The following is a 230,686-nucleotide window of genomic DNA, read 5'->3' on the forward strand; positions in this document are numbered from 1 at the left end:
CGCTGAAGTGCCTCAGCCGCTCGATCCTTTCGCGCACGCCAGCGAGCGGTTCTCCCCAGAAAAGCTGCACATCGGCCTCGGTTGCGGCAACCTGCTCGGCTGCTTCGGAAGCGCCGCCGAAATAGAGTTTGGGATGCGGCCGGCCTTCGCGCACGGCGATGCGCGGCGAAACGGTGGAGTTCGTGACCCGGAAATGATCGCCATTAAAAGTGACGTTTTCCTCGGTCCAGAGCCGCCGCACCAGCCGCATGAATTCTTTCGTGCGGGCATAACGCTGCGCCTGATCGCCTTCTTCATCGCCATAGGCGGCAAGCTCATCCCTGCCGGAAACGATGTTGATCCGAACTCTACCGGCGGAAAGCTGGTCGAGCGTGGCGGCGGCGGATGCGAGGTTGGCGGGCTTCCAGTAGCCGGGACGGATAGCGATCAGCGGCTCGAATGTGGTGGTGCGGGCCGCAAGCGCCGCCGCCACCGTAAATGTATCCGGACGTCCCCAGCCGGTGCCGAGCAGCGCGCCTTTCCAGCCATGGGTTTCAAGCGCTTTGGCATGGCTCGTCAACGTATCGAGACTATTGTGATTTTCGCTGACGGCGTCGCCCCGGTGGCCGGGTTTGACGTCATTGGGGATGTACCAGAGAAATTCGCTTGTGCTGATCACATTATCCGCCTGAATTTTCGTTTTATGGTGCGGTGGAATGGCCCTGCTGACGTTTGGCCTTCACCGCTTGTGTCTCCCGCGAGGCGCAAGCCTCCGCAGCTGCGAGAATGGCAAAGCGGCGGCGGTCCGGCGAAGCAGCGACGTTTCTTTTGTGATGCGGCGGAGGAAAAGCTTTCCGTCTGGAAAGCCTATATTGCACATATTTTCTATATAAAAAATTTGAGGAAATGATTCCCTCTGGGCGAAATTATTTCCGCCATGGAGAACGCATTTTCTGCATGATCGAAATTGTCTGGATCGATTTTTCGCGAGGCTTCGAAAGGTGAGCAAGGCAATAGTCGACGGAAATCGCGAAATTCACCATGCTTGCGACATACCGCCCACAACCCATGGAGCAGGCATGTGTACCACCTTGATTGTCCCTGGCCTGAATGGTTCGGATGAAGGACATTGGCAGCGGCACTGGTTGCTGGATGATCCCGACTCGCGGCTGGTCGATCAGGACAATTGGCAATGCCCGGTTCTCGAGGACTGGCTCGAACGTCTCGAGGCAGCGCTGGCGACAGTCGAAAGCGCTTATATCGTCGCCCACAGCCTCGGTTGCCTGCTGGTGGCGAATATGGCGTCTCGCCCCTCCGCCGCCAAAATCAAGGGCGCGCTTCTGGTCGCACCCGCCCATCTCGACCGCGTAGAGGCGATGCATCCCTGTATCGTCCGGTTCGGTGCGTTTCCGCAGCAACCGCTTGCTTTTCCCAGCCTCGTCGTGGGCAGCATGAACGATCCCTATATGGATTGCGAAGAGTACGCGCGCAGTGCGAGCCTGTGGGGGAGCGATCTCATCAATCTCGGCGCCGTCGGACATATCAATATTGCCAGCGGCTACGGACGATGGCCTGAGGGTTATGCTCTTTTCGAGCGGTTGAAGGCAGATGGCGCATCGGCAAAGGCGGTGGCCGGATCGAGATTGCGTAGATTGACTGCCCTGGGCGAAGCACATTTTTGAGGAAATGACTGATCGTTCGGTTCCGTGCCCGATTATTGGCAGCCGGAAACGGATTTTTTCCCGCCGCCGCAACCTTAGTCCACATTTGCCGGCGATCCTCCAATTATAGAATAGTAATTTTATGGAAAATATTGACGATTTCGGACGGTCGCCTGAGGATAAGGGGAGTTGAGCAAAGGAGGCGCACATGCCGCAGGGACTTCATGCGTTTACTTTCGATCTGTTCGGTTTGACCCGGCGTCAGCCGCGGGAAGAGGAACAGGTCAGCCTTCATCCTCTGGATCATTCCGGACGCATCAGGCAGGAGAAAAGCGATCTCGAACTCGAACGGGAAGAGATCTGCGAAATGAACTTTGCGATGCTCGGCCTTTATCCGGTCTTCTGACGACCATCAGCGAGGGTTCCTTTTCCCTTTGCAGCGCGGTTCATCCGGGAGAGAAACTCTCCTCGCCGGATGGAAATTGGAACAAAATTTCTTAAACGCGCCGGGGAATTGGCTACCCTTTTATCATCAAGCGCATTGCCCAAGGGCAGATTGCAAAGGACCTGCCGATGAGCACATCCGATAAACCACTCGATTTTCTATGGTTCATACCTACCTCAGGCGATGGCAGCTATCTCGGCTCGGATGATCTTTCGCGTCCTGCCGATCCCGGCTATTTCCGGGAAATAGCCCAGGCTGCCGATCGGCTCGGTTATTCAGGCGTGCTCATCCCCACCGGTGTCGCCTGTGAAGAATCCTTCATCCTTGCGGCCAATCTCGCTGCCTATACCGAGAAGCTGAAATTCCTCGTCGCCATCCGTCCGGGCGTCGCTTCGCCCGCCTATTATGCGCGGCTTGCTTCGACGCTCGATCGCGTTTCCCATGGCCGGCTGCTTCTCAACATCGTGGTTGGCGGCAGCGCGCAGGAATTGGCCGGTGACGGCATTTTCCTGCCGCATGACGAGCGTTACGATCACGCCGATGAGTTCTTCCAGGTGTTCAATTCGCTGATCGAAACCGGCAAGGGAAGCCTCGACGGCAAATATATCAAGGCGGTGGACGCGAAACTCGGGCTGCCGCCGGTGCAGGAACCGCGCCCGCCGCTTTATTTTGGCGGCTCTTCCGATGCCGGCATCGAGTTTTCCGCCGGTATCACCGACAAATATCTCACCTGGGGCGAACCGCCGGCGCAGGTGGCGGAAAAGATCGCCAAGGTGCGCGCCGCCGCCGCCAAAAAAGGGCGCAAGGTTACCTTCGGAATCCGCCTGCATTTCATCGTGCGTGAAACCGATGAGGAAGCATGGGCCGATGCCGAGCGGCTGATCTCGAAGCTCTCCGACGAAACCATCGCATCCGCTCAGGAGGTCTTCTCCAGGGCTTCGGATTCCGTCGGCCAGGCGAGAATGCAGGCGCTCCACAATGGCCGGCGCGACCGGCTGGAAGTCTCTCCGAATTTGTGGGCGGGCATAGGTCTCGTCCGTTCGGGTGCGGGCACGGCGCTGGTCGGTTCGCCGAAGACGGTGGCGGCGCGGCTCAGGGAATATCAGGCGCTGGGCATCGATACCGTCATCGCCTCGGGTTATCCGCATCTGGAGGAAGCCTATCGGCTATCCGAACTGCTGTTTCCGGAAATCGGGCTCGGCGGGCCCCGCAACCAGATACGATCTTCTTTCGGCGCGAAACAGGTTTTCGGTGGTGGCGGTCATGGCGGCAACGTCAAGCTGGTGTCCGGATCCTGATCCTTCGACGGGAGGCGACCTCTGCCTCCCACCTTTTCGGCAGATATCCTTGCGGCGGGGCTAAATCGGACGGCGACACATAAAACATTATTTCTATAGAATATTATCATTATGGAAAACGATGTCTATTTCACCCCCCGCTGCCGCTGCTAGCTATTGAACAATTCAGCTGTTTTCAGGAGCAACCCGATGACATTGCAATATGCGGCCAAGGATCAACAATTCATCAACCTCCGCGACCCGGTCGCCGGCAGGGCGGCGGATGCCGACAGCCTCAAGGCGGCGCTGAGAACGCTGGGCGGAGGTGTCAGCGTGATTACGGCGGGTGAGGGCGACGAGCGAACGGGCGCGACCGTGACCTCGGCCACCGCTTTGTCGGTCGATCCGCCGCGCATTCTGGTGGCGCTCAACCGATCCTCATCCACATGGCCGGTGGTGCAGCGTTTCGGTCATCTTGCCGTCAACATCGTCGGGGCGAACCATCAGTTCGTCGCCAATCAGTTTGCCGGCATCGGCGGCCTGAAGGGCCCGGACCGGTATCGCGGTGCGGAATGGACACGGCTGTCGAGCGGTGCGCCCATTCTCGAAGACGCTGTTGCCGCGATCGATTGCACCATTGAAGAGACGATCGAACGGCACAGCCACGTCATCGTCATCGGCAAGGTTGAGGCGATCCGCATCGGCTCCGGCCATTCGCTGCTCTATCAAAACGGGCGTTATCATTCTCTGGACTGAGCGCCGGTCGTTCGGCGCTTTCACTTTGTCATTCTTTGAGGGAGTTGAGCATGGGATCCGTCACGCCTCTCGGCGAAAGACTTCGTTTCGTTCCTCCACGCCTCGGCGCGGATATCGATGTGCTGACCGTTGCCCGCACGATCGCCGAAAACTGCGCCGTTGAAAGTCCCGGGCAAATCCATGCGCGGATCGCCCGTTCCGGTCTTCTTGCTCTTTCCGTTCCAACGGAACTGGGCGGAACGGACATCACCAACGATGTTCTCTCGCAGGCGCTCGCCATCATTTCCGCAGCCGATGCGGCGGTGGCGCATGATCTCGTTGAACATTTCACCGCGCTTGAATTCATCAGGAATGCCGGCAGCGAAGACCAGCGCAAGGCGCTCTTCGCCCGTCTCGATCTTGGCGAGACCTTCGCACTGGCAATATCTGCCGCGGATCTGGATCAGGCCGTTACGGTGACGGAAGACGACTACGCCCTGCGGCTTCCCGATGACGTTGCGGGCTCGGTGAGGGGCGACGCGGACTGGATTGTCGTGCCGGCCGTCAACACGGCCGGGCAGCCTTTGCTCGTTGTTCTGCGCAACCGCCCCAATACGTCATGGGAAGGTCTGTTACGCGCGGATCAGGTGGTGTTTCTGGCTCAGGGCGCGGGAAATCTGGCCGTTTCCGTTTCCACCCTTTTGAAAGCCGCCGTGGCTCTGGGGCAGAAGCAGCGTGAACTTTCGGCGCTGCTGATCGACAGGCTGGCCGGCGATGGCGCGGCGCGACCCGTGATAGGCGAAATATTTCTCGCCATCGAACTCCTGAAGGCGCAAATATCCAGCCTTGCGGCCAATATCGATGCGGCCCAGGTGGGAGCGGAAAACGTCACCTTTCGTTCGGTTCGCAACAATGCCATCACGCTTGAAATCCTGATGGCGCGCCTCGGCCTTGTCGAAGGCGTCAGTGAAGCCGGGCTGATCGCGTCGCTGGACGACGATCTGCGCGGGCAATAGGCGAAGCTCGAATGAAGGGCCGTGCGGAATCCTATTCGCCGGCCGGAATGGAACGGGCGTTCTGCCCGTCCTTGGCCACGAATTGTGCGAGTGTCATGTTGTCCAGAATGGTTGCGATGGCGTCACGCACGTCCGTCATCGAAACCCTGACCTGACAGGTCTCCGGATCATCACAGTCGTCACAGGCTTCAAAAGCCGTGCGGCTTGCACAGCGAATGGGGGCCAGAGGTCCGTCCAGCGTGCGGATGACCTGCCCGATCATGATTTCCGATGGCATTTTCGACAGCGAATAACCGCCATTCGGGCCTTTCTTGGAGCGCAGAATGCCGCTATTGCGCAGCTCCAGAAGAATAGTATCCAGGAATTTTTTCGGGATATTGTTGCGGGTTGCAATTTCGGTCACGAAGGCGGTCTCGCCCTGGGGCAACCGCGCCAGATCGACAAGAGCCTTTAATCCGTATTTGCCTTTTTTGGTCAACATCGCATGATCCGAAAAGAGAGTCGGCGCGTTTTTGCAGCGCCGAGCCATATTATTCCTAACTTACTAAGTAGTTTTTAGCGAATTCCGGCGCAAGCCCGTTTCGTCCGGGTTTGGCGTTGAAAGCGGCCTGTTGCAGCCTTTTGGCGCCATTCCTTCGTCTCTATCGATGGCTTTGCAAGGGCTGGCTTCCGAAAACATCACTGAAAACAATATTTTCTCTGATCGCGCTGCAACGTGGAACGATCATCCTTTATTAGAATATAAAATCGGTAGACAAAGTATGCATCAAAGACACGCGAGGTGATGATGTATACGCTCAGTTTGCTTGACAAGAGCCCGGTTCCAACGGGTGAGGACGCGGCGAGTGCATTCCGCGACACGATCAATCTTGCCAGGCGCGCCGAAGAGCTGGGTTACCGCCGTTTCTGGGTGGCCGAACATCACAATTCGCCGGAGCTTGCCGGTTCCGCACCGGAAGCGCTGGTTTCGTGGATATTGGCGAAAACCTCCCACATTCGCGTCGGCTCGGGCGGCGTCATGTTGCAACACTATAGCCCTTACAAGGTCGCCGAGGTTTTCAATGTCCTGTCGTCGCTTGCGCCCGGCCGGGTCGATCTCGGCATCGGCAAGACACCGGGCGGGTTGCCGCTGGCGACGTCGGCCTTGCAGCAGGCCTATGATCCTGCCCGTAAACCGGATTTCGAAACGGCCTTCAGTGAACTCACCACGTTTTTGTCCGGCGCCGCGCCGCAGGACCACGCACAGGCCGGACTGCAGGCGACACCTGCGCCACCGGTCGCTGCGGAAAGATTTCTGCTCGGCGCCAGCCCGGAAAGCGCAAGGCTTGCGGCTTCAAGGGGGTGGAATTTCGTCTTTGCCGGCCATCTCAATGGCGATGCGGAGGTTCTTCGCCGCAGCCTCTCGGCTTTTCGGGAAGAAAGCGGCGGAAGCGCTCCGATCCTTGCTTTGTCGGCTTTTGCGGCCAGCGACCTCGCCCATGCCGCGAGACAGGTGGAAGGTCAGCGCATCTACCGGGTATTCCTCAGCGACGGCAGGGCGTTCAACCTCGGCCGCCGAGAACAGGCGGAGGAATTCGCCCGCCAGTCCGGCGATACCGATTACCGCATCGAAGAGCGCAAGCCCAACGTCCTGCATGGCGGGCCGGAGGATATTCACAAGGCGCTTCGTGCGCTTTCCGAAGAGCACGGCATCGAGGAATTCATCATCGAGCCGCCGCATGTCGGTGCCGATCAGCGGCTTGCCTCGATAGAACTGCTTGCCACGCATCGCCTTTCCCGGGCGGCGTAATTTTCTCTGAGGAGGGAATGACATGACGAGAAAGAAAATCCGTTTCGGCATCATGCTTCAGGGCCCCGGCGGGCACATGAATGCCTGGCGGCACCCCAAAAGCCCGGTGGATGCCAGCGTCAATTTCGATTTCTTCAGGAAGACCGCGCTGAAGGCGGAAGCGGCGGGCATCGCCTTCGCTTTCGTGGCGGATGGGCTCTATATCAATGACAAGTCGATCCCGCATTTCCTCAACCGGTTCGAGCCGCTGACGATCCTTTCGGCGCTCGCCTCCGTGACCTCGAAGATCGGTCTCGCCGGCACCGTTTCGACCTCCTATAGCGACCCCTTCACCATTGCCCGTCAGTTCGCCTCGCTCGATCTGCTGAGCGGCGGCCGCGCCGGGTGGAATGCCGTGACGACACCGCTTGAAGGTACGGCGAAGAATTACAGCCGCAACCACCCCGAACATGCGCTGCGTTACGAGATTGCCGACGAGTATCTCGAAGTGATCAAGGGCCTGTGGGATAGCTGGGACGACGACGCTTTCCTGCGCAACCGCGAGACGGGACAGTTCTTCGACCGCGCCAAACTCCACACGCTCGGCCATAAGGGCCGCTTCTTCCAGGTGGAAGGCCCGCTCAATATCCAGCGTTCCCCGCAGGGGCAGCCGGTGGTATTCCAGGCCGGCTCCTCCGATGCCGGCATCGGTCTTGCGGGCAAACATGCGGATGCGGTCTTCACCAATTCCGCTTCGCTGGAGGAAAACCAGACTTTCCTGAAGCGTGTGAAACAGAGCGCCGTCGCGCAGGGCAGGTCCGCTGCCGATGTGAAGATTTTTCCCGGCATCGGCCCGATTGTCGGCGAGACGCAGGAGGAAGCGGAGGCGAAATACGACGTCATTCGCAACCTCATCACCATCGAGGATGCGCTGGCCTATCTCGGCCGTTTCTTCGACCATCATGATTTTAGCGTCTATCCGCTGGATGAGCCTTTCCCGGAACTCGGCGAGATCGGCAAGAACAGTTTCCGCTCCACGACCGACCGCATCAAGCGGCGCGCTAAGGAAAAGAACCAGACGCTGCGCGAGGCGGCGCTTGAGGCAGCGACCCCGCGTGAAGGTTTCATCGGCACCCCGGACAAGGTGGCCGACGAAATCATCCGCTGGGTGGAGCACGATGCGGCCGATGGCTTCATTCTGGGCTTCCCGGTGATTGCCGAGGGACTGGACGATTTTGTCCGTCTCGTCATACCGGTGCTGCAACGGCGCGGTTATTTCGATCCGCATCTGGAAGGGGCGACGCTGCGCGACCATCTCGGCCTGCCTTTCAGGGAAAGCGTCTATTCCCGCCGCGAAAACGGGTCGGACAAGGCCATCGCCTGAGCTTGCAGCCGGGCGGAGACGATTGCCGCCCGGTGCAGATTTCAAGACGCGGCGCGTAGCGAGCCGCGCAGGAGACAGAACCATGAATATCCGCATTGACGGCGCGCGTCCGCAGGACGACGCCGAACGGGGAATCCTTGCCTTCATCGACGAGAGCATCGCCATCCGGCATGATCTCCACCGGCATCCCGAGCTTTCGCTCAAGGAAAAACGCACGGCGGCGCTCATCGCCCGCTATCTCTTGTCGTTCGGATATGAGGTGACGGAAGGTGTCGGCGGCCACGGCGTTGTCGCCACGTTGAAACGCGGTCATGGCGATAAGCGCGTCGGTATTCGCGCCGATATCGACGCCCTGCCGATTGTCGAGGAAACCGGCCTTGCCTATGCCAGCCAGACGCAGGGCGTCATGCATGCCTGCGGTCACGATGGCCATACGACGATTCTGCTTGCCGCTGCCCGGTATCTTGCCGAAACATCGAATTTTTCCGGCACGCTGACGCTGATCTTCCAGCCGGCCGAGGAGATCGGCGCCGGGGCAAGGGCGATGATAAAGGACCGGCTTTTCGAGCGGTTTCCGGTCGATGCCGTCTTCGGCCTGCATAATTGGCCGGGTGTCGACACCGGACAGTTTGGCTTCGTCGAAGGCCCCGCCATGGCCTCCGTCGACAAGGCGAAGGTGCGGATCGTCGGCAAGGGCGGGCATGGCGCCGCGCCGCATGAGACGGTCGATCCGGTTCTCGCATCGGCAAGTTTCGTCACCGCCCTGCAGAGCATCGTTTCGCGCAATGTCGATCCGCGCGAGATGGCGGTGCTGACGGTCGGCTCCATCCATGGCGGAACCGCCTCCAACGTCATTCCCGAAAGCGTCGAGCTTCAGATCACCGCCCGGGCGTTCTCGCCTGCCGTGCGTGACAGGCTGGAGGAGCGGCTCCCGGCGCTGGCCAAAGCGCAGGCCGAGAGCTTCGGCGCGAAGGCAGAGGTCGCCTATTCCCGCGGTTTCCCGCCGGTCATCAACCACACCTCTCAGACGGTCTTCGCCCGCGATGTCGCCAGACGGCATTTCGCCGCCGGGCAGATCGCCGAAGCGTTCCAGCCGCGCACGGCGAGCGAGGATTTCGCCTTCATGCTGCAGGAGCGCCCCGGCTCTTACCTCTTCGTCGGCAATGGCGATAGCGCGCCGCTGCACAGCCCCCACTACGATTTCAACGACGCGATCATCGCGCCGGCAGCACGCTTCTGGGTGCGGCTGGCGGAAGCCTATCTCTCCTGACGCGAAAATTAGGACAAGGACATGAGCGACAGTTTTTTCTACACATCCGTCAAGGATCCGCTCGCAACGCCGCTTCTGGAGGAGTTGCTGTTCGAATATGACAGCCGCTACGGCACGTTCTTCAATGCGGAAGGGGCGAAGGCGGAGCTGAACAAATATCCGCCGGAAGCCTTCAGCCCGCCATCGGGCAATTTCCTGCTGCTCCTGCGCGACGGCAAAGCGATCGCCGGCGGCGCCTTCATGCGCTACGACGACGAAACGGCGGAATTCAAGCGGGTCTGGACCCATTCCGCCCATCGCCGGCAGGGGCTTGCGAAAATCGTGCTCCGGGAACTGGAGCAGCAGGCGATCCGGCAGGGTTATGGACGCGTCTATCTGACCACCGGCTTCCGTCAGCCGGAAGCGGTCGGTCTTTATCTCACCAATGGTTATCGCGCTTTGTTCGATACCACGGCCGATCCCGAGACGATCCGGTCGTTGCCCTTCGAAAAATGGCTGTCCGAACCCGCACCCGTCTCTGTTCCGGGAGGAGCGCCGATAGCCACTGTCCGGCCGCAACCCTCTTCCGCACATCCGTGAAAGGCTTTTTTCCGATGACGATAGCCTCTGATTTTCCGCATCTCGCCGTGGGCGACAAGAAGAGTGAACCGATCACGGGCGGTTACTCCCATTTCCGCATCGTTCCGGCCCGCTACCCGCTGCGGACGGTGGGCACGGTTTTCTCCGTCATCATCATTGCCGCCGTCGTGCATTCCGTTTTCGGCAACCCGCGCTGGGGCTGGGATGTGTTTGCCGAATGGTTCTTCGCCGAACCGGTGCTGGTGGGTCTCGGCCGGACGCTGCTCCTGACCGCGCTCGGTGCGTTGTTTGGTTTTGTGTTGGGAACCCTGCTGGCGCTTGCCCGTGTTTCCCGTTCGCCGCTGCTGGTCGCTGTCTCCTGGACCTATATCTGGATTTTTCGCTCCATCCCGCTGATCGTGCTTTTGCTGATCCTCAACAATCTCGGCTATCTCTATGAAACCGTGACAATCGGTGTGCCCTATACCGGCATCAATTTCTTCAGCTGGAATACGACACAGCTGATGACGCCCTTTGCGGCGGCCGTTTTGGGGCTGACGCTCAATCAGGCCGCTTTCGCCTCCGAAATCGTTCGCGGCGGAATCCTTTCAGTCGATCAGGGGCAGCTCGAAGCTGCCGCCGCGCTCGGCCTTCCGCGCAGGCGGCAGGCGTCCCGCATCGTCCTGCCGCAGGCGATGCGCTCTATCCTGCCCACGGCCTTCAACGATATTATCGGCTTGGCCAAGGGCACGTCGCAGGTCTATATCCTCGCGCTGCCGGAGCTGTTCTATACGATCCAGATCATCTATCGCCGCAATCTGGAAGTGATCCCGCTGCTGATGGTCGCCACCGTCTGGTATCTGGTGATCCTGACCGCGCTTTCCATTGTTCAGCACCACATCGAACGCCACTTTTCGCGCGGCGCGCTGCGCAATCCGCCGCCCTCGCTGTTTGCCACGCTCTATCGCACATTCCTGCCGCGCAAGCCTTTGCCGGAAGCGGTGGAGACGCCAGCGCCCCCCATTGAAAGACCGGCTGCCGCCAGGACGGGAAGTTTCCAGCTCGGCAATCGTGGCGGTTCGGTCAATATCCACGGCGTTTCCAAGTCCTTCGGAACACTGAAGGTGCTGGACGATGTCACGCTCTCCATTCCGGCAGGCAGCGTCACCACCATTCTCGGTCAGTCCGGCTCCGGCAAGTCCACATTGCTGCGCTCCATCAATCATCTGGAGCGTGTCGACGACGGCTTCATCGCCATCGACGGCGAGCTGGTCGGATATCGCCAGAAAGGCGACACGCTTTATGAGCTGAAGGAAAAGGACATTCTGAAGCGCCGCGTCGAAGTGGGCATGGTGTTCCAGAGCTTCAACCTGTTCCCGCATCTGACGGCGCTTGAAAACATCGCCGAAGCGCCCGTCGTTGTTCGCGGCATATCGAAAGAACAGGCGGAAGCCGAGGCGCGCGATCTTCTGGCCCGCGTCGGCCTTGCCGAAAAGGCCGGTGCTTACCCCCGCCAGCTTTCCGGCGGGCAGCAGCAGCGTGTGGCGATTGCCCGGGCCTTAGCGCTGCGGCCGAAGGTGCTGCTCTTCGACGAGCCGACATCCGCGCTCGACCCGGAGCTTGTCAATGAGGTGCTGGATGTCATCAAGGAGCTGTCCCGCTCCGGCGTCACTCTCATCATCGTCACCCACGAAATCGGCTTTGCCCGCGAAGTCTCCGACAGGGTCGTCTTCATGGAACAGGGCCGCATTCTCGAAACGGGCACGCCGGAGAAAGTGTTCAACAAGCCGGACCACCCGCGCACGGCCGAATTTCTCGCAAAAGTTCTCTAATCAACAACAAAGGAAACACTCACATGGCATTTTCATCGAAATTATTGTCCCTGCTTGCCGGCGGTCTTTTCACCGCCACTGCTGCGCTCATCCCGGTCGTGCATGCGCAGGAGGTTGACCTGTCGCCCGAGCAGAAGGGGCGGGTGCGCGTCGAAAAGGTGGAAGAGGCAATCAAGCTTCTGCCCGCCGGCCACAAGTTCATTACAGACGGAAAGCTGACGGTCGCGACCGTTCCCTTCCGCCTGCCGCTGGTGGATTATGCAAGCGACACAAAAACGCCGATCGGCGTGGAGCCGGATATCGCCCAGCTGGTCGCCGACAGCCTTGGCCTTGAGCTGCAGCTTGTGCCTATTGCCTGGGCGGACTGGCCGCTCGGTCTTGCATCCGGCAAATATGACGCCGTTACTTCCAACATCACGGTGACGGAAGCCCGCAAGGAAAAGTTCGATTTTTCCAGCTACCGCAACGATCTGCTCGGCTTCTATGTCGGCAATAACAGCAAGGTCACATCCATCGGCAAGCCGGAGGATGTCGCAGGGCTGAAGGTCATCGTCGGGGCCGCCACCAATCAGGAGCAGATCCTGCTGAAATGGATCAAGGACAACAAGGCGAAGGGACTGGCCGATACCGAGGTGCAATATTATGACGATCAGGCCGTGCTTGACGTCGCCCTGCAATCCGGCCGTGCGGATGCCTATCTCGGCCCTAATGCGACCTCTGCCTTTCAGGCGGCAAGCCAGAAGAAGACGAAGCTCGTCGGCACCTTCTCCGGCGGCTGGCCGGAAGCGGCCGAGATCGCCGTCGCTTCGAAAAAGGACGCAGGCATAGCGGAGGCCATCACCGCCGCGCTGAACGCCCAGATCAAGAACGGCAATTACGGCAAGGTTCTCGCCCGCTGGAACCTCGGCTCGGAAGCCATCACGGAATCCCGCACCAATCCGCCCGGCCTGCCCAAGAGCTAAGGCCAGATTTTCGAAAAAGCTGAGTTGAAGGTGGGACATCACTCAGCCGGTAGCGCGGGCATCCTCCCGTCCGCGCTACCTCCGTCCCACAGTCATTCTATCGGGCATTCTATCGGGAAACCACAATGACCTTCACCTCTCGTCTCGCCACGGCCACGCTTGGCGCCTTTCTCTCAATCGCCGGTTTTGCATCGGCTTCGGCAACGGATGTTTTCGACCTGTCGCCGGATCAGCCCGGCCGCATCCGGGTTGAAAAAGACCCCGGCGCGATTGCCGCCGTTCCGAAGGATTTCAAATTCGTCACGCCGGGCAAACTCACCGTCGCAGTCGCACCCGGCGGCCCCCCGCTCGCGACCTATGCGACGGATGCAAAAACGGTGGTCGGCGCAGATCCCGATTACGCCCTTGCGGTGGCCGACAGCCTTGGCTTGGAGCTGGAACTGGTGGCGGTGGCCTGGGCGGACTGGCCGCTGGGGCTTGCCTCCGGCAAATACGATGCGGTGATCTCGAATGTGGGCGTTACCGAGCAGCGCAAGGAAAAGTTCGATTTCTCCACCTATCGTCAGGGCCTGCACGGATTTTTCGTCAAGGCAGACAGCGGCATAACCGCCATCCGCGAGCCGAAGGACGCGGCCGGCCTGAGGATCATCGTCGGCGCCGGCACCAATCAGGAGCGCATTCTGCTGAAATGGAGCGACGAAAACGTCGCCGCCGGACTGAAGCCGATCGAGCTGCAATATTACGATGATGAAGCGACCCGGCTTGTGGCGCTTTCAGCGGGGCGGGCGGATGTGATCGTTCAGCCGCATGCGCAGCTGGTCTTCATCGCCGCGCGTGACAAGACCATCAAGCGTGTCGGCACGCTCTCGGCCGGCTGGCCGGAGCGGTCCGATGCCGCCATCACCACCCGCAAGGGATCGGGACTGGCCGATGCGCTGACGCTTGCCACCAACGACCTGATCAAGAGCGGCGCTTACGCGAAGATTCTGGATCGCTGGCAGCTATCGGAAGAAGCCCTGCCGGAATCGCGAACCAACCCGCCCGGCCTGCCGAAAAGCTGATCGTTCGAACACATGCGGCGGACTGCAATACCCGCAGGCTCAGGCCTTGCGGGTATTGTTTTGTCCGTCAATTCTGGGCGGGAAGGGCGCGAAAGAGCTTTCGCAATTCACCGACGAAGGGTTTGAAGAAGCGCGAGAGCGGCCGGGCCGTGTTGGTGGAAACGGCGACATTCATCGTTACTTCAGGCATGAATGGGCGCACCGTCACCCCCTCGAAACTGTTCCAGCGCACCAGACCGTCGACAAGGGCGATGCCGATGCCGCCGCGTACCAGCGGCACGGCACCGACCGATGAGGTGACCTGCACCGAAACGTCACGCACAAGCCCGTCGCGTTCGAAGACCTCGTTCAGCTGCGGGCCGATCTCGTCCGCATGGTTGCCATAGGAAATCAGCGGTCTGCCGGCGAGGTCGCGGGGCGTGACCGTCATCATTTCGGCGAGAGCATCATCATGCCGCATCACCGCCACGACCGGCACGGAGGCGAGGATTTCGCTGCGCACCGTCGGCGCCTGAATGGTGGAGAGCGTTACCGCAAAATCGATGTCGCCCAGCAACAATTGTTCGGCAATCTCTTTTTTGGGCAGGGCGTTGAGGTGGATTTTGACGGTCGGATGCGCCTGCCGGAAGGCCAGCAGCGCCTCGGGCAGAACGGAATAGGTAACCGGCAGGCTGGCCCCGATGCGCAGAAGGCCAAGCTTGCGCTCGCCAATCGTGCGCGTCAGCTTTTTCAGAACCTCAAGTTCGCGAAAAACCCGGTCGGCATCCTCATAGATCAGATGCGCTTCCATCGTCGGCACCAGCCGCCCGCCAATGCGCTCGAACAGCTTGTAACCCAGTTGGCTTTCCAGATGGTGCAGCACCTTGCTGACGCCGGGCTGGGAAACGGCAAGCGAATTGGCGGCCGCCGTCACGGAGCCGTCGCGCATGATGGCGCGGAAAATTTCAAGCTGTCGGGCGTTCATGGAAACCTCCAGCGTCATCTCTTCCATAACCCAAGGTTCTGTTCAAGCGACCATTTGCGATTGGCGGCAAACCTTCTGCCGTGGAAATCTGTGAAGGTGCAGGAGAGGTGCCTGCGAAGATTTCGGGAAAGGAAACGCGGATGCCGGCCAGATTCAGGCGCATTGCCGAAGAGCGACGCGCGGCTTGCCCTGTCCTGGTTGACGGCATGCCGGTCGAGGCGCTGGAGGGCGACACAGTGCTGACGGCGCTGATGCTCTCGCGCGGCTTTGCCCGTTTGTCCGAGTTCGCCGATGGCGAGCGGGCGGGGTTCTGCCTGATGGGCGCCTGTCAGGATTGCTGGGTCTGGACCGGTGAAGGCGAGCGGCTGCGCGCCTGTTCCACCGCCGTACTCCCGGGCATGGATATCAGAACCGAGGTTCCGGAGGGGTTATGGCAGATTTGCGCGTCGTGATCGTGGGCGCCGGCCCCGCCGGTACGCGTGCCGCCGAGGCGTTGGTGCGGGCGGGGCTCCGCCCCGTCGTCATCGATGAGGGAGATCGCAGCGGCGGCCAGATTTATCGCCGCCAGCCGCAAAATTTTCGACGCTCCTATGCGGCCCTTTACGGCACGGAAGCGGATAAGGCGAAGGCTCTGCACGAGGTATTCGACGGGCTTTCGGACCACATCGATTACTGCCCGCAGACCCTGGCATGGGCAATCCGCGACAATCGCATTCATATTCAGCGCGCCGAGACATCCGAAGCTCTCAATTTCGACGCCCTTATCATCGCATCGGGTGCGACCGACCGCATCATGCCTTTGCCGGGCTGGACGAGGCCGGGATGTTTTTCGCTTGGCGCTGCGCAGATATCCCTGAAAGCGCAAGCCTGTGCGATAGGTCGGCGGGTGGTTTTCATGGGCACCGGGCCGCTGCTTTATCTCGTGGCCTATCAATATATGAAGGCAGGCGCGGCGCCCGTGGCAGTGCTGGATACCACGCCATTTTCCACGCAGATCAAGGGCCTGCCGGGGATGATCGCGCGACCGTTGCAGCTCCTCAAGGGCATGCGGCTCGTTGGGGCGCTGTTGGCCGGCGGGGCAAGGATCGAGCGGGGTATCGTCCCGTTAGAGATTATCGGTGACGCCGAGGGCGATGTGACCGGTATCCGCTACCGGAATGCCTCCGGTGAGGAAACACGCCTCGCCTGCGATGCGGTCGGTATGGGTTATCATCTGCGGGCGGAAAGCCAGCTTGCCGATCTTGCAGGTTGCCGCTTCTCCTTTCATCCGACGATCCGGCAATGGTTGCCGGATGTGGACGATATGGGGCGCAGTTCGGTGCGGAATGTCTATCTGGCGGGCGATGGCGTGCGTATTCTCGGTGCAGATGGTGCGGAAGCCTCCGGCCGGCTTGCCGCCTTCGGGCTTCTTGAGGATCAGGGTTTGAAGCCATCCCGCGCGGAGATCGGCCGCTGCCGAAAGCAATTGAGAGCTGCGAGGCGCTTTGCGCAGGGAATGGCCCGGGCCTTCCCCTGGCCGCACCAGTTGGCGCAGACACTTGCCGACGACACGATCATCTGCCGCTGTGAGGTGGTAACGGCGGGAGAGCTGCGCGCGAGCGTGACCGGCAAGGGCGCAACGGAGGTCAATCGCTCGAAAGCTTTCTCGCGGGCCGGCATGGGCCGGTGCCAGGGGCGGTTTTGCGGGCAGGCGGGACAGGAGATTGTCGCCGCCGCCTCTGGTCTGCCGGTGGAATCGGCGGGACGGCTGCGCGGGCAGGCGCCGGTAAAACCGCTGCCGCTGGCGATTGTGAGGGGAGACGATGATGCGTAACACGCTTGCGGAGGCGGATGTCATTATTGTCGGCGGGGGTATTGTCGGAACGGCCACGGCATTCTTCCTGCGGCAACGGGGCGTCAGCGTCATTCTGCTGGAGCGTTTCCTCGTCGGCCAGCAGGCGAGCGGCACCAATTTCGGCAATGTCCGCCGTCAGGGCCGTTACCTCGGGCAGCTTCCGCTCGCCAACAGATCGCGGGATATCTGGAGCCGCATCCCGCAACTGACCGGCGCGGATGTGGAATTCATGCCCGTCGGCCATATCCGGTTTCTCTGGACGGAAGAACAGATCGCCACGGTCGAGAAATACCGCGACGATGCCGCGCAATATGGTCTGGAGCTGCATATCCTCCCGCGCGAGGTCATCCGGCAGAAATTTCCCTTCATCGGACCGGAAGCGGTTGCCGGATCATGGTCGCCGCATGATGGTCACGCCAATCCGCGCCTCGTCGCGCCCGCCTTCGCCCGTGCGGCGCGGCGGGACGGTGCAAGGATCGTGGAAAATTGCGAGGTTCTGGCCATCGAAAAGGCCGGTGAGGATTTCCGGGTAATGACGGCGGAAGGGGATTATCGCGCGCCCGTGGTGCTGGTCGCCAGCGGCGCATGGGGCGGCGGGTTTGCTGGCGCTTTGGGCGAGGCGGTACCGCTGGAGGTTGCCGGCCCGCAAATGGGCGTGACGGAACCCTTGCCATGGTTCATTCACCCGGTCGTTGGCGTTTCCACCAAAATTCCCGGCGAAGTGATCTATATGCGGCAAATCCCGCGCGGAAACGTCATTTTCGGCGGGGTGAAACGATGCGCCGCCGCGCTGGATGAACGCCGGGCGAAATACGATCCCGCCGGGCTCGATGCCCAGCTGCGTCAGCTTCTGCGGCTGGCGCCCGCCTTGCGCCATGCCCGGCTGATCCGCACCTGGTCCGGCGTGGAGGGCTATATGGCCGACGATCTGCCGGTCATGGGAGACAGTGCCGCAACCTCCGGCCTTTATTATGCCTTTGGCTTCAGCGGCCACGGTTTCCAGATCGGCCCGGGTGTCGGCGACGTGATGGCGGAGCTGATAGCGACCGGGAAGACCACGACGCCGATTGCGGATTTTCACATCGGCCGTTTCCGTCGTGGTCAGCCTGTCGCATCCCACTAAGCGAGGATCAGAAATCCGCGACCTTGCCCCAGGACGAGTTCAGGAAACGGCTGGGGTGATAGGGGGCGGCATCGACGATCGGGTTCGAGCCCGTCACGATATCGGCGATCAGATGGCCGGCGCCCGGCCCTATGCCGAAACCATGGCCGCTGAAGCCGGCGGCGAGAATGAAGCCGGGCAATTCGCTGGTTTCGCCGATGGCGGGCACGCCATCGGGCGTGCTGTCGATGAAACCGGCCCAGGCAGCGGAAATCTGCGTTTTGCCGAGGGCGGGCAGAAGCTCAAGCGCCCTTCGATGAGTCTCGCGGATGGCGGCGGCATTGGGTTTCGGGTCGAGAATACGAACCCGTTCCATCGGCGTCGGCGCATCGAGCCGCCAGCGTTTCAGCGTCTCGTGGCCGCCGCGAATGCCTTCCAGCCCGCCCGGCCGCAGGCTTCGCCAGCGCTTGAGGAACATCGGGATGAATTCACGGGCAAACCGCATCTGCTGCGCCGTCGGGTCAATGCGCCCCAGCCCGCTGATGGCGAGCGTGTAACCGCCGTCTTTTCTCTTCGTTGCCGAAACGGCGGCGGTGTGCAGCGCATCCGGCAGTCCTTCCGCACCTGGTGTGACGGAGAGGATGGAAGAGCGGACGGAGGCCTGCGGGAAACGAATGCCGAGCTGCCGGCAAAAGGACGACGCCCAGGCCCCGCCGGACATGATGGCGGTTTTGGTGCGGATCGTGCCTTTTTCGGTGACGACGGCGCTGACCCGGCCGCCTTCCGTCTCAAGCCCGCGTGCGGCGCAATTCTGATGCACCGTGCCGCCCAGCTTGATGATGGCGCGCGCCACGGCGGGTGCTGCCATGGAAGGATCGGCCGTGCCGTCCGTCGGCGAAAACACGCCGCCCTTCCAGCGCTTTCCCGTGGATCGGCCGCGTTCGCTCGCCTCATCGGCGCTCAGCATATGGGTCGTCACGCCTGCGGTAATGGCAAAGTCGCGCCAGCGCGCCCAGCCGGCAAGTTCGGCCTCATTGTCGCTCAGGTAAAACAGCCCGCAGCGGCGAAAACCCGTGTCCTCGCCGCTCTCTGCGCCAAACTCTTCCCAGAGCGCCAGGCTCTTGGTGGAAATCGGCAATTCGCGGGCGTCGCGGTTCTGCTGGCGGCACCAGCCCCAGTTGCGGCTGGATTGCTCGGCCCCGATCAGGCCTTTTTCGACCAGCGCCACTTTCAGGCCGCGCCGGGCAAGATAATAGGCGGCGAAGACACCGACGATTCCACCGCCGATAATGACGGCGTCTGCGGATGTCGGCAGTTCCGGCGATGTCGTGATCTGTTGCAGCGGGGCGGGCATGGTCGGACTCCTTATATTCGTCCTAATTTACCTCAGCCGGCGTGTAAACGCTGCCAGACTGGGCCTCTTGCCGGAATCTCCTGCTGTTGGGCGACGCCTCTGCAACTCTTTATGCTGCATCAAAAAAATATCCCCACGTCGACAGGGTTCGCCCATGTGGTAAGATTTCCTTTGCCGCGCCAGAATTTTATGCCGCGTGTTCAAAAAACAAAAAAGGGGTTCCGCACGTGATGAAACTTGACCGGATCGATATCAAGATCCTCTACGAATTGCAGAAAAACGGTCGCATCACCAATGTCGAGCTGGCGGAACTTGTCAATCTGTCGCCAAGCCCCTGCCTGATGCGGGTGAAGAAGCTGCAGGCGGAAGGTTATATCGAGGGTTATTCGGCGCAGATCAACATCAACAAGCTCGGCCAGACGCTGACGGTGTTTACGGAAATCACGCTGAAGAACCATCGCCAGATCGATTTCGCCCGCTTCCTCGGCGTTGTCGAAAAGATCGACCAGGTGGTGGAATGCCACCTTGTTTCGGGCGGTTACGATTACCTGCTGAAATTCGTCACCTCTGGCATCGTTGAATACCAGTCGATCATGGAGCGGCTGACCGATATGGATGTGGGCATCGACAAATATTTCAGCTTCGTGGTGCTGAAATCGCCGATCATCAAGTCGCATATGCCGCTGACCAGCCTGTTTCCGCTGTGAGGTGTGAGAAAACGGCCCGTTGCCGGGCCGTATCATTTCATTCTCACCTTTTCGAAAACGCCCGCACCAGCTCCGCATCCTGCTGGAGATTGTCGAGCCATGTCGGGTCGAGTTTCGGCACCGAGGAAAACAGCAGTTTCGAATAGGGGTGGGAGGGCGATTTGATCGCTTCGGTTTCCAGATGCTCCACCTTCTGCCCGCCATACATCACGACAATCTCGTCGCAGATGGTTTCCACCACCGAGAGATCGTGGCTGATGAAGATATAGGAGAGGTTCAGCTCCCGCTGCAGCTCTCCGAGAAGATCGATGATCGCGGCCGCCACCACGGTATCGAGTGCCGAGGTGATTTCGTCGCAGATGATGAGCGAGGGTTCGGCGGCAAGTGCGCGGGCGAAATTGACGCGTTGTTTCTGGCCGCCGGAAAGACCGGAAGGGTGGCGGTGACGCACCGAGCGCGGCAACTTCACCATATCGAGAAGTTCATCGATCCGGGCGTCGCGCGCCTTGCCTTTCATGCCGTGATAGAAGGTCAGCGGCCGGCCGAGAATATCCTCGATGGGTTTCGAGGGGTTGAGTGCGGTATCGGCATATTGGAACACGATCTGCATCCGGCGCAGCTGGTCGCCGGTTCGACGCCGGGCATCCGCATCCAGTTCCCGGCCTTCGAAGATGACATGGCCGCCGGCCGCCGGCAGAATGCCGGCGATGGCGCGCGCCAGCGTCGATTTTCCGCAACCGGATTCGCCGATGATGCCGAGATTACGACCGGGATAGACCGAGAGGCTGACGCTATCCACCGCCCGCACCAGCGGCATCTTGTCTTCGCCCTTCGTTCCGTAACCGGCGATCAGCTTTTCGATGTCCAGCAGCGGCGTTGCCTGCTCCTGTCTGGCGGGTGTGATGACACGCGCCTTGTCATGAAAGGCCGTCAGCAGTTCCTTCGTGTAGGGATGCTGGGCATTTTCGAGGATATCGGTGGTCGTACCGGTTTCCTGAACCTCGCCGCCTTTCAGCACAACGATCCGATCGGCGATCTGGGCGACGACGGCGAGATCGTGCGAAACATAAACGCCGCCGATGCCGTTCTTGCGCATTGCCGATTTGAAGGCACGCAGAACCTCGATCTGGGTCGTGACGTCGAGAGCGGTGGTCGGCTCGTCGAAGATCACCAGCTTCGGATTGCCGATCAGCGCCATTGCGGCGGAGAGGCGCTGAAGCTGGCCGCCGGACACCTGATGCGGGTAACGCTCGCCGATGGTCTCGGGGTTGGGCAGCGACAGCGCCTTGAAAAGTTCAACCGCCCGCGTGCGTGCTTCCTGCGGTGGCATCAGATGGTGGATGCGGGTGACTTCGATGACCTGGTCGATGATCTTCTGCGCCGGGTTGAAGGCGGCGGCGGCGCTCTGCGGCACATAGGCCACTTTTGTGCCGCGGACTTTGGCGCGTTCGACTTCGGAAAGCTGCACCATGTCCTGGCCCGCCACCTTGACGCTGCCGCCGGAAATGCGGCAGCCCGGCCGGGCATAGCCCATCATGGTCAGCGCGATGGTAGTCTTGCCGGAGCCGCTTTCGCCGATCAGCGCGACGATTTCGCCATCGGCGATGTCGATGTCCACGCCTTTGATGATGTCGATACGGCGGCCGGAATCGGTGGTGGCCTCGACTTTCAGTCCACGGATTTCAACAAGATTGCTCATTATTCGCTCCTGTCGCGGATTTTCTGCGGCAGATTGTCGATCAGCAGGTTGACGCTGATCGTCAGGCTGGCAATGGCCAGCGACGGGAAGATGACGGCGGGGGCCGCAAACGGCAGGCCGCCGATGTTCTCACGCACCAGCGCGCCCCAGTCCGCATTCGGCGGCTGCAGGCCGAGGCCGAGGAAGGAAAGGCCCGACAGAAGCAGCACGATGAACACGAAGCGCACGCCAAGATCGGCCAGGACGGGCCGGACGATGTTCGGCAGGATTTCAGAGCCGATGAGGTAGAACAGGCTTTCGCCGCGCACCCGGGCGACGGTGACGAAATCCATGGTGTTGACGTTGACGGCGAGCGCCCGGGCGAAACGATAGGCGCCCGGTGTATAGATGACCGAGAGCGTGATGATCAGCACCGGAATGGAAGAGCCGACGGCGGCGACGACCACGAGACCGAAAAGCTTGCTCGGAATGGAATTTACCGCATCGAGAAACCGGCTGAGCGCCGCATCGAACCAGCCGCCGATGACGGCGGCGCACATGCCGAGCACGACGCCGGAGGTGCAGGCGATGGTGACGGCGGCGAGCGATATGCCGACCGTGAAACGCGCGCCCATGAGAATGCGGGAGAACACGTCACGGCCGAGATAATCGGAACCGAGCCAGAGATCGGAGGTCATCGGCCCGAAATAATCGAGATCGACGATCTCACCGACCGGATGCGGAATGAGATAGGGCGCGAAGATTGCGACCATGGCCCAGAAAAAAATGACGAGAAAGCCGAAAACACCGACTGCGTTGATCTTGTAACCCAAACGCGAGGTCCCCGAAGTTGTTTTAATATTGTCGGCCATCAGCGCAGCCTCGGATTGGACATGATGGCGATGATATCCGCCGTCGTGATGAGGAGGAGATAACCGACGCAGAAGATCATCGCGCAGCTCTGGATCAGCGGCAGGTCGCGGGTTGCGACGCCATCGACCATCAGCTTGGCAATGCCGGGATAATTGAAGATTGTCTCGACGATGATGACGCCGCCGACGAGATAGGAAAGCGACAGCGCCACCGCATTGACGATGGGACCGAGCGCATTGGGAAGCGCATGGCGAAGCACGATGCGCATGCGCGGCGCGCCCTTCAAAAGCGCCATTTCCACATAGGGCGTATCCAGCGTCTCGATGACGGCAGCGCGGCTCATGCGGATCATCTGTGCGGAAACGACGAAGGTCAGCGTGATGACCGGCATGGCATAGACCCGCAGCACATCGAAAAGCGTGTGAACCTCGCTGACCAGCGACAGCGCCGGAAGCCATTTCAGATAGACGGCGAAAAGCAGCACGGCGAGTGTGGCGATCATGAATTCCGGCACCGAAATGACGCCGATGGTCAGTACGGTGACGGCCCGGTCATAAAGCGTTCCGCGCAGCATGGCGGAGCTGATGCCGAGGGTCAGAGCCAGCGGCACGGCGATGATGGTGGTAATGCCGGCAAGCTTCATGGAGTTGACGAAGCGCGGGCCGATAAGATCGGCAATCGCCATGTTGTTGGCGTAGGACGTGCCGAGTTCACCCTGCAGCAGGCCGAGAAGCCAGCGGACGAAACGCAGGAGGGCCGGATCGTCGAGATGCATGGCGGTGCGCAGGCCGGCCACGGCCTCCGGCGTCGCCGCCTGGCCAAGCAGGATCGTCGCCGTGTCGCCGGGCAGCAGGCTGGTGGCGGAAAAGACGATAAACGACACGATAAGCAGCGTCGTCAGCATGACGACCAGCCGCCTGGCGATAAGGGATAATATCCGGCTGTTCATTCACATGCTCCTGCGACGTGCCTGATTGTGGAGGCTTTCCGCAACGACGGAAAGGCTGCCGGGCGCATTTTCGCGCCCGGCTCCATGGTCTATCAGGCTTCGAGCCAGACGTATTCCGCAAAGGCGTAACCCATCATGCCGCCGAGCGGATTGGCTTCCAGACCCTTGAGCTTGGAACTGATGGCGTCGACATTCGAAATATAGGCGGGAATGATGGTGCCGGCTTCGTCGGCGATCATCGTTTCCAGTTCGAAGTAGATCTGCTTGCGCTTGTCCATATCGAGCATGCCGCGTGCCTCGAGCATCAGCTTGTCGAATTTCGGCGACTTGTACTGGCTTTCGTTCCACGGTGCGTCGGAAGCATAGAGCAGCGAGAACAGGATATCCGGTGTCGGGCGCGGGTTGATGTTGCCGAAATGGACAGGCTCCTTGAGCCAGTAATTGCTCCAGTAACCGTCCGAAGGCACGCGCTGCACATCCAGTTTGACGCCGATTTCGGCGGCGGAAGCCTGGATGATCATCGCCATGTCGACGGAAGAGCTTGCCGCATCCGATGCGATGACCGGAATGGATTGGCCAATGAGGCCGGCCTTCTGGAAGTGGAACTTCGCCTTGTCAGGATCGAAGGCTTTCGGCTTGAGGTCCGGATTGTGATAGGGGCTCATCGGCGGAACCGGCTGGTCGTTGCCGACTTCACCGAGGCCGCGCAGGGCCGCCTTGACGATCTGCTCGCGATTGACGATCGACTTCATGCCAGCTACGAAATCGGCATTGTTACCGGGCGCCTGGTCAAGACGCATGTTGAGGTTGGTGTAGTTCCCCGATGTCGTCTTGGACAGAACGACACCGTCCTGCTTGTCGAGCAGGCGAAGTGCACGCGGGTTGATGGAGGCCGCAAGCTGGATATCGCCGGAAAGAAGGGCGTTGACGCGAGCATTGTCGTCCGAAATCGCCATGAATTCGAAGCTGTCGATGTGCGGGCCGCCAGACTTCCAGTAATTGGTGTTCTTGCTCATGATCGAACGCACGCCCGGCTCGAATTTTTCGAGCTTGAAAGCGCCAGTGCCGTTGCCCTTGGAGAAATCCGTGGTGCCGTCGGCAACGATCATGAAATGATGCAGGGCCAGAATGGATGGCAGGTCCGCATTCGCGTTCGCCAGCGTGATTTCGACTGTGCTCTTGTCAAGAGCCTTGAAGCCGGTCATCTGCGCGGCAATCTTTGCGACCTTGGAACCGACGGCCGGATCGAGATGTCGCTTCAGCGAATAAACCACGTCGTCGGCCGTCAGGGCCTTGCCGTCATGGAAGGTGACGCCTGAACGCAGCTTCACCGTCCAGGTTTTGGCGTCCTTCGTTTCGATAGCTTCGGCCAGCTCCAGCTGTGGTGTTCCGGAAACATCGAGGAAGCTCAAACGGTTATAGAGCGCGCAGCAACGAACATAGTCCGTCGAAAGCGAGGCTTTTGCCGGATCGAGCGTATCGGCGGTGGAGGAGGACCAGCCGGCAGCTTTCAGCGTGCCGCCAGAGACCGGCGTTGCGGCCACGGCATTTGAAGCGCGGCCGAGGATGGCCGAACCGGCGGAAAGGGCGACGCCACCCGCCAGCAGCATGTGAAGCAGCTCACGCCGCGTTGCGCCGCGCCGGATCGCCTGTTCAACGGCGGCATCGTCGGAGCGGGTCCAGTTTGTAATCCTGTCACTCATGGTCTTCCCCTTTTGTATGATTTGTTGAAATGCGTCTGAAGAAATTTCCGGCATGCCGCATCCCAGTTCGCGGCACGCCATTGGCGGGGCGGCTCAGCCGCCCGTATGTTTCACTGCTTCGGCAAGGCCGGCCATCGAGGTGAAGTGGTAGTCCGGCTCGGTAAAGTTTTCCGGCTCGATCGTACCGCCATATCCTTTCTGGGCGTGGCGACGCTCGATCCAGCAATTGGTCATGCCCAGTTTCCGGGAAATGCCGATATCGTGGTACTGGCTTTGCGCGACGTGCAGAATGTCGTCCTTCGATGCGCCTTCGCTTTCCACAAAGGCGAAGACCTTTTCGAAGAAGGCGGGATCGGGTTTTTCGGTGCCGGTGTCATCCGCCGTGAAAGCGGCATGAAAGGGATTGCCGAGTTCCTTCGAGAAATATTCGAAGGCCCAGCGCTGGGCGTTGGTCATGGCGATGAGGCGATGCGTCTTGGCAAGTTCGGCCATGGCGGCGCGGCTGTCTTCAAAGCCTTTCCAGCTTTTTGCCGCATCGCGCAGGCGTTCACCGAGCGCGCGTTCCGCCGGCAGGCCAAGTTCGGGAGCGATGATCAGGTATACGCGGACGAGGTCATCCGGAAACAGGTCGGTCGCGTCGGAATAACGGGCCGCGCGGTAAAGCGCGAGCGCCTTTTCACCATCGACCTCCACGCCGTTTTCCGCGCCGATTGCGGCCAGCGTCGATTTCAGGCCGCCTTCGAAATCGATGAGGGTCCCCACCACGTCGAAGCTCATATATTTGAAGTCGCTCAGTTTTTTGGGCAATGTCGGTCTCCGCTTTGCCGCCTTAAGCCTCTTGGGGAGCCGGCGGCAGATTATTCTGTTCCCGGACGGGATCCTTGCCCCGTTCCCATTTACGATTACGCCCTTTTTTATGGCGTTTAGTGCCGTTTGCATTAATAGTTTGGCACTTTCGGCACACCGGATTCGCCGAAATGGATCGGCTCTTCGGCAGAATATTGCGAATATGCGGTGCGTTGCGACATTTCGAGAGGATGCCGCAACGCCACCCGGCTATCGCCTCAGGCCATGGCGGCCCGTACTGCGGGGTCTTCGAGCGTCTGGTCGAGGGTCTTCAGCGTCCGCTCGATGATGGCGTCGATCTCGCTGTCGGTGCAGCAGAGCGGCGGCGCGTAACCCAGAATACCGTTCGCAAAGGCGCGCACGATCAGACCGTTTTCCCAGGCGCGGTCGAAAACCTTGCGTGCGGGTGCCGCAGCGGCCGGCAGCGGCGTTTTCTTGTCCTTGTCGGTCACGAGTTCGATGGCGGCGAGCATGCCGCGCCCGCGGACATCGCCGACCAGCGGATGGCTTCTGAGGCTCTCAAGCCCCGCCATCAGCCTTTCACCGGCGCGGCGGCCGTTTTCCAGCAGCCCGCCCTCGTAAAGTTTCAGCACTTCGAGACCGACGGCGGCGCTGACGGGATGGGCCGAATAGGTGTAGCCGTGCCCGATTGCGGCCTCGCCTGCGAAGTCGGCTATTGTATCATAGACGTGGTCCGCCATGAAGACGGCACCCATCGGCACGTAGCCGGAGGTCAGACCCTTGGCGGTGGTGATGAAGTCCGGCACGATATCCTCGTCGGCACAGGCAAACAGCGGCCCCGTGCGGCCAAAGCCGGTGATGACCTCGTCGGCGACGAAGAGGATGCCATAGGACCGGCAGAGGTCACGCATGGCCTTGATCCAGCCGGGAGGCGGCACGAGAACCCCACCGGAACCCTGGATCGGTTCCGCATAGAAGGCGGCGACGCGGTCCGGACCGATCGTCTCGATCTTGTCCTTCAGGATTTGGAGGGAGGATGCGATGATGGCGGCCGGGTCGCTTCCCACCGGGTTACGGTAGGCGTAGTGCGACGGGATTTTGTGCTGCCAGTCGTAGGGCACGCCAAAACCGGCATGGAAAGCGGGCAGGGCGGTGAGGCCCGAACCGGCGGTGGTGGAGCCGTGATAACCCTGTTCGATGGAAATGAACTGGTTGCGCTGCGGTTGGCCCTTGGCATGCCAGTAATAGCGGATGAACCGAATGGTGCTGTCCACCGCATCGGAACCGCCAAGCGTGAAATAGACGTGGTTAAGATCGCCCGGTGCGCGGTCTGCAAGCTCGGAGGCCAGCCGGATTGCCGGTTCGCTGCCAATGTCGAAATAGGCGGTTGCATAAGGCAATTCCCGCATCTGCTTTGCCGCTGCTTCAACAATGCTGTCGTGCCCGTAGCCGGCATTGACGCACCACAGGCCGGCAAAACCGTCGATGAGCTGATGGCCGGTCATATCGGTGACGGTGGCGCCGCGTGCCGATTGCAGCACCCGCACGCCCAGCTTCTCATGGCCACGGAAGGAGGAGACAGGGTGCACCAGATGGGCGCGATCCAGTTCGATCAGTGAATTGCTTAACATGGGGTCTCTCCGGATTCAGCCCAGCGCCTGGCTGGTCAATGCGAATGTTTTCAGTTTTTTGTCGGCGGGGATTTCGGTTTTCGACCGGCGCATGGCGATGCCGCCGCCGACATGGCCAAGACCGCGTTCGGCAAGCCAGGAGGCAAGGCCCGTATCGGCGCTGGTGTCCACACGAAGGAATGCGCCGGGACGTTCAGAAAACACGAATGCGATCAAATCTTTCGCGATTTCAGCGTTTTCCGCCACGACCGGGCCGATGACTTCGCCGCGCCCGAAGGCGCGAAGTGCTGCAAAGCCCTTGATGACGCCCTGTTCCTGCACGAGGGCGAAACGCGCCCTGTCGGCAAGTGCTGCAAAGAGGGTTGTGCGATCCGCACCGAAAGCCTGCGCATCAAGCACGGCGAGTTCGGCCGGATCGATGGTTTCCGCCCAGGTGACACCTTCCGGCCTGTCGGTCGCGGCCGGAATGCCCTGATGCTGGAGCACCTCGCCGCAGGCGGCGAAGCCCAGCTTTTCATAAAGGGGCAGGCCGTCGGCCGTAGCTACAAGGCGGCACTCGCGATTTTCTGCTGCGTCCAATGCCGCGCCCATCAGCTGGCGTCCAAGGCCGCGGCCGCGCATGCTCTCGTCCACGATCACCATATTGACGGTGGCGCAGGTGTCTCCGAGAATCGTCGCCATGGCGGTTCCGACGACGCGCCCGTTTTCCAGGGCGACGAAACCCTTGCTCAGGGAAAGGACCAGCGCCCAGTCTTCTTTCCGGTGCGGCCAGCCGGCCTGGCGGGAAAGTTCAACGGCCGCGTCGAGGTGGTCCGGTTGAAACGTTTGGATATCGATCAGGCTCGCCTGCATGCCGGAACTCCGTTTTTCTGCTTATTCATTGATAGACCGATGCCGAAAGAAGATTGTCCCGACAAATGGGAAGGTTCGATATGTTTCGCTGTTGCTTTTATCCGCCGCCGCATCTTATGCCGCATCTTGTCCGCACCCGGCCGTAAACCGGGGACCGGCGGCGGCTTCCGGTTTGCCTCAACGCAACTCTCTGCCAAACTGGCGGCTGCATACGCAACAATCTGCTTCCGCGAATGGCAATTGCGGTGCGTCGACCGGGCAAAGGCTTTCTATGATCAATTCATTCCGGCACGGCCGATCCCCAAGCAAGGATGACGACGACATGACCATCTTCCGCCCGAAATACATCTCCTTCGATTGCTACGGCACGCTGATCAATTTCCAGATGGCAGAGGCCGCCCGCGATCTTTATGGCGATCGTCTCGATGAAGCGCAGATGCAGCAGTTCATCAAGAATTTTGCGGCCTATCGTCTGGATGAGATCATGGGCGACTGGAAGCCCTATGCTCAGGTGGTTCACAATTCGCTTTCGCGCAGCTGCAAGCGCAATGGCGTGGCCTTCAAGGATGAAGATGCCACCTTCGTTTACGAGCGCGTTCCGACCTGGGGCCCGCATGCCGATGTTCCGGCCGGGCTTGCCAAGGTTGCGAAGGAAATTCCCCTCGTCATCCTCTCCAATGCCATGAATTCGCAGATCATGTCGAATGTCGAAAAACTCGGTGCGCCCTTCCACGCGGTCTACACCGCCGAGCAGGCGCAGGCCTACAAGCCGCGCTTCAAGGCTTTCGAATATATGTTCGACATGCTGGGCTGCGGTCCGGAAGACATGCTGCATGTTTCCTCCTCGTTCCGTTACGATCTGATGTCGGCCCATGATCTCGGCATCAAGAACAAGGTCTGGGTCAATCGTGGTCACGAGCCCGCAAATCCCTATTACGGTTATGTCGAAATCGCCGATATTTCCGGCCTGGCAGGCGTGGTTGGATTGTAAGGAAAGGTCGGGACCATGAAGTTCGTCTCCTATTGGCACGATACCGCGCCGCAATTTTCAGGTGCCGCGCAAGGTCCCGTCGAAGGTCATTACGATGTCGCCGTCATCGGTGGAGGTTTCACCGGTCTCGGTGCCGCGCGCCAGCTGGCCAAGGCCGGCGCGCGGGTGGTCGTTCTTGAAGGGGAGCGGGTCGGCTGGGGCGCCTCCGGCCGCAATGGCGGGCATCTCAACAATGGTCTCGCCCATTCCTATCTCTCCGCCAAGGCCGAGCTTGGCAAGGAACGCGCGATCGCCCTCTACAGGGCGCTCGATTCCTCCATCGATACGCTGGAGGGCCTGATCGCGGAGGAAGGCATCGATTGCAACTTCCGCCGCTCGGGCAAGCTGAAGCTTGCCTCCAAGCCGCAGCATTTCGAAGGTCTGGCGAAGAATTTCGAGGCGCTGCATGCCGAGGTCGATCCCGATACGGCGCTTCTTTCCGCAGTCGATCTCAAGTCGGAGATCGGTTCGCCCTTTTATGGCGCCATGCTCTCGAAGAAGAGCGCCATGATGCATATGGGTCGCTATGTGGCCGGCCTTGCCGAAGCCGCCAGCCGTCATGGCGCGGTGATTTTCGAAAATGCGGCGGTGACGAAGCACATCCAGAACGGCAGGACCCACGAACTGGAAACCCCGCGCGGCAAGGTGACGGCCGACAATGTTCTGGTGGCGACCGGCGCTTACACGCCGTCCGGCTTCGGTTATTTCCGTCGCCGCATCATCGCCGTCGGCAGTTTCATCATCGCCACGCGGCCGCTGACGGATGCCGAGGTTCAGGCCTCGGTTCCGGGCAACCGCACCTATGTCAACTCCATGAATATCGGCAATTATTTCCGTCTGGCGCCGGACAATCGCTTGATCTTCGGCGGCCGCGCCCGCTTTTCCGCGACATCCGACCAGCGTTCTGATGCCAAGAGCGGCGCGATCCTGACGGAAAGCCTGCATCGCATCTTCCCGCAGCTTTCCCATGTGCCGATCGATTATTGCTGGGGCGGTCTGGTGGACATGACCAAGGACCGTTATCCGCGCGCCGGTTTCCATGACGGCGTCTGGTACGCCATGGGCTATTCCGGCCACGGTGCGCAGCTCTCGACGCATCTCGGGATGATTATGGCTGACGCCATTCTGGGACGGCCGGACAAGAATCCGCTGAAGGGGCTTGATTGGCCGGCGGTTCCCGGTCATTTCGGCAAGCCGTGGTTCCTGCCGCTGGTGGGCTTTTATTACAAGATGCTGGACAAGATTCAGTAGAAGGGCTGTTAGTTTTTCCGTCATGCCGGACTTGATCCGGCATCCAGCCACCGCGCGTCTGCGCGGTGAAAGAGTCTTCTGCGATCAAGGACTTGATTGCGCTGGACCCCGGACCAAGTCCGGGGTGACGGAGTAAATGCTGCGACTTTTCCAAACCTATTTGTGTCAGGACTGTATTTCCAATTCCCGCAATGCCGCTTTTTCAATTCCGCGCTACACAAAAAGAAGGGCCGCAGAGCGGCCCTTTAGGCGGGGAGGAAAGAAGTGGGCGTCAGGCAAGCCCACCGATATGAAAGGCCTTGGTCTCCAGATATTCTTCGATCCCGATCTGCGCGCCCTCGCGGCCGAGACCGGATTGCTTGACGCCGCCGAAAGGGGCGACCTCGGTGGAGATCAACCCGGTATTGAGACCGACCATGCCGAATTCCAGCGCTTCGCCCACACGCCAGGCGCGCTTGAGGTTCTCTGTGTAGAAATAGGCGGCAAGGCCGAAGGGTGTTCCATTGGCGATGGCGAGCGCCTCTTCTTCCGTCTCGAAACGGAAGAGCGGAGCGACCGGTCCGAAAGTCTCCTCGCTCGCCAGCTGCATCGCCGTCGTTGCGCCCGTCAGCACCACGGGCGCTGTATATTGCGGACCATCAGGCAGATTGCGCGGCTTGGTGATGACCGTGGCACCCTTGGAAACGGCGTCATCGATATGGGCGCGGATTTTCGCGATCGCCGGTTGGTTGATCATCGGGCCAATGGAGACGCCCGCTTCCGTTCCGGGACCAACGCGCATGGCGTCGACGCGATCCGCCAGCTTCTTCGCAAAGGCGTCATAAACGCCGGACTGCACCAGAATCCGGTTAGCGCAGACGCAGGTCTGGCCACCATTGCGGAATTTCGAAACCAGCGCGCCTTCAATGGCGAGATCGAGATCGGCATCGTCGAACACGATGAAGGGCGCATTGCCGCCCAGTTCCAGCGACAGGCGCTTGACGCTGTCGGCAGCGCCGCGCATCAAAAGCGAACCGACGCGGGTGGAACCGGTGAAGGAAATTTTCCGAACCGTCTCATTGGCCATGATTTCATTGCCGATATCAGTCGGCATGCCGGTGACGATGTTGATGACGCCCGCGGGAATGCCGGCCCGTTCGGCAAGCACACCAAGCGCCAAGGCCGAATAGGGTGTGAATTCCGAAGGCTTGATGACGACGGTGCAGCCGGTGGCGAGTGCCGGCGCGACCTTGCGGGTGATCATCGCATTCGGGAAATTCCACGGCGTTATGATGCCGCAGACGCCGACCGGTTCCTTCAGCACCACGATGCGCCTGTCCGGCGTCGGTGAAGGGATGGTACCGCCGCCGATACGCCGGGCCTCTTCGGCAAACCATTTGACGAAGGATGCGCCGTAGCGGATCTCGCCTTTGGCCTCCTCAAGCGGCTTGCCCTGTTCGGTGGTCAGGATCAGGCCGAGATCGTCGATATTCTCGATCATCAGCGCGAACCATTTTTCCAGAAGCGCTGCGCGCTCCGCGTGGGTCTTTTTCTTCCACGGGCCGAAGGCGGCGTTGGCGGCTTCGATGGCCGCGCGGGTTTCTGCGCCGTCCATATCTGGCACGGTGCCGATGACCGCCTGCGTCGCCGGATCGATCACATCGACCGCCTTGCCCGATGCCGCCGCCTTCCAGGCGCCGCCGATCAAGCCCGTCTGGCGAAAGAGTTCCTTGTCCTTCAAACCTTGCATCATCTGTCTCCGAAATCAGTCGAGTGCCGCAAGAACCGCGGCGGTGATGGCGTCTGTCTTGTCCTTGCCCGGCACCGTGCCGATACCCCGGCCGGTCGCCGTTTCGAGCGCCGTCATGATACGCACAGCCGCGTCTTTTTCGCCGAGATGCTCGAGCATCATCGCGCCGGACCAGATGGCGGCGATTGGGTTGGCGATGCCGAGATGGGCGATATCAGGGGCCGAACCGTGCACCGGCTCGAACATGGACGGCGCGCTGCGGTCAGGATTGATATTGGCGGAGGCGGCAAAGCCGAGGCCGCCCTGAATGGCTGCGCCGAGGTCGGTCAGAATATCGCCGAAGAGGTTGGAGGCGACCACGACATCGAGGCTTTCCGGGGTCATGACCATGCGGGCCGCCATGGCGTCGATGTGATAGCTGGAAACCTCGACGTCGGGATATTCGGCAGCGAGCTTGTGGGTCACCTCGTCCCAGAACACCATCGAATATTTCTGGGCATTGGACTTGGTGATGGAGGCAAGCTTGCCGCGACGCTTCTGCGCCTGTTCGAAGCCGAAGCGCAGGATGCGCTCCACGCCCTTGCGGGTGAAGATCGAGGTTTCGACGGCAACTTCATCATCGGTGCCCTGATGCACGCGGCCACCGGCGCCGGAATATTCGCCCTCCGTGTTTTCACGGATGCAGAGAATGTCGAAGCCATCGGCCTTCAAAGGCCCCTGCACGCCGGGCAGAAGCCGGTGCGGGCGGATATTGGCATATTGCACGAAAGCCTTGCGGATCGGCAGCAGCAGGCCGTGCAGCGAGACAGAGTCCGGCACTTCCGCCGGCCAGCCGACTGCACCGAGCAGAATGGCGTCGAAGCCGCGCAGTGTTTCGATGCCGTCCTTGGGCATCATCGCGCCGGTTTCCTTGTAGAAGGCGCACGACCAGGGGAATTCTGTTCCTTCAAGCGCAAAACCGGAGGTTTTGGCGGCGGCGTTGAGCACCTGCCATGCGGCGTCCGTTACGCTTTTGCCGATGCCGTCTCCGGGAATGAGTGCGATGCGATGCGTTTTCAAGACATTACCCCTGTTACAGTCCGATAAGGACGCTTTTGCTCTTGCGGTTGGCGAGATAGGCCTCGCGTCCGAGATCCTTGCCGATGCCGGAGCGTTTGTAACCACCAGTCGGCAATATGTGGTCGCGCGAGCGGCCGTAACGGTTGACCCAGATCGTGCCCGCCTGGATGGCGCGGGACAGGCGCATGACGCGCGAGACGTCACGGCTGAAAAGACCCGCCGCCAGACCGTAGGTCGGATGGTCGGAAAGCGCCAGAGCCTCTTCTTCCGTGCGGAAGGTCTGCAGCGTCAGCACCGGGCCGAAGATTTCCTCGGTGACGGCAGGAGAGGTCTGGTCGACATTGGCGATCAGCGTCGGCTGATAGAAATACCCGGGACCGTCCATGATCGCGCCGCCCGTCAGGCATTCGCCGCCATGGGCGACGGCCGCCTGCACGATGCCGTCGATGCGCTTGCGCTGCACCTCGGAGATGATCGGCGAATATTGCGTCGTCTCGTCCCAGGTCGGGCCCGGCTTCACTGCCTTCATACGGGCGATGATCGCGGTGGAAAGGGCATCCGCAGCACTTTCCTCGACGATGATGCGCGAGCCCGCCACACAGGCCTGCCCGGCATTGGAGAGGATATTTCCGGCGATGGCCGCTGCCGCCTTCTCGATATCGGCATCGGCGAAGACCAGTTGCGGGCTCTTGCCGCCAAGTTCCAGCGTCATGGGCTTGATGCCGGTGCGGGCGATGTTGGCCATGATGGCGGCGCCCGCGGCGGTGGAGCCGGTGAAGCTGACCTTCGAAATTTCGGGATGGCCGGTGATGGCATTGCCGGTCACGGGCCCGTCGCCCAGCACGATGTTGATGAGACCTGCCGGCAATCCGGCCTTGATCGCCAGCTGCGCCATGAAGATGCTGGAGAAGGGCGTCATTTCCGATGGTTTCAGCACCACGGCATTGCCTGCCGCGAGCGCCGGGCCGAGCTTCCAGCCGGCCATGGAGACGGGGAAATTCCACGGCGTGATGGCGCCGACGACGCCATAGGGTTCGGTCATGATCATGCCGAGGCTTGCATCGTCGGTCGGCACCAGATCGCCGCCTTCCTTGTCCGCGAATTCGGCGAAGAAGCGGATTTGTTCGGCGGTGACGGCGATATCGCCGGCGATGAGCTGGCCCACCGGCCGCGTCGAGGACAGCGCCTCGATTTTCGCCAACGTCTCGGCTTCCTGTTCGATCAGGTCGGCCCAGCGCTGCAAGACCTTTGTGCGCTCGCGCGGGCGCACGCCGCCCCAGTTGCTGCTCTTCAACGCGGCCTTGGCAGTCTGCACAGCCTCATCGACCAGCGCCGCATCCGCCTTGGGACAACCGGCATATTCGATGCCGTCCGAAGGGCGGTGCATGTCGATGCCGTTTGCCGCCGGAACCAGCCGGTCGCCGATGAAGTGGCCGATCGGCAGGGATAAGCTGTCTGGATCGAAGCTGAGCGTCATGTGGAATCCTCTTTGGATATGCCCCAACGCTAATCCCTGATGGCAAGCAGCATCGACCGACTGCGGCGCGGGCGGTGAATGAAAATCCTGTTTTGCCACCGGCAGACAGCGCAATCTTCGGCGGCCGGTATGTGCCGCAGGTCAAACGCCGTAGCGGGCGCTTATCCGGTCAAAAATCCCGGCCATCCGCTCGCTAAGGGGGCGGTGATCATCGCCCTCGTTTTCGACCGCTTCAAACACCCGGTGTTTCAGGAAGAAGCGCCATCCCACGGGTGATTTTTGCAGGAATTGCGTCAGGAGATCATAACGTTCCCGGGTCCAGACCGCCTCGAAGGCGAGCCGCTCCGGTCCGTAGCTGATGATATCGTCCGTCTTCCGGCGCGGCGCGGCGCGCAGGGCAGCCGTTGCCTCCTCATCGATCTCGTCACCGATGAGCACCACCCCATAGTGTCTTGCAGCATTTTCTGCCGAGACCGCACCACGCCGCACATCGCGCAGCACGGCCTGCGGCGGGCGGGTGAAGGGGTCGCCGTAACCGCCGGCTCCCGGCCCGACGACTCGAATGACATCGCCCGGGCCGCAATGGACGATATCGGTATTGCCGAGCGAGATTTCGCCCTCGGTATCGGGATTGCGGAGGAAGCGGGAAATCAGCCCCGGACCTGCCCCGTTGACACCCCAGCTCGCCATCACCGAACGGTTGCGGTTGCGGGCCGTGACCACCGTTTCCGGGGAGGATATTTCAAACTCCATGACAGCCGAAAGCCCGCCGCGAAAACGGCCGGCCCCGCCGGTGTCACGTTGCAGCCCATAACGGCGGAAAAGGATCGGTACTTCCGCTTCGCTGATTTCAATCGGCGTGTTGCGCAGAAAACCGGTGGCGCCGCCCGCGCCGTCGCTGCCGTCGCAGAAGGGCGTACCGCCGCCGCCGCCGCCAACCGGGCCGATGGAGGCCATGACCGGGCGGCCGTTCCTGTCGCTGGTCTTGATGTTCATGATGGCGTTTCCGCCGGGTGAGGCGGCGGGAATAAGCTCCGGCAGCGCCTTTGCAAAAGCGCCGATGGTGACGATCTGCGTCATGGCGCAGGTCAGCGAACGCATGCCGACGGCGGCCGGGCGCTGGCAATTGACGATCGTGCCTTCCGGCAGCACGGCCCGTGCCGGGCGCAGGGTGCCGGCATTCAGAAGCAGGCTGTTATCGAGCGTATAAAGCACATAGGTCAGTCCGACCATGACGAGTGAATGCCGCTCGCGGCCGCCGGTCGGCATGTTCAGCGACGAGCCGAGCTGCGGGTCGCTGCCGGTATAATCGAGGACGGCTTCGCCGCCGCGGATTTTCAGTGTCAGCGCCACGCGGCATGGCCGGCCGCCGACGGAATCCTCATCGGCATAATCGGCAAAGAAATAGTCGCCATCGGGCACCCGGGTGAGGATTTGCCGGGTCTGCTCTTCCGCATAATCGAAAATCTGGCGCACCCCGTCCAGAAAATCGTCAAAGCCGAAGCGGGCGATGATTTCCTGCATCTTGCGTTCGCCGATATTAACGGAGGCGATCTGGGCGTGGAGGTCGCCGATATTCTGTTCCGGCATGCGGACATTGGCCTTCATCATGTCGATGATGAAGGGATCGAGCCTGCCTTTGCGAACGAGCTTGACCGGCGGAATGCGCAGGCCTTCCTGCTCGATTTCGGAAAGCGAGCGGGACAATGAGGCGGGAACCGCGCCGCCGACATCGGTGTTGTGGATGTGCCCGACCACGAAACAGGCAATTTTGCCCTCATGGAAGACCGGTTTCCAGATGTGGATATCCGGCGAGTGGGTGGCGACGAAACCGCTATAGGGGTCGTTGGTGATGCAGATATCACCCTCTTCATATTCTTCGAACATGGAAAGCAGTGGCGCGTAGTCGATGCCGCTATACCAGGGCGCGCCGAATTGCCGGGGATTGGCGAAGGCCAGCCCTTCGCGCGTCACCACCTGACAGGAAAAATCCTCGGTTTCCTTGACGAAGGCGGAATGGGCGGTGCGCATCAGCGTAAAGGCCATGGCATCGGCGGCGGCCGAGCAGAAATTGGCGAGCACCTTGAGATTGCGGCGATCGATGGTCATGGGTCAAAACTCCCGCTTGGTAATGACGAGATTGCCGAAACGGTCCACATGGACCGTAAAGCCGGGCGGCACGACGGTGGTGGTGTCGTCCTGAAGGACGATGGCGGGACCGTTGAAATCGTGGCCGGCCGCCAGATCGTCACGGTGATAGATCGCCATGTCGTGTTCCATGCCGCCAAACCAGCCTTTCGTGTGAAAGCGCGGCTTTGCGGGGCCTGTGGCCACGCCTGTCTCGCGAAGCGGCGGCTTCGGTGTTTTCCCGGAGACGACGAGCCTGAGATTAACCATCTGCACCGCCGCCCGCTCATCGGAATGACCGTAGAGGCGGGCATGTTCCTCATGGAAAGCCCTGTTTATCGCGCCGGCGTCGCCGCTGCCCAGCCATTCCGGCTGGAGCGTGGTTTCGATTTCGTAGGATTGGCCGCGATAGCGCATGTCGGCGGAAAGCCGCATCTCGCAATCGCCGTTAAAACCCTGTTCTTTCAACCAGTTGCGGCCGGTTTCCTGCATTTCGGCGAGAAGGGGGGCGAGATCGGAGGCCTCCCCGTCGTTCACATCGCAATAGGTGGTTCGGATGAAATCGTTCTTCAGATCGGCAATCAGGCCGCCGAGCGCGGAAACGACGCCCGGGGTGGGCGGCACCACCACACCCTTCATGTCCAGCTCGCGGGCGAGGAAGCAGGCGAGCATCGCGCCGGCGCCGCCGAAAGCGAAGAGGTGAAATTCGCGTGGGTCGATGGCGAAGCGGGAGGTGAGGGCGTTCACCTCCGCATACATGCCGGAGACGGCGATATCGACGATGTTGCCGGCGAGCGCCTCGACGGAAAGGCCGAGCTTTTCCGCGAGCGGCGAGAGCGCGGCGCGCGATGCGGCGTGATCGACGGTCACCGCGCCATAACCGAGCGGCATATGGCCGATGAGATTGGCGGCCGCCATGGCATCCGTGATCGTCGGGCGGTTACCGCCGCGTCCGTAACAGGCCGGCCCCGGCGTCGAGCCGGCACTTTCCGGCCCCACCTGCAACAGGCCGAGACTGTCGACCCATGCGACCGAGCCGCCGCCCTGGCCGACGGAACTGACGGAAACGGAAGGGACATGAATCTGGAAATCGCCGATCAGTTCGCCGACCCCATATTGGGCTTCGCCGTTCAGGATAACGGCCACATCGGCGCTGGTGCCGCCGATATCGAGGCTCATCACCCGCTCAAAGCCGCTGGCCTTCGCCAGATAGCCCGCGCCGATGACGCCGGAAGCTGTGCCCGAGAGGATCATCTGCACACATTCCCGCCGCGCCTGATCGATGCCCATGACACCGCCATTGGTCTTGGTGATGAGCAGCGGGCAGGCAATGCCTTGCCCGCGCAGCACCGTTTCGAAACGGTCGAGGTAATGTGCGACGCGCGGCTGGACATAACCGCTGATGACGGCGGTGACGGTGCGCTCATATTCGCGGATGATCGGCCATGTCTCGGCAGAGGAGACCACCGGCAATTGCGGCGCGATGTGTTCGATCATCGCCTTCACGGCCCGTTCGTTTTCGGGATTGCGGTAGGAATGCAGGAAGGCGAGCACGATGCCGTCGCAACCGGCTGCAAGGGCGCCGGCGACAGCCTGCGCCACATTCTCTTCGCTCGGAGCGAGCTTTACCTCGCCGGTCGCCAGCATGCGCTCGGCTATGCCGAAAACCCGTTCGCGCGGGATGAGCGGTTCCGGCCGCACGGAATAGAGATTGTGGATCTGCGGAATTTTCAGGCGTGCAACGCCCAGGACGTCCTCGAAGTTTTCGGTGGTGAACAGCGCGACGTTCTGGCCGTTGCGCTGGATCACGGTGTTGACGCCGACGGTGGTGCCATGGGTGAAATAGGAAACGTCCTTCGCTTCGATGCCGTCGCGCTTTTTCAGCGTATCGAGCGCGAGAAGGATTTCTTCTCCGGGCGCATCGGGGCGGGAAAACACCTTCAGGGTGGAAAGCGCGCCGGTCCCATCGTCGAACACGGCAAAATCCGTAAACGACCCGCCCACATCGACGCCAATGCGATATCCCATCTCTTCCGTCTCCTTTTCCAGTGCGGACGATGCTGTCATCGGGACCGGAAAAGGGCCAAGCATTTATGGGATAAGGGTCATAGCCCCAGGTTATGAGGATGGCCGGGGTGGCCCCGTAGGGAGGGTTGTTCAGCCCTCGCCGGGTTTCGGCACCGTCATGTAATATTCGGGATGAGGTGCTGCGCGATAGCCGGCCTTTTCGTAAACGCCATGGGCGTCGCGGGTCGCCAGCATCCAGCTCGATATCGTCGAAAGCTCCGGGTGTTTGCGTATCTCGGTGGCGATCCAGGACGCAAGGCCGCGACCGCGATGATCCTCCACTGTGAAGACATCGCGCAGATAGCCGAAAACGGCATAATCCGTCACCAGACGGGCGAAGGCGGCCATGGAACCGTCGGGGGCGTAAACGCCGACCGGCAGCGAATGCGAAAGCGCCCGCTTCAGCCGGTCGGCGGTCATTCCCTGCGCCCAGTAGGAATCGCGGGCGAGAAAATCATGGACCAGATCGAAATCCACCCGTGCCGGATCGGTGCTCAGCACATAGCCGTCGCGGGTGATTTCGAAAATGGCCGGTTCCCAGTTCATCCGTTCACCGTAACATAGATCTTGCGCACGGTTTCAATGGTTTTCCACACGCCGACGAAGCCCGGCTTCATGACGAAACTGTCGCCAGCCGTATAACGCAGCGGTGCGCCGCCTTCCGGCGTGATTTCGATGACGCCTTCGAGAATATGGCAGAATTCGAAGGTTTCGCCCTTGATCGAACGGCTTTCGCCTGGCGTTGCTTCCCAGATGCCGGTGTGGACGGTGCCGTTGCGGGCTTCGTCCAGCGGCCAGGTCTTGAAGGACGGATCGCCGGAAATGAGGCGTTCCGGCAGGGCCTTGGAGGCTTTCGGTTCGAAGGCGGGGTGCGTGTCGATGGTCTTGAGAAGCGGCATGGGTGTCCTTTCCTGGAACGGGATGATCAATATCCGCGATTGCGGTCGACGAGGCCGAGCGGCTCGAGGCCGGACTGGTATCGTTTGATGTTTTCGACAACGGTGCGTGCTGCCGAATGCGGCTGGGTGACGCTGGCGATGTGCGGCGTCAGGAGAATTTTCGGATGCGTCCAGAAGGCGTGGTCTTCCGGAAGCGGTTCCGGATCGGTGACGTCGATCACGGCACCCGAAAGCCTGCCGCTGTCCAGCGCATCGATGAGGGCGTCGTGGTCGAGCTGTTTGCCGCGCCCGGCGTGAACCAGCCCCGCACCCTCGGGAAGCATCCCCAGGCGTTCGCCATTCAGAAGCCCCGTCGTTTCGTCGGTCAGCGGCAGCAGGCAAACAAGAATATCGCTGGTCGAAAGGATCGTGGACAATCCGGCTTCGCCATGATGGCAGGTCACGCCTTCGATCTCGCGCGGTGAACGGCTCCAGCCGGAAAGCGAAAAACCGAAGGGTTTCAGCCGCTCCAGCGCGGCAACGCCCAACATGCCGAGGCCGAGAACGCCCACCCGGCAGTCTTCCGCCTGACGCTGCGGCAGGGCCTTCCAGAGTTGCTGGCGCTGCTGCTTCAAATAGACCGGCAGGTTGCGGTGAAGCGAAAGCACGCCGAGGCTCACATATTCCTGCATCATGCGGATGATGCCTTCATCCACCATGCGCACGACCTTCACATGCGCAGGGACGGTGTCGATGTGGAACTGATCGACGCCCGCACCGATGGAAAACAGGATTTCGAGATTGCGGTAGCGGCCGATATCATCAGGCACGGTCCAGGTGATGAGGTACCGAACCGCATCCGGATCGACGCTTTCGGCATCCATCGAAAAAGGTAGTTCCGGCAGCTCGCGGGCCAGGGCCTGCCGGAAAATCTCGCCGCGCTTCGCGTCGGAATTGAAGAAGAAAGTCATCTGAAATCCGTGGTTCCGAAGGTTTAAACCGTGCAGCGGTTCGCCAGTGTTTCCAGCATTGACTGGCAGGCCGAAAGTTCGCCGGCCGTTATGAATTCGTCCGGCTTGTGGGCGCGGCCGATATCGCCCGGGCCGCAGATGATGGCGTCGATGCCGGCCGCCTGAAAAAGCCCGGCCTCCGTGCCATAGCTGACGGCGGCGATGCACGGCGCGCCGGTCAACTCTTCCAGAAGCTTCACGAGCGGTGCATCGGCGGCAAGGGACAGCGCCGGATAATCGCTCATCGGCGTCCATTCTATGTCGATGCCCTCGGCGGCGAGCGCTTCGACGCCGTCGCGCACCGGCTGGAGCAGGGCGACCGGCGATACACCAGCAATCGCCCGCGCCTCCAGTTCGATGGCGCAGAGATCGGGGATGATATTGATCGCCTGTCCGCCTTTCACCGTGCCGATCTGCAGGGAGGAATAGGGCGGCTCGAACGTCGCTTCGAAAGGCCCCTGGGTGAGAGCCTGTGCGGTCTCGACCGCCTTTGCCATGATGCCGGTCATCAGATGAATGGCGTTCACGCCCTGATCCGGCCGCGAGGAATGACCGGAGCGGCCGCGAATGGCGATGCGTGCGGCGGCCTTGCCCTTGTGGGCGCGCACGGCGCGCAGATTGCTCGGTTCGCCGATGATTGCGCCCGCCGGTTTTGCGCATAGTTCCGGCAAGCGGGCGATGAGATGCGGAACGCCACGGCAGCCCGCCTCCTCGTCATAGGAAAAGGCGATGTGAATGGGCCGCTTCAGCGCCATGCGTGAAAATGCCGGTGCTGCGGCGAGAACCGTGGCCAGAAACCCTTTCATGTCGGTGGTTCCGCGTCCGTAGAGACGCTCGCCTTCGGTTCTCAGCGTAAAGGGACCGGAGGACCATTCCGGCTCACCGGCAGGCACCACATCCATATGGCCGGAAAGGATGTATCCGCTGGCATCGGTCGGGCCGAAGCTGGCAAAGAGATTGGCGCGGTCGCCTTCCGGGCCGGCAAGCAGCGATACTTTTGCGCCGTGGCTTTCCAGATAATCGGCGATCCATCCTGCGATGTCGCCATTGGCGGTTCCGACCACCGACGGGAAGCCGACAAGACGCTCCAGAATGTCGATTGCGTTCATGGCTGTCTCCGTCGCTTCAACGCCGAAAAGCTTAGAGCGGCCTGCGGCGTTTATCTGCTGAAATACGGGTGATTTCAGTAGATTGTTGTGTCCTTCCAGCGCTTTCGGAAAATTCCTGCTGGCGAGGCTGGTTATCTTCGGATGTCGTGAGCTGGGCTGCCGGGATCTAGGTTCCGCGCCGGAGGGAATGAGAGCCGTTTGTCATGGAGCTGCTCAAAGTCGATAGTTTCGAGTTGCGGACAGTGGATATCGCCGATGTGGAGGCCGATCATCTGCATGCGTTGTCCATGGCTGTCGGATGGCGATATCACGCAAACGAATGGTGTTTCCTGCGGCAGTGCGGGGTCGGCCTTGCCGCGCTTGACGAGATCGATCGTGTTGTCGCAACGGCAATGCTGTTTCCTTATGATGAGGCTTTCGCGACGGTCGGCATGGTCATCGTTTCTCCCCGTTTGCAGGGGCAAGGCGTTTCACCGTGGCTGGTGGGCCAACTCATCGCGGGCTACCCCGACGCCGCCCTGCGGTTGAACGCCACGGAAGCCTCACGACGGCTTTTCGCACGGCTGGGTTTTGCCGGAGATACGGAGAAAGTACATCTCCTGCGCGGCAAGGCACGTTGCCCTGCCGAGATGCCGACGCTTGCAAGAAAGCAGAGAATCGAGCCGCTGTCCTGGGATCATTTGTCCGCCGTGGTGGATCTGGATCGGGCGGCTTTCGGTGTTTCGCGCCGGGGCGTCCTGCAACGCCTTGTTCAGGAAAATACGGGTTACGGCCTGTTCGAGGCTGATCGTCTTGCCGCCTTTGCATTGCGGCGTGCGGCGGGGCGGGGCCATATTGTCGGCCCGGTCATCGCCGGTGACGAGGCGGATGCGATTGCGTTGGTGAGGCGACATTTTTCCGATCTCGACGATCAGCTTGTCCGTCTCGATACCGTGCGGGATAGCGGTCTTCTGACCGAGTTTCTGACGCAATCCGGGCTGGTGGGGATCGAAACGCTCACCGCCATGTCGAAAGGCGCGCCGCAACCGGCAGGCTCCGGTTCCGCAAAGATTTTCGCCCTGGCAAGCCCGTCTTTGTGCTGAGGTGCGGCACTATCGCAATTGACGCCCCGCCTCTTGCCCCTTATGTGAGAAAGCGACGGTTCCTGCAGCCGAAAGGCGAAGGGATTAATAGGGAACATGGTGCGGGCGATCTTTTTCGCCCAATGCCGTGGCTGCCCCCGCAACTGTAAGCGGATTGTCGTTCATCCCCGTGACGCTTCAAGGCGTTATGCCACTGTATTCTCCAGAATGCGGGAAGGCAGATGAGTGACGCAAATCCGTGAGCCAGGAGACCTGCCGTCGAAATATAAACCATCGTTACGGGCGGGGAAGCCCGGAGGAGGAGATTGTAATGTTATTTCATAACATTTCGTTTGCGTCCTATTGCCGTTCTCCGTACAAGACGTCCCGCTGTTGCTGCGCGTTCTGACGCCTGCTGCTCTGGAATAAGATTTACTTTCGACTGGAGAACACATGTTTCATTCTAGACGCCTGCCGGTCCATGCCGGTTTTCTGGCCGCTGCGCTTGCGGCTTTGCCTCTCGCCGGCGCCAATGCTGCCGAAACCACCTATCCCCTGACGATCAACAGCTGCGGTCAGGAGATCACCTTCAAGCAGGCGCCCGCCCGCACCGTGTCCGTCGGCCAGAGCACGACCGAGGTTCTTTACCTCCTCGGCCTCGCCGACAAGGTGGTCGGCACGGCGCTGTGGATCGGTCCGGTTCTGAAGGGCTACGAAGAGGCCAATGCCAGGGTCGAGCGTCTGGCTGACAATGATCCGAGCTTCGAGGCGGTCATCGGCAAGAAGCCGGACCTCGTGACGACGCAGTTTCAGTGGCAGATCGGCCCGGAAGGCGTTGTCGGAACACCGGCGCAATTCGCCGAGCTTGGCGTTCCCGTTTATACCTCGCCCGCCGATTGCATGGGCAAGGACAATTCCGGCGGCGGCGACGGCGTGCGCAACACCGTCTTCACCATGGATCTGATCTACCAGGAAATCCGCGATCTCGCCAAAATCTTCAACGTGCAGGATCGCGGTGAAGAGGTCGTTGCCGACCTGAAAAAGCGTGAAGAAGCCGCCCGCGCCAAGATCGCCTCGGCAAATGGCAAGCTTTCGGCTGTCTTCTGGTTCTCCAGCGCCGAGCTGGATATCGATCCCTATGTGGCCGGCCGCAATGGCGCTCCCGGCTACATCATGTCCGCGCTGGGCTTAAAGAACGTCATCGAAAGCGATGAAGAATGGCCGACCGTCGGCTGGGAAACCATCGCCAAGGCCAATCCGTCCATCATCGTTGCCGGCAAGATGGATCGCCGCCGTTTCCCCGCCGATGATGTCGCCGTCAAGCTGAAGTTCCTCGCCACCGATCCCGTGGCCAGCATCATGCCAGCCGTCAAGGAAGGACATGTGTTCGAGATGGACGCGCAGGCGATGAACCCGACCATTCGCACCATTGAAGGCATCGAAACGCTGGCCGAGGCGATTTCGGCTGCCGGCCTCGCGAAGTGAACGGTCTTTCCATCCCTCTCGGCAGAGTAGGGCTGGCTTTTGCCGCGCTCGCACTGCTGCTCGTCGCGCTGATGGCCGGGGCGGCCATCGGCGAGACCGCCATTCCTTTCGACGTCGTGGCGAAAACAATCGCCAACCGCGTCTTCCATGCGGCCTATCCGCTGGAGCCGCTGGATGAGGGCATCGTCTGGAGTTATCGTCTCAGCCGCGCGGTCGTCGCCGCCTGTTGCGGCGCTTCTTTGGCGCTGGCCGGGGCGGTGCTGCAATCGCTTCTGCGCAATCCGCTTGCCGATCCTTATATTCTCGGCATTTCCGCTGGCGCCTCCACCGGTGCCGTCGCTGTCGCGCTGCTTGGCTTCGGAGCGGGGTTCCTGACGATGCCGGCCGGGGCGCTCATCGGTGCCTTCGTCGCGTTTTCGCTGGTCAGTCTTCTGGCGGTGCGGGCGGGACACGGCAACAGCGCCATCATTCTGGCAGGGGTGGCCGGGTCGCAGCTGTTTAATGCCATGACCTCTTTCATCGTCACCAAATCCGCCAATGCCGAACAGGCGCGCGGCATCATGTTCTGGCTGCTGGGCAACCTCTCGGGCGTGCGCTGGCCGGATGTCTGGCTGGCGCTGCCGGTCAGTCTTGCGGGACTTGCGGTGTGTCTCTGGTACGCCCGGGCGCTCGATGCCTTCGCCTTCGGCGGTCAGGCTGCTGCCTCGCTCGGCATTCCGGTGCGCTGGGTCTATGCGGTGCTGATCTCCGTTTCGGCGATCATGACGGCTGCGATGGTGTCGCTGGTCGGCTCCATCGGCTTCGTGGGCCTCGTCATTCCGCATGCTGCGCGCATCTTCGTCGGCGTTCGCCATGGCATATTGCTGCCGGTGACGGCGCTGACCGGCGCGGTTTTCATGATCGTCGCGGATATTCTCTCGCGCATTGTCATTCCGGGGCAGGTGCTGCCGATCGGTGTCATCACCGCGCTCGTCGGCGCGCCCGCCTTTGCCTTCATCCTCGGGCAGAAGAGGGGGCGTCCATGAAGTTATCCGCTCACGACCTGAATTTCCATGCCGGCAATATCGATATCGTGCGTGGGGTCTCGCTCGATGTCGGTTCGGGTGAGTTTCTCGGCATCATCGGACCGAACGGTTCCGGCAAAAGCACGCTGCTTTCCATGCTGGCAGGCATTCGCAAGCCGCGCCGGGGGCACGTTACGCTCGGGGATGAGCCGCTTGCCTCATTGGGACGGCGAGACCTTGCCCGCCGGCTTGCCTTCGTGGAGCAGCAGGCCGAAACTACCGAACGGATCACCGCACGGCAGGCGGTGGAGCTTGGGCGCACGCCCTATCTCGGGCCGCTTTCCGCTTGGTCGCAGCAGGATGACGCCATTGTTGATGCAGCACTTGCCAATGTCGACATGGCCGACAAGGCGGAGCGCAACTGGCACCATCTTTCCGGCGGCGAACGCCAGCGCCTGCATATCGCCCGCGCATTGACGCAGGAGCCGCATATCCTGCTTCTGGACGAACCGACCAATCACCTCGATATCGGTCATCAGATCGGCCTGCTCGATCTGGTGCGCCGGCAGGGTCTGACCGTTGTGGCGGCGCTGCACGATCTCAATCACGCCGCCATGTTCTGTGACCGGGTCGCCATCATGCATCGGGGCGAGATGATTGCGGTCGGTCCGCCGCGCGAGGTTCTGACACCGGCGAGAATAGCCGCCGTCTTCGGGGTGGAATGCGTTGTCACCACGGATGAGGGCGGCTTTTCCCATATTCGTTTTCTGCCGGCCCATGGGCGGGCCGAGCATGCAAGGAAAGTGCTGGCACGATGATGAAATTGCTGAATTTTGCCGGGATTGCCGTGGCGATAAGCATGGGTTTTCCCTTTCATGCTTCCGCCGAGACCTTCGAGGTGAAAATGCTGAACCGGGGAGAAAAAGGCCCGATGGTGTTCGAACCCGACTTTCTGGAAATCGCCCCCGGCGACCGCGTGCGCTTCGTGCCCACCCACAAGAGCCACAATGCCGCGATCATTGACGGCATGGTTCCTGAAGGTGTCGAAGGCTTCAAAAGCCGGATCAACGATGAATTCGAGACCGGTTTCGAAAAACCGGGCTTTTACGGCATCAAATGCTCGCCGCATTACGGCATGGGCATGGTCATGCTGATCAAGGTCGGCGAGGCGACCCTGCCGCAAAGCTACCGGACGGTGGATGTGCCCGGCCGGGCGAAGCCGCGCTTGGAGGAATTATTCGAGCGGGCGGGAAAATGAGGTGTCGGCGGAAGTCTTGAGAGGCGGTTCAGATCGTCCGGAAGGGTGCTTGCAAAGTCCGCAGACCTTCCCTCCGTCATGCTCGGGCCTGTCCCGAGCATCTGCAACCGATTGATTTTACGACACGTTGGCAGATCCTCGGGACAAGCCCGAGGATGACGTAGTATATGCGGATAGTGAAGGCGGCTATGGTTTCCCTCACGCCTTTCCGGAAACGTCCGGCTTCACTGCGCACACAGCATAACGATGCTGCAGCCCGCGCAGAATACCTTTCAGCAGGCTGAAATTTTTCGCCTGGGCGCGGTGAATGGCCTGAAGGTCCTGATCGATTGCGACAGGTTCGAAGCCGGTCGCACGCAACAGCGCCGCGACATCGCCGGCCCTTGCGCCCTTCGAAAAATAAACGCGGGAAAGAATGCTGTTGAAGGTGTTTTCCGGGTCTGCCGGCTTGTGCGGCTGGTCCGGTTTGACGAGGCCGATGCTTTCGAGGCTGGCCGCCAGTTTCTTCACCAGTTTTTCGCGCCAGCCGGTATTCACGAAATCGCCGTCGACGATCAGAAGCCGTCCGCCCGGTTTCAGAACGCGGAACCATTCGGCGAAGCTTGCCTGCGGGTCCACCAGCGTCCAGACCAGATGACGGGTGATGATGACATCGGCGCTTTCATCCGGCTCCATCGTGTTTTCGGCATCGCCGACGAAAAAGCGGATGCTGCGGCCACGGCTTTTCGCTTTTTCACGGGCAAGCGCCAGCATGGTTTCCGACCAGTCCATGCCGGTGACCTGAAAACCGAGATCGTCCATCAGGTGCGAGATGACGCCGGTGCCGCTGGCAAGATCGAGCGCCCTGCGGCCTTCTCCGCGGCCGAGATGTTTCAGGATAAGCGCGTGCCAGGCCTCGCGCTCGTCTTCGGAAAAAATTTCATGTCCGGGGGAAAGGTCGAAAGTCGCGGCGCGGCCGGACCAGTAGGATTTGATTTCGTCTCTTAGACTGTCGTTTTTGCCATATTGGATTGTGTCGATCATCGGTCTTCAACTCATGTACCGCTCAGTTAAGAATGGCTCTAAAACATAAATGTTGACTAGTACAGTCAGAAAATAATACAGCCGCGCCAGTCAACACTGGAGAGCAATATCCGATGCGCATCTCAGCCAAATCTGCGGCACTTGCCCTTGGCCTTCTCGTATCCGCCGCATGGCCTGCATTCGCCGAAAAGGTCACCGTCAAGGATGTGACGGGCCGCGATGTCGAGGTGAATGTGCCGGTATCGCACGTCATCCTCGGTGAAGGCCGCCAGATTTATTTCCTGGCTGCACTCGACAAGGAAAACCCTTTCCAGCACGTGGTTGGTTGGCGCGACGATCTGGCGAAAGCCGACCCGGAAACCTATGCTGCCTATCTCGCCAAGTATCCGGAGATCGCCAAGCTGCCGACTTTCGGCGGCATGAAGGACGGCACTTTCGACATAGAACAGGCTGTTGCCCTGAAGCCTGACGTGATCCTGATGAATATCGACGCCAAGACGGCGACCGAAGAAGCGGGCTATATCGAAAAGCTCGCAAAGGTCGGCATTCCGCTGGTTTACGTCGATTTCCGTGAAAAGCCGATGGAAAATACCGAGCCGAGCATGCGCCTCATGGGCCAGCTTACGGGCAAGGAGAAGATCGCCGAGGACTTCATCAAGTTCCGCGCCGACTCCATCGCCAAGGTCACCGATACGCTCGAAAAGGCCAATCCGAAGAAGCCTGTGGTGTTCATGGAGCGCGCCGGCGGTTATTCCGACGATTGCTGCATGTCCTTCGGCAACGAGAACTTCGGCAAGATGGTGGAGCTTGCCGGCGGCATCAACATGGCCAAGGACATCATTCCCGGCACTTTCGGCACCGTCAATCCGGAACAGATCATTGCCTCCAACCCGGAGCAGATCATCATCACCGGCGGCAACTGGAACGGTTATGTTCCGGGCGGCAACTGGGTCGGCGTCGGTTATGGCGCGGATTTGAAGGAAGCCCATCGCAAGCTTGAAAACCTGACCAAGCGCCGGCTTTCACCGGCGTGCAGGCGGTGAAGGACGGTAATGTCCACGCCATCTGGCATCAGTTCTACAACAATCCCTATCAGTTCGTGGCCGTTCAGGAAATCGCCAAGTGGCTGCATCCGGACCTCTTCAAGGACCTCGACCCCGAGGCGACCTTCAAGGAACTGCATGCCCGCTTCCTGCCGCTCGACTACAAGCCCGGCTACTTCGTTTCGCTGAAGGACGCCAGGTAATAAAGGGACGGTGAAGGGGAGCGCCGTCCGACCGATGGATAAAGCCGCAGCCATGCGGCTTTATCGCTTTGTTTTGGAACTCAATGAGGACTGCTCATGCGGCTCAACGCTCTCAGGCATCTTGCGGTGCTGGCTTTCTCCCTTCTCGCCGTGCCGGTTCTGGCGGCTGAGATTACCGATGTCACTGGACGTAAAGTCGAGCTGGATTTGCCGGCCAGACGCGTCATCGTCGGTGAGGCGCGCCAGGTGCATGTCATTGCCGCGCTCAAGGGCGACAAGACCTTCGACACCATCGTCGGCTGGCGTGACGATCTTCTCAAGAAGGACCCCGACAGCTACACCGCCTATGTCGAGCGTTTTCCGCAGATCGAGAAACTGCCGCGCTTCGGTTATGTGCCGCAGGGCGATTTCAGCCTGGAAACGGCCATCACCCTCTCGCCCGATGTGATCACCCTCAATCTGGAAGCGGAGAAATCCGCCAAGGAGAGCGGTTTCGAAGAAAAGGCCGCCGCCGCCGGCATCAAGATCATCTATCTCGATTTCCGCATCGATCCTGAAAAGAACAGCGAAGCCTCGGTCGAAATTCTCGGCAAACTCTTCGGCGCCGAAGAGCGGGCGAAGGAATTCATCGCCTATCGCCGTGCCGAAATCGCCCGCGTGACCGACCGGCTCGCCAGCGTCAAGGACTTGAAGCGACCGAACGTCTTCATCGAACGCGCGCCCGGCATTTCCGGCGAAAACAATTGCTGCCGCACTTTCGGACCCGTCAATTTCGGCGCGATGGTCGATCTTGCCGGCGGCCACAACATCGCCGACGGCATCATCAAGACGACCTTCGGCGATCTCGATCCCGAACAGCTCGTCGTTGCCGATCCTGACCACGTCATCGTCACCGGCTCCAACTGGGCCGCCGAATCCGACATCAACCAGTTCGTTCCTGTCGGACGCGGGGCGGATATGGCTCTCTCCCGTGAGCGGCTGGCCAATCTGATGAAGCGCACGCCGTTTCCGGAACTGAAGGCCGTGAAGCAAGGCAATGTCCATGCCGTCTGGCACCAGTTCTATGGCGCGCCCTACGAATTCTTCCCGATCCAGCAATTCGCCAAGTGGTTCCATCCCGATCTCTTCGCCGATCTCGATCCGGAAAAGAATTTTGAGGAGTTTCACCGCAAATTCCTCCCCGTCACCTACAAGCCGGGCTATTTCGCCTCGCTCGAAAAAGGTTTGAACCAATGAGTTCGGTGAATGAAAGCGCGGTTGGCATCAGTGGGCGCGATCAATATCGCGCCCTTGCCGCGCGCAGGATAATCATCCTCTTCGGGCTTTTTATCGCGCTGTGTTTCAGCATGGCCGCCGACATGGCGCTCGGTCCGGCGCGCTACACGCTCTCCGAGGTTCTGGCGACGATTGCCGATCCGGCCGCCGTGGGAAACCAGCTTCGGGTGGTGATCTGGGATATTCGCATGCCGATCGCGCTGATGGCGGTGACCGTCGGAGCGTCGCTTTCGGTTGCGGGGGCGCAGATGCAGACCATCCTGTCGAACCCGCTCGCCAGCCCCTTCACGCTCGGCATTTCGGCGGCGGCAAGCTTCGGTGCGGCGCTGGCGCTGGTTGGCGGCGTGGCGATCTTTCCGGGCGCCGTGCATTACATGGTGCCGATCAACGCCTTCATCATGGCCATGGTCGCGGCTCTCTTCATCCATTTCGCCTCGACGCTTCGCGGAGTGACGGTCGAAACCATCGTGTTGCTTGGCATCGCGCTGGTGTTCACCTTCAATGCGGCGCTGTCGCTGCTCGAATATCTGGCCTCCGAACAGGCGCTTGCCGCCGTGGTTTTCTGGACCATGGGCAGCCTGACGAAGGCGACCTGGGACAAGGTCTATATCACCGCCGCCATCCTCCTCGTCACCGTGCCGTTGTTCATGCGCAATGCCTGGGCGCTGACGGCACTCAGGCTCGGCGATGACAAGGCGGCCAGCATGGGCATCAATGTCCGGCGGCTGCGGTTGACGACCATGCTGACGGTCAGCCTGCTGGCGGCCATTCCGGTTTCCTTTGTCGGCACAATCGGTTTCGTCGGGCTGGTCGGTCCGCACATCGCCCGCATGGTGGTGGGTGAGGACCAGCGTTTCTTCCTGCCCGGCTCGGTGATCTGCGGCGCGCTGCTTCTGTCGGCAACCTCGGTCATCAGCAAGATTCTCATTCCAGGCGCTATTCTGCCTATCGGCGTCATCACGGCGCTCGTCGGTGTTCCGTTCTTCTTCGCGCTTATTTTCGGCAACAGGAGGCGCGCATGGTAGCGCTCGCACTGAAAGATGTCGGCGCCGCCTATGGGCGCATCACGGTTCTCTCCAAGGTCGGCATCGATACGCTGGAAAGCGGCAGTGTGACGGCCGTGATCGGCCCGAATGCCGCCGGCAAGTCCACGCTTTTCAAACGTATCGCCAGCCTGATTTCCGGTCCCGGACTGGTCGAGCTCTCCGATACGGCTCGCGGCAACCGCGCCATCTGCTACATGCCGCAGGATACCGGCGCCAATGCCGTTCTGACCGTCTATGAATCCGTGCTTCTTTCCGCCAAGCAGGGCGGCGGCTGGCGGGTCCATGACGATGAGCTGTTCGAGATCGACGCCATTCTCAAGGCGCTGAAAATCCATGACCTTGCTTTCCGCGGGCTTGGCGAATTGTCGGGCGGTCAGCGGCAGCTTGTTTCGCTGGCGCAGGCACTCGCGCGAAAGCCGGAAGTGCTGCTGATGGACGAGCCGACGTCTGCGCTCGATCTTCACCGGCAGATCGAGGTTCTGGGCTTCGTTACCGATCTGGCGCAGAAGACCGGCATGATCGTGCTGATCGCTCTCCATGACCTCAACCACGCGCTTCGTTATTGCGCAAATACGATGGTTATCGCGCGCGGTGAAATGGTGGTGAGCGGCAGCACGGAGGCGGTTATAACCCCGGAGATGCTGCGCGATATCTATCGCATCGATGCCCGTATCGAGCCCTGCTCGCAGGGCAGACCCATGGTCATTGTCGACGGGGCCATCTGAGTGTCCATCCAAGAACGGTGCTGGTTCTAAGGATTGGCGTCATTGCGGTGATCAGCTTTTGAACGGCTCAATCGTTTAGGGATGTTCCGTGGGCCTAAAAATCCGCCCGTCGAATTCAACTAATACGACGCCATGGAAGGGAAGCCCGGCCACTACCAACCTGGAGGTTAGGCCGTTGTCACAAACTGCCAATTTTCTCTGATCGTCAAATTTGCAGGACGCTTCGGCGTGACCGGGAGCACGGTACTTAAACTTTTCACCCTTGAATGAAATTGTCGCGCCATCGTCCGAAAACACCGGTGGGATTCTCGCGCAGCCAGAGAGCAGCCCCGTGACCAACACAGTCAACACGCTAAGGAACTTGGGGATTTTGAGAGCATCATAGGTCATTGATTTGATTTCCCGCCATAGGGCTTCTCATGTCATATTCGTCCTCGTTTTCTCGAAGAGACTCTGACACGTCAATACCCGGCGGCGTCCGGTGTCGGGTCCGCAGGTCCGTCACGCACAGGCTGTTGCATGAGCCGCAGCCCGCACAAATTCTTGATAATAATAATCATGAAATATCTGTTCGATCCACGGTTTGGATGCTAGAGCTTTGAGCGGCAGAGCTGTGCGGCCATTCGGGGGGCGGCAGGTCTCGTCGATCCTTGAAATTTCTCTCGGTTGAGACATGGGCATACGGGAAGATGACAAGCGTTATAACGCTTACGTCGCGCATAGGGTCGACCTGATCAAATACGCCACCCTCATTCTGGGGTCGCGGGCGGATGCGGAGGACGTGGTTCAGGAAGCATTCCTGAAATTCGTTCCGGAGGCCTCCGGCAATCCTTCCAATCTCAAATCCTATCTCTTCCGCATCGTTCGCAATCTTGCGCTCGACAATCGCCGGCGCAGCCGCCAGGACCTTCGGGAACGGCCGGACGATACGCCGTTCTGGGGTGTGCCGCAGGACAATGGTACGCCGGAAGAGCATGCCCTTTTCTGCGACGAAGTTCGCCAGATGCGGACTATTTTGGCCGGCCTGCCGGTTCAGGCGCGGGTGGCATTGGAAATGCACAGATTCGGTGGTTACAATATGGAAGAGATTGCGCGTCACCTTGGCGTGTCCGTGGCCAGCGCACATCGTCTGATCAAGGGCAGCATTGCCGCGATTACCAAAGAAATGAAGTAAAATAGTCCCGATTGTCCTGCCTTGTGAAAAAAATCTCTTCCTCAAACGTCTTTATAGCAATGCAGAAGACGACGCTTCTCCTCCGCCCCGCAAAGGAACTGGCCCGGTTCAATGACCATTGATCCAGAGAAAAAAATTGAATTGCCGACCGGTAAGGCGGAGGAGGCGGCCGACTGGCTGCTGCGCTTGCAGTTTGGCTCGGCGGAGCCGCGGCTGAAGGCGGAATTCGAGCAATGGCTGGCGGCAGCGCCGGCAAACCGTCTCGCCTGGGAACGGACATGCAAGACGTGGCGCAATCTCGGCCTGGTAGAGCCGGAATTCAAGAACCTCTGGGAAGATGCACCGCATCTGCCCGGCAAGGCCGCGATAAAGCCGCAGCGGCGGCGCTGGTCCGTGCGGCATTATGCCGGCGCGGCTGTGGCGGCGGCGTCCCTCTGTCTTGCGGTACTGTTCGTTCCGGCATTTTTCGTTCGTCTGGAGGCGGACTATCAGACCACAACCGCCGAAAGCCGCACGATCATCCTCGAAGACGGTAGCAAAGTGCAGCTTGCCGCCGCGAGCGCGCTGTCAACGGATTTCACGAATGGCCGCCGCAATGTGACGGTGCTGAAGGGGGAAGCCTTTTTCGACGTCGTGCCGGATAAAACGCGTCCCTTCGTCGTGGAGGCAAAAAACGTGACCGTTCAGGTGCTGGGCACGGCTTTCGACGTCGACCTGACGGATGGCGTAACCCAGGTGGCGCTGGCGCACGGTTCCGTGGAGGCGTCTTTCCGCAATGCGCCGCCAACGCGGCTGGTGCCGGGCGAGATGCTGATTGTCGACGCTTCGGGCGCAATCCGCAAAGAGACTGTTTCCGTCGAGGATATTGGCGGCTGGCGCAACGGCGAACTCTATGTGGTCGATGCGACGATAGGCTCGGTCGTGGAGCAGATCCAGCGCTACCATCCGGCATGGCTGACCATGGCCGACAAGCGGCTTGCCGAGCAGAGGGTGACGGGCTTTTACGATCTGCGCGACCCGGATCGCGCGCTGGAGGCCCTGGTCGAACCCTACAAGGGCAAGGTGCATGCGATTGGCGGCGGCGCGCGCATCATCACCCGCTTCTGAAACAGTCCGCAACAAAAAATCATATTTATTTTCAGAAGCTTATAAAATTTCTTCTAAAAGCCTGAAAAAAATCGACGAGGCAATCGTCTTTTTGTTGAGTAATCCGGTCAAGATATATCCGGAGCGAAAGACAGGAAGACAGAAGCAATATGCGCCTCCAGACATGCAAGACCGGTTCAGGGGAAAAAGCAGCAAAGCAGGCTCGCAGGGCCATGCTGCTGGCGACAACGGCGGTCGCCGTTTCATTCGCGACGCCCCTTCTGGCCCAGACCGGAGCTAACACCGCCAATTCCCAGCGTCCAGGCGGCGAGCAGGGGGCGACGCGGCCGTTCAATATTCCCGCCCAGTCGCTGTCATCGGTCGTGGGTGCTTTCGGGCGGCAATCCGGCCTTCAGGTCACGCTTGCCACGCCGGCGGCCGGAAATGTGCGCACCAATGCCGTCACCGGCAGTTTCACGGCGCGGGAGGCGCTGTCGCGGTTGCTGGCGGGAACGGGCGTCAATTTCCGTATCGCCGGCAATGGCAGAACCGTCGTCATCGGCACGGGGCAATCGACCGTCGATCTTTCCGCGGCGGAGGGTACGACGGTTCTGGAAACCATTACCCTGACCGGCAAGACCGGGCGCAACTCCATTGCCGGTTCCGGTTATCAGGGGACGCCTGACTGGGTTTATGAGACGCCCGCCAGTGTCAGCGTGGTCGGCCGTGAGGCGATCCAGTCGGCAGGCGTGCGCAACACGCGCGATGTTTTCAATCGGGTTTCCGGTGTTTATGCCGGCGAGGGCAATGGCAGCTTCCCGACCGTTTCGCCCAATGTGCGCGGTTTGCAGGAAAGCGGCCGCGTGGTCGTCTCCATCGACGGGGCGCGGCAGAATGCGCAGCGTGGTGCGGCATTTGGCGGCGCCACCAGCTACACCGCAAGCGCCGGGCAGGGTTATGTCGATGTCGCTTTCATCCGTGCCGTCGAGATCGAGAAAATAACCAATGCGCGCTCAGGCAATGCCGGCTCTCTGGGCGGCAAGGTCGAGTTCCGAACCGTCAGCGCCGACGACCTGATTGCAGAGGGTGAAAACAAGGGCGGGGAAGTGAATATTTCCCGCGGCACCAATGGTTATGATTTTCAGGGCTCGGTTCTCGGCGCCGTTCGCTCGCCGGATGGTCCTCTCTCCTTCGTCGCCGGCTACAGCCGCACGATCATGGATGAATACAAGGTCGGCACAAAAGGCGAGGCCCGCAGCACCGCGCTCACAATGAAGGATTTGCTCGGCCGCGACGGTTGGTCGACCTTTTTCAAGGGCGAAGGCGATTTCGGCGACGTCAAGGCCTCGCTTTCCTGGATGCATCAGGAGAATGACTTCGTTCAGGGCGCATCTGAGGTGATCGACCGGGAAAGCGTGCGAAACGACAGCGTCGTCGCGAAGCTGGACTGGGATCCGGAGAGCGAACTCATCGACTTCAAGTCGTCGCTGTGGCTGAACGATAATATGACGCATGAACTGCGGGCGGCGCGCAAATATGCGGTGGAAACGAACCTCGATATGGGTCTGCGCAGCTTCGGCGGCAGCATGGAAAATACCAGCCGCTTTGACACGGTGGCGGGTGCGCTCAGTCTGAACTATGGGGCCGAAGCTTTCCGGGACATTGCCACATCCGTCGCGACGAGCGCCAAAATCGCGGAAAATCCCTCTTTCGCCAGCAGCTACACGTCATTCAGCCCTGCCGGGCGGCGCGATGTCGCCAGCCTGTTCCTGAATGGTGAGCTTGAGCCGGCCGATTGGATCACGCTGAGTGGCGGCGTGCGTTACGACTGGTCGCGTCTCAAGGGATCGGCGACCTATTATAGCGTTCGCGATTACATGGTGACCACGACCGTACCCTGCGATGCGATCCGCAATCACTATACGGCTCTCGATTATTTCAATCAGGTCTTTGCCCCCGCTAACCCCAGCTGGGCGGCGCGTTATGCCCTCTATCTTGCGCGCGTCTGGCCCACAACCTCGGCCAACTGCATGCCGGGCACCGGTACAACCACCAATACGCCGGTCACCGAGTACCCTGAGCACAATGTCGATATCGATCGCACCTATAGCGCCTGGCTGCCCTCCGCCACCATCGAGCTGAAACCCGTCGACTGGTTCCGCCCCTATGTGAGCTATTCCCAGAGCTTGCGTCCGCCGACAATTCTCGAAGCATTTTTCGCTGGAGCGCGTCCGGGCGACAGCGCTGGATACGAATACGCTCCGAACCAGGCCCTGCGTGCCGAAAAGGCGACGACCTACGAAGTCGGCGCGAATATGAGCTTCGACGGCGTGCTGCTGGACGACGACTCCATTCGCATCAAAATGGCTGCCTTTCGCCGCGAGGTGAAGGACTATATCGCGCTCGGTTATCTCGTTACGGATCAGTTGCTCGACCGCACCTATACCAGCTTCGTCAATCTGGACGGCACGACCTATATGCGCGGGCTTGAATTCGAGGGCAATTACGATGCCCGCAGTTTCTGGATCGGCGGTTCGGCAACCTTTCTGAAAACAGAATGGCCTGAAAAGACGCAGGTTTTTTCCAACGGCACGACCACCACAACGGGCGAAATCGTTGCCTGGCCGGGCGACGTCGCGCCCAAGGTGAAGCTGACGCTCGATGGCGGCATGCGTTTCTTCGATGAAAAATTCTCGCTGGGCGCAAGGCTCAACCACGTTACGCCGACACAGTCGCGCACGCTGGATACGGAAGGCAATCTGCGTGAGGTGACCGATCCCTACACGACGGTGGATCTCTACGGTTCCTATGCCTTCAACGACAAGGCCACGCTTCGCTTCGCCGTTAACAACCTGACGGACCGCAAATACATCCCGGCAGCCAGCGCTTACACGGCGCCGGGCCGCACCTTTATCGCGACGATGAACGTGAAGTTCTGAACCGTGGAAGAAATTCTCCGGGCTGGGTTGCAGCCCGTCCCGGAGATGAAACGCCTTCGCCACAGGACGAAGGTATCGATATTGGCCAGCAAAGGAGTACACCTATGGCTACCACAATTCAACTGACGCAGTCTTCCTCCGATCTGATCGGCTACCTCAACGGTTGGACGAGCGGTTTCGGTTCGACATATGGTGCGTTCTACGACGCTCAGACCAGCTCTCTCGCCACCACCACCATCGATCCGAACACGACCTATGAGGCGTGGGGCGATGGCAGCACCGGCGGCAAGGGCATCGTCATGAGCGGCGCTCTGCAGTACTCCCAGGGCAACCTGACGGGTTCGGTCGACAGCATCGTTCTGGGCACCGGCTACAGCCAGTCCACCAGCGGCATCGCCGTCAGCCAGCAGGAACTGCTGATCGATCCCGACAGCGCCTACTCGCTTGCCGGTGCCCGCGATCTTCTCGATCTTGCCGTTTATCAGCTCGCCCGCTTCGGTTCGCTTGCCGGTTTTTATGATTACTTCGCGGCCACTGGCACGGTCATCGAGGATACGGCTGCCTCCAACACCCTGACCGGCTTTGCCGGCGCAGACACCTTCGTATTCTCCGGCGGCAACGACGTTGTGGCGACTGGCCCGACCGGCACCTACGGCTACCAGGATGGCACGGATACGCTTGACGTTTCCGCCTGGGGGGCAACTTCGGTGGACGATTTGTTGTGGTATAACGATAATGGAAATGCCGTTATCCTTTCTGCCACAGACACGTCCGTCTCCGTCACACTGAATGGCGTCGATGCAAATGTGCTCGACGCATCGGACTTCATTTTCGCCAGCGCATCGGCGCTTGCCGCGTAAAGGAAAATCAGGCTGTGGGCTTTCAAAACCACCAGCAGACGCCGCCGCAGTCCCTCACTGCGGCGGTTGTTTCGCCCCTTAAAAGCACATTTCTCGGCGTTGCGCTCGTCAGCGGCGTGGTCAATATACTCGCGCTCACGTCGCCGCTCTTCATGCTGCAGGTTTATGACCGGGTCCTGGCAAGCGGCAGCCTGTCGACGCTGGTCGGGCTCGCCATTCTCGCGCTTGGCCTTTACGGCTTCCAGTGCCTGCTCGATATCATCCGCGCCCGCGTTCTGATCCGCATCGGTGAAGATTTCGACATGCGTTATTCCGGCAGGGTGCATGATGCGGTGGTGCGCCTGCCGCTCGTCAACCGCATGCCGGGCGACGGTCTCCAGCCGCTGCGCGATCTCGATAATGTGCGCGGTTTTCTCTCCGGCACGGGGCCGACCGCCTTTTTCGATCTGCCGTGGATGCCGCTTTATCTCGGCATATGTTTTCTGTTTCATTTCTGGATCGGCGTGACGGCGCTTGCCGGCGCTATATTGCTTGTCTCCCTTACGATCCTCACCAACATCTTCTCGCAGAAGCCGATCCGCGACACCATGGTCGAGAATATGGCCCGCAACCGGCAGCTGGAGACCTCGCGCCGCAATGCTGAAGTCGTGCAGGCCATGGGGCTTGGCGGCCGGCTCGGAAAACGCTGGCAAAATTCCAACGAGGCCTATCTCGCCGCCAATCGCAAGGCGGGCGATGTGGCCGGCGGTCTCGGCAATATTGCGAAGTCTTTGCGGGTCGTGCTGCAATCGGCCATTCTGGCGGTCGGCGCGTGGCTCGTCATCAATCAGGAGGCCTCCGGCGGCGTGATGATCGCCAGTTCGATCATGATGGGCCGGGCGCTCGCGCCCGTCGATCTCGCCATTTCCAACTGGAAGTCCTTCGTGGCCGCCCGGCAGAGCTGGGCACGGCTGAGGGAGCTTTTTGCGCAGATGCCGGCCAATGCCGCCGCTACGGCCCTGCCGAAGCCTGAAAAGGAACTGCGGATCGAAAACGTCACCATCGTTCCGCCGGGAGAAAGAAAACCGACCGTCACCGGCCTTGGCTTCATCGTAACCGCTGGAAACGCGCTCGGCGTCATCGGTCCCTCCGGTTCGGGTAAATCCACGCTCGCGCGCATTCTCACCGGCGCGTGGATGCCGGCGGCCGGCAAGGTACGGCTGGACGGTGCAAGTTTCGAGCAGTGGGAGCGTGAGGCGCTGGGCCGCCATATCGGCTATCTGCCGCAGGGCGTGGAGCTGTTCGACGGCACGATCGGTGAAAATATCTCCCGTTTCGAGGATAATCCCGATCCTGACGCCATCATCGCGGCGGCCAGGGCTGCGGGTGCGCATGAACTGATTCTGCGTTTCGAAAAGGGTTATGACAGCGATATAGGCGAGGCGGGTTCGGCGCTTTCCGCCGGACAGCGCCAGCGCATCGGCCTTGCCCGCGCGCTGTACGGCGATCCCTTCATCGTCGTGCTGGACGAACCCAACGCCAATCTCGATGCGGAAGGCGAAGCCGCCGTGGTCAAGGCGATTTCCTCGGTCAAGGCGCGGGGCGGCATTGCCGTCGTCGTTGCCCACCGGCCGAGCGCCATCGGTGCTGTCGATTTCATTTTGATGATGGAAGAGGGCAGGATGAAGGCCTTCGGCCCGCGCGACGAGGTCCTGTCGAAGGTACTGCGCGTTCCGCAGGCGCAGGCGGCCAAGGGATTTACCGCATCCGCCCAGACGATCTCACCGCTGCGCGTCGTCGCCAATACCCAGCCCCAGGCGTTGGTGCTGGAAGACGTCCGTGAAGAGAACAGCCAGGAAGGAGATGCGGATGTCAAACATTGATCAGCGCAGCCATGTGTCCCGCTCCATCCGCAAACATCTTTTTGCCGGCCTTGCTGCGGGTGTAGCGCTGCTGGCCGGCGTCGGCGGATGGGCTGCGACGACCAATCTCGCCGGCGCGGTTGTCGCCTCCGGCCATCTGGTTGTGGATTCCTACAGCAAGAAGGTGCAGCACCCGAGCGGCGGTGTCGTTGGCGAAATTTTGGTGAATGAGGGCGACAGGGTGAAGGCCGGCGATGTGGTCATGCGCCTTGATGCGACCCAGACCCGCGCCAATCTCGCCATCGTGACCAAGCGTCTGGATGAGCTGAATGCGCGCATGGCAAGGCTGGAGGCCGAGCGCGACGATCTGCCGGAGCTCGTTTTTCCGCAGGCGTTGATGGCGCGAAAAGACGATGCCGATGTCGCCTCCGCCATGCGCAGCGAGACCAAGCTGTTCGAATTCCGCAAATCCTATCGCGAAGGGCGCAAAGCACAGCTTTCCGAACGCATCACCCAGTTCGAACATGAGATCGAAGGGCTGAAGGCGCAGGAAGTCGCCTATGACAACGGCCTTGCCGTGCTGGAGGCTGAAATCACCTCGCAGAAATCCCTGCGCGAACAGGGTATCGTCTCGGTGCAGAGGCTGAACAGCCTGCAGACGCAGGCCGCGACATTCGGCGGCGAGCGCGGCGAAAAAATCGCCTATCAGGCGCAGACGGCAGGGCGTATCACCGAAACCAGACTGCAAATCCTGCAGATCGATCAGGAATTGCGCACCGAGGTCGGGCGGGAGCTGCGGGAAATACAGGCGCAGATGGGCGAATTCGTCGAGCGCAAGGTTGCCGCCGAAGACGAGCTGAAGCGCATCGATATCGTTGCGCCGCAATCCGGCATGGTGCATGAAATGGCCGTGCACACGGTGGGCGGCGTGGTGACGCCGGCGGATCCGATCATGCTCATCGTGCCTGACGGAGACGAGCTGGCGCTGGAGGTACAGATCGTGCCGAAGGATATCGATCAGCTTCAGGTGGGGCAAAAGGCCATGCTGCGCATGACCGCCTTCAACCAGCGTGTCACGCCGGAACTGGAAGGCCATGTCAGCCGCATCGCGGCGGATATCACCACCGATCAGCGCAGCGGTCTCTCCTATTATCTGGCGCGGATTTCCGTGCCGGTCTCCGAGCGGCAGAAGCTGAACAATGCGCCGCTGGTGCCGGGCATGCCGGCCGAGGCGTTCATTCAGACCAGCGAAAGGACCGCGCTGTCCTATATCGCCAAGCCGTTGACCGACCAGATCAGCCGCGCCTTTCGTGAGGAGTAGGAGCTGAGCCCGGTTTCCGGGCTCTATCCACCTTCGCCAAAACGGAAGGCGGCAAAGCCTTTCGTCTTTGTCGGGATCGCCCAGACGCCGCCCGAAAATGGTGCTTTCGCCAGCCGGTCTTCGGACATGTTGTGGCGGTGTGACGTCAGGAAAAGGATGCTGAAATCAGGGCCTCCGAAGCACGGCATGGTGGGGTGCGGGACGGGCGCTGCGAGCACCTCCGCATGCTTGCCATCGGATGTGAAAACGTTCAACAAGCCAGCGGAAACGCCTGCGCTGTAATAGGTGCCGCTGCTGTCGAGGCAGCCGCCATCGGGTCTTCCCGTCTCTTCCGTCATCCGGGCCACCAGCACGCCCTCATCGAATGTGCCGTTTCTGCTGTCGAATTTTCGCCGGCGTATCCATTTCTGGACGGAATCGCTCTGCCACATGATGGAGCCGTCCGGGGAAAAGGCGAGGCCGTTCGGGCATGTCAGGCCGGTCTGCATGCGCTCGGCGTTTTTTTCGGTGATCCGCCAAAGTTCACCATGGGGCTCCATGTCCGCGAGTGGCACATTGTGCATGGTTCCCACCCAGAAGGCGCCGTCGGGGCCGATCCGTCCGTCATTCAGCCGGCAGGGAATGCCGTCCGGTGACGGCAGGGAGTGGAGAAGGCGTGTTTCGCCGCTCTCCGGATCGAGGATGACGATATCCATGCCGCAGGCGACGATGAGGTCGCCGTTCCGACAGAGACCGAGACTCGAGACCGTATGGGGAAACGCCCATTCGCGATAAAGGCCGGGCTCAAGCGCTGCGCACCGCACCGCCTTGCCGAGTATATCGCACCAGAAAAGCACCTGTCGCCGCTCATCCCAAACGGGGGATTCCGCAAGCGTGCTCATCGTGTCGCACAGAAGTTTCGCCTGCGACATGGCGAGCGCTTTTTCAGGATTTGCCGTATTCATGATGCTCGAACCGTTAAAGATGATGGCGCAGAATTATTCGAAATAGTCCTGGTGGTTCTCGAAAACCTGCGAAAGAATGCCGAGAACGCGTCTCAGGTGCGTGCGCAAACCATCGGTCGCACGGGCTTCGTCCCCGGCCTTGATCGCATCGTAAACCGCCTCGTGTTCGGAGAGCAGCCGCGCCATATGCGCCTCGTCGGTGATGGCGAGCGCGCGCAGGCGGTCCAGCCCTGCCTTTTCGCGGATCAACAGCGTCTCCAGCCTCTCAAGCCCCGTCGCGGCGGCAAGCGCGCTATGGAACTGGTCGTCATGCACGCGAAAAGCCTTTCTGTCTCCGCGATGCATGGCTGCGCGCTGGCCGGTGAGGGCGTGTTCGATCTCCTGCTCGGCCTCCGCCGTTATGCCGATCTGGCATAGCCTGCAAACCGCAGCGACCTCTAGCGCCTCGCGGATGAATTGCGCGCTGCGAATGTGCTTTTCCGATAATCTGGAGACATAGGTGCCACGGCTTGGCAGGGTGACGATCAGGCCGTCATCCCGCAGGCGGCTCAGCGCTTCGCGCACCGGCGTGCGGCTGGAATTGAACAACTGGCCGATCTCGTTCTCCGAAACCGCCTGGCCGGGAAAAAGTTCCCGGGAAAGGATGGCCGATTTCAGCGCGGAATAGATCTGGTCCACGACCGGACGGTTAAGGTCCAGTCGTTCCATTGTCGGCACGGTGCCACCTGTTACGGGAATTTTCGGCATATACCCTCCAGCGTTTTCATAACCGGTATACCGGAACACAAGTGTGTTGACAACCGGCATACCGGTATGCAAATGATCGCTTATTGGGAAGGAGGCTCCCGAAATGCAAAATATCAAGACCTGCGTCATCGTTGGCGCCGGAATGGTGGCGAAGACGCATGTGCTCGCCTGTGCGGCAAGTCCGGAAAAAATTCGTCTGAAGGGTTTGGTCGATGGCGGCTCCGGCCGCGCCAGGGCGCTGGCTGCCGAAGCGTCGAAACACGTCGGATATGAGGTCGTCGTTTATTCCTCGGTCGAGGAAGCCGCACGCGATGCGGATGTCGATTTCGCCATCATCGCAACGCCGCCGAATGCCCGCATCGATATCGTCGGACAGCTCGCGAAGGCGGGCAAACACATTCTTATGGAAAAGCCTGTCGCTCGTAATACGCAGGAAGCCGGCGGCCTTGTCGCCCTATGTCGTGAGGCCGGCGTCACGCTTGGCATCATCTTCCAGCACCGCATGCGGGCTGCATCGCAAAAAGCCCGCGAGCTTGTGGATGGCGGGACGCTCGGAGCGCTCGGTCTCTGCGAAATTTCCGTGCCGTGGTGGCGCGCGCAATCCTATTATGACGAACCCGGCCGCGGCACCCTGGCGCGCGACGGCGGCGGTGTTCTGATCTCCCAGGCAATCCACACCATCGATCTGGCGCTGAGCCTTACAGGGCCGGTCTCGCGCGTTCAGGCCATGGCGGCGACGACGCGGTTTCATCGCATGGAAACCGAGGATTACGTCGCGGCCGGCTTGCGCTTCAAGAATGGCGCTGTCGGCTCGCTGGTCGCAAGCACCGCAAGTTTCCCCGGCGCTCCGGAATCGATTGTCCTGCATTTCGACAGTGCCAGCCTGCGGCTCGCCTCGGGCGTTTTGCATGTCGACTGGCGCGATGGCCGGCAGGAGACCTTTGGCGGCGCGGCATCCGGCACAGGTGGCGGCGCCGACCCCATGGCTTTCACGCATGAATGGCATCAGGGCGTCTTCGAAGATTTCGCAGACGCCATCTCCTCAGGGCGCGCCCCGGTCGTCACCGGCGAAGCGGCTCTTTTGTCTCACAGATTGATCGACGCGATCATCAACTCGGCCGACACCGGCAAGGAAGTGGAACTTCAGGATGACTAAAGCAATCAAGTTCGTCGCTCTCGGCATAGAGCACCGGCACATTTTCGGCATGGCCCAGAACATGCTGGATGCCGGCGCAGAATTCGCCGGCTGGTGGACCGAAGGCGAGCCAGACGTGGTGGAAGGCTTCGTCAAGCGCTTCCCGGATGTGCCGCGCGCGACCTCGAAGGAAGCTCTGCTGGCCGATGGCAGCATCGATCTCGTGCTGATCGCCGATATTCCCTCCAAGCGCGCCGATCTTGCCATCGCCGCCATGGAAGCCGGCAAGGACGTCATGTCCGACAAGCCGGGCTGCACCACCTTCGAACAGCTCGATCGCCTTCGCCAGACGGTGGCGAAGACCAAGCGCATCTGGACTGTCGATTTCTCCGAGCGTTTTGAAGTTCCGAGCGTGACCAAGGCCGCCGAACTCGTTGCGCAGGGTGCGATCGGCCGTGTGATCCAGACCGTCGGTCTCGGCCCGCACCGTCTGAACCGCCAGATCCGCCCGAAGTGGTTCTTCGAGCGTGAAGCTTACGGCGGCATCATCACCGATATCGCCAGCCACCAGATCGACCAGTTCATGTTCTTCACCGGTTCGACCGAAGTGGAGATCGTGGCTGCCACCGTTGCCAATTATGCCAACCCGCGCGATCCGGGCCTGCAGGATTTCGGCGAAGTGGTGCTGCGCGGCGACAAAGGCCACGGCTATATCCGCGTCGACTGGTACACGCCCGATGCGCTGCCGACCTGGGGCGACGGCCGCCTCACGATCCTCGGCACCGAGGGTTACATCGAACTGCGCAAATATGTCGATGTCGGCAACAAGGAAGGCACCGACCGTCTCATTCTCGTGAATGGGGACCGCTGCGAATATATTGACGCCTCCGGTGCCGGCCTGCCCTATTTCGGCCGGCTGTGCGACGACATCCGCAACCGCACCGAAACGGCGATGACGCAGGAGCATGTGTTCAAGGTATGTGACCTGTCGCTGCAGGCGCAGGCCAAGGCCGAAGGAGCAAAGGCATGATTGGCGTCGCAATCGTTGGTGCCGGCATCGGCGCCCTGCATCTGAAGGGTTATCAGGCGTTGCCGGAGCGCTTCTCCGTCAAGGCGATCTGCGACCTCGATCTGGAGCGCGCCCGCTCCGTGGCGGGTGAGGATACCTCTATCCGTCTGACGACCGATCTCGATGAGATTCTGGCCGATGAGAGCATTCAGCTCATCGACGTCTGCCTGCCGCCGCACCTGCATTTCCCCGTGACGCTGAAGGCGCATGCGGCGGGCAAGGATTTGGTCTGCGAAAAGCCGCTGGTCCGCTCGCTTGAAGAGGCAAATGCGCTCATCGACTCCGTCAAAAAGACCGGCCGTGGCGTGTTTCCCGTCTTCCAGTACCGTTTCGGACATGCGATGCGGCAGCTTCGCGCGCTCATCGATGCCGGCCTTGCGGGGAAGGCCTTTGTTGCAAGTTCGGAAGTTCACTGGAACCGTGGCGCCAGCTATTACGACATTCCCTGGCGCGGGACCTGGAAGGGTGAATGCGGCGGCGCAATCCTTGGCCATGCCATCCACGCCCATGATCTTCTCTGCCACGTTCTCGGCCCGGTCGACGAAGTGTTCGCCATGGCCGATACGCGCGTCAACACGATCGAAACCGAAGACTGCGCGGCGCTCAGCTTCCGCATGAAAAGCGGTGCGCTGGCGACGAGCTCGGTGACGCTCGGTGCCGCCGAAGATACGTCCCGACTCCGCTTCTGCTTCGAAGGCTTCACCGCCGAGAGCGGCACGCTGCCCTATCGCCCGGCCGAAGACACATGGCGTTTCATCGCCCGTGCACCGACCACGCAGGACCAGATCGACGCCGTTCTGGCGACGGTCGGCGATGGCGAAAACGGCTTTGCCGGTTTTGTCGAAGCCATTGCTGACGCGATGGAAGGACGCGGCGGCAAGGAAGTGACTGTGAACGATGGCTTGCAGTCCATCGAACTTGTCACCGCCATTTATCGCTCGGTGCGGGAAGGAAAGCCGGTCCGCCTGTCCGACGCCGCAGAAGGCGAATGGATCAAGGGCTGGGCTCCGCGCGCATCCGCCAACGCATAATCATCTAAGGGAGGAAAAGAGATGATCGGTAAATACAGCATGGCATTGGCGCTCGCCATTGGCGCGGCGTCCTTTGCAGGCGCCGCTCAGGCGGCTGAGGAAGTGCGCTTCACCTGCGCTTATGACGGCAACGGCTGCGAAATTCTGAAAGACATTCTCGCGCGTTACGAAAAGCAGCATCCGGACGTGAAGATTGTCACCGACGTCGTGCCCTACAAGGCGCTGCTGGAAGGCCTGCCCGTGCAGCTTGCCGGCGGCAGCGGCCCGGATTTCGCAACCGTGACCGACCTTGGCGGCCTCAACCGCTATTATCTCGATCTCACGCCCTATGTGGACGCGAAATATTGGGAAGACAATTTCTCCAACGTGCTGAAATGGTATCGCAGCGGCCCTGACGACAAGGGCATCTACGGCATGCATACCCAGCTGACCATCACCGGCGCCTTCATCAACCGCACTTTGTTCGATCAGGCCAATGTCGCCGTTCCCGGCAAGGATGCGACGCTGGACGACTGGGCGAAGGCCGCCAATGCCGTCGCCAAGGCAACCGGCACGCCTTACCCGATGGCCATCGACCGTTCCGGCCACCGCATTGCCGGCCCGGCCATTTCCTATGGCGCGAAGATTTTCGACGCCGATGGTAAGCCTATTCTGGTTGATGAAGGTTTCACGACCTTCGTGAAGAAATTCGTGGAATGGAACAAGGACGGCACCATGGCGCGTGACGTATGGGCCGGGCAGGGCGGCAATACCTATCGTGACGCCGCGCAGGAATTCATCAACGGGCAGCTGGTCTATTATTACTCGGGCAGCTGGCAGACCGCGCGTTTCGACAGCCAGGTCGGCGATGCGTTCGACTGGGAAGTCGTGCCGCAGCCCTGCGGTGGCGCAGCCTGCACCGGCATGCCTGGTGGTACCGGCATCGTCGGCTTCAAGCAGACCAAAAACCCGAAGATCGTTGCCGATATCCTGAACTTCATGGCTCAGGACGAGAATTATCTCGACTTCACCGTTCGCACCCGCAACGTTCCGGCCCATAAGGCCGTTGCCGACAAGGGCGTGACCTATACCGGTGCGACGCCTGCGACGCAGAAGGCCATGAACGCCTGGCTGGACCAGATCCCCGGCCTCAGCCCGATTGCCTATGCCTACCAGGGCTACAAGAACAATCGCGCCATGTTCAACATCTCCGTCCAGCGCATCACGCAGGCCATCGTCGGTGAAAGCACCGTTGATGAGGCCATGGCCCGCGCGAAGACGGACCTCGAGGAAGCGTTGAAACAGGCGAAGTGATCCATCGCCTTCCGGCGCGGGCATACTGCGCCGCGCCGGATCGAAGGAGGACCCTCATGTATAAATTTCTTGCGCCCGTCATGGGCATCGTCGAACTGCCTTTTTCCTTCCTGCAGAAGGTTCTTGGCCACAGGCGGATTGCATGGGTGTTTCTGACGCCCAACCTGATCCTGTTTGCGGTCTTCGCCTTCCTGCCGATCCTGCTGAACATGGCCTATTCCGTGACAGGCAGCGAACACATATTGCTTTCCGAACGCCCTGCCGTGGGCGGCGAAAATTTCTCGGTCCTTCTTTCCTGTCAGAACTACCTCGACCCCAATTCCTGTCAGCGTGACCTGTTCTGGCGCTCCGTCTGGAACACGGTTTTCTTCGTGGTGCTGCAGGTTGGATTCATGGTCGGCTTCTCGCTGATCACGGCCATCGTGCTCAACCGCGATATCCGGGCGCGCGGGTTCTTCCGGGCCGTCTTCTTCTTCCCCGTGCTGCTGTCGCCCGTCGTTGTGGCCTTGATCTGGAAGTGGATTCTCCAGCGTTTCGGCGTTCTCAATGCGGCGATGGAGGGGCTGGGCCTCGGCTCGGTGGACTGGTTGCTCGAAGCCAATCTTGCCTTCGGCTGGTCGGTCTTCCTGTCGGTCTGGGCGCATATGGGCTTTTACACGCTCATTCTTCTGGCCGGCCTGCAGGCGATCCCGCGTGATGTCTATGAGGCGGCGCAGCTCGACAAGGCAAGCCCTTGGCGCATCTTCCGGCGCATCACGCTGCCGCTGCTGGCGCCCACCATGCTCGTCGTTCTCGTCCTCTCGCTCATCAAGGGCGTACAGACCTTCGATGAAGTCTTTGCCTTCACGGGTGGCGGCCCCGGTTCGGCGACGACCTTCATCATTCAGTTCATCTATCAGACCGGCTTTGCCGGGACGCCCCGCAATTTCGGCCTTGCGGCTGCCGCTTCGCTGCTGCTCGCCGTGGTGCTCGTGGTGCTGACCGCCCTGCAATTCCGGGCAAACAGGAGCAAGGTCGATGGCTAGGATTGGCGCATTTCTGACCCGTACCCGCGGCCGTAACGGCAAGCTGCACTGGACCGATTGGCTGTCCTACGCCTATCTCGGCGTGGCCGTGCTGATGATGTTCGGTCCCGTCGTCTGGCTGGTGCTCTCATCGTTCAAGACTGAGGCCGACCTTCAACGCTTTCCGCCGCGCCTTCTGCCCTATAGCCAGGAAACCGTGGTGGTGGATGGGCAGGCAGCGCCGCTGCCGGCCTATGTCGACAAGGATGGCCGCAAGTTTGGCATGGTCCGCCGCATCGGCCTCGTGGCCCAGGTGGTTGACCCGGCCAAGCCAACCGAAATCCTGAAGATGCCGTTCAACGAACTGAAGCCGGCAGAAAAGGTGGCGCTGGCGACGGAAAACTACACCGAGCTTTTCCAGCGCTTCAATTTCCCGCTCTATTTCTGGAACTCGACCTTCATCACGGTGACCTCCACCATCATCATGCTGATCGTCAATTCCATGGCTGCCTTCGCGCTCTCGAAATATCAGTTCCAGGGCAGGGGTGCGGTGCTGGCGCTGGTTGTCGGCACGCTGATGATCCCGCAGACCGTCGTGCTCGTGCCGCTGTTTCTCATCACCAGCCAGCTCGGCATGATCAACAGTCTCTGGGGCGTCATCATTCCTGGTGCTGCGACACCCACGGGCGTCTTCCTGCTGCGGCAATATATGCTGACGATCCCGGATGAAATCCTCGATGCGGCGCGTATGGACAAGGCGAGCGAGTGGAAAATCTACTGGCGCATCATCCTGCCGCTTTCGGCCCCGGCGCTTGCCGTTCTTGCGATCCTTGCGATCATGTGGCGCTGGAACGACTTCCTCTGGCCGCTGATCGTGCTGACCCGCAACGACAACTTCACCCTGCAGCTGGCGCTCAACTCCTTCCAGGGTGAGATGACGACGGAATGGAGCAATCTTCTGGCCATGACGGTGCTGACACTCGCCCCGATCGCGCTGGTCTTCATGTTCCTGCAAAAATACATCGCCACCGGCATTGCATCGACGGGCGGCAAATAATCCTCAGGGAGGAAACACGACAATGGCAAGTATAGAGCTTCGTCAGGTCAAAAAGACATATGGTGCCCTCGATGTGATCAAGGGTGTCGATCTCGATATCAAACACGGCGAGTTCTGTGTTTTCGTCGGTCCTTCCGGCTGCGGCAAGTCGACCCTGCTGCGCATGATCTCCGGTCTCGAAGAACTGAGCGGCGGCGATATCGTCATCGGCGGTGATGTGGTCAACACGGTTCCGGCCGCAGATCGCGGCCTTGCCATGGTGTTTCAGTCCTATGCCCTTTATCCGCATATGACGGTGCGTGAAAACCTGTCCTTCGGGCTTGAGAACATCGGCACCTCCAAAAAGGATATCGCCGAAAAGATCTCCCAGGTTTCCAAGATGCTGCAGATCGACCAGCTTCTCGAGCGCCGCCCCAAGGATCTGTCGGGCGGCCAGCGCCAGCGCGTCGCCATCGGCCGCGCCGTCGTGCGCGAGCCTCGTGTGTTCCTTTTCGACGAGCCGCTTTCCAACCTCGATGCGGAACTTCGCGTCGACATGCGCGGCGAGATTTCAAGCCTGCACCGGCGTCTCGGCAATACCATGATCTATGTGACGCACGATCAGGTGGAAGCCATGACCATGGCCGACAAGATCGCCGTTCTGCGCGCCGGCAAGCTGGAGCAATTCGGTGTGCCGCTCGATCTTTATAACCGCCCGGCCAATCTCTTCGTGGCAGGCTTCATCGGTTCGCCGAAGATGAACTTTTTTGCCGGCGAAGTGACCTCGGATGCAACGCCGTCGCTGAAGATCGCGACCGGCGAATTGATCCCGCTACCGCAGACCGGCTTTTCCTACAAGCCCGGCCAGAAGGTGACGCTCGGCGTCCGCCCGAACCATGTGCAGCCCGGTGAGGGCGGCGCGCTGACCATGTCTGTGCGCACCGCAGAACAGCTGGGCGGGGAATCCTATCTCTATGGTAATCTCGGCGACGGCACTCCGGTAACGCTGCATCTTTCCGGCCAGACCTCGACTTCGGCGGGGGAAGTTATCCGCCTGTCGGCGCCGCTGGAACACATTCATCTTTTCGATACGACGAGCGGGCTGACGCTCCGGCAGGACTGACAGCCTTTGGCGCAACCCGCAACGCAGGACCATTGACATGACCGATAAAAAACTCCGTTCCGACCGCTGGTTCGCCCCCGACGACCTGCGCAGCTTCGGCCACCGCTCACGCATGATGCAGCTCGGTTATGCGGAGGAGGATTTTGTCGGCAAACCCGTCATCGGTATCCTGAACACCTGGTCGGAGCTGAATACCTGTCACTCGCATTTCCCTGAAAGGGTGAAGGACGTGAAACGCGGCGTGTTGCAGGCCGGTGGTTTCCCCGTCGAAATGCCGTCGCTTTCGGTCGATGAGAGCTTCACCAAGCCGACATCGATGCTCTATCGCAATATGCTGGCGATGGAGACGGAAGAAATGATCCGCTCGCATCCGCTCGACGGGGTGGTGCTGATGGGTGGTTGCGACAAGACGACGCCCGGCCTCGTCATGGGCGCGATCTCGGCCGGTGTGCCGATGATCTATCTGCCGGCAGGCCCGATGTTGCGTGGCAACTATGCCGGAAAGGTGCTGGGTTCGGGTTCGGATGCCTGGAAATATTGGGACGAGCGCCGTGCCGGTAACGTCACCGACGAGGAATGGCGCGGCGTGCAGGGGGGCATTGCCCGCTCCGCCGGCGTCTGCATGACCATGGGCACCGCCTCGACCATGACCGCCATCACCGATGCCCTTGGCCTCACCCTGCCAGGAGCTTCCTCCATTCCGGCGGTGGATGCCGAACACCAGCGCATGTCGGCAGGTTGCGGCCGGCGTATCGTGGAAATGGTGGCCGAGGAGCTGACGCCGGACCGTATCCTGACCGCGACCGCCTTTCGCAACGCCGCCATCGTCGCCATGGCGACCGGTTGCTCCACCAATGCCGTCGTGCATCTGATCGCCATGGCCCGCCGCGCCGGCGTGCCGATGACGCTGGATGAGCTGGACGAGCTTGGCCGGATCACGCCGCTCATAGCCAATGTCCGCCCCTCCGGCAAAGACTATCTGATGGAGGACTTCTATTACGCCGGCGGCTTGCGGGCGCTGATGAAGCAGCTCGAAAGCCGTCTCGACTGTTCGGCGCTCACCGTGACCGGCCGCAGCATGGGCGAAAACCTAGAGGGTGCGAAGGTCTATAATGACGACGTCATTCGCTCGCTCGATAATCCCGTCTATGCGGAAGGCTCGCTTGCGGTGCTGCGCGGCAATCTTTGTCCGGATGGCGCTGTCATCAAGCCTGCCGCCTGCGATCCGAAATACCATATCCATGAAGGCCCCGCGCTGGTCTTCGACAGCTATCCGGAGATGAAGAAGGCAATTGACGACGAAAACCTCGATGTCACGCCAGATCATGTTCTGGTGCTGCGCAATGCCGGCCCGCTGGGCGGTCCCGGTTTTCCGGAGTGGGGCATGCTGCCCATCCCCAAGGCGCTGATCAAGAAGGGTCACCGCGACATGGTGCGCATTTCGGATGCCCGCATGTCCGGCACCTCCTATGGCGCCTGCGTGCTGCATGTCGCGCCGGAAAGCTTCGTCGGCGGCCCGCTGGCGCTCCTGAAGACCGGCGATATCGTGCGCCTCGACCTGCCGCAGCGTCGTCTCGACATGCTGGTCAGCGAAGAGGAAATCGCCAGCCGCCGCGCCACCTGGCAGGCGCCCGCGCCGCGTTATGAACGCGGTTATGGTTATCTCTTCTCCAAGCATGTCACGCAGGCCGATCAAGGCTGCGATTTCGACTTCCTGCAGACGGATTTCGGCCGCACCGCCGGCGAGCCCGATATTTTCTGAGGACGCGACATGTTGAAGCGATTACTCATCACCGGCGCCGGCGGCAAGCTTGGCAGCATGCTGCGCGGGCGGCTTGGCCATGTCGCCGAGACGATCCGTCTTTCCGACGTCGTCGATCTCGGTGAGGCAGCACCCCATGAGGAGCTTGTTCGCTGCCGGCTCGAAGAGGAGGCGGCGGTTCATGAACTGGTGAAGGGCTGCGATGGCATCGTCCATCTCGGTGGTATTTCGGTAGAAAAGGCTTTTGATCCCATCGAGGCCGCCAATCTTCGCGGCGTCTACAATCTTTACGAAGCGGCGAGGCAGAACGGCCTGCCGCGCATTCTCTTCGCTTCCAGCAACCACACGATCGGTTATTATCCGCAGGGACAGCAGCTCGAGCCGGAAACGCCCTTTCTGCCGGACGGCCTTTACGGCGTCTCGAAGATTTTCGGTGAAGCGATGGCAAGCCTCTACTACTCCAAATTCGGCCAGGAGACGGCCATCGTCCGTATAGGGTCCTGCGAAGAAAAGCCCTCCAACTGGCGGATGCTGTCGACCTGGCTCAGCTACGGTGACTTCGTCTCGCTGATCGAGGCCACCTTCCGCGTGCAGAAACTCGGTTGCCCTGTCATCTGGGGTGTTTCCGCCAATGACGACAGCTGGTGGGATAATTCCCATGTCGATTTTCTCGGCTGGCAGCGCCGCGACAATGCCGCGCGCTACCGTGCGGAAATCGAACGCGATGTGCCGCGCCCCGATCCCGAGGCCGCAATCGCAAAATATCAGGGCGGCGTCTTCACAGACGAGCCCATTCACAGGACTTGAAACACATCCAGCCGCCCATTGCGAGGAGACAGACATGAACAATGAAACGCGCGAAAAACTGATGACGATTTCCGTCGCTACCCTGGCGACGGCGCTTTACAAGCGGGGTCTGCGCAACCAGGTCATTCAGGGTGTGCGCCCGCTGGGCTACAAGGGCAAGAACATGGTGGGCCCGGCCTTTACCCTGCGCTACATGCCGGCCCGCGAAGACCGCAACCAGCTTGTCGAATTCCGCAATCCCGCCCATCCGCAGCGTGTCGCCATCGAAACCTGCCCGCCGGGCCATGTGCTCGTCATGGACAGCCGCAAGGATGCGACCGCCGCCTCAGCCGGCGATATTCTTGTGACCCGCCTGATGGTTCGCGGCGGTGCCGGCATCGTTTCCGATGGCGGTTTCCGGGATGCGGCCACCATTGCCGAGCTGGATATTCCAGCTTACCACACCCGCCCTTCCAGCCCCACCAACCTCACCAAACACGAGGCAATCGAGATCAACGGCCCGATTGGCTGCGGCGATGCGCCGGTGTTTCCGGGTGACATCATTGTCGGCGACGCCGATTGCGTCATCGTCATCCCGGCTGGCATTGCCAACGACGTGGTAACCGAGGCGGTGGAAATGACGGCTTACGAGGATTTCGTGGTGGAGCAGGTCAAGGCCGGCCAGACGATCATCGGGCTTTACCCCTGCACGAAGGAAGAGCACCAGACGGCTTTTGCCGAATGGCGCAAGAAGAACAACCGCTGAGTCTTATAGCCAGCCCAGTGCTTTCGCCGCGCGGATCGCCTCCGCGCGGCGTTTGCAATCCAGCTTGCGGAACAGGTTGCCGAGATGAAACTTCACCGTCACTTCCGAGATGTTGAGCGTCTGGGCAATCTTCTTGTTCGACATGCCGCTGGCCAGCAGTTGCAGCATCTGCGCTTCCCGCTGTGAAAGCCCGCCATGCAGGGCGCGCGCCTGCGGTGAATTCACCGAGGCGGCGAAAATCGACAGCGCGGTGCGGACATCGGACGAGGTTTCGATGAAGCTGCGGATGCGGCGATTGTTCAGGAGCGGTGAGAGGAAGACGCGCTCCTCCGACAGGACGCCGCTGCAGCCAAGACGGGTCGCGGATTCAAGGGCGGTGAGGATATGGGCGCGGGCGGCGGCGTTGTCGCGGCGCTGGTGCGCGGCATAGCTCTGCCAGATTCTCAGCGCGACCTTTTCGCGGTTGGTGACCTTGGGATTGGCGATCATCGCGTCGATCTGGCGGGAGAGATAGGCGCGCGGCGTGAAAAGATGCACCGCATCGCGCAGCCAGGCCATGACATAGGCGATCTCATCGCGGCGCGTCAGGCGGGAAAGATCCTCATGTGCGCTCTCCACCCAGTTGCGGCCCATGGGCATGCGGATCGCCGAAAGCGTCGCGGCCGCATCCGCCCAGCGGTTGGCGTTCTGATAGGCGATGGCCGTCCTGATTTCCATCATTGCATGGAATTGCAGGCCTTCCGAAAGGTGAATCCACAGACCGTCTAGAAAACCGGGGCGCACGGTCATCGGAAAATGATCGATCAGCACCTGCGAAGCATAATGCAGGGCAAACTGCATCAGGCTCGGCCATATCTCGGCCGCGGCGAAATGATCGAATTCATGTTCGACGAAATGCAGGAGATCGCGCGGTTTTCCCGCCTCATAGGCAAGACACGCTTCCGCCAGCCGCAGCATCCGGAACTCCTGCACGGCATCATGCGGCACCTGTTCCAGCCGCGCACGCGCCTCCTGCGCCGCGTGGCGTGCCAGAAGCGTATCGCCGCTCATCAGCCGCAGCACGATCTGGTGTAGATGGATGAAAAATTCGAGCAGCGGCTGTCCGCCCATTTTGCGCAGATAGATCAGAGCGCGTGCGGCGGCGGCCTCGGCCTCGCGGAAATTGCGGCGGCGGATTTCGAATTCCAGCAACGCATTGTAATAGGCCGCCCATTTGCCGTGATCGTCCATGGGGTAGTCGGCCATGAACTCGGCGAGGCGGGTTATCACCGCGTCATTGGGCGTCAGGTCCTCGGCAATCATCAGGTTCAGCCGGAAGGTGCGTGCGGCGAAGGAAAACCGCGAGCCACGGGCAAGCACCTTCAGTGGATCGAGATAGTCCGATCCGAGACTCTTGCCGAGCAGATGGCGCACGCGCTGCAACTCACCCTGTTTCAGCAGGGCGCGGGTAACGGCGAAGAGCACGGTTTCATTCGTTGCGATCATATCCTGCGAAAACCGCATGATGATCTCGCGAAACCTGTCGACGCTGCTTCGATAGATCAGCTCACGGCCGTGGGCGCGTTCCAGGATTTGTGCGGCATGGGTCTCGTAACCACGGTCAAGCAGCATCGCCATGGCCGCAAGCGCCCGCCCTTCCTTTTCGAAAGCCGATGCGACCTCCACCACGGCGCTGCCGGCCTGCAGGGTAGCGAGACGTTCCCGTGCAGCCACGCCCAGAAGCCGTATCAGGGTGGGGTGGTTTTCGGGATTTCCGGTGAGGAAAGGCGGCAACAGTTCGGTCCAGTCCGCCTCTGGCTCCGCAGAGGGGTTTTCCAGCCAGAACGAAAGTTCAACCGTCTGGGCGGGAGAAAGATGCGGCAGGTAGTTTTCCCGCAGATAGTCGGCACACAGCATTTCATTCGGAAAACGGGCCAGTGACAGAAAAGCCGGCCAACCCGCATAGTCGTGGAGTGCGAGACGTTTCTGCTCAGTTGGCAGGCCTCCCAGCTCGTCCTCGCCAAGAAGCAGTTCATTCGGCCCGATGGTGAGCGAACCGCGATGCAGGATTTGCCGGGCCAGCCCGCTGATCCGCTGATCCGGCCGGCAGGCGATGACCACTAGACGCACCGTCTCCAGAAGCGCGGCGGGCATGCGCGCGGCCCGCGCGAAAACCGGTACGTCCCAGAGGAGACAGCCATTTTCGGCCTCGTCGCTTCGCGGCTGGTGCGTGCGGCACACCTCGGTTCCGAGCTCTTTTGCGAGCATTTCCAGCAGCACGCTTTTTCCCGCACCCGCCGGCGCCCGCAGAAAGACCACGCCGGCGGTTTCGCTGGCGATGCGACGGCAGAGGCGGGTGCGGGGAAGCAGCGTCATTCGCAAAGGCATAGGGGATTTAATCTTGAAAACCTATACTCATCTTTCAAAAAACTATACCTTTTCCAGATTGTTCAAAGGGACATGTGGTGAAAACTTGTGCTCACGCAACCGATGCACAAGGAACGTTCCACCGATGCAGCAACATCCGCTGGTCGCGATTTTGAACAGGCTCGGCACCTTCGTGCTGGTCATGATCGCCCTGTCCATCATGATTTTCGTGCTCGCCCGCGTGGTGCCGGGCGATCCCGCGCGTATGGCGCTCGGTCCTGCGGCAACGCAGGAGCAGGTGGATGCGCTGCGCGGTGAGATGGGCCTCGACAAGCCGCTCGCCGTCCAATATCTCGACTATATCGGCAATGCCCTGCACGGCGATCTTGGTTTCTCGCTGGTGTCGCAACGCCCGGTGACTACCGATCTGGCGCAGACCGTTCCGGCTACCGTGGAGCTGGTACTTGTCTCGGTCATCTTCATGTTTGCCGTTGCCATCCCTCTCGGCGTCATCACGGCGCATTACCGCGACCGGCCGCTTGACCATATCGGTCGCATCCTCTCGCTCACCGGGGTCACGATCCCGAGCTTTCTTTTCGCCATCACGCTGCAATTGCTGGCCGCCCGGTTTCTCTCCGGCTGGCCGATCATCGGCAGGCTCGATCACGGGCTTGGCTGGCAGGGCGGCCCGACGGGCTTCATCCTCATCGACGGCACGCTGGCCGGACGTTTCGATGTCGTGCTCGATGCGCTGAAGCATCTCGCACTGCCGGCCTTCGCACTTTCCATGGCAGGCATCGGCCAGATCACCCGCATCACGCGCTCCTCGATGATCGAGAACCAGCGCAAGGACCATGTGCTCACCCTGCAAAGCTTCGGCGTGCCGGAGCGGGTCATCATCTTCCGTTACCTGCTGAAGCTCTCTTCCATAGCGCCGCTGACGATCATGGGTCTCGAATTCGCGTCGCTGATCGGCAATGCCTTCGTGATCGAGATGGTCTTCGCCTGGGGCGGCTTCGCTTCCTATGGGCTCAACGCCATCCTGCAGAAAGACCTCAATGCCGTGACCGCCGTGGTGCTGGTGGCCGGCCTGTTCTTCATCGTTGCGAACCTGATCGTGGATGTTCTGATCTCGATCATCGACCCGCGCCTGCGCCGCAAGGAGGCTCGCTGATGGCCGATATGAAAATGCTCGAACCCACTGATCGGGGCTTAAGCGCCGGTTACATGATGTGGTATCGCTTCAGCCGCAATCCGGCGGCGGTCATCGGCTCGCTGATCCTGCTATCGGTGCTGGTGCTGGCGGTCTTCGCGCCATGGCTCACGCCCTATCCGAAACATATCGGCGCGGTTGTCGATTTCCGCGCCCGCCATATGCCGCCGGATCTCGAACACTGGTTCGGCACCGACAAGGCCGGCCGCGATATCTTTTCGCGTACCATCTTCGGGCTCCGCGTCTCGCTGCTTCTCGTCATCGGCGTGCTCGGAATTTCGGTGCCGGTCGGAACCGTGCTTGGCCTGATCGCCGGTTATTTCGGTGGCTGGACTGAAAAACTTATCAGCGGCCTGACGAATGTGATGCTGGCCATGCCGCCACTCGTCATGGCGCTCGCGGTCTCCAACCTGCTGGAACCGACACTGATGAACGCCATGATCGCGATCACGCTGCTGTGGTGGACCTGGCACGCGCGGCTGATCTATTCGGTGTCGAAGTCCATCGCCTCGGAAGACTATATTGAGGCGGCGCGTCTTGCCGGTGCGGGCCCGTTACACATCCTCTTCCGCGAAATACTGCCCAACTGCGTTTCGGTCATTTCGGTCAAGACGACGCTCGATGCCGCCTTCGTCATCCTGTTCGGGGCGACGCTGAGCTTCCTCGGCTTCGGCGTCAAGCCGCCGACGCCTGACCTTGGATCGATGGTCGCCGACGGGCGCCAGTTCATGCCGGATTTCTGGTGGGAAGTGCTCTGCCCCGGTGCGGCCGTGCTTTACGTGACGCTGGGTTTCAACCTGCTGGGCGACGGCCTGCGCGACATGTTCGACGTGGAAAGCTAAGGCCATGACTGAACCGCTTCTCAAGGTCGAAAACCTCAACGTCACCTTCACCAATTACGGCCGCACCCGGCAGGTGCTGCGCGATGTCGCCTTCACGGTCGCCGCCGGCGAGCGCGTGGCATTGATCGGCGAAACCGGGTCGGGCAAATCGGTCACGGCGAAGGCTATCATCGGTACCCTGCCGAAAAACGCCGCTATCACGTCAGGTGCGATCGTCATCGATGGCCGGGATGTGCTGTCCATGCCACGCAGGGAGCGTGAGGCGCTGAAGGGCACGGCGTTTTCGCTGATCATGCAGGACCCGCTATCGTCCTTCAATCCGGTCTTCAAGATCGGCACGCATCTCGATGATGTCATGCGTTTTGCCGACAAACGCGACGGTATCAACTCGTCCAAGGCCGAGCGCCGCAACCGTATCGCGGCCGTGCTGCGTCGGGTACAGCTTGCGGATACCGAACGGGTGATGAACGCCTATCCCTCCGAACTTTCGGGCGGCATGCGCCAGCGCGTGCTGATCGGACTTGCGCTGCTGCACCAGCCGAAGCTCCTGATCGCCGACGAACCGGGCACGGCGCTTGACGTGACGACGCAGGATGAAATCCTCAACCTCATCAACCAGCTGGTTGCCGAAGAAAACATGGCGCTGCTGATGATCACCCACAATCTCGGCGTCGTGCGTAAGGTGGCGGACAGGGTCGTGGTCATGCATCACGGCGATATCGTCGAGACCGGTCCTTGCAGGCAGATCCTACATGCTCCTGCCGAGGATTATACGCGTTCGCTGCTGGATGCCGTGCCGCCGCTCTATGGCCCGCGCGTTGCCGATCTGGCGCAGAGCACGCGCTCGCCCATCGTCACCATCGAAGGGCTGAATAAGATTTACGGCCGCCGCAACGGTTATCACGCCGTCCGCGATGTGAACCTGACCCTGAAGGAAGGCGAGGTTTTCGGCCTTGCGGGTGAGTCAGGCTCCGGCAAGACCTCGGTTGCGCGCATGATCATGGGCCTTTCGCGTCCCACGTCTGGCAATCTTGTTATCGACGCCCCGACTCCTGCGCGCGGCAAGCGACTGACGCAGATCGTCTATCAAAACCCGGGCACCTCGCTTAATCCGAAACGCACGGTGAAACAGACGCTTGCCCTGCCGCTGAAATCCATCGGCATGGACGGGCCTGCGCGTGAAAACCGCATGCAGGAACTGATGGGGCTGGTGCGGCTGCCGCAATCCTATCTCGACAAATATCCGCATGAGCTTTCCGGTGGCCAGAAGCAGCGTGTGGCGATTGCCCGCGCGCTGGCGGCCGAACCGAAAATCCTCATCCTCGATGAGCCGACGGCGGCACTCGATGTCTCCGTGCAGAAGACGGTTATCGACCTTCTGCTGCAGCTGCGCGAGGAGCTTGGTCTGACCTATCTGATGATCTCGCACGACCTGTCGCTGATGCGCAATTTCTGTTCGCGCATCGCCATCATGCTGCGGGGCGAGATCGTCGAAGAGGGCGTGACGTCGGCGGTCTTCGCCGAGCCGGCCCATCCCTACACCCGCGCCCTGATCGCGGCCATCCCCGTCGTCACCGACGAGGAAGAACGTCTCAAACCCACGGTGACCGAGGAGGAGCGCATGCGCTTCCTCGTCAAAACGACCGATTGATGAAAGAGGAGCCTGACGTGTATCGCGTTGGAATTGACGTCGGCGGCACGAATACCGATGCCGTTGTGTTGCAGGATAAAACCGTTCTGGCGGGGGTGAAGGCCTCCACGACAGAGGATGTGACGTCAGGCGTCATCGAAGCCCTTGAAAAGGTCATCGAGGCTTCGGGCATAGACAGGGCGCGCATCGGCGCCGTGATGATCGGCACCACGCATTTCACCAATGCGGTGATCGAGCGCCGGCATATGGACGAGGTCGCCGCCATCCGGCTCGGCCTGCCTTCCGGTGCCGGCCTGCCGCCCATGGTGGACTGGCCGGACGATCTCCGTGAAATCGTCGGCAACCACGGTTATCAGGTGCGTGGCGGTTATGAATTCGACGGACGCGAAATTTCGCCGCTCGATGAGGACGAAATCGTTCGCATCGCCGCCGATATCCGCGCCAAGGGCCTGAAGGCCGCCGCCGTCACCTGCGTTTTTAGCGGCATCAACGATGCGATGGAACTTCGGGCGAAAGAAATCCTGCAGGAGCGCTGCCCCGGCCTGCCGGTGGTGATGTCCAAGGATATCGGCCGCCATGGCCTGCTTGCACGCGAAAGTGCGGCGATCATGAATGCCAGCCTGCTGTCGCTTGCCGACCGCACGGTTGCGGCTTTCGGCGAAGCGCTGAAGGCTGCGGGCATCACCTGCCCGTTTTATATCACCCAGAACGACGGCACGCTGATGGCGGCTGATGTAGTGCGCGGTTTCCCCGTGCTCACCTTTGCTTCCGGTCCGACGAACTCCATGCGTGGTGCGGCCTTTCTCACCGGTCTCAAGGATGCCGTCGTCGTGGATGTGGGCGGCACCACGTCGGACGTCGGCTCGCTGTCCCACGGTTTCCCGCGTCAGGCCTCGACCACGGTGGATATTGGTGGCGTGCGCACCAATTTCCGCATGCCTGACGTTTTCTCCATCGGTCTCGGCGGCGGTTCCCTCGTGGTCAATGGCGATCACGGCCTGACCGTCGGCCCGAAATCCGTCGGTTACCGGGTTCGCCGCGAGGCGCTCTGCTTCGGTGGCTCGACCCTGACAGCGACCGATATCGCGGTTGCCTCCGGCAAGGCGGATGTGGGCGAGAAGGCGCTGGTCTCCAGCCTCGACAAAAAACTCGTGAATGCCGCGGTCGACAAGATTAACGACATGCTCGAAGCCTGTGTGGAGCGCAGCCGCATCTCGTCGTCGCCGGTGCCGGTGATCGCCGTTGGCGGCGGTTCCATCCTGATGCCGGATCGCATCGGTGATCTTGAGGTCATCCGGCCTGAGAATTTCGCGGTGGCCAATGCCGTCGGCGCGGCCATTGCGCAGATCAGCGGTGAGACGGACCGGGTCTTCTCACTGGTGGACGGACGCACGCGCGAGAGCGCACTGGCCGAGGCGGAAGCGGAGGCCCGCGAAAAGGCGATTGCCGCTGGTGCGATTGCCGAAACGCTCGAAGTGATCGAGCGCGAGGACATGCCGCTTGCCTATCTGCCCGGCAACGCCACCCGCATTCATGTGAAAGTTGTTGGAGAAATGGGAGCCAATCATGGCTGAGACACGCAAGCTGAAATATGACGAAGCGGCATTGCGGACGCTGACCCGTGAAGATCTCGATGCGCTGGAAATCGGCGCCGGCATCCTCGGCACGGGCGGCGGCGGCAATCCCTATCTTGGCAAGCTGCTGGCGCTGGAGGCCATGAAGGCCGGTTACGAGATGAAGATTCTCGCAACCGATGCCATCGAGCCGGACGCGCTCTGCATGTCCATCGGCGGCATCGGCGCGCCTGTCGTCGGCGTCGAGCGCATTCGAGAAGGCCGCGAAGGCCTGCGCTGCCTGCGGGCGATGGAAGAGCTGATCCGCACGCCCGTCGACGCCATCGTCTGCGAGGAAATCGGCGGTTCCAATTCGATGAACCCGCTGGTGACGGCGGCGCTGGGCGGCCTGCCGATCCTCGATTGCGACGGCATGGGCCGGGCTTTCCCGGAAATGCAGATGACCACCTTCTCCATCTATGGCCATAGTTCTACGCCATCGGTGATGTGCGATCTGCACGGCAACGCCGTCATCTTCAGCCATGCCGTTTCCGAAGTCTGGCACGAGCGAATGGCGCGCGCCTGCGTCGTCTCGCAGGGCGGCGGTGCGATGTTGGCGACCGCGCCGATGCAGGCGCATTACGTGCACCAGTACGGCATTCCGAAAACCTATACCAAGGCGATTGCCATCGGTGAGGCAGTGATCCGCGCCCGCAAACAGCAGGAAGACCCTATTGCCGCAGTCTGCGCGCTCGAAGGTGGAAAGCGCATCTTCAACGGCAAGATCACCGATCTGAAGCGCCACCTGCGCGGCGGTTTCGCAGTCGGCGATCTCACGCTTTCCGGCTTTGATAATTGCGCCGGCCAGACGGCGGGCGTCGCCATCCAGAACGAATTCCTGCTTTTTTCCCGTGACGGCAAGGTGGAAGTGACGGTGCCCGACCTGATCGTCCTTCTCGATGTCGACACGGGTTATCCGATCACCACCGAAGTGCTGCGTTATGGCCAGCGCGTGGCCGTCATCGCCATCCCCTGCCACGACCTGTTGCGCAGCGCCCGCGCGCTTGAGGTCGTCGGGCCGGCGGCCTTCGGTTATCCGGACATTCCTTTCTCACCGCTGCCCGTCCCGGTCAGCAAGGCTGCCTAACCATAAGCGGGGCCAACGCCCCGCAATAAAGAGGAGAACGATAATGAAAATGCCTGTACTTTCTTCCCGTCTCGCCGCGCTGGCGCTCGGCACGGCGCTCGTGCTGCCGTTTGTTTCTTCCGCAGCCATTGCGGAAGACAGGGTGTCAGTTGCGGTCAACACCATGCAGATATTCAGCTCGCTCGACCCGGCGAAGGTGACCGATTACACCGGCTACATGGCCATCGTGAACATGTATGACGGCCTGACCACGGTGAACGCCAAGGGCGAAATCGTGCCGCATCTGGCGAAATCCTGGGATATTTCGCCGGACGGCCTGACCTATACCTTCCACCTGCGAGACGATGCGAAGTTTCAGGATGGCACGGCGGTGAAGGCTGCCGATCTTGCCTGGTCGATCCAGCGCCTGCTCGGCATCAACAAGGGCCCGTCGAACCTCATCGTCGGCGTTCTGAAGCCCGAAAACGTCACCGCGCCTGACGATGCCACGCTGGTCATGAAGATCGAGCGCCAGTTCTCGCCCTTCATGGCGGCGACGCCGCTGATGATGGCGATGAACAAAACGCTGATCGAAGCCAATGCCAAGCCCGAAGACAAATGGGGTGAGGCTTATGTCGGGGAACATTCCGCCGGTTCCGGCCCCTACAAGCTGGTCAGCTACAACCGTTCTGCCGATATGGTCATCGCCCGCAATGCCGATTATTTCCTCGGCTGGACGAAGGGCAAGCCCATCGACGAAGTACGCTTCGTGCAGACCAGCGACGACGCCACCGTCAAGGCGCTGGCGGAAAAGGGCGAACTCGGCCTTTCCTCGCACGGGCTTGGCAACGACACCTATGAATCCATCGGCCGCATGAAGGGTTACAAGTTGATCCAGACCCGCACCGCCGGTGGTTTCGTCATCAAACTCAACACCAAGGTCTATCCGACCGACGACGTCCACGTTCGCCGCGCCATCGCCTATGCGACCGACTACAAGACGATCCAGGAAGTGATCTATCCGGGCTTCGATATGAAGGGGCCGCTTTCCGACGCGTTCAAGGATGCGCATAACGGCGATATCCAGCCGGGCGTCTACGATCTGGAAAAGGCCAAGGAAGAGCTGGCGAAGTCGAAATATGCCGGCCAGAAAATCACGCTCGTTAACAGCTATGTCGCGTCGCTCGCCTTCGAGGCGGAAGTGGCCTTGCTTCTGCAATCCAGCCTCGAGCAGATCGGCATCACGCTCGATATCAAGCCGGAGCCGTGGAACCGCATCGTTGAGCTGTCCTCCAAGCCGGAAACGACGCCGGCATCGACGCAGGTGAACATCTCGCCGACCTATCCGTCGCCGGATTCGATGTTCTACAACCAGTATCACTCCAAGGCCTCCGGTACCTGGATGTCGATGGAATGGCTGCAGAATGCGGAAATCGACGGCTTGATTGACAAGGTTCGCTCCACCACCGACGTCAACGAGCAGAACGCCACCTACAAGGAAATGCAGACGAAGATCGTCGATCTTCAGCCTGACGTCTGGGCGGTTGCGCCCAACCGCCGTTATGCGGCGAACAAGTGCCTGCAGGGTTACGAGTTCATTCCCATGCAGAGCTGGGACCTGAACTTCTCCAACTTCCATTGGGACTGCAAGGCCGAGTGATCTTGACCTCATGAAAACCGGCCCCGCCACAATGGCGGGGTTGGCAGACTTTGAACTTCAAAGGGAAGGAGCATCGCCTGCGGCCGGAGAGGCTGCGGCATGCCCGAGGATGACGCATGATCCAGGAATTTTCCGAAGACGATATCGAACCTCTGGCCACCGGTGCCTGGATTCTGGGAACGGGTGGCGGCGGCAACCCCTATATCTCGACGCTCAATCTGCGGCGTCTCTATGCCGAGGGGCGGCGGGTGAAGGTCATGGATCCCATGGCGCTTGCCGATGACGACATGGTTGCCGTCGTCTCCAAGATGGGTGCGCCGCTTGTCGGTCAGGAACGACTGGGTGATCCCGTGCATCTCGCCCGTGCCGTCGAGGTGATGGAGGATTATCTCGGCAAGCCGTTCCGGGCGATCATGAGCGTTGAAATCGGCGGTTCCAATGCGCTTTCTTCCTTCCTCGCCGCCGCCGTTCTCGACCGGCCGGTCGTGAATGCGGACGCCATGGGACGCGCCTATCCCGAAGCGCAGATGACATCTTTCGCCATCGGCAACCTGCCGATGTTTCCGCTGTCGCTGGTCGATGTACGCGACAATGAGGTGATCGTGACCCGCGCGGCTTCCTGGAAATGGATGGAGCGCATATCGCGCAAGGTCTGCACCGAAGTAGGCTCCACCGCCGCCACATGCAAGGCCCCCCGCACCGGCAAGGAAGTGAAGGAATGGGGTATTCATTACACCGTCACCAAGGCGACCGAACTCGGGCGCGCGGTGATGGCAGCCCGTGCGCGCCATGACGATCCGGTTCAGGCGGTTCTCGACCACGAGGGCGGCAAGCAGCTGTTCCGCGGCAAGGTGGTGGATGTGGCGCGTGAAACCACAGGTGGTTTCCTGCGCGGCAGCACGACCGTTGAAGGTATCGATGCCGACCGTGGTTCGCGTATGAAGCTCGCCTTCCAGAATGAGTGGGCCGTTGCCTTCCGCGATGGCCAGCCAGTCGCCATGACGCCGGACCTGCTCTGCCTTCTCGATACGGTTTCCGGTGGCGCCATCGGTACGGAATCGGTGCGTTACGGCCAGCGTGTCACGGTTGTCGCCCTGCCGGCGCCGGAGCTTTTGACAACACCTGCCGGCATCGCCGCCGTCGGCCCGCGCGCCTTCGGTTATGACATTGATTTCAGATCGGTATTCCCATGAAACGCATCGGTATTGACGTTGGCGGCACCAATACGGATGCCGTTCTGATCGATGGAGACACCATCGTCGCTTCCATCAAGGTTCCGACCACGCAGGATGTCCTGTCCGGCGTAAAGGCGGCGCTTGCCCATGTGGCGGGCCATGTCGGCGCGGCGGACCGGCCGATTGATGCGGTGATGATCGGCACCACGCACTTTACCAATGCGGTGGTGGAGCGCGCACGGCTGGAGCGGGTTGCTGCCATCCGCATCGCGCTGCCGACCGGCTCTTCGCTACCGCCGATGTGCGACTGGCCGGGGGATCTGCGCGATGCGGTCGATCCGCTGATCTTCATGGTGCATGGCGGCCATGAATATGACGGCAGTCCGCTAGTGCCCATGGTTCCCGATGAGATCCGCGAAGCGGCGATGAAAATCCGCGATGCGGGCATCAACTCCATCGCCATTTCCGCGACCTTCTCACCGCTGACGACGGAGTGCGAGGTGAGGGCGGCGGAGATTGTCCGTTCGGTGATCCCCGATGCACGCATCACGCTTTCCCATACGCTCGGCCGCATTGGGCTGCTTGAGCGCGAGAACGTCGCCCTTCTGAACGCAGCGCTGCAAACGCTCGGCAAGACCACGGTTCAGGCATTTTCGGATGCACTGCGCGAAGCGGGCGTAAAAGCGCCGTTCTATCTGACCCAGAATGACGGCACCGTGGCGCTCGCGGACGTCGCGGCTGCCAACCCCGTGCACAGTTTCGCGTCCGGCCCCACCAATTCGATGCGCGGTGCGGCCTTCCTCACCGGGCTTTCCGATGCCATGGTGGTGGATGTCGGCGGCACCACCTCCGATATCGGCTGCCTTGTCGGCGGTTTTCCGCGCGAGGCGAACAATATCGTTCATATCGGTGGGGTGCGCACGCTCTTTCGTATGCCCGATCTTCTGCCGATTGCGCTCGGCGGCGGCACCATCGTTGACCTTGAGACGGGCAAGATCGGTCCGCGCTCGGTCGGTTATCGCATCCTGACGGAAGCCCGCGTTTTCGGCGGTGAGACGCTGACCACATCGGATATCGCGGTTGCCGCCGGTCTGATCGAGATGGGTGACCGCGACCGAGTAAAAGACCTCGATCCGGCTTTCGTGCAGGCCACGCTTCAACGCATCCGTGACATGGTGGCCGACAGTTTCGACCAGATGAAGACATCCGCCGAAGACGTGCCGTTGGTTGCTGTCGGCGGCGGAGCATTCCTGATCCCCGAGACGGTTCCGGGTGCGTCGGAAGTGCTGCGCGTGGAAAATGCCGGCGTTGCCAATGCGCTGGGCGCGGCGATGGCGCAGGTTTCCGGCGAGGTCGATCAGGTCTTTTCCGGCCTGAGCCGCGATGAAGCCCTTGCGAAAGCCGAGACCGAGGCGCAGAACGCGGCGGTCGCTTCGGGCGCGGAGCGGGCGAGCCTCAAGACGCTTGAGGTGGAAGATATTCCGATCGCCTATTTGCCTGGCGGCGCGCGGCGGGTCCGCGTGCGGGTCATCGGCGATATCGCCTTTAATTGATGCTAAGAGGCCCTGCCGCTGGTGGGGCGACGAGGGAGTGAGCACATGACGAAGATCGCACTGGCCATTCACGGTGGTTGCGGCGTGATGCCGGAAGACAGCATGACGGCCGGGGAGTGGGCTGCTGCGCGCGACGATCTGGCAGCGGCCCTGCGTGCCGGTTATGGCGTGCTGAAGGCTGGCGGAACGGCGCTTGAAGCGGTTGAGGCGGCGGTCGTCGTCATGGAGGACAGTCCGCATTTCAATGCCGGCCACGGGGCGGCGCTCAACGAAAACGGCATTCACGAACTCGATGCCTCGATCATGGATGGTGAAACGCTGGCGGCAGGTGCGATCAGCGCCTCTCGCGCCATCCGCAACCCGGTAAAGGCGGCCCGTGCGCTGATGGCGGATGAGCGTGCCGTCTATCTGACGGGAGAGGCGGCCGACCGCTTCGCGAAGGAAAAGGGACTCGCCACCGAGCCGCAATCCTATTTCACCACCCAAAAGCGCCTTGAGGCGCTGGCGGCGATGAAGCGCCATGCCTCCGCCGGTACGGAAGCGACGGAAAACGAAAAACACGGAACCGTCGGTGCGGTGGCGCTCGATGCGGCGGGGCATCTCGCGGCGGCTACTTCGACCGGCGGTTACACCAACAAGCCTGATGGCCGGGTGGGCGATAGCCCGGTGATCGGGGCTGGCACCTATGCGCGGGATGGGGCCTGCGCCGTTTCCGGTACCGGCAAGGGCGAGTTTTTCATCCGTTATGTTGTCGGCCACGAGATCGCGTCGCGCGTTGCCTATCTCGGGCAGGATCTGGAGACCGCCGCCGGCGATCTGGTCCACAAGGATCTGGCGCCCTATGATATCGGCGCGGGTCTCGTCGCAATCGATGCCGAAGGCGGCATATCCGCGCCCTATAATACATCAGGCATGTTTCGCGGCTGGGTGACGCCATCGGGAGAGGCGCGTGTGGCCACCCATGACGCGGTCTATGAGGTGGAATTGTAACCGGCGACGGTGCCGGCCAAGTGGCGGCGTAAAAAAACCGGTGACATCAAGGTCTATCGGCGGCAAAACGTCTGAACCGAAACCGGCTCGTCTCTTCACCCATGGTGCTGGCCTCATGAACATCAAGCAGCTCGAAGTTCTGCGCACGCTTCTTTCCACCGGCTCCACCATCGCCACCGCGAAGGCCATGGGTCTCAGCCAGTCCGGTATCAGCCGGCTTCTGGCGCAGCTTGAGGCGGATTTGTCGCTGACGCTGTTTGCCCGTGACAAGGGGCGACTGATACCGACACCGGAGGCGGTCCTTCTTGCGCGGGATGCGGAAAACGTGCTGCTTGCCGTGGACCGCATGTCCGGCCACGCCGAGGATTTGCGCAATGGCGCGGCCGGTCCGGAGATCGTCCGGATCGGACTGCCGAGCAGCATGTGGGAAAATTTTGCGCCTGCCATGCTGATCGACTATGTCCGGGATTTTCCTGGCGTTCGCATCGAGACATTTTTCGAAACAACGACCGCCATCAACAAGCTCGTCGGCGAGCGGGTGATCGATCTCGGTTTCCTGCGGATGGAAGGCGAGATCGGGCCGGGCATCGATGTCGAGCGTGTTGCGAGTGGCAAGAGTGTCTGCGTGGTTCGGGAGGATCATCCCTTGGCCAAGCTTGAGGAAATCACCGTCAAGGACCTGCGCAATGTTCCGCTTATCCTGATCGGCCGGCAGCGGCCGAACCGCATGGCGCTCGATCAGGTCTTCAAGAAGGCCGGCGTCAAGCCGATGGTGAAGATCGAGACCCACACCAACAGTTCCGCCTGCGCCTATGTCGCGCATGGGCTGGGGGTCACGATCATCAGCAGTTTTTATGCGAACCTCTACCGGCATCTTCCCGTCGTTGCCCGGCCATTCGTTCCGCAGGCCACACAGGAATTCGGCCTAGCCCGTGCTTCCGGCGCACCGCTGTCCATCGCTGCGCAGGCGCTGAGCGATGCCTTGAAGCGGGAAATCCAGCTTTCGCAAAAAATCGACTGAAAACGGGATTTTGAGCGGAAAATCTCATTGTCCTCATCAGGATGAAACACGCCGTCATTCTGCATAGATATATGACGTTTATGCATAATATTGCGCCTTATTTATCAATCCGTCATAGTCACCAACAACGAAACCGATAGAGGCGGGATACCATTCCCTGCCATCAATCGTGGGGAACCGATGATAAGATTCATACTGAGCCGTCTTTTGATGGCGCTGCCGACGATCGCATTCGTGTCGATCACGGTCTTTGCGCTCATCCGCTTCATTCCGGGCGATCCGGCTGCGCTGATGCTGGGCGACATGGCGCAACCGGAGCAGATAGAGGCGATGAGGACCGAACTCGGCCTCGACAAATCCATGCCGCAACAGTTCCTCATCTGGGCCGGCAATGTGGTGCAGGGCGATTTCGGCCGCTCCATCGTCAATGATGAGGCGGTGCTGCCGCTGGTCGTCTCGCGTTTTCTCGTCAGCGCCGAGATCGTCGTGGTCGCGGTGCTGCTCGCCAGCCTGATTGCTGTTCCGGCCGGTGTGATCGCCGCCTGGAAACAGAACAGCCTCACCGATCTTGCACTGGTGGGAACGGCGACCCTGCTTCTGTCCATTCCGACATTCTGGCTGGGTCTTCTGCTTCTCCTGTTTTTCGGCCTCAAACTCGGCTGGTTGCCGGTGCTCGGATATGTGTCGATCAGCGACAATCTCGTCGGTGGCATGCTCTATCTCGTCCTGCCCGTCATGACGCTGGTGATCCATGAGATGGGCGTTCTGATCCGCATGGCGCGTGCCTCCACGCTGGAAGTGCTGCGGCTGGATTACATCACCCATGCCCGCGCCAAGGGCCTTTCGGAAAGCGCCGTTCTCTGGCGGCACGCCTTCAAGAACGCCTTCGGCCCGACATGGACGATGATCGGCCTTATCCTCGGCAATCTTCTCGGCGGCATCGCCGTCATCGAGACGGTGTTCACCATTCCCGGCCTCGGGCGGCTGATGGTCGACAGTATTTTCGCCCGCGATTACCCCGTCATTCAAGGCTGCCTGCTGTTCGTCTCGCTGTCCTATGTGCTGGTCAACCTGTTCGTCGACCTTCTTTATCCCCTCTTCGATCCGCGTGTGGTTGCCGAATGAAAAAGTTCACACTTAACGGGCTTATCGGCGGCTTTCTCATCGCCCTCCTGCTCATCACCGCCGCAACCGGTCTGTTCTGGACGCCCTATGACCCGATGAAGCTCGGCTTTGCCTCGCGTCTCGCCGCACCCGGTCCGAGCCATCTTCTCGGCACCGACGAATTCGGGCGCGATGTTTTGAGCCGCCTGATGGTGGGTGCCCGCGCCAGCGTCTGGATCGGCTTTCTGACGGTCAGCTTCGCGACGATCTGCGGCACGCTGATCGGCCTCGTCAGCGGTTATGCGCGCGGCTGGGTGGATGGCGTCATCATGGCCATCAACAATGCGCTTCTCGCTTTTCCGGGCATTCTGCTCGCGCTCGGCCTGCTCGCGGTTTTCGGCGCCAACCAGTATGGCATCATCTTCGCGCTCGGCATCGCCTATACGCCATCCATGGCCCGCGTGGTGCGCGGTGCCGTGCTTTCCCTGCGTGAGCGGGAATTCATCGAGGCGTCGCTGGTAATGGGCAATGGTGAGATCTACACCATGTTCCGCCACATCCTGCCCAATTGCATCGCGCCGATCACGGTTCTTGCCACCTCCATGTTCGGCTGGGCCATCCTGTCGGAAAGCGCGCTCTCCTTCCTCGGCCTCGGCGTGCCGCCGCCGGCGCCCACCTGGGGCAACATGCTGGCCGCCGGCCGTCCCTTCATCCAGCAGGCCGTCTGGCTCGGGCTTTTCCCCGGTCTGTGCATCGCGCTGACGCTGCTTGGCATCAATCTTCTGGGCGATGCCCTTCGCGACAGGCTTGACCCGCGCATGAGAGGTCTCAAATGACAGACAATACACTTCTCACTGTTCGCGGCCTTTCGCTCGAAGTCGCCAGAACCGGCCACCGGGTGGTCAAGGATGTCTCCTTCGATATTGCCGCGGGTGAAATCTTCGGCATCGTCGGCGAAAGCGGCTCGGGCAAGACGCTTGCCACCCGCGCGCTCATCTCGCTTCTGCCTCCGGCCATCGCCGTCACCGGCGGGTCGATCATCTACAAGGGGCAGGATGTCATGTCCCTGCCGGTGAAGGAGCTTCGCCGTCTGCGCGGCGCGGAGATCGGCGTCGTGTTTCAGGAGCCGATGACCTCCCTAAACCCATCGATGACGATAGGCCGGCAGCTGGAGGAGGGGCTGATCCTTCATACCAAATTGTCGCCGGAGGAGCGCCGCGAGAAAATTCTCGACATGCTGCGCCGGGTCGGCATCCGCGATCCGGAAGGTGCGCTGACGGCCTATCCGCACGAGTTTTCCGGCGGCATGCGCCAGCGCATCATGCTGGCCTCGGTCATGCTGCTGAAACCCGCTTTGCTGATCGCCGATGAGCCGACGACGGCGCTGGACGCGGTCATCCAGCGCGATGTCATGGAACTGATGGTGGAGCTGACGCGGGCGGAAGGCACCGCCGTTCTCCTCATCAGCCACGACCTGCCGATGGTGGCACGTTATACCAGCCGTATCGTGGTGATGGAAAAAGGCGCTATCGTCGAACAGGGCCGCACCGAGGATCTGCTGGATGCGCCGCAGCACCCCTATACGAAAAAACTGCTTTCCTCCCTGCCGTTCCGCGGCGAGCCACGCAATATCGACACCTCCAAGGCGCCAATGGTTTCGGCCCGCGATATCGTTGTGGATTATGCCGGCCGCAAATCTCTGCTGAAGAAGGCCAAACCGAAGCGGGCGCTGCATGGCGTCAGCATCGACATTCATGAGGGCGAGGTCGTGGCGCTCGTCGGCGGTTCAGGTTCCGGCAAGACGACGCTTGGCCGCACCATCGCCGGGCTGGTGCAGGAGAGCGAAGGGCATATCCGCTTTCAGGGCCGCGAGCGCAACGAGGACTGGAAGGATTACCGCCTGAATTGCCAGATGGTGTTTCAGGATCCCTATTCCTCGCTCGATCCGCGCATGACCATTCTGGCGCTGGTGGAAGAGGCTCTACGTCTCGTTCCCGGTCTCGATCAGGCCGCCAAGCGCAAGCGGGCGCTGGAAACGCTGGAGGAGGTGGGGCTCGGCGCCGACTTTGCCGCCCGCTATCCGCACGAGCTTTCCGGCGGCCAGCGCCAGCGCGTGGCGATTGCCCGCGCCATTGCCCGCCGTCCGCGGTTCCTGATCGCCGACGAGCCGGTCTCGGCGCTCGACGTGACAGTGCGGGCGCAGGTGCTCGATCTCTTTTCCGATCTGCAGAAACGTTACGGCTTTTCCTGCCTGTTCATCAGCCACGATCTCGGCGTAGTCGAGCAGGTGGCCGACCGTGTCGTCGTCATGCAGGACGGTCGCATCATCGAAGAGGGTGACCGCGATACGATTTTCGACAGTCCGAGGGAGGCCTATACGCGCCGGCTCCTCTCGGCCATTCCCGCCCTCGACCAGAATGAAAAGGGCGGCGTGACACTGAAATGGCGTCTGGAAGATGAAGTTTAACAGGAAGATGACTATGACCGTGGCTGCCCAACTGAATGCGATCTGCGATGCACAGCCTTTCGTGACGCGCTTCATGGTGCGCAATCTCCTGACCGGTGAAGAGATCGGCCGGGGAGAAAACGAGGAGACGCCGTCGGGCAGCACCCGCAAGACGTCGATCATGATGGCTGTGCTGAAAGCCGCCAGCGAAGGGCGGATCGATCTCGACCAGCCCGTTACCTATGAAAAGCGGCTGGCGGAAGAGGTTGCGAGCGGCATGTTCCGTTATATGACGCCAGGCATCGTCATTTCGCTACGCGATGCCGTCGCTGGCATGATGGTGCTGAGCGACAACGTCTGCACCAAGATGGTGCTGGAGAGGCTGACGCTGGAAGAGGTGGACGGCTATTGCAAATCGCTTGGCATGGCCAACACCCATCACCGTTTCCTCATTCCGCCGCTGGCGCTGGCGGCCGACCATCCGCTGAAAACCGTCACCACCACGTCGGCGGCGGATCAGGTACTTCTGCTGCAGACAATTCTGGATGCCCAGTCCTCGCCCGAAGCGCAGGCGAAGCTCGGTTGCAGCCCGCAATTGTGCGAGTGGGCCATGCAGACGCTGAAGAACCAGATTTTGCGGTATGGAATCCGATCCCGCCTGCCCTTCGAGGCTGTGGTGGCCAGCAAGAGCGGTCGCGGCAAGCGCGGGCGCATGGATGCCGGCATCGTCTACAGAAACGGCGCGCCGTCCTTCATCATCACCACTTATACCGACGAGGTGCCGCAGGTGATGCCTGACGCTACGCCGGGATACACCATCGCGCTTGAAACGATCGGCCGGCTGGCACAGGCCTGCTGGGACGGCTTTCACCAATAACAATCAATGACAACAAAGAGGGTAGAACAGTGAAAAAACTTCTTCTCGCAGGCGTTGTCCTGCTCGTGACCGCCAATATCGCGGCGGCCCGCGATATCACCATCGCGCAAAGCTCGGATTTGCGCAGCAACAATCCCGGCGTGAACCGCGACGGCAATACGGATGGGGTTATCCTGCACATCGTCGAAGGCCTCGTCGGTTATAACAATGCCGGAGAGGTGAAGCCACTTCTCGCCGAAAGCGTCGAGGTTGCGCCTGACGGCCTGACCTATACGTTCAAGCTGCGCAAGGATGTGAAGTTCCACAATGGCAAGCCGCTCACCGCAGAGGATGTCGTCTGGAACTGGACACGTTATCTGAAGCCGGAAACGAAGTGGGCGTGCCTCAACGATTTCGCCGAGGGCGGGGCAGCGCATGTCATCGGCGTCAAGGCCACGGATGCCTCCACGGTCGAGATCACCCTTGAAAAACCCTCCGCCGTTTTCCTTGGCCTGATGTCGCGGCCGGAATGCGGTTATACCGGCATGATCTCGCCGGAATCGGTTGCTGCCGATGGCAGCTTCGCCAAGCCCATCGGCACCGGGCCGTTCCAGTGGGACGAGTGGAAGAAAGGCGAATATATCCGCCTCGCCAAATTTGCCGATTATGTTTCGCCGGCAAATGACGGCAAGCCGGACGGTATGGTCGGCTCCAAGCGCCCGCTCGCCGACGGTATCAAGTTCATGGTCATTCCCGATGCTTCGACGGTGAAGGCCGGGCTTGAATCCGGTGTGCTCGATACGGCCGAGATTTCTCCCGATCTCATTCCGGAATTCAAGACCAATGAAAAGATGCAGCTGATCGTTGCCCGCAACAACGGCAAGAACCTGTTCTACATTCAAACCCGCGACAAGGTTCTGAGCAATCCCGGCGTGCGCCGCGCCATGGCGATGGCGCTCGATCTTGATGAGCTGGTTGCTGCCGCATCGAACGGCACGGGTGAAGCCAACGGCTCGATGGTCTCGCAGGACTCGGTTTATTATGACGAGGCGCAGAAGAAGCGCCCGGCCTATGATGTCGAGGCGGCGAAGAAGGAACTGGAGGCCGCCGGTTACAAGGGCGAGCCGATTTCCATCATTGCCAACAAGCGTGGCAACGTGCCGAGCTTCCCGGCCGCCGTCATGGCGCAGGCCATGATGCAGCAGGCGGGTCTCAACGTGCAGATCGAGGTGCTGGACTATGCCACCCAGGTGGATCGCCGCCGTTCCGGCAATTATCAGGTGATCTCTCAGTCGGTCGCTCCGCGCCTCGACCCGGCGCTGATGTATGCCTTTTATGTCGGCAACAAGGACAAAAACGCCTCCCTGATGTGGGACGATCCGAAGGCGATAGAACTGATGAAGGCGGCTTATGTCGAAGCCGACCAGACGAAGCGCCAGATGATTTTCGACGAGTTCCACGAACTGATGCTGAAGGAAATGCCGGGCATCTTCCTTTACGACATGGTCGATGTCTGGGGCGCGACGAAGAAGCTGAAGGGCCAGCCGGTCTGGCAGTCGAACGCCCGCCTCTGGGAAGTCTCGGTCGACAACTGATTCACTATGCCCGCGCCGGAGGCGGACCCCGGCGCGGGCTTTCCAATATGAAGCGCAGGAATTTGGCGGTGCATCCGCCGAAGCGCTTGCGCGTGCCCGTAAAGGGCAAAAATGCGAGGACAAGCCATGAACCGTGACGCCGTGATGTCGATTGCCGCCGAAGTCGAGGCGATGAAGCCCGATTTCACCACCTTGAGCGACAGCATCTGGGATTTTGCCGAACTCAAATTCGAGGAACAGCAATCTGCCGGCGTTCTGGCGGGCGCGCTCGAGGGCAACGGCTTTGCGGTTCGCCGCGGCATGGCAGGCATGGAAACGGCCTTCATCGGCGAATTCGGCAGCGGCAAGCCGGTCATCGCTTTTCTCGGTGAATTCGATGCGCTGGCCGGCATGAGCCAGGTGGCCGATGTGGCTGAGGTGCAGCCGCGTGGGGTGGGCGCCACCGGCCATGGCTGCGGCCACAACCTGCTCGGCGTCGGCTCATTGATGGCCGCTATTGCGCTCGCCCGGCATCTGAAAGCCAATAATTTGCCCGGCACCGTCCGTTATTACGGCTGCCCCGGCGAGGAGGGCGGTTCCGGTAAGACCTTCATGGTGCGTGCCGGCCTGTTTGACGATGTCGATGCTGCGCTGACTTGGCACCCGGCACCGTTCAACGGAGTACGCTCGACCAACAATCTGGCCGTGCTGGAATATTTTTACCGTTTCAAGGGTGTCGCGGCTCATGCCTCCAACGCTGCCCATCTGGGCCGCTCGGCGCTCGATGCCGTCGAACTGATGAATGTCGGCGTCAATTTCCTGCGCGAACACATGCCGCAGGATTGCCGGGTGCATTATGCAATCACCGATACCGGCGGCAAGGCGGCGAATGTGGTGCAGGCCAGGGCGGAAGTGCTCTATCTGATCCGAGCCCCGGAAATGCGCCAGGCGCTCGATCTTGCCGCGCGGGTGGACAAAGTCGCGCGCGGCGCGGCGATGATGACCGAAACAGAGGTGGAAATCGTCTTCGATACCGCCTCCACCAATCTCCTGCCCAACATCACGCTGGAAACGGCGATGCATGAAAACATGGTGGCGCTAGGCCCCATCGCCTTCGACGAGGCGGATATCGCTTTTGCCAAACGCATTCAGGACACTTTCACCGACGAGGCGATCAAAAGCAGCATCAGGCTCTATCAGATCAAGGGCGATGTCTTTTCCAACCGGAAGATCGACGGGTCGACACCCCTGCATCTCGGTCTGCGCGATTTCGAGGGCCAGTCGCATTTCCGGGCGGGCTCCACCGATGTCGGTGATGTCAGCTGGGTGACGCCAACCGCGCAGTGCTGGACGCCCGCCTGGGCGATCGGCACCAATCCGCATACCTGGCAGGTGGTTGCGCAGGGCAAAAGCCCTGCCGCTCACAAGGCCATGGCCCATGCCGCCAAAACACTCGCATCGACCGGCTTTGCGCTGATGACCTCGCCGGAACTGCTCGCCAATGCTAAAAGGGAATGGCAGGAAAAGACCGAGGGCAGCAAATATGTCTGCCCGATTCCCGCCGATGTAATGCCTGGTTCGCATCGATAGAACGTGGTGCACCAACACGCCCATTCTGCTGAACCTGTTCCCTTCTCGCGTATTTTCGCCGGTGGAATGGTGCCTCCCATGAGCGCGCTAAGCGAAAAGATGAGACCCGCCGGTGGCTTTGCCAATGGCGGGGTCTGCGGGTCCGGCATTGAAAACGGACCTTCCGCCATATTCTTCGTGATCCTCTGTTTCGGCCCGCGCATCCATGATTTCAACGGCTTATCGATACTCGCCTGACGAGTGCGGGTAACGTTGAAGAAGCTTCGGCGCAGTTCCCGGCAATCCGCCACGAAACTCCTTCCTCCTGAAATCCTGCCTCATCACCGCCTTGTGTGCCGCTTCGCCGCCTTGCCGTGAAGAAAGCATTGACGTTTGGACCAAAAATGGAATAAATATATCGAACAGACAGAAAATCGGTTTCATTATTCCGTTTTCTGGTTGTGAGGAGGTAGCGGCGGGCTCTCGGGTTCGCCTCCGGCTGGGAGAGGTGGCGCCGGACACCGAGGAGGAGAAAACAATGAAGAAATTTATCATCGGCGCAGCCATGTCTGTGCTTCTGGGCACGGCGGCGCATGCGGAGACCGTAGGTGTCTCGATGGCGCTGTTCGACGACAACTTCCTGACCGTGCTGCGCAACGGCATGCAGGATTATTCCAAGGAACTGAAGGGCGTGACCCTGCAGGTCGAGGACGCCCAGAACGACGTCGCCAAGCAGCAGAGCCAGATCCAGAATTTCATCGCGTCCAAGGTCGACGCGATCATCGTCAACCCGGTTGATACGGATGCGACGGCGGCCATGTCGAAGCTCGCCGCCGACGCCAAGATTCCGCTGGTTTACGTCAACCGCCAGCCGGTTAACGTCGATAGCCTGCCGGACGGCCAGGCATTCGTCGCCTCCGACGAGACGGTGGCCGGCACGCTTGAAGCGAAAGAAGTTTGCCGCCTTCTCGGTGGCAAGGGCAATGCGGTCATCATGATGGGTGAGCTTTCCAACCAGGCGGCACGCATGCGCACGCAGTCTGCCAAGGACGTTCTGAAGACCGACGAATGCAAGGGCATTTCGGTTGTTGAAGAGCAGACCGCGAACTGGCAGCGCACGCAGGGTTCCGACCTCGTCACCAACTGGCTTTCCAGCGGTATCGAATTCAATGCCGTCATCGCCAACAACGATGAAATGGCGATTGGCGCGATCCAGGCCCTGAAGGCCGCAGGCAAGGACATGAAAAGCTATGTCGTCGCCGGCGTTGACGCCACGCAGGACGCCCTTGCCGCGATGCAGGCGGGCGATCTGGATGTGACGGTGTTCCAGGATGCGGCAGGGCAGGGCAAGGGCGCTCTCGATGCCGCGCTGAAGCTCGTCAAGGGCGACAAGGTGGAGAAGAAGGTCTACATTCCTTTCCAGCTCGTCACGCCTGAAAACGTCAAGGACTACGTGGCCAAGAACTAACGGCCGCCTTCCGGCATCTGCGCCCGTTCAGATTGACATTGGAGGCAGATGCCGGTTTCCGACGGCGCCGAAGACAAGCTTCGGTGCGCGAGCGGATTACGATTGAATTTCAGTGAATTCAAAGTGTTGCAGCGCCTTTCATGTCGTGATCGACATGGCGCTGCAAGCCTCCCCGGAGGCAAGGGTGCGCCATCTGGCAAAGCCTGTTTCCGGTCATTTTTGTCTATTGTGGAGGATGAGATGGTCGTCAGTCCATCGACAATGGCCGCCGTGCGCGCCAGCGGAGCCGTGCCGAATGCGGAGTATCTTCTCGCGGCGGAAGGCATACGCAAGGAATTTCCCGGCGTCGTGGCGCTTGATGATGTGCAGTTCAAGCTGAAGCGCGGCACCGTGCATGCGCTGATGGGCGAGAATGGCGCCGGAAAATCGACGCTGATGAAGATACTGGCCGGCATCTACCAGCCGGACAGTGGCGAAATTCGCCTGAAAGGCGCCGACATACGTCTCGATTCCCCGCTCGATGCGCTGGAAAACGGCATTGCCATGATCCACCAGGAACTGAACCTGATGGCCTATATGACGGTGGCGGAAAACATCTGGATACGCCGCGAGCCGAAAAACCGGCTGGGCCTCATCGACCATGGCGAAATGTATCGCCGCACCGAAACGCTGCTGGAAAGGCTCGGCATCGATCTCGACCCGGAAACCCGCGTCGGCGAGCTTTCGGTGGCAAGTCGCCAGATGGTCGAGATCGCCAAGGCGGTTTCCTATGATTCCGACGTTCTCATCATGGACGAGCCGACATCCGCACTGACGGAGCGCGAGGTCGAGCATCTCTTCCGCATCATCCGCGATCTCCGGGAACGCGGTATCGGTATCGTCTACATCACCCACAAGATGAACGAGCTGTTCGAGATCGCCGATGAATTTTCGGTTTTCCGCGACGGCAAATATATCGGCACCCACGCCTCGACCGATGTAACGCGTGACGACATCATCCGCATGATGGTGGGCCGTGAAATCACCCAGATGTTCCCGAAGGAAGAGGTTCCGATCGGCGACGTGGTGCTTTCGGTCAAGAATCTCACGCTCGACGGCGTTTTCCACGACGTTTCCTTCGAGGTGCGCGCCGGAGAAATTCTCGGCGTTGCCGGCCTTGTCGGATCGGGCCGCTCCAATGTGGCGGAAACGGTGTTCGGTGTAACGCCCGCATCCTCGGGCACGATTGCAATCGACGGCAAGCCGGTATCGATCGACAGCCCGACGAAGGCGATCAGTCACCGCATGGCGTTTCTGACGGAGGATCGCAAGGATACGGGATGCCTGCTGATCCTGAATATTCTGGAGAACATGCAGATCGCCGTCCTGCAGGACAAATATGTCGCCAATGGCTTTGTGCAGGAAAATGCGCTGTCGGATGCCTGCGAGGAGATGTGCCGCAAGCTCCGGGTCAAGACGCCGCATCTTTACGAGCGCATCGAGAATCTCTCGGGCGGGAACCAGCAAAAGGTGCTGATCGGCCGCTGGATGCTGACCAAGCCGCGCATTCTGATTCTGGATGAGCCGACACGCGGCATCGATGTCGGAGCCAAGGCGGAAATTCATAAGCTGGTTTGCGAGATGGCGCGCCAGGGCGTCGCCGTCATCATGATTTCCTCCGAAATGCCGGAGGTTCTGGGTATGAGCGACCGTGTCATGGTCATGCATGAAGGTCGGGTGACGGGCTTCCTTGATAGAAGTGAAGCCACGCAGGTTAAAGTGATGGATCTCGCATCGCGGTGAGGCGCGCCGGGATTTCTCGAGGAGGAATGACTATGAATACGAACGCCGCCGCCAACACAGAGTTGGACGCAAAATCCGGACGCAAGCCGCACCGGCGCATCCCGCCGGAGGCCAATATCTTTTTCGTGCTGATCGGCATCGCGCTGGTTTATGAAATTCTCGGCTGGATTTTCATCGGCCAGAGCTTCCTGATGAACCAGCAGCGCCTGACGATCATGATCCTGCAGGTCTCGGTGATCGGCATCATCGCGGTCGGTGTCACGCAGGTCATTATCACCGGGGGTATCGATCTCTCTTCCGGTTCCGTCGTCGGCCTGACGGCGATGCTGTCCGCCAGCGTGGCGCAATCGTCCACATGGCCGCGGGCGCTTTATCCGGGGTTGACCGATCTGCCCTTCTTCATACCGCTCGCCGTTGGCATATTGGCTGGCGCCCTTGCGGGCTTCATCAACGGGCAACTCATCGCCCGCACCAAAATTCCGCCCTTCATCGCAACGCTTGGCATGATGGTGACGGCGCGTGGTCTTTCCAAGTGGTATACGAAGGGTCAGCCGATCTCCGGTCTGACGGACGGTTTCAACTTCATCGGCACGGGCATCTGGCCGGTCGTGGTGTTCCTCGTCGTCGCCGTCATCTTCCACGTGGCGCTGCGTTACACTCGCTACGGCAAGTTTACCTATGCCATCGGCGCCAACCAGCAGGCGGCACGCGTGTCCGGTATCAATATCGAGGCGCATCTGATCAAGGTCTATGCCATTGCTGGCCTGCTCGCCGGTCTCGCCGGTGTCGTCACCGCCGCCCGCGCCCAGACGGCGCAGGCCGGCATGGGCGTGATGTATGAACTCGACGCCATCGCCGCTGCCGTTATCGGCGGCACATCGCTCGCCGGCGGTGCCGGCCGCATCACCGGAACGGTGATCGGCACCATCATCCTCGGTGTCATGACGTCGGGCTTCACCTTCCTCCGGGTGGACGCCTATTACCAGGAAATCGTCAAGGGCCTGATCATCGTGGCCGCGGTCGTTGCCGACGTCTACCGACAGAAGAAACGCGCAAAGCGCTAAATCCTCCTCCCAGACTTGGGGCAGGCCTTCAGGCTTGCCCCTTTTTGTGTTCTTATGAGCCGGGGGGATTAGCTAAGGTTCATGCCTTGCTGTTTCGATAGTCGTGCACGGCCTTGCCGAAGGCCTCGAACAGTGCCCGGGAGGGCGCGTCCGTCTCAGCCCAATATTCCGGATGCCATTGCACGCCGACGGCAAATCCCTTGGCGTCGATGACTGAAACGGCCTCGATGGTGCCGTCCGCCGCTGTCGCCTCCACCTGCAGGCGTGGCGCGGTCTCGGCGATTGCCTGCCGGTGCAGCGAATTGATCTGGATTTCGCCCGACATGCCGAGATGCTGTGCGATGCAGGAGCCTTCGCGCACGTGCACAGGCTGGCGAATGGCGAAGGCCACGTCGCGGTCGTCATGTTCCGGCTTGCGATGGTCCCATATGCCGGGCTGTTCCTGAATTTCGGACGCAAGCGTACCGCCCAGCGCGACGTTCAGCTCCTGAATGCCGCGGCAAATGGCCAGCATCGGGATGCCGCGCTCGATAGCGCGGCGAATGAGCGGCAGGCTGGTGGCGTCGCGGGCCTGATCGAACGGGCCGTCGCTTTCCTGCGCCTCTTTTCCGTAAAGGGAAGGATGCACATTGGTGGCGGAGCCGGACACGAGCAGGCCGTCCACCCGGTCGAGAATAGCGTCGACCTCGTTTCCGTCCTCGAAGGCCGGGACAATGAAGGACATGACACCAGCCACCTTCAGCGCGGCGGAAACATACTGGTTCTGCGCGGCGTGCCAGTCGGCTCCGGTGAAATGCCGGATGTCGGCGGGAACGGCGATAATGGGTTTTGGCATGGTGGCTCCGGGACGAATCTTCGAAATTTGTGCGACTGCCGGCTGACCAAGTCAAGCACGCGTTTTGCGTTATGAGGATCCTTTATGCGCCTAAAGTATAAGGCGATGCCGGGATATTTCAGTTGGAAATAAAATACGAAGCAGAGTTTCCGAAAATTCCTGGAAAGGCCGGTTTTTCCGCGATTAATTCTTGCTGCGGGTGCTTGTCAGCCGGGCCGTAACCGTGCTTACTTTGCTGCGATGCCTGAACAGCAACGAGGGGAATTCAAAGCTGCGGGCAGCGTTCATATCTGGGAGGATATAGATGGATCGCCGTTCCTTTATGAAAAAAGGTGCGCTTGCGGGAGCTGCTACAGCAGCGCTGGCCGCGCCCGCCATTGCACAGCAAAATACCAAGATCAATTGGCGCCTGACGTCGTCGTTTCCGAAATCGCTCGACACGATCTATGGCGGCGCGGAAGATATTGCCAAGCATGTCGCCGCCGCAACCGACGGCAATTTCACCATCCAGCCCTTTGCCGCCGGTGAAATCGTGCCCGGCCTGCAGGCGGCCGATGCCGTATCATCCGGCACGGTGGAAATGTGCCACACCTGCTCCTATTATTACGTCGGCAAGGACCCGACCTTCGCCATCGGCACGGCAATACCTTTCGGCCTCAATGCCCGCCTCACGAACTCATGGTTCTATGAAGGCAACGGCAACAAGCTGCTCAACGAGTTTTACGCCAAGCACAATCTCTACGGCATGATTTCGGGCAATACCGGCGCGCAGATGGGCGGCTGGTTCCGCAAGGAAATCAACACCGTCGACGATTTCAAGGGCGTGAAGATGCGCATTGCGGGTCTCGCCGGCAAGGTGGTGGAAAAGCTCGGCGTGGTGCCGCAGCAGATCGCTGGCGGCGATATCTATCCGGCGCTGGAAAAAGGCACCATCGACGCGGCGGAATGGGTCGGTCCATATGACGACCACAAGCTCGGCTTCCAGAAGGTGGCGAAATATTACTATTATCCCGCATTCTGGGAAGGTGGCCCGGTCATCCATTCCTTCGTCAATCTGGAGAAGTGGAACAGCCTGCCGAAAAACTATCAGACGGCGCTGCAGGACGCCTGTGCCTTCGCCAACACCAGCATGATGGCGAAATACGACGCGAAAAACCCGATCGCCATCAAGCAGCTCGTCTCTGAAGGTGCGGTGCTCAGGCCGTTCAGCCAGGAAATCCTCGAGGCTTGTTACAAGGCTGCGCTGGAGGTCTATGCCAATATTTCGGCCTCCAATCCGGACTTCAAGAAGATCTACGAAGATCAGGTCGCCTTCAAGCGCGAAGGTTATCTGTGGATGCAGCTTGCGGAATACACGTTCGATACTTTCATGATGATCCAGCAGCGTAACGGCAAGCTCTGATTATTCGGTGACGGCGGACCGAGCAAAGGCCCTGGGGATTTCGGTCTCCGGGGTTTTTGTTGTTCGCGCATACCTTCACGCATCCGACAACAAAGGATGATTTACGATCAATTCCGTTGTGGGCAAAAGCAGCAGGCTCCGGGGCTAGCTGGTCTGTCTCCGTCCGGTTCAATTTTCTAAGCAGATAAGCAAACGGAAGACGGGTGCGCACTCCCGTCTTCCACTCCACAATCATAAGCGTTTCGCCTAGCCCTTACAAGACGCCGATCAGGGCCCGATCTTCGGGGGCTCGCCAAGATTCGGCATGCCTGGCAATCCACCTGGCTGGCTGAAATTGGGCATGGTGTTGCCACCCTGATTGCCGAAGGCGGGCACTTCGATCTTTATGGAATTCAGATCGACCTCGGGCGCCTTGTCCAGCCAGTAGGTGACGGATTCCGGCCAGAAGATCACGATGGCGACGAGGATGAGCTGCATGCCGAGCCAGGGAATCGCGCCCATGTAGATATCCGATGTCTTGACCGTGCGCGGCGCGATGGAGCGCAGGTAGAACAGCGCAAATCCGAAGGGCGGATGCATGAAGCTCGTCTGCATGTTGATGCAGATCAGAACGCCGAACCAGATGAGGTCGATACCGAGCGACTGGGCGATCGGCGCCAGCATCGGAATGACGATGAAGGCGATTTCGAAGAAATCGAGGAAGAAGGCGAGGAAGAAGATGAAGATGTTGACGAAGATCAGGAAGCCGATGGGGCCGCCCGGAATGCCCGACAGCATATGCTCGATCCAGAGCGAACCGTCCATGCCCTGAAAGACGAGGGAGAAGCAGGTGGCGCCGACCAGAATGAACACCACCATGGAGGTGATATGCATGGTGGAATGCATGCCCTGCTTGATGAGGTCCCAGGTGAGGCGGCGGTGCGCGGCGGCCAGCGCCATGGCGCCCACGACCCCGAGCGCACCGGCTTCGGTGGGCGTTGCGAGGCCGAGGAAGATGGTGCCCAGCACGAGGAAGATCAGCACGATGGACGGGATCATGCCCGCCAGCACGCGGAACACCAGCGCCCGGTTGAGTTCTCCCCGCGCTTCCGGCGGCAGCGCCGGCAGGTCCTTCGGCCGCACGACCGACATGAACAGGATGAAGAGCATGAAGATGGCGACCTGCAGGATCGAGGGGCCGATGGCGCCCAGGTACATGTCGCCAACGGATTTGCCGAGCTGGTCGGCAAGCACGATCAGCACCAGCGAAGGCGGGATGACCTGCGTGATCGTTCCCGATGCGGCGATGACGCCGGTGGCAAGTCGCGGGTTGTAACCATATTTCAGCATGATCGGCAGTGAGATGACGCCCATGGTGATGACCGAGGCGGCAACCGTGCCGGTAATCGCACCAAGGATCGCGCCGACGATGATGACGGCATAGGCGAGACCGCCGGGAATGGCGCCGAACAGCTTGCCCGTTCCTTCAAGCAGATCCTCTGCAAGCCCGCATCGCTCGAGGATCGCGCCCATGAAGGTGAAGAAGGGGATGGCCAGCAGAAGGTCGTTCGAGACGATGCCGAAGATGCGCAGCGGCAGGGCCTGAAGAAAGGCCGGCGAAAAATGCTCCGTGAAGATGCCGATGACACCGAAAACGAGACCGACGGTGGCGAGCGAGAAAGCAACCGGAAATCCGTAAAGCATGAAGATGATCATGCCGAGGAACATCAGTGGCGGAAGAATACCATATTCGAACATGGGAAATATCCTGAAGGTTCAGATCGGTGCGATCATTGCAGGGGTTTTTCGTACTTCGTATCGAGCGCATAAAGCCCGTTGAGGGCGCCTATGCGCTTGATGAGTTCGGAAAAACCCTGAAGAACCAGAAGTGCGAAACCCGCGAAGATGATGAATTTCACCGGCCAGCGGATGAGGCCGCCGGCATTGGAGGACATTTCGCTCTGATGCCAGGATAGCGTGAACATGGGCCAGGAAAGCCAGGCGAGGTAAAAGCAGCCGGGAAGCAGGAACAGCACGATGCCGATAATGTCCACCCAGATGCGGCTGCGCGGTGAAATCGCGCCATAAATGATGTCCACTCGCACATGTTCATTCATGCGCAGCGTGTAGGATGCGCCGATCAGCACGATGAAAGCGAACATGTACCACTGGATTTCCAGCCAGCCGTTCGAACTGTAATTGAAGGCATAACGGACCATGGCATTGCCGGCGCTGACGAGGCAGCAGATGAGCACGAGATAACCGGCAACCTTGCCCAGAGCTTCGCTTGCAAGGTCTATCAGCGCGCTTAGTTTTAAAAGCGATTTCATAACTTTCCCCTCTTCCCTTTTCGGGCCCTTTGCGGGTTTATGGCGGAGAGCAAAGCCCGGTGCCCCTGCTGCGGCCACGCCTCCACGTGCTTCCGCTGCCACAGGCTCCAGAGTTCCTCCCCACAGAATCCCGTGTATGGTCAGGCGGTTCGAAAAGCAACCAAAACCACCATGAAACAGCTTGGCGGACAGCCGTTTTCAACCGTTTGCGAAAGAATGTTGCCCAATGACATGTTTTGCCCGGTTGCGCTGTCACGGTGCATGCCATTGCCGCTCTTTCGCTGAGAACGCATTGCGCTTTTCGGCGACTTCATGTTACCTCTGGTGACGGAGAATCCGGCATTGGCCCGTGATCGTCCACGGGCAGATTTACCGTGTGACGGGCATGACGGATGGAGCACAAGGGGAAGCGGAATGAGCGAACACCACACGGGTCCTGTCGAAGTCGGCGCCGAGATGAACTACGCCGAGCACGAAAAGACCTATAACGGTTTTCTGGCCTTGACGAAGTACGGCACCATGATGCTGTGCGTGCTGATGCTGGCCATGGTCGCGGGTTTCTTCACCACCGCCGGCTTCCTTGGTGGCCTGGTCGTCTTCGTCGTACTGTCGGCTGCGGGTTTCTTTTTGCTGCGCTGAACGATCCCGTTCATGAGCGGTTCCCGTTCCGGGGACCGGGCGATGCCGGATAACCGGAAAGGCCAAGCCATGAAGCGTATGTTATATTGTCTGTTTCTGCTGGTGGCGATTGCGCATCCCGCTTTGTCACGCGATCTCTCACCTGCCGAGCAGGATAGTCTTCGTACGCAGATAGAGCGATTTCAGACGGCTTTGAGCACGCAGGATTTCGATGTCGTCGGCAAGACGGTGCCGCCGAAAATCTTTGAATTCATCGCAGGCGAAGCGGGTATTACCGCGGAGCAATTGCGTGGCGCCTTGACCGCGCAGATGCAGATGGCGCTCGCCGCGGTCAAGATAACCGAGTTCACTATGGATACGCAGGCGATCAGCCTTGCGCAAACGTCCGATGGAACGCCCTATGCGCTCATTCCGACCAGGACGGTGATGGAAACTGGCGGCCAGACGATAGAGGCGAAATCCCACACGCTGGCGCTGATGGACGGTGCGGACTGGTATTTGCTGCGGGTGAGCGACCAGCAGCAGGTCACGATCCTGCGCAAGGTCTATCCGTCCTTCGCCGAGGTGGCGTTTCCGGACGGTTCCATACAGCCGGTGAAATAGCTCCGTCTTCCCGAACTCAGGAAAAACGTCCCGGCCGGAAAGGATCGATCGAGATTTCCGTATCCTCTCCGCTGGCCAGTTGCGTTACCAGACGGGCGGTTGCTGCCGATTGTGTCAGCCCCAGATGGCCATGGCCGAAGGCATAGATGACGGACGGGGTGGCGCGTGCCGTGCCGATGACGGGAAGACAGTCCGGCATGGACGGGCGGAACCCCATCCATTGTTTCCCGCCTTCCAGTTTGAGGCCGGGCAGGAAACGTCCTGCTTTCTTCAGCATGGCTTCCGCACGGCGGAAATTCGGCTTCAGTTCCAGCCCGCCGAGTTCGACCGCGCCGCCAATACGGATGCCCGTCGATAGCGGAGTGACGACGAAGCCATGATCGTTGAAATAAAGCTGGCGCGTCAGGTTGAAAGCCTCGGCGGAAAGCGTGGTGTTATAACCACGTTCGGTTTCCAGCGGCACGATGTTGCCAAGCGTCGCGGCAAGTTTTCTCGACCAGGCGCCGCATGCGATCACCACTTTGTCGGCATCGATCTTGTCGCCGTTTTCCAGCGTCACGATCGTACTTTCGCCGACGGCGTCGATGCGTTCGGCCTCGCCTTTGCGCAGGCTGGCGCCGCGGGCTATTACCAGATCGAAAATGGCGCGGGTGAAATCGTAAGGGTCGGAGACCTGCAGGCCATCCGGCGAAAACATGGCATGGCGGAACTGGGGCGCAAGACCCGGCTGCAGTTCCTCGATTTCGGGGCGGCCGACGCGCTGAAAGGTGAAGCCTGCGCTTTCCTTTTCGTTCCAGTCCCTGCGGGCAGCATTGAGACTTGCCTCGCTGTCATAAAGATCGAGCGTGCCGGTTTTCGAAACGAGATGCGAGAGTTCCGGCATCGCCGCGACATGGGCCATTTCCATGGCAGCCAGCCGGTTGATGTCCGTGAGTGACTTCAGCCCATGGCGAAAGTTGCGCTCGGCGCTCGCGCGCCAGAAACGCCACAGCCAGGGTGCGATCTTCGCCGCATAGGCGGGCGGCACGCTGAGCGGGCCGAGCGGATCGAACAGCCAGCGCGGCGCTTTTTTCATGATGCCGGGAGCGGGAATGGGGAGGATTTCGGGGAAGGCCAGAATGCCGGCATTGCCGGAACTCGCGCCCCGGGCAACCTCGCCGCGCTCCAGCAGCACCACCTCGCGTCCGGCATTCTGCAGATAAAGCGCCGCCATGGAACCGATAATGCCGGTGCCGATCACCAGCACATCGCATTTCAGGGTTTTGGTCATCGGCGCTCCTGCAACACAAATCTTTCAACCCCGCATAACAATGAATGCCGCCCCGATGAAAGGCCGTATCGTATTGCCGGCGCAGAAATATCAGCACTGTGGCAAATAAGCGGTCCGAAATAAACAAGGCGAATATATTCGCGATGAAGCATACTCGCGGTCGATTGATGTTCCGGATCAATAGTTATAGTTCATTATTAATCGCTATTTAACAGTGTCCGGCTAGTTTCGCGTGCAGGCGGACCGACCGTTTTTCATCTCTATATTTCGAGGGTGGAGCAGGTCTGCATATGGATTACTGTTTGGGGGTTTCAAAAAGATGTCTTACTTTTCTAAACTTGGTCTTGACGCTTCTGCGGTGCTTGATGCGCTTAGCCGCTCACAGGCCATCATCGAGTTCGATCTGACCGGCAAGATTTTGAAAGCGAACGATAATTTCTGCAAGGCCGTCGGCTATCAGCAGTCTGAAATCGTTGGGCGTACCCACAGCATGTTCCTGTCTCCCGAAGATGCGGCCTCGCCTGAATACAAGAGCTTCTGGGCGAGGCTGTCGCGTGGCGAATACGATCAGGGTCAGTATCGACGTCGGGCCAGGAATGGCGACGAAATCTGGATCGAAGCTTCCTACAATCCCGTGTTCCGTTTCGGCAAGCCCTACAAGGTGGTCAAGATTGCAACCGACATCACCTCGATCAAGCGCAAGAGCGCTGAGGATGACGGGAAACTGGCGGCGCTCTCCCACGCGCAGGCCATAATCGAATTTACGCCCGAAGGGAAAATCCTCAGCGCCAACGAAAATTTCCTCGCGACGCTCGGTTACACGGCGGAAGACATCATCGGGAAACATCATTCGATGTTCTGCGAGCCTGCCTATGCCCAGTCGCAGGACTATCGGGATTTCTGGAAGGAACTCGGAAAGGGCCACTTCTCGACGGGGCAGTTCATGCGCCTTGGCAAGGATGGCAAACGCGTCTTCATTCAGGCCTCCTATAATCCGATCATCGATGATCGGGGCCGCGTCTTCAAGGTAGTGAAATTCGCTTTCGATGTGACGGACCGGATGCATGCGGTCGAGGAACTTGGTGCTGCGCTCGAGCGGCTTTCTCAATGCAATATCCGTATTACGCTGGACAAACCCTTCGTCGGCGAGTTCGAACGGCTGCGCCACGATTTCAATAAATCCATCGCCGAATTCCAGAAGACGCTGGAAAACGTTCTCGGCCAGACCGGAGACCTGACCCGAAGCAGCCAGGAAGTCAGCGAAGCCTCCGTCAATCTCGCCGACCGTTCGCGTGAGCAGGCGGTGGCGCTCGAGGAGACTTCGGCAGCGCTCGAAGAAATCACCGCGACGGTCCGTTCCTCGACAGAAAATATGCAAGAGACGCGCAAGCTCGTTCAGAGCGCGCGGACATCCACCGTGGCTTCCACCGAGGTCGTGGAGCGGACGGTCGATGCCATGCAGCGTATCGAGACGGCTTCGCGGGAAATCAGCCAGATCATCGGTGTGATCGACGAAATCGCCTTCCAGACGAACCTGCTGGCGCTAAATGCCGGCGTGGAGGCCGCCCGTGCGGGTGATGCGGGCAAGGGTTTTGCCGTCGTGGCTCAGGAAGTGCGCGAGCTGGCGCAGCGTTCCGCCAATGCCGCGAAGGAAATCAAGGCGCTGATCAACAATTCCGGCACCGAGGTTCTGGAAGGCGTCAGGCTGGTGGGCGAAACCGGCGAAGCGCTGAAGCAGATCGATGCGCTGGTCAGGCACATTGACGGCAATGTCGACATGATCGCCAAGGCGGCGGACGAACAGGCTGTCGGCATCAGCGAGATCAACAAGGCGGTCAGCCGGCTGGACCGGATGACGCAGGAGAATGCGGCGATGAGCGCCCGTACCACGGTGATCAGCACGACGCTGGCGCAGGGCGCGGATGCGCTGGCGCAGCTTGTCAGCCTGTTCAAGCTGAACCGCCGTACGGTTCAGCGGGAAGACGGATCGTCCACCCGCCCGGATGCTCCGAATACGGCCCGGCGCGACCAGACGTCGGCAAGAGCGGCCGCGTAAGGAGCGGGCTCAGGCCCGCTTCAGCTTGAGAATGAGATTCGGTGGATGCGGATGCCTTTGAACGGGCATCCGCATTGCTTTTTCACCGCAGCGCCGGTCGTTCGATACCGAGGTGGTCGCGCAGCGTCGAGCCTTCGTAGTCCTTGCGGAACAGGCCGCGTTCCTGCAGGAGCGGAACGACCTCGCGATTGAATTCCTCCAGCCCGCCGGGGAAGAAGGGCGGCATGACGTTGAAACCGTCGGCCGCACCGTTTTCGAACCATTCCTGCATTCGGTCCGCCACATCCTTGGCCGTGCCCATGACGATATGGTGGCCGCGGCCGGCGGCGACGCGCAGCGCCAGCTCCCGGATCGTCAACTTTTCGCGGCGCGCCAGTTCGGTCAGAAGTTCGGCGCGGCTGCGCAGCTGGTCGGAAATCGGCAGGTCCGGCAGCGGACCGTCGAGATCGTAATCAGTGAGGCTATGGCCGATGCGTTCTTCAAGCAGCGGCATTGCGCTCTTGATATCGGTCCAGCGGTTCAGTTCCTTCAGTTTTTCGCCAGCCTCTTCAAAGCTCCTGCCGATGATCGGCATGAAGCCGGGCATCACGGCGACGCTCGCCGGATCGCGGCCGAATTTTTCCACGCGGGCTTTAAGGCTCGTATAGAAGGCCTGCGCTTCGGAAATCGCCTGCTGGGCGGTGAAGACGATATCGGCGGTGCGGGCGGCGAGATCCTGCCCCGGCCCGGAAGAGCCGGCCTGGATGAGAACCGGGTGGCCCTGCGGAGAGCGCGGAATATTGAGCGGTCCCCTGACCGTGAAATATTTGCCCTCGTGGTTGAGTATATGGACCTTTTCCGGATCGACGTAGCGGCCCGCCTGCTTGTCCTTGACGAAGGCGTCGTCATCCCAGCTGTCCCACAGGCCGCGAACGACATTCACATATTCTTCCGCCACCGCATAACGCTCGTCATGCTCGGGATGGTCCTTGGAAAAATTCGCCGCCGTGCGGGCATAAGAGGTGGTGACGATGTTCCACGCCGCACGGCCGTGGCTCAGATGATCGATGGAAGCGAAGGCGCGGGCGGTGTGGTAGGGCTCGCCATAGGTGGTGGAGGCGGTGGCCGCCAGTCCGATCTTGTCGGTGACCATGGCCAGCGCAGCAAGCAGGGTCAGCGGCTCGAAACGCGCGATCATCGAGGGATGGGCGTCGACACCGCTGGTCAAGCCGTCGGCCAAGAATACCATGTCGAACTTCGCCGCTTCGGCCATTTTCGTAACACGGGTGAGCAGATCGAAATTTTCACTGCCGGCTTCGGCATCGGGGTGACGCCAGCCGGAAACGTGGTGCCCCGCGCCCTGCAGGAAAAGGCCGAGATGCATCTGTCTTTTGCGTGTCGTGGTGGTCATGGTGATCATGCCTTCATGTCGGTCGAGTTATATTTGCGATACCAGAAGCGTTTCGAGCTTTCTGAGGTCAGCTGCGGTTTTCATGGACCGCACCAGTGCCGGAATGCCGGCGAATTTCTCATTGCCGCCGGTCGCGTCGGCAAATTTTTCGGTCGGGTCATCGATGCCAGGAAGGCCGTCGACACGGCGCGACAGCACCGTGCCGTCCTTCCTCGTCACGTCGATGACCACGAACCGGGTGGTCGGATCGGGCGAGAGGCGGCGGGCGGTCTCGTCATGCCGGCGTGAGACTTTGGCGGAAAGGGCAAGCAGATCGTCGCGCGTCGGGCGTTCGTCGAAATGGCCGATGCCGAGCGCTCCATCCGTCAGCGCTGCGGCAAAGACATATTCGGCGCTGAAGCGCGCATCGATGCCGGTCGTGGGCGTGGCCGGTCCGACGAGAGCGGCATCGCCGCCCGGCGGGAAGGTGATGGTGACCGTCTCTATCTCGTCCGGCGTCAGATTATTGCTGTTGCGCAGCGCCAGCGCGCCGACGGCAACGGGATGGCTGGCGGTGCAGCAGGGAAAGGCCTTGAGGGTGAGGCCGGGCGAGACGATCTGCCAGGGTGCGCCCCAGCCGGAGAGAACACGTTTCGGCTGCTCGGCGCCAAAGGCGAAGGCGGAATAAAAACCGATGGGTTTTTCCAGAAAATCTGGAGCGCCCTGAAAGCCGGTTCGCGCCAGCCGCGCGGCGGTAAGGCCGGCACGCGTGGCGAGCCCGGCATGCAGTGGCTTGGCATCAAACCCGAATTGCAGGCGAAGCCCGGCCGATTGCGTGGCGGCAAGGCCGAGCGCAACGGCCGTTGTCTGCGGATCGAATTTCAGGAGATGGGCAATCGCTGCCGCGGCACCGATGGGGCCGAGCGTGGCGGTGGCGTGGAAGCCGTTTTCGTAATGCCTGGTGCCGAGCGAGAGGCCGAGACGCGCCATGGTTTCCAGCCCGACGATATAGGCGGCGATGAAGGCATCGGCCGTGGAGCCCTCTTCGACCGCGACAGCCAGCAAAGCGGGAATGATGGCGACAGTCGGGTGGCCGCGCACGCTGCCGTGCACATCGTCATAGTCAAGCACATGCCCGGCGTGGCCGTTGATGAGGGCGGCGGTGAAGGTATCCGTGCGCAGATCGTGGCCGATAATGCCCGCCGTGCCTGACGTTCCGGGTGTAAAGCTGTCGATCAGGATTTTCGTGCTTCTGTCGGCAGCGCCGCCCAGCACGCAGGCGAAAAAATCGATCAGCGCCGTGCGGGCGATGGCCACCGCATCCTCATCACGCAGGGGATCGGAGGCGGCAATCGCTTCTGCAAGATGAAGGGTGAGCTTTTCGTCTGCGGTCATGGCATCAGATCCCTTCGCCGTCATTCACCCGTGCCACCTGTCCGCCAAGACCCTTGACGAAGGCGTTGATGCGCGGATTTGTCGACTTGTAGAAGATGTGCTCGGGCGTGCCCTGATCGACGATCAGGCCATTTTCGGTGAAGACGATATTGTCGCTGATTTCTTCGGCAAAACGCATTTCGTGCGTGACGAGAATGCTGGTCATGCCATCATTGACGAGATCGCGGATGACGGCGAGCACTTCGCCCACGGTTTCGGGGTCGAGTGCGGATGTGACCTCATCGAACAACACCAGTTCCGGCCGCATGGCAAGCGCGCGGGCAATGGCCACGCGCTGCTGCTGGCCGCCGGAAAGCTGGCCGGGATAGGCATCGACCTTCTGGGAAAGGCGGACCTTTTCCAGCAATTCGCGGGCATGGCGCTCGGCTTCAGCTTTCGGCGTGCCGAGGATTTTGATGGGCGCGATGGTAATGTTTTCCATCACCGTCAGATGCGGAAAGAGGTTGAATTGCTGGAACACGATGCCGATGCGCTTGCGCAGCGCGATGCGTTCAGCCTCGGTTTTCAGCAGGTCCACTCGTGTGCCGCCGACGGTGATCTTGCCGGATTGCGGAATGAGCAGGCCGTTGATGCAGCGCAGGATGGTGGACTTGCCGGAGCCGGAAGGGCCGATGATGGAGACGGCGTCGCCCTTGTTCACGGTAAGGTCGATGCCCTTCAGGACCTGATTGTCGCCGAAGGACAGGTGTATGCCTTCCAGTTCAACCAGTGCTTTTGCGGCGGTTTGTGGTGCGGGTGCGGACATGGCTTGTTCCAATCAGCGGGAAGCGAAGCGCCGCTCGAGGCGCTGCGTGAAACGGGAGACGGGATAGCAGAACAGGAAGAACGCCATCAGAACGGTGAGGTAGACCACGACGGTGAAATCGTTGCGCTGCACGGCGGTGCTTGCGTCTGTTGCGGCATGCAGCAACTCATGCACGCCGACCAGTGAGGCGAGCGCCGTACCCATGGTGATCGACGCATAAAGGTTCATCCATGGCGGCAGCGAACGCTTCACGCATTGCGGCAGGATGATCCAGCGCAGTGTCTGGTTGCGCGAAAAACCCAGCCCCTGCGCCGCTTCCCATTGCGCCGTCGGAATGGACTGGATGGCGCCACGGGTGATTTCGGCGATATGGGCGCTGGCCGGAATGGCGAGACCGACGACGGCCTTGATCCAGTCCGGGAAGGGAATGTAGTTGCCAAAAGCGACGATCTCGAAGGGGAAGATGTAGGTCGCGGCAAAGATCAGCACCAGATGCGGGGCGTTGCGGAATATCTGGACATAGGTGAGCGCCGGCGCGCGCACGAGGCGGTAGGGCGCAAGCTCCATGATGCCGAGGAGGACGCCGATGAAGGTGCCGATGGCGATCGCAAGGATGCTGATCAGCACGTTCATTGCAAAACCCTTGGCCAGATAGGGCAGCCATTGCAGCAGCACCTGACCGAGGGACGGGTCGAGGATCAGCCACAGAATGACGGCAATCAACACGCCGAGCAGCAGAATGGTGCCGAAAGGTGGCTTCCTCACCGCCTGTGTTGGAGAGACCACCGCACTCATTGACCGAACCCCGGAACCGCAAGACGCCGCTCAAGCCAGAGACCGGCCCTTGCGACGATAAAATTGATGACGCTGAAGAAGATCAGGATGACGATCATCAGCTCGACCACATTGTCGCGCTGCGTCCAGATCAGGATCGAGGCATAGGTGATTTCACCCACCGCAATTGCCGAGCCGACCGTGGTGAGCTTCACCAGATTGACGAGGTTGTTGATGATGGAGGGCAGCGCCGTGCGGATGGCCAGCGGAAACTCCACATAACGCAAAATCTCGAAGGAACTGAAACCGATCGCACGCGCCGCCTCGATGGTGGTCGCCGGCACCGCCTCGATACCGCCGCGCAACGCTTCCGCATGGAAAGCGGCAATGTGCAGGCCGGTGATGGCGACGACCCAGAAAAAGGGTGTCAGCGGATTGTTCTGCGCGCCGCCGAGAGCGTTAGAAATCAGCATGTTGAGCACGAGGAAACCGCACATCAGCTGCACCAGCGTCGGCGTGTTGCGCGTCAGTTCCACATAGGCGCGCACGGGGCCGGCAAGCCAGACCTTGCCCGATGTCAGCATGGCCGCGAAAATGAAGCCGAAGACGAGGCTGAGCGGCAAAGTGACGGCGACGAGGATCAACGTCATCTTCATGCCGTCGAGCCAGATCTGAACCTCGTAACCGCTGTTCAGAAAGTCATAGTTGAGGCCGAGATGCGCGGTCAGTTCTATGAAGCGCGCTGTAAATCCATCCTGCATCGGAAATCCATGCTGTTATTGCGGGTGCCGCCCGGCGGGCGGCGCCAGAATGGCCTGCCTTGTTATAAAGCAGAAAAGAACGGCAGGCGAAACCGGCCGTTCCTGATGGTCAGGGGAAATCACTCCACCCTTTTGCCGCCGTCATCACCTGCGATGGGGACGTGCAGATAACGGAAAAGTCCTGCACCTGTCCTTATTGGGCGGCAGAAAGCTTCTTCTGCTGCTCTTCCATATAGCCGATGCTCGGCAGACGGTTGGCCTTGGCGAATTCGAGCATCTTGCCGGAGGCGTGCAATTCCTTGACGATCTTGTCGAGAGCGGCCTGCGTGTCGCTTTCGCCCTTGCGCAGCCAGATCACGGAATCAGACGGGATAAGGTCGGTGGGGATGAGGATGCCGTAATCCTTCCACTCATCGGCGCGGTCCTGAAGCATCAGGCTCAGCGTGCCGTTGACGTGAACGGAGACGTCGCAATTGCCGCCCTTGAGTGCAAGCAGCGATTCCGGCTGGCTTGGCAGCGCCTTTACCTGCGCGCCATATTGCTCGATCAGCGGCTGGGTGTAGTTGGAGCCTTGCGAAACGCAGGCGATCTTGCCCTTCAGGTCCGGCCAGTCCTTGATGCCGCTGTCCTTGCGGCCGATGGCGGCGCCGCCCTGGCGGTCATAGGGGGTCGGTACGTAATCGAGCGTTTTGGCGCGCTCTTCCGTGTACTGCATGTTGGCGATCAGAATATCGACCTTGCCCTGCTGCAGGAACTGCACGCGGTTGGGCGGGGTCACGGTTTCGGTGACCAGCTCGACACCGAGGCCGGCGGCCAGCGCCTTGGCGACGTCGATGTTGAGACCCTTCTGCTCCTGCGTCTTCGGATCGATAAAGCCGAAAGGCGCGCCGGAAAGGATAACGCCGACAGTGAGCTTGCCGCGACCCTTAATCCGGTCGAGCGTTGCATCCGCGTGAGCGGCAGTGGCCATCGAAGCGATGACAACGGTTCCGGCAATGAGTTTTGCGGCAAATCTGGAGAAAGAGAGGGCCATGGATATTTCCTTTTGATTGTAGGTGGAAACTACATGAGGCACCCGCCAAGAGCGAGAATTGGCATTGCGTGAAAAATAGTATGAATAAAATCCGGTTCCAATAAATCTTTTGGAGGGAAAAATTATCCTAATAATTTTGAATTGTAGAATCCTGTTCTTTTCCTCCCTTGCTATGTGCCGGTTTGTCAGGAGCGGGAGAGTAGTCCGGATGTCGCTGAGGACCGGATGGCCATGTGCGGAGCGAGCGCATCCGGCTCGTCTCTTCTCCCCGTCGGGGAGAAGGTCGCGGCAGCGGGATGAGGGGGCGAGGCCAGCGATATGCGGAGAGCGTGCCCCCTCATCTGCCCCTTTGGGGCATCTTCTCCCCGGCGGGGAGAAGAAAAAAGCCGCACGCCCTGTTCTTATCGTCCGGCATTATAGGCCGCGATTGCCGCCATGTTGACGATGTCGCTGTCCTTCGCGCCCATCGAGGTGATCTGTACCGATTTGTCGAGACCGACAAGAAGCGGGCCGATGACGGTTGCGCCGCCCAGTTCCTGCAGCATCTTGGTGGAGATGGAGGCGGAATGGATGGCGGGCATGACCAACACATTGGCCGGGCCGGAAAGCCGGGCGAAGGGATACTGGCTCTGCATGCGGTGATGGTTCAGCGCCACATCGGCCGACATTTCGCCGTCGACCTCGAAATTGACGTTGCGCCTGTCGAGAATTTTCACCGCCTCGCGCACCTTGTCGGAACGTTCGCCGGTCGGCTGGCCGAAGGTGGAATAGGCGAGCATGGCAACGCGCGGCTCGTAACCGAAACGACGGGCAAGGCCGGCTGCTTCTTCGGCGATATCGGCAAGGTCTTCCGCATTCGGCATATCATGCACGGCGGTATCGGCAACGAAGACGGTGCGGTTGCGCGAGACGACCAGCGAAACGCCGATGACGCGATGGCCAGGCTTGGTGTTGATGCAGCGGCGGATATCTTCCAGCGCCGTTGAATAGTTACGGGTAACGCCTGTCACCACGGCATCCGCATCGCCCATAGCCACCATGCAGGCGGCGAAATGGTTGCGGTCGTTGTGAACCAGACGCTGCACGTCGCGCAGCAGGAAACCGCCGCGCTGCAAACGCGCATAGAGATAATCGACATAGGCATCGACGCGGCTGGAAAGGCGGGCGTTGGTGATCTCGATATTGGCGCGGTCGAGATCGATGCCGGCGCGCTCCGCATTGGCCTTGATGATATCGTCACGGCCGAGCAGGATGGCGGTGCCGAGGCCCTGCGCGGTGAACGAAATCGCCGCGCGCATGACCTGTTCTTCTTCGGCTTCCGCAAAAACGACCCGCTTCGGCGAGCGGCGCACGCGCTCGTAAAGGCGCTGCGTGGTGGAGGCCATCGGGTCGCGGCGGGCGGAAAGCTCGCGGGCATAGGCGTCGAGATCGGGCAATTCGCGGCGGGCGACGCCGGTTTCGATGGCGGCTTTGGCCACGGCCACCGGAATGGCCGAGATCAGGCGCGGATCGAAGGGAACCGGAATGATATATTGCGATCCGAAGCGCGGGCGGTTGCCCTGATAGGCGGCGGCCACATCATCAGGAACATCCTCGCGGGCAAGATCGGCCAGCGCCTGTGCCGCCGCGATCTTCATCGCGTCATTGATCTGGCTGGCGCGGACATCGAGCGCGCCGCGGAAGATATAGGGGAAGCCGAGGACATTGTTGACCTGGTTCGGGTAATCCGAACGCCCGGTCGCCATGATGGCGTCGTCGCGGATGCGCGATACTTCCTCGGGGGTGATTTCCGGGTCGGGATTGGCCATGGCGAAGATGATCGGCTTCGGCGCCATGGCACGGATCATCTCTTCGCTGAAAGCGCCCTTCTGGGAGAGGCCGAATACCACATCAGCGCCCTTCATGGCTTCCGCCAGCGTGCGGTTGTTGGTTTTCACCGCGTGGGCGGATTTCCACTGGTTCATGCCTTCGGTGCGGCCCTGATAGATCACGCCCTTGGTATCGCAGAGCGTGATGTTTTCAGGGTTGAAACCCATGGCCTTGATAAGGTCCATACAGGCGATCGCCGCCGCACCCGCGCCGTTGCAGACGAGCTTCGTTGTCTTGAAGTCGCGGCCCGTCAGTTCGATGGCGTTGATGAGGCCAGCGGCGGCGATGATGGCAGTGCCATGCTGATCGTCATGGAAAACGGGAATGTCCATCAGCTCGCGCAGGCGGCTTTCGATGATGAAACATTCCGGCGCCTTGATGTCTTCCAGATTGATGCCGCCAAAGGAGGGGCCGAGATAACGCACGCAATTGATGAACTCATCGGCGTCTTCGGTATCGACCTCAAGATCGATGGAATCGACATCGGCGAAGCGCTTGAAAAGGACCGACTTGCCTTCCATGACCGGCTTGGAGGCGAGCGCTCCGAGATTGCCGAGGCCGAGGATGGCGGTGCCGTTGGAGATGACCGCAACCATGTTGCCGCGCGTGGTATAGTCGTAAGCGGTCGCCGGATTTTCGGCGATGGCTTTCACCGGCACGGCGACGCCCGGCGAATAGGCAAGCGACAGGTCCCGCTGCGTCGCCATCGGTTTGGTCGGGGTGATTTCCAGTTTGCCCGGCCGGCCTTCCGCGTGGAAATCCAGGGCTTCCTGATCCGTAACCGATGTTCGGGTGCTGGCGGGTTTCGTTGTGTCGGACATGGGCTGAGCGTGCTTTCGTGTCGATAACAGTGTAAAAATATCCGCCGTTGTTATTGTATTTTTCGCGCGCCTGCCAAGCCTTGAATGTTGTTCAGTGCAGCAAATTTAAGCGTGATGAAATTTGCGGCCGATTCAATCGATTAATTCCCGCTCACCATCCGCTTCGCCGCCTGCCGTGCCTGTCACGCGTGGAACCTCGCCCGCCGCCTGGCGTTAGCGGGGTGGGTCCGCAGGCAATCGACATGCCTCTAAATGCCCCATCGTCCGTTCACCAAGCTTTCACAAGGCGAATTTATGAGCTTGCGCTTATCCGCCCGTGAACCGATGATGGCGGTATTTCGAAATATGTATATTGTCCGGCGCGCCGGGAAATTTTTAGAGTTGGAAAGGTTTTATTGTGAAGGAACACTCTCGAAAGATCACGCCGGTTCTTCTTGCTGGCGGCGCTGGTTCGCGGCTTTGGCCGGTATCGCGCGATCAGTTGCCCAAGCAGTTCCAGCCGCTGGTCGGCAATCTTTCGACCTATCAGCAGACGCTGCAGCGGGTGGGCGACAAGGGCCTTTATGCCGAGCCGCTGGTGATCACCAATGAGGATTTCCGGTTCTTCGCACGCCGCCAGGCCGAAGAGATCGATCTGCCGGCAACCGTGGTGCTGGAGCCCGCCCGCCGCGACAGCGCCGCCGCCATGGCCGCCGCCGCCGTGCTGGCCGAGCGCCGCGAGCCCGGATGCCTGGTGCTGGCGCTTGCCGCCGACCATGTGGTGCTCGATGCCGACAAGTTTTCAGAGGCCGTGAAACTCGGCGCAAAAGCCGCCGATCAGGGCAATATCGTCGTCTTCGGCCTGGTGCCCACCGAACCGCGCACCTCCTACGGTTATATCAAGCCGGGCGAGGCGATCGATGGCGAAAAAGACCTCAGCACCGTCGATGCCTTCGTGGAAAAGCCGGATATGAAGACGGCGATCTCCTATCTGGAAAAGGGTTATCTCTGGAATTCCGGCAACTTCCTGTTCCGCTCCGATGTGATGATCGCCGAACTGAAGGCCTTCGCCCCGGAAATCCTGGCGGCGGTGACGCAGGCGGTCGAGCGATATGAAAGCGACCTCGGTTTCGTGCGCCTGCATCAGGCAAGCTTCGAGGCTTCCCCGAAAAACTCCATCGACTATGCGGTGATCGAGAAAACCAGACGCATGGCGGTGGTGCATGGTCATTTCCGCTGGTCGGATATCGGCAGCTGGGATGCGATCTGGGAAATCGCCGACAAGCGCGGCAACGACAATGCGCTGGAAGGCAACGGCGTCTTCATCGATTCCGAAGGCTGCCTCATCCATTCGACGCAATTGCTGACGACGGTGGTGGGTGCCAAAGACATGGTGGTGGTGGCCACCAAGGATGCTGTTCTGGTGGTGCCGAAAAAACGGGTGCAGGATGTGAAGGGTCTGGTGGAGACGCTGAAGGACGGCGAACATGCGCCGCAGACGCAGACCCACAAGCGCGTCTATCGCCCCTGGGGTTATATCGAGCACATGTATGTGGATGAGCGTTACCGGGTTGGCCACATCACGGTCGATCCCGGCCACCGCATCTCGTTCCAGAAACATTATCACCGCTCGGAACACTGGATCGTCGTCAAGGGCACGGCGACGGTGACGATCGGCGAGGAGACGAAGTTGCTGACGGAGAACCAGTCGGTCTATATCCCGATCGGCCAGCCGCACCGGCTTGCCAATGAGGGGCAGATCCCGCTCGAACTGGTCGAAATCCAGACCGGAGCCTATATCGGCGAGGACGATGTCATCCGCATCGAGGACGATTATAAAAGGCAATAGAATTGCCGCCAGCACCGAAGGTTTGGAGAAGGTGAGAGGGATATTGTCCGGCTCGCCTTTTCGGCTCAGGCGATCAGCGCGTTCACGCAATGGGCAAGGGTATGGGAAAGCATCGCCGCTTCCAGCCCCCGACGCCAGAACAGCCATCCGAACAGCAGGCCGGGAATGAAATTGGTGAGTAGGACTGCAAGGATCAGCGCCGCCTGCGGCCGAGCGACAATCGCAAACAGAAACGGCAGATGACCTGCGGCGAAGAGCGCCGCCTCCATAAGGATGGCGGCCCACAAAATCACCGGTCGAATCTGTCCTCTTCCTGTCATGCGCCAGAGCGCCCAGGCGAGAAACGACATCAGGCCCCATCGGGTCAATAGCTCCTCCGTGATTCCGCCATAGAGAATCCGGGTCGCCAGCGGGACATTAAACGCGGTCATTTTTGCCATGGTGGCCGCATCCGCGACCGATGGCAGGATCGCCGATGAATAGGCGATCATCAGCAGGCCGACGGCAATGCCCACCGCCAGTGCGGGCGGCACCTGTGTTCCCAGCACCGCGCGCGGGTTGCCGCCCGTCAGCCAGCTATCGACCAAGGGCGCGCCAAGCCCGAGTTTTGCGGCCAGAGCCTGACCGGTTGCAACCGCCGCAACGGTCAGTATTGCCGGCTGGATGAGGATCAGCAGGCGCATTCCGAATGAAACTTGCTGTCCCGGTACAAGCTGCTCAAATGTCGCCAATAAAAGCGATGCGACGCCAGCCAGTCCGATGACCAAAAGAATATGCCAGCGCTTCATGGTCTCTTCGCCTGTTTTATTCACCACGAAGTTTTGTAAGCGACTGGCATTGCGTGTGGATTACACAGCGCAATCCCCTGTGCCGTATACCTATCCGGCGCATTTCCCAATCGTTCGAAATGCCCCCTGACGGCGCTGTGAGATTCGTATTTTAGGCGGTTGCCTAATCAAAAATCTTCGCATACGTTCCAACTGCAACGTTTCAGTGAGGGAGGAGACTCATGCGAATGCGTGTTATTTCTGCGGCTTTTCTGGCCAGCGTCATGATTCCGGCGGGTATCGCCGGGGCCACCGATCTTGAGGTGACCCATTGGTGGACATCGGGCGGCGAAGCCGCAGCGGTCGCCGAATTGGCTAAGGCTTTCGACGCCACCGGCAACAAATGGGTGGATGGCGCGATTGCCGGTTCGGGCGGCACGGCTCGTCCGATCATGATCAGCCGTATCACCGGCGGCGACCCGATGGGCGCGACCCAGTTCAACCACGGCCGTCAGGCGGAAGAGCTGGTGCAGGCGGGCCTGATGCGCGACCTGTCCGATGTTGCCGCAAAGGGCAACTGGAAGGACGTCATCAAGCCGGCAAGCCTGCTCGACAGCTGCACTATCGACGGTAAGATTTACTGCGCGCCGGTAAACATCCATTCCTGGCAATGGCTATGGCTTTCCAATGAAGCCTTCAAGAAGGCGGGCGTCGAGGTTCCGAAGAACTGGACGGAATTCGTTGCCGCCGCGCCGGCGCTGAAAAAGGCCGGCATCCAGCCGCTCGCGCTCGGTGGGCAGGCATGGCAGGCCAACGGCCTCTTCGACACGCTGACGCTTTCGATCGGTGGCAAGGACCTTTATCAGAAGGTCTATGGCGACAAGGATGCCGAGGCGGCAGCCGGGCCCGAGATGGCGAAGATTTTCGCGGCTGCCGTCGAGGCGCGCGACATGGCCAAGGGCACCAATGTTCAGGACTGGAACCAGGCCACCAACATGGTCATCACCGGCAAGGCCGGCGGCCAGATCATGGGTGACTGGGCGCAGGGTGAATTCCAGCTGGCCAATCAGAAAGCCGGCACGGATTATTCCTGCCTTCCCGGTCTTGGCCTCAGTGAATATCTCACCACGGGCGGCGACGCCTTTTATTTCCCTGTTTTGAAGGACGAGGCGAAAACCAAGGCGCAGGACGTTCTCGCCGCAACCATCGTCGATCCAAAAACGCAGGTGGCCTTTAACCTGAAGAAAGGCTCGCTGCCGATCCGCGGCGACGTCGATCTGAATGCAGCCAATGACTGCATGAAAAAGGGTCTGGCAATTCTGGCCAAGGGCAATGCCCTGACCAGCACCGACCAGCTGATTTCCGCCGATACGCAGAAACAGAAGGAAGACCTGATGGCGGAATTCTTCGCGGGCTCGATGTCGGCGGAAGACGGGCAGAAGCGCTTCGCGGACATTATCGGTTCGGCGGACTGAGTGTGATCTCTCCGGGTGGGAAAGCGGTTCGCCGCTTTCCTTTCCAGCGTCCTGCCTGTGCAACAATCATCAGCACGGGCAGGGGTTTCATGCGGTGAGGTTTTTTGCCTGACTGTTGACTGTAACGTTACAGGAGGAGGTAACATGGCAGGTCAAGCGCGCTCGGGGCGCCCCAACCAGCTTTTCCGCAATCTCAATTCCAAGATTGCCTCCATTCCCATGATACTGACCGCCATGGTGATCTTCCTCGGCGGAACGATCTGGACGGTGGTTTATTCCTTCACCAATTCAAAGCTTCTGCCGCGCGCGAGTTTCATCGGTTTCGATCAATATGAGCGTTTGTGGGCAGCACCACGCTGGATCGTATCCATCCAGAATCTGGCGATCTACGGCGTGTTGTCGCTTATTTTCAGCCTCGTCATCGGTTTCGTGCTGGCGGCGCTGATGGATCAGAAAATTCGTTTCGAAAACACCTTCCGCACCATTTTCCTCTATCCTTTCGCCCTGTCCTTCATCGTCACCGGCCTCGTCTGGCAATGGCTGCTGAATCCGGAATTCGGCATCCAGTCAGTGGTTCGCTCGATGGGCTGGGAAAGTTTCACCTTCGATCCGCTCTATAATTCCCAGATCGTTATCTACGGCATCCTGATCGCGGCACTCTGGCAGGGCACGGGGCTCGTCATGTGCCTGATGCTCGCGGGTCTTCGCGGTATCGATGAGGACATCTGGAAGGCGACGCGTGTCGACGGCATTCCGATGTGGAAGACCTATATTCTCATCATCATTCCCATGATGCGGCCGGTCTTCATCACCACGCTGGTCATCATCGCCAGCGGTATCGTCAAGGTCTACGATCTTGTCGTGGCGCAGACCAGCGGCGGGCCGGGCATCGCGTCCGAAGTGCCGGCGAAATATGTCTATGACTACATGTTCCAGGCACAGAACCTGGGGCAGGGCTTCGCCGCCTCGACAATGATGCTCCTGACGGTCGCGATCATCATCATTCCATGGGCCTACCTCGAATTCGGAGGCAAGAAGCGTGGCTAATATCAGCACATTGAACACGGTTGTTGCCGCCAGCGATGCGGTTGCCCAGGACCTTTCCGGCCCGCGCGGCAGGAAGCCGAGGAAAACCTTTTCCCGGCGCAACATCATTCTTTACGGCACGCTCATCGTGGCTGCCGCCTATTACCTGCTGCCGCTTTACGTGATGGTCGTCACCTCGCTGAAGGGCATGCCGGAAATCCGGCTCGGCAACATCTTCGCGCCGCCGGTGGAAATCACTTTCGAGCCCTGGGTGAAGGCCTGGGCCAATGCCTGCACGGGCTTGAACTGCGACGGGCTTTCACGCGGCTTCTGGAATTCGGTGCGCATCCTCGTGCCTTCGGTGGTGATCTCGATCGTCGTCGCCTCCGTCAGCGGCTATGCCATGGCGAACTGGAAGTTCAAGGGATCGGAACTCTTCTTCTCCATCCTCATCATCGGTGCTTTCATTCCCTATCAGGTGATGATCTATCCGATCGTCATCGTGCTGCGCGAAATGGGTGTTTATGGCACGCTGACCGGCCTCGTCATCGTGCACACCATTTTCGGCATGCCGATCCTGACGCTGCTGTTCCGCAATTATTTCGCCTCGCTGCCGGAGGAATTGTTCAAGGCGGCGCGCATCGATGGCGCCAATTTCTGGCAGATCTATTTCCGCATCATGCTGCCCATGTCGCTGCCGATCTTCGTCGTGGCGATGATCCTGCAGGTGACCGGCATCTGGAACGACTTCCTGTTCGGCGTGGTGTTCACGCGGCCGGAATATTACCCGATGACCGTGCAGCTCAATAATATCGTCAACTCCGTGCAGGGCGTGAAGGAATATAACGTCAACATGGCCGCCACCCTTCTGACCGGGGCCGTGCCGCTGATCGTCTATTTCATCTCCGGCAGGCTATTCGTGCGCGGCATTGCTGCCGGCGCAGTAAAAGGTTGAGCTATATGAACAAAAGCGTTTCCATTCGCGATCTTTCCCTGTCCTTCGGCGCCGTTACCGTGCTGAAAGACCTCAATCTCGATATTTACGACGGCGAATTCCTCGTGCTGCTCGGTTCTTCCGGCTGCGGAAAGTCGACCCTTCTGAACTGCATCGCGGGTCTTCTGGAGCCGACCGACGGACAGATATTCATCAAGGACCGCAACGTCACCTGGGAAGAGCCGAAGGATCGCGGCATTGGTATGGTGTTCCAGTCCTATGCGCTTTATCCGCAGATGACGGTGGAGAAAAACCTGTCCTTCGGCCTGCAGGTCGCCAAGGTGCCGAAAGAGGAGATCGACCGGCGTGTGAAAAGAGCGGCCGGCATCCTCCAGATCGAGCCGCTGTTGAAGCGCAAGCCCGCCGAGCTTTCCGGCGGCCAGCGCCAGCGTGTGGCCATCGGCCGGGCGCTGGTGCGGGATGTGGATGTTTTCCTGTTCGACGAGCCGCTCTCCAACCTCGACGCCAAGCTGCGCTCGGAACTGCGCGTCGAAATCAAGCGGCTGCACCAGTCGCTGAAGAACACCATGATCTATGTGACGCATGATCAGATCGAGGCGCTGACGCTGGCGGACCGCATCGCCATCATGAAAAGCGGCGTCATCCAGCAGCTTGCCGATCCCGTCACCATCTACAACAAGCCGCGAAACCTCTTCGTCGCCGGTTTCATCGGCTCGCCCTCGATGAATTTCCTGCGCGGCGAGTTGATCGAAAAGGACGGCAAGGTGGTCTTCACCACCAATGGCGTGACTTTCTCGCTGGATGGCTATCATGCGGAAACGCCGCTCGCCGCCGGCCGTGCCGTGGTTCTGGGTGTCCGCCCCGAACATGTGCGCGTCGATGCCGATATTGTCGGCGGCGAAGTGCATGAGGCGATTGTCGATATCGAGGAACCGATGGGCGCCGACAATCTGATCTGGCTGAAACATGCCGGGCATACCATGTCCGTGCGTGTCGGCGGCCACAGGCGGTTTTCACCCGGCACCAAGGTGCGCCTCGGCCTCGACATGACGATGGCCTCGCTGTTCGACGCACAAAGCGAGGACCGGCTCTAGAACAGCTTCGATTTACCCCCACACAATCCCAAGACCCAGATCTCTATGGAGGAGACAATGACAGAACTCGGTTTCCAGCTTTACAGCGCCCGTAATTTCCAGCCTTTTTCCAACATTCTGAAGAAGCTTTCGGCGGCGGGTTATAAACATGTCGAAGGTTATGGCGCGATGTACGCTTCGCTGGATGATGCCGGTTTGAAAGGCCTGCGCGCCGAACTCGACGCCAATGGCCTTGCCATGCCGACCGGCCATTTCGGCCTCGACCTTCTTGAGGGCGACCCGAAAAAGGCGCTGAACATCGCGAAAGTTCTGGGTGTGGAGGCGATCTATTGCCCTTATCTGATGCCTGACCAGCGCCCGACAGATGCCGCAGGCTGGTTCGCTTTCGGCAAGCGCCTGCAGGAAGCCGGCAAGCCTTTCGTCGATGCCGGGCTGGTCTTCGGCTGGCATAACCACGATTTCGAGTTCAAGACGCTTGGCGACGGTTCCACCCCACAGGAACAGATTTTTGCCGGTGGCCCGGATTTGAAATGGGAGGCGGATATCGCCTGGATTATCAGAGGTAATGCCGATCCGCTCGCCTGGATCGAAAGCTATGGCAAACGCATTACTGCGGTACATGTGAAGGATATCGCACCAGCAGGCGAGAATGCGGATGAGGATGGCTGGGCCGATGTCGGCCATGGTACAGTGGACTGGAAGGGCCTCGTCGCGGCGCTGAAGGCGAAATCGGCCACGAAACATTTCGTGGTCGAGCACGACAATCCCAAGGATATCGACCGGCTGATCACCCGCTCGATCGCATCTTTCAAAACCTACTAAGTTTCAATTTCGGAGTTTGCATCATGGCCAGGGATCTTGGCGTCGGCATCATCGGATGCGGCAATATCTCGTCTGCTTATTTCTCGCTGGCACCGCTCTTCAAGGGCATCAAGGTGCTTGCCTGCGCCGACCTCAACCGCAATGCGGCGGAGCTGAGGGCGGAAGAATTCGGTGTTGTCGCGCAGTCCATCGAGGAGCTGCTCGCCAACAAGGATATCGATGTGGTGGTGAATCTCACCATTCCCGCCGCGCATTTTCCGGTGTCGAAAGCCGCCCTCGAGGCGGGCAAGCACGTCTATTCGGAAAAGCCGCTGGTGCTTTCGCTGGAGGAAGGCGAGGAGCTGCGGCGCATTGCCCGCGAGAAGAACCTCTCCGTCGGCTGCGCGCCGGATACCTTCCTCGGCGGCGCGCATCAGCTTGCCCGGCAATATATCGATGACGGCAAGGTCGGGCGCATCACCTCCGGCACCTGCCATGTGATGAGCCCCGGCATGGAGATGTGGCACCCGAACCCGGGCTTCTTCTTCCTGAAGGGCGGCGGGCCGATCCTCGATCTCGGCCCCTATTACGTCGCCAATCTCATCAACCTCATCGGTCCGGTGAAGCGCGTCGGCGCACTGACCTCGATGGCAAATCCGACCCGTACGGTGACCAGCCAGCCGCTGAACGGCGAGATCATCCCGGTTGAAACACCGACGAATATCCATGCCCTGCTAGAATTCGTGAACGGCGCGACGATCACGCTTTCGGCAAGCTGGGATGTCTGGTCGCACCGCCACGCCAATATGGAGCTTTACGGCACGGAAGGCTCGATCTACGTGCCTGACCCGAATTTCTTCGGCGGCGTGGTGGAAGCGAGCGGGCGGGACAAAAATATCCAGCCGCTGGAAGACTGGGCGCATCCTTTCGGCATCGCCAATCAGGAAAGCCCCAATGGCCCGCGTGCCAATTATCGCACGGCGGGCCTTGCCGATATGGCAATCGCTATTCTGGAAGGCCGCGATGCCCGTTGCTCGCTGGAGCGCTCCCTGCACGGCATCGATGTGATGACCTCGATCCTGAAGTCCGGGGAGGAGGGCCGTTTCATCGAAATGACGACGACCTGCACCCAGCCGGCGGCACTCGGCATCGAGGAGGCGCAGGCGCTGCTGCGCTGAGCGCAAAGCCAACGCAAAAAAGGCCCGGCGCACTGCCAGTTCGCCGGGCCTTTTCCGCTCAGCCATTTAATGGCGAGCGTCGCGTGTTCATCAGATTTTCATAGGCCGACAAAAAGACCCAGCCAGCGCGCAACGGTCCTGACCATCCAGATCAGGAACACGAAAGGGGCTATGCCAACAGCCGCGACGAGCGCCGCCGAGGCGACAACGAGCGCTGTGGTGAGATTGCGCTTGAACCGGTGGCGTTTTGTGTCGAGAGCCTTATCCATGACGTATGGCGGTGATCAGCCCGCGAATGGTGAGCGTGACATAAAGCATGCCCGCCATCGCCATCAGCAGGCCGGTGCCGAGAGAGCTGAGGTTGCTCAGCGAAAACAGAAATGTATCAGCCGCCACCATTGGCAAGACCCTTCAAGAACAGCAGATTTCGCATCGTTCTAGATCGTGCCGGTTTCCCGCATATGTCCCGATTGTTTCATCTTGTTGCTGCCGAGGGGCGTTTTCGTGATGGCGTGGCTTTGCGCGATTTCCGCAAAGCCCTTCACAAGCCCGTCGGTTTGGTTTAAAGCCGCTCCCCGTAATCCGGTCGCAGCCCACCCGGTCAAAACAAGGGATCCCAAATTATGAAAACCATCGTCATCTGCTCCGGCGGACTGGACTCCGTTTCGCTTGCGCATAAAATCGCGGCGGAACACGAACTTCTTGCTCTCGTCTCCTTCGATTATGGCCAGCGCCACAGGAAGGAGCTGGAATACGCGGCCGATTGCGCAAGGCGTCTCGGCGTGCCGCATCATATCATCGATATCAGAACCATCGGCGCCCATCTCACCGGTTCGGCGCTGACCGACGACGTGGAGGTGCCGGACGGGCATTATGCGGAAGAGACCATGCGCTCCACCGTGGTGCCGAACCGCAACGCCATCATGCTCACCATCGCTTTTGGGCTGGCCGCCGCGCAGCAGGCGGATGCCGTGGCGATTGCCGTGCATGGCGGCGATCACTTCATCTACCCCGATTGCCGGCCGGGTTTCATCGACAGTTTCAATGCCATGCAGGCGCATGCGCTGGAAGGTTATGCCGACGTCAAGCTCTTCGCCCCCTATGTCACCGTTTCCAAGGCGGCGATTGTGACCGATGGTGCGAAATACGGCACGCCCTTTGGCGAAACATGGTCCTGTTACAAGGGCGGCTTGCGCCACTGCGGCCGCTGCGGCACCTGCGTGGAACGGCGCGAGGCCTTTCATCTGGCCGGTGTCACCGATCCGACCGACTATGAGGACCCGGATTTCTGGGTGGCGGCCACCCATGCCTATGCGGCGCAGGAGGTGCGCTGATGTTCCGCATCACCAAGGAATTTCACTTCTCCGCCTCGCACCAGTTAAAAAGCCTGCCGTCGGATCACCAATGCAATCGCCTCCACGGGCATAATTACATCGTCGAGATCGAGCTGGCAGGCGAAGCGCTGAACGAGCACGGTTTTGTGCGCGACTATCACGAGCTTGCACCGCTGAAACGCTATATCGACGATCATTTCGACCATCGCCACCTGAACGACGTTCTTGGCCATGACCGGGTGACGGCGGAATGTCTGGCGAAGCATTTTTACGACTGGTGCAAGGATCGCCTGCCGGAAACCAGCGCCGTGCGGGTCAGCGAAACCGCCAAGACCTGGGCGGAATACCGGCCATGACGGCGGTTGCACACAAGATTGCAGCCAAGGAGACCACGATCCGCATCAGCGAAATCTTCGGCCCGACCATTCAGGGCGAAGGCCTGCTGATCGGTCTGCCGACCGTTTTCGTGCGCACCGGCGGCTGCGACTATCGTTGTTCCTGGTGCGATACGCTGCATGCCGTTGACAGCGAGTACCGCGATACATGGAAGCCGATGCCGGTCGAGATGATCTGGCAGGAGGTGCGGCGGCTTTCCGGCGGCGTGCCGCTGACGGTTTCGCTTTCAGGCGGCAATCCGGCCATTCAACCGCTCGGGGCCTTGATCGCGAAGGGGCAGGGCGAGGGGTATCGTTTCGCGCTGGAAACGCAGGGCAGCATCGCGAAAGACTGGTTTGCCGATCTCGACCATCTGGTGCTGAGCCCCAAGCCGCCATCGAGCGGCATGGAAACGGACTGGCAGGCCTTCGAAGACTGTCTTGCCGCCGCCGGCGACGAACCGCAGGTGGCGCTAAAGATCGTGGTGTTCGACGATGCGGATTATGCCTATGCCAAGGCGGCATCCGCGCGTTTCCCGCATTTGCCTGTCTATCTCCAGCCCGGCAACCATACTCCGCCGCCGCCGGATGACGACGATGCGCGGGTGGATATCGACGGGGTGATGGACCGGATGTTGTGGCTGGTGGACAAGGTGAGCGAAGACCGCTGGTTTTCCGCCCGGGTGCTGCCGCAGCTGCATGTGCTGTTGTGGGGGAATAAGCGCGGGGTTTGAGGGAGTTATAAGTTCCCTCCGTCATGCCGGACCTGATCCGGCATCCAGCCAAGGCGCGTCTGCGCCGTGGCTGGACCCCGGATCAAGTCCTCGCTGACGGAGAGCGAGGAGCGCCCTTTGCAGCAATCCATGCGGCGGCTTGTGCCGCCGCACATTCGCAAATCAAGCCGAAACAGCCACCTCACGCCTCTCCCGATCCGCGATGATCGACAAATCGAGCACCTTCTGCAGATTGGCGGCATGACGGAAATCCGGATCGGCGGGGTCGCCTTCCATGACGGCCTTGGCGAATTTTTCGTAATTCGTCGGCACCGGGTCGACATCGATTGTCTTCCAGATCGCCTTTTCCACATCCTCGCCGATGCAGGCGCGCAGGCTGGAATAATCCGGGGTGTGGATCACTTCCAATGCTCCCTTGTCGCCATGGATACGCAGACGAAGTTCGTTCAAGTGACCCGTCGCCCAGCGGCTGGCATGGATGACGCCCATGGCACCGTTTTCAAGCTCGGCGGTCATGGTGAAGCTGTCATTGGCGTCGAGGTCGTAGACGCCAATTTTGTTGCCTTCATATTTGTCGAAGGTCTTCAGCCGCGTGAAGATGCGTTCCACATCGCTGCCCGCGCCATAGGAGGCGAAGTCGAGAATGTGGATGCCGACATCACCAAGCACGCCGTTTGAGCCATGCTTGGTGGAAAGCCGCCACAGCCACTTGCTCTCCGTCATCCAGTCGCCCCAGGCCTTGGAAACGAGCCAGCTCTGGAGATAGGAGGCTTCCAGATGCCGCACCTTGCCGATCTTGCCTGCCAGCACCATCTCACGCGCCGCCTGCAAGGGGGCAACGTTGCGATAGGTGAGGTTGACCATGGCAATGAGGCCGGCTTTTTCGGCGGCATCGGCCATTTCGGCGGCCTTGGCGTAGTTTTCCGCCAGCGGCTTTTCGCAGAAGACATGCTTGCCGGCCGCCAGCAGTTTAAGGCTGGTGGGGTGGTGGATCGCGTCCGGCGTGACATTCGCCGCCGCATCGAATTCACCCCAGGCAATGGCGTCATCCAGTGAGGTGAAGGAGAGCGGAATGTTGTGGCGCAGCGCAAAGCCCCGCACCACCACATCGTCCACATCCACTGCCGCGACCAGTTCGACGCCGGGGATTTGCGAGAAATAGGTGGCATGGTTGTTGGCCATGCCGCCGGTTCCGAGAATGAGAAGTCTCATGGCTTTTTACCTGTAACCTGCTTCGCCTGCCTTGTGCAGCTTGGGGCCGCGTTCTTCGATTGGCTCCAGCGCCTTGTCGACGGGAACATTGGGGGCGTCATGAATGCTTTTCAGTGCGCCAACCGGATTATAGGCCCATTTCACCGAGTTGCTGATGACCTTCTGCACATTGGCGTCGTGATAGGTGGGATAGGTCTCGTGGCCGGGGCGGAAATAGAAGATATTGCCTGCACCACGGCGCCAGGTAAGACCGGACCGGAAGACTTCGCCGCCCTGGAACCAGGAGATGAAGACGGTTTCCAGCGGCTCCGGCACGGAAAACTGCTCGCCATACATTTCCTCGTTTTCCAGCTCGAAATGCTCGGGCAGACCGGCTGCAATCGGGTGGCGCGGATTGATGGTCCACAGGCGTTCACGCTCGCCCGCCTCACGCCATTTAAGCGCGCAAGGCGTGCCCATCAGGCGCTTGAACGGCTTGGAGAAGTGGCCGGAATGCAGGACGATGAGGCCCATGCCTTCCCAGACGCGTTTGGCAACACGCTCGACGATCTCGTCCTGCACCGCACCATGGTCCTTGTGGCCCCACCAGACCAGCACGTCGGTCTTGTCGAGGCGCTCCTGCGAAAGGCCATGTTCCGGCTCCTGCAGCGTGGCGGTCGTGGCGTCGATCTCAGGATTCTGGTTCAGCGCGTCGGCAATGGTGTTGTGCATGCCGTTCGGATAGATCGAACGCACCGTCTCATTGATGTGTTCGTGGATATTTTCGCCCCATACAACGGTGTTGATGGTCATTGTCATGCTCCTCGGTGAAAGCCGGGACCTTGGGTGAGCCCGGCGAAAGTTGAATGTTCAGGCGGCACCCCGGGCAGGGTTGCGGGCAAGCGCCCGGCCCTCTGCGTCGAAACGATGTATCTGCGTCGCATCCGGCGCGATGGTGATGCGTTCACCGGCCGTGCGGCCGGTCACGCCCTCTTCACGAACGACGACGGGTTCACCCGCGCCGATCTCGACATAGATATAGCTGTCCGATCCCAGCATTTCCGAATGCACGATCTCGCCGCTCCAGCCGCTGCCATCGGTGCCGATGGTGATGTGTTCAGGGCGGATGCCGATGGTTTTCGCCCCTTCGGCCTCCGCATATTTGCCGGTGAGGAAGTTCATCTTCGGTGAGCCGATGAAGCCGGCGACGAAGGTGTTGACCGGGCTTTCGTAAAGCTCCAGCGGCGTGCCGATCTGCTCGACCCTGCCGTCCCGCAAAACGCAGATACGGTCGGCGAGTGTCATCGCCTCCACCTGGTCGTGGGTAACGTAGATCATCGTCGTGTCATGCATCGAGCGGTGCAGCTTGGCGATTTCCAGACGCGTGGCAACGCGCAATGCCGCATCGAGGTTGGAGAGCGGCTCGTCGAACAGGAAGACCTTCGGATCGCGCACGATGGCGCGGCCGATGGCGACACGCTGGCGCTGGCCGCCGGAAAGCTGCTTCGGCAGACGTTCCAGATAGGGTGTGAGCTGCAGCATCTCGGCCGCCGCTTCCACGCGTTTCCTGCGCTGTTCCTTGTCCGCGCCTGACAGTTTCATTCCGAAGGCCATGTTCTCGAACACGGTCATGTGCGGATAAAGCGCATAGGACTGGAAGACCATGGCGACGCCACGCTTGGCGGGCGGCAGGCGGTTCACCATCTCGCCATCGAAGGAGAGCGTGCCACTGGTAATTTCCTCCAGCCCGCAGATGAGGCGCAGCAGCGTGGACTTGCCGCAGCCGGAAGGGCCGACGAAGACCATGAACTCGCCGGAGCGGATGTCCATGTCGATGCCCTTGATGACATCGAAGGCGCCGAAGGATTTGCGAAGATCGCGCAGTTGAATGGTGGTCATTTGTTTTCTCCTAGCCTTTGACGCCGCCGGCGGTGAGGCCGGAGATGATGCGTCGCTGGAAGATCAGAACGAGGACGACGAGGGGTGCGGTGACGATGACGGACGCAGCCATGATCGTTCCCCAGGGGATTTCGAACTGCGAGCCGCCCGACAGAAGCGCGATGGCGACAGGCACCGTGCGCTGCTCGTTCGATGAGGTGAAGGTGAGCGCGAAGAGGAACTCGTTCCACGCCGCGATGAAGGCGAGAAGCCCGGTCGTGACGAGCGCCGGCCACATCAAGGGCATGAACACCTGGGTGATGATGACCCATGGCGTTGCACCATCGACAATCGCCGCTTCCTCGATCTCGATCGGCAGGTCGCGCATGAAGGTTGTCAGCACCCAGACCGTGAAGGGCAGGGTGAAGATCATGTAGGAAAAGATCAGCGCCAAGGGCGTATTGAAGATTCCAGCCCAGCGGATCAGTTCGAACAGGCCGGCGAGCACGGCGATCTGCGGGAACATCGAAACCGACAGGATGGTGAGCAGCAGCAGCGCGCGGCCACGGAAGCGGACGCGGGCGAGAGCATAGGAGGCCGTTACCGCAAGAAACAGCGATAGCACGACAACCGAAGATGCAACGAACAGCGAATTGCCGAGATTGCGCAGAAACGTGCCGTTGCCGATGACGAAGCTGTAATTGGTCAGCGAGAAGTCGCGCGGCCAATAATTGACCTGGAACAGCGCCGAGCCGGATTTCAAGCTCGTCAGGATCGCGTAATAAAACGGGAATACCGAAATCACCATTATGATGGCGACCAGCGCATAAAAAGCGGTGGTTTTCAGGATGCTTGGCAGGGTCATCGCGCGGCTCCATCGGTGTTGACGCGCCCAAGCCACATGTAGATGACCGTGATCGAGGCGATGATGAGGAACAGCATGGTTGAGGCAGCGGCGCCATAGGAGAACTTGTCGAAATCGAACAGGTTCTCACGCGCCAGCACCGACATGGTGCGAGTCTGGGCGTTGTTGGGCGTCAGGATATAGATGAGATCGAAGACGCGCATCGCATCCAGCATGCGGAAGATGACGGCGACCATGAGGGCCGGGCGGATCATCGGCAAAGTGACGCGGAAGAACACCTTGAAGGGATGAATGCCATCTACCTTTGCCGCCTCATACATGTCCTTCGGCACCATCTGTAGACCGGCGAGGATGAGCAGCGCCATGAAGGGCGTGGTCTTCCAGATATCGACGATCAGCACGGCGATCATCGCGGTTTCGGGATTGGCCGTCCAGGCGATCTTGTTGGAGATCAGCCCGAGATTGAGGAACAGGTCGTTCAATATGCCGAACTGGTCGTTCAGCATCCACGCCCACATCTGCGCCGAAACGATGGTGGGAATGGCCCAGGGCACGAGGATTGCGGCACGCACGAGGCCGCGTCCCTTGAATTCGGCATTCAGCACCAGCGCGACGATGAGGCCGAGCACGGTTTCGAAGCTGACGGAAAGGATGGTGAATTTGAGCGTGTTGAGAACCGCGCCCCACCATGCGGGATCGGCAAGCAGGCCGCGATAGATGGTGCGGCCGCTGCTGAGCGTGATCCAGGTGAGGTAGTTCTTGAGGCCGACGAACTGCGCCCCGTCGAGATTGGTGAGCGAGGCGTCGGTGAGGCTGAACCACACGGTGCGCACCAGCGGCCAGCCCGCCACCAGCGCCAACACCAGAAATGTAGGGGCAAGAAACAGCCAGGCGGATTTCAGTCTTTCCGACTGCAGGTCAGAGCCGGTGCCGGCGTCGGATGCCGCGACCGGTCTTTGAAGGGCGATGTCGTTCATGGGGATATCTCGCGGTTGGGGCGCGGGAGACGATCAGTCAGGACCGCCTCCCGCGCGGGCCGGATTACCAGCCGTTGCCTTTGAGATCGGTCAGTTCAACCTCGAGAAGTTCGAGATTTTCCGCTGCCGTGCCGTTGCCGGAGAGCGTGTTGTGCACGGCGCCCCAGAACTTGGCGGAAACCTCGTTATATTTCACCTTGGCCGAGGCGGAAGGACGCGGAACGGCGGTCTGGAAGATCGGCTTCCATGTCGGCATGAAGGGCTGCGCGGCAGCGACGTCCTTGTCGTCGTAAAGGGATGCGATAGTCGGCATGTTGGAGAGCTGAATCGCGCGCATCTTCTGGGTGTCTTTTGATGCCAGGAATTTCACGAGCTGAATGGCCGCTTCCTGATCGTCGGAATATTTCGAAACGGCGAGGTTCCAGCCGCCGAGTGTCGAGGCAGGGGCTTCGCCTTCCGCGCCCGCTGGTAGCGGGGTGACGCCGAACTTGCCCTTGATGGCGCTGTCGTCGCCATTACCCAGTGCATAGGCATAGGGCCAGTTGCGCATGAAGACGGAATTGCCGGTCTGCCAGACGCCGCGCGCTTCCTCTTCCTTATAAGCGAGCACGCCCTGCGGCGCGATGGTGCCGACCCAGCCCTTGGCGGTTTCGATGGCGGCTGCGGCCTTCTCATTGTTGACGGAGATATCGCCGTTGGTCTCGACAATATGGCCGCCGCCTGCGGAAGCGATCCATTCCAGCGCGTTGCAGGTCAGGCCTTCATAGGCGCTGCCCTGGAAAACGAAGCCCCAGAGGTCCTTCTGGCCTGCCTCGCGCTCCTTGTCCTGGATTTCCTTGGCGGTCTCGCTCAGTTCCTTCCAGGTCTTCGGCGGCTGCTTGCCATATTTTTCCAGAAGGTCCTTGCGATAGAAAAGCGCCGGCGCGTCGGTGAACATCGGCATGGCGACGAGCTTGCCGTCAACCGTCTGCGAGGCGACGATGGAAGGGAAATGATCGCCGATGACATCCTTCGTCGCTGCGGTCAAATCCACGAACTGGTCGGCCAGCTGCGGCGCCCAGATCACGTCCGTCTGGTAGACGTCGACATCCTTGTTGCCGGCGGCAAGCCACAGCCGGTACTGGCTGAACTGTTCGCTGGACGATGACGGCATGGTGACGAGATTGACCTTGTGACCGGTCTCTTTTTCGAAGGCGGCGATCCGTTCGCGGAAGAACGCGACGTTCTTGCCTGTCGAATTGGCGGCGATGGAAAGCTCGGCCGCCTCAGCTGAGACGGCGGCGGAAAACGCCGCTCCGCACAGGAACAAAGTCTTCATGGAAATATTCATTGTCAAACTCCTCCGTTGACGCTTCCGATTGTCCTCAAAATTGAAAGCGCTTTTGACCGACGCGAGGCTCTCAAAAGCCGAGCAATCTGTCAATACTCTTTCTAATCTCCCGGAAATCGGCCGCTTTCGCCTGCAATTTTTCGGCGTTTGCCTTTGGGAATGATCAACTGTAAGGTTTCAGGTGGAGGAAAATTGAAATCGTTTTCAATTTTTGTCGGCTTGAAAAATCCGCGGCGGCGACGCATGCAGGGGCAAATTGGCAAAAAATTATGAAGCTCAAGGAATTCGCAGAGAAAGTCGGGCTCTCGCCCACCACCGTCAGCCGGGCGCTGGGCGGCTACCCCGAGGTGCGCGAGGAAACGCGCCAGCGGGTGATGGAGGCTGCGCTGAAATACGGCTACCGGCCGAATGCCAATGCTGTCAGGCTGGCGACGGGCAGGGCGGGCGCCATCGGTGTCGTCATGGGCCGTTCGGGCGGCGGGCACTTCTTCTCCGAATTCATGGGCGGCATGGCGACGCGTCTGGAACGGGAGGAGACCGATATTCTCGTCAGCGTTACCGTCGATAATAATCTCGATGAGGAACTGGCGATTTTCAGCCGGCTGGCGGCGAGCGGCCGGGTGGATGGCATCATCGTGCATTCGCCGCGTCCGGAAGATGAACGCATCGCGCTGCTCAACCGGTTGGGCGTGCCCTTCATCGTGCATGGTCGCTCAAAGACGCCGTTCGAACATGCCTGGCTCGATATCGACAATCACGATGTGACCTATCGTCCGACGATCCATTTTCTGGAGCGCGGACACAGGCGCATCGCCCTTATCAATGGTCCGGTCGGCCGCACGTTTGTGCAGGACCGCGAGCAGGGTTTTCGCGAGGCGCTGGCCACGCACGGCATTACGCCGGATCCGCGTTTCATGATGAATGAGCACTTCAGCGAGGAGACGGCCTTTCGTTTCGCCCGCTCGCTGCTGGAACAGACGCCGCGCCCGACGGCCTTTGTGGCGGGTGCGATGATGACGGCGCAGGGTGTCTATCGCGCTGCGACGCAGATGGGGTTGACGATCGGCAGGGATGTCTCCGTCATCGCCCATGACGACGTGTTTCCTTATCTTACGCCGGAAAGCATGATGCCGCCGCTTTCCACCACCCGCTCCCCCATGCGCATGGCGGGCATGCGGGTGACGGACCTGCTTTTGCAGATCATCGGCGGCCGTCCCGTCCGCGAGGTTCAGGAATTGTGGCCGGTCGAACTCATCTTGCGGGAATCCGTCGGCCCTGTCTGAACTTGTCGCCATAGCTCACTGATTCCACTCCATTTTGTGAACGTCGTTTGATAACGTTCGCCTTTCGTCATCTATACGTCCGCGCCGTCTCATGTATAATCGGAACAGTCACGGGCGTTATGGAACAGGACCCGGGCCGGCGCGTTGAGGGGACGTGTCTAAGGAGGTGGACGGATGTTTGAATTTTTAAAACCGCAACAGCAGACTGTGATCGATGATGTCGAGGCGACCGGCACCTATGCCGATGCGCTGCTCAACGTTCCGAGCCCGGAACTAAACCGTTCGACCGCCCGCGAGCATGGTCACGAGGCTCACTCCCGCGACTATTGCGAAAATCGAGATATTTCCCGCAGCGCCCTCGGTTTCGCCTGAGCCATTTCAAAAACCTTCCTCAAAAACGGAACGGACAGGCCGTGCCCGCGTTTTCCTGGACGACCCGCAGGGCGGCGCAACCGGACCGAAAGGACCTGACCGGCATTTGACCGGTGGGCGAATTGGGTGTTGCGCCGCCTGATTGACGACAGCGCAAAGGCGCTGTCGCACGAGATAAAAACGCAGCTTGTGCCCATCGTGGCCAAGCGTGTTTATCAGGAGGCCGCGATGCCAGCCGTTCCCGTCGAACCCTATCCCGAACCGCCGATGCCCGTGCCGCCGCAGCCGGATATTCCGCCGGTGGAAGAACCGGAACCCGACCGGTTGCCGGACGAGGCACCGACACCCAATCCCGACGAAAATGACGGGCCACCGAAAGTGCTCGCTCCTGTCAGGCCTTTCCGTTCTCGAATTTCCTGCTGACGAAAGCCGAGCCCTTGAGCCCGAAGCGCCACGGATATTCCGTCGCGCGGCTGATGCCGATTCGTCTGCCGCTGGTGACGGCTGCGGCTTCTTTCGGCAACCGCAGCAAAAACGGCGCTGCGTTCAGTGGCGCGCCGTCCATCTCCCCCGTAATCGCCAGCGCCTGACAGAGCCTGCCCGGGCCTGAGCAGAGAAGTTTTGGCTTGTCAGTTCCCCGTCGCAGTTTCATCATGTCTATGCCAGTCAGGGGTTCGATGGCGCGCAGAAGCACGGCGGAACCCGGGGCGCAGACAAAGTTGGCGCACCAGTGAATACCATAGGACCGGTAGACATAAAGACGGCCGGCCGGGCCGAACATTGCCCTGTTGCGCGGGGTCTGCCCGTTAAAACTGTGGGATGCCGGGTCGTCCGGATGATAGGCTTCGGTCTCCACGATGATGCCGCCGGTATTGCCGATGCGGAACTCCGCGCCAATGAGGGCGCGGGCCACATCCAGCGCGTCGCGCAGGAAAAAACTCTCCTGGATTTCCGGGCCAAAGGCCTGATTCATCTGGAACCCTTCCGCTCTGCCGTCGTTTGGAATTCAGGTTCTAACCGTTTTCCAGCATCGGACTCGTACCGGTGCTTTCCAAGCCGGAGGGCATGTCATGCAACTTTCGACGACCTATGTAAAACGCAATAACGGGGTTATCTCAATCGAGTTCGTCGGCAACGACGGCGATCAGGTCTCGGTTCGCCTCGCCGACGGTCTTGAAGGGATCGACGATGCCGAGGCCATCAAACGGGCGAGCGCGGTGATGGTGCAACTGACCGCGTTCGGAACGCGCCATGGGGCAGATGCGCCTTCGCAATTTTCCGCTCTAGGTACGGCGCAGGATGAAGCTCCGCACGGACAGGCGAGCGCCCGCACATCGAAGGATCGCGACATTCTGGAGGAAGAGTTGGAAGAGGGGCTGGAGGACAGCTTTCCGGCGAGTGATCCCATCTCGGCGACGGTCACGTCCATTGCTTCCCGAAAAGGAGGGCAATGACATTGACCGTTCGCAAAGTTGCTCTGGTAACCGGCGCTGGCTCCGGCATTGGGCGCGCCGCCGCTCGTCATCTGTCGGCGCAGGGTTTCGCGGTCGGTCTGTTGGGCCGCACCGAATCGGAATTGAACGATGTGGCCCGGGAAATAGGTGCCGCATCCGGTTCTTCGAAGGTGCTCGTCGCCGATGTGGCGGATGAAGCGGCGATGCGTCACGCGGTCGCAGCGCTGGTTGAGAATTTCGGCCGGCTTGATGTCGTGGTGGCCAGTGCCGGCGTCAACGGCGTCTGGGCGCCCATCGATGAGCTGAAACCGTCCGAATGGGACGATACGATCCGCATCAACCTGCGCGGCACCTATCTCACCATCCACGTCAGCGTGCCGCATCTGAAAGCGGCCGGTGGCGGGTCCATCGTCATCATTTCGTCGATCAATGGCACCCGCACCTTCACATCGCCCGGTGCTACGGCCTATTCCGTGACGAAAGCCGGGCAATTCGCCATGGCGCAACAACTGGCGCTGGAGCTGGGGCGTCACCGTATCCGCGTCAATGCGGTGTGTCCGGGCGAAATCGAAACGGCAATCGATGAAAATACCGATATACGCGGGCGGGAAAAAACGGAGGTTCCAGTTCGTTTCCCGGCTGGGGATATTCCGGTAACCGGCGGCGTGGCCGGTACGAGCGACGATGTCGCCGCGCTGATCGGTTTCCTGGCGTCGGATGCGTCCCGCCACATTACCGGCACGCCGGTATGGATCGATGGCGGCCAGGGGCTGCTGCGATAATCGCGGCTCGCACTTTCATTGGCCACCCCATCACGGGCTTGTGTCCTTATGATTAACGAATGGGTAACGTCTGTTCACGAGACTTTGTCCATGGGCGAGGTTGCCGTGTTGTGGCCACCTTCGATAGTTAAGCGTCTGCCGGAAAGGCGGGCAAATCAGGCGGGCAGAACGATCCATGGGCATGCAGGCATTGCTGGATTTCGCGGTTGCGGGGTTGCGGCAGAAGGTAAGGGCAGGGGCAAGAATGGCCGCGATCGTTGCGATCGGTGGCGGCCTTGCCGCGTGCACTTCCATGGGGCTGGACAGCGTCAAGAAAGACCCGCCGAAACTGTCGTCCAAGATGATGGCGCAGATGTCGGCCAAGAGCATGCGCCCGGAAAGCCCGGTTCTCGTTCGCATTTTCAAGCAGGAAAGCGAGCTTGAGGTCTGGAAGGTCGACAAGACCGGAAACTACGCCTTGCTCAAGGCCTATCCCATGTGCCGCTGGTCCGGAAAGCTGGGCCCTAAGATGAAGACGGGCGACCGGCAGGCACCGGAAGGGTTTTATCATGTCTCGGCCGGCATGTTGAACCCGAACTCACAATATTATGTCTCCTTCAATCTCGGTTATCCCAACCGGCTGGAATCGGCGCTCGGTTACACCGGTGAGGCGTTGATGGTGCATGGCGCCTGCTCCTCTTCCGGCTGTTACGCCATGACCGACCAGCAGGTCGGCGAGATCTACGCCATCGTGGCGCGGGCACTTCAGGGCGGGCAGGACCGCTTTCAGGTACAGGCCTATCCCTTCCGCATGAGCGCCCGGAATATGGTGGCGCATCGGGACGACCCCAATATGCCGTTCTGGAAGACGCTGAAAGAAGGCTATGACTATTTCGAGGTAACGCGCCGGCAGCCCAAGGTTTCCGTCTGCGGCCGTCGTTATGTCTTCAACAGTGAATTTGCCGAAGGCGAACCTGCCGATCCGCTGGCGGCCTGCCCGCCGGCCATCAACCAGCAGGATCCGCTGGTGGCGTCGAAACTGGCCGAAGAGCAACAAAAATTTGCCGCCGCCATGAGTGAGGGAACTTCCAGCCCGCTCAGCGCGTATGTAGACGGCGGCATGCATCCGAGCTTCCGGGCCATTTTGAAATCGAACGGCGCCAAGGCCATGGCATCGCAGGTTTCCGGCACGAAGTACCCTATCAGCCGCCCAGAGGCGGCGCTGGCAGATCCCTTTGCCGGCGTGAGATGACGTAAATGAGGTTTTTCAATTGAACGAGACGACGACGACCCGGCGGGGTTTCCTGCTTGGAGCAGGTGGACTGGCGCTTGCCGGCCTTGCGGGCTGCAACACAACTGCGCGTGAGGCCGCCCGGCCTGCAGCACCGGCGGACGACCCGATGTATGCCCTGATGTACGGCCCCAAGCCGGACGAGCAGTTCCCGCTGCCGGAAATCCCCTACAAGCGGATTCCGCGCCAGTTCCTGCGGCAGATGGTGGCGAACCCGACGGGTGAACGCCCCGGCGTCATCGTCGTCGATACCGCCAATCATTTCCTCTATCTCACCTATGAGAACAATCAGGCCATGCGTTATGGCGTCGGCCTCGGCCGCGCGGGCTTTGAATGGGCCGGTCGCGGCGTCATTCAGTACAAGCGGCAATGGCCGCGCTGGACGCCGCCCGATGAGATGATTGCGCGCCAGCCGGAACTGGAACCCTATAGCAGCCGCAATGGCGGCATGGAGCCGGGTCTCAAGAACCCGCTCGGCGCACGCGCGCTCTATATCTTCAAGGATGGCAAGGACACGATCTACCGCCTGCATGGCTCGCCGGAATGGTGGACCATCGGCAAGTCGGTATCCTCCGGCTGCGTGCGCCTGCTCAACCAGGATATCATCGACCTTTACAACCGTGTGCCCGATGGTACGCCGATCGTGGTGACGGCGCTCGGCCCCGCACAGCAGGGCGTGCCGATCGGCCAGGAAGGTGTGCCGGTGGCGCAATATGGTAACGGCGTGATCGGCGACGGCCTCTCGCAACCGATGCAGACTTATTGATCGCTGGAGTTCCACCCACGGGGGAGGCTCGCCGTAGGTGCGTGCTGGCTGATTTCCGGCATCTGGCGGAGATATCCCCGCCTCGTCGCAGACATCAAGCTACTTGGCGTGGCTGATCCTGACTGCCGGCCCTTTCCATTTCCAGGCGGAAGCGAGACACCAGGGCACGCAACTTTGCTGTTTCCGAGGCAAGCGTGGCTGACGCGGCGGTGGATTGCTCCACCATGGCCGCATTTTGCTGGGTGGCGTGATCCATGGAGTTCACCGCCGCGTTGATTTCGGACAGACCGGTTGATTGCTCGGTGGCCGATGTGGCGATGGCATTCATATGGCGGTCGATGCCGGCGATGCGTTCACTGATATCCTTCAGTGCTGTGCCGGTATCGAGAACCAGCTTCACGCCGCTCTCGACCTCCACGGACGATTGCCGGATATGGTCACGGATTTCGCTTGCGGCCTTTGCCGAGCGCTGGGCGAGATCGCGCACCTCCTGTGCAACAACCGCAAAGCCCTTGCCGCTCTCGCCGGCGCGGGCAGCCTCAACCCCGGCATTCAGCGCCAGAAGATTGGTCTGGAAGGCGATTTCGTCAATGACGCCGATGATGCCGGTGATCTGCCGTGACGAGGCCTCGATACGGCGCATCGCTTCCTCGGCATGGCTTACCACCTCCACCGATTTCAGGGCGCTATGGTTGGCATCGGTGGCAGCGAGCCGCGCTTCTGCGGCCCGCTTGTTGGCATTCGAGACATTGACGGTGATTTCATCGAGCGCCGCTGCCGTCTGCTCAAGGGAGGCGGCTTGATTTTCGGTGCGGCGGGAAAGATCGCCGGCACCTGCGGCGATTTCCCGGCTGCTGCCGTCGATTGTGCCTATCCCGTCGGAAATGGCAAAAAGGGTCTCGGCCAATTGCCGGACCGAGGTGTTGAAATCATGACGCAGGGCCTCGAATTGTGGGGCGAAGGCGTCATTCAACTGGAAGGCCAGATCACCGGAGGCGAGCCGCTTGAGACCGGCCGCAAGGCCGGAGGTTGCGATGCGCAGCCTTTCCGAAGCGTCTTCTTCCGCCTGCCGCCGCGTTGCTTCCTGATCGGCTTCCGCCTGCCTGCGGGCCGCCGCTGCCTGCTCCTCTAGTGCCCGGTTGGCGATGGCGGCCTGTCGGAAAATCTCGACAGCGCTGGACATGGAGCCGATCTCGTCCTTGCGGTCCGTGCCTGAGGGCGGTTGAGACGTATCGCCGCCCGCCAGGGTCTCCATGTTTTTCGACAATTGCAGGATGGGACGGATAATCGATTTGCGGGTGAGCAGAAAAAGCCCGGTGGAGAAAAGCGCCGCCAGAACCAGAAGTCCCTGTAAGGCGAGGTTGATTGCCGCCTTGGTCTTTTCACTTTCGGCCGATGCAGTGTCGGAAAGCGCCTGAATCTGGTCGCCAGCCGCTTCCATCGCTTTTTCAAGCGCGGAGAATTGCTGCATGAATTCCGGCATCAGCTTGATGGCCTCTTCGGGGCTGGATTCGGCAAGTCCGACCACCGCGTTGGCGGCATCCATATAGGCGAGAAGCGGCTTTTCGACGCCGTCTATGACGGCTTTGACATTCGTGCCTGATGACAGTGACTTGTTTGCCTCGATCACTTCGCGAAAACTGGCTTCGTGTTCGGCAAGATCGGCCTTAACGGCCTTGAGGTCGAGGTCCATTCTGGCATCGGCGGAAAGAATGGCGGCAAGCACGTCTGACCGCAGCGCGTCATGCATCATGTCCGCCTGCATGTGGTTGCGAAGCACGTCCGCCGAAAGCGCCACATATTCGCTGTTACGGTTCAGCGTCTCCGCCGCCCATATGCCGACACCCGCGGCGCTGCCGGTGATGGAAAAGATTGCAATGCCTGCCAATATTATCTTTTTTTGAATCGAGGCCATATGAGCGTTCCCACGCAATTGTTATACTTTGTGAACATAATAGAACATGCTTAATAAATGTTCTATTTTCGCTGAAGGCTCGATAAATGCAAAAAAGGCTGCATTTTGTATTGCAGCCCTTTCTATATTAGAAATTTGTACTTTTATTGCGCGCGTTTCAGGGCGTCGCCGAGGATCGAAACAATATCGTCGAAATGGGATTTTTCGGCGATCAGCGGCGGCGAAAGGGCGATGATGTCGCCGGTGACGCGAATAAGCAGGCCGCGCTCGAAGCAATCCACGAAGACATCATAGGCGCGTGCGCCGGCAGCACCGTCGCGCGATTGCAGCTCGATGCCGGCGATGAAGCCGATGGTGCGGATGTCGATGACATTCGGCAGGCCCTTCAGGGAATGGATGGCGTCGTGCCAGACATCCTGCAATTCGGCCGCGCGGGTGAAAAGGCCCTCATCGCGATAGATGTCGAGCGTCGCGATGCCAGCGGCGCAGGCGACGGGGTGGCCGGAATAGGTATAGCCGTGGAACAGCTCGATCTGGTTTTCCGGCCCATGCATCAGCGCATCGTGCACCTTGCGGCTGGTGAAGACCGCGCCCATCGGGATCGCGCCGTTGGTCAGCCCCTTGGCGGTGGTGACGATATCTGGCGTAACGCCAAAATATTTGGTGGCGAAGGTGGAGCCCATGCGGCCGAAACCGGTGATGACCTCATCGAAGATCAAGAGGATGCCGTGCTTGTCGCAGATGGCGCGCAGCCGCTCCAGATAACCCTTCGGCGGCACCAGCACGCCGGTGGAGCCGGCGACCGGCTCGACGATGCAGGCGGCGATGGTTTCCGCGCCATGCAGGGCGACCAGACGTTCCAGATCGTCCGCAAGCTCGGCGCCGTGCTCGGGCTGGCCCTTCACGAAGCTGTTCTTCGCAGGATCATGGGTATGACGCAGGTGGTCTGCGGGAATTTGCGGGAAAACACGACGGTTGTTGACGAGGCCGCCCACGGAGATGCCGCCGAAACCGACGCCATGATAACCGCGCTCACGACCGATCAACCGGCTGCGGGTGCCTTGGCCGATGGCGCGCTGATAGGCAATGGCGATCTTCAGCGCCGTATCGACCGATTCCGATCCGGAGCCCGTATAGAAGACACGGTCCAGTTTCGCACCTTCCGGGCCGGGCGCAATCTCCGCCAGCCGCTCGGCGAATTCAAAGGCAACCGGGTGGCCCATCTGGAAGGAGGGCGCGTAATCCATTGTCGAAAGCTGGTGCTTGACGGCAGACGCGATCTGCTGGCGGCCGTGGCCGGCATTGACGCACCAAAGGCCAGCCGTGCCGTCGACAACCTGGCGACCGTCATTGCTGGTGTAATACATGCCTTCGGCGCTCGTCAGCAGGCGGGGATTGGCCTTGAACTGCCGGTTGGCGGTAAACGGCATCCAGTAGCTGTCAAGCGAGGTGGAATTGGATCGGCTCGGGTTGTCCATGGTGGTCTCCTGTTCGTTGCCGGTGATTGAATGCTATTTTCGCGACTGAACAAGCCCTTTTCTCTCTGTGGCCAAGCCATTGAAAATGCTATAGGCCTGAACTCGGGTTTTCGATATTTCGAACAAGGGCAACGGGGGCTCAGGCATGTCGGTGGATATAGGCGGGCGTTTGCGCCATTTGCGGCTGCGCCACAATATTTCCCAGCGAGAACTGGCAAGGCGTGCCGGTGTCACCAATTCGACGATTTCTCTGATCGAATCCAATACCTCGAACCCTTCCGTCGGCGCGCTGAAACGCATTCTCGACGGCATACCGATCGGCCTTGCTGAGTTTTTCGCTTTCGAGCCGGAGACAAGCCGCAAGGCTTTTTACCGGGCGGATGAGCTGGTTGAAATCGGCAAGGGGCCGATATCCTTCCGGCAGGTGGGTGAGAATGTCTTCGGCCGCAGCCTGCAAATCCTCAAGGAATGTTACCAGCCGGGTGCCGATACCGGTAAGGTACCGCTGGTTCACGATGGCGAGGAAGGAGGAATCATCCTCTCCGGACGGCTGGAAGTGACGGTCGACGAAGAGAGGCGGGTGCTCGGGCCGGGGGATGCCTATTATTTCGAAAGCCGCAGGCCGCATCGTTTCCGTTGCGTCGGTCCCGTGCCCTGTGAGGTCATCAGCGCCTGCACACCGCCAACCTTCTGATTCCAGCGGTTTTTGCGCCTCGTAACGCTCTTAGATCGGTCAAGTCCGGGCAATTCGGTAAAAAATGGCTGGCAGCTACGGCAATTTTGCGTGGCTGCCATGACTAGAATGCAGTTTCTCGCCACTCTTTTGCCGTGTTTGCGCCCTTTTAGCAATTTTTCCATCGCTTTTTCTTGGCGGCCCGGCAATGTCAGGCAAAAAAATCCCTACGGATATGTCAAATTTTATATGCATTGCCACAATCTTGCTGCGATGCAAAAAAATTTTATATTCTGTTACAGACGTGGCTGTTCTTAACGTTCCTGTCTCATCTCGCCAAGTCATAAGAAACACATAAGAAAAGACTGTCACCGGCACAAAACCCAATACATGCCGGGGCGGTACCCATGCTCTCAACACATGGCCGTCGGCACATTTGTTGCTTTTTTATGCAACCGTTAATATTGCCCGGACGTTGATCGGCCGCTCGCGCAAGAAATCGCATAGACGGTTATGGCCAATGTGCCTTACAAAAAATCCATTAGCATCAAATTCCGAACACAGACTTGTTATCTCTTTTAGACGGAAAGACGCGCCTCCGGGCACCGACCAATCGCAAAACATAAATGGAGTTCTCTCTATGAAGTCCGCGACCCAATCGGCTGAACAGACACTCAGCAGCTCCGAAGACTTCGATGTCAGTTTCCCTATCGGGGGCATCGCAAAGCGCAGCTTCGATATGACATCGGCTGCGCTTGCGCTGCTCATCTTCAGCCCGATATTCCTGTTGATCGCCGCGCTGGTGAAATTGTCCGATCCCGGCCCGATCTTTTATGGCCACCGGCGTGTGGGACATAATGGCCGCTATTTCCATTGCCTGAAATTCAGGACGATGGCGATGAACGGCGATGAGATTCTGCGGCAATATCTTGCCGCCAATCCGGAAGCCGCCGAGGAATGGCGCGCCACCCGCAAGCTCAAGAACGATCCGCGCGTTACCGCTGTTGGCGCCGTGTTGCGTAAGCTCTCCCTCGATGAGTTGCCGCAGCTTCTCAACATCATCCGCGGTGAAATGAGCGTGGTTGGTCCACGCCCGGTCGTGGATGAGGAACTGAGCTATTATGAAAGCGCTGCCGCTTATTATCTCAGCACCCGTCCTGGCCTGACCGGCCTGTGGCAGATCAGCGGCCGCAACGACGTATCCTACAAGACCCGCGTCGCTTTCGACACGCACTATGTGCAGAACTGGTCGATGCGGCAGGATGTCTTCATCATCGTCAAGACCATTCCCGCCGTGTGCCTTTCACGCGGAAGCTACTGAAAACCGATATTGAGTTCGGCTTTATCGATCTTCGTTTCGACACGCACCCCGACCGGGATCCCAAGTCCGGTCTTTGGGTGCGTCATTGGTGCTAATCATACCGGCCGCTTTTCGCGGCACTGTGCAGCCGGCCCTGCCCAGTTGCGCGACGGCCGGATCGCCCGTGTGGCGATCCGCTAACAGGGAGTTTCCCGATGAACGGCTTGTCTGCCGCCCGCCGCCCGTTTGTGGCCTTCGTATTTGCCGCTTCCGTCGCCCTTGCCGCGCCGCTCTCCGCCATGGCTGCGGATGGCGCTCAATATAAGCTCGGTACCGCTGACAAGCTGCGTATCCGTGTTGCCGAATGGCAGCCGGCGGATGGCAGCATCCGCAACTGGGATGTGATCAACGGCGATTATTCCGTCGGTCCGTCTGGGGCGCTGTCGCTGCCTTTCATCGGTCAGCTGGATGTTGCGGGCAAGACCCCATCGGAGGTCAGCGAAGAGATTGGAGCCCAGCTTCAGAGCAAGTTCGCCCTTCGCAACCTGCCTTCGGCCTCCGTCGAGATCGCACAGTTCCGACCGATCTTCTTGAGCGGCGACGTGCAGACGCCGGGTGAATATCCCTATGCCGCCAATCTCACCGTGCTGAAGGCCGTCAGCCTTGCCGGCGGCCTGCGGCGCTCGGATGCCGGGCAGCGTTTTGCCCGCGACTTCATCAATGCCCGCGGTGACGCCGCCGTCTATGACAACCAGCGTGCAAGGCTGCTCGCCCGTCAGGCGCGGCTGGTCGCCGAGGTCAAGGGTGACGCGACCATCGCCAAGACGCCTGAAATGGAAAAGATCGGCGAGATCGACGTGCTGCTGGCCAGCGAAAGCGCGCTGATGAAATCGCGCACCGAACGTTACACCCTGCAGCTCAAGGCGCTGACGGACCTGCATGCCCTTCTGCAGAGCGAAGTCGAATCCCTGAAGAAGAAATCAGAGACGCAGAATCGTCAGCTCCAGCTTGCCAACGAGGACCGCGACCGGGTCAACCGGCTGAACGAGCAAGGGCTCGCGTTGTCGCAGCGGCGTATTTCCGCAGAAGAACGCGCGGCCGAAGTGGAATCCAACCTGCTCGATATCGATACGCAGTCGCTGCGCGCCAAACAGGATATCAACAAGGCGACGCAGGACGAGATCAACCTGCGTAACGACTGGGTGGCGCAGCGCTCCAAGGAATTGCAGGACACGGAAGCGGAACTGGACAAGCTCAATCTGCAACTGACCACCAGCCGCGAATTGATGTCGGAAGCGCTGGCGCAATCGGCCGAGGCGATCCGTTTCGATCCCTCGGGCAAATCAGCGACGATCAGCTACGTCGTGGTGCGTGAGGAAAACGGCAAGCCGAAGGAGCTGAAGGTGGATGAAAACGCCATGCTCCAGCCCGGCGATGTCATCAAGGTCTCGTCTGAAATCCTGATGCAGTGAGGTTTTAATGCGGATCGCCAAATCGGCGCTGATCGATCCCGAACGCAATGAGATTTATGGAATGGCAGCGGTTGCGCTGTCATTCTTCGTCTTCGCTTACTCGTCGCGTTTCGGCCAAATCTCGGTCCTGGCCTATTATGGCATGTGGCTGCCGCTGGTGGTTGTCGATTACCGGCGCGTGCTCGGCAATTATCCGCGCTATCTCTGGATATTCGCCTTCGGCATCTTGACGGTTCTGTCCAGCTTCTGGTCGGAAGCGGCATCGGTGACCATGCGCGCCTCCATTCAGTATATGACGCATATCGTCTGCGCGCTGATCGCGATGCGGGTGATCTCTATCCGGACGCTGACGCGCGGCGCGCTGATCGGCATCGCCGTTGTTCTGCTCTATTCGCTGCTGTTCGGTATTTATCTCTTCGATGCGCTGGATGGCACCTATAGTTTCGTCGGCGCTTTTTCTTCCAAGAACCAGCTCGGCTTTTATGCATCGCTCGGCGTCATTTTTGCCGCCGCATCGGCGCTGGTGCTCAAGCAAAGGGGCATCTGGTTGCCGATTGCCGGCGTCACCGGGCTCCTGTCGGCCTATAGCCTCCTTGCGTCCCAATCGGCCACATCCACTATTACCACGGCGGCGGTGGTCGCGCTCATCATCGGCTTCATTCCCATCGGCATGCTTTCCCCAGCGAACCGAAAGATGACGTTTTTTGTGCTCGGTGGTCTCGGTGCATTGCTGGCGGTCGCTTCCCTGCAATTCGGCCTGCTGGACGCCATTCTCGGCATTTTCGGCAAGGATTCGACGCTGACCGGCCGAACTTACCTCTGGCAGCAGGGCATCGAGGCTGCGAAACAGACGCCGATCCTCGGCGTCGGTTATCAGGGGTTCTGGGTTGCGGGTTTTCCCGATGCCGAACGGCTGTGGAACGATTTCTTCATTACCGGCCGCAGCGGCTTCCATTTCCATAATACCTATATCGAAACCGTGGTGGAAAACGGCTTCGTTGGCATGCTGCTGCTTGGCATGGTGCTTTATGGAACGTTGCTCGGGCATCTGCGCTCGGTGCTGATGCGCAAGAGCGATCCGCAGGGCGTCATCCTGTTTGCGATCTGCTCCCTGTTTGTCGTGCGTTCCTTCGTGGAGATCGACATCATCTTCCCCTACCAGATCGGCTCGTTCCTGCTTTATTTCGCAGCCGGTAAACTGTGCCTTCCGGCAACGGCTGCGGAGGGCAGCGTTCACCTGACTGGAGTTCGTGGCGGTTTCTCTCTCCGTCATTCCGGCCTTGGGCCGGAATCCAGCCAGCCCAAGTCCTTGGGCTGAAAGAACCCGTCTTCGCCGCGCGAGAGCCGCGTCGGCTGAATTCCGGCTCAAGGCCGGAATGACGGTGGCGAGGTGGTTCTAAAGATAATCCGCCGAGACATGCGGACTGGCATGGATGAAACTCCACATGTCCTTGCTGACCTCGACGATGTCGGCGATCGATTTTTCGAGCTGTCCGATTTCCTTCTCGTCCATGCGCTCCACCTTGCCGTAGCGCACCTGGCTGTCATCCTCCACCAGCCGCATGAGTTGCGTGCTGGCGATTTCGCCTTTTTCGTCGAAGGAATAGATGCAGTGATTATATTTGTTGCGCGTCTTCGCTTCTTTCTTCAGCCGCGCCATGATGGAGAGGATGGTCTTGCGGTCCTTCGCATCGGTGGAGGGAAGCTTCGCCAGGCGCTCGATCAGATCCATGCGCGCCCGCGTGGTGTTGAGCGTCAGGAACACGACGATGGCCGCTTCCTTTTCCACTTTCAGGAGATGGACGATCAGATAGATCATCAGGCTTTCCGTGTTGGTCCACACGTAATTCAGCCTGCCTACCAGCAGCAATACATCCGACATCGCCGCCATGCTGCTTCTCCCGCCCCGACGAAACATATTTGGATATTATATGCCGACCGCTGCGGAAAAGACAGTGTAGGTTACTGATATTTCTTCATCTTTCCTTGAAAGCACGGGACATGCTGTCGGAGATCGGCTTGGTCAGATATTCGAAAAAGGTACGCTCCGAAGTCTGGATCAGCACGTCGGCCGGCATGCCGGGCACGGGGTGGAAATTGTGAACCTTGGCGATTTCCTCGTCGGGTATCTGCACCCGCACGATATAGACGTCCTTGACCTGAAGGCCGGCATTTTCCTCGATGCTGTCGGCTGAAACGTAAAAGACCTTGCCGTTCAGAACCGGTGTGGTGCGGCGGTTGAGCGCCGACAGGCGGATCGCGGCGGTCTGGCCCTCATGCAGCTGGTCGATGGAGGTCCTGAGTACCTGCGCCTCCAGAATAAGGGGCACATGAGCGGGCAGGATTTCCATGATCGGCTTGCCGGTGGTGATAACGCCGCCCGGTGTATGATAATAGGCACGCACGACAGTACCGTTGACGGGGGAGCGGATGACGGTGCGCTCCAGCACTTCGGCGGCGCCACGCACCTGTTCACGCACGCTGTCGAGATCGGATTCGGCGGTTTCCAGCGCATCGAGCGCCGCCTGCTTGTTGGCGTTGACGGCAATGACCGCTTCCTGCCGGAACTTGGCGATTTCCGCCTCGCTCTGGTTCATTTCGCCGCTCAGCCGGGCGATATCGCCCATGGCGTCGGCGATGGCGCGCTCCAGCGCCAGCATGTCGGTCTTGCGGATGACGCCGTCCTTGGCGAGCCGCTCCTTGGAATCGCGCTCCTGTGTCAAAAGCGCCAATTGCCGGTCGAAGGACTGTTTTTGGCCGTCATAGCCCGCATAGCGGAACTCCAGCGACCGGATATTTTTGTCGATCAGGTTCATCTGTTCCTCAAGCTTGATGAGTTTGCTGTGGAACACGATGTTTTGGCTCTGGATGATGGAATTGATATCCGGATCGCCGGCTTCCTTCATGACGATATCCGGCACCTTGAAGCTTTTAGCGCCCTGGGCCTCGGCGCGCAGGCGCACGACGATGGTTTCGAGGCGAAGCCGCCGCAACTGCAGCATGCGTTCGTTGGCAAGCGCTGTCGTCTTGTCCAGCGTCAGAAGAACGTCGCCTTCCTTGACCGTGTCGCCTTCGCTGACCATCATTTCCTTGATGATGCCGCCTTCCAGATGCTGGACCACCTTGTTGTTGCCGGTGGCGACGAAACTGCCCTGGGCGATGATGGCGGAGGAGAGCGGCGCAGTGCCGGCCCAGAATCCGAAACCGCCGAAGGAGGCGAGCAGCACGGCAAGACCGATCGAGCTGTGCAGGCGGATCGAGCGCGGCACCTCGCTGTACCATTCGAGCTGGCCCTGGGGTTTGACTTCGGCAATGGCGTTTTTCTTTTTGAACATGATGGTTCTCAACCCTCGATCTGCGGGGACTGGTTGGCCTGGCGGCCATTGCCGGAAAGCGCCTTCAGCACGTCCATTCTTTCGCCGAACATGGCGACCGATCCGTCCTTCAGCACCATGATCTTGTCGACGCATTGAAGCAGCGCCGGCCGCTGGGTGATGGTGACGGTTGTGATGCCCTGTCTTTTGGCGTGCAGCAGCGCCTTGGCCAGCGCCTGTTCGCCCTGCGTATCCAGATTGGAGTTGGGCTCATCCAACACCACGAATTTCGGATCGCCGAAAAAGGCGCGGGCAAGTGCGATGCGCTGTTTCTGGCCGCCGGAGAGCGGTGCGCCATCGGCAGCGACCACGGTTTCATAACCCTGCGGGAAACCGGCGATCAGCTCATGCACATCGGCCAGCACCGCTGCCTCGTAAATCTGCCGGTCCTCGATATCGTCGCGCATGCGGCAGATATTGGCCTTGATGGTGCCGGGGAAAAGCTGCACGTCCTGCGGCAGATAACCGATGCTTTCGCCGAATTGTCGCTGGTCCCAGTTGCGCAGATCCATGAGATCGAGACGTACATTGCCTGACGTGGGCAGGATGGAGCCGACCAGCATTTTGCCAAGCGTCGTCTTGCCGGAGCCGGAATTGCCGATGATGGCGAGCGATTCCCCCTTTTTCAGCGAAAAGGAAATGCCGTTCAAAATCACCTTCTTCTGCGGCGGCGGCACGAAGAGGATGCGCTCGACGTCGAGACGCCCTTCCGGATTGGGCAGGCGCAGGCGGGGGAAATTCAGTGGTGAATTGATGAGAAGCTGCTTGATGCGGCCATAGGAGGCGGCAGATTTGTTGAACTGGTGCCAGCCTTCTATCGCGCCTTCAATGGGCGCCAGTGCGCGGCCGGAAATGATGGAGGCTGCAATCACCATGCCGCCGGTCAGTTCGCCGGATAGCGACAGATGCGCGCCCCAGCCGAGCAGCGCCACCTGGGTAATCATACGCGCCGCCTTGGAAACGCCGGAGAACATGATGTTGCGATCCTGCGCCGCCACATGCGATTTAAGCGAACCGGCGGTTTCGCGGCCCCACATTTTCACCGCTTCGGGGATCATGGCGAGCGCATTGATGATCTGCGAATTGCGCGACATGGAATCGAGGTGGAAATTGGCGCGGCTCAAATAACCGGAAGCCTCGGAGAACTGTCTTGCGGTGAAGCGCTGGTTCAGCCAGGCGATGCCGAACAGCACGACGCAGCAGACCATGATGATGATGCCGAGATGCGGATGGACGAGATAGACCACCACGATGAAAAGCGGCATCAGCGGCGCATCGAGAAAGGCGATAAGCGTGCCGGAGGTGAGGAAGGAGCGCAATTGCTGCAGATCCTGCAAGGTCTGGTAGTCCTTGCCGCTGCCATGCAGGGAGGCGCGGGCGGCGGCGGACAGGATCGGCGCGCCAAGCTGCACCTCGAGTTCGACGGCGGTGCGCATCAGGATGAAGCGGCGGATGGCGTCCATGAAGGCCTGCAGCAGAACCGCGCCAAGGACGGCGACCGTCAGCATCACCAACGTATCCATCGAGCGGCTGGTCAGAACCCGGTCTGATATCTGGAACAGATAAAGCGGGATGGCGAGCAGCAGGACGTTGATGGCGACCGTGAACAGCATCACCACCACCATGTTGCGCCGCACGGCGGCGATGCCCTTGGCAAGGCTTGCCGCGAAATTGATCGGCTCGCTGCGTTTGTGAAAACCGCTCTGGCTTCCACCGCCGCCACCACCGCCGCCACCACCGCCATTGTCCGTCGGCTCCTTGCCGCCGCCGCCCGTCACCGGCCGGCGTTCGTTTTCACGGATCGGTCCGTCATTATTGTCGATGGTCTTGACGAAAGGCAGGTCGGCATTGTCGATCTTGGCCTGCGGTTCCGGCGGGGAGGCAGGTTGCCGGTCCCGTTGAGGTGCCGGCCTTTCCGGGGGAACATCCCGCAATTGTTCCGCCTGCTCCGTTTTTGCATGTGGTTGGGAGAGAACTTGTGGGGAGGCGGTCTGTGCAGGGGAGGAAACTTCTTTTGCCGTCTGTTCCGCGCCGGACAATTGGCGCAGGTTTTCGACGGCTTCATTGATTGCTGAAATACAGGCGTCCGTCAGTTTGCTGTCTTCCGCGTCCTGATCCAGCGGCAAGTCCAGCGAGCGTCCGTCGGCAATGGTTTTTCTAGAAATATGATCCATTTTATATCGGTCCCCTCGGTGATCTCACGGTGTTTGCGGTTCGGCCGTGACGGGACGCGGTTATCGCCCCGCCAGCCAAATCTACGCGGTTACCGCCTGCATGACGTCGGCCGAATGCCCGTTCGACCATGACAGGTCGTGACCGGCATTGATGACGCCATTGGATTCGTTTTCGATGGTGGCGGGATCGTCGTGAAGAAAGGCGATGACCTCGTTCGCCAGTTGGCCTTGCTGGGGTTGCGAGGTGTCGTTTTCGATGATGCCGCCCTGTATCAGTATGGCATCGGAATAAACGCCGCCGGCGACATAGGTGGTGGAGCCGAAGCTGTCGTAGTCGACGATCTGCGCCAGATTGACCACGGCGTTGCTGCCGGTATCGATATGGACTGTGGCGTCCTCGTTATTTTCGAGAACCTTGGCGGCGGCCTGCGTCACATCGTCGGAATCGCCCAGAACGCTCACCTGTTTGATGATGCTGACATCGTAGAGATTGCCGGTGATATAGAGGACGTTCAGACCCTCATAGCCGGCGAAATTGACGTCATGGGCAAGCGCATCCGGCATGTTGGGATCGCGCTCGTTGATGGCGTTCACCGTCTGGTTCATATAGTCCGGCATGGTTTCGAAACGATCGTTGCTGCCGACATTGTGAATGGCGGCGTCGTTCCACAGCAGGTTGTTGCCGGACTGGATGGTGGCGCCGTCCGGCGCATCGGGGTTGGCGCGCGCCCAGTCATTGTCGTAGAGCACGGCGATCTGGCTGATGATGTTCATGTCCAGCACATTGCCGCCGACGATGATCAGGTCGTATTGCATGCCGATGCCGAGGAAATTCGCAATGTTGAGTGCGGCGTTGCCGCCTGTCAGCAGGCTGACGGTTGCACCCGAGGTCGTTATCGTCATCGTGTCGTTGTCGCTGACGAACTGGTATTGCTCGATCCAGTGCACGAAGGAAACGTCGCCTTCCAGCACACTGACGCGCCAGGCGGTCGGAAATATCGGCGGTTCGCCGTTTTCCTGGCTGCTGTTCTCCGTGCTTTCGGCGCCCGGATAGACGCTGCGCTCGAAGCTGGCGATATTGAAGGCTGCCGTCGCCGCCTGATCTTCCGACCGTGTGAAAACGGAGTCGATCTCGTCCCGGTCGCTATAGATATAGGCCTGGGTGATCGCGTCGATCTGGTGATAGTCGCCCATGACGGCGGTTACCGACGTCATGACGCCGGTATTGACCAGGGTAGCGATGTTGGCGACGACATTGGCGCCTGCGGCGACGTCGAGGCTGTTGCCGGCAGGGCTGTCCTCATGCAGCGAAACGTCGCTCTTTTCCGGCTCTTCCGCCGGCTTGGCGATACCGCGATCGGGCATGTAGTCGTCGAGCATCGGCTTTTCGCTGGCTATCGAGCCATTGATGTAAAGCCCGTCGATGTCATTGCCGGCCAGAACGAAATCCTGATCCGCACCGGTGCCGAGCGACGTCACGTCGTTTTCGCGGGCATGGTCGATATAGTCGTGCGCGGATTTGGCGAGCGCCTGCAGGGCGTCGTAGCTGTCGGTGCGCTGGAAACCGGCGAAAGGCGTGAAGACGGACGCTTCATTGTAGAACTCGACGGTGCGCTCTGTAACGAAGCTGGTGTCGCGCCACACATAGGGGCCGTCCGTCATGTTCAGATAGTCGTCGTCCTGAAGAATATTGACCTGCGCCACGTGCGCGATGACCGAACCGGGGCCGGTGTGAACCACCAGTTCATATTCCTCCTCAAAGGAAAGCCGGCCGGGAAAACGGAAATTGACGCCGGAAATATCGACAGGGATGGCATCTGCGAGCTGCTGCATGTCGTGTTCGACCATGCGCGCGAAATGCGGCTGCAGATAATCGAAATCATAATAGCCGGCGCGGTAGTTGACGCCGGGATCGTAGTCCTTGAGCGGAACGTCATAGTTCTTGTCGAGCAGCTTTGCTGCTTCATCGTCCGGCAAACGGTCCGGATCGGAATGCGCCGGGCCTTCGCTGTAGTTGGTTCTCAGACGCGCTTCCTCGATCACCGTGTCGAACAGGCCGATGAAATGCGCAATCATGTCCGAAATCTTGTCGATATGCATTGGAGGTCCCTCCCTGATCATCGCGGCAGAGCCTTAAGGCTGCGGAGGGCACACGTCCTGGAGGCGGTGCTTCGTTTTACGCAACCCCGGTCCTTCAACCGCGAACTGCACCGGCGGGTGCCGGTGCAGCTCTTTTCGTCAAGAGGTGGTTATCAGGAGTGATCCTCACCGACATCAGACACATTCGAGTTACCGCCTGTGATCGTGACATCAACTGCGTTGGAGAGCATGTTGGCGCCCTGCACCAGTTCCAGATGGAAGCCGGAATTTGCAAGGATTGCCGATGCATCCGCAGTGCTGGTACCTGCTGCGTCGTCGCCGGCCTTGAGATCCCATCCCTTGCCGTCGATGCCCTCGGCGCCATAGGCGTCACCGGCATTGGCGCTCAGGTGGTTTTCCGCACCGCCATTCTGCATCTTGATGTCGTAGGCCTCATCCTGGTCTGCCAGGTGGTTGGCCTGCACCATGCTGAAGCCGGTGTCGTTACCATCGCCGTTGAGCGAGCCGTTGAGGATATTGTCGACATCGAGAGTGAACGAGAAGTCGTCACCCAGATTGAAGGTGAGGTCTCCGCCGGCGATGCCGAGATTGCCGACATCCTTGACGCCCGTGATGTTGCCGAAGTCGTCATCCGACTTGTAGAAACTGTCTGCGGAGTTGAAGCTGTCGGAGGTCGTCGTGGTCTTGGTGGAGGTGTCGTTGTCGGAATAGTTGGACGTCTTTGTGTCCGTATCCGTGATCGTTTTTACATTGGTGTCGTTGTCGCTGTACGACTTGCTTTCATAGCTCCAGTCGTAGTCGACCTTGATATCGGTGTTGGTTTCGGTGCTGGTCTTGGTGGTCGTGTCGTTGTCGCTATAGGACTTGCTGTCATAGCTCCAGTCATAGTCGTTGTCGCGATTGTCACCGTTATTGGCTTCAACATCGATCTTGGCGTCAACATCCACATTGGTGCTGTTGTCGCTGTTGTCGTTGTTGCGGTTTTCACCGTTTGCGGTGCCGACGTTGCTGTCTTCCACCTTGGCGTCATTGGTCGACGTGTTGGCGAAACCATCGGAAAGCGCGCCGATCTTGGTGATGTCGTCGTCGCTGCCGGATGCCTTGTGATCGTAACCCATTTCGATTTCCTCCGAAAAAGCTCGGAGCAGCTTTCGAAATCCCTCTCATCTCAAACGGGATTTTTTCGCGCTTGCCCCGGGTAGCATGAAGATTGATGTTTTGCAGATGCACTCGGTACGCATCATCTGCGGTTCGGTAGTGGCCCGTAATCGGGCTCTTTTCGTTCAGCCCTTGTGCGCTACTCGGTAAAACGGCGCACAAATCCGTTCCTCGCTCCATAAGGAGAGCGCGGTGGCTTCGTCTTTTCGCTTGCATGTTTTCTTGAAAAGGGACCGGCGTTTTTCAAACACACGTCAAGGCCGGAGGTGTCTTTCCATCGGCCGCCGTTCAGCGACGGTCAGACTGTGCCGTAGAAAAATTGCGCTTCCTAGATATCAATTCGGGTTAAACATATCGGCGCTTTACCCGAATATATATGTCGCAGGGGGTTCTCCGGCGGATCGTTTCGCCGATCTGGCCTCAAAAAATGCCGCTTCGTCAGGGCAAGGCGGCGTTTTCGAGAAACATGGTTTATTTCGGTGGAAAAAGGCCTTTATCCCGAAAAGGAACAGGCTGCAGCGCGCCTCGCCGGCGAGCTATGTAAAGGGATATCAACTAAAAGTTATATTTTCCCGGAAGGCAAAACCACAGCGAAAGCTTTTCCGATGTATTTGTTTTTGCAGCGGTTACAGAATGAATGATTCTATCCCCGCGTAACCTATTTTGTATGTCAATTGTAAAAAATAACCCGTTTGGGCCATTTATTTACACAGCTTTTCGTATTAGCGTGTGTTAATTAACGGGTAATTAATGATAGTTGACATGGCCTAAAGCGGAGAATCGCCCCCAAGTATTCAGGGGAAAGATAGCCGGCGGACGACAGACTGCACAACCAAAAGAAAGTAATGCGTAAGCGCTTGAGGGAGGCGTCAATGTTCATGGGAACGTCAGATTATGCGGCAAAACAAAAAAACGCCGTTGCTCCTATAAATGGAACTTTATTGGTCATAGCGGATCCGGACCTGTTTTCCGAGTGCCTCATGGAGGCGCTGGGCAAAAAGTTCCCCACATTCGCGGTGGTGAGCGTAAGGTCGTCGGCGGGCATCGAGGACGACTACGGTAACAATGTACGGCTGGTTTTGCCTTACAGGATGTCGGGGGACCGTCTTCATGCCGTTCTTTCGGAGGTTCGGGAAAAACATCCCGATGCGCCGATCGCGCTCGTCGTCGAAACCATCGATAAATTCGAGGAGCCGCTGAAAAGGCTGGTGGGAATGCGCGTCATCGATGGCGTGCTGCCGCTCAATCTCAGGCTCGATGTTTTCATGGCGGCTGTCGATCTGCTCATGAAGGGCGGGGAACATTTTCCTGCCGCTCTTCTCGGCAAGCTCACGCCCTATTCGCCTTCGGTCAACAGCAAGAGCGTTCAAAGCGATGCCGTGATCGCCAACCGCGCCGATGCCCTTGCCGCAAGCAGGGGCGACGTGGCGGCGCTGACGACACGCGAGGTGCAAATCCTCGACCTGCTTTGCAAGGGAACGCAAAACAAGATCATCGCTGATCGGCTGCATCTGTCCGAGAACACCGTCAAGGTTCACGTTCGCAATATCTATAAGAAAATGAACGTGCGCAACCGCACGGAAGCGGCGTCGCGCTTCTTCAACAAAGATGAAGACACGACGTTCTCCGGCGGCTGGAAGAACTGAGCGTCAGGGCGGCTAGGGCCGTCCGGACGCCAGTTCCCTCCGGTATTTCTCCAGGAGGCTCAGGGCCTCAGGAAGCAGCGGGATTTCTGCCCGAATCCGCTCGGTGAGCAGATGTAGGGAGAGGAGCCCGAGTAAGACTGCCGAGATACCGCGGGTGCGCCCGAGGCATCGGCAACAAGCGTAACGGCCGCGTTGCCGGGTTTTTGATAACCGTAGGACGCCTTCGCCGGAACGACGCTGCTTTTGGTCGTGGCGGTATTGGCCGACGCGGTCTTGATGAGAACGGCGTCTTCAACCACGGAGCATGAAGCCGTCGCGAAGGTGAAAGTTACAAGTGCTGCGGCAACAAGCGCGAAGCGACAATGGCGGGCTGCTTTGCCGCTATGGGAATAAGGCATTTCATTCGTCATGTGTGTCCCCTGAAATCGACTGTCTGTCGCATCTCGCCGGGCGGTTTTGTTCCCGGTGGACCGAGCCTTACAAAACCAGGATAGCCCCGACTGGTTGAGCGAAGCTTGCGCTAATGCTCAATAAGAAAGGCATAATAGAGGCATAGTTAAAAAGTATTAAATCAAGGGGCTATTTTGGGTAATCAATTGTAATATTTTGATAAAATGAAGTTGACCTGTTTTCTTCTGCGCCTATCATGAAAGTTGAAATTTATCTGACCGAAATATTAAACCTCCAGAAGAAGTAAAAACCGGAGGATGATATTCAGGATATCGTACAATCGGGAGTTTGATCCAGTTTAGATGAATCAGCTGCGCTGATTCCTCATGGGGAGGAGTGTGTAATGCGTAATTTCGTTCCCAACGAACACGACAACGGCGTCACCATCTACTCCGAATGGAGACCTGGCCAACGCGTTCTCGTCAATGGCGGCGCCGGTTTTCTCGGTTCCCATCTTTGCGAACGCCTGTTGAGCTGCGGCCACGAGGTGATCTGTCTCGACGATCTTTCGACCGGACGCACCGCGAATGTGGCGCATTTGCGGGACAATAAGCGGTTTTTGCTGGTCGAGCACGATGTGCGCAAACCCTATGACATCGATGTCTCGCTGATCTTCAACTTCGCTTCGCCGGCTTCACCGCCCGACTATCAGCGCGATCCGGTCGGCACGCTGCTCACCAATGTCCTGGGGGCGGTCAATGTACTGGAAGTGGCGCGCAGATGTGGTGCAACCGTCGTGCAGTCGTCGACATCGGAAGTCTACGGCGATCCGCACGTCAATCCGCAGCCGGAAACCTATTTCGGCAATGTAAATACAATCGGGCCGCGAGCTTGTTACGATGAAGGGAAGCGCAGCGCCGAAACGCTGTTTTTCGATTATCACCGTAGTTTCGGTGTCGATATCAAGGTGGGACGCATCTTCAACACCTATGGGCCGCGCATGCGACCCGATGACGGGCGTGTGGTTTCGAACTTCATCGTCCAGGCGCTGAAGGGCACCGACATCACCATTTACGGCGATGGCAGCCAGACCCGTTCCTTCTGCTATGTTGATGACCTGATCGACGGTTTCCTGCGCTTTTCGGCCAAGCCGAAGGATTGCACCGGGCCTATCAATCTCGGCAACCCGAGCGAAATTCCGGTGCGGCAGCTTGCCGATATCGTCATCCGCATGACGGGTTCCCGTTCGCGCATCGTGCATCTGCCCGCCGCGATCGACGATCCGCAGCAGCGTCGCCCCGATATTTCGCGGGCAAAGGAACTGTTGAGATGGCAGCCGCGCGTGCCGCTCGAAATCGGCCTGGAAAAAACCATCGTCTATTTCGATGCATTGCTGGCCGGCAAGGCTGTGGCGGAGGCCGTATGAGATGCCTCGCACAATCCTCGTCACGGGCGGGGCCGGATTCATAGGCAGCCACATCTGCAAGGCGCTGGCCCAATCCGGCTTCAAGCCCATCGCTTACGACAATCTCTCGACGGGTCACGCGGATTCGGTTCGGTGGGGTCCCTTCATCGAAGGCGACATTCTGGATCGTGGCCTCTTGAAAGCCACGCTCAAGGAGTTCTCGCCGGCCTTCGTTATCCATTGCGCCGCCAATGCCTATGTCGGTGAGTCCGTCGAGGATCCACGCAAATATTACCGCAACAATGTCGGCGGCAGTCTTGCGCTGCTGGATGCCTGTCTCGACCAGAATATCGGCGGGCTGGTGTTTTCTTCAAGCTGCGCCACCTATGGCGTGCCGCCGCAATTGCCCATCCGTGAGGAAACGGCTCAAATGCCGGTCAACCCTTACGGGCGCACGAAGCTGATCTTCGAAATGGCGCTGGAGGATTATGCTGCTGCCTACGGTTTGCGTTTCGTGGCGCTGCGTTATTTCAATGCCGCCGGGGCCGACCCGGACGGTGAGCTTTACGAGCGCCATGAACCTGAAACCCATCTGATCCCGCGGGCACTGATGGCGGCTGCCGCGAGGCTTCCGCAACTGGATGTCTTCGGGGCGGATTACGACACCAGCGACGGCACCTGCATTCGCGATTATATCCATGTCAGCGATCTGGCCGATGCCCATGTGGCTGCCGTCAATTATCTTGCCGAGGGCGGAGAGACGCTGCGCGTCAATCTCGGTTCCGGTCACGGTACATCGGTCGGCGATATCATCCGGGCGATCCATCGCGTGACGGGGCAGGAAGTTCCGGTGCATTTCGGCGCAAGGCGCGCCGGAGATCCGCCAGCCCTGTTTGCGGATATCAAACGTGCGGAAGAAACGCTCGGTTTTATACCGAAGCGTTCGGATATCGACACCATCATCCGGACGGCAGGTCCCGGTTTCGGACTGGAGGTGCGGTCATGAAAGCCCATTCCACCCCTTCCGTTCCATCGGCCAGTGCGGTTGCAGTCGCCAGTGACTTGCGAATGCTGCCGGTCTTTGCCGGCTGGAACCGCACGGCCTATCTTCTCGGCATTGGCGGCTGGCTGGTGACGCTCGCTTATTTCTGGATCTGGTGGCTCGATCGCGATCGTGTCATCGACTGGCCCTATTATACTGTCGTGACGATAACGCTCGCGTGGATCACGCTTCTGCCATCCTATTTCATCTTCATCTTTCTGAACGCGAAGGTTGTCGACCGGCGCTCCCCTCTGCCACGGGGCAGGGTGGCGATGGTCGTCACCAAGGCGCCGTCGGAACCTTTCGCGGTGGTGCAGAAGACGCTGCTGGCCATGCTCGAACAGAAGGGCCTGGAATTCGATGTCTGGCTCGCGGATGAGGCTCCGGATGCGGAAACGCTGAAATGGTGTGGCGCACACGGCGTTTTCGTTTCCACCCGACAGGGCGTTGCGGAGTATCATCGCAAGACCTGGCCGCGGCGCACACGCTGCAAGGAAGGCAATCTCGCTTATTTCTACGATCACTACGGTTACGAGCGTTATGATTTCGTCGCCCAGTTCGATGCGGATCACGTGCCGGAACCGGATTATCTGCGCGAGATCATGCGTCCCTTTGCCGATCCGAAGGTTGGATATGTTTCGGCTCCGAGCATCTGCGACGCCAATGCCGGTGAAAGCTGGGCCGCGCGCGGCAGGCTTTATGCCGAGGCGAGCCTGCATGGCGCGCTGCAACTGGGTTACAATAATGGCTGGGCGCCGCTCTGCATCGGTTCTCATTATGCCGTGCGCACGAAAGCCCTGCGGAAGGTCGGCGGCCTTGGGCCGGAGCTTGCCGAGGATCATTCCACCACGCTTTTGATGAATGCCGGCGGCTGGCGCGGCGTTCACGCCGTCAACGCCATCGCCCATGGCGACGGACCGGTGAGCTTTGCCGATCTCATCGTGCAGGAATTCCAGTGGTCGCGCAGCCTGATGACCATTCTGCTGCAATATTCAAGGCACTACGTGCCGAAGCTGCCGTCGCGGCTAAAGTTCCAGTTCCTGTTTTCGCAGCTCTGGTATCCGCTGTTTTCCGGCTTCATGGCGCTGATGTTCGTGCTTCCCGCCGTTGCGCTGATGCGCGGCGATGTGCTTGTCAACGCATCCTATCCGGCATTTCTGGCGCATTTCCTGCCGGTTTCGCTGATCATGATCGTGTTTGCCTTCTTCTGGCGGGCCACGGGCGCGTTCCGCCCGCATGATGCGAAGCTCTTCAGCTGGGAGGCCATGGTATTTCTGTTCCTGCGCTGGCCCTGGTCGCTGATGGGCGTGCTGGCAGCGATACGCGACACGATCCGTGGCGATTTCGTCGATTTCCGCATCACCCCCAAGGGCACGCAGGCAAAACCGCCGCTGCCGCTGAGGGTCGTGGCACCCTACATTCTTCTGGCGGCGCTCAGCCTCGTGGCCATGGTTCTGGCGCCGCGGGAAAACGGGGCGGAGGGCTTCTTCGTCTTCGCCGCCATCAATGTGGCGATCTATGCGGGCCTTTCGGTGTTTCTGCTCATCCGCCATGCGATGGAAAACGGCTTGCCAAAGCTGCCGGCATTGCGCGGGGGAGCGACTGCCGCCGCCTGTTCATTGCTGCTGGTGGCGGGCAGTGCCGTACAGCTCAGCTCCCATGCGATCGGCGGGCTGGAGGCCCTGTCGCACGGGCAGCCCTATGTCAGTTTTACCGAAACGCGGTTCACGGTCGCCGGTGCGGGCGTGGAAGGTGCGAGATCGGTGCGTCTGAAACTGCGCATTACCGTACCGGGATTGCGCGGACCGCAGGAAATGCAGGCGGAACCCATCGTGGCGCCGCCGCCGGCGGTGGCGACCGGAGAGATCATGCTGGCCGACAATAGGGTCGGACAATGAAGGAGGAGGCTGTGATGAAAACAACAATAAGCAAATGCGGATTCTCCGCTTTCGTACTCTGTCTTGCGGTGGTCGTGCCAAGCGCGGTCCACGCTGCAGGCGGCACGAAGACGCCGAAACCGCTCAGAACCAGCGAAGTCGTGGACATGTACTTCGACAAGACCTGGAAATGGGAAACGGGCGGTGGACGCTTCATCGCCCAAGACCGCAAATTCATCGCCGCAACGGAAGAAAAGGGCAAGAAGTCCATCGGTGAAGGCCGCTGGACCGTGGATGCCAAAGGCACCCTGTGCATGCGCGCCACCTGGAAAAGCGCGGCAGGAAACGGCAAGGCCGATACCTGCTTCGACCACGGTCGCATTGGCAAGGTGCTCTACCAGCGCAAGCAGGGCGGGCCATGGTACGTGTTCCGGCATAACCCGCCACGCCCTGGCGATGAATTCCTCAAGCTCGTCCGCAAGGACGATGTCACGCCGCAGATCGCCGCCTACGACAAGGCGATGACGGCAACAAGGTAGGGAGTAAGGTGTCATGCAGATAACAAGAAGAAAACTTCTGTTCGCAGGTGGTGCCGCCGCAGCCTTTACCGCCGGCATGTATCCGGTGCTCAAGCTCGACGCACAGGGTGTCGCCCCCATGACGTCGACGGGCATGAAGACACTTGCCGACAAAAGACCGACATTGCATGCGGACGGCATCCGTTTTGGTGCCTACGATCCGCACGGCGATTTCACGGCCCAGACCGGGGTGGCGACGGAACATCTGTTCCTGCCCTGGGAAGACGTGGATCTCGACAGTCTCGCACTTGCGGATGCCTACGCTCTGGAGCGCAAGCGCAACGTGCTGATCACCGTAGAACCCTGGTCCTGGGACGTTAACTGGCGGCTCACCTCCGACGAGTTGCGCCGCAAGGTGATGAGAGGCGACTATGACCAGAACATGCAGGCGATCGCCGCACGCATGTCGGCGATGAAAAGTCCGCTGATCCTGCGCTGGGGACAGGAAATGGAAGACACGTCCGGCCGCTTCTCGTGGTCGGGCTGGAACCCGCGTGATTACATCTCGGCGTATAAACGCATGGTGGACATGACCCGCAAGGCGGTTCCCAGCGTCAAGGTAATGTGGTCACCGAAAGGTCTGGACGGTCTGCGGGCCTACTACCCAGGTGACAGCTACGCCGATCTGGTCGGCCTCTCGGTTTTCGGTCTCGAGGAGTACGACAAGATCGAATATGGCGGACCGAAGACCTTCACCGATCTGCTGCGCAAGGGCTATGGACTTGTCGAAACCTTCAATAAGCCGGTCTGGGTTGCCGAACTGGGTTATGAAGGCGGCGATTCCTATGTTCGTCCGTGGATGAATGACGTGACGCTGAAACAGGCGGATTTTCCGAAGCTGGAAGAGGTCGTCTATTTTAACGACAAGGATGTTCACCCCTGGCCGCACAATCTCGGCAGACCGGACTGGCGCGTTGTGCGCCCGGCCAAGGTCTGATCTACGCCGAAAACCGGCGAGTGGCGATGCCGCTCGTCCGGTGGCCCGATACTAGTTGGCCGTCGCCAGCACGGCCTCTGCCTCATATATGGCGCAGACGATGTGATAAAACGTGCTTGCCGGCGCCGGTTCGTCGAGCATCGGCCTGTCGGCCGGCCATTTGTCGAACCACAGGCCCTTGACCGGCGTGTCGAGGAAAGGCTGCAGCGCGCCGATGGCGCTGAGACCGGAGGCGAGGTAACGCTGACGCTCCTCACCGCCCGTGACGCTCGCAAGCCGCACCGAAGCCTTCAGCCATTCCGTCTGCGGCCACAGCCGCGCCAGCCCGTCATGCACCGAAAAATCGTCGTAGAGGCTCATCACCGCCACCTTGCGGCGCGGGCAGATGCCGTAGGCCTCACCGATCTCGAACAGCCGTTTTGCCTTACCGATCGCCTCATCGTTTCCACGCAGGCTGCCCCAGCGTACCAGAAGCCAGGCCCATTCGAACTGGTGGCCGGGTTCCATGATCCGGCCTTTGTCGCTGTCATGCGGTGTCCAGTCATGGGCGAAGAATTCACGCAAGCCGCCATTGCCGCCATCGATGAAGCGGTTAAGCGCGAGATCGGCGATCTCGTCGGCCAGCGCCGACCACGGGCCGTCCGGGTCCTGCACCTCCCAGGCCAGCATCGCCTCGAAGAGATGCATGTGCGGATTGGAGCAGAGCGGCGTGCGCGGCGGGTTCGCTTCCTCGAAGCCGGCGACCGGATGTCTGTAGTCGCGTTCGAGGATGGCAAGGATATCGAGCGCCCGGCCGCGCATCTCGCCCCGGCGCTCGGGAAGGCTTGCAGCCGCCTGTGCGGTGGCAAACAGCGCAAAGGCCTGATTGTAGAGATCGAAGGAGGGATCGATCAGCCGGCCCGTCTGGTCGGCAAGGTTGCCATAAAGGCCGTTTTCAAGGCGATAGACCTTCTCGAACCAGGAAAGCCCGTGCAGGAGCGCGTCCTTCCACGGTCCCTGCCAGCCATGCTGGCCGGCGGCGGCGAAACAATAGGCCTGACGCGGCTGCACGCGGGCGCGGCGGTCATCGGAAAAAACCGGTTTCGCATCCTGACCGAGACGTTCGTAAAAGCCGCCATCCGGCCGGGCCGAACCCGCCTCCCACCACAGGGGCAGGGCGTCCTCATCCAGCCATTTGCGTAATCTTCCGATCTCTTCGGCAAGCGTCTGCGCGATGCTCGGAAATTGCAATGTCATGAGTCAACTCTCTGTTTTTACAGTTGAATAAAAAGCGGACCAATAAAAATACGTCATTATGGAGGCAAGTAGACCATGGGACATATTGCGCTGCAACCGTAAAATTATGGACCTGACAGAAAGCCAACCCCCAGCAGCGCGATTGGTTCCACCTTGTTCCATGGCGAACATGGGCGGAAATGGTGATTCGCTAGCCATAAAGTGTCAGAAATTACAACGCAAATTTGAGATTGCTTATTCGTAGTCCTCACGTATTTCGTAACAATGGTCTGCTCATTAGTGATTCGGTCTCCTTGTAACCTGGGCGACGTTGGGGAAATAAAGGGGCGTAAGGCAGTGAATTTTTCTGCCTATACTTTATTGCTGTTCTCCATTGCGGTTCTATCGGGCTGCAATACTCCCGCGGGCGTTCGGTCCTTCGGGGGATCCCAGATGCTGTCTCCTTCCGAGGCGCTGGTTTTCCCGCCGCCCGGTGGTCCTGAAATCGTGACCGTGGTCAACCGCACCTATTCCAATGCCGTGGCGCAGCAGGTCATCTTGCGCTCCGAGGCCACCACCCCCGGGCAGAACTACATCAAGGCGGAGTTTTTCGGCCCGCAACAGGCCGGCGATACCGATGGCGACGCTTTGGCTTTTTCCGGTTTCAGGGCATCTTCCGTCGCGCGGGAAATCCGCGCCGAGTTTCCGGGCGAAAATATCGCCATGTCGGCAAATTACCTGCAAAACGGTTATGGCGCGTTCTCCTATGCCGCCGGCAGCGGCCGTGGCGACGATACCTGCCTTTATGGATGGCAGGACATACGCTCGCCGGAAAGCATGCGGCAGGATTTCCGAAATCTCGGGCGCATCAAGGTGCGGCTGCGCCTTTGCCAGTCGGGCGCCAGCGTCGAGCGGCTGCTGGCGGTCATGTATAATTACACGATCACCGGCACCTATGCCTCGCCCAGCTGGAACCCTTACGGCACGCCGCAGGCGGTGGATAAAAATCTCGGGCGTCCGGGTCACCCGGTCTATCCCATAAAGGCGGATGAGGTGCCGATGCGGCCCGGCAGCGAGGTGACCGCGAGCGTGCCGCCCCGGCCCGTTCGTCGCACGGCTGCCGTTGCACCGCCCGCCCAGCCGGAACCGCAGCCGCTTCCACCCGTTGCTGCAGTCAGTATCCCGTCGCCCGCATCGGCTGGCGCACCCCTCCAGCCTGCAAGGCCCACGGTGGCGGGCAGGCGCCTGGATGGTGTGCCGGCAGATAGTGGCCGGCAACCGTCGCAGGTCCCGCAGGTTTCCATTCCGTCGCCCGCATGTCTGTCCGGTTCGGGGGGGGCGTCAGGATGCAGGTGATCGCCGGAACCAGCGGGAAAGAGCACGCCAAGGCGCAGATCGCAAAAATTCCGGACCGAAATTCCGGGTGGGGAAGACAACGGAAAGTTTCTGGATGAGCAAGGCCATCACAATCATTGTCTGGTTACTTGTGTCGCTTTGCGTTCTGGCCATCGTCACGATGCCGGTCAGCCTGCAGACGCATCTGGTCGCCACGGCGATTTCGCTCATCCTGCTGGCGACGATCAAGAGCTTCAATGGGCAGGGGGCCTGGCGTCTGGTAGCGCTCGGTTTCGGCACGGCCATCGTGCTGCGCTATGTCTACTGGCGCACCACCAGCACGTTGCCGCCCGTCAACCAGCTCGAGAACTTCATTCCCGGCTTTCTGCTCTATCTGGCGGAAATGTACAGCGTTGTGATGCTGGCGCTCAGTCTCGTCATCGTGTCGATGCCGCTGCCGTCGCGCAAGACGAGGCCCGGTTCCCCCGATTACCGGCCGACGGTCGACGTCTTCGTGCCGAGCTATAACGAGGACGCTGAGCTTCTCGCCAACACGCTCGCAGCGGCCAAGAACATGGATTATCCGGCCGACCGGTTCACCGTCTGGCTGCTGGACGATGGCGGCTCGGTGCAGAAGCGCAACGCCAGCAATATCGTCGAGGCGCAGGCGGCGCAGCGCCGCCACGAGGAGTTGAAGAAGCTCTGCGAGGACCTCGACGTGCGCTATCTGACGCGCGAGCGCAACGTCCACGCCAAGGCCGGAAATCTCAATAACGGGCTTGCCCATTCGACCGGCGAGCTCGTGACCGTGTTCGACGCCGACCACGCGCCCGCCCGCGACTTCCTTCTGGAAACGGTTGGTTATTTCGAAGAGGATCCGCGGCTCTTTTTGGTGCAGACACCGCATTTCTTCGTGAATCCCGATCCCATCGAGCGCAATCTGCGCACCTTCGAGACGATGCCGAGCGAAAACGAGATGTTTTACGGCATCATCCAGCGCGGCCTCGACAAGTGGAACGGTGCATTCTTCTGCGGTTCGGCCGCCGTGCTGCGGCGTGAGGCATTGCAGGATACCGAAGGTTTCAGTGGCGTCAGCATCACGGAAGATTGCGAAACGGCGCTGGCGCTGCATTCGCGCGGCTGGAACAGTATATATGTCGACAAGCCGCTGATCGCCGGGTTGCAGCCGGCCACCTTCGCAAGCTTCATCGGCCAGCGCAGCCGCTGGGCGCAGGGCATGATGCAGATACTAATCTTCCGCCAGCCCCTTTTTCGGCGCGGTCTCTCGTTTACGCAGCGTCTCTGCTACATGTCATCGACGCTGTTCTGGCTGTTTCCGTTTCCGCGCACCATCTTCCTGTTCGCACCGCTGTTCTACCTGTTCTTCGATCTTCAGATTTTCGTGGCCTCGGGCGGCGAGTTTTTGGCCTATACGGCTGCCTATATGCTCGTGAACCTGATGATGCAGAACTATCTCTATGGCAGCTTCCGCTGGCCTTGGATTTCGGAACTTTACGAATATGTGCAGACGGTTCACCTCCTGCCTGCCGTCGTTTCGGTGATTTTCAATCCCGGCAAGCCCACCTTCAAGGTGACGGCGAAGGATGAATCCATTGCCGAGGCACGGCTTTCGGAAATCAGCCGGCCGTTCTTCGTCATTTTCGCTCTGCTGCTGGTGGCGATGGCCTTTGCCGCCTGGCGCATCTACAGCGAGCCCTACAAGGCGGATGTCACGCTTGTGGTCGGCGGCTGGAACCTGCTCAATCTCATCTTTGCGGGCTGTGCGCTCGGCGTCGTTTCCGAGCGCGGCGACAAGTCCGCGTCGCGGCGCATCACGGTCAAACGGCGTTGCGAAGTCAAGCTCGAGGGCAGCGACGCCTGGGTGCCGGCTTCCATCGATAACGTCTCGGTGCATGGCCTCCTGATCAATCTCTTCGACAGCGCGACAACCATCGAAAAAGGCGCGACGGCTATCGTGAAGGTCAAGCCGCATAGCGAGGGCGTGCCTGAAACCATGCCTGTCAACGTGGTGCGAACGGTGAAGGGCGAGGGTTTCGTCTCGATCGGCTGTACCTTCTCGCCGCAACGCGCCGTCGATCACCGCCTGATTGCGGACCTGATCTTCGCCAATTCGGAACAATGGAGCGAATTCCAGCGGGTGCGCCGCAAGAACCCCGGCCTTATCCGTGGTACGGCCATCTTCCTCGCCATATCGCTCTTCCAGACGCAGCGCGGCCTTTATTATCTGGTCCGAACGCTTCGGCCTGCTCCCAGAGACGCCAAACCTGTCGGAGCGGTAAAATGATCGGCCGTAAACCCATCCGGGATTCTCTGGCAATGTTGGTATGGGGGGCCGTCGCCACGGGCGCGATGGCGCAGTCCTCGCCCTTCGACATGTCGCCGGAACGGCCCGCCCAGACGGCTCCGACACCCGTGCCGCCGTCCGCCGTTGCGCCTGCCGCGCCGCGTCAGCAGCCACCTGCCCAGATTCCGGCCCAAATTCCGGCCCAGACGCCGTCTCAGCCATCCGCCCCGCCGCCATTTGCGGTTCAGCCCGCGCCGCAGTCGCAACAGCGCCCAGCCGTTCCGTTGCCGCCGCTGGTTGCGGCTCCTCCGCGTCAGGAAGGCGCAAGACCTGTTCCTGCAACGGCCCCGTCGCTCGACGCCGACAGCCGCCGCCGATACATTCTGCCCTATGAAAAGCTCAGTCTTTCCGGGGAGATGGACCGGCGGCAATGGAGCATCTATCTGACGCCGGAGCAGGTAAACGCCGCCGTTTCGCTCAATATCGGGTATCAAAACGCCATCGTGGTCGCGCCGGAAAGCTCGAATTTTCAGGTCAGCCTGAACAATGTCGCGCTGGATCCGGCGCGTATCGAAGCGCCCGACAGCGAAGGCAATGTCTCCTTGAAGATACCGCCAGGCGTCTTGCAGGTCGGCTCAAATGTCGTGAGACTGGGTGTGCAGCAGCGCCACAGAACCGATTGCACGATCCAGTCCACCTACGATCTGTGGACCGATATAGACCCTGCCAATACCTATATCGGCTTTAATGCGGATGTCGCCGGAAGCTTTGCCAATATCGACGACATTCAGGCAACGGGGCCGGATGGCAAGGCGATGACGTCTATCGAGATTGTCGCACCGGCGCTCGGCAATCCGGCATTTGCGGATTCTCTCCTGCGTCTTTCACAGGCGCTGGCGCTCAGAACCCAGATGCCGAACCAGACGATCCGTTTCGTGGCCGCTCCTTCCGCTGAACGCAAGGCGGGCACGCTGACGGTCTTCGTCGGCACCGCCCGCGAGATTGCCGGAATTGCGGGAACGCTGCCACCCGAGGCTTCGGCAGGCGCTTTTGCCGGCTTTGGCGTCGCCGCGCCGGGCGGTCTTTCGCCGCTTTTCGTCAGCGGCCCCACCCCGCAGGCGGTGCAGGCGGCAATTGAGACGCTGTTTTCGTCGATATCGCGCACACCCGGTGCGCAGAGAACGACTTTTTCGACCCGAAGCTGGCATGCGCCGGATGTGCCGCTCGTCATGTCGGATCGCCGTATCGCGCTCTCCGAACTTGGTTTCGAAAGCACCGAATTTGGCGGCCGGCGTTTCCGCAACGAATTTTACGTCGGCATGCCAGCCGATTTTTATGCGTCCGCTTATGGTGAGGCGTCGCTTCTTCTCGATGCCGCCTATTCGTCGCAGGTATTGCCGGGCAGCCATGTCGATATCTACGTCAATGACCAGATCGCCTCGACCGTACCGATTTCCAACAATGGCGGCGGCATTTTCCGGCATCTGCCGATCAATGTGACGATGCGTCATTTCAAGCCAGGGCCGAACAAGGTCACCATCGAGGCAGTGTTGATGACGGCGCAGGATCAGGCCTGCGCCCCCGGCGCCCCTGCCAGCACAACGCCGCGTTTTGCATTGTTCGACACGTCTGAACTTCATATTCCGGACTATGCGCAGATCGGCCGCAAGCCGGATCTTGCCGCGATGGCGGGGGCCGGACAGCCCTATCGGACGGGCGGAGCGCCTGTTGCCCTGTCGCTCGACCGTTTCGACACCGACACCATGTCTGCGGCAGCCACGCTGATCAGCCGGCTGGCAAGCGTGGCGGGGCATCCCATCGACATCGAGACTGTCGCCTCGCCGCTGGTGATCGGTGATCGCGACGCGCTGTTCGTCGGCACGATTTCGCAATTCCCGCAGGCATTGATCGGCCAGTTCAATCTTGTTCCCTCCAGCCAGATATCCTGGAAAATGGGAACCGGCGTCCAGCCGCCCGCCCAGAGCAGCGAAACCCTTTTCAACGACTGGCGCGAGCGGGTGGATGGCGGCGTATGGGAGGGGCAGGTGTCTTCTCTCGAGGAATGGATGAAGCGGAATTTCGACCTGAGTTCGGATACGCTACGCTTCCTGCCGGCAGCCGAACAGCTCTATGCGCCGCCAAGCAATGTTTCCTTCATGCTGGCCCAGGGACTGAGCCCCTCCGGCGAAGGGGTGTGGACGCTTGCCACTGCGCCAACGTCCGCGGAACTTCTTGACGGGATGGCGGCGATGACGCGGGAAAACCGCTGGCGCGGTGTCACTGGACGTGTTGCCGCTTACGATGCCGCTGCCGAAAAACTTGAAACGGTGGAGGTGGAACGGCCGTATTTTTACGTCACGCGGGCGTTTTCCTTTTCCAACTGGAGGCTGGTCGCGGCCAACTGGCTTTCTTCCAACGTTCTTTCCTATTCGCTGGCGTTCATCGGCTTCGTATCTCTCCTCGGCCTCGCCACTTTCACGATGCTGCGCATGATGGGACGGCATCGATGAAGAACGGGATCTCGAAACTGGCCGGCATTTTCTTCCTGTCCATGATGACGGTGATTGCAGGTATTTCCGTCAGCCGCGCCGCTTCGGTTTCGCCGGAGGCGTGGTCTGCCTATAAAGGCGCGTTTCTCGATCCCGGCGGCCGCGTCATCGATACCGGCAACGGCAATATCAGCCATAGCGAAGGCCAGGGCTACGGCATGTGGCTTGCCGTGCTTGCCGACAACCTGTCCGACTTCGAGCTGATCTGGAGTTTCACGCGCACCGAGCTTTTGGTGCGTGACGACGGGCTTTCCGCCTGGAAATGGGATCCGCGCACCAGACCGCATGTAACCGATATCAACAACGCTACGGATGGCGATATCCTGATCGCCTATGCGCTGGCGCTGGCGGCAGGGCAATGGAACCGGCAGGATTATGCCGAAGCATCCGCGGCCATCGCATCCGCCATTCTCAGGAAGACGGTGGTGCAACGCGGCGGGCGAACGCTGCTTCTGCCGGCGGCCAGCGGTTTCGACGAGGATGACCGGGAGGATGGGCCAGTGGTCAATCCTTCCTATCTGATTTTCGAGGCCTTTCCGGTGCTCAATCTTGTTGCGCCATCGCCGCTTTGGAAAGCGCTTGCCGATGACGGTTTGGCGCAGATCGGGACATTCGCTTTCAGCGATAGAAAACTGCCGGCCGACTGGGTATCGGTGAAGACGAAGCCGCAGCCGGCATCGGGCTTCCCGCCGGAATTCGGCTATAATGCGGTGCGCATACCACTTTATCTCGCAAGGGCGAATATGGGGTCGCCGGAGCTGCTCGCCCGGCTGAAAGGCGGCATGACGCTGGAAAGCGGCGCTGCCGGAACCTTCGACCTGAAGAGCGGAGCGGTCAAGGATGTCCTGTCCGATCCCGGCTATCGCATCATTCCGGCGCTCGCGGCCTGTGTCGGCGGCGGGCCGGCCGTTTCCGCCGAACTCAAAAACTTCCAGCCAACACTTTATTATCCTTCCACATTGCATCTTCTGGCATTGTCGTTTCTGGCAAGGAATAACGGGGAATGCCGATGAACAAGCCACTGTCGACCTCGGCTTTCATTCTGCTTCTGATAGCGCTCGCCGCCTTTCACTGGCGCGATAACATTCTGGGGCGGGTGTCGGACGTGCATACCTCGGCGGTCGGCGACAACCGGGCGGTACAGCGTGTTTTGCCGACGGCGGCCAATCCGGCGCAGATCAACGCTTTCGTCAAGAACCGTGAAATGGCGCAAGTAACACAGCCCGCGACACCGCCGGTCACGGTGCCGGCGACCGACCCGTTGCCGGTGACACAGGTTGGCGGGCAGGCGCCGCAAACACAGACGGCGCAGGCGCCGGACCCTCGCGCCACCCAGCCTGCATCGGCTGATATGCCCGAGGTCGATCTGAGTGCGTTGCGCTATTTCGCGGCGAGGGGCGATACGCAGCGTCTTCAGGCCGAAATCGCGCGCCTGCGCGCGCTTTATCCCAACTGGACGCCGCCTGCCGATCCTCTCGCCATTCCCGAAAATGGCGATCCACGGCTCGACGCCATGTGGCAGCTTTATACCGACGGCCGTTATGCCGAAGTGAGGAAGGCGATTGCCGACCGCCAGCAGGCGGAGCCCGGCTGGCAGCCACCCGACAATCTGACGGGCATGCTTTCCCTCGCCGAAGCGCGCCAGCGACTCGTCAATGCTTCCGATCTCAAGCAATATACGACAGTGGTGGATACAGCCGCCAATAATCCCAGCCTGCTGACATGCGGCGAGGTCGATGTGCTGTGGCGGGTTGCCGATGCTTTCGCCAATACCGACCGGATGGGACGGGCGCGCGACGCCTATCTCTACATCCTCAACAATTGCACGGTCGCCAGCGACAGGCTCGCCACCGTGCAGAAGGCATCCGCGCTTTTGCCGGCGGAAATGATGGACGAACTGCTGGCCAAGGAAAAACCGGGCGCCGACGGTCAGCTGGAATTTGAACCGGTCAAGAACGATCTCGCCCGCCAGTTCGTGGCCAAGGCAGGGGAGAAGGAGGGCATTGCCGTTCCTTCGGCCTATGTGATGCGGCTTCAGCGGCTTGCCGAGACCGATAAGCTTGCAAGCGACGCCCTGCTGCTCGGCTGGTACAATATCCGGCAGAAGAACATGGCGGAGGCGGAAAAATGGTTCCGCAAGGCGCGGGAAGAGGAAGACAGCGCATCGGCTTCGCAGGGGCTGGCGCTGGCGCTGATCGACCGTAACGAGCCGCGTGAGGCCGAGGACGTCATGTATAAATGGCGCAAGGCATCCGACGATGCGCTTGCGACCTATCTCGCCGCAACGGCAAATCTTCTCGCGCTGGAGCCGCCGGTGGTCCTGCCGCCGGAGGTGCTGCAACGTATCGCCGCCGAAACGGTGGCGCAGAAGGATGCGGCGACGGCGCAGCAATTCGGCTGGTATTCGCTTGCCTTCCGGCAGACGCCGCTTGCTTTGCAATGGTTCAGCACGGCCCTTGGCTGGAAACCCGACGATGAGCCATCGGCCTACGGCATGGCGGTCAGCTATCACGATCTTCGCAATCTCGCCGGCCTGCGTGGCATCCAGCAGCAATGGGGAGGCCGTTCGCAACGTATCGCCGATGTCGGAACGGCGCGCATGGTGGACCAGCCCGGGCAGGCGGTTGCTCCCATAACCGCGCCGCCGGTTGTCGCACAGGTAACGGCGCCGCCCGTGCAGACGAATGCACCGCAGGGTGAGACGGCGGTGGTTTATAACCCGCCTGTCGTCCAGCAGCCTGAGCCTTCGCGCAAGCAGGCGCGCCGCCCCGCGCAGGTGCAAAGGGAAGCCGGTGCTGCATCGCGCCCGCGTTCCTGCGCGGCCTATCCCGATCCGCAACGTCTGCCGCCACAGCAGGCGCTCGATCTCGGCTGGTGCCTGATGGAGACGAACCGTCCGGCAGAGGCTCTGAAAGCTTTCGAATCCGCGATTGAAAGCGGTCAGTCCAATGTCAAAAGCGATGCAGCCTACGGCCAGAGCCTTGCCTATCTGCGCATGGGCTTGACGGACCATGCAGCCGTCTCGGCGACGAAATCGCGTATGGATCGCCCACGCGCGACGGAGCTGCAGGTTTCGATCCTTGCCGATCGAGCGGTTTCCGCGTTCGGGTCGAAGCGATATGCCGAAACGCTTCTCCTGCTCGACCAGCGGGCGCGGCTGGCGGATGAGCGCACGGACCTGATGGTGCTGCGCGGTTATTCCTACCTCGCCATGCGCCGTTATGGTGAGGCCGCCCAGATTTTCGAAAGCCTCACAGCTATCGGAAACAAGGATGGCATCCGGGGCCTGGCTGCGGTGCGCGCCGCCCGGCCCAGCAACGGTCCACAGGGCGGCTGACGGGCGGCTGATCGCGGCTGGATATAGCAACAGTCGCTGCTATCTCGCGTCGGTGAGGTTGCGGATGATGCGCATGAAGATGCGCGCGCCGGTGCCGATCAACGCATCCGGAAAGTCGTAATCCGGATTATGCAGGTTGGGATAGTCCCGGCCTGCGCCGAGAAAGAACATCGCCGATGACGAAACGGCGCGAAAGCGGCCGAAATCCTCGGAAGCCCGCATGGGCAGCCCCTCCGAACCGTGGGAGATTTTTTCCTCGTCCAGCGCGCGCCGGATATGCCCGACCGCGTCAGGCGCATTTTCGCAATGCAGGAAAATATCGTCATAGGTGATGTCGAGGGTCAGCTGCTGTTCGTCCGCCACCTTTTTAGCCAGAGTTTCCGCAGCCTCGCAGAGTTTTTCCATCCGGTCGTCGGTCAGTGTCCGCAGTGTCGCCCAGATTTCAGCATCGGCCGGGGAAATTCCGAAGGCGGCTTCGCCCATTACGGCATGGGTGATCGTCACCATCGAAAAATCGGGCTCTGGCGGAAAACCGGAGCCCAGTTCGGCCAAGGCCGGCATCAGCCGGGATATTGCCCGCATCGGGGAAATGCCATGTTCAGGTGAAGACGCATGCGCCGTCTTGCCGGAAAGGTGGATTTTGACCCCGCGCGACGCGCAGTTGACCGGGCCCTCCACCACGCTGACATGGCCGAAAGGCAGGCCGGGCAGGTTATGGAGCGAAAAGGAATAATCCGGCTTTATCTGCCCAAAACGCGAGTCGGCGAGGACGGCGGCGGCGCCCGCGCCGGTTTCTTCCGCCGGCTGGTACAGAAGGATGACGCGACCTGTCGCGGGCCGCTGCCGGGAAAGGCCGAGCGCCAGCGCCGTCAGAATGGTGGAGTGGCCGTCATGGCCGCAAAGATGGCCTTTGCCATCAGTGCCGGAGCGGTATTCGGCGTCACTCTTTTCGTGAATGGGCAGGGCATCGAGTTCCGAACGGATGAGGATCGCCGGGCCGCTTTTACCGCTGTCATAGACCGCAGCCACGCCATGGCCGCCGAGATCGGCGAAAAGCCGGTCGGGCTGCGCCTGCTCGAGGAAAGCGCGGATGCGCCGCGCCGTTTCCTTCTCCTCGCCGGAGATTTCCGGATGACGGTGAAGATCATGGCGAAGCTCAATAAGATCGAGCATGTCCTTGTTGGTCAGAAACATCAAAAATCCTTGTAAGTCGTCCGGCCGGTTTTTCCTGCCGCAACTTACAGGGCGTTGCCTTTAATGCAAAACCTTTGGCGGGTGCCAGCGTTTGCCCGCCGCTTTCGGCTTGATGGCGAGCGTGACGACATCGGCTGGCAGCGGAACCTTGGCTTTTGCCAGTTCCAGCCGGGCAAGGGCTGCACGGGCCTTTTCCGCATATTCCAGATGTGCCGCATCGTCCGAATGATAGTGCTGCAGCCTGTCGAGGATTTCCGCACCTTCCATTGTTCTTTCGGCGGCAATCAGCGCCACGGCGCATTTGTAAAGCGCTTCCCGGTGGAAGGGCGCGCGATTGGTCACCTGGCGGAAGGCCTCGGACGCCTCGTGGTAGTGCTGCTGCGCCAGCCGGGCCTCGCCGATGCGCAGCCAAAGGACAACGGGTTCCTGCCCGGCGGCCAGAAGGCTGAGAAAGGCGATTTCGGCCTCTCGGAATTCACCCCGGTCGAACAACAGATTGGCGAGCCCGAATTGCGCGCCGAGATGGTCCGGTGCCGCAGTCAGCACCTGGGCGAAGGCAATATTGGCGGCCGCCTTCTGGCCGGTCTTATAGAGTTTGAGGGCCTGTTCGTAGACAAAACGGATGCTGCGCGGGTGAAGCGTGCCGCCGAGATTGTCGCCCGAGCGGGTGCGGAACAGCGTGCAGCTCAGCTTCTGCTCCTCCGGCCCGAAGAAATATTTGTAAGGCTCGTTGCCGCGCAGGAAATCATAGGTTTTGAAACCCTGCTCGATTGCCCTGCGAATGCAATGGCCATGCAGCACGAGCCCGGGGGAAGGGGTCTTCCAGTTCTCGTCGCGGCCGGTAATGTAGAACAGGACCGATTTCTTCTGGCGGTCGATGATATTGGCGAGCGCGCCGAGCGGCTGGTCGTCGAACCACAGCACCGGCACTTCCAGGTCGCCACGGATATAGACGTCCATCAGCATCTGCCGTGTCGCACCGATCAGGAGTTCCGTGCGTTCCTTGCCTTTGTGCGGCGCCCAGCGGATGCGCCAGAAATCGAACAGGATGTCCATGTCCCGCTTGATTGTTTCCCTCGTTGCAAAGGTGATGCGATATTCGTCGCCGCCTTCCACTTTTCTCAGGAAACGCCTCAGCTTCTGCCGGGTCTGGCTGCTCATATGACTGTCGAGATAGCCGTCGAACGTGTCCGGCAGCGTCACCACCGGGCAGATGCAATTGTTGATGTTGTAGGGGTTGGTTGGCATGTTGTCGCGAAACATGACGAGCGGGCCCTGAAGTGCCCGGATCATAGCGTCGCGGCGTTCCGGAGGGCCGGAAAGATAATCGAGCTTCAGCTCGGTCCAGTTTTGCTGGCGGATATAGGAACAGAAACCGGCGACTGCGTGATTTTCATAGTCCGGCAGGGTGATGAAACCGGTGTAATCGGCCGCCGCATTGCCGGCCATGACGATGCTGTCGTGGAAACGTCCGGTTTTTTTGTCCGGTTCGGTGACGATGCGCAGCGGGAAAAACGCAACATAGGGCGAGCCTTCCGCCCGTTCGCGCAGCGCAAGAATGAACCAGCGCCTGCGGCGCGGCATATAGTCCCTCAGCCACCCCCAGGAGAGGAAATGCCGGGCATGGGGATCGGCCATGAACACCGCATCCCAGTTTTCGCGGATCGCCTCGAAGCCGGCGTCCGTGTCGATGATATCGATACGCATTCGTCCCCCTCCCAATACTGATCACACATTCGGGAGGCTTCATTTTATGGGTAAACGGTCGGCTTCAAATATTCCCTTCGGGTGAAAGCCGTGCATCAAATGGGATTAGCCCGTCGCCGATCCGCCATCGCTGCGCCGCGACAAAAAAGACCTTGTCAGCCGGTGGCAGCGCTCTAACATGTGGGGCTGAATGCGCGGCCGGCTCAACGGTCCGCATGGCACAGGAGTTCTCATATGGCTGTTCCTTATATGCTTCTGACCGGCGCAAGCCGTGGAATAGGGCACGCCACCGTCAAGCTGTTTCAGGAAAAGGGCTGGAGAATTCTCACCGTATCGCGGCAACCCTTCTCCGAGGAATGCCGTTGGCCGTCAGCGCGGGAGAGCCACATTCAGGCCGATCTGGAGGACCTGTCCCGCATTGACGATCTGGCGGACGAGGTGCGTTCACGCCTGCCGGAGGGAAAGCTTGCGGCGCTTGTCAACAATGCCGGAATTTCGCCGAAGGGCGAGGGTGGCAGCCGTCTCGGTGTCATGGATACGACGGCGGAAATCTGGACGCGGGTGCTGAACGTCAATCTTGTTTCGACGGCGCTGCTCGCCCGCGCGCTTTTGCCGGAACTGGAAGCGGCAAAAGGCTCAATCGTCAACGTCACGTCGATTGTCGGCTCACGGGTGCATCCTTTTGCCGGCGTGGCCTATGCCACATCGAAGGCGGCGCTTGCGGCGCTGACGCGCGAGCTGGCGCATGAGTTCGGTCCGCGCGGCGTGCGCGCCAATGCGATTGCGCCGGGCGAGATCAACACCGCCATCCTCTCCCCCGGAACGGCCGAGCTGGTGGAAGCCCAGGTGCCGCTCGGGCGGCTCGGCACCACGGCCGAGGTGGCGCAGACCATCTATTTCCTGTGCTCGGAACAGTCGAGCTACATCAACGGCGCGGAAATTCACATCAATGGCGGACAGCACGTCTGACACGCCGAGCATCAACCGAAAATGGAGCCTTCATCGATGACCATCCTGCCGAATTCCGTCGAGGCACGCGATATCGCCTATCAGATGCATCCGAACGTCAATCTGCGCAAATTCGAAAAGACCGGCGGTCTGGTGATCGAGAGCGGCGAAGGCATCTATGTAACCGACAGCAGCGGCAAGCGCTATATCGAGGCGATGGCGGGGCTGTGGTCGGTGGCGCTCGGCTTCGGTGAACAGCGGCTGGTGGACGCGGCGACGAAGCAGATGCAGAAGCTGCCCTATTACCACACCTTTTCCTACAAGACGCACGGTCCGTCGGTTGATCTCGCCGAGCTGCTGATCGAGCTTTCACCGGTGCCGATGTCCAAGGTGCATTTCACCTCCTCCGGCTCCGAGGCCAACGATCTGGTCGCCAAGATGGTCTGGTATCGCTCGAACGCTCTGGGCAGACGAGAAAAGAAGAAGATCATCGGCCGCATCAAGGGGTATCATGGCGTGACGATTGCCTCGGCCTCAATCACCGGCCTGCCGCGTAACCATGAAAGCTTCGACCTGCCGCTGGACCGCATGTTGCATACGGCCTGCCCCTCCTATGTGCATTTTGGAAAGGAAGGGGAAAGCGAGGCGGATTTCACCGCGCGTATCCTGAAAGAGCTGGAGGATTTGATTCTTCGCGAAGGCCCGGAAACCATTGCCGCTTTCTGGGGCGAGCCGGTAATGGGCGCCGGCGGCGTTCTTTTGCCGCCCGAAGGTTATTGGGAAGGCGTTCAGGCGATCCTGAAGAAATACGATATTCTGCTTGTGGTGGATGAGGTGATCTGCGGTTTCGGCCGAACCGGCAAGATGTTCGCCTGCGAGACCTATGGCATCAAGCCGGATGTGCTTGTCGTCTCCAAGCAGATTTCGTCGTCCTATATGCCGCTTTCGGCGATCATCATGAATGACAATTTCTACCAGCCGATTGCCGACGAATCCGACCGCATCGGCTCCTTCGGCCATGGTTACACCGCCTCCGGCCATCCCGTCGCAACAGCTGTGGGGCTGGAGAACCTGAAGATCATTCAGGAGCGCGATCTGGTCGGTAACGTCGCCCGGCTGGAAGGCAAGTTTCTCGATCATCTGAAGGCGCTCGCCGATCACCCGCTTATTCATTCCTCGCGCGGTATCGGCCTGATCGGCGCGCTGGAGGTGAAGCCATGGGAGGGCATGAAGCCCGGCGATACCACGCTCGCCCTTGCCGCGGCCATCGAGGAGGAGGGTGTCATCACGCGGCCTATCGGCGAGTCCATCTGCTTCTGCCCGCCGCTCATCATTACGGCCGAACAGCTGGACGAGCTGTTTGCCGGTGTGAAGCGTGGTCTCGACAAGGTTGCGGCTGCCCGAGGCTGATGACTTCAGCAATTGTGCCGGCCGGTTTATCCGGCTGGCCTATCCCCGATAGGCCACAAGCACCGCGCCGCAGGCGATCAGCACCACGCCGAGCCAGTTGGGCAAAGACAGCCTTTCGCCCAGAAACAGCACCGCAAAGACGGCAACAAACACGACGCTCAGCTTGTCTATGGGCGCGACGCGGGCGGCGTCTCCGAGTTTCAGCGCCCGGAAATAACATATCCACGATGCGCCGGTGGCCAGTCCCGAAAGCACGAGGAACAGCCAGGTTTTACCCGAGATGGTGGAAGGCTGCTGCCAGTTGCCGGTGATGTAAACCATCAGGCCGGCGGCGGCGAGAATGACGACGGTGCGGATGAGAGTGGCGAAATCGGAATTGATATTTTCGACGCCGACCTTCGCAAAGATGGCGGTGAGCGCCGCAAAGGCTGCCGATAGCAGCGCCCAGAATTGCCAGGCCAGAAACAGGTTCTTCATGCCGCCACTCCGCTTATCGCATTTGTTCCGCTTCGGCTCTACCGCATCTTCCGGCCGATAAAAACCCCGTTTAGTGGGCGCGAGCCTGAACAAAGAAAGCCCGGCGCATCCTGTCGATGCGCCGGGCTTTCCATATGTGCCTGCCCGGAGAAACCGGGACAGGCCGGACCTTGGGAGGTCTTATTATTCGGCGGGCTGCACCGAAGCCGGAAGCTGATCCACATCGGCGATTCCGGTGAACTCTTCCTGGCCGCTCAGCACGCGGGCAAGCTGATCCTGATCCAGTTCGCCTTCCCAGCGGGCGACGACGATGGTGGCAACTGCGTTGCCGACGAAGTTGGTGAGGGCGCGGCATTCCGACATGAAACGGTCGATGCCGAGGATCAGCGCCATGCCGGCGACGGGAACCGAAGGCACAACGGAGAGGGTTGCCGCGAGCGTGATGAAGCCCGCGCCGGTGATGCCGGCCGCACCCTTGGAGGAGAGCATGGCAACGAGCAGCAGCAGAATCTGTTCGCCGAAGGAGAGGTGAATGCCGGTCGCCTGCGCGATGAAGAGGGCCGCCAGCGTCATGTAGATGTTGGTGCCGTCAAGGTTGAAGGAATAACCGGTGGGGATGACGAGACCGACGACGGAGCGCTTGCAGCCCGCCTTTTCCATCTTGCTCATCAGGCCCGGCAGGGCGGCTTCGGAAGAGGAGGTGCCGAGAACCAGCAGCAGCTCTTCCTTGATGTAGCGGATGAGCGCGACGATGGAGAAACCGTTGTAACGGCATACCGCGCCGAGAACCACGAACACGAACAGGAAGGACGTGACGTAGAAGGTGCCGATCAGCATTGCGAGGTTGGTGACGGACGAGATGCCGTATTTGCCGATGGTGAAGGCCATGGCGCCGAAAGCGCCGATGGGGGCGGCCTTCATCAGGATCGCGACCAGTTTGAAGATCGGATACATCAGGGCGTGCATGAAATCGGTGACGGGCTTGCCCTTTTCGCCGACGATGCCGAGCGCGATACCGAACAGAACCGAGAAGAACAGCACCTGCAGAATGTCACCGCTGGCGAAAGCGCCGACGATGGTGGTCGGGATGATGTTCATCAGGAAGCCGGTGATGGTCTGCTCATGGGCCTTGTCGGCGTAGGTCGCGACTGCCTTTGCATCCAGCGTGGCGGGATCGATATTCATGCCCGCGCCCGGCTGCACGGTGTTGGCGACGATGAGGCCAACGATGAGCGCGAGCGTGGAGAATACGAGGAAGTAGATCATGGCCTTACCGGCCACGCGACCCACCTTTTTCATGTCGTTCATGCCGGCGATGCCGGTTGCGACGGTGAGGAAGATGACGGGAGCGATGATCATCTTGACGAGGCGGATGAAGCCGTCGCCAAGCGGCTTCAGCTGTTCGCCGAAGGCCGGATAGAAATGGCCGAGCGCGATACCGGCGATGATGGCCACCAGAACCTGGAAATACAGGTGCTTGTAGAATGGCTGCTTGGCGTGGCCTGCGGCCACGGCTGTCGTATCGATCATGTTTTTTCCTCCTCGGCCTCACCCTGCCTTTATTGGCCTCCCGGGATCGCCGTGACGTTGACGGCTTCGCGCCGATTGCGGAGTCATGTGCAATACGCATGCCAGACTTGCTTATTTGGTGTAACTGGCTGATTTCAAAAGTAGTTTTTATTGGCGCTTCATCGGCCCACATGTATTTGTGCGGAATTCCGGACAAGATCTCTTGCGGTCTGTGTGTAAATCCGCACAATTGCCGCATGACTTATCAGGATCTGGCATCTTATTCCCATGCGAAGCGGCGGGCGCAATGGCTGGCGCTGGCGGGCCTGTGGCTGCTCGTCAGTCTTGGCGTTCTGCTGGTGGCCGATGAGTTCGCCCGCAATCAGGCGATGCGCATGGCCGGTTCCGAGGCCGCCACGGATGCCGAACTGAAGATCGCGCTCCTGAATGTCGCGCTGGAGCGGCCGCGCGCCATTCCGCTTGTCCTCTCCGGAGATCCCGATCTTGCCGCCGCGCTGGATGGCGGCGGTGCTCCTGCCCTCGACCGGTTGAACCGCAAGCTGGAGGGGCTGATTGAAGGCACACAATCCTCGGTGATTTATGTGACCGGGCCGACCGGATTGACCATTGCGTCGAGCAACTGGCGGCAGGATGACAGCTTTGTCGGCTCCAATTATGCTTTCCGCGAATATTTCCAGGCCGCGATGAAGACCGGCATGTCCGAACATTATGCTCTCGGCAATGTCAGCCGCCGGCCGGGTCTTTATATCTCCCGCCGCATCGATGCCGCCGATGGGCGGCCGCTTGGCGTCGTCATTGCCAAGGTCGAGTTCAACCGGCTGGAGACAGACTGGAACATCGGCGGCAAGCCGGTCTATGTGGTCGACAGAAACGGCGTCGTGCTGATGACCAGCGTGCCGGAATGGCGCTTCAAGACCGTTGCGCCGATCGATGAGGCGCGGCGGAAAATCATCTCCGAGAGCCTGCAATTCGGCAATGAGGCGCTTTCAACGCTGCCGTTTCGCGCGGCGCGGCGCGCGAGCGAGGATGTTCCGCTCATTCATGTCGATGAGCCGGGGAGGGAACGCGGCGATTATCTGCGGCTGGAAGTGCCGGTGCCGACCACTTCATGGACGCTGCACTATCTCCAACCGGTCGCGCCGGCGCTGAATGCCGCCATCCGCGAGGGCAGGGTGGTGGCGCTGGCGACGCTGATGCCGCTGATGGCGCTTTCGGCCCTGTGGCTGTGGCGCAGGCATAAGGCGCTCAAGGAAAAGGAAGAGGAGCAGCGTGCCCGCGCCGAGCTGGAAATGAAGGTGCAGGAGCGGACCCGCGACCTGACGAAGACCCGCGATCATCTGCAGGCCGAAATCGCCCTGCATGAAAAGACCTCGGGCGAGTTGCGCAATGTGCAGCACGAACTGGTGCAGGCCAACCGCCTTTCCATTCTGGGGCAGGTGGCGGCGGGTGTGGCGCATGAGATCAATCAGCCGGTCGCGACCATCCGCGCCTTTGCCGACAATGCCCGCACGTTGCTGAAGCGCGACCGCATGTCCGAGGCCAACGAAAATCTCGAAAACATCGCGGCGCTGACCGAGCGTATCGGCACCATTACCGGCGACCTGAAAATATTGGCGCGCAAGGGCCGCACCGCCGCCGAGCCTGTCAGTGTTCGACTGGTCATCGAAGGTGCGGTCATGCTGTTGCGCAGCCGCTTCTCCGGGCAGATGGATGCGCTTGATATCGTGCTGCCGGATCAGGACCTGAAAGTGCTCGGCAGCCGTATCCGGCTCGAGCAAATTCTCATCAACCTTCTGCAAAACGCGCTGGAAGCCACTGAAGAGACTGGGGCGGCGCGTGTCGAAGTTCGTGTGCGCGAGGAAGGCGACATGGTCGTGCTTTCCGTCAGCGACAATGGCACGGGCATTCCTGAAGCCATCCGCGCCCAGCTTTTTTCGCCCTTCAACACCTCAAAGGAAAGCGGCCTCGGCCTCGGTCTCGTTATCTCCAACGATATTGCCTCGGATTATGGCGGGCGCATCGAGGTGGCGAGCAGCAAGGCGGGCACATGTTTTTCCGTATTTCTGAAGCGAGCATGACATGACGGTGGACGGAACCATATTCCTGGTGGACGACGACTCCCAGCTGCGCAAGGCGATGGTGCAGACGCTGGAACTCGATGGATTGCCGGTCACCTCCTTTTCCCGTGCCGAGCAGGCGCTGGCGGCCCTGAACGAGGATTTCGACGGCGTCGTCATCACCGATGTACGTATGCCCGGCATGACCGGGCTCGAATTTTTCGACCATGTTCGCAAGATCGATGCCGATCTGCCGGTCATTCTCATCACCGGCCATGGCGATGTGCCGATGGCGGTCGATGCGCTTCACAATGGAGCTTATGATTTCATCGCCAAGCCGTTTCCCGCTGAACGCATGGTGGAAAGCGCCCGCCGGGCGCTGGAAAAGCGCCGCCTCGTGCTGGAAAACCGGGCGCTTCGCCGGGCGGCGGGACAGGCTGAGGATGATTTACCGCTGATCGGCCAGACGCCCGCCATGGAGCGCCTGCGCACCACGCTCAGGCACATTGCCGATACGGATGTGGATGTGCTGGTGGCGGGCGAGACCGGCAGCGGCAAGGAAGTGGTGGCGACGGCCCTTCACCGCTGGAGCAAGAAACGCTCAAAGGGCAATTTCGTGGCCCTGAATTGCGGGGCGCTGCCGGAAACGGTGATCGAAAGCGAGCTCTTCGGCCATGAGCCAGGGGCTTTCACCGGCGCGCAGAAAAAGCGCGTCGGCCGCATCGAACATTCGAGTGGCGGCACCCTGTTTCTGGACGAAATCGAAAGCATGCCGCTTGCCGTACAGGTAAAGATGCTACGCGTTCTGGAAATGCGTGAGGTCTCGCCGCTGGGGTCGAATGAGGAGCGGCCCGTCGATATTCGCGTGGTCGCGGCGGCCAAGGTCGATCTCGGCGATCCGTCCGAGCGCGGCACGTTTCGTGAGGATCTCTATTACCGGCTGAATGTGGTGACGCTGTCCATTCCGCCGCTGCGCGAACGCAAGGCGGATATTCCGCTGTTGTTTTCCCACTTCGCCACCAAGGCGGCCAACCGTTTCAACATGGCGGTGCCGCAGATCAGCGCCGGCATTTCCCGCCGCCTCAATGAGCATGACTGGCCGGGCAATGTGCGCGAACTCGGACATTTCGCTGAAAGGGTGGTGCTGGGGCTGGAGGCGGAACCGGCGACGGCGCCTGCGTTGCAATCCACAATCCCCGCTTCCGGAACGCTGCCGGAGCGCATGGATGAGATCGAGGCGCGCATCATCCGCGAAACGCTGGAACAATCGAATGGCGACGTGGCGGAAACCATCGCCACGCTCGGCATCGCCCGCAAGACCTTTTACGACAAGCTGCAGCGCCACGGCATCAACCGGGCGGATTATGTGAGAAGCGGCACGGCGTAAGATGGCGCAAAGCGAGCATGAAAAAGCCGCGGACGTTTCCGTCCGCGGCCTGGCAATAACGGTAACCGTGTTGAATGTCTTTCCGATTAACCTGCTACGCAGAAATGGCGCTGGCCATCATAATCCGTATAGGTACCGGTGCGGGTGTTGAAGCTCCGGTAACGCTGCGAGCAATAATCGTACCAGGCGTTGGTCCAGGGCTCGATGGTGCGATAGGTGCGGCGCTGGTTGTAGACCGGGCGGCTGTCGTAAACCGGCTGGGCGCGATAGACGGGTGCCGGGCGGTAAACCGGCTGGGGTGCTGCGCGATAATAACGGTAATCCGGCTCTTCATCGATATAGCTCGGCTCGTCGACATAGATGCGCTCTTCGTAAGCTGGCGCCGGACGCGACATTGCGGAGCCCACGGCGACACCGGCGGCAAGGCCGAGCACGCCACCGAGAATGGCGGCATCGCGACGGTCGCGGCGGTCCCAGTCGCCAGCGGATGCGCTGCTCAAGGGAACAATGGTGGCGGCGGCGACGGCGACGGCCAGAACGGTTTTAGCTGCAAAGGACGACATGGTGTGTTCTTCCATACAGGTGGCAGGGCGCTGCCAGTTGCAAATTCGATGGTTAAGGAAATACAGCCCGGCTGCTGAACGGGCGCTGAATGAATTGTGGCAGACCGGCGGCGGCCCGCAATTCCTGTTTGCGCGCGACGCACTTCGCGCTAGAACTCAAGAACAAACAGGACGCACCGATGAGCCTTTCCCAGATAACCGTCAATTCCGACACCTCGCATGAAGACCGTGCCCAGGCCATTCGCGATACGCTGCGTGACGCCATTGTCGACCGGCGGCTGGCGCCGGGAACCAAACTGTCGGAATCGGAAGTGGGAACGCTGTTCGATGTCAGCCGCACGGTGGTGCGCGCTGCACTTCAGATGCTGGCCTATGAGGGGCTGGTGAAGGCCGAGCGCAACCGCGGCGCCTTCGTCTCCAATCCAACGCCGGATGAAGCGCGGCAGGTGTTCGCGTCGCGACGGTTGATCGAACCCGGCGTCGTGGATGCCGCAATCGAAAAAATCACACCTGCGGCGGTGAAGCGGCTGCGTGAGCATCTGGTGCAGGAAAGCCGCCACCAGCATGAGCGCGGCCCGAGCGCCAGACGCGCGGAAATCAAGGCATCGGGCGATTTCCACCTGATGCTGGCCTCGCTTGCCGGCAACGCTATCCTTGAAAAATTCATGGACGAGCTGGTCGCCCGCTCGTCGCTGGTCATTGCGCTTTACGGGCGCTCGGGTGTTTCAAGCTGCGGCCACAACGATCACGCCGATCTCCTTGATGCGCTTGAGGCGAAGGATACGGCAAAGGCCCGCGCGCTCATGTTGCAGCATCTCGACCACATCGAGGCCGATCTTGATCTGCGCATGATGGAAGGTCTGGCGCTGAAGGATGCGCTGGCGCTCTGATTGACCGCCATCCCCGTCGCGGGACGGGAATGGCGGGTTGATTGCGCGTCAGGCGGCGTAACGGCTGATCGCCAGATCGTGCGTGTCGATCTCCGGCTTATTGCCGCTGATGAGATCGGCAAGCACCCGGGCGGAGCCGCAGGACATGGTCCAGCCAAGCGTGCCGTGGCCGGTGTTGAGATATAGATTGCTGTAGCGGGTGGCGCCGATGACAGGCGTGCCGTCCGGCGTCATCGGACGCAGGCCGCACCAGAATTTCGCCTGGGTCTGGTCGCCCGCGCCGCCGAACAGGTCTTCCACCGAGTGGGCCAGCGTTTCCTGCCGGGCCGCTGGCAAATCCTTGCTGAAACCGGCGATTTCCGCCATGCCGCCGGCGCGGATGCGTGAGCCGAGGCGGGTAATCGCCACCTTGAACGTCTCGTCCATGACCGTGGAAACGGGCGCGCGCTCCTCATTTACGATCGGAACTGTGATGGAGTAACCCTTGACCGGGTAAACCGGCAGGGTAAGGCCAAGCTGGCGCACGAACTGCGGCGAATAGCTGCCCAGTGCCGCCACGAAAATATCGGCCTCCACCAGCCCGCGGGTGGTCTCCACAGCCTTGACGCGCCCTGCCTCGACGATGGGGCGCATTATGCCGGTATCGTAAAGGAAGGTAACGCCCGCCGCTTCGGCCATGCGGGCAAGTTCTGTCGTGAACATGAAGCAATCGCCGGTCTCGTCGCCGGGCAGGCGCAGGCCGCCGACGATCTTCTCCTTCGAAGGGGAAAGACCGGGTTCGATGGCGGCGCAGCCGTCGCGGTCGAGAATCTCGAAAGGCACGCCGCCCGCCGTCAGCACGTCGACATCCTTGCCGATGGCGTCGAACTGCTTCTGGGTGCGGAACACCTCCAGCGTGCCCTGCATGCGCTGGTCATATTCGATGCCGGTCTCTTCGCGCAGCGCCATCAGACAATCGCGGCTATATTCGGCAACGCGCACCATGCGGCTCTTGTTGATGGCGTAACGCGCCGAGGTGCAGTTGCGCAGCATCTGGCTCATCCAGCGCCAGGCCGCCGGATCGGCCGTCGGGCGAATGATCAGCGGCGCATGTTTCATGAACAGCCATTTCATCGCCTTCATCGGAATGCCGGGGGCAGCCCAGGGCGAGGAATAGCCGGGCGAAACCTCGCCGGCATTGGCGAAGCTGGTTTCGAGCGCTGCGGCCGGCTGGCGGTCGATCACCGTCACCTTGTGTCCGGCTTTGGCCAGATACCAGGCGGATGTCACGCCGACAACGCCGGCTCCGAGGATAGTGACGTTCATGATCGTCTCACTTGTGATTGACTGATGTTGAAGCGGCTGCCGGGGTTTCTCCCGGCTGAATATAAAGGCGTCGATAGCGGCGTCCGAGGCCGGTCAGGATTTCATAGGCGATCGTGCCCGCATCCTCGGCAATGTCTTCCAGCGTCTGGTCCGGACCGATCATCTGCACAAGGCTGCCCTGGGTCAATGTTCCCTCGGGCAGGGCGGAGATGTCGAGAATGATGCTGTCCATGGAAACGCGTCCCGCAATCGGCAGGCGCACGCCGTTATACCACGCCGCGCCGCGATTGCTGAGCGAACGCGGCAGGCCGTCAGCGTAACCGGCGGCGATGGTTGCCAGACGCGTCGGCCCGGCCGCTTCGAAGGAGCCGCCGTAACCGACCAGCGAACCGGCGGGAACGGTGCGGGTCTGGATGACGGCCAGATCGAGGCGAACGACCGGCTTCATCGGGTTGGGGCGTGCAACGGAGGGCGCGCCGCCATAAAGCGCGATGCCGGGGCGCAGCAGGTGGTTGTGGTAATCATTGCCCAGAAAGATGCCGCCGGAATTCGAAAAGCAGACGGGCGCTGCGGGAAAGGCAATGGCGGCTTTGCGCATCACCGCAAGCTGCGCGGCATTGGAGGCATGGTCCGGTTCGTCGGCGCAGGCGAGGTGGCTCATGACGAAGGTGATGTCGATACCATTCAGCAATTGCGGCCGGGAGGCTAGGATTTCAAGTTCTTCGGGAGAGAGGCCGAGACGGCACATGCCGGTATCGATCTGCACCGCGGCGGTGAGCGTCTTGCCAAGCTTCCTGGCGTGGGCCGACCATTGGGCGATCTGCTCCAGCGAATTCAGAACCGGAGTGATGGCCATGGCGGCGCAGGAAGTCTCGTTGCCGGGCTGAAGACCGTTGAGAACAAAAATCCGCGCTTCTGCCGAAAGCCGCAGTCGCAACGCCAACGCTTCATCGATATGGGCGACGAAGAAATTGCGGCAACCCGCCTCGAACAGGACCTGCGAGACGATATCCGCGCCGAGACCATATGCATCGGCCTTGACCACCGCTGCCGTCTGCGACGCAGGCGCCATGGCCGCAAGGGTCAGATAATTGTCGCGCAATGCGCCGAGATCGATGGTCAGATGACCGCTTGCACCACCGGCGGCCTGCTGGCGGCTGATCTGCATGTCCATGGTCGTTCACCCTCATTTTTATCCCATGAAGGTATTGCAACGATTGTCGAATTTCTTGGCGATTGTTCGAAGAAAATGCGATAGAATTCGCGATGGCGCAATTTTCTTTTGCTGATTGGAATCTTCTATGTCGTCACTCGATGCGACCGACCGCCACATCATCCGCCTGCTTCGGCTCAATGCCCGCATCAGCAATGCGAAACTCGCAGCAGAAGTCGGGCTTTCCGCATCCGCCTGCCTTCGCCGCGTCGATATTCTCGAGCGGGAAGGGATTATCCGGGGATATACGGCGCTGACCAGCGGCCTTGCCGGTGGCGAGGTGATTTCGGTTATCGTCCAGATCACGCTCGACCGCCAGACGGAGGATTTTCTCAACCGTTTCGAAAATGCGGTGCGGCGCTATCCGGAAATCCGCGAATGTTATCTGATGACGGGCGGTTCGGATTATTTCCTGCGCTGCGAGGCGGAAAGTGCTGGGGATTTCGAGCGGATTCACAAGGAAATTCTGTCGAAGTTGCCTGGGGTTTCGCGCATTCATTCGAGTTTTGCGATCCGGAATGTGTTGGCGACGCCGAAGGCGCGGTAGCGTCGGAGCTCGCGGCCACCCCCCTCTGTCCTGCCGGACATCTCCCCCTCAAGGGGGGAGATCGGATGGAGCGCCCGCTCGTTCCCTCGCAACTGCCTTGCTATCGATACAGTGGCTTACTCAATGCGGTGGGCAAGCCACTTGTCGATCTCCCCCCTTGAGGGGGAGATGTCCGGCAGGACAGAGGGGGGTAAGCCCACACTCCGCCCTCTCATCGCTAACCCCACCACCGATAAAAATGATGCACCGGCCCCCGCCCATGCCCGACAGCAAGACCCCGCCCGGCATCGAGCGCCCCATTCAGATAATCCTTCGCAAGCCCCAACGCCTCCCGCAACTCACGACCCTGTGCAAGATGAGCCGTAATCGCCGCCGCCAGCGTGCAGCCGGTGCCGTGGTCGTTCTTCGTCTCCACCCGTGCCGCGGAAAGCGCCTGCATGGCGCCATCCGCAAACAGATAATCCGTGCTCTCCGGCCCATCACCATGGCCGCCCTTGATGAGCACGGCTTTTGCGCCCGCCTTCAGGATCGCCTCGGCCTGGCGGGCGATCTCCGTCTCCGTTTTCGCCATCGAAGACCCGGTCAGCAGCGCCGCTTCCGGCAGGTTCGGCGTAACGATGGTCGCGAGCGGCAGCAAGTCGCGCCGCAATGTCTCGATGGCGTCTTCATGCAGCAGCCTGTCACCCGAGGTCGCTACCATGACCGGGTCCAGCACCACCGGCTGCGATTGCCGCCGGAGCCGTTCCGCGATGGCGGCGATGGTTTCGATCCGCGAGACCATGCCGATCTTCACCGCATTGACGGCGAGATCGGAGAATACCGCATCCATTTGCGCGATAATGGTGGCGACCGAAATATCCTCAACCGCCGTTACGCCTTTGGTGTTCTGGGCGGTGATGGCGGTGATGACGCTGGCGGCGTAGGCGCCGAGCGCGGAGAAGGTCTTGATATCCGCCTGAATGCCCGCGCCGCCGCCGCTGTCGGAGCCGGCAATGGTCAATGCAATGGCTGTCATGGCTGTCTCGCTTTCAGCGCCGCGTCAATCTTGGAGCGGAAGTCCTTGGTCGCACTGGCAATATCGCCCGCGCGGAAAATGGCGGAAATGACCGCGACACCATCCGCGCCGGCGGCAATGACGGGTGGCACACGGGCAAGATCGATGCCGGCGATAGCGCCGACCGGCATATCCGGTTTCCACTCCTTCAGCAGGGCGCGCAGCGTGGTAAAACCGTCGATACCGACCGGCTTGTCCGGATTGATCTTGGAAACGGTCTCAAAGACGCCGCCAATACAGGCATAGTCGGCGGGCATGGAAGCTGCCCGTTCGGCATCGGGGCGGTTCTTGACGGTGAGGCCGATGATCGCCTTTTCGCCGAGAATGCGCCTTGCGGTTTTGGCGTCCATATCGTCGGCGCCGAGATGCACTCCGTCCGCGCCCGAGGCGAGGGCTACATCCACCCGGTCGTTGATGACAAGCGGCACGCCTGTGCCGGCGACAGCCTCGTGAATGGCGCGGGCGTTTTCGATCATCTCGCGCGTCGAGCCGTGCTTGTCGCGATATTGCAGAATGGTCGCGCCATTCAGCGCAGCGGCGAGAGCAAGCTCCGGCAGCGGCGCGACATCGCCAAGGCTCGCATCGACCAGCGCGTTGAGGCGGTAATCAACCTTGTTCATGCTCTATCCTTGCGTGATTTGTGATGTCTTCACCGGAAATTTCGGAAAGCGCATCCAAAAATGCCGGTTCGAAGCTGCCGGGGCCTCTGGCGTGCTTGGCCGCAAGTTCGGCGGAAACGCCGGTGACGGCAAGGGCGGAGGCCGCCGCCGTCAACGCGTCTTTTTCGACAGCCATGAAGGCGGCGATGACGCCGCCCGAAAGGCACCCCGTTCCCGTCACCTTCGCCATCCACGGATGACCGTTGACGATCCTGACGCTGCGGGCGGCATCGCGCAGATGATCTACCGGCCCGGTCTCAATCCTCACCACGCCAGGCACATCGCCGATCAGGTTCATTTCGGCGCGATTGCCGCGTACGATGGTGGGGGAAAGTGCAATCAGTTCGCGCGCGAATTCCAGACGCGACGGCGAATAGTCGCAATGTACGGGGTCGACGATCCACGGCTTGCCGGATGCATTGGCTATTTCGATCGCCAGCCGGATAACCTTGCGCCGCTCGGCATCCAGTGTGCCGAGATTGACGGTCAGCGCATCCGCCTTGGTGACGAAGCTCTCGATTTCCTCGAGCGAGGTGGTCATGGAGGGGATGCCGCCGACCACGGTGATGCCGTCTGCGGTGAATTTCTGCACCACCGTGTTCATCAGGCAATGCACGCGCGGGCGCGTCTGCCGCACGCGCTCCAGAATCTCGGCGGCCTTTGCCGCTGTCGGAAAAGTCGTGGTCATGGCTGCTGCAGCTCCACGGCGATGTCGTCTGCCGCCGGCGCCTGCTTGATCAGTTGCATTTCCTGCATGAAAGCGCCGAAACGGGCATAGCGCGCGCGGTCGAGCGCGGCCGGGCGTTTGGCGAAACGCGGCAGCGTGTCGAAGAAGGCCTGCTTGTTCAGCGCATCGTCAAGGTTCGGATAGGCTTTGATGAAAAGCTGCCAGGATTCCTGCGGATGGTTGGTAATGAAGATCGCGGCCTGTTCCACGGCGGAGAGGAAACGCGGCAGGCGGTTGTCTTTTGCGAGATCGCGGTGGGTGACGAAGATCAGCTCGTCATAGGCCGGCACGCCGTGTTCCTCCGGGAAGAAGGAGCGGCCTTCATGTCCCTCGAGCTTCATCTGCGTCAGCTCGAAATTGCGGAAGCCGCCAAGCGTCGCATCCACCTTGCCGGCGATCAGCGACGGCGAGAGCGAGAAGTTGACGTTGATGAGTTCGACATCGTCCTTCGTCAGGCCGTCCTTTTCCAGCATGCGCTTCAGCATGGCATCCTCGAAGCCGGAAACGGAGAAGCCGACCTTCTTGCCCTTCAGGTCCTTCAGGCTCTTGATAGGCCCATCGGCCAGAACGGTGACGGTGTTGAGCGGGGTTTCGACCAGCGTGCCGAAACGCACGAGCGGCAGGCCGGCATCGTGATCGAGATAGAGGTTCGGCTGGTAGTGCACGCCTATATCGGCCTGTTTGGCCGAGACGAGACGCGGCACGGCGGAGGGGTCTGCGGGCGGAACCAGTTCCACCTCTAGCCCCGCATCGGCAAACAGGCCGCGTTCCCTGGCGATCACCATCGGCGCATGATCGGGGTTCACGAACCATTCGAGCAACACGGTCAGCTTGTCTGCCGCATGCGATTGCATGGGTGAAAGCACGCTTGTCGCCGCGACGACGAGGGAAAGAAGAGTTCGTTTCATGGTGCCGAAAGTCTCCGTAAAGATCTGAAAGGAATGGTGTGTTCTGTTTCCTTGGCCCAGGGGGCCAGATTGGCGGTCGCCCGGTCGACAATGAGCCGCAGCAGCACCGCCATGATGGCGAGAATGGCCATGGCGGCGAACATGGTGTCGGTCTGCATGCGGGCATTGGACTGGATCATCACGAACCCAAGCCCCGCCGATGCGCCCACCCATTCGCCGATGACGGCGCCGAGCGGGGCAAGCGGCGCGGCCACCCTCAAGCCCGAAATCAACGATGGCAACGCCAGCGGCACGCGCAACCGGGTGAGGATCTGCCAGTGGCTCGCCTCAGTCAGCGAGGCGGCGTCGAGGATGGCACGATCGGTGCGGTTGAGCCCGTCAGTGAAAGCGGAGGCAACGGGGAAGAAGATGATGATCGCCGTCATGACCACTTTCGAAGCCATGCCGAAACCGAACCAGAGGACGAGGATGGGGGCGAGCACGAAGACCGGAAAGGCCTGCAACACCAGAACCATGGGCCATACGAGGCGGCCGAGGCGAGGGATGGCGGCAATCGTGAAAGCGACGAGAATACCGGCGGTGATGCCCGCCGCAAGCCCGAGCGCCATTTCACCGAGCGTTATCAGCGCCTGCCCGAACAGGAAGCCCGGCTGGCGCCAGAAAGCGCCGGCAACATCGGCGGGCGATGGCAGGATGTAGCGGGGCGGTGAAAACAGCCACGTTCCCGCCTGCCAGAAAACCAGCAGAAGACCGACACCGTTCAGCGCATGGGTGGCACGCATGAGCCGGACCTCAGACGCAGACGCACCGTGTGCGAAGGGCGGAAGAGTTCAGCATCATCATTCGTCTCCAGATATGACAATCTCGGAGATCAGGCAAAGCGGAGAAGAGAAAGGGCAGCGCCTCCTGGCGCGGCAGTTCCGTTCCTACGCCGGCATGACCCGGATCAGGTAGATAAGGGTTCGGCGCAATGCCGTCTCAGTGCCGCAGCACACCCCTCGGAAGAGATTGATTTCTTAGGAGAATTCAAAACTCATGTCAAATGTTCTTCTTCAAATGTTCTTATCCAAGCCGTCCATTGGAAAAATTGCTAATGAAATTGCTAATAAGTCTACCGTAGGGATTAAATCAAAAACAAAATATCAGTCGAAATCTAAGTTGTTTTCAAAATATATTTCAATATCCGACTTGTTTTCAAAACGAATTAAAAGTAAAATATTCAGTTTTAGGAAATTTATAGTTGACGAATATTCTCAGTTTCCGATATGATCGTCGCAATCGAAGGAGGTTTATTCCAATTACATTGATGAGGTGTTAGTCCCATGATTACGCAAAATTACATTCATAAACGGCAGAACGGTTATTATTATTTCTGCGTCAACGTCCCAACGCGATTGCTATCGTCCACGACGAAACGACAAATTCGTCGCCCCTTGAGGACCAGAGATTTAGCGACGGCGAAGAAGCGGGTGGCGGCTCACGTTGCTGAAATCCTGCCGCTCTTCGATGAGGATCGTCTGCCCGATGAAGCTCATATTGAGTACAAGCGTGTCAAAGCAGTCGCTGAAAAGCTGACTGCAAAGTATGAGCCCTATACGGCGGTTTCCGAGCAAACCGTCGATCAGTTGATAGAGCGTATCAATGAAATCGTTGATGTCCGCGCTGTCATGCCGACGCCAAATGTTGTGCAGACCGCTGCTTTAGTCGGCGCACTGGAGACGCCGCCGCTTTCTTGGGCAGAGGCATTCGAAAAATTCAAAGCTCTCTCTTCGGAGAAGGTGAAGGGCAAGAACGAGCTTCAGACCAAACGTTTCTGGCGGCGCTACGAAGTTAAGACCGAAGATTACATCGCGGCGATGGGTGACACTGACGTGTTGAAGATCACCAAGAACGATGTGAAAAAGTACCGCAAAATTCTGAAGGAAAAGATCGATAGCGGCGAGTTTCTAAGCAACGAAGCTAATAAGAAGATTAGCTGGCTCGGCGTGATCTTAGAGACCGTCTTTGATGAGGAATACGAAGGGATGGAAAATCCTTTCGCGGGCATCAGAATTTCTGGCTACGAAGACGATGGCAAACGAGCGCCGCTCACCGCTGCGGAGATAGCAGCAGTTACGGAAGGCTTGAAGACATCAGGGGCACGACCTGAAATCAAAGCTCTTATCCGCATTGGGATGTGCACAGGTGCGAACGCGAAGGAACTCGCGCTTCTAACCCCCGCCGATATCCATCTGGATGCGTCTGATCCATACATTTCCATTCGCCCCAATGAACTTCGCGGCAAGGTCAAGCGGGGAGGGGCACGCCATAGAGATGTTCCGTTGGTTGGTGACGCCCTCGCCGCCATGCGTGAGTTCCCGAACGGCTTTACCATTTTCCATACGAATGAAGGACCAACTCAGGTCAACTGTGCGATGTCCGACTATTTCAGGAAGATCACGCCGGGAAAGGGTAAGGGCTTCGGCAGCTTCCGCCACAACATGGCTGATTGGCTTCGCAGGAGCGGGGCGAATGACACCCTCAAGGATTCAATTCTCGGGCACACCAACACCAAATCTCATTCGATGCACTACGGCGATGGATACGACATTGAGAACAAAAAGGAGGCACTAGAAAAAGCTCTTCAATACGCAAATCTACCAATCTAAAAACATGAATATCAACTCAATATGCTGAGACGTGAAATGAAATTATATTATGAATACCGGCATATTCCTCTTATGGAATATGAAAATTGCAGAAATTTACATTTGAAAAGCTCGTTAAGAGCGAGAAACTTCGAAACGAATTCTTCGATCACTGTGATTGGCTAATTCGTATCGCCAAAGAAAAAGGCTTCATCGACGCGGCAATTTCACACGCCAAGGCGAAAAAACGGGTTCAAGACGAATTGAACCTGATCATCGATTACTGAAAGGCTACTGAAGTTGACCAAACGCGATATGGACAAGCTGGCTGAAATAGAACGAACAGTAAACAAATTTGAATGAAAATGCCGAAATCGGTGTCTAGCGACTAGAAAGTGTGTCTACTACACGCGGTATGTTGACCTAACAACCATTCCTCGCCACACTGCGAAGCAGCAAGCAGCACCTTCATTTTGTTTTTTAAATGAAGAGGTGCGCCCATGGATCAGCAACTGTCAGTCAAATTCCTGTTCTTCGAAGCCAGTGCGTCTGGTCTCGTTGCTGTAATTCTCATTTTCATTCTTGCGCTCTTGGCTATGGGAATCGCGGCGCGCAGGAGGTGACCGCCTCTGCAACGCGTAATATTAGCGCCTGTGGATAAGATCATGTTGCAACAATATCATTGACGAATTTCGCCCGCCTCCCACTATGCGAAGCAGCAAGCAGCGCCTCATTTTTTTAAATGGAAAAGTGCGCCCAATGCCCAAGATCACCATCAAGTTTCTCGGACTAAAAGTATCCACCCGTGGCGTACTTTCCGTAGTGCTTGCGTCGGTCATCGCCCTGACTGACTTGGCAGTATTATGGGCATATCTCGAAAATCGCGACTTTCCGCGCAAAAATAGCATTGCAAGGAAAACTCAACGCATGATTTAGTTCGTCTTGGGTAAAGTTAGGTATTGGGTTTGGCTGAGAATGTTTCGCGATAATACTGTGTTCGTAGTTGGTGCTGGTGCAAGCCACGAGTTCGGTCTGCCTGTTGGTGAGGCGCTCATGAAACAGATACAGACCAACTCACGCTTTCATTTTGACTTTGGCACGATGAAAGAAGGCGTGGAGCCAATTTTTCGATGCTTGGTCAATAGATATACGAAAAACAACGAAGCAATTAATGCGCGTTTTTTGGCAATGGCTGAAATACATCGGGCGATTGACCATGCTGGCTCAATAGACGAGTTTATAAACCGCCATAACGGCGACGAGATAATCGCAGAGGCAGGAAAGCTACAAATCGCCTACGCAATCTCGAAAGCAGAGCGGCTATGCTTCGCCAACGATTCCCAGGTTCTGCCATTGAAGATCATTGACTCAAGAACGCACTGATCGCCATCGCGCCTCGTTACGATCAGAAGCAGACTGTCCGCACTGTGTTTTAGCGTCATGGGTCCAGCTTCATCACCGCCATACGGAAAGGGAAACTGCTGACCTGTTTTGAGATCGCCTACGAAGGCTATAGAACAACTCGACCCGCAGCCAATTTGCGTAATCGCGTACTGACCGGAGAAATTGACTCCCGCCTTCATGCCGTTGGTAATCCGAGTGCGAAAGATCGCGAAGTCGCGGTCCCGCCCTTTGAAATCCGGAAGCCTTACTGGACCCGCATAGATGCCGGATACAGGAAATCGATCCATCGACAGGAAGGACAGATCGGAATTCGAGGCGATTTCAGTATCGTCGCCTTCATTCATTCCTTCATTGTCGAGAGCTTCTTCTTGAGCAATGGCGCGCTCATCCCAGAGCGAAGCCATGAGATCATATTTTCGATCCAACTCGTCAGCGCTCAGGACTTTGACAGTGACAATACAGCGGTTTTGACGAATGACCTCGACAAAGCGTGCGCTGCCTTTTTGTCGGTAGATGGAAACGACGCTGCCATCCTTTCGCCCGACATTCTCTGAATGGGATTTCAAATCCGCATTATGGCGATGAATATCTGTTTCTTTCAGGCATGCAGAATTGGCGGCTATCGTTGAGGCGACAACCGCGAGAAACGAAATGCCAGAGAGTTTCGCAAGCATTGGCGATCCACCAGTCGATTTAAACGCAGAGGCTCACACGGGCGAATGTCTCATCCGTGATCTCATTAGATTAGACGACCTTCGGTCTGGTGAAGAGTACGAACATTCCAAGGACGATTGCGCCTAATACCCACACTGTCAGCACCATCGCCATACCGATACCGGTTCCGATTGCCGCTCCGGCTTGTTCCGCACCTGTAAGTGACGCCATATCCTTCGTGGCGGCATTGAAGCCTGTAATAGCCCATAACAGCATTAGGGCGTTAAATCCGATGAAGGACCATTTGAACAGTTTCCCAAAGAAACCGCGCTTTGGCTTGCGAAGCTGTGTACCGCAAGATGGGCATTTGAATGCCGCGTCGCTGACGTTGTTATTGCATTCGGGGCAGCTAATAAGCGCCATGGTCAATTCTCCTATTTGGAAATGTCAGTAAATTTGAAAAGGAATTCTGGAGCGGTCATTGCGCCGCGAATGGTAATGCTCTGCTCGAACAAGCCATCCGCTTCAGCGCGGATGAAGTTCCCGGAAACCTTCACCTTGTCGCCAACCGACATGTTTACGAGGGCAGCGTAAAGCGGAGTTCCCTTTTCGATCAGGGTCGAATGCAGGACGTCGGACATCGCGTTGTTCCATGTCGCCAGATCGATGTTTGGTGCGACGCGAACGACGACGACCGCATTGCCGTCGCCGTTGGTTTCCAGCTTGCGAAGCGTACCTGACCATCCATCGGCGCGAAGCTGCCCACCCACTGCTTTCAAGATCGCCATACGACGTTCGTCTCGCAGAACACGTTGCTGAAGCTCATTTCCGGCAGCGTCAAAACGGGTTTTGTAATCGCTGATTGCCTCGATGAAAGTTGCCTGCTGTTCTGGTAAAGGCGCGACGGTGGATTTTACGGCTGACGCAGGAGCAGGACTGTTGCCCGCGACTGCACCTTTCAACGCCGCCTAGACGTCGTTGAGTACATAGCTATCGCTAAGGTAATTGGGTTTGACCCGGCAGCGGAGCTTCACGTTTTAGCCGCTCAATTTGATTTGAAATCGTTCCGTGGGTAGATCGTGGTAGATACGGCTACCTTACCGGCTGAATTCACCGCCGTGAATCCCGCGCCAGCTTCCAACCCGATCACCGTCGCAGGTATCCGTTAAAATTGTCCGTTGGTTACGCGAACTTTCAATTGCGGGCAGATTTCAACAAAAGCGGCTTCCATTATCTGCGAAACCCTATCGGAAGCTTCTTCGATTTGGTTATTTCCCAACTGCATGAGTATTGCGTCGTGCATCGGAAGCAACATCGAGTCTATTCCAAATTCTTTATCAATTTCTATCAATGATTTTTTAAATATGAGAGATGCCGTTGATTGGACTGCATGGCTCAGTGCCCATCTTTTTTCTTTATGACTTAATGCTCCTCTTTGAGCACGCCTACGGTGATTACCAAGAACGCTCTTCACATAGCCGTTTCGGGATAAATTTGTCTCCGCGTCAGCTTTGAATTTTCTCACGCCACGAAACTGCTCAAAAAACGCATTGACTGCCCGCTCGATCTTTAATCGGCTTGTTTCATCAGCGTTCTTTCCTGCCACCAAGGATGAGATACCGGAGGCAGACATTCCGTAGCTAAACGCCAAAAAAACCTTCTTTGCGAGGTCTCGTGAAACTCCCGAACCAAATAGGCTCGTGCTAAGCGCGCTGTAAACATCACCTGTATTGTAGAGTCGGATCAGATCAACATCTTCAGACAGAGATGCCATTATTCCCGGTTCGAACTGCGAATAGTCGAAGTATACAAGACTGTGCCCGTCTTCTGAAGCGATGACTGACCTAAAACGTCGTCTCATTTCTTGGAGGTAGGGATCTGATACCAAGATTCTTCCGCTGATGGTGCCGAATGGATGAAATACCGGGTGAACACGCTCGTCTGCGTCCGAGAGCCTCGTAAGGACCGCGACGTCTCTGCTCGCTGCCTGATATTCGGTGAAGGATTTGGCGAATGTCGACGTGTGAACAGCGAGTTTCAGCTGATCGCGGAGGGCATAGCCCTCGATTTGCTCATCAATTGCAGGAACATCGGTTTTCGGCAGATGTTGTCCAATATTCCAGTAGGTTAATCCTGTGGCGCTGATTTGGAGAGTTGTCGCGACCTCTCTGTACGCCTCGTACTTGGCAACCGAGGCCTCTTCCAATGCGGCGGATATGCGAGCTTTGTCGATCGGCAAACCCTTGAATTGGCGGTGATAAAAAATCTGTGCGACAGGGACTTCAACCTCGTAGAAGCGCGCAACTTCACCGTGAGTGATAAGCAGTTCTTCGACTTCTCTCCACAGCGAGGTAACGGCGTTCGCGACCAATCCAAACGTCGCTATCAAATCGTCTTCCGGCGGATGAAGTTCTCGTCCTTCATGAAGAGCTTGAGCCCGCCTCCAATCACTAGGTGAACCGAAGTGTGATTTTGCCCGTTTCCAGAAACTCCACCGTTGCTCTCCGCCATCCGATTTCGCGAGCCCGCATACAAGTCGTATCGCTTCGCCCATGTCTATCAAGACGCGTGGAAGCGAACCGCCACTTCTCCGCAAGTCGTCAACGAGCGTCATCGCATCGTAAGTTATTGCAACATCAATTGCTTCCGATATATTCTGGGCAGCGACGGGGACGATGTCTGTAGGACTTGCGATGGCATATTTTGAGCCACCAACACCATAAGGGTCGGGAAAATAAACCAGAAATTCAGTCATAGTCGCGCTCTTGTTCGATATATCTAGTGATCGAAACCGGCTCAAGTTTTTCCGCGTAAACACCGCCTCGATTTAACGCACGGTATGCTCCTTTTAGATCATCCCTAAGATAAGCGCTAACGTGGGTATTGATGCCTACTTCCTTGCCGTTTGCCGGACGAAAATGAAGTTCCTGAACCGCGATGATAGCATTTCGCTGCCCCAAAAAGCTTTTTAGCTGATGGAATTTAGTCGCTATTAGTTCACGATCTTCGACGGTCCCAAACGCGCCCAGATATAGGGTTGCTCCAGCCCGGGTTGGATTATCACTGTGCTCCGAAATGATGATTCTGGCTCTCTCCAATAGAGCGTCCGAACGAAATTCCTTCTGTGTCATCAGAACCCAAAGGCGGTAATTCTTCCAATTATAGATTCCCTTCGAGTCATCGATCAAATGCTCCACGATCGCGGTGAAGTCGCCAACATTCAGCTCAATCGCTCTGAGATATCTGCAAATCTGGTCCGTAGCTACGGGGGCAGCATCTAAGCCACTTATAACAAGTGGTGTGAGGTCGTTGAAGTAAGCCCCCGGAACCTTAAACTCGCTGCATCGCGCCAGCGTTTCAAGGCGATTTATGCAGAAGCGAAATTCTCGACTATGGAATTTTCCAGCTGTGAGTGTTTCAGTCGCCAGCTTCTTGAGTGGAACAAATGAACGCGAAATGGGGTTGAGAGCCTTGCTCGCCCATGCTGAATCTATCCGCTTCATTTCAATGCTCGGCAAATCCAAGCAATCACGTATGCGGCATTCATCTTCTGCGGCGACGATGTTTGTCTTTCCGCCGTTCACGAACTGTCCAAGTGGACGCAGTGCCAAGATTAGTTCTTTCAAGGCGAGCTTGGCGGCACCCTCAGATGGACAAACGATCTTTATGTCGTCCATGTACCGAAAATAGGTATATCCTTTTTCCAGCATAACTTGATCAACGGATCGCATATAAACATTTGCGAGAAATGACGACGCGTCACGGTTCTGCGGTAGTCCCCTTTCTATATTAAACGACCAAGATGACAGACAACTAAATAACTGTTCGATATATTGGCGAAGCTGCGATTTTTGCCCGGCGTCGGCATCCAATGACGGAACCGACTCCAACATAATTTCTTTTAACTTCTTGAGGTTGATGTTCTCGAAGTAATTTGCAAGATCGGTAGAAAGAAGGACAGTTCCGGGCTTGATTGCCGACTGAACGCAGCCAAGAAAGTCATTCCACGCCTGTATTCCGTTTCTAAACACGTACTTTGAGTCGCTTCGATCACCAGCTGCACTTCCATTCGCTCTATGGCTGAAAACCCATTGGGATATCGTTCGATCGTAAAATGGAAGGAGATGCATTGCCAAGGAATGATAGATTGCGCGATCGGTAAAACTTGTTTCCAAGGCATATCTAAGCGTAAAATTGCTCTTTGGGACATTGAGCAATAGCGCCTGCGCGGGACTATATGTACCGTGGTTCTTTTGGAAATTTTCCAAAATTATATTCGGCAGCAGACCCCCTGAAATGAAATCGTTATATCCGATGGGATCAGGAAACCAATCGTCCCTGAAATCGGTTTTCAGCTGTTTAATTACGACTGTCTCATCAAAAGAAATGCTACCAAGCTGAATCGCCATCGAAGCCCCCAATTACCACCGAGGCTAACACGCAAAAGTTGATTTGAGGAGAGTGGTCTGAAAATTGTCCACCCTGTATCGACGTATACAGACGGCGGCTCCAGTCTCTCGTGTGGGCACGTTTTTGAAAGACCCTCACATGCTACGCAAGTTGCTACAAAACTTGACGTCGGGCACGAGGTTGAGCGGAAGCCGTGTTTCCAACGACGAATATCACCGTGACAAAAAAGATCCATTTACGCACAGAGAAACTCGGCATCGGGACCTTGTGAACACCTTAGGGAATGCAAGTTTAAATCCGGTGCAGCATTGCTTCAATTAGCGGCGAATTGCTAATGAAATTGCTAATAAGCTGTTCTATAAAAACGCTGAAAAATCAATTAAAACAGTAGCGATCGTCACCCGGATCAGGTTCAAGGGTCCGGCTCATCGCCATCTCAGCACCGTTCGGTGCTCCCCTCGGAAGAGTTTGTTTTGTAGGTCAAGTTTCATAAATGTCAACGTCCCGCCGCCGATCCGTCGTCAGGCGTGATCGTGAATGCCTGAACGGGCCTGCGCTGGTGCGCATCTCCCACTAGCGTATTAGTTATTAAGGAAATTAGATTTATCGAAAATTAGTTATCTCTTGAAACTGCCTTTCAATATTGTTCGGCTAACTTTCGCTCCGGGGAAAAGTTCCGGGGGCGAATTTGAAGAACATCTGGCAGGATAAATCGGGAAATTTCGGCATTCTCAGCGCCCTGTTGATGGTGCCCCTGATTGGGGCCGCCGGCGTGGCACTCGATGTGACGCATGGCATGGCCGTCAAATCGGACCTGCAGATGGCGGCGGATGCCGCGGCGCTTGCTGTGGTTGCCGATACGTCGGCGAGCGTTCAGAAGGCAAAGGAAATGTCGGGTGACGGTGTCATTTCGCTTGGCAGCAGCGAAGCCTCCGCATTCTTTGAAAGCAACGAGCGGGCCAATCCCGACTATAAGCTCCTGTCTCTTGATGTGTCGGTTATCAAACACGGTAACGCGATCGAATCCTCGGTCAGCTTCAAGGCATCCGTCGGCACCACGCTTTCACGGATACTCGGAGAGGATCTCATCACCATTTCGGGCAAGGCGACGGCAAAATACGAGACGGAAACATTCAGCGACTTCTATGTCCTTCTGGATAACACCCCCTCGATGGGTGTCGGCGCGACGCCAACCGACGTTGCTAAGATGGTTGCGAATACGAGCGACAAATGCGCTTTCGCCTGTCACATCGTGAAAGACGGGGTGGTGGATAAGAACAGCTATTACTACAAAGCCAAAAGCCTCGGGGTCACAACGCGCATCAATGTGGTGGCGCAGGCCACGGCAAGCCTGATGGATACGGCGAAGTCCATGCGCAAAAGCAGCAATCAATATCGTATGGCGGTTTACTCCTTCGGAGAGAAAGCGGAAGATACGAAGCTGCTCGAAGTCGTTCCCTTGACCTCGGATCTGGCGACCGCGAAGAAGAAAGCCGCGGAAGTCGACCTGATGTCGATCCCCAAGCAGGGTTTCAACAACGACCAGCAGACCGATTTTGACCGGGCACTGACCCAGATTGGAGACAGGATCGGCTCTTCGGGCACCGGTGCGAGTTCGGCGAGCCCGGAAAAGATCGTCTTCTTCGTTTCGGACGGCGTCGGCGACAGCTACAAGCCATCCTCCTGTACCAAAAAAACGACCAGCGGCCGCTGTCAGGAACCGATCGATATCAAATATTGCACGAAGCTGAAGGAAAAAGGCTTCCGCATAGCCGTGCTTTATACCACCTATCTGCCGCTGCCGACCAATGGCTGGTACAATAGCTGGATCGCGCCATTTCAGCCGGAAATCGGTGCACGCATGCAGCAATGCGCTTCGCCGGGCCTGTTCTTCGAAGTCAGCCCGTCGCAGGGCATCAGCGAGGCGATGACCGCCCTTTTCAAAAAGGCCATCACATCACCCCGCCTGACGGGGTGATGGCAGGGACGATCTCGGCTATCTTTCAGCCGATGGTGCGGAGTTGTTCAAACAGCGGCCGATGGCTGCTATCTGCACGATAAAACACCGCAGGCTCGCCGAGCGGCGCTTCGACGGTGACGTCCTGTCCGCCGGGATAATGCGCGCCGCTCCACAGGTGCACCCATTCACCGTCGCCCGGAAGATAGAGCGAGCATTGCGTTTCGCCCGCTTTCCAGACGGGTGCGACAAGCATGTCCGCCCCGAACAGATAGCAGTCCTGAATGGTATAGGTCCGCCGGTCATTCTCGTAGTGAAGAAAGAGCGGACGCTGCACCGGCAGGCCCGTCCTGGCCGCTTCCGCCGAGAGCGATTTCAGATAGGGGGCCAGCGCGACATAGATGGATGTCATGCGGGCGAAATGGGCAAGAACCGCCTCATCCTGATCGATCTGGAGATTGTCGCGCGGCCGGTTGCCCTCATGGGTACGCATGACCGGCGTGAAGGCGGCCATTTCCGTCCAGCGCATGATGAGTTCTGCCGTTCTGACATTGCCGAACAGGCTGGTGTAACCGCCAATATCGGAATGGTGATAGGCATTGCCCATGAGGCCGGAGGAGAGCGCCCCGCAGATGACGGTGACCAGACCGTCGTGACGGGAGAAGTCGACAGACTGGTCGCCGCCCCAGATGAGCGGGCAATGGGCCTGCACACCGGTGAAGCCGGCGCGCATGAAGAACAGCGCTTCGCCGGTCTTGCCGCGACTTTCGACGGCCTTGGCGTTGACCTCGGCCCAGAGCGTTGGCCAGGCATTGTGCATCAGCTTGGCGTCGACGCCGTTGGAAAGGGTAATGTCGATCGGCAGATATTCGCCGAAATCGGCCATCCAGCCGGAGAGGCCGAAATCGAGCATGTTCTTGCCGATGATTTCCTCGGCAAACCAGTCGGCAGCGGCCGGATTGGTGAAATCGACCACGCCGCAATCGAACTCGCCGAAATCCACCAGCGCTGTCTTGCCCTCGGCGTCGGTGGCGAAATAGCCGGCTTTTTCAGCCACCGGGAACAGCGGGCCATCGACGCAGAGATAGGGGTTCACATAACCCAGAAAGCGGATGCCCTGATCGGCAAGCTCGGCGATCTTCTGGCGCAGATGCGGATAACGCGTATCATTCGCCTGCCAGTCCCAGAACAGGCGCGCGCCGAAGGATGTCTGGCGAAGACCCACCCAGTCTTCGCACCAGAGGCCGGACACCTTCGTTCCGGCCGCGCGGATTTTCTCCAGTCGAGCAAAGGAGTTGACGCCGTCCTTTAACCCGATGATCGCACCGTTATAGACCCACTCCGGCAGTTCCGGCTGGCGTCCGAACCGCAGCGACAGGGCGGAAACGATATCGGTGAAATGATCGCCGGCGACGAATTCGATCTTTTCGGGGATGGCCCAGATTTCGATCTCGTGGAAATCGCCGTTGCGGAAATCGAAGACCGAATAGGCGCTTGTTTCCACATGGAGGGCGTATCTGCGCGACGACAGGTAAGTCGGCTGCGGGTAGTTGGTGTTGTAATAATCACCGCCCGCCTTGCCGCTGACATCGGACTTGAAGGTGATCTCGGTGGTCTTGTCGCGGCCGACCCCCGGCTCGGAGGTCCAGAGCGGAAAGCGGCGACCGCGCATGTCGAAATAGGATATCTGCTCGCCGCCGCCCCAGACGTGCTCATCCGTTTCCGCAACGACGCGCAGCCAGAGGCGGTTGATGGTGTCATCCAGCGCCGTTAGCCGCATCGCGCTGCCATCGAGCGTCAGGCGAAGGCGCGGTGCCTGTCCCGGCGCGGATGAGAGCGTGATGCTCTCGCCGCTGACCTCGGCGTGGCGCAGGGCGGTTCGTTCGATAAGGTAGTCCTCGATATCGAAATTGCCGCGATACATATCCATCCTCTCCTTGCCGAAACCGGCGAAGAAGGCCGGGTTTTCGGATGAATGGGAAAGTATGGTGCGATTCCCGATGGTGAGCGCAAAGCCGTCTTTGGTCTTTTCGAAATGCATGACTGTACCTGTTTAGCCCTTGAGACCGCCGGCGGTGAGGCCGGAGACAACCCGTTCCTGAAAGATGACGATCAGGATGGCGACCGGCACGATACCTACCACCAGCGCCGCCGAGATGACCGGCCACGGGAAGGCGAATTCACCCTGATAAAGCTGGATGCCGACAGGAAGCGTGCGGAGCGCCGGATTGGAATTGAAGGAAAGCGCCAGCAGGAACTCATCCCAGGCATTCACGAAGGCAAGGATGCCGGCGGTGAAAACGCCCGGCGCGCAGAGCGGCACGACGACCTTGAACAGCGCGCCAATGCGAGTGCAGCCATCGATCATGGCGGCGTTTTCGAGATCGCGCGGGATGCTCTCGAAGAAGGAGACCAGCATCAGCGTGCAGACCGGCAGCGAAAGCACCGTGTAGGGCAGGATCAGCGCCGTCCAGCTGTTGAGCAGGTTCAAGGCACGCATGATTTCGAACAGCGGCACCAGCAGCGTGACGAGGGGGAACGTGGAGACGGCGATGATGAGCGAGAGGATCAACGCGCGATATTTGAGGTTCAGCCGCGCCAGCGCGTAAGCCGCCAGCACCGAAATCAGGATGGTGAGGGCGGTGGAAAGCAGCGCCACCATGAAGCTGTTGAACAGGAAGAGATGCAGCGGCTGATCGGAAAAGGCCTGCATGTAATTGGCCAGCGTCGGCGCATGCGGAAACCAGGTGATCGGCTTGACCGTCAGTTCCGCCTCGGTCTTCAGCGAGGTGAAAAGGATCCAGATCGCTGGAAACAGGCCGTTGACCAGAAGAATGGAGGCCGCGATGAAGCGCAGCGGCTTGCCGGAAAAGAAGGATGACAGACCGGAATTCGCAACGGTGCTCATGGGATCAGTCCTTCGTCCTGATAATGCGGAGATAAATGGCGGTGACGCACATGGAAAGCGCAAACATCATGACCGCCAGCGCCGAACCGTAACCCAGATCGAGGAAGGAAACGGTGTTCTGGTGAATATACATGGCAAGGGTCGTGGTGGATGTGCCGGGGCCGCCGCCGGTCATCATGTAAGGAATATCAAAGGTCTGCAGCGCTGTGATGGTGCGGAAGATGAGCGCGACGACAATCGAGGGCTTGAGAAGTGGCAGGGTGATTTCGAAGAACTGCCGGATTTTGCCGGCGCCATCCACATCAGCCGCCTCGTAGAGCGAACGCGGAATGGTCTGCAGGCCGGCAAGGATCATCAGCGCCATGAAGGAGGATGTCTTCCAGATGATCGTCAGGCAGATCGCCGCAAAGGCCCACTTCGGCGAATTGAACCAGATGATCCCTTCGAAGCCGAAACGGTTGAGAACATCATTGACCACGCCATATTCGTAATGGAAAAACCATGCGAAGATGAGGCCGGCAAAGGACAGCGGCAGCGCCCACGGGATCAGCAGCGAAAGCCGCATCGGCCATTGCATGGAAAAAGGCAGGTTGGCGAGCAGTGCGAGGCCAAGGCCCATGATAAGCGCGCCGGGCACGGTGATCAGCGTGATCAGCACCGTGTTCCAGGTCGTTTCCCAGAAGATCGGGTCGTCGAACATCGCCGTGTAGTTTTCAAAGCCGATGAATTCCGCCGGCAGGCCCGACGTCAGCGAAAGGCTGAAAAACGAGGTGTAGACGAGCCGCGCCACCGGATAGACGATGATGAGCGACAGCAGGATCGCCGCCGGCGCCAAGAGAAGCACGGCCAGCGGCCGGTCGCCGAGATCGAGCCACCGCGTCCAGCGCGGCTGCGGTTTCTCGTCCACCCGAACCATGTTTCTTTCCGGCATTGTCACGTCTGCCACTCCCGCAACTGGATTCACGTCGTCGTCTCCCGAGCGGACGGGTTCTACCCGGCCCGTTTATCGCGCCCTTCAGGCGGCTTTATTCCTGTCAGTCGAAGCGGCCGGAAAGGGCATGGCAGGCATGCCGCTTTCCGGCCCATAGCTTAGCGCAGAACGCGCCGCAGACGGCTTTCCATCTGCTTTGCGCCATCCTCCGGCGTCATAACGCCGGCAAGCACGCCGTTGACGGTGGTGCGGATGGTTTCGCTGACCTCGTTGTAACGCGGCGTCACGGGGCGGGCCTTGGCGGTCTCGACGACGGGCAGGGCATCCGCGAACCACGGGATCGCCTTGGTTACCTCAGCATCCTTGTATAGTGCGGCATAGGTCGGCAGAAGCGCAGCGTTGATGGCCATGAACTTCGAAACATCCTGACCGGAAAGATATTCCACCAGCTTCTTGGCTTCCTCCTGCTGCTTGGAATAGGCGGAAACGCCGAATTCCCAGCCGCCGAGGCAGGTCGTCTGCTCGCCGCCCTTGACGGCCGGCAGGCGGGCGACGCCAACCTTGTCGTTCACCTGCGATTCCTTGCCCTGGAAATGGGTCCAGGCATAGGACCAGTTGACCGCGAAGAGCACTTTACCTGCCTGGAATTCCTTGCGGGTGTCGTCGGTCGCCACTTCCGAAATGTTCTTTTTGGAAATGCCTTCGTCCACGAAGCTCTTCCAGAGCTTCAGCGAATCCACCGCCGCCTTGTTGTCGAAATTCAGTTTGCCGTTTTCAACCAGCGACTTGCCTTCGCTCCAATAGGGCAGGAGGAAGGTGCAGACAGCGCCTTCGATCGCCTTGCCCTGGAAGGACAGGCCCTGAAGCTCGGGGTTCTTTTCACCCTCCATCACCTTCTTGGAGGCTTCCTTCAGCTCGTCCCAGGTGGTTGGCGGCTTGATGCCGTATTTGTCGAGCAGGTCCTTGCGGTAATAAAGGAACATGGAATCGGCAAAGGCGGGCAGCGCCACGATCTTGCCGTCCACCGTGTTGGCTTCGGCATAGGTCGGCAGATAGGCCGACATGTCCTTGCCGGAGAAATCGCTTGTCCAGCCAGCCGTGGCGAATTGTGCGGGGCGGATGACGTCGAGCATCAGCACGTCAAGGCTCGAATCCTTGGCCGACATCACGGTGTTGAGATATTGCGCCTGCATTTCCGAGGTGTTGCCGCCGGTCTCGATGACCACCTTCACGCCGGGCGTCTTGGCCTCATATTGATCGAGCGCCTTCCGCCACACATCGGGCTGATGCTGGCTGGAAACGAAGATCTTCAGTTCGGCATCGGCAAAGGCCTGTCCCGAAAAGGCGAGCATGGTTGCGCAGAGCGCGGCACCCATGAGGGCTTTGCCCTTGATGGTTTTAAATGTCATGTGTTCCTCCCATTATTAAACCTGTTGGCCGCAGCGTTTCCTCGCCCGGCGATCAGTGGATCGAGCGTTCCGTCGCGGCGTCGAAAAGATGGACCTTGGACGGATCGACGCCGATCTTCAGTTCCTCATTCGGCGCAGGCCGCAGATGCGGTGGCATGCGTGCGGTCAGCGCCGCATCGCCAAGGCTGAAATGGACGAGCGTGTCCGAGCCGAGCGGCTCCACCACCTGCACCTTGACCGCAAGCTGCGTGTCGAAGCCCTCGACGGGGCCGAAATGTTCCGGGCGAATGCCGACGATGACTTCGCGCCCTTCGAGACCCGTTTCGCGAGATGGCCGGATGGCTGCCATCGGCAGGGAATTGCCGTCGGAAAATATCAGCCGGTCGCCGCTCACCTTTGCGCGGGCGAAATTCATCGCCGGCGCGCCGACGAAGCCGCCGACGAAGACGCTTTCCGGACGGTTATAGACCTCGTCCGGCGTGCCGACCTGCTCGATATCGCCGCCGCGCAGGATGACGATACGGTCGGCCAGCGTCATGGCCTCCACCTGGTCATGGGTAACGTAGATGATCGTTGTGCCGAGCTGCTGGTGCAGCCGTTTGATTTCCGTGCGCACCTGTCCGCGCAGCTTGGCGTCGAGGTTGGAAAGCGGCTCGTCGAACAGAAACACCTGCGGGCGGCGCACGATGGCGCGGCCCATGGCCACGCGCTGGCGCTGGCCGCCGGAAAGCTGGCCGGGCCGACGGTCGAGGAGGTGCTCGATGCCGAGCATCTTCGCCGCTTCATCGATGCTGGCATTGGCCTGGGAGGCGCTGACACCACGCACCTTCAGGCTGAAACCCATGTTTTCGCGCACCGTCTTGTGCGGATAAAGCGCATAGTCCTGAAAGACCATGGCGATGTCACGCTCGCGCGGCGGCAGCCGGTTGACGACACGGCCGCCGATCTTCACTTCGCCGCCGGTAATGCTTTCAAGCCCGGCGACCATGCGCAGCGTCGTCGATTTGCCGCAGCCGGAAGGGCCGACGAACACGACGAATTCGCCATCGTTGATTTCAAGGTCTATGCCCTTGACGATGCGAAGCGCACCGTAACTTTTGTCCAGCTTGCGCAGGCTGACCGAAGCCATATTTTCCTCCTCACGACCGGCGCGTCCAGAATTCGGATGGACGCCATTGCCGGTATCAACCTTCAAGTTCCACGCATCGCATCGTCGAAAATCGATCCCGATTGTCTGGCGATATCGTGGGATGGCGAAACGCCTGTCTCCCTGAGGACGTGATATTACCTTTCAAAAAAAGGAAATCAATAGTGTATCAATTTTATTTCTGACAGAAATCAAAAACTATTAAGTCATTGATTTAAAGAAATATAGTCGCAAAACTGCCCGCAGGACAGGCCGCTGCTTGCTTGCCTCCCGTCAAATTTCTCCATTCACCTGGATCACGCGAATTTTGTGCAGTCTCAACGTATGCGAGAAACGTATCGGGCAACGGTATGATCGAACCAGGTCCATGAAACTTCGGCCACCGCACCGTCCTGCGCTTGGCTCAGGCGCAACACCCGCGGCACCAGCGCGCCTGATTTCTGACCGAAGACCTCGGGTGTCCATTCGGGTACTTCGCCGAGATCGATGCGATCCTCCGCCTTCGATATCCAGAGGTTGAGACGGGTGCGGTAATAGAGATAGAGGGATTCCGACATGTTCTCGATGGCGATGGTGTCGACGTAAGAACCGTCCAGCCAGATTTCTTCGATGGCCGCCGGTTTGCCGGCAATGCGCCGCAGGCGGCGAATCCTGTGTCCTTCGGTCGATGTGCCGAAGGCGGGCAGGTCGGCGGGCTTGGCAAGGCGGGCCACATCCAGAACCTCCGCCGTCGGCAGGCCGCCGCCCTCGATCAGTTCAAGCCGGAAGAAGGCGTAGACGCTTTGCGGATCGCTGACGGCGCGAATGTAATTGCCCGAACCCTGCACGCGCTCCAGCAGGCCGCGCTCCTGCAATTCGGCGAGCGACTTGCGAAGCGTGCCAACGGCGATGCCGAGGTCGGCCGCCATATCGCGCTCCGGCGCGAGCTTCTCGCCATCGATCAGCCGGCCCGCCGCCACTTCGCGCACCAGCATTTCCGCGATCTGCATATACATTGGCAGGCTGCCGCCAGTGTGTTTCATATGCCGTTTCCTCCCCCGAAACAAAAATTGATACATCATTGATTTACATATTTCTTGATGTTATGCAAGAAAAACGAGAGCGGCCCTGAGGAGGAATTGCATGACCGTCGTACCCGTTACATCCGCTGATCTCGATGCTGCCGAGGTCTCCTGGTTTTCCGCTTTGTGTTCCGATGACTACGCCTATCTTGGCGTGCCGGATGGCAGCCTGCGCTCCAGTTTTGAGCATTGTTCCGATATCGTCAAAAAGGCCGAAGAACTCGGTTTTCGCAACATTCTCTGCCCTTCATCCTATCAGGTCGGGCAGGATACGCTGAGCTTCGTCGCCGGCTGTGCGCCGATCAGCGACCGCATCAATTTTCTTGCTGCTATCCGCTGCGGCGAGATGCAGCCGATCATGCTGGCGCGCACGGTGGCGACGCTCGACCACATGCTGAAGGGCCGCCTGACGCTCAACGTCATCAGCTCGGATTTCCCTGGCGAAGTGGCCGATAGCGCGTTTCGCTACAAGCGCAGCCATGAGGTCGTTGAGATTCTGCGCCAGGCCTGGACGCGCGACACCATCGACCATGACGGGGAAATCTACCAGTTCAACGGCGTCTCCACCGAGCCGGCAAGACCCTACCAGCAGAATGGCGGACCGCTCCTTTATTTCGGTGGCTATTCGCCGGATGCGCTCGAACTCTGCGGCGCGCAATGCGACGTCTATCTGATGTGGCCGGAAACGAAGGACCAGCTTGCAGACCGCATGCGTGCCGCAAATGAACGCGCCGCCGCCCATGGCCGCACGCTGGATTACGGCCTGCGTGTCCATATGGTGGTGCGCGATACCGAACAGGAAGCCCGCGAATATGCCGAGCATCTTGTCTCGAAGCTCGATGACGAATATGGGCAACTGATCCGCAACCGCGCGCATGACAGCGGCTCGCTCGGCGTATCGCATCAGGCGCGTGCCCGCGAACTCGCCGACAAGTTCGGTTATGTCGAACCCAATCTGTGGACCGGCATCGGCCGGGCGCGTTCGGGCTGCGGTGCGGCGCTGGTCGGTTCCACCGACAAGGTGCTTTCGGCGCTGGAAGAATACCAGAAGATGGGCATTCGCGCCTTCATCCTTTCCGGTTATCCGCATCTCGATGAGGCGGAGCACTTCGGCACCAAGGTTCTGCCGCAGATGAAAACCTGCTCCCTGCCGCATGCCTATGGCCGGGTGCCTTCTGAAACGCCGGCCACGCCGCTCGGCAAAGGGGAACGCCACTGATGGAACGCATCGCTCTTTCCGACAAACTCGAACTCAGCCGCATCGTCTACGGCATGTGGCGCATAGGCGACGATGCCGATACCTCGCCCGCCCACGTGCAGGCCAAGATCGAGGCTTGCCTCGCGCAGGGCATCACGACCATGGATCAGGCCGATATTTACGGCGGATACACGGCGGAAGCCATTCTGGGTGCCGGCCTGAAAGCCGCTCCGGGGCTGCGTGACAGAATAGAAATCGTCACCAAATGCGGCATCGTTGCACCCGCAGGCCGTCACGCCGCCGCCCGTGTCAAACATTACGACACGACGGCCGGCCACATCAACGCCTCGGTCGAGGCGTCGCTTCGCGACATGGGTACGGATCACGTTGATCTGCTGCTCATTCATCGTCCCGATCCTTTGATCGATGCGGAAGAAACCGGCAAGGCGCTCGATGCGCTGGTGGCATCCGGCAAGGTCAAGGCCGTCGGCGTCTCCAACTTCCGCCCGTGGGATTTCTCCCTGCTGCAATCGGCGATGAGTAACCGGCTCGTGACCAACCAGATCGAAATGAGCCTTCTTGCCACGGATTGCTTCACCAATGGCGATCTGGCCTTCCTGCAGGAAAAGCGCGTTTCTCCAATGGCATGGTCGCCGCTTGGCGGCGGCTCGCTGTTCTCCGGTGCTCATGGCGGCACCATGGCCGCCTTGCAGCGCATCGGCAAGGAGCAGGGCGTGGATGCCACGGCAGTGGCGATCGCCTGGCTTTTGCGGCATCCGGCCAAAATCGTGCCTGTGCTCGGCACCAACAATATCGAGCGTATCAGAACGGCGGCCGATGCGCTCAACGTGACGATGGACCGCCAGACCTGGTTCGAACTCTACACCCTTGCGATTGGAAAAGAGGTGCCGTGATGACAGTGGCAGAGGCGATCAAAATGCCCAATGAGCATGTATTCGTTCCCGGCGGCGAAAACAGCCGCAGCTTCCGCAATGCGCTCGGCGCTTTCACGACAGGTGTGACGGTGGTGACCGCCACGACGCCGGAAGGGCCGATCGGCATGACGGTCAACAGCTTTGCGTCCGTGTCGCTCGATCCGCCGCTGGTGCTGTGGTCGCCGGCGAAAAGCTCGTCGCGTTATCAGGCCTTCAGCGGTGCAACCCATTTCGCCATCCACGTGCTGAGCGCCGATCAGGATGTGCTGAGCGCCCGCTTCACCCGCAATGGCCGCGCTTTCGACGATCTCGACTGGGAAATGAATGACGAGGGCGTTCCCGTCATTCCCGGCACGCTCGCCCGTTTCGAATGCCGGCAGGCAGCGTCCCACGATGCGGGCGACCACACCATCATCGTCGGCGAGGTGCTGCGCGCCGCCCATCGCGACGGGGACCCGCTGTGCTTTTCGGGCGGAGCCTTTGGAAGGTTTTCGCGGCAGTAACAGACGCTGCTGGTTTGCCTTCCGGCTTCCGGCGAGACAATGTTACTCCGCCCGCCTTCTGAAATATTTCACGGAGCGCGCCATCGCGCTCCGTTTATATTTATTCAGTCAGTAAAAACGACATTTTACGCTCTTCATACTGGAAAATATCTTCCAAACCGGCCTAGTTTACCTTTACGCGCGAACGGTGATTCGTCGGATCGAAGGCCGCCGTCTGTGCGGGTAAGGGAGAGTGAATGTCCGCTTGTTTCTGCCATGTCCTGGAAGGCGAAAGCCGTCCGATAGCGGGGACAGGTCAGGAGCCACGACGCAAAGTCGTCATTCTCGACGCAAAGGGTCTTCTTGTCCTGTTGCTTTCAATGGTCCCGGCACATGTCGCCGTGGCGGAAACGCTGCGCTGGACGGGGCCTGATGGAGGTGACTGGTTCACCGCCACGAATTGGGGGCCAACGCAGCGCGTGCCGAATGCGGACGATGACGCCATCGTCGATAGTTTGGGGCCGGCGATAACGATCGGCAACAGCGGAAGCATTGGCGGATTGTCGGTCGGCCTCGGCGCCGGTGGCAACGGTACGCTTGTGGTCCGTGGTTCACTGGATACGAAATCGTTCTACCTTGGTCTAACGGATGGGGTCTCCGGTACGGCAACTTTTTCCAGCGCGACCTGGAGTAACAGCAATCTTCTTTCCATCGGTGGTAACGGCACGGGAACTCTTGTTCTGTCGAATGGTACAAGGGCGGCGTCGGGCGACATCCACATAGGCGGATTCGGGACAGGAAACGGCTCCCTCACGCTTGATAATTCATCCAGCCTCTCCAGTTCCAATACTATTATTGTCGGTTACGGCAGCGGGACTTCGCTTGCAACCGGCCTCACAGGCAGCCTCAAGGTTTTGGCAGGCAGCACGCTGAAAAGCGTGAACAGCGTCATCGGCGACGATGTGGGCTCCCATGGCGTCGCTATTGTCTCCGGCGCCGACAGCCGCTGGGTGACATCGGACGAGATGGTGATCGGCGAAGCCGGTGTCGGCACTCTGACGATTTCGGGCGGCGGTACTGTTATCAATCGGACGACTGTCATCGCCAGTCTGGATTCGGCGGGCGGAAGTGGAGTGAAGGTCAGCGGTCGTGGTTCGTTATTGCAAAGCGATGGGGGGCTGAAGATCGGCGATGGCGGAGCGGGGACGCTTCTGGTTGAGGCCGCCGGAAAGGTCAAAAGCGGCGACGCCGTTGTCGGCTTCCAATCGGCCAGTTCGGCAACGGTGACCGGGGATAGGTCCAGCTGGTCGACCGACGATCTGGAGATTGGCAACGGAACGCTTAACATTACGGCGGGCGGTTCCGTAGACAGCGCCAGAGCGCGTCTCGATGCCGCTGCCGGGGCAACCGGTGCGGCCGTCGTCGATGGTGCGCGTTCCCTGTGGTCCGTGAAGGATGACATGGTGGTAGGCGAGAACGGCGCGGGCTCCCTGGTTGTCACCGCCGGTGGCCGTGTCGATGCCGGATATGTCGTTCTCGGCGAAAATGCCGGCGCGACCGGCTCAATCCGCATCGCTGGTGATGGAAGCATCTTGCGGAGCAAAAGCGATTTAGCCGTCGGTCATTCGGGCAACGGCTCGGCGGCGATCGAGGCTGGAGGTGCGGTTTTTAGCGACGATGGATATGTTGGGGAGCGAAATGGTTCCAATTCGACCGTCGCCGTGGCCGGCGACGGATCCCGCTGGACGATGACCGGAGAGTTTTTCGTCGGCTATGACAAAGGAGCAACCGGAAACGCCACGGTCAGTGCTGGCGGCGATATCCGGGCGGCGAATATCGTGCTTGGCAATATCGACGGCTCCTCCGGCGCGCTGACCGTCACCGGCACGGGCTCGACCGTTACAGCCGATTCCGCTGCGACCGGTTCCGGCGCGATTTATGTCGGCTTTGGCGGTTCCGGCAGCCTGACGGTGACGAATGACGCGTCACTCGATGCACATAACCTTTATGTTGCCAGTAAAACCGGAGCGGACGGCACTGTTCTGGTAACCGGCGTCGGATCACGGGCCACGGTGGCCGGGGGTATGGTCATCGGCGGTTCCGGAACCGGGGCGCTGGAGGTGACAGGCGGGGCATCCATCGCCACGCCCACCATCATCATCGCCATGTCGGCGGGTTCCACGGGGGTTTTGAACATCGGGGCGGCGGCGGGTCAGACGGCGCGTTCGGCCGGTGCTGTCGATGCGCGGACCATAAGCTTTGGCGCCGGCAATGGCAGCATCGTCTTTAATCATTCCGAGACCGGCTATCTTCTAACCGCCGATATTTCGGGGACGGGCAGGGTGGTGGCAGAGGCCGGCGTCACAACACTTTCGGGCAATAACAGCTATTCCGGCGGCACCACAATTTCGAGTGGTACGCTGAGGGGCACGGCGGGAAGTTTCGGCTCCGGCGGCATTGCCAATGATGCGCAGCTCGTTATCGATGGCGCGGGCACGCTATTCAATAGCATCAGCGGCACCGGCACCCTTAAAAAAACGGGAGATGGCAATATCGTCCTGACCGGAAACAGCACCTATTCGGGCGTAACCGAGGTTTCCTCGGGCAAGCTAAGCGTCAACGGCTCACTCGCAAGCATGGTGACCGTCGGCAGCGGTGCGGTGCTTGGCGGTTCCGGCACCATCGGCGGCCTGACCGTTGCTTCCGGCGGCACGCTTTCGCCTGGCAATTCCATCGGCACGCTCACCTCCACGGGCGATGTGACATTCGCCAGCGGTTCGGCCTATGCCGTCGAAATCGACGCATCAGGCAGTTCCGACAGGCTTGATATCAATGGCGCTATTACCATCGGTAACAATGTCAGTCTCGTCGTCACACCGCTGTCGAGCCCTTCGGCCTATAGTCTCGGCACCCCATATGCGATCCTGACGGCAACCGGCGGCATTAGCGGCGCATTTTCCAGCGTGGACGAAAATTTCGCCTACCTGATCGTCGGCGTCACAAAAAGCGCCGATAACAGCAAAGCCTATCTCTCTTTCAACCGTGTATCGCCCGAACCCGGGCTTCTTGCCGCGGCGACTTTGACGGAAAACGCACGCAGCGCCGCGAGGGCTGTTGAGGCGAGCGGGGATGCCTCACCGCTTTATCAGACGGCGGTGTTTCTCCAGTCAGACGAAACCCAATCAGCCTTCTCACAGCTTGCCGGTGAACTGCATCCTTCACTTGCCATGGCATTGATAAATCGCAGTCAGTTGACCCGTGATGTCATTCTCAACCGGTTGCGCAGCGCGTTCAAGGGTATTGATGCGCGTCCGATCCTGCCTGCTGTCGAAAGGGCGGGGGCATCGGATCCGATGAATATCGATGAAGGCTCCCTCACTTTCTGGTCAAATGGTTTCGGGTCGCGCGGACATATCGATGGCGATGGCAACGGCTCGTCGGTCAGTATGAAGGGTGGCGGCGTCTTTTTTGGTCTCGATGGTGATTGGGGCGACGGTTGGCGCACCGGTGTTGCTGCCGGTTATGGCCGTGATGTCATCAGCCAGAAGTCTTTTTTGGCGTCAGCAGATGTGGACAGCTTTTATGCGGCTGCCTATGCGGGCGCGGCAATTGGCCCGGCCTCGCTGCGCTTTGGAGCTATTCACGCATTTCAGGACGTCGAAACCCGCCGGGCGGTGTCGTTTTCGACATTGCAGGAAAATCTGGCCGCTGGCTATGACGCCTCCACCACGCAAGTCTTTGCCGAGGCAGCCTGGCGTTTCGATTTTGATCTCGTCCAGTTCGAACCCTACGCCAATATCAGTTATGTGAATACGAAGACGGATGCCTTCGGCGAGAAGGGCGGCATGGCCGCCGTTTCTTCCGGCTCTGCCAGCCATGACCAGCTTTATTCAACGCTTGGTGCGCGTTTCAGCCGTGATATCGCATTTGAGGGTATGGCTGGGCAGGCGATGTTCGATATCGGCTGGCGTCATGCCTATGGCGATCCGGCGGTTGAGAACACCTTGTTCTACACGGGTGGCCAAGGCTTTTCTGTTACAAGTGCGGCGATGGCGCAGGATGCGGCGTTGATCAATCTGGGACTGCGCTACGACCTCAATCCCGCCGCCACTTTGACATTCCGTTATGGCGCTGTTTTCGGAGCAGGCATGCTGGATCAATCCGCCTCTGCCGAACTGGGAGTCCGTTTTTGATGAGGCGTTGTCAAAACTTGGTTGGGAAGACAGCCCTCGCTGCCTTCCTTTCCGCCAATGTTGCAGCGAGTGCGCTTGCGCAGGAGGCAGCGAAGGTTGCTGGGCTCATGCACGAGGTTTATGGAAGCTGGCAGCTCGCCTGCGCGGCGCCAGCGAAAAAGGACGAGGCCGACCCGAACGCTTCAGTGGCGGTGGAAAAGCCGGCCTGCGCCATAGCCCAGGTCCAGCTTGAGGAGAAAACCCGCAAGCTTGTCGTCTCGGTCGAATTCCGGATTGATGATCCGAAAATGCCTGACAAATTGTCCGGCACCATCGTCATGCCTTTCGGCCTTGCCGTCACAAAGTTGTTTTCGGTGAAATCCGGAACTGTGCGGCTGCAGGAAGTGCAGGTTAGCACCTGCCTGCCCGTCGGCTGCATCGTGTCCTTCACGCCCTTTGTCGAGCTTGTCTCGGCGCTTGAGGCGGGAAAGACATTAACGATCGAAGCCCCCGATCTGCAGGGCCGCACGGTGTCGTTCCAGTTGCAGGCGGCGGGTTTTTCCGAGGCGCTGAAGCGCCTCGGAAATCTGCGTTAGAGCGTTTCCAGTGAAAGTGGAAACGCTTTTACGTCCGGACAAGTCGTAAAATCAAAATGATCTAGGCAGCGACGGAATCAGGTTCGCCTTTGCCCTCTGGCTTTTGCGGCTCGGCGTGCTTCCCGGCTGATTTCTTGCGGGAAAACAACCCGGTGAGGAAGTGGCCGAACCGGTCCATTTCCACGAAAATGACAGGCGTGATGAACAACGTCAGCAATTGCGAGACGATAAGGCCGCCAACCACGGCGACGCCGAGCGGCTGGCGCAGTTCCGAACTCGCGCCCGAACCGAGCGCGATGGGAAGCGCCCCAAGCAGCGCGCAGAAGGTCGTCATCATGATCGGCCGGAAACGGCGCACGCAGGCCTCGTGAATGGCGGTTGCGGGCGGCTCGGCCTTTTCGCGCATCAGTTCCACCGCGACATCGATCATCATGATCGCGTTTTTCTTGACGATGCCGATCAGCATCAGCAGGCCGATCAGCGCGATGATCGAGAAATCCATGCCCATCACCTTCAGCGCCACCAGCGCGCCGAAGGCAGCAGCCGGCAGGCCGGAGAGGATGGTCAGCGGATGGATGAAACTCTCGTAAAGCACGCCGAGAACCACATAGATGGTCAGAACCGCCGCCAGAATGAGAATGCCGGTATTGCCCTGGCTCTGCTGGAAGATCGCCGCCGTGCCGCCATAGCTGGTGAAGACATCCTGCGGCAGGCCTATCGTGCTCTTGATCTGATCGATCCGGCTCGTGGCATCGGAAAGCGCCACGCCGTCCGGCAGGTTGAAGGAGATGGTGGTGGAGACGAGCTGGCCCGTCTGGTTGATGGTAACGGGCGCCTGCGTGCGGGTGAGGCTGGCGAAGTTTGAAAGCGGAACCAGAACGCCCGATTTTGCCGAAAGAATGTTGATATCGCTGAGGAAATCATCATTCCACGGTTTCGAGCTGTCGAATTCCACAATCACGTCGTAGCTGTCGCCGGTCGACTGGATCTGTGCCGCCGTATAACCGCCAAAGGACATTTCCAGCGTCTTGCGCAACTGGTCGTTGGTGATGCCGAAGGCAGCCGCCTTTTCCGGGTCGACGGAAATCGTCGCGGCGATCGCGCCGTTCTGGGCGTCGGAGGTGACTGACGTGAAGGTGTGGTCGCGGCGCATCGCTTCCATCAGCTTGTTCGACCATTCATTGGTCGTGTCGGCATTCAGGCCCTGAACGACGAGCTGGTACTGGCTGGCGGAGCTGCGTCCGCCGAAACGCAGGCTCTGCTGCGGATTGATATAGGTGCGGATGCCCGCCACTTTCGATGTGGCCTGCCCCAGTTCCGCCAGCACCTGGCTGAGCGGCGCGCGCTCTTCCTTAGGCTTCAGCTCCACGAACATCGAGCCGTTGTTCAGCGGATTGCGGGAATTGCCGCCGACTATGGAGGTGACGTGCACCACGGCCGGATTCTTGCGAATCTGATCGGCGACCTGGGCCTGGAGATCGCGCATCGCCGTATAGGAAATATCCTCACGCGCCTGCGTCGAAACCGAAAGACGGCCAATATCTTCCTGGGGAAAGAAGCTGGAGGGCAGGGTTTCGAAGAGATAGAGCGATGCCGCGACCGAGGCAAGAAACGATGCCAAAACGATGCGGCGATGGGAAAGGCACCAGCCGACGGCGCGGCCATAGGCGCGCAGCGTGCGTTCGAAACCCGCATCGAACCAGCGGATGATCGCCGGTGGTCTGGAGGAGTGGCCGGAGAGGCGCGAAGCGAGCATAGGCGTCACCGTCAGCGAGACCAGCGCCGAGGCCATGATCGCGAGCGTGACGACCATGCCGAACTCGTTGAAGAGCCTGCCGATGACGCCGCCCATCAACAGGATGGGGATGAAGACGGCCACCAGCGAGATGGACATGGAGAGAATGGTGCTGCTGACCTCTGCCGCGCCCTGAAGGGCCGCTTCGCGCATGGGCAGGCCTTTTTCATGCAGGCGCAGGATGTTTTCCAGCATGACGATGGCATCGTCCACCACCAGCCCCACCGAAAGTGTCAGACCGAGCAGCGAGATATTGTCGATGCTGTAGCCCAGAACATACATCATGCCGAAGGCGGTGATGAGAGACAGGGGGACTGCAAGACCCGGAATGATGGTCGCCGTCAGGTGCCCGGTGAAGAGATAGATGACCGCAACCACCAGCCCGATGGTGAGAAACAGCGTGAACTGCACGTCCGAAATCGCGTCCTTGATGGCGGTCGAGGCGTCATTCATGACGTTGATATTGACCGAAGGCGGCAATTGCTGGTGAAGCGCCGGCAGCTTGGCCTTGATGGCGTCCACCACGTCGACCGTATTGGCGTCCGGTTGGCGCTGCACGGCGAGAACGATGGCCTGTTCGCCGTCGAACCAGCTGCCGGCATTGGTGTTGTCGATGCTGTCGGTGACATTGGCGATATCGCCGAGATGGATCGGCGCGCCATTATTCGTCGAGACGACCAGCGAGCGGAAGGCGGCCGCATTGGTGCGCTGGGTATCGGCCTCGATCGTCAGGCGCTGATTGTCGTTCTGCAAAGCCCCGACGGGCACCTGATTATTCGCCTGGGCTATGGCCGTGGTGACGGTGTCGACGCCAAGCCCTCTTGCCTGAAGCTGGGCCGGATCGAGGCCGATACGCACGGCATAGGTCTGCGCGCCATAGATGCTCACCTGCGCGACGCCCGATATGGTGGAAAGAAGCGGAGAAATGATGTTCTCGGCGATTTCGTCCACCTTGCTAGTCGGCATCTCCTTGCTATTGACGGCAAGCAGCAGCACCGGCGCATCGGCCGGGTTGGTCTTGCGATAGCTTGGTGTTGTCGTCATGTTGCTCGGCAATTGCCGCTGCGCGCGTGAAATCGCGGCCTGCACATCGGCCGCCGCTGCATCGATATCGCGGTTAAGATCGAACTGCAGCACGATCGAGCTGTTGCCGAGCGTGTTGGTGGCGCTGATTTCGCTGACGCCGGGAATGGTCTCGAACTGCTTGACCAGCGGTGTGGTGACCGATGTGGCCATGGTTTGCGGCGAAGCGCCGGAAAGCGACGAGGAAACGTTGATCGTCGGGAAATCCACCTTCGGCAGGGCGGCGACGGGCAGCAGGCGGAAGCCGGCAAGTCCGGCCAGCACCAGGCCGATGGCGAGAAGCGTGGTGGCGACGGGCCGGTTGATGCAGAAATTCGGGATCATTGGCCGCCAACCTTTTCCTGCGGAATATTGGCGGCCAGATTGCCGGCCGCACCGCCCTTGTCGGAAAATTGCTCGACCACGAACTGGCCGTCGGCAAGTTCGGATTGACCCTCGATAATCACATGCTCGCCGCCATTGAGACCGCTTGCGATGGCGGTAAGATCGCCATTCGAGCGGGCGACTTCCACCGGCGTCATATGGGCATGATGCTCGCTATCGACGGTATAGACGAAATTGCCCTTCGGCCCCGGCCGCACGGCAACCGTCGGTACGACGATCATTTCATCGTCCGAAACGAAGTGCGCGGTGACATTGACGGACTGGCCGGGCCATAAAAGACCGCGATCGTTCTTGAATTCCGCCTTGGCCAGCACCGTACCGGAGGTCTGATCCACCGTATTGTCGTAGAACCGCAGCACGCCGCTCATCGGTTCGCCCCCCGTCGCCGCGGGGTCGACATCGACTGCGGTATTTTTCGCCACGCCTTCTCGCAATTGCGGTAGATAGCGCTGAGAGAGCCGGAAACTGACCGAAATCGGATCGTATTTGGTGATCGTCACGATATTGACGCCGGCGCTGAGATAGGCGCCGGGGCTGACACTGATATCACCGAGCCGCCCATCGAAGGGGGCACGGATTTCCATGTGCTCGAGCGTCACCTGGTCGGAGGCAAGCGTTGCCTTGTCGGCATCGATCTTGGCGCTGGCGCTATCCCGCGCCGCCCTTGCCTGATCCAGCACCTGCTGGGATTCCGCGCTCTGCTTGACGAGATTGGCGGCGCGCTGGAAGGCGGCCTCCGTCTGCTCCAGCGTTGCCTGATCGGCGGCGATATTGGCCTTGTCCTTGTCGACAGCGGCGCGGGCGATGCGGTCATCCATCTTGAGGATAAGGTCGCCCGCCTTGATATGCTGACCGTCCTTCGCCTCGATTTCCATGACGAGGCCGGCCTGAAGCGGCGCGATATTGGTGATGTCGGCCGCAACGGCCCAGCCCGTCGCCGTTGCATCCATCGGCAGCGTCGCCTTGCCGACGGCGATGGTGCTGACGGTGGGTGGCCCGCCATTGCGCCGCCCTCCACCCTGTTTTTGTCCCTGCTGCCGGGCTGGTTGGCCGCTTTGGGAGGACTGCGTCGCCGTTTCGGCGTCGGCCCTGGGAGACACGCTGGCAAATTGCTTGATATAGGGGACTTGATCGAGCGGCAGGCGATCCTTGAAATACCAGGCACCGGCGGCTGCGATGGCAAGAACGCTGAGAGCGGTCCAGAAACGTTTCATCTGACGATTCCGCGTAATGAGAGCGATACATGTTTCCCGAACATGTGCGGTAAGCCTTGGGAGCAGCTTTCCCCCACAAGACACCCAATGCGCTGCGAAATCACCTTAAACTTTTGTAATGGCGGCGACAATGACAGTCGCTATATCCCTTGCCTTTCAGGAGGCAGACGGTTTCGGTTCATGCCCAAGGCAATGCTTGACCATGTTTTTCTTCGCCGCTGGTTCCGGCCAAAGAAAAAGCCGCCTCGTTTACGGGGCGGCTTTGGTATGAACGGCGAGAAGCCGCCGATTAGAAGGCCCGGATGGCGTTGCGGGTTGCCAGCACGTCCTCGGCGACATTGCCCGTCGTTGCCGGTACGGAGCCGACGAGATCCAGGAACTTGTAAAGTTCGGTGGCCTGCGAGTTGGTGACATAGATGATGTCGCGATCCTGCATCGGGAACTTCGTAGCGGCGAAGAAGGTCGACGGATCGCGCAGATTGGCGCGGAAGATGACTGGAACGTCCTGTCCGGGGAACTTGGACGTATTGATGCCGAGCTTCACGAGAAGATCGCGCTTGACGATACGATAGACATAGACCTGAGCCGGGTCGGCACGGGAATCGAGCAGTCCGCCCGCTTTGCCGAGTGCATCCGAAAGCTTGAGATCGGCATCCTCGAACTCGAAACGTCCGTTGAGGCCCGAAGCGCCGAAAGCAAGATAAGTGCGGCGCTCACGCTCCACCATGATCGTGTCGCCCGGAACCACATAGATGTTTTCGGACGGCGTGCTGACGAGGTGGTTGTAGTTGACGCGGGCGGTCTTGCCGCGACGGATCAACGTGACATAGGATTCGATATTCGGGGCGCTGAGGCCCTTTGCATAGGAGATGACGTCGAGAACCCGATCGCCCGCTTCCGAAAGCTGAACCTTCGTCGGTTCCTTGACATCGCCCAGCACGGAAGCCTGTGCGGAGCGGCTGGAAATCTTGGTGATAAGAACCTGCGGCTCGATGGCGCGGTTGGCGAGCCGTTCCTCGATTTCGCTCTGCACATCCTCGACGTTGCGGCCGGTGGCGCGAATCTTGCCCGCATAGGGAACGCTGATATTGCCTTCCCGGTCCACGGTCTGGTTCGGCAGGCTGATGAAGTTTCCGGGACGGCTGCCCGCGTCGTTCGGAATGAACAGGCCGCCGGCCTGGCTTTCAAAGATCGCGACCTGCACCACGTCGCCGACACCCATCGGCAGCGCCGGAACACCGCCCTTGCCGCCGCCGAAACTGCCGAGCAGGGTGGTGGTTGTGGTGTCGCCGACGTAATTGAGGACGGAGCTGTTGATGTCGAGCAGCGCGTAGTCGACACCGGCGGTTTTCTGCTTGTCCTTGGATGCGAATTTCACGGAAGCGTTAGATTCGATCGAGGCTGCATCGGGGCCGGAGGCCGCAGTAACCGTGCAACCCGCCAGTGCTGCAGAGGCAAGCAGAATCGAAACATTCAATAAACGCATTTGGTCCTCGAAATGAATGCCGTCCGAAAAGCAGAAATAATTCGGACATCGTATAAGTTTTTAAAAATAAGCGCTTCATAAATGACACCGGTAAAGGAAATCCAAACCGGCATTACATCCGTTCAGCGGAATCGCATCCCCGGATGTTTACGTCCCCTATCAGGCATATGCCCAATTTCAGACGATGCTTCAAGTTCATCATCGCTCAACTGCGCCGAAAAATTCCGGGCGAGGCACGATGTTTGAATCCCCTGATGGTGTCAGTATTGTTGCGCTTCAATATTCAGTTGGATGCCATAATCTCTTTGATTGCTGCATTGCGCTAGTGCAGTTTTGTCACGCTTACGCGGTTTCTTTTGTCGTTTACTGACGCGAAGACTAATCAATTGTTTTGTAAATGTTTTTTTATGTGCCTGTCATGCCCGCTCAGCCAGTGCGAAATTCACCGTGTCCGCGAATTCACGCAGGAAACGCTCGCGTGAGAAGCGGGCGGCATTGTTGATGCAGGCGTTCTTGTCGAAGCGGTCAGAATTGTCGACGAATTCCTGCACGGCGGCGCAGATTGCCTCCGGTGTCTGCTCACCGAAATAAAGGCCGGTCGGATGGTTGGAGGCGCCAAGCGGAACGACGGTTTCCAGCACGCCGCCCTTACCATAGGCGATGACCGGTGTGCCGAGCGCCTGGGATTCGACCGGCACGATGCCGAAATCGTCTTCTGCCGCAAAAACAAAGGCCTTGGCCTCGGCCATGTATTTGTGAAGCTCGTCATTGCCGACGAAACCGAGAATTTCGACATTCGGCGTGGCGATTTCGCGGATGCGTTTCATGTCCGGCCCGTCGCCGATGACGACCAGCCGTTTGTCGGGCATCTTTGCAAAGGCTTCCACGATCAGGTGCACTTTCTTGTAGGGCACGAGCCGCGATGCCGTGACGAAATAGTCACCCTTAAGCTCGGACGGGGAAAGATGGGACGTGTCCACCGGCGGATAGATCACGGTGGAATCGCGGCCATAACACTTGCGCACCCGGTTACGGATGAATTTGGAGTTGACCGTCATCAGGTCGACACCGTTGGCGGTGCGGATGTCCCACATGCGGATATAGTGCAGAATGGCGCGCGCGATCCATGAGGTGAAGCCGCGCGTCAGTCTGGTTTCCTTGAGATACTGGTGCTGTAGGTCCCAGGCGTAGCGGATGGGGCTATGGATATAGGAGACGTGAAACTGGCCCGGGCCGGTGATGACGCCCTTGGCAACCGCATAGCTCGAGGAAATCACCAGATCGTAGCCGCTCAGATCGAACTGTTCGATGGCAAGCGGCATCAGCGGCAGATAGGAGCGGTATTTTTTTCGCGCGAAAGGCAGCTTCTGGATGAAGGAGGTGTTGACGGGACGGCCGCCGAGAAACCCCCGGTCGCGCTCGCTCATGAAATCGACAAGGCAGTACAGATCCGCGTGAGGATAAATTTCAAGAAGGTTGTGAAGCACTTTTTCGGCCCCGCCTCTGTCGGTGAGCCAGTCATGCACGATTGCCGTCTTCATAATTTCCTCAATAATTTCAACGTAATAAAAATTTGTGTTCCGCCGTGGAATAAAGTTTGGCGGTGTAGAATATCAGGTCTGTCTGCAGCCCTTGAAAATACGGCTGACGGCGTCAAATAGCGTAACGATTAATAAGAATATGCGGGTATGTCTGTGGTGGCCTAGCGTTAGTCCGCTCTTTAATAGCACTTTGTTCGCAAATGCGAAATATCCAACCTTCTTAATTCCCTTTCTTCCTTTGCAGTTAGACGACGGTCGTCATTCCCTCTCTCCCAGCCGGAAGAGATGGATATCACCGCGCGCCGTATTTTGGGCGAAAATCCTGTTTTTTCATTGTCTTAAACGGTGCTGCCACTTCTCCTGAAGACTTGTCTTGCGTTTTGCCGATCATGGAAACCCATCATCGCGCCGCATTGTCATTGACAAGGCGTCTTATCGAGATATTCTGTTATAAAGATGCATATAACATAATAATGGAACACATAAGAGCTGGGAGCTTGACCATGAGACGTAAACTTGCATTTCTCGCCACCGCCGCTTTGATGTTGGCGCCGGGTGTAATGATGGCTGCGGAGAAGGGCGGTGTTATCAATGTCGCCACGATCGGCGAGCCGCCGACCCTCGATCCCATGGCGTCTACTGCCGATCTCGTCGGCATCGTCACGCAGCACATTTTCGAAACGCTCTATACCTTCGACAAGGGCTGGAAGGTGACACCGCTTCTGGCGGAAAGCCTGCCCGAGATCAGTGCGGACGGCAAAACCTACACGATCAAGCTCAGGCAGGGCATCAAGTTCCATGACGGCAGCGACATGACATCCGAAGATGTCGTCGCCTCGCTCGGCCGCTGGATGAAGATCGCCTCGCGCGGCAAGCAGGCAGCCGGCTTTATCGACAATATCTCCGCGCCGGATGCCGGAACGGTCACGATTGCCCTCAAGCAGCCCTATGCGCCGCTCGCCTCGCTGCTCGCCTTCAACAATTCCGCAGCCATCATTCTGCCGGCCGAAAAGCAGGCGGAGCCGATGGCCGAATTCATCGGCACCGGTCCCTATATGCTGAAGGAACGCAAGGCCGACCAGTATATCCAGCTCGTCCGTTTCGATGGCTACAAGTCCCGCAATGGCGAAAGCGACGGTTATGGCGGTGCACGCCACCAGTATCTCGATGAAATCCGCTTCGTTCCGGTGCCCGATCCGAATACTCGCGTCGAAGCCGCCGTTTCCGGGCAATATGATTACGTCGATTCCATTCCGGTGGAATCCTTCGACAAGGTGAAGTCGTCGTCTGCCTCGCAGCCTTTGATGCTGAAGCCTTTCGGTTATCCGGTCTTCGTGTTCAACACGAAGGAGGGGCTTTCTTCCAAGCTGGAGGTCCGCAAGGCGGTGACCGAAGCGCTGAACATGGAAGACATGCTGGCGGCCGCTTTCGGCAGCACGGATTTCTATGCGCTCGATGGCGCCTATTATCCGTCCAATTTCTCCTGGCATTCGGAAGAGGGCGTCAAGGGCACTTACAACGTCGGCAACCCGGAAGCTGCTGCCGAAAAGCTGAAGGCTGCCGGTTATAATGGCGAGCCGCTGCGCATCCTCACCAGCCGGCAGTATGA

198 protein-coding genes, 1 pseudogene and 2 riboswitches (2 of these 201 cut by a window edge) are annotated in these 230,686 nt (G+C 59.8%); of the genes and pseudogenes, 117 read left to right on the top strand and 82 right to left on the bottom strand.

The window, feature by feature from the left end; genetic code table 11:
* Positions 1-658: the 5' portion of an LLM class flavin-dependent oxidoreductase gene (locus tag PIB16_RS12685; RefSeq protein ID WP_271045673.1), read on the bottom strand. Its footprint begins 413 nt before the window's first position; 658 of the gene's 1,071 nt are visible here — the first part of the coding sequence; its start codon is at positions 656-658; its stop codon lies off the left edge, out of view.
* A gap of 400 nt (positions 659-1,058) precedes the next feature.
* Here PIB16_RS12685 and PIB16_RS12690 point away from each other — a divergent pair, with 400 nt between their 5' ends.
* The 5 genes from PIB16_RS12690 to PIB16_RS12710 all read left to right on the top strand — a co-directional run bounded on the left by PIB16_RS12690 (position 1,059) and on the right by PIB16_RS12710 (position 5,113).
* Entirely contained in the window at positions 1,059-1,661 is a 603-nt protein-coding gene (locus tag PIB16_RS12690; RefSeq protein ID WP_271045674.1) for an alpha/beta hydrolase, read from the top strand.
* Positions 1,662-1,848: 187 nt separating this feature from the next.
* A complete protein-coding gene (locus tag PIB16_RS12695) occupies positions 1,849-2,046 on the top strand; it encodes a hypothetical protein (RefSeq protein ID WP_003524684.1) in 198 nt (65 codons plus the stop codon).
* A gap of 167 nt (positions 2,047-2,213) precedes the next feature.
* A complete protein-coding gene (gene ssuD / locus PIB16_RS12700; protein ID WP_020808882.1) occupies positions 2,214-3,383 on the top strand; it encodes an FMNH2-dependent alkanesulfonate monooxygenase in 1,170 nt (389 codons plus the stop codon).
* A gap of 189 nt (positions 3,384-3,572) precedes the next feature.
* Positions 3,573-4,118, top strand: a complete 546-nt coding sequence (locus tag PIB16_RS12705) for a flavin reductase family protein (RefSeq protein ID WP_149741745.1) — start codon at positions 3,573-3,575, stop codon at positions 4,116-4,118.
* A 50-nt stretch (positions 4,119-4,168) separates the two neighbouring features.
* Positions 4,169-5,113, top strand: a complete 945-nt coding sequence (locus PIB16_RS12710) for an acyl-CoA dehydrogenase family protein (protein WP_174039953.1) — start codon at positions 4,169-4,171, stop codon at positions 5,111-5,113.
* Positions 5,114-5,144: 31 nt separating this feature from the next.
* On the opposite strand, the gene PIB16_RS12715 is transcribed toward PIB16_RS12710, so the two are convergent.
* Complete coding sequence (locus PIB16_RS12715) at positions 5,145-5,594, bottom strand: RrF2 family transcriptional regulator (RefSeq protein ID WP_059753414.1); 450 nt, start codon at positions 5,592-5,594, stop codon at positions 5,145-5,147.
* Positions 5,595-5,897: 303 nt separating this feature from the next.
* Between PIB16_RS12715 and PIB16_RS12720 the strand changes: the two genes are divergently transcribed.
* From PIB16_RS12720 to PIB16_RS12750, 7 genes are all read left to right on the top strand, one after another.
* Entirely contained in the window at positions 5,898-6,902 is a 1,005-nt protein-coding gene (locus tag PIB16_RS12720; protein ID WP_271045675.1) for an LLM class flavin-dependent oxidoreductase, read from the top strand.
* A gap of 22 nt (positions 6,903-6,924) precedes the next feature.
* A complete protein-coding gene (locus tag PIB16_RS12725; protein ID WP_149741747.1) occupies positions 6,925-8,265 on the top strand; it encodes an LLM class flavin-dependent oxidoreductase in 1,341 nt (446 codons plus the stop codon).
* An 82-nt stretch (positions 8,266-8,347) separates the two neighbouring features.
* Positions 8,348-9,535 (top strand): M20 aminoacylase family protein, encoded by a 1,188-nt coding sequence (locus PIB16_RS12730; RefSeq protein ID WP_271045676.1) that lies wholly within the window; start codon positions 8,348-8,350, stop codon positions 9,533-9,535.
* 21 nt (positions 9,536-9,556) lie between these two features.
* The gene (locus PIB16_RS12735; protein ID WP_080857350.1) at positions 9,557-10,114 is read left to right on the top strand and encodes a GNAT family N-acetyltransferase; all 558 of its coding nucleotides are present in this window, start codon (positions 9,557-9,559) and stop codon (positions 10,112-10,114) included.
* 14 nt (positions 10,115-10,128) lie between these two features.
* Positions 10,129-11,925 (top strand): amino acid ABC transporter permease/ATP-binding protein, encoded by a 1,797-nt coding sequence (locus PIB16_RS12740; RefSeq protein ID WP_271045677.1) that lies wholly within the window; start codon positions 10,129-10,131, stop codon positions 11,923-11,925.
* A gap of 23 nt (positions 11,926-11,948) precedes the next feature.
* Complete coding sequence (locus tag PIB16_RS12745; protein WP_271045678.1) at positions 11,949-12,887, top strand: ABC transporter substrate-binding protein; 939 nt, start codon at positions 11,949-11,951, stop codon at positions 12,885-12,887.
* Between the two features lie 125 nt (positions 12,888-13,012).
* Positions 13,013-13,948, top strand: coding sequence for an ABC transporter substrate-binding protein (locus PIB16_RS12750; protein WP_271045679.1), 936 nt, complete (start codon positions 13,013-13,015; stop codon positions 13,946-13,948).
* Between the two features lie 67 nt (positions 13,949-14,015).
* Here PIB16_RS12750 and PIB16_RS12755 read toward each other — a convergent pair whose 3' ends face one another.
* Positions 14,016-14,939: a LysR family transcriptional regulator gene (locus PIB16_RS12755; protein WP_080857347.1), complete on the bottom strand. Its 924-nt coding sequence runs from the start codon at positions 14,937-14,939 to the stop codon at positions 14,016-14,018.
* A gap of 113 nt (positions 14,940-15,052) precedes the next feature.
* Here PIB16_RS12755 and PIB16_RS12760 point away from each other — a divergent pair, with 113 nt between their 5' ends.
* The 3 genes from PIB16_RS12760 to PIB16_RS12770 are packed head-to-tail and all read left to right on the top strand — an operon-like array spanning position 15,053 to position 17,869.
* A complete protein-coding gene (locus tag PIB16_RS12760; protein ID WP_269313437.1) occupies positions 15,053-15,364 on the top strand; it encodes a (2Fe-2S)-binding protein in 312 nt (103 codons plus the stop codon).
* A complete protein-coding gene (locus tag PIB16_RS12765) occupies positions 15,343-16,725 on the top strand; it encodes an FAD/NAD(P)-dependent oxidoreductase (RefSeq protein ID WP_271045680.1) in 1,383 nt (460 codons plus the stop codon). Before PIB16_RS12760 ends, PIB16_RS12765 begins: the two co-directional genes overlap by 22 nt.
* Positions 16,718-17,869: an NAD(P)/FAD-dependent oxidoreductase gene (locus PIB16_RS12770; RefSeq protein WP_271045681.1), complete on the top strand. Its 1,152-nt coding sequence runs from the start codon at positions 16,718-16,720 to the stop codon at positions 17,867-17,869. The genes PIB16_RS12765 and PIB16_RS12770 overlap by 8 nt, the downstream gene beginning before the upstream one ends.
* Positions 17,870-17,876: 7 nt before the next feature.
* Here the strand turns inward: PIB16_RS12770 and PIB16_RS12775 are convergent, their stop codons facing one another.
* On the bottom strand, positions 17,877-19,202 hold the full coding sequence (locus tag PIB16_RS12775) for an NAD(P)/FAD-dependent oxidoreductase (protein ID WP_078053492.1): 1,326 nt from the start codon (positions 19,200-19,202) through the stop codon (positions 17,877-17,879).
* A gap of 230 nt (positions 19,203-19,432) precedes the next feature.
* On the opposite strand from PIB16_RS12775, the gene PIB16_RS12780 reads away from it, so the two are divergent.
* Positions 19,433-19,909: an Lrp/AsnC family transcriptional regulator gene (locus PIB16_RS12780; protein WP_003506856.1), complete on the top strand. Its 477-nt coding sequence runs from the start codon at positions 19,433-19,435 to the stop codon at positions 19,907-19,909.
* 43 nt (positions 19,910-19,952) lie between these two features.
* Here PIB16_RS12780 and PIB16_RS12785 read toward each other — a convergent pair whose 3' ends face one another.
* From PIB16_RS12785 to PIB16_RS12815, 7 genes are all read right to left on the bottom strand, one after another.
* On the bottom strand, positions 19,953-21,608 hold the full coding sequence (locus PIB16_RS12785) for an ABC transporter ATP-binding protein (RefSeq protein ID WP_271045682.1): 1,656 nt from the start codon (positions 21,606-21,608) through the stop codon (positions 19,953-19,955).
* On the bottom strand, positions 21,608-22,459 hold the full coding sequence (locus tag PIB16_RS12790; protein ID WP_059753371.1) for an ABC transporter permease: 852 nt from the start codon (positions 22,457-22,459) through the stop codon (positions 21,608-21,610). Before PIB16_RS12790 ends, PIB16_RS12785 begins: the two co-directional genes overlap by 1 nt.
* Positions 22,459-23,409, bottom strand: a complete 951-nt coding sequence (locus PIB16_RS12795; protein ID WP_003524664.1) for an ABC transporter permease — start codon at positions 23,407-23,409, stop codon at positions 22,459-22,461. The genes PIB16_RS12790 and PIB16_RS12795 overlap by 1 nt, the downstream gene beginning before the upstream one ends.
* A 92-nt stretch (positions 23,410-23,501) precedes the next feature.
* Positions 23,502-25,112 carry an ABC transporter substrate-binding protein gene (locus tag PIB16_RS12800; protein WP_271045683.1) on the bottom strand — a complete coding sequence of 537 codons (1,611 nt, stop codon included), beginning with the start codon at positions 25,110-25,112 and terminating at the stop codon, positions 23,502-23,504.
* A gap of 93 nt (positions 25,113-25,205) precedes the next feature.
* A complete protein-coding gene (locus PIB16_RS12805) occupies positions 25,206-25,919 on the bottom strand; it encodes an HAD-IA family hydrolase (RefSeq protein ID WP_271045684.1) in 714 nt (237 codons plus the stop codon).
* A 257-nt stretch (positions 25,920-26,176) separates the two neighbouring features.
* Positions 26,177-27,550 (bottom strand): aspartate aminotransferase family protein, encoded by a 1,374-nt coding sequence (locus PIB16_RS12810; protein ID WP_271045685.1) that lies wholly within the window; start codon positions 27,548-27,550, stop codon positions 26,177-26,179.
* A 15-nt stretch (positions 27,551-27,565) separates the two neighbouring features.
* Positions 27,566-28,402, bottom strand: a complete 837-nt coding sequence (locus tag PIB16_RS12815) for a GNAT family N-acetyltransferase (RefSeq protein ID WP_271045686.1) — start codon at positions 28,400-28,402, stop codon at positions 27,566-27,568.
* Between PIB16_RS12815 and PIB16_RS12820 the strand changes: the two genes are divergently transcribed.
* From PIB16_RS12820 to PIB16_RS12830, 3 genes are read left to right on the top strand one after another with little or no spacing between them, the layout of a single operon-like run.
* Positions 28,367-28,717 carry a hypothetical protein gene (locus tag PIB16_RS12820; protein WP_137004789.1) on the top strand — a complete coding sequence of 117 codons (351 nt, stop codon included), beginning with the start codon at positions 28,367-28,369 and terminating at the stop codon, positions 28,715-28,717. The two genes, PIB16_RS12815 and PIB16_RS12820, sit on opposite strands and share 36 nt — an antisense overlap.
* 7 nt (positions 28,718-28,724) lie before the next feature.
* A complete protein-coding gene (locus tag PIB16_RS12825) occupies positions 28,725-29,393 on the top strand; it encodes a haloacid dehalogenase type II (RefSeq protein WP_035221404.1) in 669 nt (222 codons plus the stop codon).
* A gap of 15 nt (positions 29,394-29,408) precedes the next feature.
* Positions 29,409-30,683: an NAD(P)/FAD-dependent oxidoreductase gene (locus PIB16_RS12830; RefSeq protein ID WP_271045687.1), complete on the top strand. Its 1,275-nt coding sequence runs from the start codon at positions 29,409-29,411 to the stop codon at positions 30,681-30,683.
* Positions 30,684-30,954: 271 nt separating this feature from the next.
* Here the strand turns inward: PIB16_RS12830 and PIB16_RS12835 are convergent, their stop codons facing one another.
* The 9 genes from PIB16_RS12835 to argE all read right to left on the bottom strand — a co-directional run bounded on the left by PIB16_RS12835 (position 30,955) and on the right by argE (position 42,139).
* A complete protein-coding gene (locus PIB16_RS12835) occupies positions 30,955-32,412 on the bottom strand; it encodes an NAD-dependent succinate-semialdehyde dehydrogenase (RefSeq protein ID WP_271045688.1) in 1,458 nt (485 codons plus the stop codon).
* A 15-nt stretch (positions 32,413-32,427) separates the two neighbouring features.
* Positions 32,428-33,471: a tartrate dehydrogenase gene (locus tag PIB16_RS12840; protein ID WP_271045689.1), complete on the bottom strand. Its 1,044-nt coding sequence runs from the start codon at positions 33,469-33,471 to the stop codon at positions 32,428-32,430.
* Between the two features lie 13 nt (positions 33,472-33,484).
* Entirely contained in the window at positions 33,485-34,948 is a 1,464-nt protein-coding gene (locus PIB16_RS12845) for an aldehyde dehydrogenase family protein (RefSeq protein WP_271045690.1), read from the bottom strand.
* 141 nt (positions 34,949-35,089) lie between these two features.
* A complete protein-coding gene (locus tag PIB16_RS12850) occupies positions 35,090-37,057 on the bottom strand; it encodes a hydantoinase B/oxoprolinase family protein (protein WP_271045691.1) in 1,968 nt (655 codons plus the stop codon).
* Between the two features lie 3 nt (positions 37,058-37,060).
* On the bottom strand, positions 37,061-39,103 hold the full coding sequence (locus PIB16_RS12855) for a hydantoinase/oxoprolinase family protein (RefSeq protein WP_271045692.1): 2,043 nt from the start codon (positions 39,101-39,103) through the stop codon (positions 37,061-37,063).
* 129 nt (positions 39,104-39,232) lie between these two features.
* Positions 39,233-39,688 carry a GNAT family N-acetyltransferase gene (locus PIB16_RS12860; RefSeq protein ID WP_271045693.1) on the bottom strand — a complete coding sequence of 152 codons (456 nt, stop codon included), beginning with the start codon at positions 39,686-39,688 and terminating at the stop codon, positions 39,233-39,235.
* On the bottom strand, positions 39,685-40,041 hold the full coding sequence (locus PIB16_RS12865) for a cupin domain-containing protein (RefSeq protein WP_003524651.1): 357 nt from the start codon (positions 40,039-40,041) through the stop codon (positions 39,685-39,687). The genes PIB16_RS12860 and PIB16_RS12865 overlap by 4 nt, the downstream gene beginning before the upstream one ends.
* Before the next feature lie 26 nt (positions 40,042-40,067).
* Positions 40,068-40,991 carry a 2-hydroxyacid dehydrogenase gene (locus PIB16_RS12870; RefSeq protein ID WP_271045694.1) on the bottom strand — a complete coding sequence of 308 codons (924 nt, stop codon included), beginning with the start codon at positions 40,989-40,991 and terminating at the stop codon, positions 40,068-40,070.
* Positions 40,992-41,014: 23 nt separating this feature from the next.
* Complete coding sequence (argE, locus tag PIB16_RS12875) at positions 41,015-42,139, bottom strand: acetylornithine deacetylase (protein ID WP_271045695.1); 1,125 nt, start codon at positions 42,137-42,139, stop codon at positions 41,015-41,017.
* A gap of 203 nt (positions 42,140-42,342) precedes the next feature.
* Here argE and PIB16_RS12880 point away from each other — a divergent pair, with 203 nt between their 5' ends.
* The 5 genes from PIB16_RS12880 (at position 42,343) to PIB16_RS12900 (ending at position 46,947) form a co-directional block, all read left to right on the top strand.
* Complete coding sequence (locus PIB16_RS12880) at positions 42,343-43,221, top strand: GNAT family N-acetyltransferase (RefSeq protein ID WP_271045696.1); 879 nt, start codon at positions 42,343-42,345, stop codon at positions 43,219-43,221.
* A 39-nt stretch (positions 43,222-43,260) separates the two neighbouring features.
* Positions 43,261-43,495: riboswitch (cobalamin riboswitch) on the top strand.
* Positions 43,496-43,653: 158 nt separating this feature from the next.
* Positions 43,654-44,685 (top strand): ABC transporter substrate-binding protein, encoded by a 1,032-nt coding sequence (locus PIB16_RS12885; protein WP_271045697.1) that lies wholly within the window; start codon positions 43,654-43,656, stop codon positions 44,683-44,685.
* Complete coding sequence (locus PIB16_RS12890) at positions 44,682-45,710, top strand: FecCD family ABC transporter permease (RefSeq protein ID WP_271045698.1); 1,029 nt, start codon at positions 44,682-44,684, stop codon at positions 45,708-45,710. Before PIB16_RS12885 ends, PIB16_RS12890 begins: the two co-directional genes overlap by 4 nt.
* Complete coding sequence (locus PIB16_RS12895) at positions 45,707-46,507, top strand: ABC transporter ATP-binding protein (RefSeq protein ID WP_271045699.1); 801 nt, start codon at positions 45,707-45,709, stop codon at positions 46,505-46,507. Before PIB16_RS12890 ends, PIB16_RS12895 begins: the two co-directional genes overlap by 4 nt.
* The gene (locus PIB16_RS12900; RefSeq protein WP_065657205.1) at positions 46,504-46,947 is read left to right on the top strand and encodes a pseudoazurin; all 444 of its coding nucleotides are present in this window, start codon (positions 46,504-46,506) and stop codon (positions 46,945-46,947) included. Before PIB16_RS12895 ends, PIB16_RS12900 begins: the two co-directional genes overlap by 4 nt.
* 198 nt (positions 46,948-47,145) lie before the next feature.
* Here the strand turns inward: PIB16_RS12900 and PIB16_RS12905 are convergent, their stop codons facing one another.
* A complete protein-coding gene (locus PIB16_RS12905) occupies positions 47,146-47,970 on the bottom strand; it encodes a class I SAM-dependent methyltransferase (protein ID WP_065657206.1) in 825 nt (274 codons plus the stop codon).
* Between the two features lie 113 nt (positions 47,971-48,083).
* Here PIB16_RS12905 and PIB16_RS12910 point away from each other — a divergent pair.
* The 4 genes and pseudogenes from PIB16_RS12910 to PIB16_RS12925 all read left to right on the top strand — a co-directional run bounded on the left by PIB16_RS12910 (position 48,084) and on the right by PIB16_RS12925 (position 52,262).
* Positions 48,084-49,216 (top strand): annotated as a pseudogene (locus PIB16_RS12910) (ABC transporter substrate-binding protein).
* A 96-nt stretch (positions 49,217-49,312) separates the two neighbouring features.
* Positions 49,313-50,452 (top strand): ABC transporter substrate-binding protein, encoded by a 1,140-nt coding sequence (locus PIB16_RS12915; RefSeq protein WP_271045700.1) that lies wholly within the window; start codon positions 49,313-49,315, stop codon positions 50,450-50,452.
* Positions 50,449-51,516 carry a FecCD family ABC transporter permease gene (locus tag PIB16_RS12920; RefSeq protein WP_078052492.1) on the top strand — a complete coding sequence of 356 codons (1,068 nt, stop codon included), beginning with the start codon at positions 50,449-50,451 and terminating at the stop codon, positions 51,514-51,516. The genes PIB16_RS12915 and PIB16_RS12920 overlap by 4 nt, the downstream gene beginning before the upstream one ends.
* Positions 51,510-52,262, top strand: coding sequence for an ABC transporter ATP-binding protein (locus PIB16_RS12925; protein WP_003524635.1), 753 nt, complete (start codon positions 51,510-51,512; stop codon positions 52,260-52,262). Before PIB16_RS12920 ends, PIB16_RS12925 begins: the two co-directional genes overlap by 7 nt.
* Positions 52,263-52,337: 75 nt before the next feature.
* Here PIB16_RS12925 and PIB16_RS12930 read toward each other — a convergent pair whose 3' ends face one another.
* Positions 52,338-52,652: a hypothetical protein gene (locus PIB16_RS12930; protein ID WP_078052493.1), complete on the bottom strand. Its 315-nt coding sequence runs from the start codon at positions 52,650-52,652 to the stop codon at positions 52,338-52,340.
* Between the two features lie 283 nt (positions 52,653-52,935).
* Here PIB16_RS12930 and PIB16_RS12935 point away from each other — a divergent pair, with 283 nt between their 5' ends.
* The 7 genes from PIB16_RS12935 to PIB16_RS12965 all read left to right on the top strand — a co-directional run bounded on the left by PIB16_RS12935 (position 52,936) and on the right by PIB16_RS12965 (position 61,483).
* Positions 52,936-53,436 (top strand): RNA polymerase sigma factor, encoded by a 501-nt coding sequence (locus tag PIB16_RS12935; RefSeq protein ID WP_003524633.1) that lies wholly within the window; start codon positions 52,936-52,938, stop codon positions 53,434-53,436.
* Between the two features lie 111 nt (positions 53,437-53,547).
* Positions 53,548-54,543, top strand: coding sequence for a FecR family protein (locus PIB16_RS12940; RefSeq protein WP_271045701.1), 996 nt, complete (start codon positions 53,548-53,550; stop codon positions 54,541-54,543).
* The gene (locus PIB16_RS12945; protein ID WP_233282677.1) at positions 54,503-54,823 is read left to right on the top strand and encodes a hypothetical protein; all 321 of its coding nucleotides are present in this window, start codon (positions 54,503-54,505) and stop codon (positions 54,821-54,823) included. The genes PIB16_RS12940 and PIB16_RS12945 overlap by 41 nt, the downstream gene beginning before the upstream one ends.
* Positions 54,756-57,461, top strand: coding sequence for a TonB-dependent receptor (locus PIB16_RS12950; RefSeq protein ID WP_271045702.1), 2,706 nt, complete (start codon positions 54,756-54,758; stop codon positions 57,459-57,461). Before PIB16_RS12945 ends, PIB16_RS12950 begins: the two co-directional genes overlap by 68 nt.
* Before the next feature lie 104 nt (positions 57,462-57,565).
* The gene (locus tag PIB16_RS12955) at positions 57,566-58,321 is read left to right on the top strand and encodes a hypothetical protein (RefSeq protein ID WP_078052495.1); all 756 of its coding nucleotides are present in this window, start codon (positions 57,566-57,568) and stop codon (positions 58,319-58,321) included.
* A gap of 14 nt (positions 58,322-58,335) precedes the next feature.
* A complete protein-coding gene (locus PIB16_RS12960) occupies positions 58,336-60,183 on the top strand; it encodes a type I secretion system permease/ATPase (RefSeq protein WP_271045703.1) in 1,848 nt (615 codons plus the stop codon).
* Positions 60,170-61,483: an HlyD family type I secretion periplasmic adaptor subunit gene (locus PIB16_RS12965; protein WP_174045272.1), complete on the top strand. Its 1,314-nt coding sequence runs from the start codon at positions 60,170-60,172 to the stop codon at positions 61,481-61,483. Before PIB16_RS12960 ends, PIB16_RS12965 begins: the two co-directional genes overlap by 14 nt.
* Positions 61,484-61,506: 23 nt before the next feature.
* On the opposite strand, the gene PIB16_RS12970 is transcribed toward PIB16_RS12965, so the two are convergent.
* Positions 61,507-62,427 (bottom strand): SMP-30/gluconolactonase/LRE family protein, encoded by a 921-nt coding sequence (locus PIB16_RS12970; protein ID WP_271045704.1) that lies wholly within the window; start codon positions 62,425-62,427, stop codon positions 61,507-61,509.
* A gap of 33 nt (positions 62,428-62,460) precedes the next feature.
* On the bottom strand, positions 62,461-63,174 hold the full coding sequence (locus PIB16_RS12975; protein ID WP_220318499.1) for a GntR family transcriptional regulator: 714 nt from the start codon (positions 63,172-63,174) through the stop codon (positions 62,461-62,463).
* 103 nt (positions 63,175-63,277) lie between these two features.
* Between PIB16_RS12975 and PIB16_RS12980 the strand changes: the two genes are divergently transcribed.
* Genes PIB16_RS12980 through PIB16_RS13025 form a run of 10 tightly spaced genes read left to right on the top strand, consistent with a single transcriptional unit; the run spans position 63,278 to position 74,179 of the window.
* Positions 63,278-64,330, top strand: coding sequence for a Gfo/Idh/MocA family protein (locus tag PIB16_RS12980; RefSeq protein ID WP_271045705.1), 1,053 nt, complete (start codon positions 63,278-63,280; stop codon positions 64,328-64,330).
* Positions 64,323-65,339, top strand: coding sequence for a Gfo/Idh/MocA family protein (locus PIB16_RS12985; protein ID WP_065657216.1), 1,017 nt, complete (start codon positions 64,323-64,325; stop codon positions 65,337-65,339). The genes PIB16_RS12980 and PIB16_RS12985 overlap by 8 nt, the downstream gene beginning before the upstream one ends.
* Positions 65,336-66,409 (top strand): Gfo/Idh/MocA family protein, encoded by a 1,074-nt coding sequence (locus PIB16_RS12990; RefSeq protein WP_271045706.1) that lies wholly within the window; start codon positions 65,336-65,338, stop codon positions 66,407-66,409. The genes PIB16_RS12985 and PIB16_RS12990 overlap by 4 nt, the downstream gene beginning before the upstream one ends.
* Positions 66,410-66,430: 21 nt before the next feature.
* Positions 66,431-67,702 carry an ABC transporter substrate-binding protein gene (locus tag PIB16_RS12995; protein ID WP_125145766.1) on the top strand — a complete coding sequence of 424 codons (1,272 nt, stop codon included), beginning with the start codon at positions 66,431-66,433 and terminating at the stop codon, positions 67,700-67,702.
* A gap of 56 nt (positions 67,703-67,758) precedes the next feature.
* A complete protein-coding gene (locus tag PIB16_RS13000; protein WP_174000175.1) occupies positions 67,759-68,727 on the top strand; it encodes a carbohydrate ABC transporter permease in 969 nt (322 codons plus the stop codon).
* Positions 68,720-69,763 (top strand): carbohydrate ABC transporter permease, encoded by a 1,044-nt coding sequence (locus tag PIB16_RS13005; RefSeq protein ID WP_271045707.1) that lies wholly within the window; start codon positions 68,720-68,722, stop codon positions 69,761-69,763. Before PIB16_RS13000 ends, PIB16_RS13005 begins: the two co-directional genes overlap by 8 nt.
* 22 nt (positions 69,764-69,785) lie before the next feature.
* Complete coding sequence (locus PIB16_RS13010) at positions 69,786-70,865, top strand: ABC transporter ATP-binding protein (protein ID WP_003524613.1); 1,080 nt, start codon at positions 69,786-69,788, stop codon at positions 70,863-70,865.
* Positions 70,866-70,902: 37 nt separating this feature from the next.
* On the top strand, positions 70,903-72,627 hold the full coding sequence (araD, locus tag PIB16_RS13015; protein ID WP_271045708.1) for an L-arabinonate dehydratase: 1,725 nt from the start codon (positions 70,903-70,905) through the stop codon (positions 72,625-72,627).
* 9 nt (positions 72,628-72,636) lie between these two features.
* Entirely contained in the window at positions 72,637-73,434 is a 798-nt protein-coding gene (locus tag PIB16_RS13020) for an NAD-dependent epimerase/dehydratase family protein (protein ID WP_271045709.1), read from the top strand.
* A gap of 34 nt (positions 73,435-73,468) precedes the next feature.
* Complete coding sequence (locus PIB16_RS13025) at positions 73,469-74,179, top strand: ribonuclease activity regulator RraA (RefSeq protein ID WP_271045710.1); 711 nt, start codon at positions 73,469-73,471, stop codon at positions 74,177-74,179.
* A gap of 3 nt (positions 74,180-74,182) precedes the next feature.
* Here PIB16_RS13025 and PIB16_RS13030 read toward each other — a convergent pair whose 3' ends face one another.
* Positions 74,183-76,534 (bottom strand): helix-turn-helix transcriptional regulator, encoded by a 2,352-nt coding sequence (locus PIB16_RS13030; protein WP_271045711.1) that lies wholly within the window; start codon positions 76,532-76,534, stop codon positions 74,183-74,185.
* A 136-nt stretch (positions 76,535-76,670) separates the two neighbouring features.
* Here PIB16_RS13030 and PIB16_RS13035 point away from each other — a divergent pair, with 136 nt between their 5' ends.
* The 20 genes from PIB16_RS13035 to PIB16_RS13130 all read left to right on the top strand — a co-directional run bounded on the left by PIB16_RS13035 (position 76,671) and on the right by PIB16_RS13130 (position 101,172).
* Complete coding sequence (locus PIB16_RS13035) at positions 76,671-77,699, top strand: ABC transporter permease (protein WP_059753288.1); 1,029 nt, start codon at positions 76,671-76,673, stop codon at positions 77,697-77,699.
* Complete coding sequence (locus PIB16_RS13040) at positions 77,699-78,580, top strand: ABC transporter permease (RefSeq protein ID WP_020813268.1); 882 nt, start codon at positions 77,699-77,701, stop codon at positions 78,578-78,580. Before PIB16_RS13035 ends, PIB16_RS13040 begins: the two co-directional genes overlap by 1 nt.
* A 4-nt stretch (positions 78,581-78,584) precedes the next feature.
* Positions 78,585-80,231, top strand: coding sequence for a nickel ABC transporter ATP-binding protein NikE (gene nikE, locus PIB16_RS13045; protein ID WP_174036855.1), 1,647 nt, complete (start codon positions 78,585-78,587; stop codon positions 80,229-80,231).
* Positions 80,232-80,248: 17 nt separating this feature from the next.
* The gene (locus tag PIB16_RS13050; RefSeq protein ID WP_271045712.1) at positions 80,249-81,805 is read left to right on the top strand and encodes a hydantoinase/oxoprolinase family protein; all 1,557 of its coding nucleotides are present in this window, start codon (positions 80,249-80,251) and stop codon (positions 81,803-81,805) included.
* Positions 81,798-82,931, top strand: a complete 1,134-nt coding sequence (locus PIB16_RS13055; RefSeq protein ID WP_125145758.1) for a DUF917 domain-containing protein — start codon at positions 81,798-81,800, stop codon at positions 82,929-82,931. The genes PIB16_RS13050 and PIB16_RS13055 overlap by 8 nt, the downstream gene beginning before the upstream one ends.
* Before the next feature lie 43 nt (positions 82,932-82,974).
* Positions 82,975-84,570 carry an ABC transporter substrate-binding protein gene (locus tag PIB16_RS13060; protein WP_271045713.1) on the top strand — a complete coding sequence of 532 codons (1,596 nt, stop codon included), beginning with the start codon at positions 82,975-82,977 and terminating at the stop codon, positions 84,568-84,570.
* Between the two features lie 116 nt (positions 84,571-84,686).
* Positions 84,687-85,763: a DUF917 domain-containing protein gene (locus PIB16_RS13065; protein WP_271045714.1), complete on the top strand. Its 1,077-nt coding sequence runs from the start codon at positions 84,687-84,689 to the stop codon at positions 85,761-85,763.
* Complete coding sequence (locus PIB16_RS13070; protein WP_271045715.1) at positions 85,760-87,298, top strand: hydantoinase/oxoprolinase family protein; 1,539 nt, start codon at positions 85,760-85,762, stop codon at positions 87,296-87,298. The genes PIB16_RS13065 and PIB16_RS13070 overlap by 4 nt, the downstream gene beginning before the upstream one ends.
* A 45-nt stretch (positions 87,299-87,343) precedes the next feature.
* Complete coding sequence (locus PIB16_RS13075) at positions 87,344-88,288, top strand: isoaspartyl peptidase/L-asparaginase family protein (protein WP_174036852.1); 945 nt, start codon at positions 87,344-87,346, stop codon at positions 88,286-88,288.
* 115 nt (positions 88,289-88,403) lie between these two features.
* Positions 88,404-89,309, top strand: coding sequence for a LysR family transcriptional regulator (locus tag PIB16_RS13080; RefSeq protein WP_125145754.1), 906 nt, complete (start codon positions 88,404-88,406; stop codon positions 89,307-89,309).
* Between the two features lie 180 nt (positions 89,310-89,489).
* Positions 89,490-90,434, top strand: a complete 945-nt coding sequence (locus tag PIB16_RS13085) for an ABC transporter permease (protein ID WP_003524593.1) — start codon at positions 89,490-89,492, stop codon at positions 90,432-90,434.
* Positions 90,431-91,249: an ABC transporter permease gene (locus PIB16_RS13090; protein WP_271045716.1), complete on the top strand. Its 819-nt coding sequence runs from the start codon at positions 90,431-90,433 to the stop codon at positions 91,247-91,249. Before PIB16_RS13085 ends, PIB16_RS13090 begins: the two co-directional genes overlap by 4 nt.
* On the top strand, positions 91,246-92,880 hold the full coding sequence (locus PIB16_RS13095; RefSeq protein ID WP_271045717.1) for an ABC transporter ATP-binding protein: 1,635 nt from the start codon (positions 91,246-91,248) through the stop codon (positions 92,878-92,880). Before PIB16_RS13090 ends, PIB16_RS13095 begins: the two co-directional genes overlap by 4 nt.
* Positions 92,881-92,893: 13 nt before the next feature.
* Positions 92,894-93,736: a serine hydrolase gene (locus PIB16_RS13100; protein WP_271045718.1), complete on the top strand. Its 843-nt coding sequence runs from the start codon at positions 92,894-92,896 to the stop codon at positions 93,734-93,736.
* Between the two features lie 29 nt (positions 93,737-93,765).
* Positions 93,766-95,310 (top strand): ABC transporter substrate-binding protein, encoded by a 1,545-nt coding sequence (locus tag PIB16_RS13105; protein ID WP_271045719.1) that lies wholly within the window; start codon positions 93,766-93,768, stop codon positions 95,308-95,310.
* A 126-nt stretch (positions 95,311-95,436) separates the two neighbouring features.
* Positions 95,437-96,879 (top strand): M20 family metallopeptidase, encoded by a 1,443-nt coding sequence (locus PIB16_RS13110; RefSeq protein WP_271045720.1) that lies wholly within the window; start codon positions 95,437-95,439, stop codon positions 96,877-96,879.
* A 78-nt stretch (positions 96,880-96,957) separates the two neighbouring features.
* A complete protein-coding gene (locus tag PIB16_RS13115; RefSeq protein ID WP_271045721.1) occupies positions 96,958-97,116 on the top strand; it encodes a hypothetical protein in 159 nt (52 codons plus the stop codon).
* A gap of 280 nt (positions 97,117-97,396) precedes the next feature.
* On the top strand, positions 97,397-98,326 hold the full coding sequence (locus PIB16_RS13120) for a sugar ABC transporter substrate-binding protein (RefSeq protein ID WP_003524584.1): 930 nt from the start codon (positions 97,397-97,399) through the stop codon (positions 98,324-98,326).
* Between the two features lie 240 nt (positions 98,327-98,566).
* A complete protein-coding gene (locus tag PIB16_RS13125; RefSeq protein ID WP_080857299.1) occupies positions 98,567-100,108 on the top strand; it encodes a sugar ABC transporter ATP-binding protein in 1,542 nt (513 codons plus the stop codon).
* Positions 100,109-100,140: 32 nt separating this feature from the next.
* Positions 100,141-101,172: an ABC transporter permease gene (locus PIB16_RS13130; protein WP_003524582.1), complete on the top strand. Its 1,032-nt coding sequence runs from the start codon at positions 100,141-100,143 to the stop codon at positions 101,170-101,172.
* Between the two features lie 79 nt (positions 101,173-101,251).
* Here the strand turns inward: PIB16_RS13130 and PIB16_RS13135 are convergent, their stop codons facing one another.
* Positions 101,252-102,007 carry a gamma-glutamyl-gamma-aminobutyrate hydrolase family protein gene (locus tag PIB16_RS13135; RefSeq protein WP_003524581.1) on the bottom strand — a complete coding sequence of 252 codons (756 nt, stop codon included), beginning with the start codon at positions 102,005-102,007 and terminating at the stop codon, positions 101,252-101,254.
* 304 nt (positions 102,008-102,311) lie between these two features.
* Here PIB16_RS13135 and PIB16_RS13140 point away from each other — a divergent pair, with 304 nt between their 5' ends.
* Positions 102,312-103,409, top strand: coding sequence for a TRAP transporter substrate-binding protein (locus tag PIB16_RS13140; protein WP_003524575.1), 1,098 nt, complete (start codon positions 102,312-102,314; stop codon positions 103,407-103,409).
* Positions 103,410-103,676: 267 nt separating this feature from the next.
* On the opposite strand, the gene PIB16_RS13145 is transcribed toward PIB16_RS13140, so the two are convergent.
* Positions 103,677-105,146, bottom strand: a complete 1,470-nt coding sequence (locus tag PIB16_RS13145; RefSeq protein WP_078052517.1) for a TRAP transporter large permease — start codon at positions 105,144-105,146, stop codon at positions 103,677-103,679.
* A 32-nt stretch (positions 105,147-105,178) separates the two neighbouring features.
* Positions 105,179-105,718 (bottom strand): TRAP transporter small permease subunit, encoded by a 540-nt coding sequence (locus PIB16_RS13150; RefSeq protein ID WP_065657269.1) that lies wholly within the window; start codon positions 105,716-105,718, stop codon positions 105,179-105,181.
* A gap of 414 nt (positions 105,719-106,132) precedes the next feature.
* Here PIB16_RS13150 and PIB16_RS13155 point away from each other — a divergent pair, with 414 nt between their 5' ends.
* Entirely contained in the window at positions 106,133-106,357 is a 225-nt protein-coding gene (locus tag PIB16_RS13155) for an aa3-type cytochrome c oxidase subunit IV (protein WP_003524572.1), read from the top strand.
* Positions 106,358-106,426: 69 nt separating this feature from the next.
* Positions 106,427-106,960 carry a hypothetical protein gene (locus PIB16_RS13160; protein ID WP_271045722.1) on the top strand — a complete coding sequence of 178 codons (534 nt, stop codon included), beginning with the start codon at positions 106,427-106,429 and terminating at the stop codon, positions 106,958-106,960.
* A gap of 16 nt (positions 106,961-106,976) precedes the next feature.
* On the opposite strand, the gene PIB16_RS13165 is transcribed toward PIB16_RS13160, so the two are convergent.
* Entirely contained in the window at positions 106,977-108,230 is a 1,254-nt protein-coding gene (locus PIB16_RS13165) for an NAD(P)/FAD-dependent oxidoreductase (protein ID WP_271045723.1), read from the bottom strand.
* 319 nt (positions 108,231-108,549) lie between these two features.
* Here PIB16_RS13165 and PIB16_RS13170 point away from each other — a divergent pair, with 319 nt between their 5' ends.
* On the top strand, positions 108,550-110,286 hold the full coding sequence (locus PIB16_RS13170; RefSeq protein ID WP_065657272.1) for a methyl-accepting chemotaxis protein: 1,737 nt from the start codon (positions 108,550-108,552) through the stop codon (positions 110,284-110,286).
* Between the two features lie 82 nt (positions 110,287-110,368).
* Here PIB16_RS13170 and PIB16_RS13175 read toward each other — a convergent pair whose 3' ends face one another.
* From PIB16_RS13175 to PIB16_RS13205, 7 genes are all read right to left on the bottom strand, one after another.
* Positions 110,369-111,685 carry an LLM class flavin-dependent oxidoreductase gene (locus PIB16_RS13175; RefSeq protein ID WP_271045724.1) on the bottom strand — a complete coding sequence of 439 codons (1,317 nt, stop codon included), beginning with the start codon at positions 111,683-111,685 and terminating at the stop codon, positions 110,369-110,371.
* An 18-nt stretch (positions 111,686-111,703) separates the two neighbouring features.
* The gene (locus PIB16_RS13180; protein ID WP_271045725.1) at positions 111,704-113,050 is read right to left on the bottom strand and encodes an MmgE/PrpD family protein; all 1,347 of its coding nucleotides are present in this window, start codon (positions 113,048-113,050) and stop codon (positions 111,704-111,706) included.
* A 4-nt stretch (positions 113,051-113,054) separates the two neighbouring features.
* Positions 113,055-113,855: an amino acid ABC transporter ATP-binding protein gene (locus tag PIB16_RS13185; RefSeq protein ID WP_078052519.1), complete on the bottom strand. Its 801-nt coding sequence runs from the start codon at positions 113,853-113,855 to the stop codon at positions 113,055-113,057.
* 12 nt (positions 113,856-113,867) lie between these two features.
* Positions 113,868-114,650, bottom strand: a complete 783-nt coding sequence (locus PIB16_RS13190) for an amino acid ABC transporter permease (protein WP_125145747.1) — start codon at positions 114,648-114,650, stop codon at positions 113,868-113,870.
* A complete protein-coding gene (locus tag PIB16_RS13195; protein WP_065657277.1) occupies positions 114,647-115,390 on the bottom strand; it encodes an amino acid ABC transporter permease in 744 nt (247 codons plus the stop codon). Before PIB16_RS13195 ends, PIB16_RS13190 begins: the two co-directional genes overlap by 4 nt.
* A 193-nt stretch (positions 115,391-115,583) precedes the next feature.
* Positions 115,584-116,423 carry a transporter substrate-binding domain-containing protein gene (locus PIB16_RS13200; protein ID WP_271045726.1) on the bottom strand — a complete coding sequence of 280 codons (840 nt, stop codon included), beginning with the start codon at positions 116,421-116,423 and terminating at the stop codon, positions 115,584-115,586.
* A gap of 401 nt (positions 116,424-116,824) precedes the next feature.
* Positions 116,825-119,113: an NADP-dependent malic enzyme gene (locus PIB16_RS13205; protein WP_142844632.1), complete on the bottom strand. Its 2,289-nt coding sequence runs from the start codon at positions 119,111-119,113 to the stop codon at positions 116,825-116,827.
* Positions 119,114-119,510: 397 nt separating this feature from the next.
* Here PIB16_RS13205 and PIB16_RS13210 point away from each other — a divergent pair, with 397 nt between their 5' ends.
* Positions 119,511-120,941: a mannose-1-phosphate guanylyltransferase/mannose-6-phosphate isomerase gene (locus PIB16_RS13210; protein ID WP_271045727.1), complete on the top strand. Its 1,431-nt coding sequence runs from the start codon at positions 119,511-119,513 to the stop codon at positions 120,939-120,941.
* Between the two features lie 65 nt (positions 120,942-121,006).
* Here the strand turns inward: PIB16_RS13210 and PIB16_RS13215 are convergent, their stop codons facing one another.
* Positions 121,007-121,729: a CPBP family glutamic-type intramembrane protease gene (locus tag PIB16_RS13215; RefSeq protein ID WP_078052522.1), complete on the bottom strand. Its 723-nt coding sequence runs from the start codon at positions 121,727-121,729 to the stop codon at positions 121,007-121,009.
* Between the two features lie 221 nt (positions 121,730-121,950).
* On the opposite strand from PIB16_RS13215, the gene PIB16_RS13220 reads away from it, so the two are divergent.
* From PIB16_RS13220 to PIB16_RS13245, 6 genes are all read left to right on the top strand, one after another.
* Positions 121,951-123,183 carry an ABC transporter substrate-binding protein gene (locus PIB16_RS13220; RefSeq protein WP_003525113.1) on the top strand — a complete coding sequence of 411 codons (1,233 nt, stop codon included), beginning with the start codon at positions 121,951-121,953 and terminating at the stop codon, positions 123,181-123,183.
* Positions 123,184-123,327: 144 nt separating this feature from the next.
* Positions 123,328-124,230, top strand: coding sequence for a carbohydrate ABC transporter permease (locus PIB16_RS13225; RefSeq protein WP_059758547.1), 903 nt, complete (start codon positions 123,328-123,330; stop codon positions 124,228-124,230).
* Positions 124,223-125,164 carry a carbohydrate ABC transporter permease gene (locus tag PIB16_RS13230; protein ID WP_271045728.1) on the top strand — a complete coding sequence of 314 codons (942 nt, stop codon included), beginning with the start codon at positions 124,223-124,225 and terminating at the stop codon, positions 125,162-125,164. Before PIB16_RS13225 ends, PIB16_RS13230 begins: the two co-directional genes overlap by 8 nt.
* A gap of 5 nt (positions 125,165-125,169) precedes the next feature.
* Complete coding sequence (locus PIB16_RS13235; protein WP_271045729.1) at positions 125,170-126,258, top strand: ABC transporter ATP-binding protein; 1,089 nt, start codon at positions 125,170-125,172, stop codon at positions 126,256-126,258.
* Positions 126,259-126,315: 57 nt separating this feature from the next.
* Positions 126,316-127,080 carry a sugar phosphate isomerase/epimerase family protein gene (locus tag PIB16_RS13240; protein WP_065656302.1) on the top strand — a complete coding sequence of 255 codons (765 nt, stop codon included), beginning with the start codon at positions 126,316-126,318 and terminating at the stop codon, positions 127,078-127,080.
* Between the two features lie 23 nt (positions 127,081-127,103).
* Positions 127,104-128,237, top strand: coding sequence for a Gfo/Idh/MocA family protein (locus PIB16_RS13245; protein WP_271045730.1), 1,134 nt, complete (start codon positions 127,104-127,106; stop codon positions 128,235-128,237).
* Between the two features lie 98 nt (positions 128,238-128,335).
* Here PIB16_RS13245 and PIB16_RS13250 read toward each other — a convergent pair whose 3' ends face one another.
* Positions 128,336-128,506: a hypothetical protein gene (locus PIB16_RS13250; protein ID WP_162934175.1), complete on the bottom strand. Its 171-nt coding sequence runs from the start codon at positions 128,504-128,506 to the stop codon at positions 128,336-128,338.
* Positions 128,499-128,636 (bottom strand): hypothetical protein, encoded by a 138-nt coding sequence (locus PIB16_RS13255; RefSeq protein ID WP_162934174.1) that lies wholly within the window; start codon positions 128,634-128,636, stop codon positions 128,499-128,501. The genes PIB16_RS13250 and PIB16_RS13255 overlap by 8 nt, the downstream gene beginning before the upstream one ends.
* A gap of 224 nt (positions 128,637-128,860) precedes the next feature.
* Here PIB16_RS13255 and queC point away from each other — a divergent pair, with 224 nt between their 5' ends.
* Genes queC through queE form a run of 3 tightly spaced genes read left to right on the top strand, consistent with a single transcriptional unit; the run spans position 128,861 to position 130,679 of the window.
* A complete protein-coding gene (gene queC / locus PIB16_RS13260; protein ID WP_065656300.1) occupies positions 128,861-129,571 on the top strand; it encodes a 7-cyano-7-deazaguanine synthase QueC in 711 nt (236 codons plus the stop codon).
* Complete coding sequence (gene queD, locus PIB16_RS13265; protein WP_020811477.1) at positions 129,571-129,927, top strand: 6-carboxytetrahydropterin synthase QueD; 357 nt, start codon at positions 129,571-129,573, stop codon at positions 129,925-129,927. The genes queC and queD overlap by 1 nt, the downstream gene beginning before the upstream one ends.
* A complete protein-coding gene (gene queE / locus PIB16_RS13270; RefSeq protein ID WP_065656299.1) occupies positions 129,924-130,679 on the top strand; it encodes a 7-carboxy-7-deazaguanine synthase QueE in 756 nt (251 codons plus the stop codon). Before queD ends, queE begins: the two co-directional genes overlap by 4 nt.
* A gap of 162 nt (positions 130,680-130,841) precedes the next feature.
* On the opposite strand, the gene PIB16_RS13275 is transcribed toward queE, so the two are convergent.
* From PIB16_RS13275 to PIB16_RS13300, 6 genes are all read right to left on the bottom strand, one after another.
* Positions 130,842-131,891 carry a Gfo/Idh/MocA family protein gene (locus tag PIB16_RS13275; protein ID WP_220318530.1) on the bottom strand — a complete coding sequence of 350 codons (1,050 nt, stop codon included), beginning with the start codon at positions 131,889-131,891 and terminating at the stop codon, positions 130,842-130,844.
* A 6-nt stretch (positions 131,892-131,897) separates the two neighbouring features.
* Positions 131,898-132,683: a ThuA domain-containing protein gene (locus tag PIB16_RS13280; protein ID WP_174039898.1), complete on the bottom strand. Its 786-nt coding sequence runs from the start codon at positions 132,681-132,683 to the stop codon at positions 131,898-131,900.
* A 57-nt stretch (positions 132,684-132,740) separates the two neighbouring features.
* Positions 132,741-133,769 carry an ABC transporter ATP-binding protein gene (locus tag PIB16_RS13285; RefSeq protein WP_271045731.1) on the bottom strand — a complete coding sequence of 343 codons (1,029 nt, stop codon included), beginning with the start codon at positions 133,767-133,769 and terminating at the stop codon, positions 132,741-132,743.
* Between the two features lie 10 nt (positions 133,770-133,779).
* Positions 133,780-134,613 carry a carbohydrate ABC transporter permease gene (locus PIB16_RS13290; protein ID WP_078052529.1) on the bottom strand — a complete coding sequence of 278 codons (834 nt, stop codon included), beginning with the start codon at positions 134,611-134,613 and terminating at the stop codon, positions 133,780-133,782.
* Complete coding sequence (locus PIB16_RS13295; protein WP_271045732.1) at positions 134,610-135,590, bottom strand: carbohydrate ABC transporter permease; 981 nt, start codon at positions 135,588-135,590, stop codon at positions 134,610-134,612. Before PIB16_RS13295 ends, PIB16_RS13290 begins: the two co-directional genes overlap by 4 nt.
* A 64-nt stretch (positions 135,591-135,654) precedes the next feature.
* Positions 135,655-136,920 (bottom strand): ABC transporter substrate-binding protein, encoded by a 1,266-nt coding sequence (locus PIB16_RS13300; RefSeq protein ID WP_078052531.1) that lies wholly within the window; start codon positions 136,918-136,920, stop codon positions 135,655-135,657.
* Positions 136,921-137,189: 269 nt separating this feature from the next.
* Between PIB16_RS13300 and PIB16_RS13305 the strand changes: the two genes are divergently transcribed.
* The 3 genes from PIB16_RS13305 to PIB16_RS13315 all read left to right on the top strand — a co-directional run bounded on the left by PIB16_RS13305 (position 137,190) and on the right by PIB16_RS13315 (position 138,998).
* The gene (locus PIB16_RS13305) at positions 137,190-138,203 is read left to right on the top strand and encodes a substrate-binding domain-containing protein (protein ID WP_142846318.1); all 1,014 of its coding nucleotides are present in this window, start codon (positions 137,190-137,192) and stop codon (positions 138,201-138,203) included.
* 174 nt (positions 138,204-138,377) lie between these two features.
* A complete protein-coding gene (locus PIB16_RS13310) occupies positions 138,378-138,575 on the top strand; it encodes a hypothetical protein (protein ID WP_003523793.1) in 198 nt (65 codons plus the stop codon).
* 228 nt (positions 138,576-138,803) lie between these two features.
* Entirely contained in the window at positions 138,804-138,998 is a 195-nt protein-coding gene (locus PIB16_RS13315) for a hypothetical protein (protein WP_220318554.1), read from the top strand.
* On the opposite strand, the gene PIB16_RS13320 is transcribed toward PIB16_RS13315, so the two are convergent.
* The gene (locus PIB16_RS13320; RefSeq protein WP_271045733.1) at positions 138,967-139,548 is read right to left on the bottom strand and encodes a DNA-3-methyladenine glycosylase; all 582 of its coding nucleotides are present in this window, start codon (positions 139,546-139,548) and stop codon (positions 138,967-138,969) included. The two genes, PIB16_RS13315 and PIB16_RS13320, sit on opposite strands and share 32 nt — an antisense overlap.
* A gap of 97 nt (positions 139,549-139,645) precedes the next feature.
* On the opposite strand from PIB16_RS13320, the gene PIB16_RS13325 reads away from it, so the two are divergent.
* The 4 genes from PIB16_RS13325 to PIB16_RS13340 all read left to right on the top strand — a co-directional run bounded on the left by PIB16_RS13325 (position 139,646) and on the right by PIB16_RS13340 (position 142,847).
* A complete protein-coding gene (locus PIB16_RS13325; protein ID WP_220318535.1) occupies positions 139,646-140,029 on the top strand; it encodes a hypothetical protein in 384 nt (127 codons plus the stop codon).
* The gene (locus tag PIB16_RS13330; RefSeq protein ID WP_271045734.1) at positions 140,026-140,811 is read left to right on the top strand and encodes an SDR family oxidoreductase; all 786 of its coding nucleotides are present in this window, start codon (positions 140,026-140,028) and stop codon (positions 140,809-140,811) included. Before PIB16_RS13325 ends, PIB16_RS13330 begins: the two co-directional genes overlap by 4 nt.
* Positions 140,812-140,986: 175 nt before the next feature.
* Positions 140,987-142,042 (top strand): L,D-transpeptidase family protein, encoded by a 1,056-nt coding sequence (locus PIB16_RS13335; RefSeq protein WP_174045224.1) that lies wholly within the window; start codon positions 140,987-140,989, stop codon positions 142,040-142,042.
* Between the two features lie 19 nt (positions 142,043-142,061).
* Positions 142,062-142,847, top strand: coding sequence for a L,D-transpeptidase (locus PIB16_RS13340; RefSeq protein ID WP_020811492.1), 786 nt, complete (start codon positions 142,062-142,064; stop codon positions 142,845-142,847).
* Positions 142,848-142,941: 94 nt separating this feature from the next.
* Here the strand turns inward: PIB16_RS13340 and PIB16_RS13345 are convergent, their stop codons facing one another.
* The gene (locus PIB16_RS13345) at positions 142,942-144,762 is read right to left on the bottom strand and encodes a methyl-accepting chemotaxis protein (RefSeq protein ID WP_174045221.1); all 1,821 of its coding nucleotides are present in this window, start codon (positions 144,760-144,762) and stop codon (positions 142,942-142,944) included.
* 143 nt (positions 144,763-144,905) lie between these two features.
* Positions 144,906-146,240, bottom strand: a complete 1,335-nt coding sequence (locus tag PIB16_RS13350; protein ID WP_271045735.1) for an aspartate aminotransferase family protein — start codon at positions 146,238-146,240, stop codon at positions 144,906-144,908.
* 145 nt (positions 146,241-146,385) lie between these two features.
* Here PIB16_RS13350 and PIB16_RS13355 point away from each other — a divergent pair, with 145 nt between their 5' ends.
* From PIB16_RS13355 to PIB16_RS13370, 4 genes are all read left to right on the top strand, one after another.
* On the top strand, positions 146,386-146,934 hold the full coding sequence (locus PIB16_RS13355) for a cupin domain-containing protein (RefSeq protein ID WP_003523802.1): 549 nt from the start codon (positions 146,386-146,388) through the stop codon (positions 146,932-146,934).
* 619 nt (positions 146,935-147,553) lie between these two features.
* The gene (locus tag PIB16_RS13360; protein WP_003523803.1) at positions 147,554-148,234 is read left to right on the top strand and encodes a sugar transferase; all 681 of its coding nucleotides are present in this window, start codon (positions 147,554-147,556) and stop codon (positions 148,232-148,234) included.
* Positions 148,235-148,428: 194 nt separating this feature from the next.
* Positions 148,429-149,685 (top strand): polysaccharide biosynthesis/export family protein, encoded by a 1,257-nt coding sequence (locus PIB16_RS13365; protein ID WP_065656288.1) that lies wholly within the window; start codon positions 148,429-148,431, stop codon positions 149,683-149,685.
* A gap of 7 nt (positions 149,686-149,692) precedes the next feature.
* On the top strand, positions 149,693-151,003 hold the full coding sequence (locus PIB16_RS13370; protein WP_271045736.1) for an O-antigen ligase family protein: 1,311 nt from the start codon (positions 149,693-149,695) through the stop codon (positions 151,001-151,003).
* A 78-nt stretch (positions 151,004-151,081) separates the two neighbouring features.
* On the opposite strand, the gene PIB16_RS13375 is transcribed toward PIB16_RS13370, so the two are convergent.
* The 5 genes from PIB16_RS13375 to PIB16_RS13395 form a co-directional block, all read right to left on the bottom strand.
* Positions 151,082-151,576: a hypothetical protein gene (locus PIB16_RS13375; RefSeq protein ID WP_035262271.1), complete on the bottom strand. Its 495-nt coding sequence runs from the start codon at positions 151,574-151,576 to the stop codon at positions 151,082-151,084.
* A gap of 85 nt (positions 151,577-151,661) precedes the next feature.
* Entirely contained in the window at positions 151,662-153,020 is a 1,359-nt protein-coding gene (locus PIB16_RS13380; RefSeq protein WP_035262274.1) for an HlyD family type I secretion periplasmic adaptor subunit, read from the bottom strand.
* A gap of 8 nt (positions 153,021-153,028) precedes the next feature.
* A complete protein-coding gene (locus PIB16_RS13385) occupies positions 153,029-155,233 on the bottom strand; it encodes a type I secretion system permease/ATPase (RefSeq protein ID WP_080854558.1) in 2,205 nt (734 codons plus the stop codon).
* Positions 155,234-155,314: 81 nt separating this feature from the next.
* Entirely contained in the window at positions 155,315-157,333 is a 2,019-nt protein-coding gene (locus PIB16_RS13390; protein ID WP_271045737.1) for a hypothetical protein, read from the bottom strand.
* Between the two features lie 152 nt (positions 157,334-157,485).
* Positions 157,486-158,451 carry a fibrinogen-binding protein gene (locus PIB16_RS13395; protein WP_065656283.1) on the bottom strand — a complete coding sequence of 322 codons (966 nt, stop codon included), beginning with the start codon at positions 158,449-158,451 and terminating at the stop codon, positions 157,486-157,488.
* Between the two features lie 912 nt (positions 158,452-159,363).
* On the opposite strand from PIB16_RS13395, the gene PIB16_RS13400 reads away from it, so the two are divergent.
* Complete coding sequence (locus PIB16_RS13400) at positions 159,364-160,137, top strand: helix-turn-helix domain-containing protein (protein ID WP_078052541.1); 774 nt, start codon at positions 159,364-159,366, stop codon at positions 160,135-160,137.
* 59 nt (positions 160,138-160,196) lie between these two features.
* On the opposite strand, the gene PIB16_RS13405 is transcribed toward PIB16_RS13400, so the two are convergent.
* Entirely contained in the window at positions 160,197-160,547 is a 351-nt protein-coding gene (locus PIB16_RS13405; RefSeq protein WP_065656281.1) for a hypothetical protein, read from the bottom strand.
* A 383-nt stretch (positions 160,548-160,930) separates the two neighbouring features.
* Between PIB16_RS13405 and PIB16_RS13410 the strand changes: the two genes are divergently transcribed.
* From PIB16_RS13410 to PIB16_RS13430, 5 genes are read left to right on the top strand one after another with little or no spacing between them, the layout of a single operon-like run.
* On the top strand, positions 160,931-161,953 hold the full coding sequence (locus PIB16_RS13410) for a UDP-glucuronic acid decarboxylase family protein (protein ID WP_080857275.1): 1,023 nt from the start codon (positions 160,931-160,933) through the stop codon (positions 161,951-161,953).
* 1 nt (position 161,954) lies between these two features.
* Entirely contained in the window at positions 161,955-162,938 is a 984-nt protein-coding gene (gene galE, locus PIB16_RS13415) for a UDP-glucose 4-epimerase GalE (RefSeq protein WP_149741836.1), read from the top strand.
* Positions 162,935-164,872, top strand: a complete 1,938-nt coding sequence (locus PIB16_RS13420; protein WP_271045738.1) for a glycosyltransferase family 2 protein — start codon at positions 162,935-162,937, stop codon at positions 164,870-164,872. Before galE ends, PIB16_RS13420 begins: the two co-directional genes overlap by 4 nt.
* Before the next feature lie 14 nt (positions 164,873-164,886).
* Positions 164,887-165,390 (top strand): DUF995 domain-containing protein, encoded by a 504-nt coding sequence (locus tag PIB16_RS13425; RefSeq protein WP_174036814.1) that lies wholly within the window; start codon positions 164,887-164,889, stop codon positions 165,388-165,390.
* Between the two features lie 13 nt (positions 165,391-165,403).
* A complete protein-coding gene (locus PIB16_RS13430) occupies positions 165,404-166,366 on the top strand; it encodes a glycoside hydrolase family 26 protein (RefSeq protein WP_174036813.1) in 963 nt (320 codons plus the stop codon).
* Positions 166,367-166,417: 51 nt separating this feature from the next.
* Here PIB16_RS13430 and PIB16_RS13435 read toward each other — a convergent pair whose 3' ends face one another.
* Positions 166,418-167,602, bottom strand: a complete 1,185-nt coding sequence (locus tag PIB16_RS13435) for an AGE family epimerase/isomerase (protein WP_271045739.1) — start codon at positions 167,600-167,602, stop codon at positions 166,418-166,420.
* 432 nt (positions 167,603-168,034) lie between these two features.
* Between PIB16_RS13435 and bcsN the strand changes: the two genes are divergently transcribed.
* The 5 genes from bcsN to PIB16_RS13460 all read left to right on the top strand — a co-directional run bounded on the left by bcsN (position 168,035) and on the right by PIB16_RS13460 (position 177,107).
* A complete protein-coding gene (gene bcsN / locus PIB16_RS13440) occupies positions 168,035-168,937 on the top strand; it encodes a cellulose biosynthesis protein BcsN (RefSeq protein WP_271045740.1) in 903 nt (300 codons plus the stop codon).
* A gap of 94 nt (positions 168,938-169,031) precedes the next feature.
* Positions 169,032-171,221 (top strand): UDP-forming cellulose synthase catalytic subunit, encoded by a 2,190-nt coding sequence (gene bcsA, locus PIB16_RS13445; protein WP_065655596.1) that lies wholly within the window; start codon positions 169,032-169,034, stop codon positions 171,219-171,221.
* Positions 171,218-173,731, top strand: a complete 2,514-nt coding sequence (locus tag PIB16_RS13450) for a cellulose biosynthesis cyclic di-GMP-binding regulatory protein BcsB (RefSeq protein ID WP_271045741.1) — start codon at positions 171,218-171,220, stop codon at positions 173,729-173,731. The genes bcsA and PIB16_RS13450 overlap by 4 nt, the downstream gene beginning before the upstream one ends.
* Positions 173,728-174,783: a glycosyl hydrolase family 8 gene (locus PIB16_RS13455; RefSeq protein WP_080857269.1), complete on the top strand. Its 1,056-nt coding sequence runs from the start codon at positions 173,728-173,730 to the stop codon at positions 174,781-174,783. The genes PIB16_RS13450 and PIB16_RS13455 overlap by 4 nt, the downstream gene beginning before the upstream one ends.
* Complete coding sequence (locus tag PIB16_RS13460) at positions 174,774-177,107, top strand: cellulose synthase (protein WP_271045742.1); 2,334 nt, start codon at positions 174,774-174,776, stop codon at positions 177,105-177,107. Before PIB16_RS13455 ends, PIB16_RS13460 begins: the two co-directional genes overlap by 10 nt.
* A 39-nt stretch (positions 177,108-177,146) precedes the next feature.
* Here PIB16_RS13460 and PIB16_RS13465 read toward each other — a convergent pair whose 3' ends face one another.
* Entirely contained in the window at positions 177,147-178,301 is a 1,155-nt protein-coding gene (locus PIB16_RS13465) for an amidohydrolase (RefSeq protein WP_271045743.1), read from the bottom strand.
* Positions 178,302-178,361: 60 nt separating this feature from the next.
* Positions 178,362-180,008 (bottom strand): GNAT family N-acetyltransferase, encoded by a 1,647-nt coding sequence (locus tag PIB16_RS13470; RefSeq protein ID WP_125146977.1) that lies wholly within the window; start codon positions 180,006-180,008, stop codon positions 178,362-178,364.
* A gap of 234 nt (positions 180,009-180,242) precedes the next feature.
* Here PIB16_RS13470 and PIB16_RS13475 point away from each other — a divergent pair, with 234 nt between their 5' ends.
* Both PIB16_RS13475 and PIB16_RS13480 read left to right on the top strand, forming a co-directional pair.
* The gene (locus PIB16_RS13475) at positions 180,243-180,977 is read left to right on the top strand and encodes an SDR family NAD(P)-dependent oxidoreductase (protein ID WP_065655602.1); all 735 of its coding nucleotides are present in this window, start codon (positions 180,243-180,245) and stop codon (positions 180,975-180,977) included.
* A 36-nt stretch (positions 180,978-181,013) separates the two neighbouring features.
* A complete protein-coding gene (locus tag PIB16_RS13480) occupies positions 181,014-182,366 on the top strand; it encodes an aspartate aminotransferase family protein (protein WP_271045744.1) in 1,353 nt (450 codons plus the stop codon).
* Between the two features lie 39 nt (positions 182,367-182,405).
* On the opposite strand, the gene PIB16_RS13485 is transcribed toward PIB16_RS13480, so the two are convergent.
* Positions 182,406-182,843 (bottom strand): EamA family transporter, encoded by a 438-nt coding sequence (locus tag PIB16_RS13485; RefSeq protein ID WP_127755823.1) that lies wholly within the window; start codon positions 182,841-182,843, stop codon positions 182,406-182,408.
* A 183-nt stretch (positions 182,844-183,026) separates the two neighbouring features.
* Positions 183,027-184,373 carry a dicarboxylate/amino acid:cation symporter gene (locus PIB16_RS13490; protein ID WP_003519920.1) on the bottom strand — a complete coding sequence of 449 codons (1,347 nt, stop codon included), beginning with the start codon at positions 184,371-184,373 and terminating at the stop codon, positions 183,027-183,029.
* Positions 184,374-184,609: 236 nt separating this feature from the next.
* On the opposite strand from PIB16_RS13490, the gene PIB16_RS13495 reads away from it, so the two are divergent.
* Positions 184,610-186,451, top strand: coding sequence for a sensor histidine kinase (locus PIB16_RS13495; RefSeq protein ID WP_271045745.1), 1,842 nt, complete (start codon positions 184,610-184,612; stop codon positions 186,449-186,451).
* Position 186,452: 1 nt separating this feature from the next.
* A complete protein-coding gene (locus PIB16_RS13500) occupies positions 186,453-187,817 on the top strand; it encodes a sigma-54-dependent transcriptional regulator (RefSeq protein WP_271045746.1) in 1,365 nt (454 codons plus the stop codon).
* Between the two features lie 86 nt (positions 187,818-187,903).
* Here PIB16_RS13500 and PIB16_RS13505 read toward each other — a convergent pair whose 3' ends face one another.
* Positions 187,904-188,380: a BA14K family protein gene (locus PIB16_RS13505; RefSeq protein WP_174045175.1), complete on the bottom strand. Its 477-nt coding sequence runs from the start codon at positions 188,378-188,380 to the stop codon at positions 187,904-187,906.
* A 179-nt stretch (positions 188,381-188,559) separates the two neighbouring features.
* Between PIB16_RS13505 and PIB16_RS13510 the strand changes: the two genes are divergently transcribed.
* On the top strand, positions 188,560-189,270 hold the full coding sequence (locus tag PIB16_RS13510) for a GntR family transcriptional regulator (protein WP_003519916.1): 711 nt from the start codon (positions 188,560-188,562) through the stop codon (positions 189,268-189,270).
* 48 nt (positions 189,271-189,318) lie between these two features.
* On the opposite strand, the gene PIB16_RS13515 is transcribed toward PIB16_RS13510, so the two are convergent.
* Together PIB16_RS13515 and alr are read right to left on the bottom strand one after the other, a co-directional pair.
* Positions 189,319-190,575: a D-amino acid dehydrogenase gene (locus PIB16_RS13515; protein WP_271045747.1), complete on the bottom strand. Its 1,257-nt coding sequence runs from the start codon at positions 190,573-190,575 to the stop codon at positions 189,319-189,321.
* Between the two features lie 7 nt (positions 190,576-190,582).
* Positions 190,583-191,749, bottom strand: a complete 1,167-nt coding sequence (alr, locus tag PIB16_RS13520) for an alanine racemase (RefSeq protein WP_271045748.1) — start codon at positions 191,747-191,749, stop codon at positions 190,583-190,585.
* Between the two features lie 127 nt (positions 191,750-191,876).
* Here alr and PIB16_RS13525 point away from each other — a divergent pair, with 127 nt between their 5' ends.
* A complete protein-coding gene (locus PIB16_RS13525; RefSeq protein WP_003500727.1) occupies positions 191,877-192,335 on the top strand; it encodes an Lrp/AsnC family transcriptional regulator in 459 nt (152 codons plus the stop codon).
* A 217-nt stretch (positions 192,336-192,552) separates the two neighbouring features.
* Here PIB16_RS13525 and thiD read toward each other — a convergent pair whose 3' ends face one another.
* The 5 genes from thiD to PIB16_RS13550 are packed head-to-tail and all read right to left on the bottom strand — an operon-like array spanning position 192,553 to position 196,465.
* Positions 192,553-193,350, bottom strand: coding sequence for a bifunctional hydroxymethylpyrimidine kinase/phosphomethylpyrimidine kinase (gene thiD / locus PIB16_RS13530; RefSeq protein WP_271045749.1), 798 nt, complete (start codon positions 193,348-193,350; stop codon positions 192,553-192,555).
* Entirely contained in the window at positions 193,347-194,009 is a 663-nt protein-coding gene (thiE, locus tag PIB16_RS13535) for a thiamine phosphate synthase (protein ID WP_174000142.1), read from the bottom strand. The genes thiD and thiE overlap by 4 nt, the downstream gene beginning before the upstream one ends.
* Complete coding sequence (locus PIB16_RS13540) at positions 193,996-194,736, bottom strand: hydroxyethylthiazole kinase (RefSeq protein WP_271045750.1); 741 nt, start codon at positions 194,734-194,736, stop codon at positions 193,996-193,998. The genes thiE and PIB16_RS13540 overlap by 14 nt, the downstream gene beginning before the upstream one ends.
* Positions 194,733-195,683 carry an ABC transporter substrate-binding protein gene (locus PIB16_RS13545; RefSeq protein ID WP_174045163.1) on the bottom strand — a complete coding sequence of 317 codons (951 nt, stop codon included), beginning with the start codon at positions 195,681-195,683 and terminating at the stop codon, positions 194,733-194,735. Before PIB16_RS13545 ends, PIB16_RS13540 begins: the two co-directional genes overlap by 4 nt.
* Entirely contained in the window at positions 195,680-196,465 is a 786-nt protein-coding gene (locus tag PIB16_RS13550) for an ABC transporter permease (RefSeq protein ID WP_065655614.1), read from the bottom strand. Before PIB16_RS13550 ends, PIB16_RS13545 begins: the two co-directional genes overlap by 4 nt.
* A 124-nt stretch (positions 196,466-196,589) precedes the next feature.
* Positions 196,590-196,692: riboswitch (TPP riboswitch) on the bottom strand.
* Between the two features lie 313 nt (positions 196,693-197,005).
* Between PIB16_RS13550 and PIB16_RS13555 the strand changes: the two genes are divergently transcribed.
* The 3 genes from PIB16_RS13555 (at position 197,006) to PIB16_RS13565 (ending at position 199,246) form a co-directional block, all read left to right on the top strand.
* On the top strand, positions 197,006-198,331 hold the full coding sequence (locus tag PIB16_RS13555; RefSeq protein WP_271045751.1) for a DUF6538 domain-containing protein: 1,326 nt from the start codon (positions 197,006-197,008) through the stop codon (positions 198,329-198,331).
* A gap of 86 nt (positions 198,332-198,417) precedes the next feature.
* Positions 198,418-198,597 carry a hypothetical protein gene (locus PIB16_RS13560; protein ID WP_271045752.1) on the top strand — a complete coding sequence of 60 codons (180 nt, stop codon included), beginning with the start codon at positions 198,418-198,420 and terminating at the stop codon, positions 198,595-198,597.
* 472 nt (positions 198,598-199,069) lie between these two features.
* Positions 199,070-199,246: a hypothetical protein gene (locus PIB16_RS13565; RefSeq protein WP_271045753.1), complete on the top strand. Its 177-nt coding sequence runs from the start codon at positions 199,070-199,072 to the stop codon at positions 199,244-199,246.
* A 359-nt stretch (positions 199,247-199,605) separates the two neighbouring features.
* On the opposite strand, the gene PIB16_RS13570 is transcribed toward PIB16_RS13565, so the two are convergent.
* The 5 genes from PIB16_RS13570 to PIB16_RS13590 form a co-directional block, all read right to left on the bottom strand.
* Positions 199,606-200,388 (bottom strand): hypothetical protein, encoded by a 783-nt coding sequence (locus PIB16_RS13570; RefSeq protein ID WP_271045754.1) that lies wholly within the window; start codon positions 200,386-200,388, stop codon positions 199,606-199,608.
* Positions 200,389-200,458: 70 nt separating this feature from the next.
* A complete protein-coding gene (locus tag PIB16_RS13575) occupies positions 200,459-200,791 on the bottom strand; it encodes a zinc ribbon domain-containing protein (RefSeq protein WP_271045755.1) in 333 nt (110 codons plus the stop codon).
* 11 nt (positions 200,792-200,802) lie between these two features.
* A complete protein-coding gene (locus tag PIB16_RS13580) occupies positions 200,803-201,330 on the bottom strand; it encodes a hypothetical protein (RefSeq protein WP_271045756.1) in 528 nt (175 codons plus the stop codon).
* A gap of 203 nt (positions 201,331-201,533) precedes the next feature.
* Positions 201,534-203,123: a DNA polymerase gene (locus tag PIB16_RS13585; RefSeq protein WP_271045757.1), complete on the bottom strand. Its 1,590-nt coding sequence runs from the start codon at positions 203,121-203,123 to the stop codon at positions 201,534-201,536.
* A complete protein-coding gene (locus PIB16_RS13590) occupies positions 203,116-204,777 on the bottom strand; it encodes an RNA-directed DNA polymerase (protein ID WP_111794132.1) in 1,662 nt (553 codons plus the stop codon). The genes PIB16_RS13585 and PIB16_RS13590 overlap by 8 nt, the downstream gene beginning before the upstream one ends.
* Positions 204,778-205,466: 689 nt before the next feature.
* Here PIB16_RS13590 and PIB16_RS13595 point away from each other — a divergent pair.
* Complete coding sequence (locus tag PIB16_RS13595) at positions 205,467-206,756, top strand: pilus assembly protein TadG-related protein (RefSeq protein WP_078052559.1); 1,290 nt, start codon at positions 205,467-205,469, stop codon at positions 206,754-206,756.
* A 25-nt stretch (positions 206,757-206,781) separates the two neighbouring features.
* Here PIB16_RS13595 and PIB16_RS13600 read toward each other — a convergent pair whose 3' ends face one another.
* From PIB16_RS13600 to PIB16_RS13625, 6 genes are all read right to left on the bottom strand, one after another.
* Entirely contained in the window at positions 206,782-208,776 is a 1,995-nt protein-coding gene (locus tag PIB16_RS13600) for an alpha-glucosidase (RefSeq protein ID WP_271045758.1), read from the bottom strand.
* A gap of 12 nt (positions 208,777-208,788) precedes the next feature.
* Positions 208,789-209,643, bottom strand: coding sequence for a carbohydrate ABC transporter permease (locus PIB16_RS13605; protein WP_003519886.1), 855 nt, complete (start codon positions 209,641-209,643; stop codon positions 208,789-208,791).
* 4 nt (positions 209,644-209,647) lie between these two features.
* Entirely contained in the window at positions 209,648-210,559 is a 912-nt protein-coding gene (locus tag PIB16_RS13610) for a carbohydrate ABC transporter permease (protein WP_271045759.1), read from the bottom strand.
* A 173-nt stretch (positions 210,560-210,732) separates the two neighbouring features.
* A complete protein-coding gene (locus PIB16_RS13615) occupies positions 210,733-211,983 on the bottom strand; it encodes an ABC transporter substrate-binding protein (protein WP_271045760.1) in 1,251 nt (416 codons plus the stop codon).
* A gap of 52 nt (positions 211,984-212,035) precedes the next feature.
* On the bottom strand, positions 212,036-213,112 hold the full coding sequence (locus PIB16_RS13620) for an ABC transporter ATP-binding protein (RefSeq protein WP_271045761.1): 1,077 nt from the start codon (positions 213,110-213,112) through the stop codon (positions 212,036-212,038).
* A 335-nt stretch (positions 213,113-213,447) separates the two neighbouring features.
* Complete coding sequence (locus PIB16_RS13625) at positions 213,448-214,152, bottom strand: GntR family transcriptional regulator (protein WP_065655620.1); 705 nt, start codon at positions 214,150-214,152, stop codon at positions 213,448-213,450.
* A gap of 100 nt (positions 214,153-214,252) precedes the next feature.
* Here PIB16_RS13625 and PIB16_RS13630 point away from each other — a divergent pair, with 100 nt between their 5' ends.
* From PIB16_RS13630 to PIB16_RS13650, 5 genes are all read left to right on the top strand, one after another.
* Positions 214,253-215,410, top strand: coding sequence for an LLM class flavin-dependent oxidoreductase (locus PIB16_RS13630; RefSeq protein ID WP_271045762.1), 1,158 nt, complete (start codon positions 214,253-214,255; stop codon positions 215,408-215,410).
* Complete coding sequence (locus tag PIB16_RS13635) at positions 215,410-216,303, top strand: aldo/keto reductase (RefSeq protein ID WP_065655621.1); 894 nt, start codon at positions 215,410-215,412, stop codon at positions 216,301-216,303. Before PIB16_RS13630 ends, PIB16_RS13635 begins: the two co-directional genes overlap by 1 nt.
* The gene (locus tag PIB16_RS13640; protein ID WP_003519878.1) at positions 216,303-216,827 is read left to right on the top strand and encodes a flavin reductase family protein; all 525 of its coding nucleotides are present in this window, start codon (positions 216,303-216,305) and stop codon (positions 216,825-216,827) included. The genes PIB16_RS13635 and PIB16_RS13640 overlap by 1 nt, the downstream gene beginning before the upstream one ends.
* Before the next feature lie 236 nt (positions 216,828-217,063).
* Entirely contained in the window at positions 217,064-220,999 is a 3,936-nt protein-coding gene (locus PIB16_RS13645) for an autotransporter domain-containing protein (protein WP_271045763.1), read from the top strand.
* On the top strand, positions 220,999-221,574 hold the full coding sequence (locus tag PIB16_RS13650) for an invasion associated locus B family protein (RefSeq protein WP_078052567.1): 576 nt from the start codon (positions 220,999-221,001) through the stop codon (positions 221,572-221,574). Before PIB16_RS13645 ends, PIB16_RS13650 begins: the two co-directional genes overlap by 1 nt.
* 61 nt (positions 221,575-221,635) lie before the next feature.
* On the opposite strand, the gene PIB16_RS13655 is transcribed toward PIB16_RS13650, so the two are convergent.
* The 4 genes from PIB16_RS13655 to PIB16_RS13670 all read right to left on the bottom strand — a co-directional run bounded on the left by PIB16_RS13655 (position 221,636) and on the right by PIB16_RS13670 (position 229,077).
* On the bottom strand, positions 221,636-224,776 hold the full coding sequence (locus PIB16_RS13655; protein WP_078052568.1) for an efflux RND transporter permease subunit: 3,141 nt from the start codon (positions 224,774-224,776) through the stop codon (positions 221,636-221,638).
* The gene (locus PIB16_RS13660; protein ID WP_271045764.1) at positions 224,773-226,050 is read right to left on the bottom strand and encodes an efflux RND transporter periplasmic adaptor subunit; all 1,278 of its coding nucleotides are present in this window, start codon (positions 226,048-226,050) and stop codon (positions 224,773-224,775) included. Before PIB16_RS13660 ends, PIB16_RS13655 begins: the two co-directional genes overlap by 4 nt.
* 289 nt (positions 226,051-226,339) lie before the next feature.
* Positions 226,340-227,536 (bottom strand): polysaccharide biosynthesis/export family protein, encoded by a 1,197-nt coding sequence (locus PIB16_RS13665; protein ID WP_003519875.1) that lies wholly within the window; start codon positions 227,534-227,536, stop codon positions 226,340-226,342.
* Between the two features lie 416 nt (positions 227,537-227,952).
* Positions 227,953-229,077 carry a glycosyltransferase family 4 protein gene (locus PIB16_RS13670; RefSeq protein ID WP_003519874.1) on the bottom strand — a complete coding sequence of 375 codons (1,125 nt, stop codon included), beginning with the start codon at positions 229,075-229,077 and terminating at the stop codon, positions 227,953-227,955.
* Between the two features lie 503 nt (positions 229,078-229,580).
* Here PIB16_RS13670 and PIB16_RS13675 point away from each other — a divergent pair.
* Positions 229,581-230,686: the 5' portion of an ABC transporter substrate-binding protein gene (locus PIB16_RS13675; RefSeq protein ID WP_271045765.1), read on the top strand. Its footprint extends 421 nt past the window's final position; only the first 1,106 of its 1,527 coding nucleotides appear in the window; its start codon is at positions 229,581-229,583; the stop codon falls past the right edge of the window.

Origin of the sequence: Agrobacterium sp. ST15.13.015 (assembly GCF_027871645.1) — a bacterium.
Lineage (GTDB): Bacteria > Pseudomonadota > Alphaproteobacteria > Rhizobiales > Rhizobiaceae > Agrobacterium > Agrobacterium leguminum.

Excerpts from the sequence above, each read along its gene's own strand:
- PIB16_RS12955 (WP_078052495.1), top strand. The coding sequence starts at position 57,566 with ATGGCTACCACAATTCAACTGACGCAGTCTTCCTCCGATCTGATCGGC.
- PIB16_RS13120 (WP_003524584.1), top strand. The coding sequence starts at position 97,397 with ATGAAGAAATTTATCATCGGCGCAGCCATGTCTGTGCTTCTGGGCACG.
- PIB16_RS13375 (WP_035262271.1), bottom strand. The coding sequence starts at position 151,576 with ATGGCGGCGATGTCGGATGTATTGCTGCTGGTAGGCAGGCTGAATTAC.
- PIB16_RS12905 (WP_065657206.1), bottom strand. The coding sequence starts at position 47,970 with ATGATCGACACAATCCAATATGGCAAAAACGACAGTCTAAGAGACGAA.
- PIB16_RS13245 (WP_271045730.1), top strand. The coding sequence starts at position 127,104 with ATGGCCAGGGATCTTGGCGTCGGCATCATCGGATGCGGCAATATCTCG.
- PIB16_RS12885 (WP_271045697.1), top strand. The coding sequence starts at position 43,654 with ATGTTTCATTCTAGACGCCTGCCGGTCCATGCCGGTTTTCTGGCCGCT.
- PIB16_RS12970 (WP_271045704.1), bottom strand. The coding sequence starts at position 62,427 with ATGAATACGGCAAATCCTGAAAAAGCGCTCGCCATGTCGCAGGCGAAA.
- PIB16_RS13650 (WP_078052567.1), top strand. The coding sequence starts at position 220,999 with ATGAGGCGTTGTCAAAACTTGGTTGGGAAGACAGCCCTCGCTGCCTTC.
- PIB16_RS12995 (WP_125145766.1), top strand. The coding sequence starts at position 66,431 with ATGATCGGTAAATACAGCATGGCATTGGCGCTCGCCATTGGCGCGGCG.
- PIB16_RS12830 (WP_271045687.1), top strand. The coding sequence starts at position 29,409 with ATGAAGTTCGTCTCCTATTGGCACGATACCGCGCCGCAATTTTCAGGT.
- PIB16_RS13645 (WP_271045763.1), top strand. The coding sequence starts at position 217,064 with ATGTCCGCTTGTTTCTGCCATGTCCTGGAAGGCGAAAGCCGTCCGATA.
- PIB16_RS12825 (WP_035221404.1), top strand. The coding sequence starts at position 28,725 with ATGACCATCTTCCGCCCGAAATACATCTCCTTCGATTGCTACGGCACG.
- PIB16_RS13220 (WP_003525113.1), top strand. The coding sequence starts at position 121,951 with ATGCGAATGCGTGTTATTTCTGCGGCTTTTCTGGCCAGCGTCATGATT.
- PIB16_RS13070 (WP_271045715.1), top strand. The coding sequence starts at position 85,760 with ATGAAACGCATCGGTATTGACGTTGGCGGCACCAATACGGATGCCGTT.
- galE (WP_149741836.1), top strand. The coding sequence starts at position 161,955 with ATGCCTCGCACAATCCTCGTCACGGGCGGGGCCGGATTCATAGGCAGC.
- PIB16_RS13055 (WP_125145758.1), top strand. The coding sequence starts at position 81,798 with ATGGCTGAGACACGCAAGCTGAAATATGACGAAGCGGCATTGCGGACG.
- PIB16_RS13585 (WP_271045757.1), bottom strand. The coding sequence starts at position 203,123 with ATGACTGAATTTCTGGTTTATTTTCCCGACCCTTATGGTGTTGGTGGC.
- PIB16_RS13615 (WP_271045760.1), bottom strand. The coding sequence starts at position 211,983 with ATGACATTTAAAACCATCAAGGGCAAAGCCCTCATGGGTGCCGCGCTC.
- PIB16_RS12770 (WP_271045681.1), top strand. The coding sequence starts at position 16,718 with ATGCGTAACACGCTTGCGGAGGCGGATGTCATTATTGTCGGCGGGGGT.
- PIB16_RS13010 (WP_003524613.1), top strand. The coding sequence starts at position 69,786 with ATGGCAAGTATAGAGCTTCGTCAGGTCAAAAAGACATATGGTGCCCTC.
- PIB16_RS12740 (WP_271045677.1), top strand. The coding sequence starts at position 10,129 with ATGACGATAGCCTCTGATTTTCCGCATCTCGCCGTGGGCGACAAGAAG.
- PIB16_RS13660 (WP_271045764.1), bottom strand. The coding sequence starts at position 226,050 with ATGAAACGTTTCTGGACCGCTCTCAGCGTTCTTGCCATCGCAGCCGCC.
- PIB16_RS13670 (WP_003519874.1), bottom strand. The coding sequence starts at position 229,077 with ATGAAGACGGCAATCGTGCATGACTGGCTCACCGACAGAGGCGGGGCC.
- PIB16_RS13455 (WP_080857269.1), top strand. The coding sequence starts at position 173,728 with ATGAAGAACGGGATCTCGAAACTGGCCGGCATTTTCTTCCTGTCCATG.
- thiD (WP_271045749.1), bottom strand. The coding sequence starts at position 193,350 with ATGACAGCCATTGCATTGACCATTGCCGGCTCCGACAGCGGCGGCGGC.
- PIB16_RS13080 (WP_125145754.1), top strand. The coding sequence starts at position 88,404 with ATGAACATCAAGCAGCTCGAAGTTCTGCGCACGCTTCTTTCCACCGGC.
- PIB16_RS12895 (WP_271045699.1), top strand. The coding sequence starts at position 45,707 with ATGAAGTTATCCGCTCACGACCTGAATTTCCATGCCGGCAATATCGAT.
- PIB16_RS13355 (WP_003523802.1), top strand. The coding sequence starts at position 146,386 with ATGTCGGTGGATATAGGCGGGCGTTTGCGCCATTTGCGGCTGCGCCAC.
- PIB16_RS13350 (WP_271045735.1), bottom strand. The coding sequence starts at position 146,240 with ATGGACAACCCGAGCCGATCCAATTCCACCTCGCTTGACAGCTACTGG.
- PIB16_RS13060 (WP_271045713.1), top strand. The coding sequence starts at position 82,975 with ATGAAAATGCCTGTACTTTCTTCCCGTCTCGCCGCGCTGGCGCTCGGC.
- PIB16_RS13525 (WP_003500727.1), top strand. The coding sequence starts at position 191,877 with ATGTCGTCACTCGATGCGACCGACCGCCACATCATCCGCCTGCTTCGG.
- PIB16_RS13300 (WP_078052531.1), bottom strand. The coding sequence starts at position 136,920 with ATGAATATTTCCATGAAGACTTTGTTCCTGTGCGGAGCGGCGTTTTCC.
- PIB16_RS12965 (WP_174045272.1), top strand. The coding sequence starts at position 60,170 with ATGTCAAACATTGATCAGCGCAGCCATGTGTCCCGCTCCATCCGCAAA.
- PIB16_RS13465 (WP_271045743.1), bottom strand. The coding sequence starts at position 178,301 with ATGTTTCTGACCAACAAGGACATGCTCGATCTTATTGAGCTTCGCCAT.
- PIB16_RS13370 (WP_271045736.1), top strand. The coding sequence starts at position 149,693 with ATGCGGATCGCCAAATCGGCGCTGATCGATCCCGAACGCAATGAGATT.
- PIB16_RS12800 (WP_271045683.1), bottom strand. The coding sequence starts at position 25,112 with ATGAGTGACAGGATTACAAACTGGACCCGCTCCGACGATGCCGCCGTT.
- PIB16_RS13275 (WP_220318530.1), bottom strand. The coding sequence starts at position 131,891 with ATGAGACTTCTCATTCTCGGAACCGGCGGCATGGCCAACAACCATGCC.
- PIB16_RS12870 (WP_271045694.1), bottom strand. The coding sequence starts at position 40,991 with ATGACTTTCTTCTTCAATTCCGACGCGAAGCGCGGCGAGATTTTCCGG.
- PIB16_RS13215 (WP_078052522.1), bottom strand. The coding sequence starts at position 121,729 with ATGAAGCGCTGGCATATTCTTTTGGTCATCGGACTGGCTGGCGTCGCA.
- PIB16_RS13565 (WP_271045753.1), top strand. The coding sequence starts at position 199,070 with ATGCCCAAGATCACCATCAAGTTTCTCGGACTAAAAGTATCCACCCGT.
- PIB16_RS13590 (WP_111794132.1), bottom strand. The coding sequence starts at position 204,777 with ATGGCGATTCAGCTTGGTAGCATTTCTTTTGATGAGACAGTCGTAATT.
- PIB16_RS13635 (WP_065655621.1), top strand. The coding sequence starts at position 215,410 with ATGGAACGCATCGCTCTTTCCGACAAACTCGAACTCAGCCGCATCGTC.
- PIB16_RS13290 (WP_078052529.1), bottom strand. The coding sequence starts at position 134,613 with ATGACCCTGCCAAGCATCCTGAAAACCACCGCTTTTTATGCGCTGGTC.
- ssuD (WP_020808882.1), top strand. The coding sequence starts at position 2,214 with ATGAGCACATCCGATAAACCACTCGATTTTCTATGGTTCATACCTACC.
- PIB16_RS13460 (WP_271045742.1), top strand. The coding sequence starts at position 174,774 with ATGCCGATGAACAAGCCACTGTCGACCTCGGCTTTCATTCTGCTTCTG.
- bcsA (WP_065655596.1), top strand. The coding sequence starts at position 169,032 with ATGAGCAAGGCCATCACAATCATTGTCTGGTTACTTGTGTCGCTTTGC.
- PIB16_RS13180 (WP_271045725.1), bottom strand. The coding sequence starts at position 113,050 with ATGACCGCAGACGAAAAGCTCACCCTTCATCTTGCAGAAGCGATTGCC.
- PIB16_RS13335 (WP_174045224.1), top strand. The coding sequence starts at position 140,987 with ATGGGCATGCAGGCATTGCTGGATTTCGCGGTTGCGGGGTTGCGGCAG.
- PIB16_RS12980 (WP_271045705.1), top strand. The coding sequence starts at position 63,278 with ATGCAAAATATCAAGACCTGCGTCATCGTTGGCGCCGGAATGGTGGCG.
- PIB16_RS12785 (WP_271045682.1), bottom strand. The coding sequence starts at position 21,608 with ATGAGCAATCTTGTTGAAATCCGTGGACTGAAAGTCGAGGCCACCACC.
- PIB16_RS13510 (WP_003519916.1), top strand. The coding sequence starts at position 188,560 with ATGAGCCTTTCCCAGATAACCGTCAATTCCGACACCTCGCATGAAGAC.
- PIB16_RS13075 (WP_174036852.1), top strand. The coding sequence starts at position 87,344 with ATGACGAAGATCGCACTGGCCATTCACGGTGGTTGCGGCGTGATGCCG.
- PIB16_RS13625 (WP_065655620.1), bottom strand. The coding sequence starts at position 214,152 with ATGAAACACACTGGCGGCAGCCTGCCAATGTATATGCAGATCGCGGAA.
- PIB16_RS13500 (WP_271045746.1), top strand. The coding sequence starts at position 186,453 with ATGACGGTGGACGGAACCATATTCCTGGTGGACGACGACTCCCAGCTG.
- PIB16_RS12975 (WP_220318499.1), bottom strand. The coding sequence starts at position 63,174 with ATGCCGAAAATTCCCGTAACAGGTGGCACCGTGCCGACAATGGAACGA.
- PIB16_RS12855 (WP_271045692.1), bottom strand. The coding sequence starts at position 39,103 with ATGGGATATCGCATTGGCGTCGATGTGGGCGGGTCGTTTACGGATTTT.
- PIB16_RS13330 (WP_271045734.1), top strand. The coding sequence starts at position 140,026 with ATGACATTGACCGTTCGCAAAGTTGCTCTGGTAACCGGCGCTGGCTCC.
- PIB16_RS12920 (WP_078052492.1), top strand. The coding sequence starts at position 50,449 with ATGAGTTCGGTGAATGAAAGCGCGGTTGGCATCAGTGGGCGCGATCAA.
- PIB16_RS12845 (WP_271045690.1), bottom strand. The coding sequence starts at position 34,948 with ATGACGCTCAGCTTCGATCCAGACAGCTTATCCCTGCCGATCGGCCAC.
- queE (WP_065656299.1), top strand. The coding sequence starts at position 129,924 with ATGACGGCGGTTGCACACAAGATTGCAGCCAAGGAGACCACGATCCGC.
- PIB16_RS12735 (WP_080857350.1), top strand. The coding sequence starts at position 9,557 with ATGAGCGACAGTTTTTTCTACACATCCGTCAAGGATCCGCTCGCAACG.
- PIB16_RS13310 (WP_003523793.1), top strand. The coding sequence starts at position 138,378 with ATGTTTGAATTTTTAAAACCGCAACAGCAGACTGTGATCGATGATGTC.
- PIB16_RS13205 (WP_142844632.1), bottom strand. The coding sequence starts at position 119,113 with ATGTCCGACACAACGAAACCCGCCAGCACCCGAACATCGGTTACGGAT.
- PIB16_RS13550 (WP_065655614.1), bottom strand. The coding sequence starts at position 196,465 with ATGCGTGCCACCCATGCGCTGAACGGTGTCGGTCTTCTGCTGGTTTTC.
- PIB16_RS13100 (WP_271045718.1), top strand. The coding sequence starts at position 92,894 with ATGACCGTGGCTGCCCAACTGAATGCGATCTGCGATGCACAGCCTTTC.
- PIB16_RS12945 (WP_233282677.1), top strand. The coding sequence starts at position 54,503 with ATGCGATTGGCGGCGGCGCGCGCATCATCACCCGCTTCTGAAACAGTC.
- PIB16_RS13485 (WP_127755823.1), bottom strand. The coding sequence starts at position 182,843 with ATGAAGAACCTGTTTCTGGCCTGGCAATTCTGGGCGCTGCTATCGGCA.
- PIB16_RS12725 (WP_149741747.1), top strand. The coding sequence starts at position 6,925 with ATGACGAGAAAGAAAATCCGTTTCGGCATCATGCTTCAGGGCCCCGGC.
- PIB16_RS12710 (WP_174039953.1), top strand. The coding sequence starts at position 4,169 with ATGGGATCCGTCACGCCTCTCGGCGAAAGACTTCGTTTCGTTCCTCCA.
- PIB16_RS13600 (WP_271045758.1), bottom strand. The coding sequence starts at position 208,776 with ATGCATTTCGAAAAGACCAAAGACGGCTTTGCGCTCACCATCGGGAAT.
- PIB16_RS13400 (WP_078052541.1), top strand. The coding sequence starts at position 159,364 with ATGTTCATGGGAACGTCAGATTATGCGGCAAAACAAAAAAACGCCGTT.
- PIB16_RS12780 (WP_003506856.1), top strand. The coding sequence starts at position 19,433 with ATGAAACTTGACCGGATCGATATCAAGATCCTCTACGAATTGCAGAAA.
- PIB16_RS13095 (WP_271045717.1), top strand. The coding sequence starts at position 91,246 with ATGACAGACAATACACTTCTCACTGTTCGCGGCCTTTCGCTCGAAGTC.
- PIB16_RS12795 (WP_003524664.1), bottom strand. The coding sequence starts at position 23,409 with ATGAACAGCCGGATATTATCCCTTATCGCCAGGCGGCTGGTCGTCATG.
- PIB16_RS13430 (WP_174036813.1), top strand. The coding sequence starts at position 165,404 with ATGCAGATAACAAGAAGAAAACTTCTGTTCGCAGGTGGTGCCGCCGCA.
- PIB16_RS13365 (WP_065656288.1), top strand. The coding sequence starts at position 148,429 with ATGAACGGCTTGTCTGCCGCCCGCCGCCCGTTTGTGGCCTTCGTATTT.
- PIB16_RS13035 (WP_059753288.1), top strand. The coding sequence starts at position 76,671 with ATGCAGCAACATCCGCTGGTCGCGATTTTGAACAGGCTCGGCACCTTC.
- PIB16_RS13065 (WP_271045714.1), top strand. The coding sequence starts at position 84,687 with ATGATCCAGGAATTTTCCGAAGACGATATCGAACCTCTGGCCACCGGT.
- PIB16_RS13130 (WP_003524582.1), top strand. The coding sequence starts at position 100,141 with ATGAATACGAACGCCGCCGCCAACACAGAGTTGGACGCAAAATCCGGA.
- PIB16_RS12900 (WP_065657205.1), top strand. The coding sequence starts at position 46,504 with ATGATGAAATTGCTGAATTTTGCCGGGATTGCCGTGGCGATAAGCATG.
- PIB16_RS13540 (WP_271045750.1), bottom strand. The coding sequence starts at position 194,736 with ATGACCACGACTTTTCCGACAGCGGCAAAGGCCGCCGAGATTCTGGAG.
- PIB16_RS12815 (WP_271045686.1), bottom strand. The coding sequence starts at position 28,402 with ATGCAGGCGAGCCTGATCGATATCCAAACGTTTCAACCGGACCACCTC.
- PIB16_RS13255 (WP_162934174.1), bottom strand. The coding sequence starts at position 128,636 with ATGGTGGCGGCTGATACATTTCTGTTTTCGCTGAGCAACCTCAGCTCT.
- PIB16_RS13320 (WP_271045733.1), bottom strand. The coding sequence starts at position 139,548 with ATGAATCAGGCCTTTGGCCCGGAAATCCAGGAGAGTTTTTTCCTGCGC.
- queC (WP_065656300.1), top strand. The coding sequence starts at position 128,861 with ATGAAAACCATCGTCATCTGCTCCGGCGGACTGGACTCCGTTTCGCTT.
- PIB16_RS12990 (WP_271045706.1), top strand. The coding sequence starts at position 65,336 with ATGATTGGCGTCGCAATCGTTGGTGCCGGCATCGGCGCCCTGCATCTG.
- PIB16_RS13030 (WP_271045711.1), bottom strand. The coding sequence starts at position 76,534 with ATGACGCTGCTTCCCCGCACCCGCCTCTGCCGTCGCATCGCCAGCGAA.
- PIB16_RS13380 (WP_035262274.1), bottom strand. The coding sequence starts at position 153,020 with ATGTTCAAAAAGAAAAACGCCATTGCCGAAGTCAAACCCCAGGGCCAG.
- PIB16_RS13505 (WP_174045175.1), bottom strand. The coding sequence starts at position 188,380 with ATGTCGTCCTTTGCAGCTAAAACCGTTCTGGCCGTCGCCGTCGCCGCC.
- PIB16_RS13470 (WP_125146977.1), bottom strand. The coding sequence starts at position 180,008 with ATGCGTATCGATATCATCGACACGGACGCCGGCTTCGAGGCGATCCGC.
- PIB16_RS12930 (WP_078052493.1), bottom strand. The coding sequence starts at position 52,652 with ATGACCTATGATGCTCTCAAAATCCCCAAGTTCCTTAGCGTGTTGACT.
- PIB16_RS12985 (WP_065657216.1), top strand. The coding sequence starts at position 64,323 with ATGACTAAAGCAATCAAGTTCGTCGCTCTCGGCATAGAGCACCGGCAC.
- PIB16_RS12730 (WP_271045676.1), top strand. The coding sequence starts at position 8,348 with ATGAATATCCGCATTGACGGCGCGCGTCCGCAGGACGACGCCGAACGG.
- PIB16_RS13475 (WP_065655602.1), top strand. The coding sequence starts at position 180,243 with ATGGCTGTTCCTTATATGCTTCTGACCGGCGCAAGCCGTGGAATAGGG.
- PIB16_RS12705 (WP_149741745.1), top strand. The coding sequence starts at position 3,573 with ATGACATTGCAATATGCGGCCAAGGATCAACAATTCATCAACCTCCGC.
- PIB16_RS13285 (WP_271045731.1), bottom strand. The coding sequence starts at position 133,769 with ATGACCACCATTCAACTGCGCGATCTTCGCAAATCCTTCGGCGCCTTC.
- PIB16_RS13190 (WP_125145747.1), bottom strand. The coding sequence starts at position 114,650 with ATGAGTGCGGTGGTCTCTCCAACACAGGCGGTGAGGAAGCCACCTTTC.
- PIB16_RS13495 (WP_271045745.1), top strand. The coding sequence starts at position 184,610 with ATGACTTATCAGGATCTGGCATCTTATTCCCATGCGAAGCGGCGGGCG.
- PIB16_RS13090 (WP_271045716.1), top strand. The coding sequence starts at position 90,431 with ATGAAAAAGTTCACACTTAACGGGCTTATCGGCGGCTTTCTCATCGCC.
- PIB16_RS13315 (WP_220318554.1), top strand. The coding sequence starts at position 138,804 with ATGCCAGCCGTTCCCGTCGAACCCTATCCCGAACCGCCGATGCCCGTG.
- PIB16_RS12690 (WP_271045674.1), top strand. The coding sequence starts at position 1,059 with ATGTGTACCACCTTGATTGTCCCTGGCCTGAATGGTTCGGATGAAGGA.
- PIB16_RS13005 (WP_271045707.1), top strand. The coding sequence starts at position 68,720 with ATGGCTAGGATTGGCGCATTTCTGACCCGTACCCGCGGCCGTAACGGC.
- PIB16_RS13425 (WP_174036814.1), top strand. The coding sequence starts at position 164,887 with ATGAAAACAACAATAAGCAAATGCGGATTCTCCGCTTTCGTACTCTGT.
- alr (WP_271045748.1), bottom strand. The coding sequence starts at position 191,749 with ATGGACATGCAGATCAGCCGCCAGCAGGCCGCCGGTGGTGCAAGCGGT.
- PIB16_RS12755 (WP_080857347.1), bottom strand. The coding sequence starts at position 14,939 with ATGGAAGAGATGACGCTGGAGGTTTCCATGAACGCCCGACAGCTTGAA.
- nikE (WP_174036855.1), top strand. The coding sequence starts at position 78,585 with ATGACTGAACCGCTTCTCAAGGTCGAAAACCTCAACGTCACCTTCACC.
- PIB16_RS12940 (WP_271045701.1), top strand. The coding sequence starts at position 53,548 with ATGACCATTGATCCAGAGAAAAAAATTGAATTGCCGACCGGTAAGGCG.
- PIB16_RS13225 (WP_059758547.1), top strand. The coding sequence starts at position 123,328 with ATGGCAGGTCAAGCGCGCTCGGGGCGCCCCAACCAGCTTTTCCGCAAT.
- PIB16_RS13555 (WP_271045751.1), top strand. The coding sequence starts at position 197,006 with ATGATTACGCAAAATTACATTCATAAACGGCAGAACGGTTATTATTAT.
- PIB16_RS12760 (WP_269313437.1), top strand. The coding sequence starts at position 15,053 with ATGCCGGCCAGATTCAGGCGCATTGCCGAAGAGCGACGCGCGGCTTGC.
- PIB16_RS13295 (WP_271045732.1), bottom strand. The coding sequence starts at position 135,590 with ATGAACGACATCGCCCTTCAAAGACCGGTCGCGGCATCCGACGCCGGC.
- PIB16_RS12935 (WP_003524633.1), top strand. The coding sequence starts at position 52,936 with ATGGGCATACGGGAAGATGACAAGCGTTATAACGCTTACGTCGCGCAT.
- PIB16_RS13630 (WP_271045762.1), top strand. The coding sequence starts at position 214,253 with ATGACCGTCGTACCCGTTACATCCGCTGATCTCGATGCTGCCGAGGTC.
- PIB16_RS12695 (WP_003524684.1), top strand. The coding sequence starts at position 1,849 with ATGCCGCAGGGACTTCATGCGTTTACTTTCGATCTGTTCGGTTTGACC.
- PIB16_RS13610 (WP_271045759.1), bottom strand. The coding sequence starts at position 210,559 with ATGGTTCGGGTGGACGAGAAACCGCAGCCGCGCTGGACGCGGTGGCTC.
- PIB16_RS13665 (WP_003519875.1), bottom strand. The coding sequence starts at position 227,536 with ATGCGTTTATTGAATGTTTCGATTCTGCTTGCCTCTGCAGCACTGGCG.
- PIB16_RS12850 (WP_271045691.1), bottom strand. The coding sequence starts at position 37,057 with ATGACCATCGATCGCCGCAATCTCAAGGTGCTCGCCAATTTCTGCTCG.
- PIB16_RS13640 (WP_003519878.1), top strand. The coding sequence starts at position 216,303 with ATGACAGTGGCAGAGGCGATCAAAATGCCCAATGAGCATGTATTCGTT.
- PIB16_RS13515 (WP_271045747.1), bottom strand. The coding sequence starts at position 190,575 with ATGAACGTCACTATCCTCGGAGCCGGCGTTGTCGGCGTGACATCCGCC.
- PIB16_RS13305 (WP_142846318.1), top strand. The coding sequence starts at position 137,190 with ATGAAGCTCAAGGAATTCGCAGAGAAAGTCGGGCTCTCGCCCACCACC.
- PIB16_RS12775 (WP_078053492.1), bottom strand. The coding sequence starts at position 19,202 with ATGCCCGCCCCGCTGCAACAGATCACGACATCGCCGGAACTGCCGACA.
- PIB16_RS13450 (WP_271045741.1), top strand. The coding sequence starts at position 171,218 with ATGATCGGCCGTAAACCCATCCGGGATTCTCTGGCAATGTTGGTATGG.
- PIB16_RS12745 (WP_271045678.1), top strand. The coding sequence starts at position 11,949 with ATGGCATTTTCATCGAAATTATTGTCCCTGCTTGCCGGCGGTCTTTTC.
- PIB16_RS13140 (WP_003524575.1), top strand. The coding sequence starts at position 102,312 with ATGGATCGCCGTTCCTTTATGAAAAAAGGTGCGCTTGCGGGAGCTGCT.
- araD (WP_271045708.1), top strand. The coding sequence starts at position 70,903 with ATGACCGATAAAAAACTCCGTTCCGACCGCTGGTTCGCCCCCGACGAC.
- PIB16_RS13125 (WP_080857299.1), top strand. The coding sequence starts at position 98,567 with ATGGTCGTCAGTCCATCGACAATGGCCGCCGTGCGCGCCAGCGGAGCC.
- PIB16_RS13385 (WP_080854558.1), bottom strand. The coding sequence starts at position 155,233 with ATGGATCATATTTCTAGAAAAACCATTGCCGACGGACGCTCGCTGGAC.
- PIB16_RS13325 (WP_220318535.1), top strand. The coding sequence starts at position 139,646 with ATGCAACTTTCGACGACCTATGTAAAACGCAATAACGGGGTTATCTCA.
- queD (WP_020811477.1), top strand. The coding sequence starts at position 129,571 with ATGTTCCGCATCACCAAGGAATTTCACTTCTCCGCCTCGCACCAGTTA.
- PIB16_RS13435 (WP_271045739.1), bottom strand. The coding sequence starts at position 167,602 with ATGACATTGCAATTTCCGAGCATCGCGCAGACGCTTGCCGAAGAGATC.
- PIB16_RS12925 (WP_003524635.1), top strand. The coding sequence starts at position 51,510 with ATGGTAGCGCTCGCACTGAAAGATGTCGGCGCCGCCTATGGGCGCATC.
- PIB16_RS12810 (WP_271045685.1), bottom strand. The coding sequence starts at position 27,550 with ATGTTAAGCAATTCACTGATCGAACTGGATCGCGCCCATCTGGTGCAC.
- PIB16_RS13195 (WP_065657277.1), bottom strand. The coding sequence starts at position 115,390 with ATGCAGGATGGATTTACAGCGCGCTTCATAGAACTGACCGCGCATCTC.
- thiE (WP_174000142.1), bottom strand. The coding sequence starts at position 194,009 with ATGAACAAGGTTGATTACCGCCTCAACGCGCTGGTCGATGCGAGCCTT.
- PIB16_RS13395 (WP_065656283.1), bottom strand. The coding sequence starts at position 158,451 with ATGGGTTACGATCACAAGGCATCCGGCAGCGACGACGACATCACCAAG.
- PIB16_RS13250 (WP_162934175.1), bottom strand. The coding sequence starts at position 128,506 with ATGGATAAGGCTCTCGACACAAAACGCCACCGGTTCAAGCGCAATCTC.
- PIB16_RS12860 (WP_271045693.1), bottom strand. The coding sequence starts at position 39,688 with ATGAACTGGGAACCGGCCATTTTCGAAATCACCCGCGACGGCTATGTG.
- PIB16_RS13135 (WP_003524581.1), bottom strand. The coding sequence starts at position 102,007 with ATGCCAAAACCCATTATCGCCGTTCCCGCCGACATCCGGCATTTCACC.
- PIB16_RS13025 (WP_271045710.1), top strand. The coding sequence starts at position 73,469 with ATGAACAATGAAACGCGCGAAAAACTGATGACGATTTCCGTCGCTACC.
- PIB16_RS13040 (WP_020813268.1), top strand. The coding sequence starts at position 77,699 with ATGGCCGATATGAAAATGCTCGAACCCACTGATCGGGGCTTAAGCGCC.
- PIB16_RS13000 (WP_174000175.1), top strand. The coding sequence starts at position 67,759 with ATGTATAAATTTCTTGCGCCCGTCATGGGCATCGTCGAACTGCCTTTT.
- PIB16_RS12915 (WP_271045700.1), top strand. The coding sequence starts at position 49,313 with ATGCGGCTCAACGCTCTCAGGCATCTTGCGGTGCTGGCTTTCTCCCTT.
- PIB16_RS13420 (WP_271045738.1), top strand. The coding sequence starts at position 162,935 with ATGAAAGCCCATTCCACCCCTTCCGTTCCATCGGCCAGTGCGGTTGCA.
- PIB16_RS13390 (WP_271045737.1), bottom strand. The coding sequence starts at position 157,333 with ATGCATATCGACAAGATTTCGGACATGATTGCGCATTTCATCGGCCTG.
- PIB16_RS13480 (WP_271045744.1), top strand. The coding sequence starts at position 181,014 with ATGACCATCCTGCCGAATTCCGTCGAGGCACGCGATATCGCCTATCAG.
- PIB16_RS13185 (WP_078052519.1), bottom strand. The coding sequence starts at position 113,855 with ATGTCCGCACCCGCACCACAAACCGCCGCAAAAGCACTGGTTGAACTG.
- PIB16_RS13240 (WP_065656302.1), top strand. The coding sequence starts at position 126,316 with ATGACAGAACTCGGTTTCCAGCTTTACAGCGCCCGTAATTTCCAGCCT.
- PIB16_RS13145 (WP_078052517.1), bottom strand. The coding sequence starts at position 105,146 with ATGTTCGAATATGGTATTCTTCCGCCACTGATGTTCCTCGGCATGATC.
- PIB16_RS13020 (WP_271045709.1), top strand. The coding sequence starts at position 72,637 with ATGTTGAAGCGATTACTCATCACCGGCGCCGGCGGCAAGCTTGGCAGC.
- PIB16_RS12790 (WP_059753371.1), bottom strand. The coding sequence starts at position 22,459 with ATGGCCGACAATATTAAAACAACTTCGGGGACCTCGCGTTTGGGTTAC.
- PIB16_RS13545 (WP_174045163.1), bottom strand. The coding sequence starts at position 195,683 with ATGAAACGAACTCTTCTTTCCCTCGTCGTCGCGGCGACAAGCGTGCTT.
- PIB16_RS12880 (WP_271045696.1), top strand. The coding sequence starts at position 42,343 with ATGGAGCTGCTCAAAGTCGATAGTTTCGAGTTGCGGACAGTGGATATC.
- PIB16_RS13150 (WP_065657269.1), bottom strand. The coding sequence starts at position 105,718 with ATGAAATCGCTTTTAAAACTAAGCGCGCTGATAGACCTTGCAAGCGAA.
- PIB16_RS13115 (WP_271045721.1), top strand. The coding sequence starts at position 96,958 with ATGAGCGCGCTAAGCGAAAAGATGAGACCCGCCGGTGGCTTTGCCAAT.
- PIB16_RS13405 (WP_065656281.1), bottom strand. The coding sequence starts at position 160,547 with ATGACGAATGAAATGCCTTATTCCCATAGCGGCAAAGCAGCCCGCCAT.
- PIB16_RS13170 (WP_065657272.1), top strand. The coding sequence starts at position 108,550 with ATGTCTTACTTTTCTAAACTTGGTCTTGACGCTTCTGCGGTGCTTGAT.
- PIB16_RS12765 (WP_271045680.1), top strand. The coding sequence starts at position 15,343 with ATGGCAGATTTGCGCGTCGTGATCGTGGGCGCCGGCCCCGCCGGTACG.
- PIB16_RS13155 (WP_003524572.1), top strand. The coding sequence starts at position 106,133 with ATGAGCGAACACCACACGGGTCCTGTCGAAGTCGGCGCCGAGATGAAC.
- PIB16_RS13160 (WP_271045722.1), top strand. The coding sequence starts at position 106,427 with ATGAAGCGTATGTTATATTGTCTGTTTCTGCTGGTGGCGATTGCGCAT.
- PIB16_RS13490 (WP_003519920.1), bottom strand. The coding sequence starts at position 184,373 with ATGATCGATACGACAGCCGTGGCCGCAGGCCACGCCAAGCAGCCATTC.
- PIB16_RS12750 (WP_271045679.1), top strand. The coding sequence starts at position 13,013 with ATGACCTTCACCTCTCGTCTCGCCACGGCCACGCTTGGCGCCTTTCTC.
- PIB16_RS13575 (WP_271045755.1), bottom strand. The coding sequence starts at position 200,791 with ATGGCGCTTATTAGCTGCCCCGAATGCAATAACAACGTCAGCGACGCG.
- PIB16_RS13570 (WP_271045754.1), bottom strand. The coding sequence starts at position 200,388 with ATGCTTGCGAAACTCTCTGGCATTTCGTTTCTCGCGGTTGTCGCCTCA.
- PIB16_RS13165 (WP_271045723.1), bottom strand. The coding sequence starts at position 108,230 with ATGACCAAAACCCTGAAATGCGATGTGCTGGTGATCGGCACCGGCATT.
- PIB16_RS12715 (WP_059753414.1), bottom strand. The coding sequence starts at position 5,594 with ATGTTGACCAAAAAAGGCAAATACGGATTAAAGGCTCTTGTCGATCTG.
- bcsN (WP_271045740.1), top strand. The coding sequence starts at position 168,035 with ATGCTGTCTCCTTCCGAGGCGCTGGTTTTCCCGCCGCCCGGTGGTCCT.
- PIB16_RS13360 (WP_003523803.1), top strand. The coding sequence starts at position 147,554 with ATGAAGTCCGCGACCCAATCGGCTGAACAGACACTCAGCAGCTCCGAA.
- PIB16_RS12720 (WP_271045675.1), top strand. The coding sequence starts at position 5,898 with ATGATGTATACGCTCAGTTTGCTTGACAAGAGCCCGGTTCCAACGGGT.
- PIB16_RS13085 (WP_003524593.1), top strand. The coding sequence starts at position 89,490 with ATGATAAGATTCATACTGAGCCGTCTTTTGATGGCGCTGCCGACGATC.
- PIB16_RS12950 (WP_271045702.1), top strand. The coding sequence starts at position 54,756 with ATGCTGCTGGCGACAACGGCGGTCGCCGTTTCATTCGCGACGCCCCTT.
- PIB16_RS13620 (WP_271045761.1), bottom strand. The coding sequence starts at position 213,112 with ATGGCTTCGGTCAGCCTGCGCAAGCTGGACAAAAGTTACGGTGCGCTT.
- argE (WP_271045695.1), bottom strand. The coding sequence starts at position 42,139 with ATGAACGCAATCGACATTCTGGAGCGTCTTGTCGGCTTCCCGTCGGTG.
- PIB16_RS13235 (WP_271045729.1), top strand. The coding sequence starts at position 125,170 with ATGAACAAAAGCGTTTCCATTCGCGATCTTTCCCTGTCCTTCGGCGCC.
- PIB16_RS13410 (WP_080857275.1), top strand. The coding sequence starts at position 160,931 with ATGCGTAATTTCGTTCCCAACGAACACGACAACGGCGTCACCATCTAC.
- PIB16_RS13200 (WP_271045726.1), bottom strand. The coding sequence starts at position 116,423 with ATGGCCCTCTCTTTCTCCAGATTTGCCGCAAAACTCATTGCCGGAACC.
- PIB16_RS13280 (WP_174039898.1), bottom strand. The coding sequence starts at position 132,683 with ATGACCATCAACACCGTTGTATGGGGCGAAAATATCCACGAACACATC.
- PIB16_RS13175 (WP_271045724.1), bottom strand. The coding sequence starts at position 111,685 with ATGATCACCATGACCACCACGACACGCAAAAGACAGATGCATCTCGGC.
- PIB16_RS13110 (WP_271045720.1), top strand. The coding sequence starts at position 95,437 with ATGAACCGTGACGCCGTGATGTCGATTGCCGCCGAAGTCGAGGCGATG.
- PIB16_RS13605 (WP_003519886.1), bottom strand. The coding sequence starts at position 209,643 with ATGAGCACCGTTGCGAATTCCGGTCTGTCATCCTTCTTTTCCGGCAAG.
- PIB16_RS12865 (WP_003524651.1), bottom strand. The coding sequence starts at position 40,041 with ATGCCGCTTCTCAAGACCATCGACACGCACCCCGCCTTCGAACCGAAA.
- PIB16_RS13345 (WP_174045221.1), bottom strand. The coding sequence starts at position 144,762 with ATGGCCTCGATTCAAAAAAAGATAATATTGGCAGGCATTGCAATCTTT.
- PIB16_RS13655 (WP_078052568.1), bottom strand. The coding sequence starts at position 224,776 with ATGATCCCGAATTTCTGCATCAACCGGCCCGTCGCCACCACGCTTCTC.
- PIB16_RS12835 (WP_271045688.1), bottom strand. The coding sequence starts at position 32,412 with ATGCAAGGTTTGAAGGACAAGGAACTCTTTCGCCAGACGGGCTTGATC.